Source organism: Actinoplanes sp. NPDC023714 (genome assembly GCF_040639855.1).
GTDB lineage: Bacteria > Actinomycetota > Actinomycetes > Mycobacteriales > Micromonosporaceae > Actinoplanes.
The window spans coordinates 55,991-279,600 of sequence record NZ_JBFAAR010000011.1; the positions used below are offsets into that span (position 1 = coordinate 55,991).

223 protein-coding genes, 5 tRNA genes, 1 other RNA gene and 1 pseudogene (2 of these 230 running past the window's edge) are annotated in these 223,610 nt (G+C 70.2%); 113 read left to right on the plus strand and 117 right to left on the minus strand.

Going from position 1 to position 223,610, the window contains the following annotated elements; translation table 11 throughout:
* A protein-coding gene (locus AB0G10_RS35500; RefSeq protein WP_360932091.1) for a stomatin crosses the window boundary here: on the plus strand, window positions 1-12 show its 3' end. The gene continues 873 nt to the left of window position 1, outside the view; only the last 12 of its 885 coding nucleotides appear in the window; the start codon falls outside the window, past its left edge; it ends in the stop codon at window positions 10-12.
* 15 nt (window positions 13-27) lie between these two features.
* Here AB0G10_RS35500 and AB0G10_RS35505 read toward each other — a convergent pair whose 3' ends face one another.
* Both AB0G10_RS35505 and AB0G10_RS35510 read right to left on the minus strand, forming a co-directional pair.
* Entirely contained in the window at window positions 28-360 is a 333-nt protein-coding gene (locus AB0G10_RS35505; protein ID WP_360932094.1) for an excalibur calcium-binding domain-containing protein, read from the minus strand.
* A gap of 300 nt (window positions 361-660) precedes the next feature.
* The gene (locus AB0G10_RS35510) at window positions 661-1,536 is read right to left on the minus strand and encodes a DMT family transporter (protein ID WP_360932097.1); all 876 of its coding nucleotides are present in this window, start codon (window positions 1,534-1,536) and stop codon (window positions 661-663) included.
* Between the two features lie 78 nt (window positions 1,537-1,614).
* On the opposite strand from AB0G10_RS35510, the gene AB0G10_RS35515 reads away from it, so the two are divergent.
* Window positions 1,615-2,535 carry a phosphotransferase gene (locus AB0G10_RS35515; protein WP_360932100.1) on the plus strand — a complete coding sequence of 307 codons (921 nt, stop codon included), beginning with the start codon at window positions 1,615-1,617 and terminating at the stop codon, window positions 2,533-2,535.
* Between the two features lie 189 nt (window positions 2,536-2,724).
* Window positions 2,725-3,954, plus strand: coding sequence for a phosphoglycerate dehydrogenase (serA, locus tag AB0G10_RS35520; RefSeq protein ID WP_360932103.1), 1,230 nt, complete (start codon window positions 2,725-2,727; stop codon window positions 3,952-3,954).
* A 48-nt stretch (window positions 3,955-4,002) separates the two neighbouring features.
* On the opposite strand, the gene AB0G10_RS35525 is transcribed toward serA, so the two are convergent.
* Window positions 4,003-4,953 carry a hypothetical protein gene (locus tag AB0G10_RS35525; protein ID WP_360932106.1) on the minus strand — a complete coding sequence of 317 codons (951 nt, stop codon included), beginning with the start codon at window positions 4,951-4,953 and terminating at the stop codon, window positions 4,003-4,005.
* Between AB0G10_RS35525 and AB0G10_RS35530 the strand changes: the two genes are divergently transcribed.
* On the plus strand, window positions 4,952-5,806 hold the full coding sequence (locus tag AB0G10_RS35530) for a hypothetical protein (RefSeq protein ID WP_360932109.1): 855 nt from the start codon (window positions 4,952-4,954) through the stop codon (window positions 5,804-5,806). The two genes, AB0G10_RS35525 and AB0G10_RS35530, sit on opposite strands and share 2 nt — an antisense overlap.
* A gap of 13 nt (window positions 5,807-5,819) precedes the next feature.
* Here AB0G10_RS35530 and AB0G10_RS35535 read toward each other — a convergent pair whose 3' ends face one another.
* Window positions 5,820-6,476: a response regulator transcription factor gene (locus tag AB0G10_RS35535; RefSeq protein WP_360932112.1), complete on the minus strand. Its 657-nt coding sequence runs from the start codon at window positions 6,474-6,476 to the stop codon at window positions 5,820-5,822.
* A gap of 228 nt (window positions 6,477-6,704) precedes the next feature.
* Here AB0G10_RS35535 and AB0G10_RS35540 point away from each other — a divergent pair, with 228 nt between their 5' ends.
* The 4 genes from AB0G10_RS35540 to AB0G10_RS35555 all read left to right on the plus strand — a co-directional run bounded on the left by AB0G10_RS35540 (window position 6,705) and on the right by AB0G10_RS35555 (window position 9,942).
* Window positions 6,705-7,184 (plus strand): hypothetical protein, encoded by a 480-nt coding sequence (locus tag AB0G10_RS35540; protein ID WP_360932776.1) that lies wholly within the window; start codon window positions 6,705-6,707, stop codon window positions 7,182-7,184.
* A 9-nt stretch (window positions 7,185-7,193) separates the two neighbouring features.
* Window positions 7,194-7,778, plus strand: coding sequence for a 50S ribosomal protein L11 methyltransferase (locus AB0G10_RS35545; protein ID WP_360932115.1), 585 nt, complete (start codon window positions 7,194-7,196; stop codon window positions 7,776-7,778).
* A 62-nt stretch (window positions 7,779-7,840) separates the two neighbouring features.
* Complete coding sequence (locus tag AB0G10_RS35550; protein ID WP_360932117.1) at window positions 7,841-8,311, plus strand: MarR family transcriptional regulator; 471 nt, start codon at window positions 7,841-7,843, stop codon at window positions 8,309-8,311.
* Window positions 8,308-9,942: an MDR family MFS transporter gene (locus tag AB0G10_RS35555; RefSeq protein ID WP_360932120.1), complete on the plus strand. Its 1,635-nt coding sequence runs from the start codon at window positions 8,308-8,310 to the stop codon at window positions 9,940-9,942. Before AB0G10_RS35550 ends, AB0G10_RS35555 begins: the two co-directional genes overlap by 4 nt.
* Window positions 9,943-9,987: 45 nt before the next feature.
* On the opposite strand, the gene AB0G10_RS35560 is transcribed toward AB0G10_RS35555, so the two are convergent.
* Complete coding sequence (locus AB0G10_RS35560; protein WP_360932123.1) at window positions 9,988-10,290, minus strand: antibiotic biosynthesis monooxygenase; 303 nt, start codon at window positions 10,288-10,290, stop codon at window positions 9,988-9,990.
* A 20-nt stretch (window positions 10,291-10,310) separates the two neighbouring features.
* Complete coding sequence (locus tag AB0G10_RS35565; RefSeq protein WP_360932126.1) at window positions 10,311-11,105, minus strand: GAF and ANTAR domain-containing protein; 795 nt, start codon at window positions 11,103-11,105, stop codon at window positions 10,311-10,313.
* A gap of 334 nt (window positions 11,106-11,439) precedes the next feature.
* Between AB0G10_RS35565 and AB0G10_RS35570 the strand changes: the two genes are divergently transcribed.
* Complete coding sequence (locus AB0G10_RS35570) at window positions 11,440-11,640, plus strand: hypothetical protein (protein ID WP_360932779.1); 201 nt, start codon at window positions 11,440-11,442, stop codon at window positions 11,638-11,640.
* On the opposite strand, the gene AB0G10_RS35575 is transcribed toward AB0G10_RS35570, so the two are convergent.
* On the minus strand, window positions 11,637-12,176 hold the full coding sequence (locus AB0G10_RS35575; protein ID WP_360932128.1) for a DUF1360 domain-containing protein: 540 nt from the start codon (window positions 12,174-12,176) through the stop codon (window positions 11,637-11,639). The two genes, AB0G10_RS35570 and AB0G10_RS35575, sit on opposite strands and share 4 nt — an antisense overlap.
* A 10-nt stretch (window positions 12,177-12,186) precedes the next feature.
* Window positions 12,187-12,426 (minus strand): DUF6158 family protein, encoded by a 240-nt coding sequence (locus AB0G10_RS35580; protein WP_360932131.1) that lies wholly within the window; start codon window positions 12,424-12,426, stop codon window positions 12,187-12,189.
* A gap of 88 nt (window positions 12,427-12,514) precedes the next feature.
* Between AB0G10_RS35580 and AB0G10_RS35585 the strand changes: the two genes are divergently transcribed.
* The 3 genes from AB0G10_RS35585 (at window position 12,515) to AB0G10_RS35595 (ending at window position 14,497) form a co-directional block, all read left to right on the plus strand.
* Complete coding sequence (locus AB0G10_RS35585; RefSeq protein WP_360932134.1) at window positions 12,515-12,937, plus strand: hypothetical protein; 423 nt, start codon at window positions 12,515-12,517, stop codon at window positions 12,935-12,937.
* Between the two features lie 12 nt (window positions 12,938-12,949).
* Window positions 12,950-13,276, plus strand: a complete 327-nt coding sequence (locus AB0G10_RS35590) for a DUF3817 domain-containing protein (protein WP_360932137.1) — start codon at window positions 12,950-12,952, stop codon at window positions 13,274-13,276.
* A gap of 300 nt (window positions 13,277-13,576) precedes the next feature.
* A complete protein-coding gene (locus AB0G10_RS35595) occupies window positions 13,577-14,497 on the plus strand; it encodes an NlpC/P60 family protein (protein ID WP_360932140.1) in 921 nt (306 codons plus the stop codon).
* A gap of 78 nt (window positions 14,498-14,575) precedes the next feature.
* On the opposite strand, the gene AB0G10_RS35600 is transcribed toward AB0G10_RS35595, so the two are convergent.
* A complete protein-coding gene (locus AB0G10_RS35600) occupies window positions 14,576-15,577 on the minus strand; it encodes a sigma-70 family RNA polymerase sigma factor (protein ID WP_122976665.1) in 1,002 nt (333 codons plus the stop codon).
* Window positions 15,578-16,103: 526 nt separating this feature from the next.
* Here AB0G10_RS35600 and AB0G10_RS35605 point away from each other — a divergent pair.
* A complete protein-coding gene (locus AB0G10_RS35605) occupies window positions 16,104-16,778 on the plus strand; it encodes an SDR family oxidoreductase (protein ID WP_360932144.1) in 675 nt (224 codons plus the stop codon).
* Window positions 16,779-16,784: 6 nt separating this feature from the next.
* On the opposite strand, the gene AB0G10_RS35610 is transcribed toward AB0G10_RS35605, so the two are convergent.
* Window positions 16,785-17,285 (minus strand): hypothetical protein, encoded by a 501-nt coding sequence (locus tag AB0G10_RS35610; protein WP_360932147.1) that lies wholly within the window; start codon window positions 17,283-17,285, stop codon window positions 16,785-16,787.
* 34 nt (window positions 17,286-17,319) lie between these two features.
* Entirely contained in the window at window positions 17,320-18,054 is a 735-nt protein-coding gene (locus AB0G10_RS35615) for a thymidylate kinase (RefSeq protein ID WP_360932149.1), read from the minus strand.
* A 134-nt stretch (window positions 18,055-18,188) separates the two neighbouring features.
* Here AB0G10_RS35615 and AB0G10_RS35620 point away from each other — a divergent pair, with 134 nt between their 5' ends.
* The 7 genes from AB0G10_RS35620 to AB0G10_RS35650 all read left to right on the plus strand — a co-directional run bounded on the left by AB0G10_RS35620 (window position 18,189) and on the right by AB0G10_RS35650 (window position 23,554).
* Complete coding sequence (locus AB0G10_RS35620; RefSeq protein ID WP_360932152.1) at window positions 18,189-18,770, plus strand: nucleotidyltransferase; 582 nt, start codon at window positions 18,189-18,191, stop codon at window positions 18,768-18,770.
* Between the two features lies 1 nt (window position 18,771).
* The gene (locus tag AB0G10_RS35625) at window positions 18,772-19,020 is read left to right on the plus strand and encodes a hypothetical protein (RefSeq protein ID WP_360932155.1); all 249 of its coding nucleotides are present in this window, start codon (window positions 18,772-18,774) and stop codon (window positions 19,018-19,020) included.
* Window positions 19,017-19,760 (plus strand): metallophosphoesterase, encoded by a 744-nt coding sequence (locus tag AB0G10_RS35630; RefSeq protein ID WP_360932158.1) that lies wholly within the window; start codon window positions 19,017-19,019, stop codon window positions 19,758-19,760. The genes AB0G10_RS35625 and AB0G10_RS35630 overlap by 4 nt, the downstream gene beginning before the upstream one ends.
* A 46-nt stretch (window positions 19,761-19,806) precedes the next feature.
* Complete coding sequence (locus AB0G10_RS35635; protein WP_174262397.1) at window positions 19,807-19,953, plus strand: GPGG-motif small membrane protein; 147 nt, start codon at window positions 19,807-19,809, stop codon at window positions 19,951-19,953.
* A 223-nt stretch (window positions 19,954-20,176) separates the two neighbouring features.
* Complete coding sequence (locus AB0G10_RS35640; protein WP_360932162.1) at window positions 20,177-21,139, plus strand: MHYT domain-containing protein; 963 nt, start codon at window positions 20,177-20,179, stop codon at window positions 21,137-21,139.
* 42 nt (window positions 21,140-21,181) lie between these two features.
* Window positions 21,182-21,901 (plus strand): HD domain-containing protein, encoded by a 720-nt coding sequence (locus AB0G10_RS35645; RefSeq protein WP_360932165.1) that lies wholly within the window; start codon window positions 21,182-21,184, stop codon window positions 21,899-21,901.
* Window positions 21,902-21,928: 27 nt separating this feature from the next.
* Window positions 21,929-23,554 carry a glycoside hydrolase family 13 protein gene (locus AB0G10_RS35650; protein WP_360932168.1) on the plus strand — a complete coding sequence of 542 codons (1,626 nt, stop codon included), beginning with the start codon at window positions 21,929-21,931 and terminating at the stop codon, window positions 23,552-23,554.
* On the opposite strand, the gene AB0G10_RS35655 is transcribed toward AB0G10_RS35650, so the two are convergent.
* The 5 genes from AB0G10_RS35655 to xylA form a co-directional block, all read right to left on the minus strand.
* On the minus strand, window positions 23,462-24,946 hold the full coding sequence (locus tag AB0G10_RS35655) for an MFS transporter (protein WP_360932782.1): 1,485 nt from the start codon (window positions 24,944-24,946) through the stop codon (window positions 23,462-23,464). The two genes, AB0G10_RS35650 and AB0G10_RS35655, sit on opposite strands and share 93 nt — an antisense overlap.
* A gap of 210 nt (window positions 24,947-25,156) precedes the next feature.
* The gene (locus tag AB0G10_RS35660) at window positions 25,157-26,632 is read right to left on the minus strand and encodes an RICIN domain-containing protein (RefSeq protein ID WP_360932171.1); all 1,476 of its coding nucleotides are present in this window, start codon (window positions 26,630-26,632) and stop codon (window positions 25,157-25,159) included.
* Window positions 26,633-26,634: 2 nt separating this feature from the next.
* On the minus strand, window positions 26,635-28,083 hold the full coding sequence (locus AB0G10_RS35665) for a pectinesterase family protein (protein ID WP_360932173.1): 1,449 nt from the start codon (window positions 28,081-28,083) through the stop codon (window positions 26,635-26,637).
* 171 nt (window positions 28,084-28,254) lie between these two features.
* Window positions 28,255-29,655, minus strand: coding sequence for a xylulokinase (xylB, locus tag AB0G10_RS35670; RefSeq protein ID WP_360932176.1), 1,401 nt, complete (start codon window positions 29,653-29,655; stop codon window positions 28,255-28,257).
* Between the two features lie 2 nt (window positions 29,656-29,657).
* Window positions 29,658-30,842 (minus strand): xylose isomerase, encoded by a 1,185-nt coding sequence (xylA, locus tag AB0G10_RS35675; RefSeq protein WP_360932179.1) that lies wholly within the window; start codon window positions 30,840-30,842, stop codon window positions 29,658-29,660.
* A gap of 74 nt (window positions 30,843-30,916) precedes the next feature.
* Here xylA and AB0G10_RS35680 point away from each other — a divergent pair, with 74 nt between their 5' ends.
* Entirely contained in the window at window positions 30,917-32,059 is a 1,143-nt protein-coding gene (locus AB0G10_RS35680) for an ROK family transcriptional regulator (protein WP_360932182.1), read from the plus strand.
* Window positions 32,060-32,151: 92 nt separating this feature from the next.
* Here the strand turns inward: AB0G10_RS35680 and AB0G10_RS35685 are convergent, their stop codons facing one another.
* Both AB0G10_RS35685 and AB0G10_RS35690 read right to left on the minus strand, forming a co-directional pair.
* Entirely contained in the window at window positions 32,152-33,765 is a 1,614-nt protein-coding gene (locus AB0G10_RS35685) for a VWA domain-containing protein (protein ID WP_360932185.1), read from the minus strand.
* A 335-nt stretch (window positions 33,766-34,100) separates the two neighbouring features.
* Window positions 34,101-35,159 (minus strand): lactonase family protein, encoded by a 1,059-nt coding sequence (locus tag AB0G10_RS35690; RefSeq protein WP_360932188.1) that lies wholly within the window; start codon window positions 35,157-35,159, stop codon window positions 34,101-34,103.
* Between the two features lie 140 nt (window positions 35,160-35,299).
* Here AB0G10_RS35690 and AB0G10_RS35695 point away from each other — a divergent pair, with 140 nt between their 5' ends.
* Window positions 35,300-36,370, plus strand: coding sequence for a LacI family DNA-binding transcriptional regulator (locus AB0G10_RS35695; RefSeq protein ID WP_360932191.1), 1,071 nt, complete (start codon window positions 35,300-35,302; stop codon window positions 36,368-36,370).
* Between the two features lie 29 nt (window positions 36,371-36,399).
* Here AB0G10_RS35695 and AB0G10_RS35700 read toward each other — a convergent pair whose 3' ends face one another.
* Window positions 36,400-37,185 carry a hypothetical protein gene (locus AB0G10_RS35700; RefSeq protein ID WP_360932194.1) on the minus strand — a complete coding sequence of 262 codons (786 nt, stop codon included), beginning with the start codon at window positions 37,183-37,185 and terminating at the stop codon, window positions 36,400-36,402.
* Window positions 37,186-37,319: 134 nt separating this feature from the next.
* Here AB0G10_RS35700 and AB0G10_RS35705 point away from each other — a divergent pair, with 134 nt between their 5' ends.
* Entirely contained in the window at window positions 37,320-38,906 is a 1,587-nt protein-coding gene (locus AB0G10_RS35705; RefSeq protein ID WP_360932197.1) for a BTAD domain-containing putative transcriptional regulator, read from the plus strand.
* Here the strand turns inward: AB0G10_RS35705 and AB0G10_RS35710 are convergent.
* From AB0G10_RS35710 to AB0G10_RS35725, 4 genes are all read right to left on the minus strand, one after another.
* Complete coding sequence (locus AB0G10_RS35710; RefSeq protein ID WP_127546724.1) at window positions 38,903-39,502, minus strand: ATP/GTP-binding protein; 600 nt, start codon at window positions 39,500-39,502, stop codon at window positions 38,903-38,905. The genes AB0G10_RS35705 and AB0G10_RS35710 overlap by 4 nt on opposite strands.
* On the minus strand, window positions 39,483-39,794 hold the full coding sequence (locus tag AB0G10_RS35715) for a DUF742 domain-containing protein (protein WP_232050676.1): 312 nt from the start codon (window positions 39,792-39,794) through the stop codon (window positions 39,483-39,485). Before AB0G10_RS35715 ends, AB0G10_RS35710 begins: the two co-directional genes overlap by 20 nt.
* A gap of 63 nt (window positions 39,795-39,857) precedes the next feature.
* A complete protein-coding gene (locus AB0G10_RS35720) occupies window positions 39,858-40,280 on the minus strand; it encodes a roadblock/LC7 domain-containing protein (protein ID WP_360932786.1) in 423 nt (140 codons plus the stop codon).
* Complete coding sequence (locus tag AB0G10_RS35725) at window positions 40,277-43,027, minus strand: nitrate- and nitrite sensing domain-containing protein (protein ID WP_360932201.1); 2,751 nt, start codon at window positions 43,025-43,027, stop codon at window positions 40,277-40,279. Before AB0G10_RS35725 ends, AB0G10_RS35720 begins: the two co-directional genes overlap by 4 nt.
* Before the next feature lie 264 nt (window positions 43,028-43,291).
* Between AB0G10_RS35725 and AB0G10_RS35730 the strand changes: the two genes are divergently transcribed.
* Complete coding sequence (locus tag AB0G10_RS35730) at window positions 43,292-44,038, plus strand: hypothetical protein (RefSeq protein WP_360932204.1); 747 nt, start codon at window positions 43,292-43,294, stop codon at window positions 44,036-44,038.
* Between the two features lie 12 nt (window positions 44,039-44,050).
* Window positions 44,051-45,112 carry a hypothetical protein gene (locus tag AB0G10_RS35735; protein ID WP_360932207.1) on the plus strand — a complete coding sequence of 354 codons (1,062 nt, stop codon included), beginning with the start codon at window positions 44,051-44,053 and terminating at the stop codon, window positions 45,110-45,112.
* 44 nt (window positions 45,113-45,156) lie between these two features.
* Here AB0G10_RS35735 and AB0G10_RS35740 read toward each other — a convergent pair whose 3' ends face one another.
* Window positions 45,157-45,690, minus strand: a complete 534-nt coding sequence (locus AB0G10_RS35740) for a hypothetical protein (RefSeq protein ID WP_360932210.1) — start codon at window positions 45,688-45,690, stop codon at window positions 45,157-45,159.
* A 148-nt stretch (window positions 45,691-45,838) separates the two neighbouring features.
* A complete protein-coding gene (locus AB0G10_RS35745) occupies window positions 45,839-47,944 on the minus strand; it encodes a M48 family metallopeptidase (protein WP_360932213.1) in 2,106 nt (701 codons plus the stop codon).
* Window positions 47,945-48,057: 113 nt separating this feature from the next.
* Between AB0G10_RS35745 and AB0G10_RS35750 the strand changes: the two genes are divergently transcribed.
* Entirely contained in the window at window positions 48,058-49,266 is a 1,209-nt protein-coding gene (locus tag AB0G10_RS35750) for a cytochrome P450 (RefSeq protein ID WP_360932216.1), read from the plus strand.
* A gap of 230 nt (window positions 49,267-49,496) precedes the next feature.
* On the opposite strand, the gene AB0G10_RS35755 is transcribed toward AB0G10_RS35750, so the two are convergent.
* Window positions 49,497-50,930, minus strand: a complete 1,434-nt coding sequence (locus tag AB0G10_RS35755) for a family 20 glycosylhydrolase (protein ID WP_360932219.1) — start codon at window positions 50,928-50,930, stop codon at window positions 49,497-49,499.
* A 25-nt stretch (window positions 50,931-50,955) separates the two neighbouring features.
* Between AB0G10_RS35755 and AB0G10_RS35760 the strand changes: the two genes are divergently transcribed.
* Both AB0G10_RS35760 and AB0G10_RS35765 read left to right on the plus strand, forming a co-directional pair.
* Window positions 50,956-51,501 (plus strand): GNAT family N-acetyltransferase, encoded by a 546-nt coding sequence (locus tag AB0G10_RS35760; RefSeq protein WP_360932222.1) that lies wholly within the window; start codon window positions 50,956-50,958, stop codon window positions 51,499-51,501.
* The gene (locus tag AB0G10_RS35765; RefSeq protein WP_360932226.1) at window positions 51,494-52,000 is read left to right on the plus strand and encodes a GNAT family N-acetyltransferase; all 507 of its coding nucleotides are present in this window, start codon (window positions 51,494-51,496) and stop codon (window positions 51,998-52,000) included. Before AB0G10_RS35760 ends, AB0G10_RS35765 begins: the two co-directional genes overlap by 8 nt.
* Before the next feature lie 99 nt (window positions 52,001-52,099).
* Here the strand turns inward: AB0G10_RS35765 and AB0G10_RS35770 are convergent, their stop codons facing one another.
* Both AB0G10_RS35770 and AB0G10_RS35775 read right to left on the minus strand, forming a co-directional pair.
* Window positions 52,100-52,651 carry an NADAR family protein gene (locus AB0G10_RS35770; RefSeq protein WP_360932229.1) on the minus strand — a complete coding sequence of 184 codons (552 nt, stop codon included), beginning with the start codon at window positions 52,649-52,651 and terminating at the stop codon, window positions 52,100-52,102.
* 87 nt (window positions 52,652-52,738) lie between these two features.
* On the minus strand, window positions 52,739-53,689 hold the full coding sequence (locus AB0G10_RS35775; RefSeq protein WP_360932232.1) for a YafY family protein: 951 nt from the start codon (window positions 53,687-53,689) through the stop codon (window positions 52,739-52,741).
* Window positions 53,690-53,754: 65 nt separating this feature from the next.
* Here AB0G10_RS35775 and AB0G10_RS35780 point away from each other — a divergent pair, with 65 nt between their 5' ends.
* The 3 genes from AB0G10_RS35780 to AB0G10_RS35790 are packed head-to-tail and all read left to right on the plus strand — an operon-like array spanning window position 53,755 to window position 56,528.
* A complete protein-coding gene (locus tag AB0G10_RS35780) occupies window positions 53,755-54,696 on the plus strand; it encodes an ATP-binding cassette domain-containing protein (protein ID WP_360932789.1) in 942 nt (313 codons plus the stop codon).
* A 5-nt stretch (window positions 54,697-54,701) separates the two neighbouring features.
* A complete protein-coding gene (locus AB0G10_RS35785; RefSeq protein WP_360932235.1) occupies window positions 54,702-55,439 on the plus strand; it encodes an ABC transporter permease in 738 nt (245 codons plus the stop codon).
* An 18-nt stretch (window positions 55,440-55,457) separates the two neighbouring features.
* Window positions 55,458-56,528 carry a magnesium and cobalt transport protein CorA gene (locus tag AB0G10_RS35790; protein WP_360932238.1) on the plus strand — a complete coding sequence of 357 codons (1,071 nt, stop codon included), beginning with the start codon at window positions 55,458-55,460 and terminating at the stop codon, window positions 56,526-56,528.
* A gap of 105 nt (window positions 56,529-56,633) precedes the next feature.
* Here the strand turns inward: AB0G10_RS35790 and AB0G10_RS35795 are convergent, their stop codons facing one another.
* Window positions 56,634-57,323, minus strand: coding sequence for a hypothetical protein (locus tag AB0G10_RS35795; protein ID WP_360932241.1), 690 nt, complete (start codon window positions 57,321-57,323; stop codon window positions 56,634-56,636).
* 207 nt (window positions 57,324-57,530) lie between these two features.
* Between AB0G10_RS35795 and AB0G10_RS35800 the strand changes: the two genes are divergently transcribed.
* On the plus strand, window positions 57,531-57,869 hold the full coding sequence (locus tag AB0G10_RS35800; RefSeq protein WP_360932244.1) for a PRC-barrel domain-containing protein: 339 nt from the start codon (window positions 57,531-57,533) through the stop codon (window positions 57,867-57,869).
* A gap of 50 nt (window positions 57,870-57,919) precedes the next feature.
* Here AB0G10_RS35800 and AB0G10_RS35805 read toward each other — a convergent pair whose 3' ends face one another.
* The 3 genes from AB0G10_RS35805 to AB0G10_RS35815 all read right to left on the minus strand — a co-directional run bounded on the left by AB0G10_RS35805 (window position 57,920) and on the right by AB0G10_RS35815 (window position 60,658).
* A complete protein-coding gene (locus AB0G10_RS35805) occupies window positions 57,920-58,837 on the minus strand; it encodes an MHYT domain-containing protein (protein WP_360932247.1) in 918 nt (305 codons plus the stop codon).
* A gap of 317 nt (window positions 58,838-59,154) precedes the next feature.
* Window positions 59,155-60,021, minus strand: a complete 867-nt coding sequence (locus tag AB0G10_RS35810; RefSeq protein ID WP_360932250.1) for a response regulator — start codon at window positions 60,019-60,021, stop codon at window positions 59,155-59,157.
* A 79-nt stretch (window positions 60,022-60,100) separates the two neighbouring features.
* Window positions 60,101-60,658, minus strand: a complete 558-nt coding sequence (locus tag AB0G10_RS35815; RefSeq protein WP_360932253.1) for a PadR family transcriptional regulator — start codon at window positions 60,656-60,658, stop codon at window positions 60,101-60,103.
* Between the two features lie 54 nt (window positions 60,659-60,712).
* On the opposite strand from AB0G10_RS35815, the gene AB0G10_RS35820 reads away from it, so the two are divergent.
* Window positions 60,713-61,951, plus strand: coding sequence for a D-arabinono-1,4-lactone oxidase (locus AB0G10_RS35820; protein WP_360932256.1), 1,239 nt, complete (start codon window positions 60,713-60,715; stop codon window positions 61,949-61,951).
* 215 nt (window positions 61,952-62,166) lie between these two features.
* Here the strand turns inward: AB0G10_RS35820 and AB0G10_RS35825 are convergent, their stop codons facing one another.
* Window positions 62,167-62,607 (minus strand): rhodanese-like domain-containing protein, encoded by a 441-nt coding sequence (locus tag AB0G10_RS35825; protein WP_360932259.1) that lies wholly within the window; start codon window positions 62,605-62,607, stop codon window positions 62,167-62,169.
* A gap of 71 nt (window positions 62,608-62,678) precedes the next feature.
* On the opposite strand from AB0G10_RS35825, the gene ftrA reads away from it, so the two are divergent.
* Window positions 62,679-63,656 (plus strand): transcriptional regulator FtrA, encoded by a 978-nt coding sequence (ftrA, locus tag AB0G10_RS35830; RefSeq protein WP_360932262.1) that lies wholly within the window; start codon window positions 62,679-62,681, stop codon window positions 63,654-63,656.
* Here ftrA and AB0G10_RS35835 read toward each other — a convergent pair.
* Window positions 63,632-65,608: a beta-galactosidase gene (locus AB0G10_RS35835; protein WP_360932265.1), complete on the minus strand. Its 1,977-nt coding sequence runs from the start codon at window positions 65,606-65,608 to the stop codon at window positions 63,632-63,634. The two genes, ftrA and AB0G10_RS35835, sit on opposite strands and share 25 nt — an antisense overlap.
* Window positions 65,609-65,654: 46 nt before the next feature.
* Here AB0G10_RS35835 and AB0G10_RS35840 point away from each other — a divergent pair, with 46 nt between their 5' ends.
* Window positions 65,655-67,760 carry a glycoside hydrolase N-terminal domain-containing protein gene (locus tag AB0G10_RS35840; RefSeq protein ID WP_360932268.1) on the plus strand — a complete coding sequence of 702 codons (2,106 nt, stop codon included), beginning with the start codon at window positions 65,655-65,657 and terminating at the stop codon, window positions 67,758-67,760.
* Here the strand turns inward: AB0G10_RS35840 and AB0G10_RS35845 are convergent.
* The 3 genes from AB0G10_RS35845 to AB0G10_RS35855 are packed head-to-tail and all read right to left on the minus strand — an operon-like array spanning window position 67,750 to window position 71,287.
* A complete protein-coding gene (locus AB0G10_RS35845) occupies window positions 67,750-68,649 on the minus strand; it encodes a carbohydrate ABC transporter permease (protein WP_360932271.1) in 900 nt (299 codons plus the stop codon). The genes AB0G10_RS35840 and AB0G10_RS35845 overlap by 11 nt on opposite strands.
* Window positions 68,646-69,632 (minus strand): ABC transporter permease subunit, encoded by a 987-nt coding sequence (locus AB0G10_RS35850; RefSeq protein WP_360932274.1) that lies wholly within the window; start codon window positions 69,630-69,632, stop codon window positions 68,646-68,648. Before AB0G10_RS35850 ends, AB0G10_RS35845 begins: the two co-directional genes overlap by 4 nt.
* On the minus strand, window positions 69,629-71,287 hold the full coding sequence (locus AB0G10_RS35855) for an extracellular solute-binding protein (RefSeq protein ID WP_360932277.1): 1,659 nt from the start codon (window positions 71,285-71,287) through the stop codon (window positions 69,629-69,631). The genes AB0G10_RS35850 and AB0G10_RS35855 overlap by 4 nt, the downstream gene beginning before the upstream one ends.
* A 130-nt stretch (window positions 71,288-71,417) precedes the next feature.
* Here AB0G10_RS35855 and AB0G10_RS35860 point away from each other — a divergent pair, with 130 nt between their 5' ends.
* Both AB0G10_RS35860 and AB0G10_RS35865 read left to right on the plus strand, forming a co-directional pair.
* Window positions 71,418-72,560 (plus strand): ROK family protein, encoded by a 1,143-nt coding sequence (locus AB0G10_RS35860; RefSeq protein WP_360932280.1) that lies wholly within the window; start codon window positions 71,418-71,420, stop codon window positions 72,558-72,560.
* Window positions 72,561-72,923: 363 nt separating this feature from the next.
* Entirely contained in the window at window positions 72,924-75,797 is a 2,874-nt protein-coding gene (locus tag AB0G10_RS35865) for a glycoside hydrolase family 3 C-terminal domain-containing protein (protein WP_360932283.1), read from the plus strand.
* A gap of 578 nt (window positions 75,798-76,375) precedes the next feature.
* Here AB0G10_RS35865 and AB0G10_RS35870 read toward each other — a convergent pair.
* A complete protein-coding gene (locus AB0G10_RS35870; protein WP_360932286.1) occupies window positions 76,376-78,079 on the minus strand; it encodes a cellulase family glycosylhydrolase in 1,704 nt (567 codons plus the stop codon).
* 495 nt (window positions 78,080-78,574) lie between these two features.
* Here AB0G10_RS35870 and AB0G10_RS35875 point away from each other — a divergent pair, with 495 nt between their 5' ends.
* Window positions 78,575-79,126 carry a hypothetical protein gene (locus tag AB0G10_RS35875; protein WP_360932289.1) on the plus strand — a complete coding sequence of 184 codons (552 nt, stop codon included), beginning with the start codon at window positions 78,575-78,577 and terminating at the stop codon, window positions 79,124-79,126.
* Between the two features lie 6 nt (window positions 79,127-79,132).
* On the opposite strand, the gene AB0G10_RS35880 is transcribed toward AB0G10_RS35875, so the two are convergent.
* Genes AB0G10_RS35880 through AB0G10_RS35890 form a run of 3 tightly spaced genes read right to left on the minus strand, consistent with a single transcriptional unit; the run spans window position 79,133 to window position 82,032 of the window.
* Window positions 79,133-79,747, minus strand: a complete 615-nt coding sequence (locus AB0G10_RS35880) for a GNAT family N-acetyltransferase (protein ID WP_360932292.1) — start codon at window positions 79,745-79,747, stop codon at window positions 79,133-79,135.
* Window positions 79,748-79,756: 9 nt separating this feature from the next.
* Entirely contained in the window at window positions 79,757-81,385 is a 1,629-nt protein-coding gene (locus tag AB0G10_RS35885) for an APC family permease (RefSeq protein WP_360932295.1), read from the minus strand.
* Window positions 81,382-82,032: a GPP34 family phosphoprotein gene (locus tag AB0G10_RS35890; RefSeq protein ID WP_127546666.1), complete on the minus strand. Its 651-nt coding sequence runs from the start codon at window positions 82,030-82,032 to the stop codon at window positions 81,382-81,384. The genes AB0G10_RS35885 and AB0G10_RS35890 overlap by 4 nt, the downstream gene beginning before the upstream one ends.
* A 230-nt stretch (window positions 82,033-82,262) precedes the next feature.
* Between AB0G10_RS35890 and AB0G10_RS35895 the strand changes: the two genes are divergently transcribed.
* Together AB0G10_RS35895 and AB0G10_RS35900 are read left to right on the plus strand one after the other, a co-directional pair.
* Window positions 82,263-83,111 (plus strand): helix-turn-helix transcriptional regulator, encoded by an 849-nt coding sequence (locus AB0G10_RS35895; RefSeq protein WP_360932298.1) that lies wholly within the window; start codon window positions 82,263-82,265, stop codon window positions 83,109-83,111.
* A 41-nt stretch (window positions 83,112-83,152) separates the two neighbouring features.
* Window positions 83,153-83,368, plus strand: coding sequence for a DUF397 domain-containing protein (locus AB0G10_RS35900; RefSeq protein WP_360932301.1), 216 nt, complete (start codon window positions 83,153-83,155; stop codon window positions 83,366-83,368).
* A 183-nt stretch (window positions 83,369-83,551) separates the two neighbouring features.
* On the opposite strand, the gene AB0G10_RS35905 is transcribed toward AB0G10_RS35900, so the two are convergent.
* A complete protein-coding gene (locus AB0G10_RS35905; protein ID WP_360932304.1) occupies window positions 83,552-84,328 on the minus strand; it encodes a hypothetical protein in 777 nt (258 codons plus the stop codon).
* A gap of 541 nt (window positions 84,329-84,869) precedes the next feature.
* On the opposite strand from AB0G10_RS35905, the gene AB0G10_RS35910 reads away from it, so the two are divergent.
* Window positions 84,870-86,375, plus strand: coding sequence for a GGDEF domain-containing protein (locus tag AB0G10_RS35910; RefSeq protein WP_360932307.1), 1,506 nt, complete (start codon window positions 84,870-84,872; stop codon window positions 86,373-86,375).
* On the opposite strand, the gene AB0G10_RS35915 is transcribed toward AB0G10_RS35910, so the two are convergent.
* Window positions 86,360-87,790, minus strand: a complete 1,431-nt coding sequence (locus AB0G10_RS35915; RefSeq protein ID WP_360932310.1) for a hypothetical protein — start codon at window positions 87,788-87,790, stop codon at window positions 86,360-86,362. The two genes, AB0G10_RS35910 and AB0G10_RS35915, sit on opposite strands and share 16 nt — an antisense overlap.
* Before the next feature lie 133 nt (window positions 87,791-87,923).
* Here AB0G10_RS35915 and AB0G10_RS35920 point away from each other — a divergent pair, with 133 nt between their 5' ends.
* Window positions 87,924-88,592 (plus strand): DUF305 domain-containing protein, encoded by a 669-nt coding sequence (locus tag AB0G10_RS35920; RefSeq protein WP_360932312.1) that lies wholly within the window; start codon window positions 87,924-87,926, stop codon window positions 88,590-88,592.
* 49 nt (window positions 88,593-88,641) lie between these two features.
* On the opposite strand, the gene AB0G10_RS35925 is transcribed toward AB0G10_RS35920, so the two are convergent.
* Both AB0G10_RS35925 and AB0G10_RS35930 read right to left on the minus strand, forming a co-directional pair.
* The gene (locus AB0G10_RS35925) at window positions 88,642-89,247 is read right to left on the minus strand and encodes a hypothetical protein (protein ID WP_360932315.1); all 606 of its coding nucleotides are present in this window, start codon (window positions 89,245-89,247) and stop codon (window positions 88,642-88,644) included.
* A 20-nt stretch (window positions 89,248-89,267) separates the two neighbouring features.
* Window positions 89,268-90,452 carry a cytochrome P450 gene (locus tag AB0G10_RS35930; protein WP_360932318.1) on the minus strand — a complete coding sequence of 395 codons (1,185 nt, stop codon included), beginning with the start codon at window positions 90,450-90,452 and terminating at the stop codon, window positions 89,268-89,270.
* A 311-nt stretch (window positions 90,453-90,763) separates the two neighbouring features.
* Between AB0G10_RS35930 and AB0G10_RS35935 the strand changes: the two genes are divergently transcribed.
* Window positions 90,764-92,281, plus strand: coding sequence for a sulfatase (locus AB0G10_RS35935; protein WP_360932321.1), 1,518 nt, complete (start codon window positions 90,764-90,766; stop codon window positions 92,279-92,281).
* On the opposite strand, the gene AB0G10_RS35940 is transcribed toward AB0G10_RS35935, so the two are convergent.
* Complete coding sequence (locus AB0G10_RS35940; RefSeq protein ID WP_360932324.1) at window positions 92,274-92,924, minus strand: NAD(P)H-dependent oxidoreductase; 651 nt, start codon at window positions 92,922-92,924, stop codon at window positions 92,274-92,276. The genes AB0G10_RS35935 and AB0G10_RS35940 overlap by 8 nt on opposite strands.
* A gap of 168 nt (window positions 92,925-93,092) precedes the next feature.
* On the opposite strand from AB0G10_RS35940, the gene AB0G10_RS35945 reads away from it, so the two are divergent.
* Complete coding sequence (locus AB0G10_RS35945; protein ID WP_360932327.1) at window positions 93,093-93,659, plus strand: DUF4190 domain-containing protein; 567 nt, start codon at window positions 93,093-93,095, stop codon at window positions 93,657-93,659.
* A 98-nt stretch (window positions 93,660-93,757) separates the two neighbouring features.
* Here AB0G10_RS35945 and AB0G10_RS35950 read toward each other — a convergent pair.
* The 4 genes from AB0G10_RS35950 to AB0G10_RS35965 form a co-directional block, all read right to left on the minus strand.
* Window positions 93,758-93,830 (minus strand) — tRNA-Lys (locus AB0G10_RS35950).
* Window positions 93,831-93,871: 41 nt separating this feature from the next.
* A complete protein-coding gene (locus AB0G10_RS35955; RefSeq protein WP_360932329.1) occupies window positions 93,872-94,813 on the minus strand; it encodes an SEC-C domain-containing protein in 942 nt (313 codons plus the stop codon).
* Window positions 94,814-94,821: 8 nt separating this feature from the next.
* A complete protein-coding gene (locus tag AB0G10_RS35960) occupies window positions 94,822-95,781 on the minus strand; it encodes a polysaccharide deacetylase family protein (RefSeq protein ID WP_360932332.1) in 960 nt (319 codons plus the stop codon).
* A 170-nt stretch (window positions 95,782-95,951) separates the two neighbouring features.
* Window positions 95,952-96,024: transfer RNA gene (locus AB0G10_RS35965), tRNA-Lys, on the minus strand.
* A 161-nt stretch (window positions 96,025-96,185) separates the two neighbouring features.
* On the opposite strand from AB0G10_RS35965, the gene AB0G10_RS35970 reads away from it, so the two are divergent.
* Together AB0G10_RS35970 and AB0G10_RS35975 are read left to right on the plus strand one after the other, a co-directional pair.
* On the plus strand, window positions 96,186-97,403 hold the full coding sequence (locus AB0G10_RS35970) for an Ig-like domain-containing protein (protein WP_360932792.1): 1,218 nt from the start codon (window positions 96,186-96,188) through the stop codon (window positions 97,401-97,403).
* A 108-nt stretch (window positions 97,404-97,511) separates the two neighbouring features.
* Window positions 97,512-98,750 carry an Ig-like domain-containing protein gene (locus AB0G10_RS35975; RefSeq protein WP_360932335.1) on the plus strand — a complete coding sequence of 413 codons (1,239 nt, stop codon included), beginning with the start codon at window positions 97,512-97,514 and terminating at the stop codon, window positions 98,748-98,750.
* A gap of 86 nt (window positions 98,751-98,836) precedes the next feature.
* Here the strand turns inward: AB0G10_RS35975 and AB0G10_RS35980 are convergent, their stop codons facing one another.
* Window positions 98,837-99,364 (minus strand): hypothetical protein, encoded by a 528-nt coding sequence (locus AB0G10_RS35980; protein WP_360932338.1) that lies wholly within the window; start codon window positions 99,362-99,364, stop codon window positions 98,837-98,839.
* 68 nt (window positions 99,365-99,432) lie between these two features.
* Here AB0G10_RS35980 and AB0G10_RS35985 point away from each other — a divergent pair, with 68 nt between their 5' ends.
* A complete protein-coding gene (locus tag AB0G10_RS35985; protein WP_360932341.1) occupies window positions 99,433-100,008 on the plus strand; it encodes a TetR/AcrR family transcriptional regulator in 576 nt (191 codons plus the stop codon).
* Between the two features lie 82 nt (window positions 100,009-100,090).
* Here AB0G10_RS35985 and AB0G10_RS35990 read toward each other — a convergent pair whose 3' ends face one another.
* From AB0G10_RS35990 to AB0G10_RS36025, 8 genes are all read right to left on the minus strand, one after another.
* On the minus strand, window positions 100,091-100,942 hold the full coding sequence (locus AB0G10_RS35990) for a DUF6461 domain-containing protein (protein WP_360932344.1): 852 nt from the start codon (window positions 100,940-100,942) through the stop codon (window positions 100,091-100,093).
* A 47-nt stretch (window positions 100,943-100,989) separates the two neighbouring features.
* Complete coding sequence (locus AB0G10_RS35995; protein ID WP_360932347.1) at window positions 100,990-101,820, minus strand: hypothetical protein; 831 nt, start codon at window positions 101,818-101,820, stop codon at window positions 100,990-100,992.
* Window positions 101,813-102,331, minus strand: a complete 519-nt coding sequence (locus tag AB0G10_RS36000) for a SigE family RNA polymerase sigma factor (protein ID WP_360932350.1) — start codon at window positions 102,329-102,331, stop codon at window positions 101,813-101,815. Before AB0G10_RS36000 ends, AB0G10_RS35995 begins: the two co-directional genes overlap by 8 nt.
* 290 nt (window positions 102,332-102,621) lie before the next feature.
* Window positions 102,622-102,697: transfer RNA gene (locus AB0G10_RS36005), tRNA-His, on the minus strand.
* 75 nt (window positions 102,698-102,772) lie between these two features.
* Window positions 102,773-103,363, minus strand: coding sequence for an oligoribonuclease (gene orn, locus AB0G10_RS36010; protein ID WP_360932353.1), 591 nt, complete (start codon window positions 103,361-103,363; stop codon window positions 102,773-102,775).
* A 139-nt stretch (window positions 103,364-103,502) separates the two neighbouring features.
* The gene (locus tag AB0G10_RS36015; RefSeq protein ID WP_360932356.1) at window positions 103,503-104,663 is read right to left on the minus strand and encodes a winged helix DNA-binding domain-containing protein; all 1,161 of its coding nucleotides are present in this window, start codon (window positions 104,661-104,663) and stop codon (window positions 103,503-103,505) included.
* 91 nt (window positions 104,664-104,754) lie between these two features.
* Window positions 104,755-107,952 (minus strand): hypothetical protein, encoded by a 3,198-nt coding sequence (locus AB0G10_RS36020; RefSeq protein ID WP_360932358.1) that lies wholly within the window; start codon window positions 107,950-107,952, stop codon window positions 104,755-104,757.
* A 97-nt stretch (window positions 107,953-108,049) separates the two neighbouring features.
* Window positions 108,050-109,699: a copper resistance protein CopC gene (locus AB0G10_RS36025; RefSeq protein ID WP_360932361.1), complete on the minus strand. Its 1,650-nt coding sequence runs from the start codon at window positions 109,697-109,699 to the stop codon at window positions 108,050-108,052.
* 84 nt (window positions 109,700-109,783) lie between these two features.
* Between AB0G10_RS36025 and AB0G10_RS36030 the strand changes: the two genes are divergently transcribed.
* The 7 genes from AB0G10_RS36030 to AB0G10_RS36060 all read left to right on the plus strand — a co-directional run bounded on the left by AB0G10_RS36030 (window position 109,784) and on the right by AB0G10_RS36060 (window position 114,079).
* On the plus strand, window positions 109,784-110,332 hold the full coding sequence (locus AB0G10_RS36030; protein ID WP_360932364.1) for a sigma-70 family RNA polymerase sigma factor: 549 nt from the start codon (window positions 109,784-109,786) through the stop codon (window positions 110,330-110,332).
* 94 nt (window positions 110,333-110,426) lie between these two features.
* Window positions 110,427-110,897, plus strand: coding sequence for a MauE/DoxX family redox-associated membrane protein (locus tag AB0G10_RS36035; protein WP_360932367.1), 471 nt, complete (start codon window positions 110,427-110,429; stop codon window positions 110,895-110,897).
* On the plus strand, window positions 110,894-111,634 hold the full coding sequence (locus AB0G10_RS36040; RefSeq protein WP_360932370.1) for a thioredoxin domain-containing protein: 741 nt from the start codon (window positions 110,894-110,896) through the stop codon (window positions 111,632-111,634). Before AB0G10_RS36035 ends, AB0G10_RS36040 begins: the two co-directional genes overlap by 4 nt.
* Window positions 111,631-112,620 (plus strand): hypothetical protein, encoded by a 990-nt coding sequence (locus AB0G10_RS36045; RefSeq protein WP_360932373.1) that lies wholly within the window; start codon window positions 111,631-111,633, stop codon window positions 112,618-112,620. The genes AB0G10_RS36040 and AB0G10_RS36045 overlap by 4 nt, the downstream gene beginning before the upstream one ends.
* Window positions 112,621-112,786: 166 nt before the next feature.
* Window positions 112,787-113,209: an S-adenosylmethionine decarboxylase gene (locus AB0G10_RS36050; RefSeq protein WP_360932375.1), complete on the plus strand. Its 423-nt coding sequence runs from the start codon at window positions 112,787-112,789 to the stop codon at window positions 113,207-113,209.
* Window positions 113,210-113,229: 20 nt separating this feature from the next.
* Complete coding sequence (bcp, locus tag AB0G10_RS36055; protein ID WP_360932378.1) at window positions 113,230-113,706, plus strand: thioredoxin-dependent thiol peroxidase; 477 nt, start codon at window positions 113,230-113,232, stop codon at window positions 113,704-113,706.
* Between the two features lie 289 nt (window positions 113,707-113,995).
* Window positions 113,996-114,079: transfer RNA gene (locus tag AB0G10_RS36060), tRNA-Leu, on the plus strand.
* Window positions 114,080-114,140: 61 nt separating this feature from the next.
* On the opposite strand, the gene AB0G10_RS36065 is transcribed toward AB0G10_RS36060, so the two are convergent.
* Both AB0G10_RS36065 and AB0G10_RS36070 read right to left on the minus strand, forming a co-directional pair.
* On the minus strand, window positions 114,141-115,115 hold the full coding sequence (locus AB0G10_RS36065) for an expansin EXLX1 family cellulose-binding protein (RefSeq protein WP_360932381.1): 975 nt from the start codon (window positions 115,113-115,115) through the stop codon (window positions 114,141-114,143).
* 64 nt (window positions 115,116-115,179) lie between these two features.
* Entirely contained in the window at window positions 115,180-116,079 is a 900-nt protein-coding gene (locus AB0G10_RS36070) for an MOSC N-terminal beta barrel domain-containing protein (protein ID WP_360932384.1), read from the minus strand.
* 39 nt (window positions 116,080-116,118) lie between these two features.
* Here AB0G10_RS36070 and AB0G10_RS36075 point away from each other — a divergent pair, with 39 nt between their 5' ends.
* The 7 genes from AB0G10_RS36075 (at window position 116,119) to hutH (ending at window position 124,522) form a co-directional block, all read left to right on the plus strand.
* A complete protein-coding gene (locus tag AB0G10_RS36075) occupies window positions 116,119-116,424 on the plus strand; it encodes a hypothetical protein (protein WP_360932388.1) in 306 nt (101 codons plus the stop codon).
* A 470-nt stretch (window positions 116,425-116,894) separates the two neighbouring features.
* Window positions 116,895-117,719: a MurR/RpiR family transcriptional regulator gene (locus tag AB0G10_RS36080; RefSeq protein ID WP_360932391.1), complete on the plus strand. Its 825-nt coding sequence runs from the start codon at window positions 116,895-116,897 to the stop codon at window positions 117,717-117,719.
* Between the two features lie 12 nt (window positions 117,720-117,731).
* Window positions 117,732-119,363 (plus strand): urocanate hydratase, encoded by a 1,632-nt coding sequence (locus tag AB0G10_RS36085; RefSeq protein WP_360932394.1) that lies wholly within the window; start codon window positions 117,732-117,734, stop codon window positions 119,361-119,363.
* A complete protein-coding gene (locus tag AB0G10_RS36090; protein ID WP_360932397.1) occupies window positions 119,360-120,511 on the plus strand; it encodes an allantoate amidohydrolase in 1,152 nt (383 codons plus the stop codon). The genes AB0G10_RS36085 and AB0G10_RS36090 overlap by 4 nt, the downstream gene beginning before the upstream one ends.
* Entirely contained in the window at window positions 120,508-121,806 is a 1,299-nt protein-coding gene (locus AB0G10_RS36095; RefSeq protein WP_360932400.1) for a formimidoylglutamate deiminase, read from the plus strand. Before AB0G10_RS36090 ends, AB0G10_RS36095 begins: the two co-directional genes overlap by 4 nt.
* A complete protein-coding gene (gene hutI, locus AB0G10_RS36100; RefSeq protein ID WP_360932403.1) occupies window positions 121,803-122,951 on the plus strand; it encodes an imidazolonepropionase in 1,149 nt (382 codons plus the stop codon). Before AB0G10_RS36095 ends, hutI begins: the two co-directional genes overlap by 4 nt.
* Window positions 122,948-124,522 (plus strand): histidine ammonia-lyase, encoded by a 1,575-nt coding sequence (gene hutH / locus AB0G10_RS36105; protein ID WP_360932406.1) that lies wholly within the window; start codon window positions 122,948-122,950, stop codon window positions 124,520-124,522. The genes hutI and hutH overlap by 4 nt, the downstream gene beginning before the upstream one ends.
* Window positions 124,523-124,528: 6 nt before the next feature.
* Here hutH and AB0G10_RS36110 read toward each other — a convergent pair whose 3' ends face one another.
* The 5 genes from AB0G10_RS36110 to AB0G10_RS36130 all read right to left on the minus strand — a co-directional run bounded on the left by AB0G10_RS36110 (window position 124,529) and on the right by AB0G10_RS36130 (window position 128,525).
* Complete coding sequence (locus AB0G10_RS36110; protein ID WP_360932795.1) at window positions 124,529-125,095, minus strand: DUF4143 domain-containing protein; 567 nt, start codon at window positions 125,093-125,095, stop codon at window positions 124,529-124,531.
* The gene (rdgB, locus tag AB0G10_RS36115) at window positions 125,092-125,706 is read right to left on the minus strand and encodes an RdgB/HAM1 family non-canonical purine NTP pyrophosphatase (RefSeq protein WP_360932409.1); all 615 of its coding nucleotides are present in this window, start codon (window positions 125,704-125,706) and stop codon (window positions 125,092-125,094) included. Before rdgB ends, AB0G10_RS36110 begins: the two co-directional genes overlap by 4 nt.
* Window positions 125,703-126,431 (minus strand): ribonuclease PH, encoded by a 729-nt coding sequence (rph, locus tag AB0G10_RS36120; RefSeq protein WP_360932412.1) that lies wholly within the window; start codon window positions 126,429-126,431, stop codon window positions 125,703-125,705. Before rph ends, rdgB begins: the two co-directional genes overlap by 4 nt.
* Before the next feature lie 9 nt (window positions 126,432-126,440).
* Entirely contained in the window at window positions 126,441-127,712 is a 1,272-nt protein-coding gene (locus tag AB0G10_RS36125; protein WP_360932415.1) for a glycosyltransferase, read from the minus strand.
* Window positions 127,713-127,778: 66 nt separating this feature from the next.
* The gene (locus AB0G10_RS36130; RefSeq protein WP_360932418.1) at window positions 127,779-128,525 is read right to left on the minus strand and encodes an MBL fold metallo-hydrolase; all 747 of its coding nucleotides are present in this window, start codon (window positions 128,523-128,525) and stop codon (window positions 127,779-127,781) included.
* A gap of 273 nt (window positions 128,526-128,798) precedes the next feature.
* Here AB0G10_RS36130 and AB0G10_RS36135 point away from each other — a divergent pair, with 273 nt between their 5' ends.
* Complete coding sequence (locus AB0G10_RS36135) at window positions 128,799-129,182, plus strand: hypothetical protein (protein ID WP_360932421.1); 384 nt, start codon at window positions 128,799-128,801, stop codon at window positions 129,180-129,182.
* Between the two features lie 4 nt (window positions 129,183-129,186).
* Here AB0G10_RS36135 and AB0G10_RS36140 read toward each other — a convergent pair whose 3' ends face one another.
* The 5 genes and pseudogenes from AB0G10_RS36140 to clpS form a co-directional block, all read right to left on the minus strand.
* Window positions 129,187-130,152 (minus strand): cysteine synthase, encoded by a 966-nt coding sequence (locus AB0G10_RS36140; RefSeq protein WP_360932423.1) that lies wholly within the window; start codon window positions 130,150-130,152, stop codon window positions 129,187-129,189.
* A 4-nt stretch (window positions 130,153-130,156) separates the two neighbouring features.
* Window positions 130,157-130,471: a MoaD family protein gene (locus tag AB0G10_RS36145; protein WP_360932426.1), complete on the minus strand. Its 315-nt coding sequence runs from the start codon at window positions 130,469-130,471 to the stop codon at window positions 130,157-130,159.
* 64 nt (window positions 130,472-130,535) lie between these two features.
* A pseudogene (locus tag AB0G10_RS36150) lies at window positions 130,536-131,026 on the minus strand (M67 family metallopeptidase).
* A 59-nt stretch (window positions 131,027-131,085) separates the two neighbouring features.
* Window positions 131,086-131,586, minus strand: coding sequence for a DUF2017 domain-containing protein (locus tag AB0G10_RS36155; RefSeq protein WP_360932428.1), 501 nt, complete (start codon window positions 131,584-131,586; stop codon window positions 131,086-131,088).
* A gap of 12 nt (window positions 131,587-131,598) precedes the next feature.
* Window positions 131,599-131,889: an ATP-dependent Clp protease adapter ClpS gene (gene clpS, locus AB0G10_RS36160; RefSeq protein WP_014441056.1), complete on the minus strand. Its 291-nt coding sequence runs from the start codon at window positions 131,887-131,889 to the stop codon at window positions 131,599-131,601.
* A gap of 119 nt (window positions 131,890-132,008) precedes the next feature.
* Here clpS and AB0G10_RS36165 point away from each other — a divergent pair, with 119 nt between their 5' ends.
* The 5 genes from AB0G10_RS36165 to AB0G10_RS36185 are packed head-to-tail and all read left to right on the plus strand — an operon-like array spanning window position 132,009 to window position 135,401.
* A complete protein-coding gene (locus AB0G10_RS36165; protein WP_360932431.1) occupies window positions 132,009-133,295 on the plus strand; it encodes a nicotinate phosphoribosyltransferase in 1,287 nt (428 codons plus the stop codon).
* An 11-nt stretch (window positions 133,296-133,306) separates the two neighbouring features.
* Entirely contained in the window at window positions 133,307-133,885 is a 579-nt protein-coding gene (locus tag AB0G10_RS36170; protein ID WP_360932434.1) for an isochorismatase family protein, read from the plus strand.
* Window positions 133,872-134,366: a GNAT family N-acetyltransferase gene (locus AB0G10_RS36175; RefSeq protein ID WP_360932437.1), complete on the plus strand. Its 495-nt coding sequence runs from the start codon at window positions 133,872-133,874 to the stop codon at window positions 134,364-134,366. Before AB0G10_RS36170 ends, AB0G10_RS36175 begins: the two co-directional genes overlap by 14 nt.
* A 4-nt stretch (window positions 134,367-134,370) precedes the next feature.
* The gene (locus tag AB0G10_RS36180; RefSeq protein ID WP_360932440.1) at window positions 134,371-134,811 is read left to right on the plus strand and encodes a GNAT family protein; all 441 of its coding nucleotides are present in this window, start codon (window positions 134,371-134,373) and stop codon (window positions 134,809-134,811) included.
* The gene (locus AB0G10_RS36185) at window positions 134,808-135,401 is read left to right on the plus strand and encodes an alpha/beta hydrolase (RefSeq protein WP_360932443.1); all 594 of its coding nucleotides are present in this window, start codon (window positions 134,808-134,810) and stop codon (window positions 135,399-135,401) included. Before AB0G10_RS36180 ends, AB0G10_RS36185 begins: the two co-directional genes overlap by 4 nt.
* Window positions 135,402-135,493: 92 nt before the next feature.
* Here AB0G10_RS36185 and AB0G10_RS36190 read toward each other — a convergent pair whose 3' ends face one another.
* The 4 genes from AB0G10_RS36190 to AB0G10_RS36205 all read right to left on the minus strand — a co-directional run bounded on the left by AB0G10_RS36190 (window position 135,494) and on the right by AB0G10_RS36205 (window position 140,261).
* Complete coding sequence (locus AB0G10_RS36190) at window positions 135,494-136,849, minus strand: MFS transporter (protein WP_360932446.1); 1,356 nt, start codon at window positions 136,847-136,849, stop codon at window positions 135,494-135,496.
* Window positions 136,850-136,981: 132 nt separating this feature from the next.
* Window positions 136,982-138,721, minus strand: coding sequence for a cytochrome c oxidase subunit I (gene ctaD / locus AB0G10_RS36195; protein ID WP_360932449.1), 1,740 nt, complete (start codon window positions 138,719-138,721; stop codon window positions 136,982-136,984).
* A gap of 150 nt (window positions 138,722-138,871) precedes the next feature.
* Window positions 138,872-139,978: an FAD-dependent monooxygenase gene (locus AB0G10_RS36200; RefSeq protein ID WP_360932452.1), complete on the minus strand. Its 1,107-nt coding sequence runs from the start codon at window positions 139,976-139,978 to the stop codon at window positions 138,872-138,874.
* 142 nt (window positions 139,979-140,120) lie between these two features.
* A complete protein-coding gene (locus AB0G10_RS36205; RefSeq protein WP_360932455.1) occupies window positions 140,121-140,261 on the minus strand; it encodes a hypothetical protein in 141 nt (46 codons plus the stop codon).
* 86 nt (window positions 140,262-140,347) lie between these two features.
* Between AB0G10_RS36205 and AB0G10_RS36210 the strand changes: the two genes are divergently transcribed.
* A complete protein-coding gene (locus AB0G10_RS36210; RefSeq protein ID WP_360932457.1) occupies window positions 140,348-141,442 on the plus strand; it encodes a DNA polymerase ligase N-terminal domain-containing protein in 1,095 nt (364 codons plus the stop codon).
* Between the two features lie 6 nt (window positions 141,443-141,448).
* Here AB0G10_RS36210 and AB0G10_RS36215 read toward each other — a convergent pair whose 3' ends face one another.
* Window positions 141,449-142,213 (minus strand): LPXTG cell wall anchor domain-containing protein, encoded by a 765-nt coding sequence (locus tag AB0G10_RS36215; RefSeq protein WP_360932460.1) that lies wholly within the window; start codon window positions 142,211-142,213, stop codon window positions 141,449-141,451.
* Between the two features lie 192 nt (window positions 142,214-142,405).
* Between AB0G10_RS36215 and AB0G10_RS36220 the strand changes: the two genes are divergently transcribed.
* Entirely contained in the window at window positions 142,406-143,392 is a 987-nt protein-coding gene (locus AB0G10_RS36220) for a hypothetical protein (protein ID WP_360932463.1), read from the plus strand.
* Between the two features lie 137 nt (window positions 143,393-143,529).
* Here AB0G10_RS36220 and AB0G10_RS36225 read toward each other — a convergent pair whose 3' ends face one another.
* From AB0G10_RS36225 to AB0G10_RS36240, 4 genes are all read right to left on the minus strand, one after another.
* Window positions 143,530-144,015, minus strand: coding sequence for a MarR family transcriptional regulator (locus AB0G10_RS36225; protein WP_360932466.1), 486 nt, complete (start codon window positions 144,013-144,015; stop codon window positions 143,530-143,532).
* Between the two features lie 220 nt (window positions 144,016-144,235).
* On the minus strand, window positions 144,236-144,625 hold the full coding sequence (locus AB0G10_RS36230; protein ID WP_360932469.1) for a cupin domain-containing protein: 390 nt from the start codon (window positions 144,623-144,625) through the stop codon (window positions 144,236-144,238).
* Window positions 144,626-144,644: 19 nt separating this feature from the next.
* Window positions 144,645-146,345, minus strand: coding sequence for an EAL domain-containing protein (locus AB0G10_RS36235; RefSeq protein WP_360932472.1), 1,701 nt, complete (start codon window positions 146,343-146,345; stop codon window positions 144,645-144,647).
* Window positions 146,346-146,673: 328 nt separating this feature from the next.
* Window positions 146,674-150,966, minus strand: coding sequence for an AAA domain-containing protein (locus tag AB0G10_RS36240; RefSeq protein WP_360932474.1), 4,293 nt, complete (start codon window positions 150,964-150,966; stop codon window positions 146,674-146,676).
* An 83-nt stretch (window positions 150,967-151,049) separates the two neighbouring features.
* Between AB0G10_RS36240 and AB0G10_RS36245 the strand changes: the two genes are divergently transcribed.
* Window positions 151,050-151,949, plus strand: coding sequence for a hypothetical protein (locus AB0G10_RS36245; RefSeq protein ID WP_360932477.1), 900 nt, complete (start codon window positions 151,050-151,052; stop codon window positions 151,947-151,949).
* A 15-nt stretch (window positions 151,950-151,964) separates the two neighbouring features.
* Here AB0G10_RS36245 and AB0G10_RS36250 read toward each other — a convergent pair whose 3' ends face one another.
* The 4 genes from AB0G10_RS36250 to AB0G10_RS36265 form a co-directional block, all read right to left on the minus strand.
* Window positions 151,965-152,738 carry an SDR family oxidoreductase gene (locus AB0G10_RS36250; RefSeq protein WP_360932479.1) on the minus strand — a complete coding sequence of 258 codons (774 nt, stop codon included), beginning with the start codon at window positions 152,736-152,738 and terminating at the stop codon, window positions 151,965-151,967.
* An 89-nt stretch (window positions 152,739-152,827) separates the two neighbouring features.
* Window positions 152,828-153,496, minus strand: a complete 669-nt coding sequence (locus AB0G10_RS36255) for a hypothetical protein (RefSeq protein WP_360932482.1) — start codon at window positions 153,494-153,496, stop codon at window positions 152,828-152,830.
* Between the two features lie 40 nt (window positions 153,497-153,536).
* Window positions 153,537-153,845 (minus strand): hypothetical protein, encoded by a 309-nt coding sequence (locus AB0G10_RS36260; protein ID WP_360932485.1) that lies wholly within the window; start codon window positions 153,843-153,845, stop codon window positions 153,537-153,539.
* Between the two features lie 475 nt (window positions 153,846-154,320).
* Window positions 154,321-154,689 carry a hypothetical protein gene (locus AB0G10_RS36265; protein WP_360932488.1) on the minus strand — a complete coding sequence of 123 codons (369 nt, stop codon included), beginning with the start codon at window positions 154,687-154,689 and terminating at the stop codon, window positions 154,321-154,323.
* A 53-nt stretch (window positions 154,690-154,742) separates the two neighbouring features.
* Here AB0G10_RS36265 and AB0G10_RS36270 point away from each other — a divergent pair, with 53 nt between their 5' ends.
* The 3 genes from AB0G10_RS36270 to AB0G10_RS36280 all read left to right on the plus strand — a co-directional run bounded on the left by AB0G10_RS36270 (window position 154,743) and on the right by AB0G10_RS36280 (window position 159,144).
* A complete protein-coding gene (locus tag AB0G10_RS36270) occupies window positions 154,743-156,041 on the plus strand; it encodes an AAA family ATPase (RefSeq protein ID WP_360932491.1) in 1,299 nt (432 codons plus the stop codon).
* Window positions 156,042-156,062: 21 nt separating this feature from the next.
* Complete coding sequence (locus AB0G10_RS36275; protein ID WP_360932494.1) at window positions 156,063-156,908, plus strand: bifunctional DNA primase/polymerase; 846 nt, start codon at window positions 156,063-156,065, stop codon at window positions 156,906-156,908.
* Window positions 156,909-157,056: 148 nt separating this feature from the next.
* The gene (locus AB0G10_RS36280) at window positions 157,057-159,144 is read left to right on the plus strand and encodes a SpoIIE family protein phosphatase (RefSeq protein ID WP_360932497.1); all 2,088 of its coding nucleotides are present in this window, start codon (window positions 157,057-157,059) and stop codon (window positions 159,142-159,144) included.
* 139 nt (window positions 159,145-159,283) lie between these two features.
* Here AB0G10_RS36280 and AB0G10_RS36285 read toward each other — a convergent pair whose 3' ends face one another.
* Both AB0G10_RS36285 and AB0G10_RS36290 read right to left on the minus strand, forming a co-directional pair.
* Window positions 159,284-160,696, minus strand: coding sequence for a hypothetical protein (locus AB0G10_RS36285; RefSeq protein WP_360932500.1), 1,413 nt, complete (start codon window positions 160,694-160,696; stop codon window positions 159,284-159,286).
* Complete coding sequence (locus tag AB0G10_RS36290; protein ID WP_360932503.1) at window positions 160,693-161,805, minus strand: hypothetical protein; 1,113 nt, start codon at window positions 161,803-161,805, stop codon at window positions 160,693-160,695. Before AB0G10_RS36290 ends, AB0G10_RS36285 begins: the two co-directional genes overlap by 4 nt.
* Before the next feature lie 132 nt (window positions 161,806-161,937).
* Between AB0G10_RS36290 and AB0G10_RS36295 the strand changes: the two genes are divergently transcribed.
* Window positions 161,938-162,222, plus strand: coding sequence for a DUF427 domain-containing protein (locus AB0G10_RS36295; RefSeq protein WP_360932506.1), 285 nt, complete (start codon window positions 161,938-161,940; stop codon window positions 162,220-162,222).
* A 19-nt stretch (window positions 162,223-162,241) separates the two neighbouring features.
* Here the strand turns inward: AB0G10_RS36295 and AB0G10_RS36300 are convergent, their stop codons facing one another.
* Both AB0G10_RS36300 and AB0G10_RS36305 read right to left on the minus strand, forming a co-directional pair.
* Complete coding sequence (locus AB0G10_RS36300; protein ID WP_360932508.1) at window positions 162,242-162,643, minus strand: hypothetical protein; 402 nt, start codon at window positions 162,641-162,643, stop codon at window positions 162,242-162,244.
* Window positions 162,624-163,085 carry a hypothetical protein gene (locus tag AB0G10_RS36305; protein ID WP_360932511.1) on the minus strand — a complete coding sequence of 154 codons (462 nt, stop codon included), beginning with the start codon at window positions 163,083-163,085 and terminating at the stop codon, window positions 162,624-162,626. Before AB0G10_RS36305 ends, AB0G10_RS36300 begins: the two co-directional genes overlap by 20 nt.
* 170 nt (window positions 163,086-163,255) lie before the next feature.
* Between AB0G10_RS36305 and fxsA the strand changes: the two genes are divergently transcribed.
* The 3 genes from fxsA (at window position 163,256) to AB0G10_RS36320 (ending at window position 166,930) form a co-directional block, all read left to right on the plus strand.
* The gene (gene fxsA / locus AB0G10_RS36310; RefSeq protein WP_360932514.1) at window positions 163,256-163,459 is read left to right on the plus strand and encodes an FxSxx-COOH cyclophane-containing RiPP peptide; all 204 of its coding nucleotides are present in this window, start codon (window positions 163,256-163,258) and stop codon (window positions 163,457-163,459) included.
* 228 nt (window positions 163,460-163,687) lie between these two features.
* On the plus strand, window positions 163,688-165,166 hold the full coding sequence (locus AB0G10_RS36315) for an HEXXH motif-containing putative peptide modification protein (protein WP_360932517.1): 1,479 nt from the start codon (window positions 163,688-163,690) through the stop codon (window positions 165,164-165,166).
* 87 nt (window positions 165,167-165,253) lie between these two features.
* Window positions 165,254-166,930 carry a bifunctional diguanylate cyclase/phosphodiesterase gene (locus AB0G10_RS36320; RefSeq protein ID WP_360932520.1) on the plus strand — a complete coding sequence of 559 codons (1,677 nt, stop codon included), beginning with the start codon at window positions 165,254-165,256 and terminating at the stop codon, window positions 166,928-166,930.
* A gap of 3 nt (window positions 166,931-166,933) precedes the next feature.
* Here AB0G10_RS36320 and fxsT read toward each other — a convergent pair whose 3' ends face one another.
* Window positions 166,934-169,357, minus strand: a complete 2,424-nt coding sequence (gene fxsT, locus AB0G10_RS36325; RefSeq protein WP_360932523.1) for an FxSxx-COOH system tetratricopeptide repeat protein — start codon at window positions 169,355-169,357, stop codon at window positions 166,934-166,936.
* 92 nt (window positions 169,358-169,449) lie between these two features.
* Here fxsT and AB0G10_RS36330 point away from each other — a divergent pair, with 92 nt between their 5' ends.
* Entirely contained in the window at window positions 169,450-169,767 is a 318-nt protein-coding gene (locus AB0G10_RS36330) for an STAS domain-containing protein (RefSeq protein WP_360932526.1), read from the plus strand.
* Here the strand turns inward: AB0G10_RS36330 and AB0G10_RS36335 are convergent.
* Entirely contained in the window at window positions 169,764-171,050 is a 1,287-nt protein-coding gene (locus tag AB0G10_RS36335; protein WP_360932529.1) for an MFS transporter, read from the minus strand. The two genes, AB0G10_RS36330 and AB0G10_RS36335, sit on opposite strands and share 4 nt — an antisense overlap.
* A 53-nt stretch (window positions 171,051-171,103) precedes the next feature.
* On the opposite strand from AB0G10_RS36335, the gene AB0G10_RS36340 reads away from it, so the two are divergent.
* The 10 genes from AB0G10_RS36340 (at window position 171,104) to AB0G10_RS36385 (ending at window position 180,333) form a co-directional block, all read left to right on the plus strand.
* A complete protein-coding gene (locus AB0G10_RS36340) occupies window positions 171,104-172,084 on the plus strand; it encodes a helix-turn-helix domain-containing protein (protein ID WP_360932532.1) in 981 nt (326 codons plus the stop codon).
* Window positions 172,085-172,125: 41 nt separating this feature from the next.
* Entirely contained in the window at window positions 172,126-173,790 is a 1,665-nt protein-coding gene (locus AB0G10_RS36345) for an ATPase, T2SS/T4P/T4SS family (protein WP_360932535.1), read from the plus strand.
* Between the two features lie 90 nt (window positions 173,791-173,880).
* Window positions 173,881-174,999 carry a type IV pilus twitching motility protein PilT gene (locus AB0G10_RS36350; protein ID WP_360932538.1) on the plus strand — a complete coding sequence of 373 codons (1,119 nt, stop codon included), beginning with the start codon at window positions 173,881-173,883 and terminating at the stop codon, window positions 174,997-174,999.
* A gap of 4 nt (window positions 175,000-175,003) precedes the next feature.
* Window positions 175,004-176,236, plus strand: a complete 1,233-nt coding sequence (locus AB0G10_RS36355) for a type II secretion system F family protein (protein ID WP_360932541.1) — start codon at window positions 175,004-175,006, stop codon at window positions 176,234-176,236.
* A gap of 70 nt (window positions 176,237-176,306) precedes the next feature.
* Window positions 176,307-176,795 carry a prepilin-type N-terminal cleavage/methylation domain-containing protein gene (locus tag AB0G10_RS36360; RefSeq protein ID WP_360932544.1) on the plus strand — a complete coding sequence of 163 codons (489 nt, stop codon included), beginning with the start codon at window positions 176,307-176,309 and terminating at the stop codon, window positions 176,793-176,795.
* A gap of 78 nt (window positions 176,796-176,873) precedes the next feature.
* On the plus strand, window positions 176,874-177,650 hold the full coding sequence (locus AB0G10_RS36365) for a prepilin peptidase (protein ID WP_360932547.1): 777 nt from the start codon (window positions 176,874-176,876) through the stop codon (window positions 177,648-177,650).
* A gap of 50 nt (window positions 177,651-177,700) precedes the next feature.
* Window positions 177,701-178,726, plus strand: coding sequence for a type IV pilus assembly protein PilM (gene pilM / locus AB0G10_RS36370; RefSeq protein WP_360932550.1), 1,026 nt, complete (start codon window positions 177,701-177,703; stop codon window positions 178,724-178,726).
* Window positions 178,723-179,418 (plus strand): PilN domain-containing protein, encoded by a 696-nt coding sequence (locus AB0G10_RS36375; RefSeq protein WP_360932553.1) that lies wholly within the window; start codon window positions 178,723-178,725, stop codon window positions 179,416-179,418. Before pilM ends, AB0G10_RS36375 begins: the two co-directional genes overlap by 4 nt.
* Window positions 179,418-180,023, plus strand: coding sequence for a type 4a pilus biogenesis protein PilO (gene pilO / locus AB0G10_RS36380; RefSeq protein WP_360932556.1), 606 nt, complete (start codon window positions 179,418-179,420; stop codon window positions 180,021-180,023). The genes AB0G10_RS36375 and pilO overlap by 1 nt, the downstream gene beginning before the upstream one ends.
* A gap of 34 nt (window positions 180,024-180,057) precedes the next feature.
* Window positions 180,058-180,333, plus strand: a complete 276-nt coding sequence (locus AB0G10_RS36385) for a hypothetical protein (RefSeq protein ID WP_360932559.1) — start codon at window positions 180,058-180,060, stop codon at window positions 180,331-180,333.
* A gap of 69 nt (window positions 180,334-180,402) precedes the next feature.
* Here AB0G10_RS36385 and AB0G10_RS36390 read toward each other — a convergent pair whose 3' ends face one another.
* Window positions 180,403-180,639, minus strand: a complete 237-nt coding sequence (locus AB0G10_RS36390; protein ID WP_360932561.1) for a hypothetical protein — start codon at window positions 180,637-180,639, stop codon at window positions 180,403-180,405.
* Window positions 180,640-180,866: 227 nt separating this feature from the next.
* On the opposite strand from AB0G10_RS36390, the gene AB0G10_RS36395 reads away from it, so the two are divergent.
* From AB0G10_RS36395 to AB0G10_RS36410, 4 genes are all read left to right on the plus strand, one after another.
* On the plus strand, window positions 180,867-181,718 hold the full coding sequence (locus AB0G10_RS36395; protein ID WP_360932564.1) for a helix-turn-helix transcriptional regulator: 852 nt from the start codon (window positions 180,867-180,869) through the stop codon (window positions 181,716-181,718).
* A 13-nt stretch (window positions 181,719-181,731) separates the two neighbouring features.
* On the plus strand, window positions 181,732-181,947 hold the full coding sequence (locus tag AB0G10_RS36400) for a DUF397 domain-containing protein (RefSeq protein ID WP_360932566.1): 216 nt from the start codon (window positions 181,732-181,734) through the stop codon (window positions 181,945-181,947).
* A gap of 1,760 nt (window positions 181,948-183,707) precedes the next feature.
* Window positions 183,708-184,316: a helix-turn-helix transcriptional regulator gene (locus AB0G10_RS36405; RefSeq protein ID WP_360932569.1), complete on the plus strand. Its 609-nt coding sequence runs from the start codon at window positions 183,708-183,710 to the stop codon at window positions 184,314-184,316.
* Window positions 184,313-184,762 (plus strand): hypothetical protein, encoded by a 450-nt coding sequence (locus AB0G10_RS36410; protein ID WP_360932572.1) that lies wholly within the window; start codon window positions 184,313-184,315, stop codon window positions 184,760-184,762. The genes AB0G10_RS36405 and AB0G10_RS36410 overlap by 4 nt, the downstream gene beginning before the upstream one ends.
* 732 nt (window positions 184,763-185,494) lie before the next feature.
* On the opposite strand, the gene AB0G10_RS36415 is transcribed toward AB0G10_RS36410, so the two are convergent.
* Window positions 185,495-186,661 (minus strand): hypothetical protein, encoded by a 1,167-nt coding sequence (locus AB0G10_RS36415; RefSeq protein ID WP_360932575.1) that lies wholly within the window; start codon window positions 186,659-186,661, stop codon window positions 185,495-185,497.
* Window positions 186,648-187,784: a hypothetical protein gene (locus AB0G10_RS36420; RefSeq protein ID WP_360932578.1), complete on the minus strand. Its 1,137-nt coding sequence runs from the start codon at window positions 187,782-187,784 to the stop codon at window positions 186,648-186,650. Before AB0G10_RS36420 ends, AB0G10_RS36415 begins: the two co-directional genes overlap by 14 nt.
* A 174-nt stretch (window positions 187,785-187,958) precedes the next feature.
* Here AB0G10_RS36420 and AB0G10_RS36425 point away from each other — a divergent pair, with 174 nt between their 5' ends.
* The 15 genes from AB0G10_RS36425 (at window position 187,959) to AB0G10_RS36495 (ending at window position 196,836) form a co-directional block, all read left to right on the plus strand.
* A complete protein-coding gene (locus AB0G10_RS36425) occupies window positions 187,959-188,276 on the plus strand; it encodes a hypothetical protein (RefSeq protein ID WP_360932580.1) in 318 nt (105 codons plus the stop codon).
* Window positions 188,277-188,284: 8 nt separating this feature from the next.
* Window positions 188,285-188,476 (plus strand): hypothetical protein, encoded by a 192-nt coding sequence (locus AB0G10_RS36430; RefSeq protein ID WP_360932583.1) that lies wholly within the window; start codon window positions 188,285-188,287, stop codon window positions 188,474-188,476.
* A 97-nt stretch (window positions 188,477-188,573) separates the two neighbouring features.
* Window positions 188,574-189,506 carry a hypothetical protein gene (locus tag AB0G10_RS36435; protein ID WP_360932586.1) on the plus strand — a complete coding sequence of 311 codons (933 nt, stop codon included), beginning with the start codon at window positions 188,574-188,576 and terminating at the stop codon, window positions 189,504-189,506.
* Window positions 189,507-189,518: 12 nt separating this feature from the next.
* Complete coding sequence (locus AB0G10_RS36440; RefSeq protein ID WP_360932588.1) at window positions 189,519-189,878, plus strand: hypothetical protein; 360 nt, start codon at window positions 189,519-189,521, stop codon at window positions 189,876-189,878.
* 80 nt (window positions 189,879-189,958) lie between these two features.
* Window positions 189,959-190,837: an FtsK/SpoIIIE domain-containing protein gene (locus AB0G10_RS36445; protein ID WP_360932591.1), complete on the plus strand. Its 879-nt coding sequence runs from the start codon at window positions 189,959-189,961 to the stop codon at window positions 190,835-190,837.
* On the plus strand, window positions 190,834-191,031 hold the full coding sequence (locus tag AB0G10_RS36450; protein ID WP_360932594.1) for a hypothetical protein: 198 nt from the start codon (window positions 190,834-190,836) through the stop codon (window positions 191,029-191,031). The genes AB0G10_RS36445 and AB0G10_RS36450 overlap by 4 nt, the downstream gene beginning before the upstream one ends.
* 88 nt (window positions 191,032-191,119) lie before the next feature.
* Window positions 191,120-191,566 carry a hypothetical protein gene (locus tag AB0G10_RS36455; protein WP_360932597.1) on the plus strand — a complete coding sequence of 149 codons (447 nt, stop codon included), beginning with the start codon at window positions 191,120-191,122 and terminating at the stop codon, window positions 191,564-191,566.
* A gap of 23 nt (window positions 191,567-191,589) precedes the next feature.
* A complete protein-coding gene (locus AB0G10_RS36460; RefSeq protein ID WP_360932798.1) occupies window positions 191,590-191,889 on the plus strand; it encodes a hypothetical protein in 300 nt (99 codons plus the stop codon).
* Complete coding sequence (locus tag AB0G10_RS36465) at window positions 191,886-192,302, plus strand: RRQRL motif-containing zinc-binding protein (protein WP_360932600.1); 417 nt, start codon at window positions 191,886-191,888, stop codon at window positions 192,300-192,302. The genes AB0G10_RS36460 and AB0G10_RS36465 overlap by 4 nt, the downstream gene beginning before the upstream one ends.
* Window positions 192,299-192,589 (plus strand): hypothetical protein, encoded by a 291-nt coding sequence (locus AB0G10_RS36470; protein WP_360932602.1) that lies wholly within the window; start codon window positions 192,299-192,301, stop codon window positions 192,587-192,589. Before AB0G10_RS36465 ends, AB0G10_RS36470 begins: the two co-directional genes overlap by 4 nt.
* On the plus strand, window positions 192,586-193,344 hold the full coding sequence (locus AB0G10_RS36475) for a DUF2637 domain-containing protein (RefSeq protein ID WP_360932605.1): 759 nt from the start codon (window positions 192,586-192,588) through the stop codon (window positions 193,342-193,344). The genes AB0G10_RS36470 and AB0G10_RS36475 overlap by 4 nt, the downstream gene beginning before the upstream one ends.
* Entirely contained in the window at window positions 193,341-193,637 is a 297-nt protein-coding gene (locus tag AB0G10_RS36480) for a hypothetical protein (protein WP_360932608.1), read from the plus strand. The genes AB0G10_RS36475 and AB0G10_RS36480 overlap by 4 nt, the downstream gene beginning before the upstream one ends.
* Window position 193,638: 1 nt before the next feature.
* Window positions 193,639-195,465 carry a replication initiator gene (locus AB0G10_RS36485; protein ID WP_360932611.1) on the plus strand — a complete coding sequence of 609 codons (1,827 nt, stop codon included), beginning with the start codon at window positions 193,639-193,641 and terminating at the stop codon, window positions 195,463-195,465.
* 9 nt (window positions 195,466-195,474) lie between these two features.
* Entirely contained in the window at window positions 195,475-195,699 is a 225-nt protein-coding gene (locus AB0G10_RS36490; protein WP_360932613.1) for an excisionase family DNA-binding protein, read from the plus strand.
* 153 nt (window positions 195,700-195,852) lie between these two features.
* Window positions 195,853-196,836 (plus strand): tyrosine-type recombinase/integrase, encoded by a 984-nt coding sequence (locus AB0G10_RS36495; protein ID WP_360932616.1) that lies wholly within the window; start codon window positions 195,853-195,855, stop codon window positions 196,834-196,836.
* Window positions 196,837-196,897: 61 nt separating this feature from the next.
* Here AB0G10_RS36495 and AB0G10_RS36500 read toward each other — a convergent pair.
* Both AB0G10_RS36500 and AB0G10_RS36505 read right to left on the minus strand, forming a co-directional pair.
* Window positions 196,898-196,970, minus strand: a tRNA-Ala gene (locus tag AB0G10_RS36500).
* A 77-nt stretch (window positions 196,971-197,047) separates the two neighbouring features.
* Entirely contained in the window at window positions 197,048-197,650 is a 603-nt protein-coding gene (locus AB0G10_RS36505) for a YqgE/AlgH family protein (RefSeq protein WP_360932619.1), read from the minus strand.
* A 71-nt stretch (window positions 197,651-197,721) separates the two neighbouring features.
* Between AB0G10_RS36505 and AB0G10_RS36510 the strand changes: the two genes are divergently transcribed.
* Together AB0G10_RS36510 and AB0G10_RS36515 are read left to right on the plus strand one after the other, a co-directional pair.
* A complete protein-coding gene (locus tag AB0G10_RS36510; RefSeq protein ID WP_360932622.1) occupies window positions 197,722-198,528 on the plus strand; it encodes an S-methyl-5'-thioadenosine phosphorylase in 807 nt (268 codons plus the stop codon).
* 122 nt (window positions 198,529-198,650) lie between these two features.
* On the plus strand, window positions 198,651-198,842 hold the full coding sequence (locus tag AB0G10_RS36515; protein ID WP_360932625.1) for a hypothetical protein: 192 nt from the start codon (window positions 198,651-198,653) through the stop codon (window positions 198,840-198,842).
* Between the two features lie 68 nt (window positions 198,843-198,910).
* Here the strand turns inward: AB0G10_RS36515 and AB0G10_RS36520 are convergent, their stop codons facing one another.
* From AB0G10_RS36520 to AB0G10_RS36570, 11 genes are all read right to left on the minus strand, one after another.
* Window positions 198,911-199,162, minus strand: a complete 252-nt coding sequence (locus AB0G10_RS36520; RefSeq protein WP_360932628.1) for a Txe/YoeB family addiction module toxin — start codon at window positions 199,160-199,162, stop codon at window positions 198,911-198,913.
* Window positions 199,159-199,434 carry a type II toxin-antitoxin system prevent-host-death family antitoxin gene (locus tag AB0G10_RS36525; RefSeq protein WP_360932631.1) on the minus strand — a complete coding sequence of 92 codons (276 nt, stop codon included), beginning with the start codon at window positions 199,432-199,434 and terminating at the stop codon, window positions 199,159-199,161. Before AB0G10_RS36525 ends, AB0G10_RS36520 begins: the two co-directional genes overlap by 4 nt.
* 160 nt (window positions 199,435-199,594) lie before the next feature.
* Window positions 199,595-199,828 carry a hypothetical protein gene (locus tag AB0G10_RS36530; protein ID WP_360932634.1) on the minus strand — a complete coding sequence of 78 codons (234 nt, stop codon included), beginning with the start codon at window positions 199,826-199,828 and terminating at the stop codon, window positions 199,595-199,597.
* A 64-nt stretch (window positions 199,829-199,892) separates the two neighbouring features.
* Window positions 199,893-200,270, minus strand: a transfer-messenger RNA (tmRNA) gene (gene ssrA / locus AB0G10_RS36535).
* Window positions 200,271-200,297: 27 nt separating this feature from the next.
* On the minus strand, window positions 200,298-201,068 hold the full coding sequence (locus AB0G10_RS36540) for a cellulose binding domain-containing protein (protein ID WP_360932636.1): 771 nt from the start codon (window positions 201,066-201,068) through the stop codon (window positions 200,298-200,300).
* A 58-nt stretch (window positions 201,069-201,126) separates the two neighbouring features.
* Window positions 201,127-201,603 carry an SsrA-binding protein SmpB gene (gene smpB, locus AB0G10_RS36545; RefSeq protein ID WP_360932639.1) on the minus strand — a complete coding sequence of 159 codons (477 nt, stop codon included), beginning with the start codon at window positions 201,601-201,603 and terminating at the stop codon, window positions 201,127-201,129.
* Between the two features lie 51 nt (window positions 201,604-201,654).
* Window positions 201,655-202,839, minus strand: coding sequence for a M23 family metallopeptidase (locus tag AB0G10_RS36550; RefSeq protein WP_360932642.1), 1,185 nt, complete (start codon window positions 202,837-202,839; stop codon window positions 201,655-201,657).
* 210 nt (window positions 202,840-203,049) lie between these two features.
* Window positions 203,050-203,925, minus strand: a complete 876-nt coding sequence (gene ftsX, locus AB0G10_RS36555) for a permease-like cell division protein FtsX (protein ID WP_360932645.1) — start codon at window positions 203,923-203,925, stop codon at window positions 203,050-203,052.
* A gap of 66 nt (window positions 203,926-203,991) precedes the next feature.
* Window positions 203,992-204,672 carry a cell division ATP-binding protein FtsE gene (gene ftsE / locus AB0G10_RS36560; RefSeq protein ID WP_014441003.1) on the minus strand — a complete coding sequence of 227 codons (681 nt, stop codon included), beginning with the start codon at window positions 204,670-204,672 and terminating at the stop codon, window positions 203,992-203,994.
* A 135-nt stretch (window positions 204,673-204,807) separates the two neighbouring features.
* Complete coding sequence (gene prfB, locus AB0G10_RS36565; protein WP_360932648.1) at window positions 204,808-205,926, minus strand: peptide chain release factor 2; 1,119 nt, start codon at window positions 205,924-205,926, stop codon at window positions 204,808-204,810.
* Between the two features lie 52 nt (window positions 205,927-205,978).
* Window positions 205,979-206,494, minus strand: coding sequence for a PadR family transcriptional regulator (locus AB0G10_RS36570; RefSeq protein ID WP_127546431.1), 516 nt, complete (start codon window positions 206,492-206,494; stop codon window positions 205,979-205,981).
* Window positions 206,495-206,846: 352 nt separating this feature from the next.
* Here AB0G10_RS36570 and AB0G10_RS36575 point away from each other — a divergent pair, with 352 nt between their 5' ends.
* Window positions 206,847-207,791: a hypothetical protein gene (locus tag AB0G10_RS36575; RefSeq protein WP_360932651.1), complete on the plus strand. Its 945-nt coding sequence runs from the start codon at window positions 206,847-206,849 to the stop codon at window positions 207,789-207,791.
* Here the strand turns inward: AB0G10_RS36575 and AB0G10_RS36580 are convergent.
* Window positions 207,743-208,252, minus strand: a complete 510-nt coding sequence (locus tag AB0G10_RS36580) for a hypothetical protein (protein WP_360932654.1) — start codon at window positions 208,250-208,252, stop codon at window positions 207,743-207,745. The two genes, AB0G10_RS36575 and AB0G10_RS36580, sit on opposite strands and share 49 nt — an antisense overlap.
* A gap of 103 nt (window positions 208,253-208,355) precedes the next feature.
* On the opposite strand from AB0G10_RS36580, the gene AB0G10_RS36585 reads away from it, so the two are divergent.
* Both AB0G10_RS36585 and AB0G10_RS36590 read left to right on the plus strand, forming a co-directional pair.
* Complete coding sequence (locus tag AB0G10_RS36585) at window positions 208,356-208,583, plus strand: helix-turn-helix domain-containing protein (protein ID WP_360932657.1); 228 nt, start codon at window positions 208,356-208,358, stop codon at window positions 208,581-208,583.
* Window positions 208,584-208,691: 108 nt separating this feature from the next.
* The gene (locus AB0G10_RS36590; RefSeq protein WP_360932660.1) at window positions 208,692-209,396 is read left to right on the plus strand and encodes an Rv3235 family protein; all 705 of its coding nucleotides are present in this window, start codon (window positions 208,692-208,694) and stop codon (window positions 209,394-209,396) included.
* 520 nt (window positions 209,397-209,916) lie between these two features.
* Here the strand turns inward: AB0G10_RS36590 and secA are convergent.
* Window positions 209,917-212,817: a preprotein translocase subunit SecA gene (secA, locus tag AB0G10_RS36595; protein ID WP_360932663.1), complete on the minus strand. Its 2,901-nt coding sequence runs from the start codon at window positions 212,815-212,817 to the stop codon at window positions 209,917-209,919.
* Window positions 212,818-213,007: 190 nt separating this feature from the next.
* Here secA and AB0G10_RS36600 point away from each other — a divergent pair, with 190 nt between their 5' ends.
* Window positions 213,008-213,793: a GNAT family N-acetyltransferase gene (locus AB0G10_RS36600; RefSeq protein WP_360932666.1), complete on the plus strand. Its 786-nt coding sequence runs from the start codon at window positions 213,008-213,010 to the stop codon at window positions 213,791-213,793.
* Here the strand turns inward: AB0G10_RS36600 and raiA are convergent, their stop codons facing one another.
* From raiA to manA, 9 genes are all read right to left on the minus strand, one after another.
* On the minus strand, window positions 213,794-214,414 hold the full coding sequence (gene raiA, locus AB0G10_RS36605) for a ribosome-associated translation inhibitor RaiA (protein ID WP_360932669.1): 621 nt from the start codon (window positions 214,412-214,414) through the stop codon (window positions 213,794-213,796). It lies immediately after the preceding gene.
* Between the two features lie 281 nt (window positions 214,415-214,695).
* Window positions 214,696-215,403: a ComF family protein gene (locus AB0G10_RS36610; protein WP_360932672.1), complete on the minus strand. Its 708-nt coding sequence runs from the start codon at window positions 215,401-215,403 to the stop codon at window positions 214,696-214,698.
* A 2-nt stretch (window positions 215,404-215,405) separates the two neighbouring features.
* A complete protein-coding gene (locus tag AB0G10_RS36615; RefSeq protein ID WP_360932675.1) occupies window positions 215,406-217,235 on the minus strand; it encodes a hypothetical protein in 1,830 nt (609 codons plus the stop codon).
* Window positions 217,235-218,863 (minus strand): MtrAB system histidine kinase MtrB, encoded by a 1,629-nt coding sequence (gene mtrB, locus AB0G10_RS36620; protein ID WP_360932678.1) that lies wholly within the window; start codon window positions 218,861-218,863, stop codon window positions 217,235-217,237. Before mtrB ends, AB0G10_RS36615 begins: the two co-directional genes overlap by 1 nt.
* A gap of 54 nt (window positions 218,864-218,917) precedes the next feature.
* Entirely contained in the window at window positions 218,918-219,607 is a 690-nt protein-coding gene (gene mtrA / locus AB0G10_RS36625) for an MtrAB system response regulator MtrA (RefSeq protein ID WP_014688036.1), read from the minus strand.
* 129 nt (window positions 219,608-219,736) lie between these two features.
* Window positions 219,737-219,946: a DUF397 domain-containing protein gene (locus AB0G10_RS36630; protein WP_360932681.1), complete on the minus strand. Its 210-nt coding sequence runs from the start codon at window positions 219,944-219,946 to the stop codon at window positions 219,737-219,739.
* A 45-nt stretch (window positions 219,947-219,991) separates the two neighbouring features.
* Complete coding sequence (locus tag AB0G10_RS36635) at window positions 219,992-220,840, minus strand: helix-turn-helix transcriptional regulator (RefSeq protein WP_360932684.1); 849 nt, start codon at window positions 220,838-220,840, stop codon at window positions 219,992-219,994.
* 185 nt (window positions 220,841-221,025) lie between these two features.
* Window positions 221,026-222,468, minus strand: a complete 1,443-nt coding sequence (ahcY, locus tag AB0G10_RS36640) for an adenosylhomocysteinase (RefSeq protein WP_360932687.1) — start codon at window positions 222,466-222,468, stop codon at window positions 221,026-221,028.
* 553 nt (window positions 222,469-223,021) lie between these two features.
* On the minus strand, window positions 223,022-223,610 hold the 3' portion of the coding sequence (gene manA / locus AB0G10_RS36645; RefSeq protein ID WP_360932801.1) for a mannose-6-phosphate isomerase, class I. The gene runs 587 nt beyond the window's last position; only the last 589 of its 1,176 coding nucleotides appear in the window; the start codon falls outside the window, past its right edge — the gene reads right to left on this strand; the stop codon is at window positions 223,022-223,024.

Sequence of the window (223,610 nt, forward strand, 5' to 3'; positions counted from 1 at the left end):
GCCACCAGATAACGGTACGGGGACCGATCACTCACACACCGCGCCATCCCCGTCCCGGTCGATGTACCAGTCGTACTCCGGATCGGTGCCCTCGTAGTACGGCCCAAAACCGGCTGCGATGGCCTTCGCGCAGGTAGCGAAGCGCGGATCGGTGCCGCCGCCCGACTCCTCATCCTGAGGCGGAGCAGGCTCGTCGTCGCCGCCCTGCTCGCAGCCCACACCGTCGCCGTCCCTGTCGAACGCCGGCCGGAACCCGGGCTCGCCCTCCAGGATCGGCGCCTTGCCGGCAGCCTCGACGGCGGCGCAGTTCGCGTAGGAGATCGGTTTCGGCGACTTGGACGCCGCCGGCCGGGGACTCACGGTCTTCACCACGCTGGGCGAAGCCGCCGGCAGCCCGGCAACGCTCGAAGCAGAAGCAGAAGCAGAAGCAGAAGAAGCAGCAGCGGAAGCGGAAGCAGCAGCACGCCGACCACGCCGAGCGTCACCCTGTGCCATCGCTTCCACCGCGACCGCGGTGATCCAGGTTGAGTCACCACCGAATTCTGGTGGCGCGCCCGATCACCGATAACTGCCCGAGCGGGCACTCATGACCGATTTTGACCGCTGCACCCCGTCCGGTTGAATCACCGGTGCGGCGAACCGGTCACCCAGGGGCGCCGGTCAGCGGATGCGTTCCGTCTCGGCGTCGTGGCCGCCCCGCGGGCGAGGCGCCGGCACCTCGCCGTCCGGTGTGGTCGTACGGCGCGCCAGCCCGACCACCCCCCACCCCATCACCAGCGCCGCCACCGCGACCAGCACGAGACCCACGCCCCCGAACCGCACGCGCTCCTCGAACAACAAGACCCCGGCCAAGGCCGCCACCAGCGGATTCGAGACGCTGACCGTCGCGAGTGGGGTGGCGAGCCCGGCCCCCTTGTAGGACAGCTGCCCCAGCAGGTAGCCGCTCACCGAGAAGGCCACGACCATGGCGACGGCCAGTGAGGACACCGCGCGCAGGCCGCCGTTCGTGAAGGAGGCCAGGACTGCCTTGGAGAGCACCGACGCGATGCCGAAGGCGATGCCGGCCGCACCGGCCAGCAGCATCGCGCGCACCCGCGGGCCGCTCCAGCGGGCGACGAGCGCGCAGGTGAGGACCACGGCGGCGGTGATGGCGGCCAGGGCGCGGACCGCGGTGGAGCCGAGCAGGGCCGGGGCCGAGGACTCGATGGAGAGGGAGAGGATCAGGGCCAGGCCGACGACGGTGAGGCCGGCGTCGATCCAGGAGGCGCGGCTGAGCGGGGTGCGGTAGCGGATCACCTGGATGGGCAGGGCGAAGAGCAGGGTGAGGGTGCCGAGGGCCTGGACCACGGCGACGGTCCCGAAGTTCAGCGCGACCACGTGCAGCAGCACGCCCGCGCCGGTCAGCGAGAGCGCGGCGGCCCAGCGGGACAGGCCGCGGTGGCCGTGTTCGGCGAGACGCTCCTGGGCGACGGCCGCCACCGCGTAACTGGCAGCCGAGAGGAGGGAGAGACCCACAGCCCAGCCCAACGCCCCCATGACTCCACACTACTGACCGAAGCACGCCGGACAGAAAATCCGTTTCGCGACACCGACGCGCCCTGCCAACATCCACCCATGGTGACGGCGAGTGGCGTACGCATCGGCTGGGCGGATCTGCCCGGCCACATCCGGGCGCGCATCAACACGACCCTGAAAAGCCCCGTCGTCGAGGCACACTCCCAGGCCGGCGGTTTCTCCCCGGGCACCGCCGATCGGGTGCTGACCGCCGACGGCCGGCGCGCGTTCGTGAAGGCGGTCTCCCCGGCGATCAACGCGGACTCGGCGACGATGGCCCGGCGGGAGGCGCGGATCGCCGCTTTCCTGCCCGCGACCGCGCCGGTGCCGCGCTTCATCGACGCCTTCGACACCGGGGACTGGGTCGTCCTCATCCTCGAGGACGTCGACGGTGCTCACCCTCGTACCCCATGGGTGGAGGCCGAGATCGACGCGGCCGCGGCCGCGCTCGCCGACCTGGCCCGCGCACTCACGCCGGCGCCCGCTCCTGATCTTCCGAGGGTGACCGACTATCTGGCCGACGACTTCGCGTGCTGGGACAGGATCGCCGCCGCTCCCCCGGCCGATCTGGATCCCTGGCTGGTGGATCACCTCGGCGCGCTGCGCGCTGCCTCGGCGCGAGGCCTGGCGTCCCTCGCGCAGGGGGACACTCTCGCTCACTGCGACGTCCGGGCCGACAACCTTCTTGTACGGGCGGACGGCCGCGTCATGATCGTCGACTGGCCGTGGGGCAGTGTCGGGCCCGCCTGGCTGGACACCGTCCAGCTGGCGATGAACGTGCTCGTGCACGGCGGCGACCCCGGTCGTCTGCTGGACGGCATCGACCCGGACGCGGTGATCGGCGTGATCGCCGGCTTCACCGGTTACTTCCACCACCGGTCCCGGATGCCACCGCCGCCGGGGCTGCCGACCGTGCGGGCGTTCCAGCGGTTCCAGGGCGACGCCCTCGTTCCGTGGCTACAAGCCCACCTGGCCGAATGAAAGACGCCCCCGTCACCTGATGGCACCGAAACGCGTCTGAACCGCACCCGCCGCCGGGCCGTAACAGTTACCGCATTGACCGGCAGGTGGGACCTCAGGCACACCTGTCCGGCCCGCCACCCCGCCCGGACTACGCTTGACCGCTGTGAACTGGGCTTCGGCGTGGCGGCCCGGGCAGCCCACCGAAACATGGAACGGAAGATGATGATCGACCAGGCCAAGGTGCGAGTCCTGCTTCTGGAAAGCATCCACCCCGACGCGGTTTCCCGGCTCGAGGAGGACGGCTTCCAGGTCGAGTCCCTCCGCAACGCCCTCGACGAGGCCGAGCTGATCGAGCGCATCCCCGGGGTGCACCTGCTCGGCATCCGCTCCAAGTCCCAGGTGACCTCCAAGGTGCTCGACGCCGCCTCCGACCTCGTCGCGATCGGCGCGTTCTGCATCGGCACCGACCAGATCGACCTGCCGCACGCGTCGGCGAGCGGCGTCGCGGTCTTCAACGCGCCGTTCTCCAACACCCGCTCGGTCGTCGAGCTCGCGATCGCCGAGATCATCGCGCTGACCCGCCGGCTCACCGAGAAGAACACGCTGATGCACAGCGGCGTGTGGGACAAGTCGGCGGACGGCGCCCACGAGATCCGCGGCCGCCGCCTCGGCATCGTCGGCTACGGCAACATCGGCACCCAGCTGTCGGTGCTCGCCGAGAACCTCGGCATGTCGGTCTCGTTCTACGACACCGCCGACAAGCTGGCCCTGAGCAACGCTCACCGCTGCGCCAGCCTCGACGAGCTGCTGGAGACCAGCGACATCGTCACCCTGCACGTCGACGGCCGGCCCGGCAACGCCGGCTTCTTCGGCGCCGAGCAGTTCGCGAAGATGCGCCCCGGCGCCCTCTTCCTGAACCTGTCCCGCGGCATCGTCGTCGACCACCTGGCGCTGCGTGACGCGCTGAAGAGCGGCCACCTGGCCGGCGCCGCCGTCGACGTCTTCCCGAAGGAGCCGAAGGGCCGGGGCGACGAGTTCGTCTCCGAGCTGCGCGGCCTGCCGAACGTCATCCTCACCCCGCACATCGGCGGCTCCACCGAGGAGGCGCAGTCCGACATCGGCGGCTTCGTGGCGAACAAGCTGGCGAAGTTCGTGACCGAGGGCAACACCACGCTCAGCGTGAACCTGCCCGGCGTGGCCCTGCCCGAGTCCCCCGGCCTGCACCGCATCGTGCACGTCCACATCAACACCCCGGGCGTGCTCGCCCAGGTCAACCGGATCATGGCGGAGCACGACGTCAACGTCGAGGGCCAGCTGCTCAGCACCCGCGGCGAATACGGCTACCTGATCACCGACATCGCGGCGGGCTACAGCGCAGAGGTGCTCGACCAGCTGCAGGCGATGGAGCAGACGGTCCGCCTGCGCGTCCTGAACTGAGGTGTTCCCGGGGGTGTCGCTCTTCGCCGAAGAGCCGCACCCCCGGTGCTATTGCGCGTTCTCCACCGTGAGCAGCGTGATCGGGGCGGCCGCGTCGACGTCGTAGCGGTCCGCGTTCTGCCAGTCCTTCGGCGTCAGCGTCGACCCGGGCTTCACATCCTTAAGCGTACGGCTGCCGGCCGTCACCGTGGCCGCTCCGCCGCCCACCTTCACCCGCACCGGGCTGGTGGCCGGGGCGCGCAGCAGCAGTTCCTCCACCCCGCCGGTGATCCTCATGGGGACCGTTCCGGTGGCCTTCGCGAGCGTCACCTCGGCCCGCCGGGTGCCGCCGACCACCTCCAGCCGGCTGATCTTCCCGGCGCTCAGGTCCAGCACCCGTTCGGCGGCGTACCCGGAGAAGCGCAGCGTCCAGCGCACCTCCGCGGAGAGCAGCACCTCGATCTCCCCGCCGGTCGCGTTCTCGGCGTCCCGGGAGAGGTCGAGGCGTACGGCGTCGTCGCGCACCTCGGCGTTCGGGTAGATCCCGGCGCCCTCGGCCGCGCTGATCCGGTACAGATCCGAGCCCAGGTCGGCGATCCTCAGCCGTACCCGGTCGGTCGCCGCCAGCAGCTCGAAGGAGCCGATGGTCCGGCCGTCCAGCGGCGCGCTCACCACCTGCTGGTCGCCGCCGCCGTTGCCGAGCCGCAGCATCTCGGACACCTTCGAGTCCGGCCCGGAGTAGTAGACGATCCCGGTCAGCGCGATCGCCGCGAGCGCCACCACGCCGAGCACCGCCATCCCGAAGGTCACCACCCGGGACTGCCGGGGCCGCGCCGAAACCGTGGCGACCGGCTGCGCGGAGGCCGGCGTCGTCTCGCTCCACACCACCGGCTCGTCCCAGAAGCCACCGGTCCGCTGCTGGTCGACGGCGTCCACCGAGGAGGGTGGCCGGTCGCCGGACTCGAACGCGAGAGGCGCCCAGGAACTGCCGGCGGCCCAGTGCTCGGCGGGCGGTTCCATGGCCGAGGCGGGCACCGAGGCCGGGGCGGTCGCCGACGCCGGCGACCAGGGCGCGTCAATCGGATCAGCCGCGGCGAAGGAGGACGAGGCCGGCGCGGCGAAGGAAGACGTAGCGGGCGCGGTCAACGAAGACGGGTCCGGCGCGGCGAAGGAAGACGAGGCCGGCACGTCGGCGGCGGGAGTCTCCCTCCGGCGGACGACAGGCAGCGCGCCCGAATCGCCGGCACGCCGCGCGCCGCCGAGAGGTCCATCGCGCCGCGCGCCCCCGATCGGCCCGTCGCTGAAACCGAACGAGGCCCTGCCGGGCCCACCCGGCGACGCCGGCCCGAATTCCGGAGCCGGCTTGGCGGCGGATTCCACAACAGGCGCCGGCCCGGACGAAGCCGCGGGCGCCGACCTGGAGCCGGACGGCGATGAAGACAGCGACGACGGTGAAGGCGATGACGAGACGACCGACGGCCGGGCTGAGCGAGCCCCCGTCGACTGCCGCGGCGGAATGGTGGTGCGCGTAGGAGATGACCGGGTCCGGAGCGGCAGGCTGCCGGAGTCGCCCGCCTTCTTCGCCGGCACGAACGGTTTCGGAAGAAATGATTCGTCATCCGCCGCTACAGGCGCCACGTCCGCGCCGCCGGCCGTCGAGTCCTGCGCCCCCGCGCTGAACCATCCTCCGGCCGGCGTCTCGGTCGCTGCCTTCGGCATCGTCGCCCCCGGACGACGCTGCGGCAGATCGGTGTCGGTCACGGCCGGATCGGACGACGTGCCGACAGCGGTACGGTCCACTGCGATTCCTCCCTGCGACGCCTCTCGGGTAAGGCCCCCGAATGGAGTACGGACGAAATCGCCTGCCGGATGAGTGACGGGACGGTTTACCGCGGGTCAGGTCGGACGAGGCCCCGCCGGGTGGCGATCGCGACGGCCTCGAGCTGGCTGTGCGCGCCCAGTTTGGCGAGCACGGCCTTCTGGTATCCGCGGCAGGTGTGCACGCTGATGCCCAGCCGCCGGGCCACCGCGCGCGCGTCCAGACCGGCCGCCATCAGCTGCAACACCTCGTCCTCGCGGGCGGTCAGGCCGCTCGCGCGGGGCACGCTCACCGGCGTGGTGCTGCGCAGCAGCCGGGCCAGGATGTCGGTGGAGACGGTCATCCCGCCACCGTGCGCCGTACGCAACGCGTTCAGCACGTCACCGAGCGCGCCGTTCTTGGAGAGGAATCCCGCGAACCCGGCCGCCGTGGCCCGCCGTACGAGGGCCTGCTCCTCGCTCGCCGTGAGGATCACCACACGCGAGTCGGGCTGCCGCACCCGGATCAGCTCGGCGATCGCGATGCCGTCGGCATCGGACAGTTCCGGATCGAGCAGGATCACGTCGGGCGTCAGCTCGGCGGCGAGGCTCAGCGCCTCCTGCCCGGTCCGGGCGTGCCCGACGCACTGAAGATCGGCCTGACCAGCCAGAGCGTGCCCGAGCAACTCCGCGAAGGTCTGGTGACCGTCGACGACGAGGACCCGTATCGTCTCGCCGTTGTCCATGCGTCACCTTCCTCTGTCGGCCCACCGCGGGCTCCGCGCAGTCTAAGGATTACCCGACCGGATGCTCGCCCTACCAACAGGCGGGCGTTGCCGCGCCGGTCCCGAGTCGGCCGGTACGCCCGACGGCGGGTTGCCGCCGAGCGGATGCGATAACCAGTCTTTCGGCCGAGTGTCCCCCTCGCATTGGGGCCTTGTCTGCCCGGGTCCCGGCAAGCAGAGTTTGTGATCATGTTCGACATCCAGCTCTTCGGCCGTCTCGAGGTCCGCACGCGGGGCATCCGCCTCGCCGGTGACGACTTCGGCGGCGAGCGTCCCGGCCACCTGCTCGCGCTGCTGGCGCTGCGCGGTGAGCGGTCGCTTGTGGAGCTGTCCGAGCTGCTCCGGGCGCCGGTCGCGGCGGTGAAGGACGACCTCGCGGTGCTGCGTGACCGGCTCGAGCCGGGCGTCCGCGACCGCGACTCGGTGATCGCCGGCAAGCGCAACCGCCTGCACCTGGTGGCGGACCGGGTCCGCGTCGACGTCGCCACGTTCGACGCGCTGATCGCGGCGGCCGCGGGCCGGACCGCCGAGCGCGCCGCCCGGCCGCTGACCGCCGCCGCCTATGTCGCGGCCCGCCCGCTGCTGGAGGACGTGGACACTCCCTGGGCCGCCGAGGCCCGCGGCGAGTACCGCGCCAAGCTGATCATGAGCGCCCAGCCGGTCAGCTAGAAAAGTGGGGTGCTCCCCACCGAACTCAAGCCCGTCCCCTTCGTCCCGGAGATCAGCCTCCACCTGGCCGATCAGAAGGCGACGCTGTTCAGCGGCGACTTCCACAGCGACCAGCCACCACCCTTCTGGGCCTTCGCCTGGGCCGGCGGCCAGTCCCTCGCGCGCTATCTGCTCGACCATCCGGCCGAGGCGGCCGGCAGGCGGGTCCTCGACGTCGCCACGGGTTCCGGAGTGGCCGCCATCGCGGCAGCCCGCTGCGGCGCCCTGAGCGTGGCCGCCACCGACATCGACCCGGCGTCGGTCGAGGCCGCTCAGCGGAATGCCGCCGCGAATCACGTCACCCTCGCCGCTGACGAACCGAACCCTGAACTGGTCCTCGCCGGCGACGTCTTCTACAGCCCCTCGGTCACCCCCCAGATGGTCCGGACCCTGCGAGCGGCCCGGAAGGCCGGCGCCTCCGTGCTGGTTGGCGACCCCGGGCGCGGGTACTTCCCGGAGCGGCTCTTCGAGCTGGTCACCGAGTACACGGTTCCGGTCCCGGCCGTCCTCGAGGAGACCGAGAAGCTGGTCACCGGCGTGTGGAAGATGAAATAGAAATGCTTTCATCGCGCAACCAGTTGTACGCTACATGCAATTCGACGGAGGACGGCAGACGTTTGGACCACGACACCGCCCGCCTGGCCGAGGAGATCGCCCGGTTCGTCCGGGGTGGCGCTCGCTTCCGGGGCATGCTGAAGGTCGGAGACCTCGGGGCCGAGTTCTCCGCCTTGATGCTGCTCATGCCGCTGCGTAGCCAGGGGCCGATGCGCGTCACCGACCTGGCCGAGATCAAGCAGGCCGACCCGTCGACGATCAGCCGGCAGGTCGCGCAGCTGGTCAAGGCGGGCCTGGCCCGTCGTGAAGCCGACCCGGTGGACGGCCGGGCCTCGCGCCTCGCGGTGACCGAGGCCGGCGCGGCCGCCTGCGAGCGGCTCCGGGAGGCCCGGGTGGCACTGCTCGCCCGGGTGCTGACCGACTGGCCGGAGGAGCGCGTCGCCGTCTTCACCGACATGTTCGAAGAGTTCAACGACTCGATCGAGGCGCACCTGCGGCTCGATCCCACCGCGTCCCCACGGGAGAATCCGTGAGCCACCCGAGCCCACCGGCCGTCAAACCGGTGGAATTCACCCACCGCCAGATCCTGACGATCCTCGGCGGCCTGATGATGGGCATGTTCCTGGCCGCCCTCGATCAGACGATCATGGCGACCGCGACCCGCACCATCGCCGACGACCTGCGCGGCTTCGACCTGCAGGCGTGGGCCACCACGGCGTTCCTGATCACCTCGACGATCTCCACGCCGCTCTACGGCAAGCTGTCCGACATCTACGGCCGGCGCCCGTTCTTCCTCTTCGCCATCGGCATCTTCATCATCGGCTCGTTCCTCTGCGGCCTCTCCACCGACATGTGGCAGCTCGCCGCCTTCCGGGCGATCCAGGGCGTCGGCGCCGGCGGCCTCATGTCGCTGGCGCTCGCGATCATCGGAGACATCGTCCCGCCCCGCGAGCGCGCGAAGTACCAGGGCTTCTTCCTCGCCGTCTTCGGCACCGCGAGCGTCCTCGGCCCGATCCTCGGCGGCTTCTTCGCCGGGGCCGACGAGCTGCTCTGGATGTCCGGCTGGCGCTGGGTGTTCTTCATCAACGTGCCGATCGGCATCGCCGCCATGGCCGTGGTGGCGAAGGTGCTGCACCTGCCCCACCAGCGGATCAACCACCGGATCGACTGGCCCGGCGCGCTCACCCTGATCGTCGGCCTGGTCCCGCTGCTGACCGTCGCCGAGCAGGGCCGGGACTGGGGCTGGGACTCCGGCCGGGCGATCGCCTGCTACGTGATCGGCCTGATCGGCATCGTCGGCTTCGTGCTGGCCGAGCGCGCCTACAAGGATGAAGCCCTGCTCCCGCTGCGGCTGTTCGGCAACCGGACGATCGCGGTCGGCGCCACCTCCAGCACGATCCTCGGCATGGCGATGTTCGGCGGCCTCATGACGGTCCCGCTCTACCTGCAGATCGTGAAGGGCTCGACCGCCACGATGGCCGGCCTCCAGATGATCCCGTTCGTGTTCGGCATCATGACCGGCTCGATCATCTCCGGTCAGCTGATCTCCCGGACCGGCCGCTACCGGATCTTCCCGATCGTCGGCAGCACGCTCATGGTGATCGCGCTCTTCCTCTTCTCCCGGGTCGGCGCGGACACCGCTCTCTGGAAGACCATGCTGGTCATGGTGCTGATGGGCCTCGGCCTGGGCGGCAACATGCAGCCGATGATCACCGCGGTGCAGAACGCGGTCTCGCCCCGGGAGATCGGCGTGGCGACCGGCGCCGTGACGTTCTTCCGGTCGATGGGCGGCACGCTCGGCACCGCGGTCTTCCTCTCGGTGCTCTTCAACCTGCTGCCCGGCAACATCTCGAGCGCCTACCAGGACGCCGCGAAGGATCCGGCGTTCCAGCAGGCCGCCGCCGATCCGAGCCAGCAGGCGCTGCTCGCCCAGGCGCAGAGCGGCGACGCGCTCAGCGACACGTCGTTCGTGAGCAAGCTGTCCGACGTGGTGGCGCACCCGTTCAAGGTGGGCTTCTCGGACAGCGTGCACGTCGTGTACCTGATCGCGCTCTGCATCATGCTCGTCGGCCTGGTGGTGGTCTTCTTCCTGCCGGAGCTCCCGTTGCAGCAGCGATCCGCGCAGCAGGCGAGGGCCGAGGAAGCTCTCCAGACCGAGATCTAGAGCTTGCGGGGTACGGGTGGAAGCACCGGCCCGTACCCCGGGAGCTCACTTCCGGACCGACTGCACGACCTCGAACTCGAGCAGGCTGGCGCCACTGGCCACCGGCTTGGCCCGCTCGCCCGCGTGCGCCTCCTTGGCGCTGCCGCCGGCCCACGCCTGGAAGTCCTCCTCGGTCTCCCAGCGGGTGTAGACGAAGTACCGGTTGTCGCCCTTCACCGGACGCAGCAGCTCGAACCCGAGGAATCCGGGCGAGTTCTCCACCGCGCCGTGCCGGGCCGCGAACCGCTTCTCCAGCTCGGGGCCGGCGCCCTCGGGGACCTCAATCGCGTTGATCTTCACAACAGCCATGCCGTCACGCTACCCGCGATTCAGTCGCCGGCCTTGCGCGCGGCGGCGGCGACCAGGCGCTCGGCCACGACGCGGCGGTCCAGGCCGAGGCGCTGGGCGCTCTCCTGGAGGATCGCGTACGCCTCGTGCACCCCGCACCCGCGCTGCGCGATGATCACGCCGACCGCGCGGTCCACCTCGGCGCCCTCGGTGAGCGCGGCGCGCCGGCCCAGCTCGCCGAGCAGGACCTCGGCCTGACCGGCCAGCGCCATCGCGGTGACCAGCAACTCCGGGCCGGGGTCGCCGGGGCTCTCCAGATAGACGCTGAGCGCCCCGACGGCGGTACGCCGCACGTCCAGCGGGACCGCCGCGACCGCCCGGATGCCGCTCGCCGCGGCGGCCTCGCGCAGCCGGGGCCAGCGGTCGTCGGTGGCGAGGTCGCCGGCCGTCACCAGGGAGCGGGTCCGGGCCGCCTCGAGCCCGGGACCGGTGCTCCCCTCGTACATGGCCTGATCGAAGGTCTCCCCCGCGGAGCCGGACGTGGCCGCCATGAGCGGCCCGCCCTCGCCGATCAGCGCGACCGAGCAACGCGCCGCACCCGGCAGCGAGCCCACCGCGAAAGCGGTGAGGCGCTCGAGGGCACGGGGCAGCGTGTCGGCGGTGAGCAACCGGACCGTGAGCTCGTGCAGCAGACCGGCCAGCTCGACCGGGTGCGGGCCGCCCGAGGCCGCGAAGAGAGCCGACGCGGAACGCCGTGACCTGCGGGAAGAGAGGGTACGCCGGAGCGAACGAGCGCTGGTGGACGCAGCCGGGACGCGTCGTTGCGGTACGGACACGCCAGGGATACTGCCACGCCGATCGGCGATCGCGGGCGGGGAGGTGACCCGTTAGGGGGTTCCTGCCCGGATAAACACATTCGACCGAAATAGTGCGCCGCCCCCCGGTGAAACCGGGGAGCGGCGCGGATGCCGATGTGCAGGTCGCCTCGCGGCGAGTGGCTCAACAGGGCTCCAGCCGGACTGGTATTCCCTGCAGGCAAAGGGTGAGGCCCGGGGACACTGGGCACATCGGCATCCGTTACCAACCGTCGGCCGCCCGGCGTCATTCCTGGAGTCTTTGTGAGCTGGATCACTCGACGGGTGTTTGCCGGGCCAGGTCACGGGTAGACGTCTGCCCGTGACCGACGACTTCCGTGAGCTGACCGAGTTCCTGGACACCGCCTTCGACGCCCAGGAGCGCCTCTCCAGCGGCGACCTGCAGCGCCGGGCCATCGCCGCGGACCTCCCGGCCGAGGCGCTGACCCGGATCGACGCGCTGCCCGAGGGCGAGTACGCCCAGGACGAGGCCGCCGAGGCGCTGCGCGCGCTCTAGTCCTCGTCCATCCCCTCGGCCTTCTCCTTGGCGATCGAGTAGCCCATCTGCAGGAAGTCCGAGACCGCGGTGGCGGTGAGCACCGTCGCCGCGAGCCGGGTGAACCGCGGCGCCAGCACCAGGCCGCCGGTCAGCCCGGTCGCCACCCAGACCGCCAGGCAGAACGGGCAGGTGACCAGCTCGCCGATGCCGTGCCGGACGCTGCTCCCCTCGTCCCGGACCTCCTCGTTGAGTTCCGCGGCGCCGGCCGGCTCGGTGTACCGGGTGAACGGCGCGCGCAACGGGCTGGTCACCGCGTCCTTGGCGACCAGCCGGCTGAGCTTGTGGGTGGCGATCGAGACCAGCGCCACATCGCCGAGGGCGGGACGCTCCGGCACCGGCCTGCCGGTCAGCCTGGCGGCCGCCACGAGGCTGCCGGCCAGCGCGCCGAACGCGCCCATCGCGACGAGGTAGCCGTCGAGCGGGCGGTGCTCGTGCGGGGCGTAGGCCCGGGCGATCCGGGCGAGCCGGGGACGAGCCTTGCGGGGGTTGGGCACGGTCACCATCTCAGAAGTCCTGCGTGAGGCGGGCGGGGTCCACCTCACGGCCCGGGTGCCGGGCCATGTACTCGGTCTCCAGCTCGGCCGTGCGCTTGAAGTGGTTCTCCAGTGCGGCGTCCGGCCCGTGACGCAGCGTCTGCAGCCGGGTGCGGTAGAGACTGCCGAGCTCGCGGTACAGGTCGTCGTCGGCCAGTCCCGCCGGGTCGATACCGGTCTCGAATACGATCGGCGCGCCCTCATCCGTCATCGTGGGCCTCCTCTTCTCTCGGGTCACACGCAGGACTGCGCTTGCCCGACCCGTCGCCCGCCAAACCCACGCCGGTACGCTCGTGTCCATGAGAGGGCTGTGGACTCCGGCATGGATGGCCCGTCATCTGCTCGCCGTCGTGCTGACCGCGGGCTGCCTCGGCCTGGGCTGGTGGCAGTACAGCCGCGCCGCCGACGGCAATTCGATCAGCTGGGGCTACATGTTCCAGTGGCCAGTCTTCGGGGGCTTCGTCGTCTTCATCTGGTGGCGCGAGGTCCAGCTGGCCCGGCGCCGCGCCGCCGGCCTGCCTCCGGAGAAGCCCGCCGAAGCGCCGCGCGAGCCGCAGGGCCCTGTCACTTTCGGCCGCCCGGTCCGCGTGGAGAGCCGCCCGGCCACGTCCGCGGCCGCGGACCCGGAGCTGGACGCCTACAACGACTATCTGGCCTGGCTCGCCGCCCACCCGGGCGCCCGGCCCGCCGACTACCCCGGCCGCACCCAAGCAGAGAAGTAGGAGACCCAAGCCGTGCAGGGAGCCCTGACCCGTTACCGGACCATCGCCTGGATCGTCGGCGTCGTCCTCATCCTCCTCGTGGTGATCGGCATGCCGCTGAAGTACCTCGGCGACAACCCGATCGTCGTCGAGACGGTCGGGCCCTTCCACGGCTTCCTCTACATGGTCTACCTGGTCCTCACGTTCGACCTGTCCCGCCGGGCCGGCTGGACGTTCGGCCGAATGGTGATCGTCATGTTGTCCGGCACCATTCCGTTCCTCTCGTTCTGGGCCGAGCGTCAGGTCACCAAGCACTGGGTTCCGGCGGCCGACAATTCACGCTTAGCTGCCGTCGAATAACAGCCTGTTATCGGGATTAATGGCATAACAAGTGCCATTGGTATAAATCACTCGGTCAGGCCTTGATTTCTTTTCCCGCACCGATAAGTTGATGCGGTTGGTCCGGTCCGCAGCCACAAACCCTCGGGTGGCGCCGGCCAACGCCGCCGAATCAACAGCGGCCGCACCGGCGCCTCTCCCCCTACGGCGCCGGCCGGGCCTTCTTCCCGCCCGGCGGCCGTCAGCAGGCGGCGCAGCGGAAGAAAGGCCCTCTGACCAGTGCCACACCCCCGTACCAGGCTCCGGGCGCTCGTGGTCGCCATGACCGCGTTCGCGATCGCCCTGTCGTCGGGAGCCACGGCCGCTCACGCGGCCCCCTCCGCCGAGCTCAAGAAGAAGATCAAGACGGCCGAGGAGAAGCTGGAAGACGTCACCGAGTCGTACAACAAGATGCGGCTCGACCTGAAGGAGACCAAGGCCGAGACCAAGCAGCTCGAGTCGTCGCTCAAGCCGACCGAGATCGCCCTCGCCGCGGCCACCGCCAAGGTCAAGACCATCGCGACCACGACCTACATGCAGGGACGGGTCGGCGGCATGACCGCCCTCGTCTCCGGCGACCAGGGCAGCCTGATGGAGCGGCTCACGTTCCTCGAGCAGATCGCCCAGGAGAACCAGAACGACATCGACACCTACACCGAGACCACCCAGACGTACGCGGAACGCAAAGCCGCTCTGAAGGTCACGCAGGAGAAGCAGACCGCGCAGGTCAAGGAGCTCTCCGACCGCAAGAAGAAGATCGAGAAGGACCTCGACAAGCTGTACGACATGCGCGAGGCCGCGTACGGCAGCGCCACCGAGGACACCGGCTCGTACACCGGCAAGATCCCGACGGTCGCGGGCTCGGCCGGCAAGGCCGTCACGTTCGCGTTCAACCAGATCGGCAAGCCGTACGGCTACGGCGACGACGGCCCGAACTCGTACGACTGCTCGGGTCTCACCGCGGCGGCCTGGCGGGCGGCCGGCAAGTCGCTGCCGCACAACGCCGCGGCGCAGTACAGCGCCACCGCACGGATCAGCAAGTCCGACCTCCAGCCGGGCGACCTGGTCTTCTACCGGTCCAACGGCCACGTGGCGCTCTACGTCGGCGACGGCAAGATCATTGACGCCCCGTCCGCCGGTCGTGACGTGCTCCACCGGGGAATCGGCATCATGACCCCGAACGGATACGGCCGCGTGAAGTAATCCCGGCAACGGCGAAGGCCGGCACCCGCTCCGCGGGGTGCCGGCCTTTTCGTATTCGTTACCGGGGGTGGTGCTGTGTCAGGCGGCCTGCAGGCCCTCGGCGCGGGCCAGCTCACGCAGCCGGCCGAGCGCCTGGATCTCCAGCTGGCGGATCCGCTCGCGGCTCAGCGAGAAGCGCGAGGCGACCTCGGTGAGCGAGTGCTCCCGGCCGTCCTCGAGGCCGTACCGCGCCCGCATGATGCCGGCCGACCGGTCGTCGAGGTGGTTCAGCAGGCCCTCGATGCGCTGGCGCTCCAGGGCGCTCAGCACGATCTCCTCAGGGGACGGTGCGTCGCTGTCGGCGACCAGGTCACCGAGGTTGGTGTCGCCGTCGTCGCCGACGGGGGTGTCGAGCGAGACGGTGTCCTGCGCCCAGCGGGTGAGCTCGTTGACGCGCTCCACGGTCACGCCGAGCGCGGCCGCGACCTGCTCGGGCTCGGGGTCGCCGCCCAGCTCACGGACCAGCTGACGGGTGACGTTGCGCATCCGGTTGACGTCCTCGACCAGGTGCACGGGGAGGCGCACGGTGCGCTCCTGCTGGGCGATGGCCCGGCTGATCGCCTGGCGGACCCACCAGGTCGCGTACGTCGAGAACTTGTAACCGCGCTCGTAGTCGAACTTCTCCACGGCGCGGACCAGGCCGGTGTTGCCCTCCTGGATGAGGTCGAGCATCGGCATACCGGATCGCACATAGCGGCGGGCGATCGACACGACCAGCCGCAGGTTGGCTCGGATGAACAGGTCCTTGGCACGCTGGCCCTCAGTGACGAGGCGCTCCAGCTCCTCCCGGCTGACGCCGCGCCGCTCCTCGCCCTGCTCGAGCAGGTGCTCGGCGTAGAGGCCCGCCTCGATCGCCTTGGAGAGTTCGACTTCTCGTGCGGCGTCCAACAGCGGCGTCCGGGAGATCTCGTGCAGGTAGACTCCGACGAGGTCGCGCTCCTCGGCGACCTGGTCGGTACGCATCACGGTGTTCTTCTCCACGTTGCCCACGGTCCCCTCATTGCCGTCACTAACCCTGTTACGGGCATTACCTGCGTCCATCAGCCCTCTCCCGTAACGTCCGCAGCTCGTGCATTGCGGTTGCTGCCATCTACACAACAAATTGCTGCCGGAACGAATTCCGTCCGGCTGATCGAAAGTGTCACGAATGCCTGGGTGATACCTGAGAGCCCAGTGCGGGGTAGCTGAGTACGGTCTCTTGCGGCCTGTCGTGTAGACAGCCGGATACCCGTCGCGCGTCTCATAACACCATCGGCCTCTCATCGATCACAGCGACGGGCATCACCCTGGGCCACGCGATGCTCGTCACCCCCGAGTACGGGAATCGCACGCGCCGGGTTCATGTGCAGCATCGGCCGGCCGACGACGGGCCTGAAACAAACGTCCGAAGGAAATGTCCCGCGCCGGCACCAGCCGGGACCACCGGTCACGATGCGCCACGCCGCGCCGCAGTTCATCCCCCCGCACGGGTGACATCGCGGCGGCCCGAAACATTCCCAGGTGACGGGCCCGGTCCGCCGACGAGTGAGCAAAAGCACAGACACGGCGGTGTGACAAGCTTCGGCGCATGACGGACACGCGCACGGCTCTGGTGACCGGCGGGACCGGCGGCCTCGGCACCGCCACGGTCACCGCATTCCTCGAGGCGGGGTGGCGGGTAGTCGCCCCGGTACGTCCCGGAACGGCCGGCCGGCTGCCCTCCGGGGCGGTCCCGGTGGAGGCCGATCTGACCGATCCCGATCAGGTCGGGGCCGCCGTCGCCCAGGCCGGCCCGCTCCGGGCCGTGGTCAACCTCGCCGGCGGGTACGCCGGGGGCGGCCTGGTGGCGGACACCCCGGTCGAGGACTTCGAGGCCATGTTCGCGGCCAACCTGCGCCCCACGTACCTGGTCACGGCCGCGGCCCTGCCGTACCTCGTGGCCGCCGGAGGCGGCTCGATCGTCTGCGTCTCCTCCCGGGCCGCCGTCGCGCCGTTCCCCGGTGCGGCCGGCTACGTCGCCTCGAAGGCCGCGGTCCTGGCGTTCGCCGAGACGGTCGCGGTCGAGTACCGGAAGCAGGGCGTGCGCTGCAACACGGTGCTCCCCAGCGTCATCGACACCCCGGCGAACCGGGCCGCGCAGCCGGAGGCGGACCCGGGCCGCTGGGTCACGCCCGAGGCGATCGCCAAGGTGATCCTGTTCCTGGCGTCGGACGAGTCGGCGCCGACGAGCGGGGCTCGGGTGCCGGTCTACGGGCAGGCCTGACACTTCTCAGTGCCAGTAGCGCTCGCCCACCTTGCGCGCGAGCAACACCGGGCCGTCCATCCGGGCCGCGAGATCCACGGCGGCGGCGACCCCGGCCTCGATGCCCGGGGCGGCCTCCTCGTTGCGGAACCCGCGCCCGGCGGCCTGCGGCACGATCAGCCGCCACACCTGGTGCCGGTCCGCCGGGAAGGCCGCCGGCCAGATCCGCAGCACCACGCCTCCGGCGGCGACCACGGCACGCTTCTCCAGGATGGAGAGCTGCGTGTGGCCCGCCGGGACGGCGATCTCATGCTCCGGCGGCACTTGGACACCGAGCATCGTGCAGGTGAAGCCCCAGTTGGTGCCGTAGATCAGCGATGTCTGGTCGTGGCTCACGTCGAACGCGGGAAGTCCGTTCGCGAACGGCCCGTCGTACGCGTACGTCGTCAGGTACGGCGGCGTGAAGGACGTCGCGTCCGGCGACGTCCACGCCGTGCTGTCGGTGATCTCGCCGAGGTCGGAAGTCACCGATCCATGATCCCACCGGCGGCCGGGCGCTTCACTAGAGCGACTCCGCCAGCTGAAGGCCGAGCACCGCGCACGCCGCGAGCAGCGGCGCCGCCGTCATCACCAGGGCGCGGGCGGCGAGCCGCCGGCGCGGGGAGGGCACGACCGGGACGGTCCGCGGCGCGAGCCGGGCCTGGAACTCGGCGCGGATCGCGGCCGCCACCTCGTCCGGGGTGCCGTTCGCGTCGATCACCACGAAACTCGCGTATTCCGGGAGTGAGCGGTAGGCGTCCGCGGCGGCCCGGAGGTAGTCCATCGACTCGTGGTCGTAGCCGCGGCGGTCGATCCGCTGCTGGGCCACGGCCGGGTCGACGGCGAGCAGGAACGTGACGTCGGGGGCCGGGAAGAGGCGGTAGGCGAGCCGCGCCCGGCGCTCGGCGGCCGGCTTGGCGCCCCGCGCCCGCAGGCTCGCGTATTGGCAGAACGCGTAGCGGTCCATCACCGAGATCTCCCGGGAGAACGCGCGGCGCAGCAGGGTCCGCAGGATCGCGAGCCAGCGCAGCACCGACTCGACGGCGAGCATGGCGCGGCGGCCGATCAGGGCTTCGGCGTCATCCCGGCCGAGGAGCCCGGCGACCCGGCCCACCCAGTGCCGGCCGCCGGCGTTGCGCCGGTATGCCGCCGGGATCCCGGCGGCGGTCAGTTCCTCGGCGAGCCGGTGCGCCTGGGTCGTCTTGCCGGAGCCGTCGATGCCGACGAGGGCGACGGTGTGAACAGCCGGGGAATCCATACCAACCCACGGTAGCGCCGGTCCGCACGTTCCGTTCCGTACCTGTGAACACCCTGGCCAGGCCAGAATGGGTTCAAGGTGGGGCGACTCCGGGTAGTCGTTCACGGACCGGACACGGCACCAGGAGGGGTCGCATGCCACACCGTGTGGACGAAGGACTGGCCGTCACCTTGAAGCGCGTCGCGTCCACGCTCAAGAGCGCGGACATCCCGTTCGCGCTGGGCGGGAGCTTCGCTGTCTATGCCCGGGGCGGGTATTCCAGCGATCACGACGTCGACTTCCTGATCAGGGAGCAGGACAAGGACCGGGCGCTGCAGGAGCTCGCCGGGGTGGGTTTCGAGACCGAGCAGCCGCCGGAGGACTGGCTCGTCAAGGTCTACGACGAGGGCCGGATGGTGGACCTGATCTACCGCCCGGTGGAGTCGCCGGTGACCGACGAGACGCTGCACGACACCGATCAGATCTCGGTCGAGGCGATCTACATGCCGGTGCTCTCGGCCACCCAACTGATGATTCACAAGCTGCTCAGCTACAGCCAGCACTACTGCGACTTCGCCACCGGACTGCCGGTGGCCCGCTCGCTGCGTGAGCAGATCGACTGGGATCGGGTACGCCGGGAGACCGCCAAGTCGCCGTACGCGGACGCCTTCTTCGTGCTCCTCGACCGGCTGGATGTGGCGTCGTTCCCAGACCACGAGCTCAAGGTAGGGGGATGAGATGACCAACCAGATCGACCTGGAGGCCGAGATCCAGCGGTTGCTCACCGAGCACGACCGGATCGCCGAACAGGGCATCACGGTCCAGCGCCGGGAGCACGCGATCGTGCTCGGCGGGGAAGTGGAGAGCGCGCAGCGCCGCGACGAGATCTGTCACCAGATCACCGAGCACTTCCCGGATATCGAGATCACCTGTGACATCGGCATCACCCGGGCGCAGGCGCCCATCGAGGTGGAGGAGATTTCATGATCCGGATCGCCGCCGTCGGCGACGTCCACGTGGACAAGGACGTCCTGGGCCGCTACCGGCCCGCACTCGAGGAACTGCCCGATCGGGCCGACGCGCTGCTCGTCGCCGGTGACCTCACCCGGCACGGCACCGTCGAGGAGGCCCGCTGCTTCGCCCAGGAATTCGGCGGGCTCGCGGTCCCGGTCGTGGTGGTGCTCGGCAACCACGACCACCAGAGCGACCTGCAGGACGAGGTCACCGGGGTGCTCACCGACTCGGGCATCACGGTGCTGGAGTGTTCGGCGACCGTACTCGAGATCAACGGCCACCGGCTCGGCATCGCCGGCAGCAAGGGGTTCGGCGGAGGCTTCGCCGGGGCCTGCGCGAGCAACTTCGGCGAGCGGGAGATGAAGGACTTCGTCGGCACCACCGAGGACATCGCGACGCGTCTCGGCGAGGCGCTGCGCTCGGTGGAGTGCGACGCGCTGGTGGCGCTCACCCACTACGCGCCGGTGCCGGAGACGCTCGTCGGCGAGCCGCTGGAGATCTACCCGTTCCTCGGCTGCTACCAGCTCGGCAACGCCATCGACTCGGCGCCGACCGCGCTGGCCCTGCACGGGCACGCGCACCACGGCTCGGAGCGCGGCCGCACGCCCGGCGGCGTCCCGGTCCGCAACGTGGCGCACCCGGTCATCAAGCAGGCGTACAACGTCTACCAACTACTGTCCGAATCGGTCGACAGCGAGCTGGCAAACGCCTGATTGATCACAGGTTTTCGATTTCCGGGGTTCGGGTAACCGAGATGACATGTCACTACTGCTTTGGATTCTCGCCGTTATCCTCGTGGTCGCCGGCATCCTCGCGCTGTTCCGGCGGCAGATCCTCTGGGGGGTCGTCCTGATCATCGTCGGCCTGCTGGTCGGACCGGGTGGCGTCAGCATCTTCAATGTATGACGCTCTGAATTGATCTTCTAAGAGCACACATTCGACGGCGCACCGGGGTTGCCGCCGCCTCGCCCGATTCGGAGTGATCCGATTCGGACGAAGCGACGGTGATCCCGGTTCTCTATGTCCGGGTTGCCTCTTTGGTTAGTCGACGCACATGACGTGCGATGCACGAGAGCTGATATCTGACTGAATCCCCGCGGACGATCGACGACTTCCCGCGAGGTATCCCGTGGCTCACGTTCATCACTTCACCTATGGGGCGTTCAATCCGATAGCCGCCTACCTACTGGCCTTCCTCGGTTCCTTCCTGGGGCTGCTCTGCACCGGGCGGGCCCGCGACGCGCACAACCGCGGCCGGCGCAACCGCTGGCTGGTGATCGCGGCCTTCGCCATCGGCGGCGGCGGCATCTGGCTCATGCACTTCTCCGCGATGCTCGGCTTCGACGTGCCGGACAGCCCGGTCCGCTACGACCTCACGCTGACCCTCGCCAGCCTCGCGTTCTCGGTGCTGACGGTCGGCATCGGACTGCTGGTGGTCGGGCACGGCAGGCGCAGCACCGGCCGGATCCTGGTGGCCGGCGTGCTGACCGGCACCGGCGTGATCGCCATGCACTACACCGGCATGCAGGGCATGCGGATCGCGGCCACCATCCACTACCACCCCGGCCTGGTCGTCGCGTCCGCCGCGATCGCGCTCGCGGCCAGCACGGTGGCGCTCTGGTTCGCCGTCTCGGTACGCGGCTGGCTGAAGATCACCGGCGCGGCGGCGGTGATGGCCGTGGCGGTCTGCGGCATGCACTACACCGGGATGGCCGCCATGTCGGTCGAGCTGGATCCGTCCGGCGTCGCGCCCGGCGGCATCCGCCCGCTCACCATGCTCGTGCCGATCACGATCATCACGGCGGCCACCATCGTCGGCGTGGCGCTGAGCGCCCTCCAGGCGATGACCGAGGAGGAGTTCACCGACGGCGCCGGCACCCCGAAGCGCGGCGTGCACGCCGAGAACCCGCAGCCCTGGTCCGTGAAGGCCGGCTCGATGGGCGCGGTCCGGCTCACCCCGGCCGCGCGGGCGGTGGTCTCCGGCCGGGCCGCCGCGGCGACCCGCCCCTCCCCCGGCCCGCGCCCCTCACCCCGCCCGGAGCCGATTCCCACGAACACGCCGACGACGGCTCCCACCACGCCCGGAAGCTGACGAAACCCCACGGGCCGCCCTGATCGGGTATATCTGATCGGCATGGCACCACGGATGCTGCTCTCGATGCCGCTGCACGCGATCACGGAGGTGTACGGCGAGGCCGGGCTCCGCGACCGCTTCCTCCTCGAACTGGAGTCCTTCCCCGACCCGGACCGCAAGCAGCTGATCGAGGCGCTGGACCTGGCCGCCACCCTGCACGCCGACGACCGGCGGGTCCGCGAGCCCTACCTGAACCACCTGCTCCGGGTCGCCATCCGGATCATCAAGTACTACGGCGTACGCGACCTCGACGTGCTGGTCGCGGCGCTGCTGCACGACGCCGTCGAGGACCACCCGGACGAGCTCGGCGGCTGCCCGGACGGCACCCCGTACCCGGAGGCCACCGAGGCCGCCCTGGCCGAGCTGTCCCGCCGGTTCAACCCGCGGGTGGCCGAGCTGGTCCGCTCGGTCACCAACCCGGAGTACGACCCCGCCCGGGACCGGCACGAGCAGTACCGGGAGCACGTCGAGGAGAGCCTGGAACGGGATCCGTGGGCGCGGGTGATCAAGATCTCGGACTTCACCGACAACGGGGTCGGCGTCATCCACACGACCCTGGACAAGGCGTTCCGGTCGGCCACCAAGTACCGCCCGCTCGTCCCCAAGCTGCGGGAACTCGTCGGGCGGCCGGACACCCCGCTCTCCACGATCGCGAAGGAGCACATCCTCGACCAGCTCGACCTCGCCGAGGAGCGATTCGCCGCCATTCTGGACGCCTGAGCGGGAGCGCGGCCTAACCTAGGGCGCATGCCCTCCACAGAAACCTGGTGGCGTGACGCCGTCATCTACCAGATCTACCCACGCTCGTTCGCCGACGCGAACGGTGACGGCATGGGCGACCTGCCCGGGATCACCGCGCGCCTGCCCGAGCTCCGCCGGCTCGGTGTCGACGCCGTGTGGCTCTCGCCGTTCTACCCCAGCCCGCAGCACGACGCCGGTTACGACGTGGCCGACTACCGGGGCGTCGACCCGCGGTTCGGCGCGCTCGGCGACGCCGACAAGCTGATCACCACGGCCCACGAGCTCGGCCTCAAGGTCATCGTGGATCTCGTGCCGAACCACACCTCCAGCGACCACGCCTGGTTCCGAGCAGCCCTCGACGCGGCGCCCGGGAGTCCGGAACGTGCCCGCTACATCTTCCGGGACGGCAAGGGTACGGATGGAAGCGAGCCGCCCAACTCGTGGCAGAGCGTCTTCGGCGGCTCCGCCTGGGAGCGGCTGCCGGACGGCCAGTGGTACCTGCACCTGTTCGACGTCTCCCAGCCCGACCTGAACTGGGACCACCCGGAGGTCCGCGCCGAGTTCCTCGACATCCTGCGGTTCTGGCTGGACCGCGGCGTCGACGGCTTCCGGGTCGACGTGGCGCACGGCCTGATCAAGGACGCCGAGCTGACCGACTGGACCCGCCCGGCCACCGTGCTCGGCGGCCTCGAGCCGGTCGGCCCGCCGCCGCCCATGTGGGACCAGGAGGGCGTGCACGAGATCTACCGGCAATGGCGCGCCGTGCTCGACGAATACCCGGGCGGCCGGATCCTGGTGGCCGAGGCCTGGGTGCAGCCCGAGGACCGGCTCGCGCGCTACGTGCGCCCCGACGAGATGCACCAGGCGTTCAACTTCCCCTACCTGGAAGCGCCGTGGAAGCCGGCCGAGCTGCGCGCGGTGATCGACTCCTCGCTCGCCGCCAACGACGCGGTCGGCGCGACCACCACCTGGGTGCTGTCGAACCACGACGTGGTGCGGCACGCGTCCCGCCTCGGGTTCGGAGTCGGCGAGCCGCGCAAGCCCGGCATCGGCGCCGACGACCCGCAGCCCGACACCGCCCTCGGCCTGCGCCGGGCCCGCGCCGCCACGCTGCTGATGCTGGGGCTGCCCGGCTCGGCCTACCTCTACCAGGGCGAGGAGCTGGGCCTCCCGGAGCACACCACGCTGCCCGACGAGTTCCGCGAGGACCCGGCCTGGGAGCGGTCCGGTCACGCCGAGAAGGGCCGGGACGGCTGCCGGGTGCCGATCCCGTGGGAGGCGGACGCCCCCTCGTACGGATTCGGCCCCGCCGACGCGAGCTGGCTGCCGCAGCCCGCGATCTGGGCCGAGTACGCGCTGGACCGCCAGGTCGACGTGCCCGGCTCGACCTACGAGCTGTACCGGTCGGCGCTCGCCGCGCGGCGCGACCACAAGCTCGGCGCCGGGTCGCTGACCTGGGCGGACACCGGGGAGACGTCGCTCGCCTTCCGCAACGGCGACCTGCTCGTGGTGACCAACTTCGGCGAGGAGCCGGAGGAGCTACCGCCCGGCGCCCGGGTCCTGCTGTCCAGCGAACCCCTGGACGCCGACGGCCGGGTCCCGCTCGACGTCACCGTCTGGGCGCTCGTCTGACTCCGGACGCTCGTCTGATTCGGCCGCGACGGCCAGCAGGGCGGTGTGCGTGTCGGCCATGTCCGCCGCCACGGTCCTGCTGGCCAGCCAGTACATGATCCCGGTCGGGATGAAGAAGAACTGGAACACGGCGAGCCCGACCGCGTAGTTCAGCGGCGGCGGGAACGCGCCGGCCAGCCCGCGGAAGGCGACGCCGACGAGCGCGTTCCCACCGGCCCGGCCGACGCCGTTGACCAGGTTGCCGAGGCTGTAGACGGTGCCGCGGTGCTGCGGCGGGTTCACGTCGGCGATCATGGCGAACCAGTTCGGCGAGTTCGCCGAGGTCAGCATCAGCGCGAAGACCGCGATGGCGAGGCAGGCCGCGACGGTCGGCTCGGTCAGCACGTTCGTGAGGACCTCGCGGATCAGCGTGCCGGTGCCGGCGCCGTCGGTCACCGTGATCTCCATGGGTACGAAGAACAGCACCACGTAGAACGGCACCGCGGCGAGCACGCCGACCGCCGCCACCAGGGCACGACCCCGCGGGGTACGCCGCTGCAGGCGGTCACCCGCGAGCCCGCCGAGGATCGACAGCGCCGCGCCGAGCTGGAAGACCGTCGCGAAGATGCTGCCGACCAGCACCGCCGTGCCGGTGGAGTAGCCCTGGTCCTCGGCCCGCGCCCGGAACAGGATCGGCAGCCAGACCAGCGAGCCGAAGGCGATCTGCGCGGTGCCGCCCTGCAGGATCAGCCAGATGTTGGTGCGCCGCTTCAGGATGACCGGCAGATCCTCGTGGTGGATCCGCTCGTCGTAGTCGACGCCGGCCAGCTCGGGCTGGCTGTCGCCGCGCGGCACGTTGTAGGTGAACAGGTACGCCACCGTGGCGACCACGCCGGCCCCGGCGGTGACCAGGAACGGCTCCCGCCAGTCCTGGTGGCCGAGGATGCCGCCGACGAGCGTGCCGGCCAGCGTGCCGACGCCCTGCGACAGGCCCCAGAAGCTCATCACCAGGCCCCGCCGGCGCGGCGAGATCAGGTCGCTGACCACCGCGAAGCTGACCGAGGCCACCCCGCCGAGGCCGAACGCCGCGACCACCTGGGCGGCCAGGAACGACGGGTAGCCGCCGGCCAGGCCGGACCAGGCCGTGCCGATCACCCAGATCGTGGTGCCGGCGATCAGGACCGGCTTGCGGTCGGTGCGGTCCCCGACGTACGCGAACCCGATCGCCGCGACCGCGCTGATCAGGAACATCATGGTGGTCGCCAGCGCGATGTGCCCCTCGCCGACGCCGAGGTCGGCGCCGATGCTGCCGTAGAGCGGCGGGACGATGCCGATGGCGACGTTGTCGAGGGCGGCCAGGATCACGAAGACCACCACGCTGTAGACGCGGTGCACGGTCCCGCCCTTGCCCATCACCCGGTAGAGGGTATCCGCCCACCCCGGACGCGGCGGACCACGGGCGCGGTTCACCTGGAGGCATGCTCATCGCCCGCAGCGCACGGAGTCTCCTCCCACGCCCACGCCCACGCCCGCCCCCCGCTCCCCCCTCCCCGCGATCTTGATGATTTGCGCGGCAACGGGCCTGCGCGGTTCAACAAGATCGCGGGGAGAGCGGGTTGTGGGTCAGTTGCCGATGTTGGCCTGCGGGCCGGCGTACTTCGCGAGCAGAGCGGGGACGTCCGCCGCCGCGTCGAGGGTGTACGAGTAGTAGCTCTTCGGGTCGAAGGCGGAGCCGTTGGTCTGCTGCTTGCCGCTCGAGTTCTTCACGATGCTGCCGCTCTGCTTGAGCTGGGCGGCCGACGTGTCGTTGTAGTACGGGTTCGCGACCTTGTCGAAGTAGCTGTTCTCCAGGACCATCTTGGTGCCGCCCCGGGACAGGTTGCCGTACGACGAGACGTTCTGCAGGTAGTTGTTGTAGAGGTGGGCCAGCGCCACGTTGTCGGTGCTGGGGTTCCGCTGGTTGGTGTTCTTGATCCAGTTGTGGTGGATCGTCATCCGCGCGGTCACGTTCTCGGTCCAGCCGATGCCGAACGCCTTGTTGCCGGTGTCCAGCACGTTCCACGACACGGTCAGGTACGTGGTGTCCTTACGGCTGTCGATCATGCCGTCGTTCATCCGCGTGATCTTGTTGTGGTCGATCCAGATGTGGTCGGCGGTGTCCATCTGGATGCCGTCGTAGTCGAAGTCCTTGTCGTCCGGGTCGTCCTCGGTCATCTGGGTGTCCCGGATCGTGAGGTTCCGGATGATGACGTTCCGGACGCCCGTACCCAAGAAGAAGCCGCCGCCGACGATCTCGCCGCTGGTGCCGACGCCCACGATGGTCTTGTTCGATTTGACCTTGAGCTCGGTGCCCTTCGGCGTGATCGTGATGGCGCCGGCCACCTTGATCACGTACGGCTCGGTCGCGGTGACGTATTTGGTGAGGTCGGCGAGGGTCTTCACGGTGACCGTCGTGCCGGCCGCGCCACCGGTCGTGCCGCCACCGGTCGACGCGAAGCCGTCCGGCGTGGACGCCCAGGTCCGGCCGCTCGGCGCGGTGGTCGGTGCGGTGGTCGGCGCCGTCGTGGCGCCGGCGACCGGGGTGAACGCCCACTGCTTGTTGGAGTTCGCGGTGCAGGTCTCCTGGATGATCGACGCGCCGTTCGCGGTCGACGCACCCTGGTCCGAGATGCAGAGACCGCTGTTCACGTTGACGATCTGATACGTGTCGGTGCCGGACGCCGTCAGCTTCCACTGCTGGTTGGTCTGCGACCCGACACAGCCCCACTGCTGCAGCTGCTGACCGGACGTCTTCGAGCCGCCCGGCACGTCGATGCACTTACCACTGTCGACATTCTTGATCAGGAAGTTGCTTCCCGAGGCCACCAGCGTGAACTGCTGCCACGCCGAGTTCGCGGTGCAGCCCCACTGCTGCAGCAGGGCGCCGTTGTCCTTCGACGCGCCCGGCACGTCGATGCACTTGCCGCTCTTCTTCACGATGAGCTGATAGGTGCTGCCGGCCGCGGGGGCTGCCGCCGCGTTCGAGGGCAGCACCGACCAGCCGACGATGGCGGCGGGGACGGCGACGACGGCCGTCGCGAGAATGATGCGCTTTTTCATGATCAACCCACCGGGTTCCAGTTGTCCGAGCCTGCGAGGTATTTCTGCGGGGTGTAGTTGGCGGCCGTCGAGGCGCTCATCTGCGGGCGGTTGCCGTTCGTGGTCGCGCCGGAGCCGGTGTTCGCGTACTCGAAGAAGCGCGCGTTCTGCCAGGTGTTGCCGGACATGTCGGTCCACGGCTGAGCGGTCTTGATCGTGGCGCTCAGGCTGGTCTCGCGGAACAGCACCTGCGCGTCCGGGCCCCACGGGCGGCCGAGCTGCGTGGTGTTGTTCGTCGCGCCGGTCACCGTGCTCTTGTAGATGAGGAAGCCGTAGGCGTTGCCCGGGTCGGTCCGGGCCGCCGTGATCGGGCCGCCGGAGCTGCGCTTCTGATAGATCTTGGCGTTGTTGAAGACCGCCGTGCCGGCGCCGAAGATGAAGTCGACGGTGCCCTCGACGTACGAGTTCTTGATGTACGAGCGCCCGCTGTTCACCAGCAGGGTGTCCTGGGCGCCGAGGAACCGGACGTTGTCGAAGACCAGCCTGTCGGCGTTGAGGTTGGCGGCCACCGCCTGGCTGCCCTCGCCGTAGTCGTTCGAGATCGTCAGGTTCGTGGCGCCGGTCTCCTTGCCGTTGGCGAAGAAGGTGGCGCTGCCCGAGGTGCCGTACCCGCCGGCGCTGCTGCGGTTGTTGACGATCACCACGTCGTCGGCCGAGTCGCCGCCGCCCTTGAGCGTGATGAACGGCTTGTTCGACGGGACCGTCACGATCTCCCGGTAGGTGCCGGGCTTGATGGTGATCGTCTGCCGGCTGGTGTTGTTCGCGGCGACGGCGTCGATGGCGGCCTGAACCGTCCGGTATCTGCCGGAGCCGTCCGAGGCGACCGTGAACGAGCCGGTCGGCGGCGCCGTGGTCGGGGCCGTCGTCGCGGAGCCGCCCACCGGGTTGAACGCCCACTGCTTGTTCGAGTTGGCGGTACAGGTCTCCTGGATGATCGACGCGCCGGACGCGGTCGAGGCGCCCTGGTCCGACATGCACAGGCCGCTGTTCACGTTGATGACCTGGTAGGTGCCGGTGCCGCTGGCGGCCACCCGCCACTGCTGGTTGGTCTGTGCCGAGGCACAGCCCCACTGCTGGAGGCGCTGACCGGAGGTGGTCGAGCCACCCGGCACGTCGACGCACTTGCCGCTGCTCACGTTCTGGATCAGGAAGTTGCTCCCTGCCGCGACCAGCTTGAACTGCTGCCAGGCGGCGCCGGTGGTACAGCCCCACTGCTGGAGCAGGGCGGCGTTGTCCTTCGACGCGCCCGGCACGTCCAGGCACATGCTGCTCTTCTTGACGACCAGCTGATACGTGGTGCCGGCGGCCGGCGCGGCCGCGGCACTCGACGGCAACATCGACCAGCCGACCAGGCCGGTCGGCACGACGAGTGCCGCCACGGCGCCGATCAGTGTCCGCTTGCGAAATGCCACTGCGGATCCTTCCTACGGGGGATGCCGGCCCGGGGATGGCCGGTGGTTCCGCGTAGGTAGATGCGCCGGCAGAGGCCCGACAACAAAAAATCTCCCGCGATCTTGTGAAGTCGTGCCGCACCGGGGGTGCAGAGCTTCACAAGATCGCGGGAGAGGAGGGATGTCGGGCGGTCAGCGCGTGCGGTCGATCACCGCGTTCTGGGCCGCCGCGTACTGCTCGCGGATCAGTGGGACGGGATCGTCCTCGTAGATCTCGGGAGCCGCCGCCGACCAGGCCGGCGGGGTGTCGCCGCCGGAGGCGACCCAGGCCGCCTGGCGGGCCGCGCCGTCCGCGACGTATTCGCCGGGCGGCGGGACCAGCACCGGCTTGCCGAAGAGCGCCGGCGCGATGCGGCGGACCGCCTCGCTGCGCGCCCCGCCGCCGACCAGCACGATCCGGTTGGCCTCGGCGCCGTGCGCGACCAGGGCGTCGAGACCGTCGGCGAGGGCGCAGAGCATTCCCTCGACGGCGGCCCGGGCCAGGTGCGCCGGGTCCGAGGTCTTGAGCGTGAGCCCGTGGATCGCGCCGGTGGCGTCCGGCCGGTTCGGTGTCCGTTCCCCTTCCAGGTACGGGACCAGCACCAGGCCGTCCGCTCCCGCCGGGGCGGAGAGCGCGAGCCGGGACAGCTCGTCGTGGTCGACGCCGAGCAGCTTCGCCGCCGCGTCGAGCACCCGGGCCGCGTTGAGCGTCACCACGATCGGCAGGTACCGCCCGGTGGTGTCGGCGAAGCCGGCCACCGTGCCGCTCGGGTCGATCGGCGCGACGTCCGACGAGACGAAGACCGTGCCGGACGTGCCGATCGAGACGATCACGTCGCCGGGCAGCGCGCCGGTGCCGAGGGCGGCCGCCGCGTTGTCGCCGGCGCCGGGGCCGAGCGGGGTGCCGTTCGGCAGCCGGCCGGCGATCCCGGTCGGGCCGAGGACCTCCGGCACCTGCAAGGAGCGACCGAACCCGAGTTCCAGCAGGTCGTGCCGATATTCGCCGGTCTTCGCGGACCAGTAGAGCGTGCCGCTGGCGTCGCTGCGATCCGTCCTCAGGTCACTCAGGGACGTCGATCCGGACAGCTTCCAGGTCAGCCAGTCGTGCGGCAGGCACACCGCCGCGACGCGATCGGCCAGCGCGGGCTCGTTCCGGGCCAGCCAGCGCAGCTTCGTGAGGGTGAAGCTGGCGACCGGGACGATGCCGACCGCCTCCGCCCACTTCTCGCCGCCGCCCAGCTCCGCGATCAGGTCGGCGGCCGCGCCGGCGCTGCGGGTGTCGTTCCACAGCAGCGCCGGGCGGACCACTTCGCCGTTCTCGTCGAGGACGACCATGCCGTGCTGCTGGCCGGCGACCGAGGCGGCGGCGACGTCGTCGAGACCGCCCGCCTCCTCGATCGCGGACTGCAGCGCGGACCACCAGGCGTCCGGATGCACCTCGGTGCCGTCCGGGTGACTCGCCCGGCCCTGCCGGACCAGCTCGCCGGTCTCGGCGTCACGGATGACGACCTTGCACGACTGGGTCGAGCTGTCGATCCCCGCTGTCAACGCCATGGTCAGCGGGCCCCGAGCAGGTGCTCGATCGCGAGCTGGTTCAGCTTCACGAAGCCGAAGCCCTTCGCGCCGGCGGCGTCGGCGTCGTAGTCCTCGAACGCGGACTTGTCGGCGAGCAGCTCGGCGTAGCCCTCGCCCGGGTTCAGGGTCGGGGTCTTGAGCTCGGCGACCTTGCTGGCGGCGAGCGCCTCCTGCACCTCGGGGTCGGCCCGGAACGCCTTCGCGCGCTCCTTGAGCAGCAGGTACATCCGGATGTTGGCCTTGGCCGACTCCCAGACGCCGTCGTAGTCCTCGGTGCGGGACGGCTTGTAGTCGAAGTGCCGCGGGCCGTCGTAGGCCGGGCCGCCGTCGGGGCCGTTCTCCAGGAGGTCGACCAGGGAGAACGCGTTGAGCAGGTCACCGTGGCCGAAGACCAGGTCCTGGTCGAACTTCGGGCCGTGCTGACCGTTCAGGTCGATGTGGAACAGCTTCTTGTGCCAGAGCGCCTGGGCGATGCCCTGGGTGAAGTTCAGGTTCGACATCTGCTCGTGGCCGGTCTCCGGGTTGATGCCGAAGAGCTCGGGACGCTCGAGCTCCTGCACGAACGCGATGGCGTGGCCGGCGGTCGGGAGCAGGATGTCGCCGCGGGGCTCGTTCGGCTTCGGCTCGATGGCGAAGCGCAGGCCGTAACCGCGGTCCTCGGAGTACTGCGCGAGCAGGTTGAGCGCCTCGCGGTAGCGGTCGAGGGCGGCGCCGACGTCCTTGGCCGAGTCGTACTCGGCGCCCTCGCGGCCGCCCCAGAGCACCAGGGTCTTGGCGCCCAGCTCGGCGCCGAGGTCCATCTGGCGCAGCACCTTGCGGATCGCGTAGCGGCGGACCGAGCGGTCGTTGCTGGTGAAGCCGCCGTCCTTGAACACCGGGTGGGTGAACAGGTTGGTGGTGACCATCGGGACGATCAGGCCGGTCTCGTCGAGCGCCTTCTTGAAGCCGGCGATGATGCCGTCCCGGGTCTGCGCGTCCGAGCCGAAGGGCACGAGGTCGTCGTCGTGGAACGTGATGCCGTACGCGCCGATCTCGGCGAGCTTGTGCACGGCCTCGACCGGGTCGAGCGCGGCGCGGGTGGCGTCACCGAACGCGTCACGAGCCTGCCAGCCAACGGTCCAGAGACCGAAGGAGAACTTGTCATCGCGTGTGGCCTGGACCGACACGGTTACCTCCGGGAAACGCGGTGGATTTGTTTATTGGTTGAATTATTTGCCGGTGGTGTGGCATTGTCAAGGGCGTGACGGCCCGCCTGACCTCTCGTTCCAGTGCCCCCGTCCGGCAGTCGAGCGTGCGAGCCCATAATCTCGCGCTGGTGCTGCATACCGTGGCAAACAGCACAGATCGGTTGTCCCGAGCGGGCGTGGCCGCGGCAACCGGGCTCACCCGGGCCACCGTCTCGGCGCTCGTCGACGACCTGGTCGCGGGCGGTCTGCTCACCGAGCTCGACCCTCCCCCGCGCACCGGCGCCGGGCGCCCCGCGGTCGGCCTCGCGCTCAGCGCCGCCGGACCGGCCGGGCTCGGCTTCGAGATCAACATCGACTATCTGGCCGCCTGCGTGGTCGACCTGACCGGGACGGTGCGGCAGCGGTTCGTCGAGTACGCCGATCAGCGGCCGTCCGGCGCCGGCGACTCGCTGGCCGCGCTGGGCCGGCTCGCCGCCCGGGCCCGGCTCGCCGCCGAGGCCGACGGGCTGACCGTGGCCGGCGCCGCGCTCGCCGTGCCGGGCCTGGTCGCCGGCGGCGGGCTGGTGCGGGTCGCGCCCAACCTCGGCTGGCAGGACGTGGACGCGCCGGAGATGCTGCGCTCGGTGCCGGAGCTGGCCGACCTGCCGATCAGCGTGGACAACGAGGCGAACCTGGCGGCGCTGGGCGAGCTCAGGGCCGCGACGAAGGAGACGCAGGAAACGAGCCCGACCTTTCTCTACGTGTCGGGAGAGATCGGCATCGGCGCCGGGCTGGTCCTGGACGGCGAGCTCTACCGCGGGGTACGCGGCTGGAGCGGGGAGATCGGGCACGTCACGGTCTTCCCGGACGGCCGGCCCTGCCGGTGCGGGGCCCGCGGATGCCTCGAGCAGTACGCCGGCCAGGAGGCCCTCGCCGGCGACGAGCCGCTCGCCGCGTCGGCCCTCGGCATCGCCCTGGCCGCCGTGGTCAACCTGCTCGACGTGCCGGTGATCGTGCTGGGTGGCGCCTACGCTCCGCTCTTCGCCGAGCTGCGGCCGGGGATCGAAGAGGAACTGGGCCGGCGGGTGCTCACCTCGGGGCTGGCCCCGGTCGTGCTGCGGCCCGCGGCGCTGGGCGCGGACGCGGCGATGCGCGGTGCCGCCGACACGGTGATCAGGGCCGTCCGCGACGATCCCGCGGCGTGGCTCCGGCGTTGAGGTGACGCGGTGACAGCGGTGCGGTCACCCGTACCCGGAAAGATGAGCGACCGCCGCCCGGAGGGACGGCGGTCGCTCAGCGTGCGCACTGATCAGCTGGCGCCGGTCCGGGTGCCGATCGCCTCGAGGAAGATGTCGCTGATGCGGGCCGGGTCCTCGGCGACGAAGACGCCACTGCCCTTGACCACCTTCGAGATGGTGTCGAGCTCGCCCTTGTTGACCTCGTTACCGATACCGATCAGCACGAGGCGAACCGGCTTCTTCGGGTCCTGAGCCTTCTTCAGCTTGTCCAGGAACTCGTCCTGACCGAGGCCGTCGGGGTTCTGGTTTTCGCCGTCGGTGAAGAGGATGACCGAGTTGGATCGCCCGGCCTTCCAGTTCTTCTGGACCTCCTGGTACGCCGCCAGGATGGTGTCGTAGAGACCGGTGTCGCCCGCTGGGACCGGGTTGAGCTCGCCGATCGAGGCTTCGAGCTTGGGCCGGCCGGAGGTGAGCGGCGTGATCGGCACGAGTTGCTTGTAGGGCGTGGTGCCGTCCAGGTTGGTGGAGAAGCGCCAGACGCCGACCGCCCACTTGTTGTTGAAGAGCGAGAGACCGCCGCGGGCCGCCGCCTGGGTCACCTGGGCACGGCTCGCGCCACCCGCCGTCGGCACGGCCTTGGCCATCGAGCCGGAGACGTCGAAGACCGCGAGCACCCGGCCGGGCAGCGTGGTCGCCACCCAGGAGCCGACCGCGCGGCTCAGGTCGTTGCCGCTCACCCCGGAGGCGGCCTTGCCACCGTCGGCGCCGTTCGAGGACTTCACCGCGGGCGACGCGGCGGGCGCGCCGACCGGGGCCTGGAAGGCCGCGCCGTAGGTGCCGTCCGGCGCCCGCAGGCCGACCGTCGCGAGGCTGTCCTTGAACGCCGGGCTGGAGAGCTGGGCGAGCAGGCCGTCGGCGGCGGCCGCCTTCTGCGTGTCCACCACCTGCGGCATGATCGAGTACGGGTAGTCGAGCGGCGTCGGCGCGGGCTCCATGTAGATGGCGCTGAGCTGCACCGCGGGACGCTGGGCGTTGTACGCCACCACGTCCTCCTCGGACAGCGGCGCGGCCTGCAGGCTGGTGCCGAGGTCGTTCGCGTCGGTCGACTTCGGGAACTGCTGGAGCAGCTCCTCCCGCAGCGACGAGTCGTTCTCGGAGAGCGCGGTCAGCGCCTGCGTCTTCTTGAGCAGGCCCTCCTGGCCGCTGCCGGCGATCGCGCCGATGGCGAGCAGGCTGTTGAGGCCGGCCGCGTCGCGCGTCGGGTCGACGATGCCGACCTGCAGCGTGCTGTCCGTGCCGAACTGGGACAGCAGCTGGTCCCAGCCCATCTTCTTCTCCGGCCAGCCGAAGTTCTTCGCGACCGGCTCCGGCATCGCCAGCACGATCGGGCTCTGCGCGACCGAGGAGATCTTGGTCGGTTTGAAGCCCGAGGCCTCCTGCTGGAGGCGGAGCAGCCAGGTCGAGGAGTCCGGGAGCCAGACGTCGGGCACCGTGACCGTCTCCGGCGCGGTGCCGAGGCCGGCGAGGGCCACGTCGTGCTCGCGGGAGACCGCGCCGGCGATGTCGGCTGGGTTCGCGTCGGTCACGTCGACGGCGACGCAGGTCCCGGAGACCTCCGCACCGCCGGTGATCCACTGAGAGGCGATCTGCTCGACGGCGGGCGCGATTTCGGGAGCGGCGGCCACCGACAGTCGTACGGACCCGGTACAACCGGAGTCCGCCAACTGCTGATAACCGAGCCACGTCCCCGCAATTACGACGACTATCGCCATCGCACCTCCGACGACGCCCGCTCCCTTTGCGTTGAAGTTTCTACGATGGCGGCCAGACACGCGCTCCATAGTGCTGAAGCGCGAAGCTGAATGCCATATACGTTCGGACGAAAATTACTCAGATTGGCGCTTCCCGATCTAGAAAACACCCAGAGTGACGACGCCGTTCCGGGCAGTATCAACTTGTGGCCCCGGCGTGCCGGTTTTGACCATAAAGATCACTGACATGCCCGGCTGACCGATCTCGCCTATGGCCTGATCACCGGAGGATTCCAGCGCAACAGGCAGGTGGGGGTGGGTTCGCCGGTCGGATCGCCTTGCGCTCCGGGAATTCCGGTGTCCGGGTCGATGCGGAAAACGGTCACGTTGTGTGAACGCTGATTGGCTACGTAGAGGTGATCTCCGAGCAAGATCATGTGTCGCGGCCACACTCCGCCGGTGGGCACTTCGGCGATCAACTCGGCCGACTCGCCGTCCCAGGAGAAGGCCGAGACGGTGTCCGGCCCGCGGTTCGCGACATAGACGAACCTGCCGTCCGAGCCGATCGCGATCTCGGACGGGTAGACCGGCCCGGGAAGGCGGCTCGCGTCGACGGTTCCGCCGAGCGTGAGCGCCGGGCCGCCGGCCGGGTGGTACCAGGTCACGTCGCCGGTCAGCTCGCCGGCGAGCACCAGCGTGCCGCGCGGGCCGCGGACCATGTGCCGCGGGCCGGTGCCGGGCTTCGCCTCGACCGCCGGGACCGGCGGCGCCAGGCGGCCGGAGTTCGGGTCCAGCCGGGAGCGCCACACCCGGTCCGAGCCGAGGTCGGAGATCAGCACGTCGGCGCCGTTCGGGTCGGGGAGGACCTGGTGGGCGTGCGCCGAGGACTGACGCTCCGTGTTCGGGCCGGAACCCTGGAGCTGGAGGAGGTCACTGCGCTCGGCCGGCACGCCGTCGGCGTCCAGCGGGAAGACCGTGACCGAGCCGCCGCCGTAGTTCGCGACGACGAGGTGCCGGCCGTCGCCGGTCACCGCGAGGTGGCACGGGTCGGCGCCACCGGTCTTCCGGGTGGACAGCGGGATGAGCGAGCAGTCCGGCGCCACCGAGAAGGCGGTGATCGTGCCCTCGTCGAGCTCGTTCACGGCGTACAGCACCGGCAGGGTGGGGTGCTGGGCCAGGAAGGACGGCGACGGGGTGCGCGCGGCCAGGCCGAGGCGGGTCAGGTCGCCGGTGACCGGGTCGCGGCGGAGCAGCGTGATGCCGTCGCCCTCGCCTCCCTTGTCACCGGTGTAACAGCCGACGAAGACGTATTCAGCGCTGGAACCCATGCCCCGATCCCATCACATCGGCCTTGTCTTCATGAGGCGGGCGCCGATACTGTACCGGTACAGAGAGGGCTCTGCAGGAACCGCCTCCCCTCACCGTCCGAGGGGAGGCGGTTCCGGTCCCCGGCGCTACGGTGTGGGACATGCCCAGGGTGACGCTGCAGACCATCGCCGACCGGGTGGGCGTGAGCCGGATGACGGTGTCCAACGCGTTCTCCCGGCCCGATCAGCTCTCCCGCGCGCTCCGCGAGCGGATCCTGACCGCCGCGCAGGAGCTGGGCTACGCCGGTCCCGACCCGACCGCCCGCGCCCTGGCCCGGGGCACCACCGGCGCGGTCGGGGTGCTGCTCACCGACTCGCTCCGGCACGCCTTCACCGATCAGGTGGCCGGCGTCTTCCTGGCCGCCATCGCCGAGGAGCTCGCCCCGACCGGTCTGGCGATCACGCTGCTCACCTCGTGGGGCACCGGCGACGTGGTGCCGGCCCGGGACGTCGCGATCGACGGCGCGCTGGTCTACTCCTGCGACCCCACCTCGCCGGCCGTCTCCTGGCTGCGGCGCCGCAACCTGCCGCTGGTCTACGTCGACCAGGATCCGGTGGAGGACGCGCCCAGCGTGAACATCGCGGACCGCTCCGGGGCCCGGGCCGCCGCTCAGCACCTGCTCGACCTCGGTCACCGCCGGATCGCCATCGCCACGAGCGGCGCCAATCCCCCGCACGGCATCATCGCCGACCCCGCCACGCTGGTCGAGGCGCACGCGTCCGATCAGCGGCGGCTCGGCTGGTTCGACGCCCTGGAGCCCGCGGGGGTCAAGCCCGCGTTCGTCCGTCACCCTCTGGATCAGATCGATTCCGTACGCCGGGACAGCCGTGCGATCCTGTCCCGGCCGGATCGGCCGACCGCCTTCCTGTGCTTCTCCGACACCACCGCGGTCGGCGTCCGGCAGGCGGCCGACGAGCTCGGGCTGCGCGTCCCGGAGGACCTGTCGATCGTCGGATTCGACGACGGGCCGGTCGCCGCGCAGATGCGCCCGGCGCTCACCACGGTGCGGCAGGACGTCGTGGCGAAGGGCCGGGCCGCCGCGGCCGCGCTGACCGCGGAGATCCGGCGCTTCCGGGAGGGCGGCCCGGGCGGCCCGGTCCCCCATCTGCTGCTGGCCACCGAACTGGTCGTGCGCGAGAGCAGCGGGCCGGCGCCCCGGACCCCCGTCTGACCCGGGGCGCCGATCCCGCTGAGGCTTTCTCAGCCCTTCAGCAGCTCATAGACGTCCGCCGGGGCCTTCACCGCGTCGGCCGGCGCGGACAGCGGCTTCGCCGTGCCGTACTGGTCGTAGGTGACCTGGTAGGCGGCCGACTCCGGGACCTTCACGGTCGCCTTCGCGATCCGGCCCTCGTCGTCCACCACGACGTCGAGCGGCGCGGTCTTCGCCTTCTCGCCGATCGCCTTCAGCTTCTTGTCCTCGACGATCTCCGCCTCGGTCGACTTCGTGAGGTCGGTCGTGCCGGTGTAGTGGCCGTCCGCGGTCTCCTTCAGGCCGGCGGCCGACGCCACGAGAGCGGTGACGTACCCCGGGTCGATCTCGGAGGCGGTGAACTTCATCTCGTCGATCTCGCTGCTGCCGGCCTTGGCCTGGTCGATCGACATCCACTTCTTCGGCAGCTTCGGCAGGCCCATGTCCGCGGTCGCGCCCTTGAACGCGATCTTGGTCCAGACCTTCTCCTCGACCACGAGGAACTGCATCGTCAGCGTGATCGGGGTGTCCGGGATCTTCTGCGTGATCACGGCGGTCATCGCCCTGCCCTCCGGGTCGATCACCCCGGAGAACGGGTTGAGGCCACCCTTGACCGCGTAGTGGAACGCCGGCGAGGCCGCGTCCGGCACGGCGTCGAGCAGCGTCTCGCTCACGGTCTTCGTCTTCTCGGTCTGCGACGGCGCCGGTGCTGCCTTCTCGTCGGACTTCTCCGCGGCGCACCCGGTCAGGACGACGCCGGCGACGAGAACGGTGGCGGCGAATCGGTGGTGGTTCATGGCTGTCTCCCTCTGGGCTCGGTTGCCGCTTCCGAGGTTCCGGGGCACGACTGCCGATGCGCTGCGGCTATGCTGCTGCCGGCTGCGGTTCCGCTGCCGTTCGGAAAAGTGCTGGTCAAAGGGGTGTCGCCGAGGTGACTGACAGCCTCGCTGCCGTCCCGCTGCGGTTCGAGATCCTCGGTCCGGTGCGGGCCTTCCGGGGCGCCGAGCGCGTCGATCTCGGCCCCGCCAAGCAGCGCGCCGTCCTCGCCGTCCTGCTGCTGAGCCCGGGCCGGCCGGTCCCGGTGCACCGGATCGTGGACGCGGTCTGGGGCGACGATCCGCCGGAGAACGGGCCGAACGTCGTCCAGAAATACGTGGCCGGTCTGCGCCGCGTGCTCGAGCCGGACCGCTCGCCGCGCACGCTCGGCGAACTGCTCGCGCTCACCGACGGCGGATACGTTCTGCGCGCCGCGACCCTCGACGCCGACGACTTCCACGGCCGGCTCGCCCGCGCCGACGCCGAACGCCGGGCCGGCAACCCGGCCGGGGCCGCCCGGATCGCCCGCGAGGCGCTCGACCTCTGGCACGGCGAGGCGCTCGGCGGCCTGCCCGGCCCGATCTTCGAGGCGGCCCGCAACCGGCTCGCCGAGGAACAGGCCTCCGCCTGGGAGCTGTGGGCCGAGGCCTCGGTCGGCCAGGGCGTGGACAGCGGGCTGCTGTCCGAGCTGGGCCGGCTCGTCGAGCAGTTCCCGCTCCGGGAGGGCCTGCGCGCCCAGCTCATGTTCGCGCTGCAGCGGGCCGGCCGGCAGGCCGAGGCGCTTGCCGCGTTCCGGGACGCCCGGGAGTTCTTCCTCGACCAGCTCGGCGCGGAGCCGGGCGAACGGCTGCAGGAGGCGCACCGGCGGGTCCTGCGGGACGAGGCCGTCTATGTCGAGGCGGTGGACCCGTGGGCCGGCCGGGACGTGACGCCGCAGGTCACCGTCGTACCGATGCCCGCCTTCCCACCCACCTCGCCGGCGCCCGCTCCCCCGCCCTCACCCGTCCCCTCGCCGGCGCCCTTCCCCTCGCCGTCGCCCGTTTCCTCACCGGCGCCTTTTCTTCTGGCGCCGCCGCGGCACCGGGAGGTCCGCTGGTTCGAGGTGACCGCCGCCGCCCTGCTGCCCATCGTGATCTGCACCTTCGGCAGCTGGATCTGGTTCGCCTGGGCCGCCGCGCAGCGGAGGACACGGCACGAGCTGATCGCCGCGATCGCCTACTTCGCCGCCTTCATCGGGGTCGTCGTCCTGCTCGCGATCGACCCCACCCCGGTGGACAGCCCGCAGCTGAGCCGGGCCGAGAACACCGGCCTGCTCTGCGCCGCGATCCTCTCCCTCACCGCGGCCGCGCACGGCGCGATCCTCGCCACGCACGCCGGCGACAACCGGCAGGCCCGTACCCGGAGGGATCTCGCACGTCAGTTCGCGGCGGTCGACCCGGCGGGCGCGCGGCAGGCCGGCATCGGACGGCCGGACGTGCTGCGCGCGTTCGACGACGGCGGGCTGCTCGACCTCAACCACGCGCCGCCGCAGGAGATCGCCCGGCTGCGCGGGGTCGGCCCGGCCGAGGCGCAGCGGATCGTGCACGACCGGTACGAGCGCGGGCCGTACCGGGAGCCCGCGGATCTGGTGACCCGCGGGCTGATCACGGCGCCGGTGCTGAAGCGGATCGAGCCCTATCTGATCTGCGTGCCGGTGGCCTAGCGCCTGCCCGCCGCGGTGAGCTGGCGGCGGGCCACGTACTCGACCAGCTCGATCAGCACGTTGCGGGCCGCCACCTGGTCCCGGGCGTCGAAGAGCACGACCGGCACCCCGGGGTCGAGGTCGAGCGCCCGGCTCACCGCGTCCGGCGCGAACCGCTGCTGGGTGTCGAAGCAGTTCACCGCCACGACGAACGGCGTGCCCCGCTGCTCGAAGTAGTCGATCGACGGGAAGCAGTCGGCCAGCCGGCGGGTGTCGGCGAGCACCACGGCACCGAGCGCGCCCTGCGACAGCTCGTCCCAGAGGAACCAGAACCGGTCCTGCCCGGGCGTGCCGAACAGGTACAGCTGGAGGTCCTCGGTGATCGTGATCCGGCCGAAGTCCATGGTGACCGTCGTGGTGGTCTTGCCCTCCACACCGGAGACGTCGTCGGCGCCCTCGGCCCCGGTCAGGACCTCCTCGGTCTGGAGTGGCCGGATCTCGCTGACCGACCCGACCATCGTGGTCTTCCCCGCGCCGAACCCACCGGCTATCAGGATCTTGAGCGCGACGGGGATGCGCGACGAGCCGCCGTTGCGGTCAGAGCGCACGGAGTCCATTGACAACCGCCTTGAGTACGTCGACGTCGTGCGGCTGGGTCGCCGCGGGAGGTTCGTACAGCGAGATGAGGCCCGCTGAGCGTAGATCACCGAGGAAGACCCGGACCACGCCGATGGAGAGGTCGAGTTGCGACGCCAGCTCGACCACCGAGATCGGCTCCCAGGCCGCGGCGACGATGGCGTGGTGCTCGGGTTGCAGCTGCGGACCGATGGGCAGGTCGGGCACGGTCGCCACGACGAACGCGACCAGGTCGAAGTCGCCGCCCGAGGGCGCGACCCGGCCGCCGGTCATCGCGTACGGGCGCACCACCGGTCCCGCGTCGGAATCCAGCCAGTCGTGTGTCACAAGCGGCTGCTAGAGAGAATCGGACGGCGCGAGCACCGACCGCTCCGGCGCGCTCATGATCTGTCCGACCCGGGTGACCAGCATCGCCATCTCGTAGGCGATCAGGCCCAGGTCGGCGTCGGCGGACGCGAGCACGGCGAGGCACGCGCCCTGGCCGGCCGCCGTCACGAAGAGGAAGGCCTCCTCCATCTCGACCACGGTCTGGCGTACCTGACCGGCCCGGAAGTGCCGGCTCGCACCCTTGGCCAGGCTCTGGAAACCGGCCGCCATGGCGGAGAGGTGTTCGGCGTCCTCCCGGCTCATCGCCGCGGAGGCGCCGAGCATGAGGCCGTCTGCCGAGAGCACCACGGCCTGCTCCGCGGTTGGCACCCGTTCGACCAGGTCGTCGAGGAGCCAGGTGAGGTTCGCGCTCTGCTTCGTCTGTGCCACTATGCGTCCTTCTCCAGGCTGAGGTTCTCGCCGGCACCGGGGGCGCGGTCGCCCGCCGCGCCCACGTCGGTGCCGGATGTCGCGTTGTCCCGTGCCGCCGCGACGTCCACGAGGGCCGGGAAGCTGACCGTATCGTCCGCGTGCTCCCCCTCGGCGCGGACCGCGTCCGCACGACCGCGGTTGGTGCCGAGCTGTAGAGCGCTCATGAGCGTACGGACCTGTTCCGGACTGCGTTCCGGGGCGGTCGACACGCGTTCCACCACCGGCTGGCGCAGCTGCGGGGCGAGGCTCGCCTGCCGCACCCGCTTGGGCAGGCCCTCGGTCGGGTCGTCGTCCTCCATCGTCTCCGCTGTGGAGGGTGCGCGCTGAGCCGGCACTCTGAGGTTCTCTGCCTCCGGCAGAGGCTTCGCTTCAGGCAGCGCCTTCACTTCAGGCAATGCCTTTGCTTCCGGCAGTGCCTTCGCTTCCGGCACTGCCGCGGGAGCCGAGTTCCTGGGTACGGCACGAGCGGCCGTGTCCGCCGGGATCTCGAGCCCCGGATTCGGCGTGCGGCGCACCCGCCGGCGCTGGACCAGGCCCTCGGCGCTCAGCTCGTCGGCGATCAGGCTCGGCGCCGGTCCACCCGGCTCCTCGACCGGCGACTCCGGCCCCCGATCCAGGGCGGACGGCCCGGTCAGCGCCCGCGCGTCGGCGGGCGACCGCCGGCCGGCCACCGTGACCTCCCGGAACTCCTCGCTGCCCTGCCACTGGAGCTCGGCGAGCGACTGCCGTGCCGGGTCGTCGCTGCCCGACCCGACCAGCGGGGCGTCCCATCCTCCTCCGGAAGCTCCTTTGGCCGGGCCGCCACCACCCGGCGCGGCGGGCAGCGGCGGCGCGCTCGTCACCAGGTCGCCGGGGAGCAGGATGATCGCGGTGATGCCGCCGTACGCGGACGCGCGCAGCGACACCCGGATCTGGTGCCGGGCCGCGAGCTGGGCCACCACGAAGAGGCCGAGGCGGGCGCTGTCGGTCGGGTCGAAGTCCGGCGGCTCGGCGAGCCGGCGGTTCGCCTCCTCGATCGCCTCCGGGGCCATGCCGAGACCGCGGTCCTCGATCTCGATGGCGTACCCGTTCGGCAGCACCTGGCCGACCACCTGCACCCGGGCGTGCGGCGGGGAGAACGACGCCGCGTTCTCGATCAGCTCGGCGAGCAGGTGGATCACGTCGCCGACCGCGCGGCCGTAGACCGCCGACGAGGTGATGGTCCGGATGTCGACCCGCTTGTAGTCCTCGACCTCACTGATCGCGCCGCGGACCACGTCGATGACCGGCACCGGGTTGCGCCAGCCGCGGCCGGGCGCCGCGCCGGCCAGGATGACCAGGTCCTCGGCGTGCCGCCGCATCCGGGTGGCGAGGTGGTCGACGCGGTAGAGGTCCTCCAGCTCCTGCGGCTCGGTCTCCCGGCGCTCCATCCGGTCGAGCAGCGACAGCTGGCGGTGCAGCAGGGTCTGGCTGCGCCGGGCGATGTTGAGGAAGACCTCGTTGATGCCGCGGCGCACGTTCGCCTCGTCGACGGCCGAGCGTACGGCGGTGCGCTGCACCTCGTTGAACGCGTGGCCGAGCTGGCCGATCTCGTCGGCGCCGTACTCCAGCGGCGGCGTCTCCACCTCGACGTCGACGGCCTCGCCGCGCTGGAGCCGCCGCACCACCGAGGGCAGCCGCTCGGAGGCCATCTCGAGGGCCTCGCGCCGCAGCCGGATCAGCCGGCCGACGATCGACCGTCCGAACCGGACCGAGACGAGGATGGAGAGCACGAACGCGGCCAGGCCGAGCAGGCCGGCGATGCCGAGCCAGAGCAGGACGCTCGCGGCCAGCGGCGTGGCGTCCTCGGCGACCTTGTCGACGCCGCGCAGCACGAAGTCGCTGAGCTGGGCGTTGGTCCGGTCGTACGTCGGCTGCCAGTTCTCGCCGTTGACCGGCGGCGGACCGCCCGCGTAGCTGTCGCCGATCAGCGAGTTCTGCATGATGTCGAGGTCGACGAAGGCCGGGCTGGTGACGAGCCGGGAGTAGTCGCCGCGGGACGCCTCCGGCATGTTCGCGACACCGGACCGCAGCAGGTACCGCGAGTTGCTGATGTCCTCGATCAGGATGCCGCGGTCGATCGCGTTGATGTAGCCGGCCGCGTTCGCCCCGGCCAGCATCGCGTCGACGCGGCTCAGGTGCTCCAGGCCGCGCAGCGCGTCGATGAGGCCGCGGACCTCGCGGTCGACCCGCTCGTGGAAGAAGATCGCGGCCGAGCCGGACACCTCGAACGCCGCGTCGATCACCGCGTTGAAGTCGCGCACGACCGGCAGCATGTCCTTGTTCAACCGGTCGTCGACGCGCTCGCGCATGTCCGGAAGCTCGTCGAGCAGCGCGACCATCTCGTCGACCCGGGCGCGGACCGTGTCGGTGAGGTCGGCTTCGGACACCGCGGCGCGGAACGTGCCGACGGCCTGGTCGGTGGCGGCGCGCTCCTTGTTCAGCTCGCCGGCGGACGGCTTCGGGGCGGAGACGTAGATCGCGGAGAAGTGCCGCTCGCGCTGGAGCTGGGCGATCAGCTGCAGCCCCGGGTTGCCGAGCTTGTGGACGGCGTCGCGGGCCTCGAGCAGGTTGATGGCCGGGCCGGCGGTCACCACTGTCGCGAAGACCCAGAGAGCGAGGAGCGCGACGAGCGGCACCGCGACCATCGCGGTGATCTTCGAACGGATCGACCAGTTGCGGCTTCTCATCAGGCTCCGCCCGAGGGGTTCGGTAGGAAACGATCAACGCGCCTGCCAGCGACGGAAGGCCGCCCGCGTGATGCGCTCCGGAAGAATACGTAATGACGTGCGTCTCAGCTAGCTCCCGGCTCTCCCGGAAGCTCTGCATCCGTCCCGTTTGTCCAGCCAGATCGGCGTGCGATCTTTTTTGAGAGATCGTCGGGGTTACGACAGCGCGGATGATTGGCATCCGGTATCGGGTGGGCATACCTCCGGGGGAAGAAGGAGGAAGAGATGTCCGCTCCCGTCACCATCATCCTGATCGTCGTCGTCCTACTGGTCCTGGCAGCGATCGTCTTCGGTGTCCGGGCCGCGCGACGCCGCCGTCTCCAGCAGACCTTCGGCCCCGAGTACGACCGTGTGGTCGCCGACACCGGCAACCGCACCGAGGCGGAACGGGAACTGCTCGAGCGCAAGAAGCGGCACGCCGAGCTCGAGCTGCGTCCACTGTCGCCGGAGTCGCGGTCGAAGTACGCGGCCGCCTGGGAAGAGGTCCAGATCCGTTTCGTGGACGACCCGAAGGAGGCGGTCTCCACCGCCGACAAGCTGGTCACCGCGCTGATCGCCGAGCGCGGGTACCCGACCGGCGACTACGACGAGCACCTCGCCAACCTGTCGGTCGAGCACGCCGCCACCCTCGAGCACTACCGTGCCGCCCACGAGATCAGCCGGCGCAGCGCCAGCGGCGAGGCCGAGACCGAGGACCTTCGCCAGGCCCTGGTCCACTACCGCGCGCTCTTCGCCGACCTGCTCGGCGAGAACCCGGTCCCGCAGTCGACGGCCGCGCAGGCCGCCGACGTCCGTGATGCCTCCGTCTCTGATCCGGATGCCCGTGACGCCGCGCCCACCGCACCGGCGCCGCGCACGGCCGCCGACGACACGATCGGAACCGACGCCTCGCGTCGTACCGTGACCGACACTGAGGACACCGCCACCGAACCCGGCGTCGCGCGCTCCCGCCCCGACGCCACCAGCCGCTGAGGAGCACCGACGATGCGCTTCTTCTCCAACGAGGCCAAGGACAACGTGGACGACCAGGACGCCGCGGACCAGGCCGGCAAGGCCACACCCGAGGTGCCCCAGCAGCGGGCCGGATCGCCGTGGCAGCACGGCCCGGCCGACAGCGCCGACCGCCCGGTCACGCACGAGCCCGCGCCGCAGCCGACCGCTTTCGGCGCCTCCACCGTGGGCGGGGCGGTGGCCGCCTCGGCCGCGGCCGGCCCGCACGACACCGACGGCCACAGCACCGACCGGGTCAGCGACGCCGCCTCCGGAGTGGCCGACGACCGTACCGTGGCCCTCGACCCCCGCCCCGGCGACCGCACCGACGCGCTGAACGACCGGATCGACGACCGCATCGACGACCGCGTGGACAACCGCATCGACGATCGCGTGGACGACCGTGTCGACAGCCGGATCGACGATCGCCTCGACGACCGCGTCGACAACCGGGTGGACGACCACATCGACGACCGGCCCGCCGACCCGGACCGCACCGTGCCGATCGGCGGCACCACCCCGCCCCGGCACCCGAACGACGACGAGGTGGTCGACATCGCCCTGGAGGACAAGGGCACGTTCGACGACCCCAAGGTGACCAACGAGTCCGACCGCCCCCGGATCGACGAGACGGACCACGCCAAGCACGACGAGGGCACGGTCGCCTCCGCCATCGAGGACAAGGGCACCTTCGACGACCCCAAGGTCGTCGACACGACCGATACCGATCACTCGACGACCCCCAGCCCGGTCGACGCGATCGTTCCGGCGGCGGCCACGACCGAGAGCACCATCAGCGGTCCCGCACCGTTCTTCCCGACCGCGGAGACCCAGGCGCTCAAGGAGCGCTGGCGGGATGTGCAGCTGCGCTTCGTCGACGATCCGAAGGGCGCGACCGGCGAGGCCGCGCAGCTGGTGGACGAGGCCGTCGACAAGCTGACCACGGCACTGCGCGAACAGCGGGGCTCGCTCGCGAAGGGCACCGAGGACACCGAGGCGCTGCGGGTCGAGCTCCGGGCGTACCGCGACATCCTGGACCGGCTGCTGGGCCTCTGATCAGCACACACGAAGAAGGGAGCCGGTTTTCCGGCTCCCTTCTTTCACTTCCTCGTGTACGGGGCTGCGAAGCTCGCCGGAGGACCGCCTCCACCACCCTCGTCGTCACCGGACGGCGACCCGGACGGCTCCGGCGCCTCGTCGCTGGGCTCTCCCGACGGCTCCTCGCTGGGCTCACCGCTCGGATCCTCGTCGGGGACCGGGCTCGGCGAGACGGCGGGATCGCTGGCGGAGGGGCCGGCCGACGGGCTGGGCGGCGTGGACGGCGACGGCGACGACGGCCTGGGCTTGACGACGGCCTTCGACGTACGCGCTGTGGAGGGCTTCACGGACGGGGGTTCCGACGTTTCGGCGGCCGTGGGATCGGGGAACACCCGGATCCAGTCGGCCTGGTCCGGTGTCTCGCCGGCGCCGACGCCACCGAAGTCCATGTCGGTCTCGGGGTATTGCTCGCCCACCGTCGAGGGACGCTCGTTCGGGGCGACGGTGACCGTGCCCAGCTGGGCGCCGAGCCAGAGGGCCGGACCAAGTCCGACCGCGACGATGGCTCCGAAGAGCGTCAGCGGACCCCGTTCCATGAGCGCCCTCCCCCGGTATGGAGACGATCGTCGCGCCTCGACGGCTGTGGTGCTACCCATTTCGGGTGCCGGCGAAGCGAACAATCTCCGAGGTTATTGTGACCCAAAGTGACGTAATGGTTGCTCATCCGTCGTGGATGAGACTTTTCTATTCCTCAGTACGGGCCGGGGCCTCAGCCGGTTCATCCGCTCCCCCTTCCGGGACCCGCTGAGCGGGAGCGACCGGTCGCGTACCGGCGAGGAAGCTCACCGCGTCCTCCCAGGCCTGCCACCCGCCGGGCAGCTCGTCGGTGTCGAGCGCGGGCCGCACCGTCACGTCGCTTCCACCGCGGACCCCGACGACCCACCCCTTCCGCCGCCCGGGCATGGCCGTCACCGAGGTCACATCCGCGAACGCCAGGAACCGTCCCCCGGATTCACCCTCCGGCCGGGCCGGCACCCCATCGGCGGCGATCCGCGCGAGCCGCCGCTTCGCCTCGTTCCCGTGACCCCGCGGCAGCCCCGGCACCAGCAGCAACCCCAGATCCGTGATCAACAGATCGGTACGCGCCCCGTCCGCCGTCAGGTTGATCAACCCACCGAGCACCCGGCTGCGCGCCGGCCCGCCGTCCCCGGCCCGGGCCGCGAGGTCGACACCGATCTTGTCGAGATACGCGCGCACGTCCTCCACGGTCCTCGGCTCCGCCGCCGCCCGGGCGAGTTCGGCGAGATTGAGGTAGGCGCCGTCGACCCCGACCACCTCGGCCGCCCCGGTCCAGCTGTGCCGCCACCGCACGACACCGCTGCGCAGAGCCGCCAGCGCGAGAACGAGCCCCAGCAGATCGACGATCCGCTCGGTGGTCTCCTCCTCCGACGAGCCGGGGAAGAGCGCCCGGGCCGCCTCCCGCAACCGCCCGTCAGCAGCGAGTTCGAGTACGTCAGCGGGCCCACCGACATCAGCCCCCACAGCCCGGGAGACGCTGACGAGAGCGGCCTCGGCCTCCCGCTCCATCTCCGCGGTGCGAGCGACACCAAGACACTCATCCCACCCGACGACGGTCCGCCCCCGAGCCGGGTAGGCCACCTCCTGAAGCGCCCGCCCCAACCGAGGCAGATCCTCGACAAGCTCCCCCTCATCCTCGGCAGGCCCCCTCCCCGCGGCCCCTTCCCCCGCGCGCCCGCCCTCTGCCGACCCGCTCTCCGCGCGCCCGCTCTCCGCGCGCCCGCTCTCCGCGTGCCCGCCCTCTGCCGGCCCGCCCCCTGCCGGCCCGCTCTCCGCGCGCCCGCCCTCTCCTTCCGCGGGCCTTCCCTCCGCGGGCGACAAATCCGATATTTCGGTTTTGTCACCACGCTGCGTCTCCAGTGTCTGCAACGCCGCCAGCCGCTCGGCCACCGGTGGATGGGTGTCCCAGGGACCGGCCGGCTCCGGCTCCCGCTCGCGCAACATCGCCATCTCCGCGGAGCGCGCCGCCAGCACCCGCAGCAGACCGCCGAAGACGTCGTCCGGGACGTAGCCCGCCTGCCAGCCGGGACCCACGTATTCGGCGTGGAAGAGGCGCTGCATGCCGGCCAGCACGGGCAGGTCGCGCAGGACGGTGACGACGGCCTCCACCCCGGCGTGCGAGGCCGCGAGGCGATCGGCGGCCAGTTCCTGCTCGCGACTGAACGGCCCGTCGATATACCGATAAATCCGGGCATAGGCTCGCAACGCGGCCCCGGCCGGGTTGCGCCGTGAGATCCGCGGCACGATCCGCCCCACCACGACCCGCCCCCGATGTGCCACCGGCGCCCACCGGCTCGCGAGCGGCGACCCGTGCGCCAGCTCATGGGTGACGGCGGCCCGCAACGGCGCGGCATCCCAGGCCTGCAGCAAGGGAAGTCCCAGATAGAGGTCGCGCCGCCCGCCGATCAGCCCGAGCAGCCGGGTCCGCTCCCCGATCGTCACTGTCGCGTCGGCCACCACGGTGAGGCCGTCCGGCGGCGCCACCCCGGCGACCGCGGCCGCGCCGTCGACGAGCGCCCACAGCCGCGGCGCCCGGTCGCGGGTCACCGCCACGCCGGCCGGCAGCCGGGTCCGGAGATGTAGTGCCCGCCAGGTGGCGTACCCGAGCGCGCCGAACGTGGCGATGCTCAGCGGCACCCCGGCGCGCAGCGCCAGAGTGCTCGGCAGCATCCACAGCACTGCCCAGAGAGCCAGCAGCACGAGGGCCAGTTGCGCCCCCGCGACCAGCACGAACCCGGCCAGCGCCGCCGCCGATCTCGTACCCTTGCTCAACAGCCGTCCTCCTCGAAACCGCCCCAGCCCGGGGGCTGTCTCCTGAAGGGGCCAGGACCCCCTTATGAAACAGTCCCGGGTTTCACACTCCCGCAGCGGGTTATACGTCCGCCATGGCCGACCTCGATCAGACCCTCGCCGTCGCTCTCAAGGGGTACGCGTGGCTGCCCGATCTGCGCCGTCGCGCGGAGGGCGCACCGGTCCGTACCCGCGTGATGGGGCAACGCGCCGTCGGGATCTGCGGTCCGGCGGCCGCGCAGTTCTTCTACGGCACCGGCAACCTGGAGCGGCACACCGCGCTGCCGAGCCTGGTCGTGCACACCCTGTTCGGCGCCGGCGCGGTGCACACGCTGGACGGTTCGGCTCATCGGCACCGCAAGGCGCTCTTCACCGGCCTGCTGCTCGACTCGGACGGCGCCGACACCCTGGCGAAGCTGGCCGGCGACGCGTTCGACCAGGCGGCCGAGGGGTGGCGGGGCGGCCGGGAGATCTCCCTCTTCGACGAGACGGCCCGGGTCATCGCGAAGGCGGTCACCCGGTGGACCGGCGTGCCCGAGGACGAGCGTGAGCTGACCACCCTGGCCCGGGATCTGGTCGCGATGGTCGACGGCTTCGCCACGGTGGGTCCCCGTTCGGCCCGCGCCTTCGCCGCCCGGGAGCGCCAGGAGCACCGGCTTTCAAAGATCATTGCAAGGGTACGAGGGGAAGAGCCGTCTACCGAGCCGATCTCCGTGATCGCCCACCACACCGACGACGGTGAGCTGCTCGACCCGCGTACCGCGGCTGTCGAACTGCTCAACGTCATCCGTCCGTCCACGGCGGTGGCGTGGTTCGTCGCCTTCGCGGCGCACGCGCTCGACCGCTGGCCACGGCACGCCGACCGGCTGCGCGCCGGCGACGACGAGTACACCCGGGCGTTCGTGCACGAGGTGCGCCGCTTCTACCCGTTCGCGCCGTTCCTCGGCGGCCGGGCCGCCCGCGACCTGTACTTCCAGGGCGAACCGATCCCGACCGGCACCCTCGTGCTGCTCGACGTCTACGGCCAGAACCACGACCCGGGCCTCTGGGACGACCCGTACGCCTTCCGTCCCGAACGTTTCCTGGGTCGCGAGATCGGCGACTTCGACCTGATCCCGCAGGGCGGCGGCGACCCCCGCTCCGGGCACCGCTGCCCCGGCGAGAAGATCACGATCGCCCTACTGGGAACGCTGGTCCAGCACCTCTCCCGGCTCGACTACTACCTGCCCCCGCAGGACACCACGATCGACCTCTCCCGCATCCCGGCGATCCCCCGGAGCCGCATCAAGCTGGTCCTCCCCTAGCCCGGCTCCCACCCCCGCGACCGCCCTCCCCCTCCCGCGACGCCCTCCCCCTCCCGCGACGCCCTCACACCCCCGCGACACCCTCGCCCTCCCGCGACGTCCTCCACCTCCCGCGATCTTGTTGATTCGGCCCGCTCCGTCCCTGCACAGATCATCAAGATCGCGAGGATGAGGCGTCGCAACGAGATCGCGGGAATGGGGTGCCACGGCGAGATCGCGGGAATGAGGTGTCACGACCAGTCGATCTCGGGCGATCTGTAGTAGTTGATCCCCGCCGCCTCCCACCGCGGGCCGAATGCGGCGATCCGGCCTCGGAACGACTCCCATGAGCGGGCGGACCGCGGTGACCAGGCCACCTCGGCGATCGCGGGCAGGCGGGGGAACGTCAGGTACTGGATGTCGGCCACGCTGCGCAGCGTCTCCGACCAGAGCGGCGCCTCGACCCCGAGCAGCGCCTCCTCGGCGACGCCGGGCAGCCGGTCGGCCGGGTCCCAGTCGTACGAGCGTCGCACGTCCACGTGCCCGGCCCAGTCGAGGCCGAGCTTGGAGTCGGCGTCGTACTTCATGTCGAGGTAGGTGCGGTCGGCCGGGGCCATGATGATCCGGTGCCCCTCGGCGGCGGCCCGCGCCGTGTTCTCGTCGGCCGCCTCGATCCGCCAGAACTGCACGACGGCGGCCTCCGGCAGGTCGACCGCGGCGATCTCGTGCCAGCCGATGGCCCGCTTGCCGTACTTGCCGGGCAGCGGCAGCACCCGGGACAGGAACGTCCGGTAGTCCTCGGCCGGCGTGGAGAGGCACTCGTCGCCGCCGATGTGCAGGTACGGCCCGGGCGTCACGTCGGCGACGGTCCGGATCACGTCCTCGACGAACGCGTACGTCTCCTCCTTGCCGGCCACCAGCGAGCTGTAGCCGACCTCGGCGTCGGTGCGCCGCGGGACCGGCTCGCCGTCGGCGGTGAGCGCCGGATACGCGTGGTGCACCGCGTTCACGTGCCCCGGCATGTCGATCTCCGGGACGATCGTGACGAACCGAGAGGCGGCGTACGCGACGACGTCCGCGTACTCGGCCAGGGTGAGGAACCCGGGGCCGGCCCCGTCGACGCCGGTGCCCTCGCCGCCGCTCACCGACGTGAGCAGCGGCCAGCCCGGGATCTCGAGCCGCCAGCCCTGGTCGTCGGTGAGGTGCAGGTGCAGGTGATTGATCTTGAACTGGGCGAGCAGGTCGACGTGCGCCTTGATCTCGCCGGCCGTGAAGAAGTGCCGGGCCAGGTCGAGCATGGCGCCCCGGTACTCGTACCGCGGCTCGTCCTCGATCACGCCGCCCGGCACCACCGGCGCGAGCTGCAGCAACGTCTGCACGCCCCAGAACAGGCCCTGACGCGTGCCGCCGCGCAGCCGCACCGACGTGTCGTCCACGGCGAGCGTGTAGGCCTCGGCCGCCAGCGCCGGGTCGAGCTCGAGCACGATCGCCCCACCGGGACCGATCGGGATCGTTCCATCGACCGTCTTCGCCAGCTCGCCGGCGAGGTAGGCGGCCACGCCGGAGGCTTCGGGGACCGTGCTCACCCCCGTACCCGGAATGATCGTGAACGACGCGGCCGGAACCGGCCGCACGGAGGCCGGGACGGGGATCACATCGCCGAGTTGCTTCGTCAGAGGGGGCACTCTGAAGACTCTAAACTGTTTTCCCATGGCGATCACCACGCGTCACGGCGTCCTCGGCGATGAACGGATCCTGCACGATCTGGCGGCCCGCACCTTCGGGACGGCGTGCCCTCCGGGGACCACGCAGGCCGACATCGACGCGTTCATCGCCACGAACCTCTCGGTCGACCACTTCGTGCGCTACCTCGCCGACCCGAACCGGATCATCGTGCTGGTGTCCGAAGATGATCAGCCCGTGGGGTACGCGATGCTGATCCGCGACCGGATCACCGACCCGGACGTGGCGGCCGTCGTCGACGAGGCGACGGCGATCGAGCTGAGCAAGTTCTACCTGCTCGAGGACCGGCACGGCAGCGGCCTGGCGGGGGTGCTGATGGCCGAGACGCTGTCCACCGCCGTGCGGACCGGCGCGAAGACCTGCTGGCTCGGCGTGAACCAGCAGAATGTGCGAGCCGCGAAGTTCTACGCGAAACACGGATTCGACATCATCGGGGTGAAAAGGTTCCTGGTCGGCTCCGAGTGGCATGACGACCACATCCGCCAGGTGGACCTATCCTCGCGGCATGGCTGACGTCAGGGCGGCGACCGAGGACGATGTCGCGGCGATCGTGGACATCTGCACCAGGGCCTACGACGCCACCTACCGGGATCTCCTCCCGGCCGGCTACCTGACCCGCATGCTCGCCGAGTTCTACACGCCGGAGCGGGTGTCCAAGGACCTCGCCCCGGCGCCGCCGGAATGGCTCGGCCACCAGGTCGCCGACGAGGCCGGCCGCGTCCTCGGCGTCGCCGCCGGCGGCCTCACCGCACCCGGCACGGGCGAACTCCACGTGATCTACCTCGACCCGGCCGAACGCGGCCGCGGCCTCGGCACCCTGCTGCTCGACCGGATCACCGAGCAGCTCCGCGAACTGGGCGCCACCGAGATGTGGGTGGCCGCGGTCGAGGGCAACTCGATGGCGCTGCCGTTCTATGCGGCGCGCGGCTTCACGGTCGAGGGAAGGCGCCCCGCCTACGGCTCGACAGCGGAGGAGAAGGTGTTCTCCCTGAGGTTGCGCCGCCCCCTCTGACCCGTCCCACTCGCCTCCCCCGTTCCCGATCTTGTGAATCCACACAGCAACGGGGCCGCGGGAATCAACAAGATCGGGAGGGGAGGGCCCGGCGGGCTCTCAGGGGGTCGATGAGAGGGTCTCCCGGGCTCTCATCAGGGCGAATCCGAGCAGGTTGAGGCCGCGCCAGCGGTTCGGGTCCTGGGCTCGGGGGTCGTCGGCCGCCAGCCCGATGCCCCAGACCCGATCGAGAGGGCTCGCCTCGACGAGCACGCGGTTGCGCGTCCCGAGCAGGTATTCGCGCAGGGCCGGGTCGGCGCCGAACTTGGCGACGCTCGCCTCGGTGACGATGGCGAACCGTTCCCGCTGCCAGACGTCCTCGGTGAAGCCCCGCACTCCGCGGCCGAGCTGTTTCGCCTGCGCCGGATGCCGGGCGGCGAGGATTTTCGCGGCGCTCGCGTCGTCGCCGAACAGCCGGGCCTTGCGCCACATCATGTAGTGCTCGGCCGAACCGAACGTCTCGCCGTCGGCGGTGAACCGCGCCGGCCACCACTGGCTCAGGCAGCCGGGACCGACGCCGCCATCCCGCTGAGGCTGATGTCCCCAAAAATGCAGATATTTCACTCGGCCCGGAACGGCGAGCAGGTCGGGAACGGAGAGCGGCAACGACATGATCGCTATTGAAGCACCGAAAAATGTCGTACCCCATCGATATTTTGCTCCTGCGGTTCGGCGCCACGGGGGCGCCGAACCGTCCATTCACGATGCTCGCGTCAGGGTCGCCGCCACCGCCCGCACGTGATCGCGCAACTCCGGCGGCGACTCGATGGTGAACGGCGCGCCCATCACCCCGAGCGCCATGGTCGGCCAGCCCAGGTCGTCCGCGCTCATCCGCATCCGGCAGGTCGTCCCGGAGACCTCCTCGACGCTGCCCCACTGTCCGATGAAGCCGCTGACCTGCTCGGCCGGCGCTTCGATCAGCACCGACACGTCGTACCTCGCAGGGATGCTCGCCATCCGCGACCGCAACCATCCCACCGGGTCTCCGCCCGGCAGCTCGCGCGGGCGGAAGCGCGCGCCGGTCAGCGCCGGCGCCGTCAGCCGGTCGACGCGGAAACTGCGCCAGTCGCCGCGGTCGAGGTCCCAGGCCACGAGGTACCACCGGCGGCCGAGCGAGACGAGCCGGTGCGGCTCCACGTGCCGGCGCATCTGCTCGCCGTCGCGCGGGTGGTAATCGAACCGCAGCCGCTCCTCGCCCCGGCAGGCCATCGCGATCGTGGTGAGGGTGACCGCGTCGAGGGTGGGGCCGCCGCCGAGGACGCCGGGCGCGGTGACCGCCTGGAGCGCGTCGATGCGGCGGCGCAGCCGGGGCGGGAGCAGCTGGATCACCTTGGCGAGCGCGCGCACCGACGTCTCCTCGAAGCCGGCCACCGCGCCGGCCGCGGCGCTGCGCAGCCCGACCGCGATGGCGACGGCCTCCTCGTCGTCGAGCAGCAGCGGCGGCATCGCGGCGCCGGCCTGGAGCTGGTATCCGCCGGCGACGCCGCGTGAGGCGTCCACCGGATAGCCCAGCTCGCGCAGCCGGTCGACGTCGCGGCGCAGCGTGCGCGGGCTGACTTCGAGCCGGTCGGCCAGCTCCGAGCCGGGCCAGTAACGATGGGTCTGTAGCAGCGAGAGCAGTCGCAGCATCCGTGCACTCGTGTTCGCCATGGACCAAGACTCCCTCGGATTGCGGTCAGGAAGTGGCCGCATCGAACTCTAGCGTCATCGGCATGATGATTGAGACGCGAGAGCTGACGAAGCTGTTCAAGGACGTCCGCGCGGTCGACGGCATCAACCTGACGGTGGCCCGCGGCGAGCTCGTCGCGCTGCTCGGGCCGAACGGCGCCGGCAAGTCCACCACGCTGCGCATGCTGACCACGCTGATCCCGCCGACGTCGGGCAGCGCGTCGGTCGCCGGCTTCGACGTGGTGCGCCGGCAGCGCGACGTGCGGCTGCGGATCGGATACATCGGGCAGGGCAACGGCGCCGGGCACAGCCAGCGCGGCCGGGACGAGCTGATCAGCCAGGGCCGGGCGTACGGGATGCCGGTGCGCGCCGCCCGGACGAGAGCGGCCGAGCTGATCGAGTCGCTCGGGCTCGGCGACGTGGCGGACCGGACCGTCTCCACCCTCTCCGGCGGCCAGCGCCGCCGCCTCGACATCGCGATGGGGTTGATCCACGCCCCGGAGCTGCTCTTCCTGGACGAGCCGTCGACCGGGCTCGACCCGCAGAACCGGGCGAACCTCCAGGAGCACATCCTGCGGCTGCGCGCCGAGCACGGCACGACGATCGTGATGACCACCCACTACCTCGACGAGGCCGACTCGATGGCCGAGCGGGTGATCGTGATCGACCACGGGCGGATCATCGCGGACGACTCGCCGCAGCAGCTCAAGGCGAAGCACGTGGGCGATCGGATCATCCTGGGGTTCGCATCCCCTCAGGAAGCCGCAGCGGCCGCACGAACGCTGGACGGACAAGACAAAGACGGATATGTCCGAATCAAAACCGAGGACGGCCCCCGCGAGGCACCGGCGATTCTGGACAGACTGACCGTCAAACCCACCTCGATCGAGGTCACCCGACCGACCCTCGACGACGTCTTCCTCACCCTGACCGGCCGCAGCCTCCGCGAGGACAGCAGCAGCCGCACCGACGAGCTCGTGGAGGCCTGAGAACCATGACGACCCTGGTCGGCGACACCGCCGTCGTATTCAGCCGCGAACTCCGCCCGGTCATCCGCGACCCGTTCTCGGTGATCTTCTCGATGATCCAGCCGCTGTTCTTCCTCGGCCTCTTCGCGCCGCTGCTGCCGGGCGACGAGTCCCTCCAGTGGTTCGTCCCCGGGATCATCGTGATGTCCTGCCTCTTCGGCTCCTCGATGACCGGCTCCAACCTGCTCTTCGAGATCCAGACCGGCTCGCACGAGCGGATGCTGGTCACCCCGCTGCGCCGACCGGCCCTGCTGATCGGCCGCGCGCTCAAGGAGATCGTCCCGATGATCGCGCAGGCCGTGCTCATCGTCGCGGTCTGCATCCCGTTCGGCTTCGAACTGCACCTGCCGGGCGCCCTGCTCGGCCTGCTGATCCTGGCCGGTTTCTGCGTCGGGCTCGGCGCACTCTCGTACACGTTGGCCCTTGCCTCGAAGAACAAGGAGTGGCTCTTCTGGACGGTGCAGCAGACGCTGCTCTTCCCGCTGCTGCTGCTCGCCGGGGTCCTGCTGCCGATCGACGACGGCCCGGGCTGGCTGCAGGCTCTCTCCAAGTTCAACCCCATGACGTACGTCGTGAGCGCCGAGCGTGCGCTCTTCAACGGCGACATCTGGTCCCGGGGCACCGCGGAGGGTCTGGTCGCGGCCGTGCTCGTCGCGGCTCTCGGCCTGGTCGTCGGCGTGCGGGCCATGAAGCGGTCGGACTGACCGCTACCGTTCACCCCCATGAGAGGTCCGCTCGGGCGGCTGTTGCAGGCGATCGCCCGTCCCCCGGAGAAGCCGCGCGAGCGGCACGCCGACCCGGACGCGGTGGTGGACTGCGCGGTCTACGCCGGCGGGACGCGCCGGTCCGGGCCGCGGCGGATCCCGTACGAGGAGGCCGCCCGGCTGGCCGGCCGCCGGGGCGCGTTCGTGTGGCTCGGCCTGCACGACCCGGACCGGGCCACGATGATCCGGGTGGCCGAGGTGTTCGGGCTGCACGAGCTGCACGTCGACCAGACCGTCACGGGCGGGCACCGGCCGGGCGTCGAGGTGCTCGGCGAGGTGACCCGGCTGGTGCTGCGCACCGCGCGCTACGTCGAGCACGACCGGCTCACCGCCACCTCGGAGGTGGTGGAGACGGGCGACGTCACGGTGCTGATCGGGCCGTCCTTCGCGATCACCGTGCGGCACGGGCCGGTGGGCCCGCTCTGGCAGGTGCGCCGGGAGCTGGAGACCCGGCCCGACGTGCTCCGGCAGGGACCGTGGTCGGTGGCGTACGCGGTGGGCAGCCGGATGGTCGACAGCTATCTGGACGTGGCCGGGCACGTGGAGCACGACCTGGAACGGATCGAGGAGGAGACCTTCGCGACCGTCCGCTCCTCCGAGTTCGCCCACATCTACCAGCTGAAGCGGGAGATGGTGGAGTTCAAGCGGGCGGTGCTGCCGCTGGCCGATCCGCTGACCCGGCTGCTGGACCTTCCCGGTGTGCCGGCCGGCCTGCGACCGTACTTCGTGGACGTACGCGGCCGCCTGGCCCGGGCCGCCGACCGGGTGTCCGGATTCGACGAACTGCTCAATTCGATTCTCCAGGCCCGCCTCGCGCAGGTCTCGGTCGACCAGAACCACGACATGCGCAAGATCGCTTCGTGGGCCGCCATCGCGGCGGTGCCGACCGTGATCGCCGGAATCTTCGGCATGAACTTCACCGAGATGCCGGGACTCGACTCGCCCTATGGCTTCTGGACCGCGATCATCGTGATGATCTTGATTGGTGGCGGGGTGCACCGGACTTTGAAGAAATCCGGCTGGCTTTGATCATCCTTTGATCGTCTTTTGATCAACTGAGAATCTGCTGAGAAATGGAACAACGCGCGGCCGGAAAAGATCCGGCCGCGCGCCGCTATTTCCCTTCAGCCGGGATCAGTGGCCGCCGCCACCGGTCCCGTGACCACCCTGCTGGCCACCGCCGTGACCACTCCAGCCACCGCCGGGACCGCCCTGGCCACCGCCGTGGCCGTTCTGGCCGCCGGGGCCGTTCTGGCCACCGCCGTGGCTGTGACCCGGACCGCCCTGCCCCGGAGCGCCGGGGCCATTGTGGCCGGATCCGTCCGAGTGGCCGTGCCCGGGAGCGCCCGGACCGCCGTTGCCACCCGGCACGGTGTTGCGCGTCACCACCGGAAGCGAGAGAACCGAGGTGCGCGTCTGGGTGCGGGCCTTCCAGCCACACTCGTCGTACGAGATGGTCGCCCACAGCTTGGCCACCCCGCTGCGGCGCGCGATCGGGGTGACGCGGATACGGGTGAAGTCGGTGCGCCCCGGCCGCAGCGAGTCGCCGCGGGAGAACGTGGTGAACTGCCGGCGGATGCCGGAGTAGTCGACCTTGACGTTCTCGCCCCGGACGCGCACCCGGGCGTCGCAGATCGGCCGGTCGGTCCGCCAGTTGACGGTGACCCAGCTGGTGGTGTTCGCCCGGACCGCCTGCAGCCAGTTCGAGACCGGCGCCGGACCCCGGCCGACGGCGGCGGCCGGTGCCGCCGCCGACACCGCGGCCATCCCGGCGGCAGCCGTGGCCAGCGCGATCATCGCTCCGAATCGCCGAGTCTTCTGCATGAGTTCCTCCAGTGCCAGTGATGTCCGCCGTGGGGATCCGGCGGGCGAAACGGACACTATGGGAATTACGGACAAGCCGCCGCGTTTTCAGCGGCGTTTCGGTACAGAAAACACATTCCTGTACAAAATGTTTAGGCCCTACTCAGCCGAAAAGATGATGTTGGGAAACGGACGCTGAATCGATCGATTTCCGGGTAAAGGCAGCGCATGAGTGAGAACACCGAAGATCTCGGCACACCGGTGTCCTACCTGGTCCTGAAGGAGGGCGTCCCGGTCTACGACCGCTCCGGCGACAGCGTCGGCACGGTCGAGCACGTCCTCGCCGACGAGCGGGAGGACGTCTTCCACGGCCTGCTGCTGAAGACCGCCGACGGCCACCGGTTCGCCGGCGGCGACCAGGTGGACGGCCTCTTCGAACGCGGCGTGATCGTCAGCGAGCCGGTCGGCAACCTGGCCGAGCCGAGCGCCGACGCCCCGGCCGGCCTGGCCGAGAGCCGCGTGACGGCATTGCGCAAGGCGTGGGACTGGCTGATCCAGCCCAAGTGAACGGAGAAGGCCCGCTCCCAGCGGGAACGGGCCTTCCTCCTCGAGAAGATCTACTGTGCGCGGTCGCGGTCCCGGTAGGTCCAGGCGCCGCCGCCCAGCGTCGACCGGCCGGCCTGACCCCGGCCTTGACCCTGCCCCTGGCTCTGGCCGAAGCCCGGGCCCTGAGACTGTCCGTAGTTCCGGCCCTGCGGCTGCTGGCCCCAGAGCTGACCCGGCTGCGGGCCGGAGGACGGCATCGGGCGCTGCTCGAGCCGCGCGGCCAGGTATGCCGCCGCCTCGCGGTCCTCCTCGCTCGGAGCCGCGGCCAGCGCGTAGATCATGCCGAGGATCGCGAAGACCACCGCGCCGCCGACCGGGACGAGCAGGCCGCTCGCGGTCGCGCCCTCGACCGAGCCGAACGACTCCTCGGCGAGCACCGACATGGCGGCCATGCCGGTGAAGTGCATGCCGTTGACCGCGATGCCCATCACCAGGGCCGCGCCGAAGATGACGATCGGCTTGCTGACGTTGAGGGCCAGCCAGAGCGCGACGGTCGCGGCCACCACGGCGATCGCCACCGAGAGCGCGACCTCCATACCCGCGTAGTGGATCTCGCCGCGCAGGCGCATCGCGGCCATGCCGGTGTAGTGCATCGCGGCGACGCCGAGGCCGGCGAGCACGCCGCCGATCAGGATCCGGACGTTGCGGGCCGCGTTGCCCAGCAGCGCGATGGCGAGGCCGATCCCGACCGCGGCGAACGCGATGATCGCGCTGGCGACGGTGAGCCCGATGTCGTAGCGGATGGGGGTCCCGGTGACGCTGAAGCCCATCATCGCGACGAAGTGCATGCTCCAGATCGCCGTGGCGCCGATGGCGACGGCGGCGAGGATGAGCCACCACGCCCGCTCGCCGCCGGTCTTCGCCTGGCGGAGTCGCACGGCGGCGGTCAGCCCCAGAAGTGAGCCGAGCACGGAGAGGAGATAACTCACCGCCGGAGTTACCCATCCGTGGTCGAAGTGATGGATCTCCGCCATTGCGTGTTTCCTCTCGGGTTCCGATTCCGCCGGGCTGCATCCTGCCCGCACCACCGCCATGGGCGTGACTGATTGTGACGCAGCTTTCGTTACGAGAGAACGTGCAGCGGATCTCGATTTAGATCTCGTCCGATCGGCTGATCTTCGATTTGCGCCTACTGCAACGGTTTTAGCGCATGTTGCGACGGATGTCGATCGGTAGTGACGACGTAGCCGAGAAAATAACGGTTGGCGTAAATGTAACCTTAGGTGAGTCTCTGGGCGATTCGCCGCTATCCGGCGCGGGACAGCAGGCCCAATGCGACGGGCCGCTGGGAATGCAGGATCTGGACGGTGTCCTCGGTGCAGCTGCCCGGTTTGTCGTCCATCACGCACAATGTGCCGACGACGTGCCCCTCGGCGGAATTGAGCGGCACGCTGGCGTACGACCGGATGCCGCTGATCGAGAAGAGCGGCGTGTTCGCGAACTCGTCGTCCGAGGTGGTGCTGTCGCTGATCAGGACCGGCACGTCCTCGGCCACGACGATGGTGTCCGGCGACCACTCGACCGGCACCCCGCCGGCCTCGCGGACCCACGTCGGCAGCCCGGCCGACCCGGCCACCACCACGCTGTCGTTGAGAACCAGGGAGATCGCGGCCATCGGCACGCCGGTCAGCCGGGTCAGCTCCTCGGCGAAGGCGTCGAGGGCTTCCGCGTGGGCCGGCCGGGTCAGGTAGTCGGAGACGGCGAGCAGCCGGCCGACGTCGACCAGGTGGTTCGACGCCTCGGCCGCGTGCCCGCCGGCAGCCCGGGCGGCCAGCAGCTCGTTGGCGGCCTCGAGGAGGTTCTTCGGGCGTACCGGCTTGGAGATCGTCACGTCGACCAGCCCGCGGGCGGCGGCCGGCGCCGCGGCGGACAGCATGATCACCGGCGTGGTGGCGGTCGGCTCCTCGGCGCGCAGCCGCTCGGCCACGTCGAGCCCGCTCAGCCCCGGCATGTGGTGGTCGAGAATGATCAGGTCGGGATGTGCCTCGGCGATCACCGTGAGCGCGTCCTGCCCGTTCGGCGCGGTACGCACCGAGTGCCCCGCGTTGCTCAGCACGGTGGCGAGCAGTCCGGCGATGTCGCTGTCGTCCTCGGCGACCACGATCGACGCCATGTGCTGTCCCCCTCGATCCGCCAAGCCCTCTCCTGCACGGTCGGCAGGAAAGAACCCTAACCCCGACCGGGCCGGCGATTCAGGCGTTTGCCGTGGTCGGCAGGGGCGCCGGGCTCTCGTCCCAGACGTGCTCGCCGGCCCGGATCCGCGCGGCGAGGTCGATCACCCACTCGATCTCCGCGGTGATCAGGCCGTGCCAGTACCCGGCCTCGAGGGGACCGCGCGCCGGCACCTCCGCGGCCCTTCCCAGCCGTGCGGCCCGCTCCTCCAGGATCACCGCGGCGTCGGCGGCCGGCAGCACCCCGGCGTAGCCCACGGCCAGCACGAAGTCCATCGAGGCGGCCGGCGAGTCGCGCAGGCCCTCCGCGACCTTGCGGTGGAAACCGGCCACGCCCGCCTCGGTCGTCTCGTAGACCGTGCGCGGCGGCCGGTTGCCCACCCGGCCGGGCGCCCGGGCCGTCACGAGACCGGCCCGGGCCATCGACTTCAGCAGCGTCGCGACGGTGCTCCGGGTGACCGGCAGGTGGCCGCACCGCTCCCGCAGGCGGCCGGCCAGGTCGTACGCGTGGGCCGGCCGCTCGGCCAGCAGACCCAGAATGGGCAGGACCAGGCTGTTCCTGGACGCATCGAGGGGCATCACCCCAGCGTATACATCTAATGGAAACGTAGTGAATCACCGTAGGGTGAAGCGATGGGAACCAACTGGGCCGGCAACGTCGTCTTCAGCACCGAAACGGTGCACCGACCGAAATCGATCACCGAAGTCCAGGAGACCACCGCGGCGGCCGGCAACCTGCGGGTCCTCGGCAGCGGCCACTCCTTCAACCGGCTCGCCGACACCGCCGGCGCGCAGCTCTCGTTGGCCGATCTCCCCCGCACCATCGAGATCGCGCCGGACCGGACGACGGTCCGCGTCGACGGCGGCCTCCGCTACGGCGACCTCGCCCCGGTCCTGGCCGAGGCCGGCCTGGCCGTGCACAACCTGGCGTCCCTGCCGCACATCTCGGTGGCCGGCGCGGTCGCGACCGCGACGCACGGCTCCGGGGTCCGCAACGGCAACCTGGCGACCGCCGTCTCCGGCCTCGAGATCGTCCGCGCCGACGGTGAGCTGGTCACCCTCACCCGGGCTGACTCGGATCTTGCCGGCGCCGTGGTCGGCCTCGGCGCGCTCGGTGTGGTCACCGCGCTCACCCTCGACGTCTCGCCCGCCTTCGAGCTGCGGCAGTACGTCTACGAGAACCTGCCGGCCACCGCGATCGCCGGCGCGCTCGACGAGATTCTGGCCGACGGCTACAGCGTCAGCCTCTTCACGAGATGGACCGGCCCGGGCGTCGACCAGGTCTGGATCAAGCGGCACGACCCGATGCCGGCCGGCGACTTCCACGGCGCCACGCCCGCCGCCGGCCCGCGCCACCCGGTCCCCGGCATGCCCGCCGAGAACTGCACCGAGCAGGGCGGCGTCCCCGGCCCGTGGCATGCCCGGCTCCCGCACTTCCGGATGGAGTTCACCCCCAGCAGCGGCGAGGAGCTGCAATCCGAGTGGCACGTGCCGCTCACGTCCGCCCGCGACGCGATCGCCGCGGTGGGCGAGCTGCGCGAGCGCGTCGCGGCCGTCCTCCAGGTCTGCGAGATCCGTACGATCGCCGCCGACGATCTGTGGCTGAGCCCCAACCACGGGCGCGACAGCCTGGCCCTGCACTTCACCTGGATCGCCGACACCGAGGCGGTGCTCCCGGTCGTGGCGGACCTGGAGAGGGCGCTCGCCCCGTTCGAGGCCCGCCCGCACTGGGGCAAGATCTTCACGGCGAACCCGGCCGATCTGCACGCCGCCTACCCCCGGTTCGCCGACTTCGCCGCCCTGGCCGCCCGCTTCGACCCGGCCGGCAAGTTCCGCAACGAATACCTGAACGCCCTCCTCGGCAAGGCCTGACCCCCACCCCAGGCTGTACCACAGGGCGACAATTCGGGCGTCAACCCAGCCCTGCCGTACAGCCAGGCAGCCAGGCCCGACCGGCTGCACCACAGGGCGACAAACCGGGCGCCAACCCAGCCCTGCCGTACAGCCAGGCCCGACCGGCTGCACCACAGGGCGACAAACCGGGCGCCAACCCAGCCCTGGCGTACAGCCGGGGCCGCGGGAAACGGTCAGCAGCCGCAGGTGGCGCCCGCCGCCACGGGGGCGGTCAGGTCGTCGACGGGTCGGGCGGCGACACCGTGCTCGTCGCGTACCGGGAAGCCCTCCCGCACCCAGTACTCGAACCCGCCGAGCATCTCCTTGACCGGGTAGCCGAGCTTCGCGAACTCCAGCGCCGCCCTGGTGGCGCCGTTGCAGCCCGGCCCCCAGCAGTAGGTCACCACCCGGCTGCCGTCCGGGATCACCTCGGCGGCCCGGGTGGCGATCTGCGCGGTGGGCAGGTGGACGGCGTGCGGGATCCGGCCCTGCCGCCAGGACGCGTCGTTGCGGGTGTCGATCACGACGACTCCGGGGGTGCCGGCCTCGATGTCGGCGTGCACGTCGCTCACGTCGGTCTCGAAGCGGAGGCGGGCGGCGAAGTGGGCGACGGCCTCGGTGTTCTCGGTAGTCATGCCGATGATCGTGCCGCTCCGAGGGACGCCGGCCCAGTGGCGGGAACGACGCCGGCCGCTAAGATTCCGCCATGTCGCACGCTCTCACCCTCGGACGCCGCGGGTCGACCGTCGCGGTGCTCGCCTTCGACGGCATGTCGGTCTTCGAGATCGGCATCGTCAGCGAAGTCTTCGGGCTGCCCCGTCCCGAGTTCGACTTCCCCTGGTACGACCTGACCATCTGCGCCGAGACGCCGGGCCCGGTCCGCGTCGTGGGCGGCGCGACCCTCCGTACCGATCACGGACTGGACCGGTTCGCCGCGGCCGACACGGTGATCGTCCCCGGCGTGCCGGACGTGCGCGCCGCGCCGTCGCCGGCCCTGGTCGCGGCGCTGCGTGCGGCCCACGACCGCGGCGCTCGCATCATGTCGATCTGCTCGGGCGCGTTCGCGCTGGCCGGTGCGGGCCTGCTGGACGGCCGGCGGGCCACCACGCACTGGCGGTACGCCGAGGAGCTGCGCGCCCGCTACCCGTCGGTCGAGGTGGACGCCGACGTCCTCTACCTCGACGACGGCCGGGTCCTGACCAGCGCCGGCAGCGCCGCGGGGCTCGACCTGTGCCTGCACGTGATCCGCCTCGACCACGGCCCGACGGTCGCCAACGCGGTGGCCCGCCGGCTCGTGGTGCAGCCGCACCGGGACGGCGGCCAGGCCCAGTTCGTCGAGGCGCCGGTGGCCGCCGACCCGTCGGACGACCGGCTGGCCCGGAGCATGGAGTGGGCCGTCGCCAACCTGACCGAGAACATCACCGTCGACGTGCTGGCCCGCCGCGCCCACATGTCCCCGCGCACCTACCTGCGGCACTTCACCCGGGCCACCGGCACCTCCCCGATCCGCTGGCTGATCACCCAGCGGGTGCACGCCAGCCTGCCGCTGCTGGAGTCCGGGACGACCCCGATCGAGGAGGTGGCGACGGCGGTCGGATTCGAGACGGCGGTGACGTTCCGGCACCACTTCGGCCAGACGATGCGGACGTCGCCGTCGTCCTACCGGCGGGCCTTCCACCCCTGACAGTCGAGGATCGCCACGCCACCCGCCGCCACGCCGACCGCCGCACCCGCGGCGACTGACGAGCCGGTCAGCACGTCCACCGCCGGCTCGGGCAGCGGCACCGTCACCGCCGACGGGTTGTGGTTGAGCAGGAACAGCAGCGGGCCGCGGCGGACCGCCTCGACGCCGGGCGGCACGCCCTCCAGGACCGCGGAGATGCCCGCCTCGGCCGCCACCGCCCGGAGCAGCCGCTCCCAGCCGTCGTCGTCGAGGCCGGCCGAGACGTACCAGCACGTGCCGTCCCCGAAGTCGTGCCGGGTGATCGCCGGCTCGCCCGCCAGCACCCCGCCGGCGTAGCGCGCCCGGGCCGTCGCCCCGGTGAGCTCGACCCGCTCGGACCAGCCCCGTGCCGTGCCACCGTCGTCGAGGGTGACCGGGGAAGCCGGGTCGAGGGGGTGCCATTCGGTCACCCGTACCCCCGAGATCTCGCGGAAAGCCGCCGGATAACCACCCGGAAGGACCCGCGCGGAAGGTTCGGCGATCCCGCTCAGCGGACCCAGCACGAGCGTGCCGCCGGACGCGACGAAGTCGCGGAACGCGGCCGCCGCCTCGGCCGAGACGAGGTAGAGGTGCGGCACCACGACCATCCGGTGACGGGCCAGGTCGAGCGGGAGGCCGGGGAAGACGAAATCGGTCGCGACGCCGGCGCGGTACAGCGCGCGGTGCGCCTGGCGGACGGCCGCGAGGTAGTCGATGCCGGCCGACGGGAGCCCGGCGCCCTGGAGGGCCCACCACGACGGCGCGTCCCAGGTCACCGCCACCTCGGCGGCGGGTGATCCGGCGTCGAGGCCGGGCAGCGCCGCCAGGATCCGGCCGAGCGACGTGGCCTCGCGGAACACCGGGCTGTCCGGGCCCGCGTGCGGCACCATCGCCGAGTGGAACAGCTCCGCTCCGCCGAGCGGCTGGCGCCACTGGAAGTACATCGCCCCGGCCGAGCCCCGCGCCACGTACCCGAGGCTGTGCCGGGTCATCCGGCCGGGCTCCTTGGCGTGCATCCGGCCGCGCGTGTAGATCAGGTTCGGCGCGGTCTCCATGAGCAGCCAGCGCCCGCCGCCCCAGCTCCGGGCGAGGTCGCCGGCGAAGGCGGTCTCCTCCTCGGCGGCGATGTCCGCGGAATCCGGGTAGTGGTCCACCGCCACGATGTCGACCTCGGCCGCCCACCTCGCGTGGTCCACGCTCACCCAGCCGCCCTGGACGAAGTTCGTCGTGATCGGGATCGACGGGTTGACGGAGCGCAGCAGGTCCCGCTGCTCGACGAAGGCGCCGAGCATCTCGTCGGAGAGGAACCGCCGGAAGTCGAGCACCTGCGCGGGGTTCGGCAGGTACTGGGTGGCCCGCGGCGGCATGATCTGCGCCCAGTCCGAGTACCGCTGGCTCCAGAACGCCGTGGTCCACGCCTCGTTCAGCGCCTCGAGGCTGCCGTGCCGCTTCGCGAGCCACGACCGGAACGCCTCGGCGGTCAGGTCGCAGCGGCAGTCGGTGCCGTACTCGTTGTGCACGTGCCACATCGCGACGGCCGGGTGGTGCGCGTACCGTCTCCCCAGCTCACCGGCGATGCGCCGGGCCGCCGCCCGGTATGGGCGGGACGACACGCAGTAGGTGTCCCGGCTGCCGTGGGTGAGCCGCACCCCGTCGGCGTTGACCGGGAGCCCGGCCGGGTGGGCCAGCGTGAACCAGGGTGGCGGCGAGGCGGTCGGGGTGGCCAGGACGACGCCGATGCCGCCCGCGTGCAGCCGGTCGAGCACGCGGTCGAGCCAGCCGAAGTCGTAGACCCCCTCCTCCGGTTCGAGGTGGGACCAGGCGAAGACGCCGACGGTCACCGCCGTGACGCCGGCCTCGCGCATCAGCTCGACGTCGTCGTCCCACACCTCCTCGGGCCACTGCTCGGGGTTGTAGTCGCCGCCGTAGAACATCCCGCCGCCTTGACTTTAGTTTTAGGTCCCAACAAAGTATTTCCTTGTGAAGATCGATGTCAATCCGTCATTCGTCATCGAGGGCGGGACGCAGGACTGGGAGCACGCGCTGATCACCGGCAACGGCCGGCAGGGCGCTCTCTGCTACGGCACGCCGGACGCGCTGCACTTCACGCTCGCCCACGAGGATCTCTTCCAGCCGGTCACCGAGCCGCTTCCGGCGCCGCCGACCGCTGCGGCCCTGCCGCGATTGCGCGAGCTGATCGCCGCCTCGCGCTTCGCCGAGGCGGCGCAGGCCGTCTGCGACCTCGCCGTTCACGACCATCCCGGGTACGAGGAGACGCGCTGGATCGATCCACTCATTCCGGCCGGGACCGTGACGTTCACGCCCACGAACCCGGGGACCGGCCACCGGCGCGGCACCGACTTCCGCACCGGGGTCGTCCGGCAGTGGTGGGACGGCGTGGTCTGCGACGCGTTCGTGTCGCGGGCCGACGACGTGCTGGTGATCCGGGTGACCGGGAGCGACGGGACGGTCCGGGTCGGGCTCACCGCCGGGGAACCGGAACGGCCCATCGCGTCGTCGGTCGTGTCCACCGCCGACGGCATGGTGCTGACCGGCCGGTTTCCGGGCGTGGAGTGGTCCGCGCTCCAGGGTTGGACGCTGGCCGTGCGGGTCACCCGTACCCATGAAGGGGTTTTGATCGTGGCCCGGGTCTCCCCCTCCCCAGACGCGCCCGCGGAACTGCCCTCCGGCGGCTTCGACGAACTGCTGGCGGCACACGTCGCGGTGCACGGCGACCTCTTCGGACGGTGCGCGCTCGACCTCGGCGGTGATCCGGTGGAACGGCTCTTCGACGCCGGGCGCTATGCGATCATCAGCAGCTCCGGGCGGCGGCCGCCGACGCTGCAGGGGGTGTGGAGCGGGAGCTACTCGCCGCCGTGGCGCAGCGGGTGGACCATCGACGGGAATCTGCAGGCGGCGGTGCTGGCGGTGCACTCGACGTCGACGCCGTCGCTGATGATCCCGGTGTTCGATCTGGTGTCGGACCTGCTGCCGGACTTCCGGGCGAACGCGCGCGCCCTGTACGACATGCCCGGATTCTTCATCCCGGCTCACCTCGGGAGTCATGGGCGGCAGAACCACTTCGGGCCGATCTGGTGCCTGACGTTCTGGACGGCCGGGGCGGCCTGGATCGGGCGGCTCCATCTGGAGCACTGGCAGCACACCGGCGACACGGAGTTCCTGGCGTCGCGGGCGTTGCCGTACCTGCGCGAGGCTGCCCGCTTCTACCTGGATTTCGTGGTGATCAGCGACGGGAAGGCGTCCTTCAACCCGTCGTACTCGCCGGAGAACCACCCGGCCGGCACCGGCGCCCAGGCCTGCCTCGACGCCACGATGGACCGCCAGGTGGTCGCCGACCTGCTCCGATCCCTGCTGGCCCTGGACCCCGGCCACCCCGACGCCCAGCGCTGGCGTGCCCTGCTCGACGCGCTGCCGCCCTATCGCGTCAACGCCGACGGCGAACTGGCCGAATGGCTCGATCCGTCCCTGACCGACCGTCACGAGCATCGTCACTGCAGCCATTTCTACCCGTTCTGGTACGCGGGCGACGCCGTCCTCCGCGACGATCCGGAGCTGCGCGCGGCCGCCGTGAAGGCGGTCCGCTCCCGGCTGCGCTGGTGGCTGGGCGAGGCCTCGGACGAGATGGGTTACGGCCTCGCCCTGGTCGGCGTGGCCGCGGCCCACCTCGGCCTGGCCTCCGAGGCGCAGCAGGCCCTGACCAGGATCGCCGAGGCCTACTGGCGCCCGACCCTGGTGCCGACCCACAACCGCGACCACATGTTCAACGTGGACCTGGCCGGCGGACTGCCCGCCCTCGTCGTGGCGATGCTGTTGCAGAGCGAGGACGTGGGCCCCGACGGGGTCGCGAGGATTTGCGTACTGCCGGCGTTGCCCTCGGCCTGGCCGTCGGGGGCGATCACCGGTCTGACGGCCCGCGGGGCGATAAGTCTGGATATCTCGTGGTCGTCCGCCGGGGTGACGGTGACCATGACATCCCCGGTGGACCGGCGGGTGGAACTGGCCTTCCCCGGCGGGCGGCGGGCCCTGACCCTGCGGGCCCGCACGCCGATGAACCTCAGCCTTTGACCGCGCCTATGATCACGCCCTTCGTGAAGTGGCGCTGGATGAAGGGATAGACGATCAGCGCCGGGACGATCGTCACCACCACGACGGCCATCTTGATCGCCAGGGTGGGCGGGATGGAGGAGCCCAGGCCGGGTACGACGACGGCGGTACCCGACGATGTCGGCGACTGGCCGGCCAGGATGAACTGCTGCAGGACCCGCTGCACCGGCTGCAGGTCGTTGCGGTCGATGTAGAGCACCGCGTTGAAGAAGGCGTTCCAGTAGCCGACCGCGTAGAACAGGCCCACGACCGCGGTGACCGCGTTCGACAGCGGGAGCACGATCCTCCACAGGATGCGGAACTCGCCGGCGCCGTCGATACGGGCGCTGTCCAGCAGCTCACCGGGGATGTTCATGAAGAAGGCGCGGAGGACGACCAGGTTGAAGGCGCTGATCGCGGTCGGCAGGATCAGCGCCAGGAGGTTGTCCTTGAGGCCGAGGCCGGTGACGACGAGGTAGGCCGGGATCATGCCCGGATAGATCAGGAATGTCAGCAGAAAGTAGAACAGGATCGGCCGGTGCCCCAGCGAACCCGGGCGGGACAGGCCGTAGGCGGCCAGCACCGTGACGACCAGGCTGATCAGCGTGCCGACCACGGCCACGAACGTGCTCACCAGGATGGCGTCGCTGATCTGCCCACCCGAGAAGATCACGATGTAGGCGGATGGATCGAACTCCCGGGGCAGGAACACATAGCCACCGGCGTCGTTGATCGTCGCCTCGGACGACAGGCTCGTGACGACCACGACCCAGAGCGGGACCAGCACGGCGAGCACGACCAGCGTGAGGATCGTGCCCTTGCCGAACTGACCGAGGAGTGACGGTCGCTCTTCCCAGACTGGACGCGTCATGACTTCGAGTAGATCCCTTGCTCGCCGAACCTATGGGCCACCTTGTTGGCGCCCACGATGAGCAGCAGCCCGACCACGGCCTTGAACAGGCCGGCAGCCGCGCCGACGCCCCACTGCTGGACCGCGATGCCCTGGTAGTAGACGTACGTGTCGAGCACCTCGGCGGCGTCCCGGCCGACCGCCTCGCGTTGCAGCACGAACTGCTCGAACCCGACGTTCAGCGCGTCGCCGAGCCGGAGGATCAGCAACAGGATGATCACCGGACGCAGGCCGGGGAGGGTGATGTGCCAGAGCCGGCGCCAGCGGTTCGCGCCGTCGGCCGCGGCCGCCTCGTAGAGGTTCGTGTCGATCGCCGCGAGCGCCGCCAGGAAGACGATCATGCCCCAGCCGGCGTCCTTCCAGAGCGCCTGACTGGTGATCAGGAAGATGAAGGTGTCCGGGTTCGTCATGATGTCCGGCGCCGTGAAGCCGGCCTGCGACGCCGTCTGCACGATCAGGCCGGCGCCGCCGAGCATCATCTGGAAGAGCGAGACCACCAGCACCCAGCTGAAGAAGTGCGGCAGGTAGACGACGCTCTGCACCAGCGACCGGATCCGCGGCGACAGGATGCTGTTCAGCAGGATCGCCAGCAGGATCGGGATCGGGAAGTAGAAGACCAGCTGGAACGCCGTGATCGAGAGCGTGTTGACCACGGAGTCCCAGAACGCCGGGCTTTTGAACAGGTACTCGAAGTTCCCGAACCCGATCCACTCGCTGTAGAGGAACGCCTCCAGCGGGTTGTCCCCGACGTACGGGTTGTAGTCCTGGAAGGCGATGACGTTGCCGAGGGCCGGGACGTAGTGGAAGACCAGCAGCAACGCCATCGCGGGGAGGCACATGAGCAGGAGGGGCCAGTCCTTCAGCAGCCTCTTCCGGAGAGTCAGCTGCTGCCGGACCGGCTCCACCCGCACGGCCTTGCGGAAGACCGAGGGAAGCGCGCTCATCGTCCGTTGTCTGCCAGAACCTTGGCGTAGAAGTCCCGCGCCTTGTCACCGCCGCCGTTGCGCCACTCGGTGACCACCTTGTCGAAGTCGGAGAGCGGGCGCCGGCCGCGCATGATGTCGGTGACCTTGTCGGCGGTGGGCTGCTCGATGGCGGCCTGCTCGGTGGGCACCTCGACCTTGATCCCCTCCCACGGGTTCTTCTCGAGGTACTTCGTGGCGTCGTTGCCCCAGTTCACGAACGCCTCGGCGTAGGTCGGGATGTCCGGGCCGCCGACGATCACCGGCGGGCGTCCGCCGAGGAAGATGAACTGGTTCGCGAACTCCTTGACGTACAGGTCGTTGGTGACCGGTGTCCCGGCGCCGTCCCGCTTGAAGTGGGTGCCCTCGACCCCGTAGTTCTGGAGCTCCCACTCCTTGGTGCCGAACGGCGCGGCCACGTAGTTGAGCACCCGCAGCAGCTCCTGGGTGCGCTCCTGGCCGAGGCCCTTCTTCACGAAGGTCCACATGATCGACGGGGTGCCGCCCCAGCGGACCGGCGGCGTGCTCGCGTCGGCGCCGAACACCTTGATCGCCTGCATGTCGAACTTCGGATTCGCCTGGATGGCCGGCCGCCACACTTCCTTCCAGGCGCCGCCGCCGTCCCAGAACATGAAGATCTTCCCGCCCTTGAAGAGCGTCTTCACGTCGCCGCCCTTGCTGCTGGCGATGTCCGGGTGGATCAGCTTCTCGGCGTAGAGGCGGGCCATGAACTCGACGGCCCGCTTGTAGTTCTCGGTCTCGTACCGGTGGTAGACCTTGCCGTCGGCGCCCTTGGCCCAGCCGTTCTGCGAGCCGGTGTTGCCGCAGATCTGCAGCACCTCCTGGAAGAGGTCGCCGAAGGCCCACTCTCCCTTGTCCGGGTCGGTCATCTTCTTACCGAAGTCGTACAGCTCGTCGAGCGACGTCGGCGCCGCGACGCCGCGCTGGTCGGCGACGTCCTTGCGATAGAAGAGCAGGCTCGGGAACGGGTTGTCGGACGGGAACGGGACGCCCATGAGCTTGCCGCCCCACACCGAGTCCGACCACGCCTTGGTGTCCAGGCCGGCGAGCAGCGGGTACGCGTTGACCTTGTCACCGGCCAGGTACGGCGTCAGGTCCTCGAAGAGCACGTGCACCGCGTCGTTGAACCGGGCCAGCTTGTTGATCTCCCAGCCCGGGATGCAGGTCAGATCCGGGACGTCCCGCGCGCCGAGCATCGTGTTGAGCTTGTCGCCGTAGGTGACGCCGTCCTGGATGCTGAAGTTGATCGTGCCGCCCAGGTCGGCGTTGACCGCCGCGACGAGCTTGTTGTCGGTCGGCGGCGCCGGGCCCCACCAGGGCGTGGTCGCCGAGATCGGCTGACCGCTGGTGATCGCCTTCTCGCTGACCGCGTCGGCGAGCGAGGTGGGGTACTTGATGTAGCCGTCGGCCACCGGGCGTACACCCTTGATGTCCGGCGGGATCAGGGTCGAGTCCTTGAAGGTGGGTACCACGCCGGCCGCCTGCTCGGCGGTGGTCGCCGACCCGGTGCTGCCCGGCTCCTTGCTGCATCCGGTGAGCAGCCCGCCACCGGCCACGGAGGCCGCGCCGAGGCCGATCAGCCCTAGGAAATTCCGCCTGTTCGTCGACGCGCCCACGGCGCACCTGCCTTCCGAAATGGCTTAAGTTTGGCTAGCGTCTAAACTAAGTACATCGAAGACAAGCTAACTGACGTGTGGCGAGAGCGACAAGAACGAAATGGGAGCGCACCCACGTGGTGATGGCAAGATGACGGATGTGAGGACCATGGGCTTCACCGACGTGCGCACCACGAACCTCGCCGTGGTGCTGAGCCATCTGCGGACGAGCGGCCCGAGCTCCCGGGCCGCGATCGCCGCGTCCACCGGACTCAACAAGGCGACCGTCTCCAGCCTGACCGGCGATCTGATCGACCAGCGGCTGCTGCGCGAGACCGGGACGAGCGGCAACCGGATCGGGCGGCCCGGCACCTCGCTGGCGCTCGACGGTTCGGCGTACGCGGCGATCGGCGTCCAGGTCTCGGCCGACTCGCTGACCGCGCTCGCGATCGACTTCGCCGGAGATCAGATCCTGCGCTGGCATCGGGCGCTGGGCGCCCACCGGACCGCCGAGATCGTCGCGCTGACGCAGCGGGCCGCGACCCGGGTACGGCAACAGGGCCGCTCCGTCCTCGGCCTGACCGTCGCCGTTCCCGGCCTCGTCGACGAGGCCGGCGTGGTCCGGGTCTCCCCCGCGCTCGGCTGGTCCGATCTGGACCTGCGGACGCTGGTGGCCGGCTCGCTCCGGCAGCCGGGCCTGGTCGTCACCGTGGCGAACCAGGCGAGCACGGCGGCCCTCACCAACAAGGACCCCGACTCGATCTTCGTGACCGGGTTGGCCGGCATCGAGGCCGGGGTGATCGCCGGCGGCCGCCCTCTGCACGGGTCGCGCGGCTTCACCGGGCAGATCGGCCGGTTCACGCTCGGCCCGGCCGGCGCGCCGACGCTGCACGACCTGGCCGGCATCGAGCCACTCGTCCGCCGCATCCTGACCGATTCCGACCCGGAGTCCCTCGCCGACCTCCATCCCGCCGTCGAACAGGTCGCGCTGCTGGCCCGCTCCGGCGACACCGCGGCCCTCACGGCGCTCCACGACACCGGACGCCATCTGGGCCAGGGCCTCGCACTGCTGGCGAACCTCACCGACCCGTCGGCGATCGTCCTGGGCGACCACTACGCCACCCTCGCCGAATGGCTGATCCCGGCCGCCGAGGCTGCCCTGGCCGGCCAGGTGCTGGCGCCCGGCGGCGTCCGCCTGATCGCTTCCGAGCTGGGGTCGCACGCCGCAGCGCTCGGAGGCGCGCTCTCCCACCTGGCCCGCGTCGACAGCGGAGCCCTGCCCAAAGCAGTCTGACCCGAGCGGCACTGCGCCCGACCTGGGCATTCACGCCGAGCGATGCCGAGCGCGACGGCCGCATCCACCCCCGGCAATGCCATCCGCGACGTGGGAGCCCTCCCAAATCGGGTTGACATCGATGGCCGCTACTCCTTGACCCCGGACGCGGCGGAGTGCGAACCTCGGTGGACCCCGTCCGAAACATCCGCGAAACCCACTCGCGCACCCATTCGTCGAAGCGCTTCGACAACGCGGCCGACAGCAACCAGCAACAGCCGACAACCAGAACCCGAGCCGCCAGCAACAGCCGACGCACCAGCAGCCAGCAACATCCGCCACGAAGCCGAGCGACAGGCGTCCAGCCCCCCGAAGGAACGCGTTGTGACCGATTCCCCCGCCTCTCACGCCGTTTCTCGCGATCTCGACCCACACCGCGAGGCCACCTTCCGCGACCCCCATCGCAAGGTCGCCGCCCGCGTCTCCGACCTCCTCGACCGGCTCACCCTGGACGAGAAGATCGCCCTGCTCAACCAGCACCAGGCCGGCATCCCCCGGCTCGGTGTGGCTCCGTTCCGCACCGGCACCGAGGCCCTGCACGGCGTCGCCTGGCTGGGCACCGCGACCGCTTTCCCGCAGGCGATCGGCCTGGCCAGCAGCTGGAACCCGGAGCTGCTGCGCCGTGTCGGCGAGGCGGTCGGCACCGAGATCCGCGCCATGCACCACCGGGATCCGGAGAACGTCGGCCTCAACGTCTGGGCGCCGGTCGTGAACCTGCTCCGCGATCCGCGCTGGGGCCGCAACGAGGAGGGGTACGCCGAGGACCCGTGGCTGACCGGGGTGCTGAGCACGGCGTACTCCCGGGGCCTCCGCGGCGATCATCCACTGTGGCTGCGTACCGCGCCGACGCTGAAGCACTTCCTCGGCTACAACAACGAGACGGACCGCTGCCTCACCTCGAGCGACCTGCCGCCGCGGGTGTTGCACGAGTACGAGCTGCCCGCCTTCCGCCCGGCCCTCGCGGACGGCGCCGCGGTGGCCGTGATGGCGTCGTACAACCTGGTGAACGGCCGTCCCGCCCACCTCAGCCCGCTGATCGACGACGTTCTGCGGTCGTGGTCGCCGGAGGACGTGCTGGTGGTCGGCGACGCCTGGGCGGTGCACAATCTGGCCGGCGACCAGCACCTGTTCGACGACCACGTCGAGGGGTTCGCGGCGGCCCTGCGCGCCGGGATCGACTGCGTCACCGAGGATCTGGCCGCCACGATCGCGAACTTCACGGCGGCGTACGAGCGCGGCCTGATCACCGAGTCGCATGTGGACGCGGCGGTCCGGCACATCCTAGCGGTCCGGGTGCGGCTCGGTGAGTTCAACCCGGGCGACGATCCCTACCGGCACATCGACGCCTCGGCGATCGACAGCCCCGAGCACCGCGGGCTCGCCCTGGAGGCCGCCCGGGCGTCGGCCGTGCTGCTCACCAACGACGGGATCCTGCCGCTCGACCCGGCGTCGGCCGGCCGGGTCGCGGTGATCGGCCCGCTGGCGGACCGGGTCTTCGACGACTGGTACAGCGGCACTCCCCCGTACCGCACCACCCTGCGCGACGCCGTGGCCGGCCTGGTGGGCGAGGATGCCGTGACGTTCGCGCCGGGTCTGGACCGCGTGGCCCTGCGCTGCGCGTCCGGCCTGCTCTGGGCGTCACCTTCCGCTCCTTTGGAGGTACGGGCGGAGCAGGGCATCCCGGACGAGGCGCTCTTCGACGTGTGGGACTGGGGCGAGGAGACGATCTCGCTGTGCTCGGTGGCGACCGGCCTCTTCGCGGGCGCCGACGGCCTGGGCCCGGGGGCACACCGGCTCGTGACCGACCGGCCCGGCCCGGACGGCTGGGAGGTGCGCGAGACGTTCCGGCTGGTCACCGTCCCCGACGGCGTCCTCCTGCGGCACGTGCAGAGCGACCGTTTCCTCAGCGTCGGCGAGGACGGCGTGGTCCGGACCGCGGCCGCCGGCCCCGAGGACGCCGCCGTCTTCACCGTCGATCTGCTGGTCGACGGTGTCGCCGCGGCCGCCGAGGTGGCCGCTTCCGCGGACGTGGTGCTGCTCGCCGTGGGCAATCACCCGCTGGTCGCCGGCCGCGAGACAGCGGACCGGCGCGACCTCGATCTGCCGGGCACCCAGGACGACCTGATGCGGGCCGTCGCGGCCGTCAACCCGCGAACCGTCATGGTCGTGAGCAGCAGTTATCCGTACGCATTGGGGTGGGCTTCGGAGAATCTCCCCGCCGTGCTGTGGTCGTCGCACGGCGGGCAGGAGCACGGCCGCGCCCTCGCCGATGTCCTTTTCGGACTCGTCGAGCCGGCCGGTCGCCTCACCCAGACCTGGTACGCCGGCGACGCCGACCTGCCGGACCTGCTCGACTACGACATCATCGCGAGCGACGCCACCTACCTGTACTTCCGCGGCACCCCGCTGTTCCCGTTCGGGCACGGGCTCGGCTACACCGAGTTCCGCTACGACGACCTGCGGCTCGACACCGCCGCCGTCGACCCGGCCGGCGTCGTGACCGTCACGGTCGGTGTCACCAACGTCGGTGACCGGGCCGGGGACGAGGTGGTGCAGCTCTACACCCGTCAGCAGCGTTCCCGGGTGAAGCAGCCCCTGCGCCGGCTGCGCGGCTACCACCGGGTGCACCTCGCCCCGGGTGAGAGCACCGCCGTGACGTTCACCCTGCACGCCGCCGACCTGGCGTTCTGGGACGTCACCCGCTCCCGCTGGGTGGTCGAGGACGCGACGCACACGATCGCGGCGGGCCGGTCCAGCACCGACTGGCGCCGGACCGCGACGTTGCGCGTGCACGGTGAGCGCGTCCCGCCCCGCAATCCCCGGGCCGGTCTCGTCCTCGCGGGCAACGACGGCTGCCACGGGGCTTCCCTCGTACCCATGCCCGATGGTCCTGGCGAGGCCCTGCGCAGCACCGCACCCGATGCGTGGGCGGCCTTCGACGACGTGGATCTCTCCCGGCCGCCGTCCCGGATCCGCGCGACAGTGGCAGGTTCCGGAGATCAAGACCAAACCATCACGGTACGTCTGGACGATCCGCTCGCCGGTCCGATCCTCGCGACGTTGCCGGTCCCGGCCGCCGCCGGCCTGGACCCGCTGACCGAGGTCTCCGCGGCGATCCCCGCCTTCCCCGGCCGGCACGCCGTGTTCGTCACCTTCAGCCACGCCCAGATCACGGCCGCCACCCTCAGTTTCGACTAACCATCACCCACCCCCTCACCCCCGCCCAGCCCACCCTCTCGCCCGCCGCCTCGCCCACCCTCTCGCCCGCCGCCTCGCCCACCCTCTCGCCCGCCGCCTCGCCCACCACCTCGCCCACCGCCTCGCTTCGATCTTGTTGATCTGTGCAGGACCGGGCCGCCCGGAATCAACAAGATCGCAGCGAGAACAAGCCAAGCGACACGAAACCCGCCGCCCCACAGCCGATCTTGTTAACCCCCACAGGAACGGCGCCTCGGAAATCAACAAGATCGCAGTGGGCACACACCGAGCGACACGAAGCGGGCCGGCCAGCAGCCGATCTTGTTGATCTGCGCAGAGACGGGCCGCCCGGAATCAACAAGATCGGCAGAGGGAACGCGCCGAGCGAGACGGAGCGGGGCGGCCCACAGCCGATCTTGTTGATCTGCACAGGAACGGGCCGGGCGGAATCAACAAGATCGGGCAGTGGGAACAGGCTGAGCGAGACGGAGCGCGCCGCCCCACAGCCGATCTTGTTGAACTGCACAGGAACGGGCCGGGCGGAATCAACAAGATCGGCAGAGGGCAGTGGGGATGGGTCAGGGGATCGGGGTTCCGGTTACCGCGGTTCCGGTTCGGGTCAGCTGGTAGGTGACCGTCTCGCCGCTCCAGAAGTGGAATACGAGCGTGACCGGCGTGGCCTCGCTGACCTCGGCGAAGAAGTCGGGGGTCAGCCGGATCGTGCCGGAGGAGTAGTCGGGAGCGAACGCGCGGTCGAACTCCTTGTAGGGCGTCCAGCTGTGCGGGCCCGCGTTGGCGCCGTCCGGGTAGGTCGCCGTCATGGTGGCCAGCCGGTCGCCGTTGAAGGCGGCCGGGATCGCGAAGGTGGCGGTGTCGCCGGCGGCCGCGGTCAGGGCGGGGCGGTCGTGGGCGACGACGTCGAGGCGCCACGGGACACCTCGCGAGAAGCGCAGTTGCAGCGAGGCGGTCACCCCGTACCCATGGCTTTGGATCAGTCGCGTGAGCAACCCGGCAGTGAGGGTGAGCTGATCGCCGGAGATCTGGAAGTCGGGGCCGCGGCGCAGGGTGCTCTTGCCGAGGCGGATCTGGGTGAAGCCGGTGCCGTTCAGGTTGAGTTTGATGGTCTGCGCGGTGACCGGCGCCGAGCGGCGCACGAAGAGGAGGTCGCTCGCGGCCGTGCCGGATCGGGTCTGCCAGCTCGACCGGATCTGGCCGAAAAGTTCAAGATCTTTCCAAGAGCCTTGGGTACGGTCATAGTGCTGCCCGTTGTCCCAGAGCATCGTTGCTACGCCGCGAACCCGCGCCTGGTGACCGAAGAGCTCGAAGAACTTCAGCTTCTCGCCCTGCTCGATCGTGCCGGTGTGCCGGTCGAAGCCGAGCAGGCCGTACTCCCCGATGATCACCGGCACGCCGCGGGCGACGAACGTCGTGTGGATGCGGGCGAACATGTCGAGCAGGTCCTGCTGGGCGGTCGCGTCGAAGCGGTAGCCGCCGGCCACGTTGACGCTGAACGGCCAGTAGCCGTAGTAGTGCACCGTGGCGATCAGGTTCGGGTCGTTCAGCGCCGCGAACTCGGCCGCGAGATTGTCGAGATGCACCTGGTCGGCGGAGGTGTGCAGGGTCGGCAGCACCAGCAGCCGGGTCGCGTTGCCGCCGCCCGAGCCGCGCACGATCCGGTGGAAGGACGTGTTCAGTTCGGCGAGCTGGGCCGCCGGGTCGCCGCCGCTGAACTGCGGCTCGTTGACGCTCTCCAGCACGAGCCGGGGTGAGGCGTCGCGGAAGGCGGCGGCCGCCTGCGTCCAGATGGCGTTGAAGCGGGCCAGCACGGCGTCGTGGTCGCCGGCCATCCCGTTGATCCACTGCCAGGAGTCGTGGTGGATGTTGACCATGACGTAGAAGCCGTCGTCGAGCGCCCAGCCGACGACCTCCTTGACCCGGGCGAGGTACGCCGGATCGATCGTGTGGTCCGGGCCGGGACCCTGGTGCTGTCCCCAGGTGACCGGGATGCGGATGCTCTTGAAGCCCTGCGCCCGGATGCCGTCGAGCAGTTCCGGCGTGACCCGCGGGTTACCCCACGACGTCTCGTCGTCGCCCGTCGCGTCGAACGTGTTGCCGAGATTCCAGCCGGGCTGCATGGCGGCGACCGCCTGGACCGGCGTACGAGGGGCGGCGGCCGGCTTTCGATCCGCCGGCGCGGGGGAAGCCCGGCCGGGGCCGGGCACGGTGAACATGGAGCCGGCGATCAGGGCGACCGCGAGGGCGAGACCTGGTAGACGCGACATGACGCTCCTGCCGAGGACGGGGCGCGCGGGAGCGCTCCCACAACTGATCTCGGCAGACTATGTTTGGACATTAAACTATGTCAATGAGGCGGGCCACCGGAGGGCGAGCGGGGGATGCACATCTCGCCGCAGTGGCCCGCACCGGCCGACCCGAACCCGCCGTCAAGGGGCGAGCGCATCGTGCCCATAACGCGGAGGCTAGTACTCCGTGCATTCCACAAAAAGGCTGATCCACGGAATACATAACCGATTCCAGAAGCCTCGACGGGAATGGACAGTGATGGCTCGGACGAGTCGACCTCTGCAACTACCTGCAACTTCGCAAGTTGCATGATCGGTAAGCCAAAGGCATCACTCCAAACTGGATTGGCACATGATTTTGGTGAACACGCATTGTCGTGGCCCTATTGCACTTCGTACTCTGTGGTCACCTGTTATCGATCGACTTGAGTACGAGAGCGGGGCCGCTCGGCACGGGCCCGCGAGGGAGCAGCCATGCTTGTCAAAGTCATCGACCAGATCACCGACGACATGCACGAGACCGCGTGGGAACTGTACGAAGGCGCTTTCAAAGAGGTTCGCGCCCTCGCCGTGCAGCGCCACCTGATGTACCGGGCGGAGTTCGACCAGGTGATGATGGATCCCCGAGTCGACAAGTACCTCTGCCTCGATGACGGCGGCAAACTGTGCGGCCTGTCCACGTACACGAATGATCTGTTCGCGATGCCGTTGATCGCCCCCGAGTACTTCGAACGTCGCTGGCCCGACCTCTACGAACAGAAGAAGATCTGGTACTGCGGATTCGTAGCGGTCGCCGAAGACGCCCGTTCGACCCGGTCCTTCGCGGAATTGGTGGAAGCCATGTACCGCACGGCGACGGATCGGAACGGCATCATCGCACTCGACTTCTGTCGTTTCAACGACGACAGCCGCAACATGTCGAAGGTGATCCAGCTGATGTTGCGCCGGCTCTCCAGTGGCACGCTGCAAGCCTCGTGCATGGACCAGCAGTCGTTCTGGATCTACGAGTTCCCAACGGCTGCATAGGTTCGATCAAGCCATAGGCGTCCTCCACATGCACCAGATGGGGGGCCCGTCGGGAAGCTCGATCACGGACCGGACCTGGTATCCGTGCCGAAGGTAGAGGTCGCGATTACGCGGGTCGTTGGCCTCGAGATAGGCCGGGAGCCCGGCCCGGTCCAGCCGGGCGTGGTGCCGGTCGAGCAGCGCGCTGCCGATGCCCCGGCCCTGCTGGCCGGGGCGTACGGCCATGAACGCCAGATAGTGGTGCGGCTCGAGCGGGTGGTGCTCGTCGAGTGCCGCGTCGAGTTGCTGGCAGCGGTCGAACGCCGTGTCCGAGGCCTCCTTGAGCCGGCGCTCGTAATCGACCGGCGGCGGGATCATCGCGGTGAGCGGGAACCAGAGCGCGACCCCGTTCATCCGGCCGTCGTCCGCGTCGGCCGTGCTGTAGACCTCGCCGTACTGCAGCGCGTACTCCACGAAGATCTCGAAGTACCGGGGTGTGTTGCGCCGGCGGGCCACCGTGTCGGGTTGCATCCAGCGGGCGACCGGGCCGTCCCACATCGCGTCGGCCACAAGATTGGTGATCTCCTCGGTGTCGAAGGGCGACACGTGACGGATCACTAGTTCCTGGATGGCGTACGTCATGGATCTTCCCTACTTGATCGACGGCAATTGGTCGCGCATCTCGTGCGGGTGCTGCGCGTTTGTCTGCGAGTGCGAGTGCGGGCGGGCCATCGCGGCGTAGTCGACGACGTTCCGGCCGTCCGCTCCCCGGCCGATGCCGGCGTAGACGTCGGGTCGCGTCCGCTTCACGATGAGCGCCCAGCAGAACCCGATGGCCGCGCAGACCAGGTATCCCACCGTGAAGACCCAGTGGAAGACCGAGTCGCTGCCGACCTGCAGCAGATCGCCGAAGCCGATCACGGTGGCCAGCAGGATGATGCTGAGCAGGAAGAACGCTGTGATCGGCGCGATCCGGCCGCGCCAGATGTTCTCGCCCCGGGAGTGCTGGACGAAGAACGCGATCACCGCTGCCGAGGCGGCCCACATCAGGATCAGCACGCCCAGGCCGCCCACGACGGTCAGCCAGGCGAACAGGTGCACCAGCGGATCGATCTTGAGGATCCCGTACGTCAGCAGCACGCCGAGCGCCAGGATGCTCTGGGTCACCGAGCCGACCACCGGCGCCCCGGTGCGCGGATGCGCGGAGCCCCAGCGCGCCGGCAGCACCCGCTCGCGTCCGAGGGCGAACTGGTACCGCGAGACGGCCGCGTGGAAGGCCAGCAGCGCCGCGAAGATCGACGTCATGAAGAGCAGGTAGCCGATGGTGATGAGGGTGTCCGGTACGTGCGGCGCGACCAGGGTGAACACCAGGTCGGTCTGCTCGGCCCGGGCCGCCGCGACGATCTGCCCCGGCCCGGCCGCCACCGACATGGCCCACGCCGAGAGGGCGCAGAGGATGCCGGCGAGGATCACGCAGAGGTGGGTGGCCCGGGCGATCGTCCGCTTCGGGTCCTTCGCCTCCTCGGAGAGCACGACCGTCGCCTCGAAGCCGGTGAAGCCGCCGATGGCGAGCACCATCATGGCCACCACCTCGGGGGTGAGCAGCTGTTGCGGCGCGAGCGCGGCGAAGCTGACCGAGCCCTCGGCCGGGTTGCCCGCCATCACCAGGTCGTAGATCACCACGACCGCGATCTCGGCGATCAGCAGGATGCCCAGCACCTTGCCGCTCAGGTCGACCCAGAGCATGCCGAGCACGGCGATCAGCGCCCAGGCCACCAGGGCACAGGCCAGCCAGGACGCCTGGAGCCCGATCGCCTCGAGAATGCCCGAGGCGACCACGCCGAACAGGCCGAAGAGACCGATCTGCATGAGCGAATAGGCGCCGAGGGCCACGAACGCCGCCGCGACACCGAGCTCCCGGCCCAGGCCGTGGCTGATGTACGCGTAGAAGGCGCCGGAGTTGACGATGTGCCGGCTCATCGCGACGAACCCGACCGTGAAGATCGAGAGGATACCCGCCACCACGAGGTAGACCAGTGGGACCGCCGTGTTGCCGACCACCGCGTAGATCGTCGAGATGGCCCCGATGATCACGGTGAGCGGCGCGGCGCCGGCGACCCCGAAGAAGACCACCGAGGAGACGCCGAGCCGGTTGCTCGCCAGCGCCTGGCTGACGATGTCCGGGCCGGTCCCGGAGCTGCGCTGGAGGTCCATCAGCATGGTGCCGGCCCACTGATCGACGTTGTTGCGGCGGCGCTGATGGCGTCCGGCCGGGCTCACCGTCGTCCCACCGCGAGAGCGGTGCCCACCGACTGCTCGGTGCACTCGACGATCTCCCGGAGATCGTTGGGCAGCGAGGCGATCATGCTGGGCAGGGCATGGTAGATGTGCGGGTACATCTCGAATCCGTACATGACGTGGCGGGTCAGGCCGGTCGCGACGACCAGGCCGACCAGCATCCGGTCGGAGAGGTTGAGATCCATGCCGCGGACCAGGATGTTCGCGATCCGGGTGGAGGCCCAGGCCGCGGCGTTGCGCTGGCGGGCCGTGTTCGGCATGTAGAGCGTCTGGGTGCTGCCCAGCATGCGGCGGCGGGTGACCATCTCGACGGCGCCGACGCGCATGAGGCGCTCGGCGACCCGCAGAGCGGCGTCCTGGGAGAGGAATGCGAGCCAGGTACGCACATCGGTGTGCTGTGACTGGGCGCTGAGCAGGTCCAGGACATCGTGGGAGAGGGCGTCCCGAGGCGGGTGCCGATCGACGATGAACAGCTCGCCGTCGGCCACACCGATACGACCCTCGAGAACCAATTCGGAGAGGAGAGCGGCGGCCAATCCCAGGCCGGTCGCGCGGGGATGGAGTCTGGACCGACCCGTTCGGTCCTCGTGTGCGATCAGGTAGTACTGGTCAGCCAACACTTGCGCCACGCCCCTTAGACGCCAGTTCCAATGATCATTTCTCTATGTGTAGGAAAGAAGACAGAACTCGATGTCCGCAGCATCATGTACCCAACATCAAGGTCAATACAAGAAGTACTAGACTTCTTATTAAGGCCCCCAAGTGCCACACTCCAGATTGGATCATGAATAGATTGCGATCATGGGATTGATCTTGATTGGGTCGTAATATCGAACTCACAGGACCGTAGGGAGTCCAGGTGTCCGATATCGAGGGTCCGACGCTGCGACGCCGCCGACTGGGCGCGGAGCTCAAGAGATGCCGGGAAGCAGCCGGCCTGACGCAACAGGACGTGTCCCGGCACTTCGAGTGGCATGCCGCCAAGGTCACCCGGATCGAGACGGCACGCGTCGCGGTCACCCCGCGCGACGTGCGCGATCTGCTGACCCTCTACAACATCCGTGACCAGGGCTATCGCGAGGCGCTGGTGGAGCTGGCCCGGCTGTCCCGCGAGCGCACGTGGTGGACCGACTACCGCGACATCATGCGGCCCGGCAACTTCGTCGGCCTGGAGGCGGCCGCCTCATCGATGCGCGTCTGGGAGCCGATCATCGTGCCCGGCCTGCTGCAGACCGAGGCATACATGCGAGCACTGATCAAGACCGGTCGCTCCTCCGACACACCGCAACAGATAGACAGGCGTGTCGCGCTTCGCCTGACCCGGCAGAGCCGGCTCGGCGGCGAGCGGCCGCTCGAGTTGTCCGCCCTGATGGACGAGTCCGTGCTCCGCCGCGTCATCGGCGGCGAGGACGTCATGGCTGAACAACTGAAACATTTGATCGATACCGCTAGATTACCGAACGTAACCCTGCAGATCTTGCCGTTCGACTCCGGGGAACACCCGTTCCTGGGGGGCTCAGCAGTGCTTTTGGAGTTCCGCGAGACCACCCATTTGGATGTTGTCTACCTCGAAGGTATTGCGGGAGACTATTACGAAGAGCAACCAGATGAGGTTGCCCGGTACCGACAGGAGTTCGAGCGAATGAGCGCAAGGGCGCTCGATCATCGGACTACGATAAAGATGATCGAGAGTCTGCTCGTCGCGTAGCACTCCCGAAGAATCCTCATATCGAAGGGAGGTGCTCGAGAATGTTCGCGCACCAACTCGACGGTGCCGTCTGGAAGAAGGGCAGTCGCTCTAACGGCAGCGGCGGCAGCAACTGCGTCGAGGTGGCAATCCTCGACAAGGGAATCGCCGTCCGTGACAGCAAGGACCAGGCGGGCCCGGCTCTCATGTTCACGAAAGCGGAGTGGACCGCATTCGTGGACTCCGCCAAGGACGGCGAATTCGATATCTCCGCGTGAGAGCCTACCGATAGGCGTGCAGCGATGGAAGCCTTTCGAAAGTGATCGACTTCCGCGATGTGCGACTTGAGGAATGCCACGGCGTCTCCCCGTGAGGCGCCGTGGCATCGCACTTCATGATGAAAATCGGTCACCGTGGCCCCTCCGCAGCCGTGGAACGGTGCCGGCTCCCTGCTGTCCGGATCAGGCGAAGACGGGGCGGAAGGCCTCCTGGGCCGCGGTGGCGCCGGTCGGGATCAGGTGGTTCAGGCTGGCTGCCCGGGCCTCGGCGATCGCCGCCTCGCGGATCAGGCTGTCGCGGTTGCGGCGGGCACTGGCCGCGTCCTGCCAGGCCGCGCGCTCGGCCTCGGCGGCCCGCTCGTGCACCCGGGCCAGGTAGTCCGCGCTGACCTGCTGGACGACCCGCTCCTGGTCGGCCGGGTGCAGTCTCGCGTCCCAGCCGTTGCGGCCGCTCAGGGCGTCGGCGAGGGCCTCCGTGGGCAGCTCGCCGCGAGCGACCGCATCCTGGACGGCACGGTGCAGGAACCGCTCACGGTAGGCGTACTCGGCTGGGGTCTTCGCCGTGTAAGGCGTGCCGAAGGCCGCCGTCGCCCGGCTCCTGGCGCGACGCGCGTCCGCGGCCTGCCAGCTGCGCCAGGCCGCGTCCACCCGCTCGCAGGCGCCCTCCCAGCTCCCCTGCCAGCGCTGCGCCGCCCACCCCGCCTGATCGGCCGCCACCTGGATCTCCTCGGCGTAGCGGGCCGCCTGGAGCGCCTCCTCGAGCCGCCGGCGCAGCTCCTCGTCGCGGCGCTCGGCCCGGCGGCGCAGGAAGCCCACCGTGTCGATCAGGGCGCGTCCCGGGTTCCGCACGTTGTGCGGGCTGGCCAGCACCACGAGGGCAGGCAGGGTGAGCAGCATGAGGGCCGCCCAGATCGCCATCGGGGCCGGCTCGGTCAGCAGCATCTCGGCGAGGATGTTCATGTGAAAGGTCGTCCGCTCTCGTGGGTTCCGAGTCTCTCCAGGGCATGCGTGGACCCCCGGGCAGCAGACGTGCTGTCCGAAAAGGGTCAGGCGAGAGCGGTGGGCGGAGCCCGGGAGTCGGCGGCGCCGGCAACGGCCTGATCGCGCAGGACGCGCGCAGACATGGTGGCTGAGCTGGGGAAAGCCGCTGCGGCGGCGGGAATTTCAGGGGTACGGGCGGACGCGTCAGATGCGTCGGCGGAGGCCGTGTGAACCGCCACGGCGGAGGCGGAGATGCTGTTCGCGCTCGGGCCGGAAGGGTGCGAACCGGTAGAGATCGGTCCCGCGAAGAAGGCCAGAACGAGCGCCAGCAGAACAGGCAACGACCGGAGCGCGGAGCTGCGGTGTGTCGTGGCCATGGACTGAACGTACCTATTTGGTGCTATAAGTCCGATTGTGACGCGCGGAGCTGTCACCCGATCCGACTACGCGATCCGGATAGATCTCGCGGTACCCGGACAGGATCTCTCAGCTCCTCCGCACGCACGCCGATCGAGCGGTCATGCACATCCGTGCCGCGGTCAAGGACCCGGTCCTGCTGGCGCTCGTGGCGCTCGGCCTGCTGCTGGCGCCGTGGTTCCTGATCGGGCCGGGCGGCACCACCACCTCCTGGGTGGTGCAGGCGACGCTCGACGTGTCGAACGTCTGGTTCGCGTGGCGGCTGGCCCGGCACCCGGAGATGCCGGCGCCGGGACGCCGGTTCTGGCAGGTGGTGCTGCTCGCCTGCGCCTCCTGCGCGGTCGGCGACACCTACCAGTGTCTGCTGGTACTCACGGATCCCGGGACCACCCGGATCAGCCTCGTGCAGACCGCCTTCGTGGTGATCGGCATGGGAACCGTGGTGGTGGCGACCCTCCGGCACCCGCTCGGCGGCGTCGGGCGGCAGCGGCTGCGCCTCTGGTTCGACGCGGCCACCGTGCTCACCGGCGTCGCGGTCTTCCTCTGGTACTGCCTCCTCGCCCGGGAGCTCGGCGGCCGGCAGGACGCCGACCGCTGGGCCGCCTCGGCCACCGCCGTCGTGATGCTGCTGATCGCGTTCGGCGTGCTGAAGCTGATCCTGAGCGGGACGGCGCCGTTCACCCGGTTCGCCGGGACCGCGGCGGCGCTCGGCGTGGCCGGGACAGCCCTGGCCGCCCCGATCACCAACGGGCTGGTCGGCGAGCCGCATCCGGGGCTCATGATCGTGGTTCAGCTCGCCCCGTGCGTGCTCACCGCGGCCGCGATCCGGCTCCAGCAGCTCCAGGTCGGCCTGCTCGCCCGCCGGACGACCGGCGAACTCGCGCGGCGGTCCAGCCGGATGCCGTACCTCGCGGTGGTCGCGACCCAGATCCTCTTGCTCTGGTCGTTGCGGGGCGGCGAGATGGACAGCCGGGTCTGGGGCGTCGCCGTCGGCGTCGTTCTGATCACGGCCCTCGTGCTGGGCCGGCAGCAGGTGGCGTTCCGGGACAACGAGCGGCTGGTCGGCGAACTGCAGACGCTGCACGACGAGCTGCGCCGGCAGGCCAGCCATGACGCGCTCACCGGCCTGCCCAACCGGGTGCTGCTGCACCGGCGGATGCAGGACACGCCCGCCGCGTCGGTGAGCCTGCTGGTGATCGACCTGGACGGCTTCAAGCAGGTCAACGACGAGCACGGGCACCACTCCGGCGACCTGGTGCTGCAGGCCGTCGCGGAGCGGCTCACCGGCCTGCTCGGCGCCGGCGAGGTGGCCGCGCGGCTGGGCGGCGACGAGTTCGCGGTGCTGCTGCCCGGGGTCGGCCGGGACGAGGCGGAGAAGCTGGCCGCCCGGCTCGCGGACGTGATCGCCGAGCCCATGATGGTCGGCGGCCACTGGATGGCCGTGGGCGCCAGCGTCGGCGTCGCGACCGGCGCCCCGGGCGAGGGCGACGGGCTGATGCGCGAGGCGGACGCGCTGATGTACCGGCGGAAGAAGGCCGGAAAGGCCGATGGGACCGCCCTCGCGGACGATCCCATCGGTATGGCTACGTCAGATCACCAGCGACGGTAGTCGTCCTGGGTCTGCGCGTTGAACTGCCAGGTGCGCTCGCGCTCGGCACGGTCGATCCGGCGGTCGCTGACCTCCAGGACGTCCAGGCCCTTCTGGATGTCGTTGGAGTAGATGAATCCGTTGTACCAGTACGCGGACCACGAGCCGCCGGTGATGGCACGCTCGGTGCTGAGCGGGCCGCGCTCCCAGTACGCGATCTCCTTGGGCTTCTTCGAGTTGGTGAAGTCCCAGATCGAGATGCCGCCCTGGTACCAGGCCTGGACCATGATGTCCTTGCCCTTGACCGGGATCAGCGAGCCGTTGTGGGCCACGCAGTTCTCGGTGGCGGCGTTCTCCCGCGGAATCTTGAAGTAGCTCTGGAACTCCAGCGTGAGCTTCTTGCCCTTGCGCTTGATGTCGTAGATCGCGTCGGCGCCGCGGTTCGGGCCGATCACCGGGTTGCAGGTGGCCTGGCCGCCGCCGCCCAGCTCGTCGGTGAAGACGACCTTGGTGCCGGCGTTGTTGAACGTGGCCGAGTGCCAGAACGCGAAGTTCTCGGTGTCCCGCACCGTGGTGATCACCTTGGGGTTCACCGGGTTCGAGATGTCGAACAGCGCGCCGTCACCCATGCAGGCACCGGCCGCGATGTCCTTCTGCGGGTACGCCGTGATGTCGTGGCAGCCGCTCGTCGCGGTGCCCGTCTCGCTGCCCGGGAAGCCGCCGTCCGGGAAGAGGACCGGCGTGGCGACCACGGCCGAGGCCGCCGGGTTCTTCAGCGGCACCTTGACGATCGAGATCTTGTCGTGCGGCCACGCGCAGTTCGGCAGGCTCACGCCGGACAGGTTGTAGGACGACACGTACAGGTAGACCGACTTGTCGCGGCCCTTGCCCGGGACGATCGTGTGGGTGTGCGAGCCACAGTCGGTCTTCACCGAGGCGATGTACTGCGGGCTGCGCGGGTCCTTGATGCTGAAGACCTTGATGCCCTCCCAGCGCGGCGTCTCGGCCGGCGCGCTGCCGGGCACCGACGTGCTGGCGCAGGAGTCGTCGGACCGCTGCGAGTCGGTCGAGAGGAAGAGCAGGTCTCCCCAGACCGTGATGTCGTTCTGCGAGCCGGGGCAGACCACCACGGCGGCGACCTGCGGGCTGCGCGGGTTCTTGATGTCGTAGACGGTGAAACCGTTGTAGTTGCCGCCGTACGCGTATTTACCCTGGAACGCCCAGTCCGAGTTGAGGGCGTTCTCGGCCGCGAAGGGGGCGGCCTTCGGGATGTTGGCGATCTGCTTGAGGTTGGAACTGCTGCGGATCTCGTCGACCGCCGGGATGTCGGCGGGAGCGGCCTGAGCGGGCGCCGCGACCAGGAAGCTGAGCAGGACTGCCGCAGCGCCGATACTGGACAGGCGCTTGAACCGCCCTTGTGGGGCAGGGTGCTTCATGGAGCTCCTTCCGGTGACGGAGCCACCGGCGACACACCGCGAGTCGTGTCGCGAGCACCCCCGGTGACAGCGATATCGGTCGTTACGATAGCTGTCGAATGTTGCGTTGGGGACCCTTACCGAAAAGGAAGCAATGAATCGCCGACACACCAGGAGCCTGGCGACCGCGACCCTCACGGTCCTCGCCACGGCCGGGATAGGCCTCGCGGCCTGCACGGAGACCACTGCGGCGCCGGACGCGAAGGCCCCCTCGGCCTCGTCCTCACCGGTGCCCGTGCTGCTGCCCGGGCGCCCGGGAGAATCTGCCGCAGTGTCCGATTCTGATCAGGTCAAGGCACTCGACGGAACGACCTACAACGCGATCGACGTGGCCTACGTCCAGATGATGATCGGGCACCACGAGCAGGCGCTCGTGATGGCCGACCTGGCTCCCGGGCGGGCGGCCAACGCCGGGCTGAAACGCCTCGCCGAGCGGATCAGCGCCGGCCAGAAACTCGAGATCGACTACTTCAAGTCCTGGTTGAAGGACCGGAACCAGCCCGAATCCGACCCCTCGCACGATCACTCGACGATGCCGGGCGGCCAGACCGACGAGGAGATCGCGGCCCTGACCGCGGCGACCGGCGCCGACTTCGACCGCCGCTTCGTGGCGATGATGACCGAGCATCATCAGGGCGCGCAGCAGATGGCCGGGGACCTTTTGAGGAGCGGCTCGGACGAGCGTCTGTCCGAATTAGCCAATGAGTCGGCGGTCGAGCAGGTGTCCGAGATCCGGCGTATGGCCGAGCTCGGGATCAAGTAGTCCACAGTGTCCGAAGGGGCTCGGAGCGGCATTCCGCCCGAAGGCCTGCTCAGTCGTCGTCATCGTCGTCATCGTCGTCGTCGGTGGGGAGCAGGGCGCCGATCTGGGTGGCGCCGGCCGCCAGCGCCTCGAAGCCGGCCTCGCTGATCTTCTCGTCCGCGCGGAGGTCGGCCAGCTTCTTGACGAACTCGTCGAGCTTGCGGGGCGCCTTCTCCGGGTCCTTGCGGATGCGGTTCTTCAGCTGTTCGAGGCGCCGGTTCAGCTCGTCGGCGCCGCGCTTGTCCAGCTCGCGACGTTTCTCCAGGCCCCGGACGACGGTCCGGAGCTGGTCGACCAGTGCGCCGGGCCGGGCCGGGCGGGCCGTGGGCGGCTTCGGGCTGGGCGACTTCGGCGTGGGCGACTTGCTGGTCGGCGCCGGGGAGACCGTCGCCTCCTCGGTGATCACGGCGCTGGGGACGCTGCTGGGAGCGGCGATCGGCACGGCGGGAGACGAGGAGTCGGAGCCGGGCGAGATGATCCAGACGGCGACGGCCACGAAGGCGGCGGTCGCGGCGGTGACCGCGCCGAGGATCTTCAGGCGCGAGCTACCGTTCCGCGGCGAGACGACCGGCAGCTTGGCCGTCGGCGAGAAGTACGGATCATGGGGGACCGACACCGCGCCATCATGCCAGAGGTCTAGAGCAGGACCGGCAGCTCGTGCAGGCCCCTCAGCAGCAGGCCGGGACGCCACCGCAGGTCCTCGGCCGGGACCGCGAGCCGCAGGCCCGGATGGCGGTCCATCAACTGGGTGAACGCGATCTGCGCCTCCAGCCGGGCCAGCGGGGCGCCGAGGCAGTAGTGGATGCCGTGGCCGAACGCCAGGTGCGGGTTCTGGGCCCGGTCGAGCCGCAGCACGTCGGCGTCCGGGAAGCGGTCCTCGTCGCGGTTGGCGGAGAGCAGCACGATCACGACCGGCTCGCCGGCTCTGATCCGGGTTCCGCCGATCTCCAGGTCTTCGGTGGCGACCCGGAACGTCGAGGTCTCGACCGGTCCCTCGTACCGGAGAAATTCCTCGATCGCGGTGGGCAGCAATGCGGGCTCGGCGCGCAACCGATCCCACTGTTCCCGGTCGCGCAGCAGCAGCGAGGTCCCGTTGCCGATCAGGTTGACGGTGGTCTCGTGGCCCGCGATGAGCAGCAGGAAGACCATCGAGGAGAGCTCCTCCTCGGTGAGCCGGTCCTCCGAGTCGCGCACCTGGATCAGGCCGGAGAGCAGGTCGGGGCCGGGGCTCGACCGGCGTTCGGCGATCAGGGCCGCGATGTACGCGACCATGGCCCGGATCGCCGGTTCCAGGCGGTCGCCGGACTGCGAGCCCGCCACGATCACGTTTGACCAGTCGCGGAACTCGTCCCGGTCGTCGGCCGGCACCCCGAGGAGCTCGCAGATGACCTGGATCGGCAGCGGGAAGGCGAACGCGTCGATCAGGTCGGCCCGCTCCCGCCCCTCGAGCGCGTCCAGCAGCTCACGGGTGATCTCCTCGATCCGCGGGCGCAGGCTCTCGATCCGGCGGACCGTGAAGGCGGCCGAGACGAGGCGGCGCAGGCGGGTGTGGTCGGGCGGGTCGGCGGCGAGCATGTGCCGGGACAGGATGGCGGCCGGGCCGGCCGGCCGGTTCGCCGCCGTGGACGAGCCGACCGAGAACCCGGACTGCTTGGAGAGCCGCGGGTCGGCCAGCGCCCGGCGGCCGTCGTCGTAGCGGGTGACCAGCCAGGCGGTCAGGCCACTGGGCAGCCGGGTCCGGCGGACGGGTCCGGTCCGGCGCCATGCGGCGTACGCGGGATGGGGGTTTGCCTGGAACGCGGGATCGGCGAGGTCCACCACGCAGATCACGATACCCGTCGATGGGAAACCAAGGAGGGAGATGGGATCAGGCCGGGAGGCGGCGCGGTGTCCGGGGCGGGCGCAGAGGCAGCCGGGGCCGTGGCGGGGTGAGCCGGCGGGGACGGCGCGGGCGTGGCTGGCAGCCGACGGCGACGATCGCGAACATGGTGCGACTATCCGCCGGATCCCGCCGGACATTGCCTCCGTTGAGGGATTCTTAATGATCATCTCAGCGGGAGGTAAGCAAGCGGGGTGCCCCGGCCGACTACCCTCCGGTGGTCGCCCCCTCCCCGGACGGAGCCCCGCACCGCATGTCCTCCCGTTCCCGCCGCGTCTCCGGTGTCGCCGCCGCGGTCGCCTCGTTGCTGGCCGTGACCGCGTGCACCACCACCTCCGCGGCGCCGGCGCCCTCCGCCTCCGTCGGCACTGCCGCCCCCAGCGCCGTCGCCTCCCCGGTCAGGCCGAACATCGTCCTGGTCCTCACCGACGACCTTTCGAAGAACCTCGTGCCCTACATGCCGAACGTGCTGAGGATGCAGAAGGAGGGAACGACGTTCACCAATTACACGGTGACCGATTCGCTCTGCTGCCCGTCGCGCGCGTCGCTCTTCAAAGGACAGTTCCCGCACAACACCGGGATCTACAAGAACCACGGGTCGGACGGCGGATTCAAGCTCTTCCACAGCAGGGGGCAGGAGTCCTCGACGTTCGCGACCGACCTGCGGGCGGCCGGGTACCGGACCGGGTTCTTCGGCAAGTACCTGAACGAGTACCTGCCCGCGACCAGCTTCGAGGGCGGCAAGCCGTATGTGCCGCCGGGCTGGGACCAGTGGTTCGCCGGGGGCAACGCCTACGACAATTTCAATTACGCGCTCAACGAGAACGGCGTGGTGAAGAAGTACGGCAAGAAACCGGCCGACTACCTCACCGACGTGCTCTCGGCCAAGGCCGCCGACTTCATCCGTACGTCGCAGTCCCCGTTCATGATGGAGATCTCGACGTATGCCCCGCACGCTCCGTTCACCCCGGCGCCCCGCGACGCCGACCTTTTCGCGGGCTTGAAGAATCCCAAGGGCGCCGCGTACGACAAATTGCCGCAGAACGCGCCGGCCTGGCTCGCGACGCACCCCCGACTGAACGCCCAGCAGAAGTCCAGGATGGACGTCGAGTTCCGCAAGCGGGTCCAGTCGGTGCAGTCGGTGGACCGGATGATCGGAACCCTGCGCGAGACGCTGACGAAGGCCGGCGTCGCCGATCGGACCGTGGTGATGTTCGCCTCGGACAACGGCTACCACATGGGTGAGTACACCCTGCCGTCCGGCAAGCAGACCGCGTTCGACACCGACGTCAACGTGCCGCTGGTCGTGGCCGGCCACGGCGTGAAGGCCGGGCAGACCGTCGAGGCCGTCGTGGAGAACACCGACCTGCGGCCCACCTTCGCCGACCTGGCCGGTGCGCCGGCGCCGGCCGAGGCGGACGGCAGCAGCATCCGGCAGCTGCTCGCCGGTGAGACGCCGGCGCAGTGGCGCAAGGCCGCGCTGATCGAGCACCGCGACCCGGCCACCGACCCGGCCGACCCGGACTACGAGCACGACAGCATCAACATCCCGCCGACGTACGACGCGCTGCGGACCGCCACGTTCACCTGGGTGCAGTACGTCGACGGCACCCGGGAGTTCTACGACCGGACGACCGATCCGAACCAGCTGCGCAACCTGGCCGGCACGCTCCCGCCCGCGCGGGTCGCCGAGCTGGAGGCCGCGGTCAAGGCGATGACGGCGTGCGCCGGCGCCGAGTCCTGCCGGACGGCGGCGTCGGCGATCAATTGACCCCGCGGGCCCAGGGTGGCAGCTGCGCTCCGCGCGGGAAGCTCGGCGCGTCCTGCCGCTGCACCACCGGGTAGACGCTGGAGTGCGCCTGCCAGGACGGCTGCGGGCGCTCCGCCCGCTCGGTCAGCGAGCGGACCATCGCGGCCACCATGTCGCCGAGCGCCATGTGCAGGCGCGGGTCGGCGACCAGGCCCTCCGCGTCGATGGTGGCCATGTCGAGCGGGATCCGCACGCAGGCCGGGCGCAGCAGGCGGGCGCCGCCGTGCTCGAGCACCGACTCCAGCGAGGTCCGGGCGCCGTCGTCGACGCCGGGGCCGACCACCGAGAGCCAGGCCGCCGCCCGGCCGCGCAGCTCGCCGCCGTCGACCAGCCAGTCCAGCAGGTTCTTCAGGCTGCCGGGGAGCGATCCGGCGTACTCGGGGGTGCTCACCAGCAGGGCGTCCGCCCGGGTGACCCGGTTTCGCAGGTCCGTGACGGCGGACGGCGGGTTCGGTTCGCCCGGCACGAACGCGGGGAGGGCGGCCAGGCCGTCGTACAGGTCCGCGGTGATCCCCTGGGCGGCGTGGCGGGCCGCGGTACGCAGGGCTGCGGTGTGCAGGGAGCCGTCCCGGGTGCTCCCCGAGATCAGCAGGACACGCGTCATGCGCTGACGATACGGGCCGCTGTGGATCACCACCGTACGGCCGACCCGGGTCGGATTTTCGTACCGAAAGGGTCTCGACGAGTAGCCACGGGCGGCCTCGGACGGCAGCATGAACAAACGGTCCAAATGGGGGTGGATGGACCCCCTCTGGCAGGAACTCCGGAGCTGATGTCCCACCCAACGCCGCAAGACCCGTTCGAGCCGACCACGCCGCTCCCGCCGGCCTCCCCGCCGCCCTACGACGCACCGCCGTCCTATCAGCCGCCGCCCTACCAGCCGCCGGCCGACTCGACGACGCCGTTCCCGCCCCAGCCGTACGCGCCACTCCCCTACGAGCAGCCGTACTCGGGTCCGCCGGCCACCGGCAAGGGACCGGCCGACCACCTGGCTTATCCACAGTCCCCGGCCGGTTATCCACAAGGCGGCGCCTACCCGCCTCCGCCCGGCTACGCGCCGATGGCGACCGGCCCGGCCACCTCCGGCTGGGCGGTGGCGTCGCTGGTGCTCGGCATCGTCGGCGTGCTGATCGGCTGGTGCACCTACGCCGTGATCCCGCTGCTCGCGGTGGTCTTCGGCCACATCGGACTGAACGAGACGAAGCGCGGCCAGAAGACCGGCCGCGGCATGGCGATCGCCGGCCTGGTCATGGGATACCTGGTCATCGCCGTGACGATCCTGATCATCGTGATCGTGGGCAGCCTCGGTTTCATGGGCGAGTTCGACACCGCGCCGTGACGCCGGCGCCGTGGCGGCCCATCCGGGCCGTCACGGCCTGTGACATTCCCAGGACAGCGAAAAGGCCCCGCCGTGACGGCGGGGCCTTTTCCATGTTGTGCGCCGCGTAGGACTTGAACCTACAACCCGCGGATTAAGAGTCCGCTGCTCTGCCAATTGAGCTAGCAGCGCGTGCCAACGAGAAAGAACGTTAGCACACCCCTCCGGCCACCTCAGCGGGACCGGGGGAGGCAGCACTTCTTGTACTTCGACGCGGAGCCGCACCAGCACGCATCGTTACGACCGGGCGGCCAGGCGGCCCCCGGACCGTGATCTTCAAGCTGGCGCGCGTACCCGGCGCGCACGTCGGCGTTCATCGGGTCGCCGCCGTGCCGGTTCACGTACTCGGCCAGGCCGTCGGCCTCGCCCGCGTGCATCCGGAAGCCGGACTGGCCGGACTCGGTCCAGACGGTCAGCGCCTTCTCCAGGTCGGCGCGGTGGTCGTCCCAGGTGTGCCCGTAGACGTCGGCGAAGGCGGGCCAGCGCAGCAGCACCCGATCGAACTCGTCGTGGGGCCAGTACATGACGCCCTGCCCGGTCCTCTTGGCGACGGTGTCCCGGGTCCGGATCCGATCGGCGAACTCGTCGTACTCGTCGACCGGGAGCTCCAGCTCGCGGCGGATCCGGCGCCGGTTCTGCAGCAGCCCGTTGGCGAGCACCGCCCGCTCCACGGTCTCCGGCCGGTCCAGGACCACGTTGAGCGCCGCGGTGAGCCACTGCTCGGCGATCGCGCCCTGGCCGCACTCCTCGAGCGCCTCGGCCAGGTACGTCGCCGCGGCCGGCTCCCGGGCCAGCCGGGGCCGCAGCGCCGTGAACGCGGCCATCGCCTCGTCCTCGCGGCCCAGCCGGGACAGCAGCTCGCCGCGCCGCGCCCGCGCGAAGCCGTCGGCAGCGGCCTCGACCAGCCGGTAGCTCTCGATGGCCCGCTCCACGAGCGCGAGCGCCGGCGGCAGGTCGCCCTGCTTCTCGGTGAGCTCGGCCGCGAGCATCAGCGCGTAGCCGGCGTCGGCCGGGTCGGCGAGACCGTTCGCCTCGACGGCGGCGACCAGCTCGGGAACCGCTGTCCGAGGGTCGCCGCCGGCGATCATGTCCAGATCATCACTGGTCAGGGGCACAGATCACATTAACCCGCCGTACAGGTCAGCGACGGCCAACTCCAGTTGCCACCGTGCATCACGGTGAACCCGAACGTGTTGCCGCTGCCGTTCGGCCGGGCCGTCATCACGGTGCTCGACGGGAAGCTCACCGCGGCGTTCCAGGTCGCGGTGATCCGCTGCGGGCTCTGCAGGGTCACGGTGACCGTCCAGTTGCTCGCGCCGCTCACCGTGACCTGGCCGTTGAAGCGGTCGGCCCACTTCTGCCCCTCGGCGTAGGTGGCGGTGCATCCGCCGCCCGGCGGCGGCGTCGTGGTGCCACCGGGTGCCACCGCCCGGCCGGTGGACGGCGAGATCATGCCGGCGCAGAGACCGCGGCTGCGGAGGTTCGCGGCGATCTGCGGCACCGCCGCCACGGTCGTCGCGTACTGGTCGTGCATCAGGATGATCTGTCCGTTCGTGAGCCTGCCCGCGGCCTGCACGATCTGCGCCGTGGAGGCGCCGTTCCAGTCCTGCGAGTCGACGTCCCAGATGATCTGCCGGAGGCCGAGCGCGGACGCCGCCGACTGGAGGGTGGCGTTCGTCTCCCCGTACGGCGGGCGGAACAGCACCGGGGTGCCGCCGCCACCCGCCCGGATCGCGCTCTGCGTCCGGGAGAGCTCCGAGCTCATCTGGGCGGCGCTGAGGGTGGTCATGTGCGGGTGGGTGTAGCTGTGGTTCGCCACCCACATGCCGGCCGCCACCTGGGCCGCGACGAGACCGGGGTTGGCCGCCGCGTTCTGCCCGGTGTTGAACATGGTGGCCCGCAGGCCGTTGCTGCGCAGCGCGTTGAGCAGGGTGTTCGTGTTGCCGGCGTTGGGGCCGTCGTCGTACGTGAGGCCGACGTAGCCGTTCGCGCAGTCGGCCGCGGCTGCCGGGCCGGCGGTGGCGGGGGTCGATGGTGCGAGCAGGAGTGTCGCGGCAACAGCCAGGACGCTGAGCACACGCATGGGGATCACCTTTTCGACGTGGGGATGCATCGATTGACGATCGTCGTTGCCTCATTCTTCGGACGCTCCCGGCCCGTGTCAACGGCAAGTTTCGTACTCGTTCCGAAACTTTCGGAGACCAGGATGAAAAAAGCCCCGACCGAGTGGGTCGGGGCTGGTGCTGGAGAGAGTGCGTCGCGTAGGACTTGAACCTACAACCCGCGGATTAAGAGTCCGCTGCTCTGCCAATTGAGCTAGCGACGCTCGCCGTTCCGGCTTGCCTTGCAGCTCTCCGTGCAACGAGAGAAACGTTAGCACGCCCTCCGGAGATCCTTGAAATCGGTTACTTGCCACCGCAAGGAGGACCCGCGACTTGCGTCCATGAGTCAGTATGTCTGCGCTGAGAACTCCAGAACGGGGCCATGATGGTTGACCTCCGCCGCTCACTGGCGGCGATCCTGGCAATAGCCGTGATCGCCCCCCTCGCCGCCTGCGGCGACGACTCCGATCCCAGCTCCGCCGCTCCGGGCGCCGCGGCCAGTGCCGCGCCGTCCGCCGCCGCGCCGGTGCTGGAGAGTGCCACCGAGGCCGTGCCGGTGTCGCTCTCCGTCACGCCGGCCAAGGACAAGAAGAACGTTCCGGTCAGCGCGGAGATCGGGCTGAAGGTCAGCGGCGGCGATGTCACGTCCGTCACGGTCACCGACGCCAAGGGCAGGAAGGTGGCCGGCGACTTCCGGGAGGACCGCTCCTCCTGGGTGCCGGACAAGCCGCTGAAGACCAAGCAGAAGTACGCGGCGACCGTCGTGGCGACCGGCAAGGACGGCGCCACGAAGACCGAGACGACCTCGTTCACGACGATGGGCGAGCCGGGCCGCCGGACCGGCACCGGGCTCTACCTGTTCGACGACCACACGTACGGCGTGGCCATGCCGGTCGTGGTCGAGTTCAGCCCGGGCATCAAGAAGAAGGACCGCGCGGCCGTCCAGAAGCGGATGTTCGTCGAGACCACGCCGTCCCAGCCGGGCACCTGGTCGTGGACCGAGAGCGGCACGCAGGCGTACTACCGCGCGCCGGAGTACTGGCAGACCGGCACCCAGATCAAGGTGCGCATCGCGGTCGGCGGCCTGCCCACCGGCGCGAACATCTACGGCGACAAGGACCGGTCGGCGACCGCCAAGATCGGCCGTAAGTTCGAGATGAAGGTCGACAACAAGTCCAAGAAGATGACCGTGATCCAGGACGGCAAGACCGTCAAGACCATGCCGGTCAGCCTCGGCAAGAAGAGCACCCCGTCGTCGAGCGGCACGATGGTCGTCATGCAGAAGATGGCCGAGACCGTCTTCGACACCACCGACACCGACGGCGCGGACGGTTACCGCACCGAGATCCAGTACGCGCAGCGACTGACCTGGAGCGGTCAGTACATCCACTCCGCGCCCTGGTCCACCGGCGCCCAGGGTGAGCGCAATGTGTCGCACGGATGTGTCAACGTATCTCCGTCGAACGCGCGATGGCTGTTCGACAAGACTCTCGTCGGCGACCCGGTCACCGTGCGCGGCACCGAGGACAAGCTGGACTACGGAAACGGCTGGACGCCCTGGAACGTCAGCTGGGAAGAGTTCAGCAAGGGCAGCGCGTTGTAGGTGTCACCGATCACCGGCGCTGGGTAATACGGCACAGAACCGGGATTGGTCGTGCAGCTTTTTTGGAGCACTATTGGGCGCCGGGAGAGACGACGCCGTGAGGGGACCATGGACATGGGTAGGAATCGGCCGGGTCGCCGCTGGCGCGCGGCCGTCGTCACGGTTCTGGCGGGCACACTTCTGCTGACCGCCGCGTGCAGCAGCGGCGGCGACTCGCCCTCGTGGCAGGGCGGCGGCACGACGGACGGCGGCAGCGCCGCGCCACCGGCCGCCGAGGCCCCGTCGCCCGAGCCCACGCTGAGCACCGTCGCGGTGACCTCGCCCGCTGTCGACGCGACCGACGTCGAGGCCTGGTCCGACGTGAAATACAACAGCGAAGACCCGGACAACACCACCGTGAAGGTCACCGACCCCAAGGGTGACGAGGTCAAGGGCACCGTCGACAAGGACGACAACGTCTGGAAGCCGAGCGAGTCGCTGGAGTGGGGAACCAAATACACGGTGACCCTCAGCACGCCCGAGGCCGAGGGCAAGAACAACACCGTCAGCAGCACGTTCACCACGATGAAGAAGCCGGCCAACCTGGTCCGCGTCACGAGCTTCCTCGGTGACAACCAGACGGTCGGCGTCGGCATGCCGCTGATCATGAAGTTCGGCCGCGCGATCCCGGAGAAGTACCGCGCCGAGGTCGAGCGCCGCATGGTGGTCACCGCCACCCCGGCGCAGGAGGGCACCTGGCGCTGGATCTCGTCGACCGAGGTCCACTTCCGGCCGAAGAACTACTGGAAGGCCGGCTCCAAGATCTTCTACAAGGTCCAGCTCAAGGGCGTGAAGCTCGGCGACGGGTGGTACGGCCGCTCCGACCTGACGGTGGACATGAAGGTCGGCCGCTCGCTGATCATGACGGTCGACAACAAGTCCAAGAAGATGACGGTCAAGCAGGACGGCAAGGTCATCAAGACCCTCCCGGTCAGCCTCGGCAAGCCGAAGACCCCGTCGTCCAGCGGCACCATGGTCGTCATGGAGAAGAAGGCGCACACCGTCTTCGACACCACCGACACCGACGGCGAGGACGGTTACCGCACCGACATCGACTGGGCCCAGCGCATCACCTACAGCGGCCAGTTCATCCACGCCGCGCCGTGGTCCGAGGGCCAGCAGGGCCGCCGCAACGTCTCGCACGGCTGCGTCAACGTGTCCGAGGCGATGGGCAAGTGGCTCTTCGACCGCACGATGATGGGCGACGTCATCACCGTCTCCGGCACCGAGGACAAGCTCAAGAACGGCAACGGCTGGACCGACTGGAACATGAGCTACGCCGAGTACAAGAAGGGCAGCTACCTCTGATCGAGGGCTGAAGATCCCGTGGAGCGCGGGCTTGGTCTCTTCGGACCAGGCCCGCGCTTCTTTCTGTGTACGGGCGGAGCAGCGCCTCACGATTTCCGGGGCATGATGGTGTAGCTGAACGAGATCAGGAAGTCGATCGCCAGCACCAGTGACCACGTGCCCATCACGCCCCACAGCGCCGCGGTGCGGTCCAGGCCTCCGCCGATCAGTGTGAACACGCCGAGGAGCGCCGCACCCAGGACGTAGGCCAGCAGGTGCTCGAACCACGCCCGGCGCTCCCGGGCGGCGTGCTCCCGGCCGGTCCGGGGACCCTTCACCGGGGCCGGGCCGCCGGCGAACCGGTGCGCGAACCGGACGTCGGCCCAGCGGATCATGCGGTGTCCGAACACGACGGTGACGGCCAGGTAGACGGCGGCCAGCCCGTGACCGAGCGTGGCCTCGGCCCCGCCACGCAGGTCGATCGCGGTCGCGGCGAGCAGCACCAGGTCGACGATCGGCACGGCGACGAGCAGGGCGGCGCTGACCCTCCGCCACTTCAGCACGTAGCGCGCGAAGAGGCCGGCGACCAGCAGCACCCAGAACCCGATCTCACACGCCACGATCAGCGCGATCATGTGACTCCCCTCCTTTTTTCACACGGTCGTGTTTTTTCTTTATAACACGACCGTGCGAGAATCAGGGGGTGCCGAAGATCGTCGACCATGAGGAACGCCGCCGCGAGCTCGCCGGAGCCGTCTGGCGGGTGATCACCCGTGACGGGGTGGCCGCCGTCTCGATCCGGGCCGTCGCGGCCGAGTCGGGATGGTCGTCCGGGGCGTTGCGCCACTACTTCGCCACCCGGGACGAGCTGCTCGCCTTCGCCTGCGAGCAGGTGCTCACCCGGGTGACCGAGCGGATCACCGGGCTCGGGCCCGCGAGCGAGCCGATCGACGCGGTCCGCCGGCTGCTGCTCGAGACCATGCCGCTCGACGAGGAGCGGCACATCGAGGCGTCGATCACGTTCGCGTTCCTGGCCCTCGGGCTGGGCGACCCGGCACTCGCGGCGGTGCAGCGGAAGATCCTCATCGAGATGGCCGGCCTGTGCCGGGACGTGGTCGGCTACCTCCGGCCGGACCTCACGCCCGAGGAGCAGCTCTCCCAGGCCCGCCGCCTGAACGCGGTCATCGACGGCCTGAGCGTGCACGTATTGGCCGGCCACTTGACACCCACCGACGCGGCCGCGGAACTGGAGGCCCACCTCGCGACGCTGGCGCCCTAAAAACCGATCACCCCGACCGGCGACCATGCCTCCCGACCGGTGACCAGCCCTCCCGGCCGGCGACCAGGCCTCCCGGCCGGCGTCAGCCGAAGACTCGGCGGACCTTGGCGATGAGGCGGGGCCATTCCCGCTCGTCGTGGTCGGTGTCGCCGTCGTCGTCGCTGTCCGCGTCGGACCAGTCGTCGTCGGGGGCGTCGTACTCCTCGTCCCAGCGCTCGGCCTTCGCCGCCGGGCGCGCGGCGGTCCTGCCCGCCTCGGCGCCGGACCGGACGGTCTCCCTGCCCGCCTCGGCGCCGCGGATGGTCTCCCCGCCCGCCTCGGCGCCGGACCGGACGGTCTCCCCGCTCACGCCGGCGCCGGACCGGGCGGCTTCGCCGGCTGCCGGGAGGGTGGCACAGGTGAAGGTGGTGGCTTCCAGCGCCTCGGCGGTCAGGCGGAATCCGGTCAGATGTTCGGCCAGGGCCAGCGACCGCTCCCGATGGAGGACGTCGTCCTCCCATCCGCCCTCGTCCTCGTCGGGGGTGGTGGTGAAGCCGAGGGTCTCCAGCATGCCGATCAGGGCGTCCGGGTCGGTGCCGGCGCGGCGGGTGGCGTCGGCCGGATCGAACTCGAGGACGATCTCGCCGTCCCGGGCCCAGAGGAAGGTGCCGGCCGCGTGGGAGACCAGGACGGTTCCGCGGGAGAGCCGGCGGGCGTTCACCGGGGCCGGGGTGAACAGCAGGGTCCAGCCGTCGAGGGCGGTCGCCGCCACGGCGGGGCCGGGGAACGAGGCCAGGCGCCGCACGCCCACGGCGCGGACCGGGTTCGTGGCGGCCAGCTGCTCGATCAAGGGGGCGGGGGTGCCGCCCCGGACCAGGGTGAGGTAGCAGCCGCCGGCGAGTTCCGCGTACTGCTCGGTGAACCAGGCGTAGTCGTCCGCGCTGACAGCAACCATCTCGTGATCATGCAGCATGACGCTGTGCGCACGCTGTCGGGACTCGATCAACTCCGGAAGGCGCCGGAGATCTCCACCTTCTCGCCGCCCGCCGACGCGATCGCGCCGTACGTGTCGGCGGTCGCGTCCCGGTCCCCGGCGGCGTGCAGGTACTGGGCCGCGAACGTGTAGTCGCCCGGCGCCAGCGTCGCACCCTCGTGCAGGGTGAACCGGTAGAGCAGCGCGTCTTTCTCCTCGGTCACCGTCATCGTGAGCATGTCGGCCGGGATCGAGGTCCACTGGCCCGCCCCGGTGACGCCGTCCGTACGCGCGACGCTGACCAGCACGTCGAGCGCCGTGATGGTGTCCGCCGTGGTGAGCACGAGGTTGCCCTGTGCCCAGGTCGCGTTCGAGTGCGAGTCGATCTCGGCGGCCGAGCTCAGATAGCCGGCCACCGGAGTCCATCGAGGAACCGCTGCGGTGGGCCGGCGGGTCTCTGCCGGGGGCGCTCCCCGAGGCGGCGACGACACGGAGGACGCGGAGGCGGGCGGAGGCGACGCGGAGGTGGGCGAGGGTGATGCGGCCGGTGACGAGGGCGGCGAACCCGCCGGGGCGCTGGCGCCGGTCGCGGCCGGCAGCTGATCCGGCTCGGACCGGTCCCCGGCCAGCTTCACGCCCGCTACGCCCACCACCAGCGTCGCCACCACCGAGGCGGCCGCGGCCACCGGGCGGAGCGCGACAAGCGTCCAGGGACCGCCGCCGCGCGGGAGGAGGAACGACCAGCGGCTGCGGGGCTCGCCCCGGCGCCCGGCCATCCTGGTGAGGATCGCGTCCCGGTCGGGCACGTGCCGGCCGGCCTCCTGGCGAAGCACCCGGCCCAGGTCCGGATGGTCAGCCATGGAGGCCTCCCGTCATCAGCGGCATGCCACGCAGGTATTCGCTCAGCTGGGCGGCGCCGCGCGAGGTGTGGCTCTTCACGGCGCCGACCGAGATGCCGAGAATCGTGGCCACTTCCTTCTCGGGGACGTCGAAGGCGTACCGGAGGATGACGCACTCGCGACGCCTCTGCGGAAGGCGCTGCAGCGCCGCACGCACGTCCAGGACCGCGGGGGTGTCGCTCTCGACCCGGTCCCGGCGCAGCAGCCCGAGCCGCAGGATGCCGGCGCGCTCCCGGCTCTGCCGCTTGATCCATTGACGGGCCAGGTTGGTCACGATGCCGCGAGCGTACGCGATCGGGCTCTGCGCGGCCTGGACCCGCTCCCAGTGCCGCCAGACCTCCACGAACGCGTCGGCCGCCAGGTCGTCGGCGGCCTGCGAGTCGCCGGTCACCAGGTAGGCGAGGCGGGACAGGTCGGCGTGATGGTCGTCGAAGAAACGCCGGAAGGCGTATTCGATCTCCAGATCGGACAAGCCACTGTTCCTGACGGTAAGTGGGGGCACGGGGCAGCCTGAGTCAGCCGATCTTCACGGAGTACGCGGTGGTGTCGAGGCGGCGGCCGGTATCGCGAGCGGTACGACGATGCGCTTGGCGAGCATGAGGGGGACTCCCGGGGAACGGAGGATTGATCCACACCCCAGTGGCCCGGCAGGCCCGAAAGGTTGCCCCGGTTCCGAGAAAATTTCCGGGGACTCGCACGCTCGGGGCTTCCGGCGTACGAAAAAGGCTCGGTCCTTGAAAGAACCGAGCCATTTCGCTCACGTGGGGTGATCGACGGGACTCGAACCCGCGACCCCCTGGACCACAACCAGGTGCTCTACCAACTGAGCTACGACCACCACGCTCACAGGGCGAACCCTGCGTTGCGGGACAATCATAGCCACACCCACGAGGGGGCCGTCGAGCGGGTTGCCTCAGAGCTCGGCGGCGATGGCCTTGGCCGCCTCGACGTCCGGCCCCGGCTGCGGGACGAAGATCGTGCGGCGGTAGTACTCCAGCTCGCGGATGCTCTCCCGGATGTCGGCGAGCGCGCGGTGCGACAGGCCCTTCGCGGGCTGCCCGAAGTACACCCGGGGGTACCAGCGGCGGCACAGCTCCTTGATCGAGGAGACGTCGATCATCCGGTAGTGCAGGTGCGCGTCGAGAGCCGGCATGTCCCGCGCCAGGAAGCCGCGGTCCGTCGCGATCGAATTGCCGCAGAGCGGGGCGGTCCGGGGATTAGGGACGAATTCCTTGATGTACGCGAGAACCGCCTCCTCCGCCTCCGCCATGGTGATCGCGGAGCGGCGGACCTCGTCGGTCAGCCCTGATTTCGCATGCATGTCGCGCACGACCGGTGGCATCGCGTCGAGCGCCGCGTCGTCCGCGTGAATGACCAGGTCGACGCCCTCGCCGAGCACGTTGAGTTCGGGATCGGTGACCAGCGCCGCGACCTCGATGAGCTTGTCCTTGCCCAGGTCGAGACCGGTCATCTCACAGTCGATCCACACCAGAAGATCCGCCACGGCGTCCAGCCTACGCCGGGGACTGCCCGCATCGTTTGCCGCGAGCGGGTAAGCAGTGCTTTGTCCGGTTTGGTACCCGGACTTCCCACTTGGTCGAATGTTGGGTAAAGTGTACTTAACGGACGAAGCCCCCCTTCGGTTACTCCGTTCCCCCCGGTAAAGGGCCCTCCGTGTCGGCAGCACGGAGGGCCCTTCGAGGTTTGTTCGGGAATCGGACATCCGGCTGCTCACTTCCCCAGTGGATCTCCGGCTTCTCCCCCACGTTGAGAAACCCCAGCAGGCGCTCGCCCTCCACCTCCACCGCCGCGCGATCCTTCGCGGACAGCGGCCGGAACGGGGTGATGTGCAGCGCCGAGCCGTCGACCAGCCACGTCCCCTCGGCGAAGCCGTCCACCAGCACCGTCGGCCGCACGATCGACCAGCCCGGCGTCACCAGCGGCCGATCACCCGGGTGGATGATCCGGTCGCGGTCGGCGTGCCCGAGGAGCGCGTTGTCGAACTCCGGGAGGAACACCACGGGAGCCGGGACGTCGTCGTCGGCCAGGGGCGCGTCCGGTAGGTCGTACAGATCAATCCCGGCCTCGTCCCGGAAGACCCGCAGCCTCCCGCGTAGCCCGGCCACCACCCCGCGCAAGCGGGTGAGACCCGACCAGACCTGGATGTCCTTCACCGACGCGGGGCCGAACGCCGCGAGATAGCGCAGCACCAGCGTCTCCGGCGACGGCCCGTCCGCGAGCGGCGCGCCGATCCAGTCCTCGGCGAGCACGCACGCCACCCGCCCCCGGTGCCGCCACATTCCGGCGGGCGGTGGGTGCAGAAGAGCCAACCGCAGATGTACGACCAGCTTCAGCCACTCCGCGTCCACACCCGGGAACCGCGCCACCAGCCGGCGGGTGAGCTCCGGACGGCCGACCGGTCCGGCGGCGAGGATCTCGCCGGCCGCCTCGACCAGCGCCCCCTGATCAAGACCGGTCAGCCGCCCGCCGCGCCCGGCGAATCGATCGAGGCTGGGCTGCAGCGTCGGCCGCAGCCAGCGGAAGTCCTCGGCCGTGCAGAGGTGCTGGGTGCCGCGGAGAAGGGCGCTGCGTACGACGGTCCGGTCGTGCAACAGGTCGCCGAGGTCCTCGGGGCGGAATCCCGTGATCCGCGCCCGGAGGCTGAGGTGCGGCGAGTCGGACTCCTGGCCCTGCAGCGCTACCAGGTGGGCGGTGACCTCGGCCGGGGTTCGGGTGTTCTGCCCTGTCAGTAGCTGGCGGACCAGGTAGGTGCGGTTCAGTTCGCGCCTCGAGAGGACTCTCATACGCCAGACGGTAGGAGCCTTTGCGGTCAACTTGTGACCGCAAAGGCTCCCGGTGTTTCAGTCTTGGGCCGGTTTCAGCCCTGGGCCGGTTTCAGCCCTTGGGCCGGTCCCGGCCCGCGACGGTGCGTTTGCGGCGGCGTTCCGAGCCGGCGGCCAGGAGCTCGGCGGCTTCCTCGCGGTAGCTCAGCGGCTTCTTCTCCGCGTCCTGCTTCTCCCGGTTCGCACTCGTGGGCTTCGGCTTCGGTTTGCGGGCCGGGTTGGAGTTCTGCGGTTGAGCCTCGTTCTGGACGGTGGCCGGGGCGGAGTTGGGCTTCGGTTTCGGCGGGGTCTGGGAGGCGGCCGGGGCGGCGTTCGGCTTCTTTTCCGGGGTTGCCGTTTCCTGGGTCGCCTTTGCCGGGGCTGCCTTTTCCTGGGTCGCCTTGTCCGGGGCTGCCTTTTCCTGGGTCCCCATCTCCTGGGTTGCCTTTTCCTGGGCTGCTTCCTTGGCCGGCTTCTGGGGCTCGGGTTTCGGAGTCGCGGCTTCGGCGGGCTGGGTTTCGGCGGGCTGGGTTTCGGCGGGCTGGGTTTCGGCGGGCTGGGTTTCGGCGGGCTGGTGGCCGGTGGGCTCGGGTTCGGCGGGCTTGGTGGTGGCCCGGGCCGCCACGGACTCGGCGGCCTTCTCGGCGGCCTTCTCTGCCGCCTTGATCCACGCGGCGGGGGCGCGGCGGGCCGTGCCGGGCTTACCGGGCGTACTCGCTGCCGGCTTCCCCGTGAGCCTGCTCTGTGCTCGGGCCAGGGGGTTGTTCTTGCGAGCGGGCTTGGGCTTGTCGAGTTCGGCCAGCCCGTTCGCCTCGACGGCGTGCATGGAGGCGCGCGGTTCGGTGCCTTCGGATGTGGGCGCGGGCTCGGGGCTTCCGGCCTTCTCCGACAGGTCGGCTGTGGGGCTGTCGGCCGGCGGCGCCTCGGCGGCATGAATCGAAGCGCGCCCGGCAGCCTCTCCTCCGGAGCTGGAGCGCGCCTTGCGGTCGAGTGCCGGCGGCATGTCAGCGGAGGCTGCGCCGGCAACACTCGCCGCACTCACCGGGCGGGCCGGAATCGGCACGATCGGCTTCTTCGGCGCGGTGGGCTCCTCGGTGGTGGCGCCTGCTTCTTCGGAGACTTCCTCGGTGGAGGGCTTCTCGGGTACCGGCGGCCAGACAGGCGGCTTCGCCATCTTCGGCCTGGTCTCGGTCGTCGGCTTCGCGGCCTCGGTCGTCGGCTTCGGGGTCTCGGTCGTCGGCTTCGTGGCCGCGACCGCTGGCTTCGCGGCCTCGGTCATCGGCTTCGCGGCCTCGGTCGTCGGCTTCGCGGCCTCGGTCGTCGGCTTCGGGGCTTCGGTAGCCGCCGGCGCTGCCTGAGCCTCGACCGTCGATGGGCGGGCTGCGGGGATCGGTGGCTGGGTGGGGCGGGCAGGTGCCAGGCGGGTGAGGCCCACGGCCGTCCAGTCGGTGGCTGCCGGGCCGGTGTGCAGGGCGATCCGCGCTACGGGCTGCTCGGCGACGTCTGCCTGGGTAGGGGCTTCCTGGGCGGCGGCTTCCTGGGTAGCGCTTGCGGACCCCGCCTTGGACTGGCCTTGGTCGTTCTTGCGGCTCTTCTTGGAACTCTGCTTCGTCCCGCCTCCCTGCCTCGGCGCCTCCGCGAGGGTGGCCGGGCGGGCGGGGGCGGCCGCTTCCGGCTGGGCGGTGGGGCGGGCGGGGGCGTTCGCTTCCGGCTGGGTGGTGGGGGCTTCCGGCTTCGGGGTGGCGGACTCTGTGGCGCCTGCCTTGCGGGGCGCGGTGATCGGTGGGGGCGGGGCTTCCCCTCGTACGTTGGGAAGGGTCTGCTCCTCGGCCGCAGTGGTGGGCCCTGCTTGACCGGGGAGATTGGCGGCTCTGGTGTTCTCTGCCGCTTTGCGGGCTGCTGCTTCACGCAGGCGCGCGGCTGCCCGGGCCTCGGTCTGGCGGGCTCGTTCGGGGGCGGTGGCGGCTACCCAGGCGCCTACGGCGGTGGCGTGAAACTCCGGGATGTCGCTCGGGGTGGGGGCGCGGCGGCCGGTGCGGCGGGCCGGGATCGCGTTCGACTGGAGGCCGGACATGGCCGGGGTCTCGCCCAGGAGGTTGAGGGGCCGGCCGGGGGCGGGCGTCGAGAAGGTGGAGGGCATGGAGCCGGGGGCGGGCGCCGGGAAGGTGGCGGGCGAGGAGCCGGCCGCGGCCATGAAGTCGGAAGGGCGCGCGGGCGACGACGAATCCCGCGGCAGAGCGAGCGGGCCGCCGAGCGGCGCGGCCAGCGGAGCCGTGAGCGGGGCGGCCACCGAACCGGCGAGCGGCGCGGCCGCCGAGCCACCGAGCGGCGCGGCCAGTGGGGCACCGAGCGGCGCGGTCAGGGGGGCACCGAGCGGCGCGGTCAGGGGGGCACCGAGCGGCCCGGTCAGTGAGGCACCGCGCGGCGCCGTGGCCGGTTTCGGCGGCCAGGAGAATTCGGGGAGGGCCGGTGGGCGGACCGGGCGGGCGTCGGCGAGGGTGCGGGGACGGTGGGCGCCGCCCTGGCGGGGGCCCGCGCCGCCGCCCAGGCCGGGGAGGGGTGCGCCGATCGCCTGCATGAGCGAGGGGACCTGGCTCGGCTCGACGACGTAGACGACCTCGCGCCGGCGGCCCGGCCAGACCAGGACGACGACGCCGGCCATCAGCAGCAGGGTGCCCAGCGTGATCAGGCCCCAGGTGCTGGAGTTGAGCCAGCTCGGGCGGACCTCGGCGACGGTGGCGAGCCGGTTCACCGGGCCGCCGCCGGCGCTCATCAGGACCAGGCTGTACGGCCCGCCCTTCAGCTCGCCCGGCACGAGGCTGAGCTGCCCCACCCCGGTACGCGTCCAGAACCCCTGCTGGCCCGGGATCCCGGCCGGCACCCGAGGCCCGAGCACCCGCGCCGACGTGACCGGCAGCGCGCCGGTGCCCAGGTCGACCGTCCGCACCCGGGTGAGCGACACCCCGGCGAGGTAGCGGTTCACGTCGGCGGCGGGGGCGAGGCCGACGAAGGCCGGGCCGTCGTCGCCGGCCGCGGCGAGCCGGAGCTGGGTGTCGCCGATCCGGGCGAACGGCGCGTCGTCCTGCAGCAGCCGGTCGATGTCGGGAACCACGACGGCGTATCCGGGCACGGCGAGTCTCTGCAGCTCGGCACTGAACGCGCCGCCCGGGTCGCGATGCTGCATGACCGTCCAGAGGACGCCACCCGCCAGCAGCGCGGGCAGTCCGATGGTTAGTAATAGCATGCCGAGGATCGTGCGGAACACCCGCATCTGTTCTCCCCCTTCCCGGGCCGTACTGCGAGACCATACAGATGCAAATAACCCCAAAGTGGTCAAATCGGAACGGGAGCACCCAACAGATACGGCGTTATTTCACGGATACCGTCGTGGAGACGGTGGATTGGTCGATGTCGCTGGTCCGGGCCGTGAACCGGAACGTCCAGTCGCCGGCCTGCGGCAGCGCGATGTCGCCGATCGCGTGGAAGTCGGTGATCCGCAGCAGCGGGATCTCGATCGGCTCGATCCCCTTCGCCTCCAGCGCCGCGGTCGCCTTCCACTCCACGACCGGCAGCGGCTTGTCGTCCGGGGTGTAGGCGTACAGGTGGATCGAGTTGTTGCCGACCGCGGCCGGGAAGACGTCGACCTGGAGCGCCATCTCGGCCGAGGTCAGCCTCTGCGAGACGGTCGTGCTGACGGCGCCGGTCTCGGCCGCCTCGGCGGTCCGCGGCGGGGAGATCTGCACGAGCGCCGCGGTCACCGCGAGGACCACCGCCGTGATCGCCAGCTCGGCGAGGACGACCCGGCGCAGCGGGCCGGGCGTCTCCTCGGCGCTGCGGTCCTTGACCAGCTTGCGGGAGTACGCCGCCACGCCGATCACGATCGCGGCGAGGGCCACCTTCGCGAGGATGAGCCGGCCGTACGTGCTGTTGATCAACCCGTCCAGGGTCGACACCTCGATGAGCGCCTGCACCACGCCCGCGAAGATCAGCGCGCCGACCGCGGTGGCCGCCCAGCGCGACCAGATCGGCAGGATCGCGCCGAGCTCGCGCACATTCGCCCGGGGCAGCAGGAACGCGAAGAGCATCACGAGACCGCCGAGCCAGACCGCCATGGCGGCCAGGTGGATCGCGTCGATCACCACGGAGACACCGGGTACCGGCGAGGCGGTCGGGTGGCCGGTCAGCGGCCAGGTCGCCAGCGCCGCGACGCCGAGCACGCCGAGCAGGGCGAGGTCGAGCTTCGACTCACCGTCCTTGGGCCCGCTCAGCAGTGGCCGGAGCAGGAAGGCCGCGGCGATCACGACGCCGAGCCGGACCAGCATGACCGCGCCGAACGTGCTGCCCAGCACGTCGCGCAGGTCACCGACCCGGACGTCGAAGAGCGAGGTGCCGAGCGTGTACGGCGCCTGCAGGTAGAGCCCGGCCAGAGTGCTTACGGCGACCAGCCCGATGCCGGTCCAGACGAGCCGCCCCGGACCACGCCGGCTCAGCCGCTGCGGCCACAGCAGGGCGAGCACCAGCACCGGTCCGACCAGGAGCACGAGTCCGGCGTACCCCAGGTATTTCGCCACCGGGATGAGCGCCCGGACCACCGGGTCGACCTTGGCCTGCTCCTCGCTGGCCGACGGCGGCGTGGACGCGGTGCCGACCGAGTAGGTGATGGTGCCGGCGACCGGGTGGCTGTCCGCCGAGATCACGCGGTAGCTCACCAGGTAGGTCCCCTGGCCCCCGCCGGAGCGCAGCGGGATCGTCACCTGCGAGCCGCTGGCGGTCGGGTCGCCCTGGCCCGCCTCGGAGCCGTCCGGCGCGATCACCCGGATCTTGCCGGGGACCACCTGCACCGACTCGCTGAACGTGAGCGTCACCCGGTTCGGCGCGTCCGGGACGATCGTGCCGTTGCCGGGGTCGCTGCCGGAGAGGACCGCGTGCGCGCTCGCCGGCGCGGCGGCCAGCAACGTCCCGAAGAGTCCGAGCAGCAGTCCGGCCAGCACGGCCAGCACTCGGCGTCGGTCAGTCAAGGGGGGACTCCGTTCCTACCGGGGACAGCCATTGCATGGTTCCAGATGCGGAGGGCGACTGCCGATTCGCGTACCATCCCCCTCGTGACCGCTGGTGAGCACGAGACCGACGAGACCACCGCGCTGGCCCTGGCCGCCCGCGACGGTGACCGGGCTGCTCAGGCCGCGTTCGTCCGGGCCACCCAGGCCGAGGTGTGGCGTTTCACGGCCGCGCTGATCGACCCGGGGACCGCCGACGATCTCACTCAGGAAACCTACCTGCGGGCGTTCCGCGCGCTCGACACGTTCCAGGGGCGATCCAGCGTGCGCACCTGGCTGCTCGGCATCGCCCGCCGGACCTGCGCCGACCACCTGCGCTCGGTGGTGCGCCGCCGCCGGCTCGACGCCCGGCTCGCCGCGCAGGCCGTCACCGAACTGCCCGCCCCCGACCCGGCACACCGCCTGACCAGTGCCGATCTGCTGAGCCGGCTCAGCGACGAGCGGCGTACGGCGTTCGTGCTCACCCAGGTGCTGGGCCTCTCCTACGCCGAGGCGGCCGACGTCGAGGACGTCCCGGTCGGCACGATCCGCTCCCGCGTGGCGCGCGCCCGCGACGAGCTGATCACAGCGGTCTCCCAGGCACAAGCCAGCTGATTCAGGGTCTTCCGGCCCTGCGTGTGATGCCCGTCCCCGAGTAGACATGATCGGGAACCGGGTCCTCACGAACAGCGTCTAACGGGGCGTGCGCATGGAAAGAACCTGGCCGTGGATCTCCACGGCGGCTCGGCTCGGCCTGGCCGCGGTCTGGCTGGTCGCCGGCGGGCTCAAGGTCGGTGACCTGGCCGCATCGGCGCGCGCCGTGAACGCCTACCAGCTGATGTCCTACGACACCGCGAAGATCGTCGGCGCGGCGCAGCCGTTCCTCGAGATCGTGCTCGGCCTGCTGCTCCTGGCCGGGCTCGCGACGCGGCTCACCGCCGCGATCTCCGCGGTGCTGCTGGTGGTCTTCATCGCCGGCATCGTCTCGGCCTGGGCGCGCGGCCTGCAGATCGACTGCGGGTGCTTCAGCACCGGCGGGGAGCTGGCGGCCGGCCGGGACACCGCGTACGGGCTGGACATCCTGCGGGATCTCGCCTTCCTCGCGCTGGCCGGGATCCTGCTGTGGAAGCCGCGGTCCCGGTTCTCCGCTGACGACGTACTCATGGGGGTTGTTCGATGAGCAAGGGGAAGCGTGACCGGACCGTCAAGGCCCGGGAGATCATCGCGCAGCAGCAGGCCGCCGAGCGGCGGCGCAAGGTGACGCTCTGGACCTCGGTCGCTGTCGTCCTCGTGCTCTTCGTGGCGGGCCTGGCCGGCTACACCGTGATGTCCCGGCAGGACGACGGCAAGCTGGTCACCCCGGCCGCCGCGGTCGACGAGGGTACGGCGTTCGCGCTCGGCAGCGGCCCGGTGACCGTCGACGTCTACGAGGACTTCATGTGCCCGGCCTGCGGGAACTTCGAGCAGTCCAGCGGCGGGAAGCTGCAGGACCTGGCCGAGGCCGGCACGATCACGCTACGGATCCACCCGGTGTCGATCCTCGACCGGTTCTCCAACGGCACCGCGTATTCGACCCGCTCGGCCGGCGCCGCCGCCGCGGCGGCCGAGGCCGGCAAGTTCCTCGAGCTGCACAACGTGCTCTACGACAACCAGCCGGCCGAGAACAGCGACGGCCTGAGCAATGACAAGATCGTCGAGCTGGCCGCGTCGGTGGGCCTGACCAGCGACACTTTCGTGAACGCCGTCAAGGAGGGAACCTACGAGACGTGGGCGACCGACGTGACCGAGAAGTTCTCCGACCGGGGCTACACCAGCACCCCGACGATCGTGGTGAACGGCACGACGCTGACCGGCCCGGGCGACACCGTCCCCACCACCGAGCTGCTGACCCAGACCATCGAGAAGGCGGCCGGGTGAGGCGTCTCCTCGCGACCCTCCTCGCGGCGGCCGGCCTGATCCTCGGGCCGGCCGCGCCCGCGTCCGCGCACGCCGGGGACACCAGCGAGGTCACCTCGTACCGGACCGCTGTCACCGCGGTCAGCGGCGCGCCCGGCGGCGTCCGGGCCCGGATGGTCGAGGGCGGGGCGCGGGTCGAGCTGACCAACGAGAGCGGCCGGTCGATCGAGGTGCTCGGCTACTCGGGTGAGCCGTACCTCGAGATCCGCCCGGACGGCACCTACGAGAACGTGAACTCGCCGGCCACCTACTTCAACGCGACCGCCGACGGCGGCACCGCGCTCCCGGCGAACGCCGATCCGACCGCCGCGCCGGCCTGGCGCCGGGTCTCCACCGACACCACGGTCCGCTGGCACGATCAGCGCACCCAGTGGACCGAGGCCGGCCTCCCCCCGCAGGCCGCCGCCGATCCGGACGCCGAGCACCGGCTGCGCGAGTGGACCATCCCGCTGCGCGATCAGGCCCGGGTCTTCGAGATCCAGGGCACCCTCGACTACGAGCCGGCGCCGCTGACCTGGGCCTGGTGGCTCGGCGCGGCCCTGGCGGGCCTCGCCGTCGCGCTTCTGGCTCATCGGTGGCCGAGGTCCGCGGGGCCGCTTGCGCTGATCGGTGGTCTCGCCGTTCTGGGGTACGCCTACCTGCGCACCGCGGATGGCGGAGGCCTGCCGGGCGTCCTCGTGCTGGCCGGGCTGCTCGCGGTCGCGGCGGCATACCGGCATCCGCCGTTCTATCTGGCGCTCTCCGGGTTCGTGCTGGCCGCGTTCGCCGGGTTCGGCAGCGCCGACGTGTTCTTCGCCCCGGTCGTGCCGTCCGCCGGGCCGGGCTGGCTCGCTCGGGCCGCCGTGGCGATCGCGATCGGCGTCGGAAGCGGGCTGGCCCTCACCGGCGTGCTGCGGATCCGGGCCGCCACCCCGGCGCCTCCGCGAGTACATGACCCGGTGCGCTGAACACCATCGAATGCGCTTTCTGCTCGCTCACCGGCAACCGTTTCCGGCACCGGAAAGGCCATTCGCCGACGGATCCCATACCCTCTCTGACCTGCGGAAACATTGGCACACTCCGAACTGGAGCGGAACGGTAACGTTCGGTCATCCGGTTGAATGGGGAGGACCGATGGACCATTACGGTGACGAACTCACGCTGCGCCTCTCGGCCGTGACCGACATCCGGCCCCTCGACGACGAGCGGACGCTCACCACCTTCATGCGCGACCTGGTGACCCGCATCGGCATGACCGTCATCGCCGGCCCGCTCGTGGCGACCGAGGGCGGCCCGCCGGAGAAGTCCGGCAAGTCCGCCGTGGTGATCCTCGCCGAGTCGCACGCCGCCGTGCACACCTATCCGCACCTGCGCGAGGTCCTCGTCAACGTGTTCTCCTGCAAACCGTTCCGGGAGGCCGACGTGCTCGCCGAGTTCCACCGCCTGGTCGGCGACTTCGAGATCGCCGAACGCACCCTCTCCCGCCGCGGCGAGGAATGGCCCCGCGACCTCACCGCCGCGCGGCAGCTCTGGAGCGGGCAGCGAGCCGCCGCCTGACCGGCACTATCGTCGGTCCCATGACTGAGAACGTCCGCCTGGCCGCCGGCGACGCCGCGCCCGACTTCACCCTGCCCACCGACAACGGGGACAGCCTTACGCTCTCCGATCTCCGGGGGCGCAAGGTCGTTCTGTACGCGTACCCCGCCGCGATGACGCCCGGCTGCACGAAGCAGGCCTGCGACTTCCGCGACAACCTGGCCTCGCTCCAGGCCGCCGGGTACGAAGTGGTCGGCATCTCCCCCGACAAGCCGGCCAAGCTGGCGAAGTTCCGCGAGCACGACGCCATCACGTTCCCGCTCGTCAGCGACGAGGACAAGAGCGTGCTGACGGCGTACGGCGCGTTCGGCGAGAAGCAGCTCTACGGCAAGACCGTGACCGGCGTGATCCGCTCCACCTTCGTGATCGACGAGAACGGCCTCATCGAGCGCGCCCTCTACAACGTGAAGGCGACCGGCCACGTGGCGAAGCTGCGCCGCGACCTCGGCCTGGACTGAAGACCGCTTCCCGCCCGCTTCCCGCCGGCCTCCCATCAGCCGGAATGATCCGGCTAAACCTGCAACTCCGGGCCCGACCCGCCGATGGGGAGGGCGATCGCCAACCGTCCTCTCCGGCGGCCGGCGCCCGGAGCTCACGGCGGCCGTCATGCGGTAACCAACCCGCAAGGCGGCCGCCGTGCATGCAAGGCCCCGCATTCCCCCGGGTGGGGCAGCGGTCACCGGCGCGACACGGTTCGATCTGACCAATTAGACTCTGCACAACGCTTTGCCCTACCGGGCAAAACGAGCGGAAGTGGCGAAATTGGCATACGCGCAGGATTTAGGTTCCTGTGCCCGTGAGGGCGTGGGGGTTCAAGTCCCCTCTTCCGCACCGTGAAGACGACGAGTGCCCGGGCGACAGGCCCGGGCACTCGTTCGCGTGGAGCGTCGGTTCAGCAGGACGGGGCCTTCTCGGCCGCCGCCAGGTCGACGGCCGGGCCGGCAACGGCCGGGTCGGCCACAGCCGGGTCGGTGGCCGGGTCGGTTGCCGGACCGGTCGTCGTGGACTCCAGGAGCGGGGCCGCGGACGACGGGGACGGCTTCTTCGCGGCGGGCGACGCCGACGCGGAAGCAGAAGCCGAGGGCTTGACCTTCGACGGCGACGGGGATGCCGCCTTCTTCGAAGCCGACGAGGACGACGATGAGGACGACGACCGGACGCCTGTCTTCTGGACCGTCCCGGGGCTCATCTTGATGCCGGAGAGCGTGCTCGTCTTCCCGTACACATCAGTGATTTTGATCTTGTAGGGGCCTGGACCGGCGCCGCTGTCGATGATCCAGTAGTTGAAATCCGTGCGGTTGGCCTTCGTGAAGCCGCCGCCCGAGCCCGCCACCTGCACCGACGACAGCAGGTTGGCGTGGTTGTCGATGCGCGCCGCGAACCAGTACTGCGAGGCGCCCTCCTTGATCCGGACGCTGATCGGGCCCGGGACGGAGGGGTTCGTGACCAGCTTGTACTTGATCGGGATGATGCCGTCGATCTCGGCGCCGATCTTCTTGAAGGCGGTGCGGCTCAGGTCGAGGTGACCGGCCGCGCACTCCGGGCAGGAGTCGAAGACCTTCACGCGGACCTTGCCCTTGGGGCCGGTCACGTCGAGGTAGGCCCCGCAGGACGCGCCCTCGGAATACTGCGACGGGCCGAGCGCCACGTAGAGATCGTCGGCCGGCACCTCGAACGAGCAGTTGCCGGACGTGCCGGCCAGGTCGTAGAAGGTGGCCTTGCCGGACTTCGCCGTCGTGCTCGGCGGCGCGGCGCAGGCGGATCCACCGGTCTGCACGACCAGGGCGACACCGATGATTCCGGCGACCACGGCGGCGCCGCCGGCGGCGAGCCATCGGATGGGGAACGGGCTTCGATGGGCACTCACCCGGGCGATCCTGGTGGGAGCGCGCCCGTCGGGGCAAATCTTCTAAGACTCCCCTAAGACGGATTCACTCTTCTACGACATTCACCGGGTCACCTGTCCGAATTCGACCAGTCTCGCCGGCGGCCAGCTCGGGGATCAGGTTGATCGCGAACATCAGCCCGCCGCCGATCCGCCGATGCCGGCCGAGAACGTGCAGCGGCTGCCGCCCGGCCTCCCCGGTCTCCTGATCGATCGTGGTGACCCGGCAGCGGGCGCAGGCCTTCGCCGCCCGGAACGTGACCTCGCCGATCCGCAGCCGCCGGCCCAGCCAGCCGTCCTCGGCCCAGGCGCCCGCGCCACTGACCACGACATTGGGCCGGAACCGGTGCATCGGCACCGGCTCGTCGCCACTCTCGGTGAGCCAGTCGTTGACCGCGGCGAGTGACGCCGTGTTGGCCAGCAACACCGGGTAGCCGTCGGCGAGACTCACCCGGTCGCCCGGCAGCGCCCCGTCCGCGACGGTCCGGCTCGTCGGGTCGGCCGGCAGCGCCCCGTCCGCGACGGTCCGGCTCGTCGGGTCGGCCGGCAGCGCCCCGTCCGCGACGGTCCGGCTCGTCGGGTCGGCCTGCCAGACCAGCCGGGCGTCCCGGCCCAGGAACTCGCTGACCCACGCGCTCTCCGCAGCCCGGACCGGCACCGGCGGCTTGTTCTTGAACACCCGGACGGCGACCTTGTCCCCGTCCTGCGGCTCGTCGACGTCGAGCGGGGGCATCCCCTCCGCGCTCAGGATGAGACCGCCTCGGCGCGGCCGCGCGGTGAGCTGGGTGAGGCGGGGCGTCTCACGCTGAGTGATGCCGACGCCTTCGGCATCGACGATCATCCACCGCCGGTCATGGGTCAGGCCCTGCGGTTCGACGCCGGCCTCGTCGTGGTCCAGCCGGTGACAACCCTTGACCGGGTACGTGTGGAGTCCTGCGATCAGCATGCTCTGCACGATGTCACACCTGCTCCTACGCTGACCCTCATGATTGCGCGCATGTGGCGAGGCTGGGTTCGCACCGAGCGGGTCGGCGAGTACACGACGTACATCGAACAGACCGGACTGACCGGATACCGCAGGACGCCGGGCAATCTGGGCGCCCAGATGTGGAGCCGCGACCTGGGCGACGGCCGCTCCGAGGTGACGACGCTGAGCTGGTGGGAGTCCCTCGACGCGATCCGGGGCTTCGCCGGCGACGACATCGAGAGGGCCGTCTTCTACCCGGAGGACGACGCTTTCCTGGTGGACCGCGAGACGACGGTGACGCACCACGAGGTGGTGGCTCGCTGAGCCCGTTTTGCCGCCTCCCCTTTTGTCGCCCTCCTCTTCTGTCGCGCTCCCCCTTCTGTCGCGATCTTGTTGATTAGGGCAGGCCCGGGCATGGCCCAATCAACAAGATCGGGGATGGCGCCCGCCCTCTCGCGCGATCTTGTGAAACTGCGCGGGACCGGTGTGGCTTCACTTCACAAGATCGGGAGGAGAGGGCGCTTCGGGGGCACGGCGACTCTTGCCGGACTGGCGCGGGGTTGGGCGGCGGTTCGGTCTGTGCTGCGACTTTTGGCTCACTTCTTAGCGAGCGACTCCGCAACGGCATGACTGCGGGGCGTCGCTGCAACGGCCACTACGAATCTCATTGCGATCGCCGAGAGCCGTCGGCCGAGTTGATGATCGCCGCGGGCGGTGAGCGCCGGGGTCCGCGCTGTCGTTCTTTTGGGATGGAGGTCTGGTGCTCTGAAAGTTTTTATGCATAAGCTGCTGATGTGAATGACGGAGTAGTCAAGCTCTTTCAGGGCGCTCGCCTCACGCCGACTCAGCGGCGGATCGCGCACAGCCTTGTGGGGCAGGGGGCTCGGGCCGCCTATCTGTCCGCGGCCGAGGTGGCCGAGCTGGCGGGCGTGAGCCAGCCGTCGGTGACGCGGTTCGCCATGGCGCTCGGCTACTCCGGATATCCGGCTCTGCGGCGTGAGCTGCGGGCGGTGACGGCGGACGAGCCTGCCGAGCCGGCCGGGCAGAACGCGATGCAGCGGGCCGTGGCGGCCGAGACCGATCATCTGCGGCGGCTCGGTGAGCAGTTGGAGCGGCTGGAGGACGTGCGGGCCGCGGCGGAGCTGCTGATCGCCAGCCGGCCGCTGCCGGTGCTGGGGCTGCGGGCCGCGGCGCCGCTCGCGGCGTACTTCGGGTATTTCGCGGCGAAGGCCTTCCCGGACGTGCGGGTGCTCGACGGCGGCGGCACCGGGCTGCTCGACCGGCTCGATCAGGCCCGCGCGGCCGGCGCCGGTGCGATGCTGGCGATCGTGCTGCCGCGCTATCCGCGCGAGACCGTGGAGGCGGTCCGCGAGGCCAAGGCCGCCGGGCTCGCGGTCGTGGCCATCACCGACTCGGCGGTCAGCCCGGTCGCCGAGTCGGCCGACGTCGTGCTGCCCGCGGCGGTCGGTACCCAGCTCGTGTTCGACCTGCACACCGGCCCGATGGCGATGGCCATGGTCCTGCTGCAGGCGATGTGCGACGCGGCGCCGGAACCGGTGCAGCGCCGTCTGGAGGAGTTCGAAACGGCAGCCGCGCAGCGGCACATCTTTCTGGCGTGACAGGAGTTGACCATGGCCGAGATTCGCGCACCACGCGGTACGTCGTACACGGCTCAGGGGTGGCCGCAAGAAGCCGCCAAGCGCATGTTGATGAACAACCTCGACCCCGATGTGGCCGAAAGGCCGCAGGATCTCGTGGTGTACGGCGGCACCGGCCGGGCCGCCCGCGACTGGCCCTCCTTCCACGCGATCGTCCGTGAGCTGGACACGCTGAAGGGCGACGAGACGCTGCTCGTGCAATCCGGCAAGCCGGTCGGCGTGCTGCGCACCCACGAGTGGGCGCCGCGCGTGCTGATCGCCAACTCGAACCTGGTCGGCGACTGGGCGACCTGGCCGGAGTTCCGCCGGCTCGAGCAGCTGGGGCTGACCATGTACGGCCAGATGACGGCCGGCTCGTGGATCTACATCGGTACCCAGGGCATCCTGCAGGGCACGTACGAGACGTTCGCGGCGGTCGCCGCCAAGAAGTTCCGGGGCGACCTGGCCGGCACCCTGACCCTGACCGGCGGCTGCGGCGGCATGGGCGGCGCGCAGCCCCTCGCCGTCACGATGAACGGCGGCGTCTGCCTCATCGTCGACGTGGACCGGACGCGGCTGCAGCGCCGGGTGGACACGCGCTACCTGGACGTCGTCGCCGACGACCTGGACCAGGCCGTCGAACTCGCGCTGCGGGCGAAGCGCGACCGCAAGGCGCTGAGCGTCGGCGTCGTCGGCAACGCCGCCCTCGTCTTCCCCGAGCTGCTGACCCGGGGCGTCGAGATCGACATCGTGACCGACCAGACCAGCGCCCACGATCCGCTGTCGTACCTGCCGGTCGGCGTGGAGCTGGAGGACGCCGCCGAGTACGCCCGGACCAAGCCGGAGGAGTTCACCGACCGGTCCCGCGCCAGCATGGCGAAGCAGGTCGCCGCGATGGTCGGGTTCATGGACGCCGGCGCCGAGGTGTTCGACTACGGCAACTCGATCCGCGGCGAGGCGCAGCTGGCCGGATACCAGCGGGCCTTCGAGTTCCCCGGGTTCGTGCCGGCGTACATCCGGCCGCTCTTCGCCGAGGGCAAGGGGCCGTTCCGGTGGGCCGCGCTCTCCGGCGACCCCGCCGACATCGCCGCCACCGACCGGGCCGTGCTCGACCTCTTCCCGGAGAACGAGCCGCTCGCCCGGTGGATCAGGATGGCCGGCGAGCGGGTCGCGTTCCAGGGCCTGCCCGCGCGGATCTGCTGGCTCGGGTACGGCGAGCGGGACAGAGCCGGGGTGCGGTTCAACGACATGGTGGCCCGGGGCGAGGTCAGCGCGCCCATCGTGATCGGCCGGGACCACCTCGACTCCGGCTCGGTGGCGTCGCCGTACCGGGAGACCGAGGCGATGCTCGACGGCTCCGACGCGATCGCCGACTGGCCGCTGCTGAACGCGCTCGTCAACACGGCGAGCGGGGCCAGCTGGGTCTCCATCCACCACGGCGGCGGGGTGGGCATCGGCCGGAGCATCCACGCCGGTCAGGTCTGCGTCGCGGACGGCACGGCGCTGGCCGGTCAGAAGATCGAGCGGGTGCTCACCAACGACCCGGCCATGGGCGTGCTGCGGCACGTCGACGCCGGGTATGCGTCGGACTCGGCCGGCGGCGTGCACGTCCCGATGCCGCGATGAGCGCCTTCACCGATCTCTGGAACGAGATCGCCCCGATCGGCCGGACCGAGGGCGGCGGTTACCTGCGGTACGCGCTCTCCGAGCCGGAGCTGACGCTGCGCGACTGGTTCCGCACGCAGGCCGCGCGAAGGGACATGCTGGTCACCGACGACGGCAATGGGAACCTCTTCGCATGGCGGGGCGAACCGTGGGCCCCGGGCACCGTGCTGACCGGGTCACATTTCGACTCGGTGCCGTACGGCGGCGGGTACGACGGGCCGCTCGGGATCGTGAGCGCCTTCCTCGCCGCCGACCGGGTGTCCGCGCCCAACGTCGCGATCGCCGCCTTCTGTGAGGAGGAGGGCGGCCGGTTCGGCGTACCCTGCCTCGGGTCTCGTCTCCTGACCGGCGCGATCGCGCCGCAGAAGGCCGCGGCGCTCCAAGATCGCGAAGGTTTCTCCTTCCGTCAAACGCTGGGTCAAACGCCCGCCGGTCAGGATGCCCGGGTGAGCAATCTCAAGGCATTCGTCGAGCTGCACATCGAGCAGGGCCGTGCGCTCGAGACACCGGTGGGCGTGGCGTCCGCGATCTGGCCGCACGGGCGCTGGCGGATGGATTTCGCCGGCGTCGGCGACCACGCGGGCACCACCCGGATGACCGACCGGCACGATCCGATGCTGACCTTCGCGTTCGCCGTGCTCGCGGCGAACAAGGAGGCCAGGCTCACCGGCGCGCACGCCACGGTGGGCCGGGTGCAGGTCGAGCCGAACGCGACGAACGCCATCCCGTCGCTGGTCCGGGGCTGGCTCGACGCCCGCGCCGCCGATCCGGCGACCCTCGACCAGCTGGTCGAGTCGCTGGTGAAGAAGGTGACCGAGCGGGCCGGCCGGGACGGCACGTCGCTCGAGGTCACGCCGGAGTCGGTGACCGCCGAGGTGGCGTTCGACGAGGCGCTGGCGCGGCGGCTGTCGGCGGTGCTCGGTGGCGCGCCGATCCTGCCGACCGGCGCCGGGCACGACGCCGGGGTGCTGTCCGCGCACGTGCCGACCGCGATGCTCTTCGTGCGCAACCCGACCGGGGTGTCGCACTCCCCCGCCGAGCACGCCTCCGACGAGGACTGCGAGGCGGGCGTCGAGGCGCTGGCGGCGGTGCTGGAGGACTTGGCGTGACCTACTTCGCGGATCACGCCTGGGTCGGCGGCCGGGTGGAGCGAAATGTCCGGATTGAGGTTGCCGGCGGGCTGATCACGTCGGTCTTCCCGGGCGCCGAGGCCGGCGGGATGCGGCTGCGCGGGCTCGTCCTCCCCGGGTTCGCCAACGCGCACTCGCACGCCTTCCACCGGGCGCTGCGCGGGCGCACCCACCGCGATCGCGGCAGCTTCTGGACGTGGCGTGAGCTGATGTACACGGTGGCCGGCCGGCTCGATCCGGACAACTACTTCGCGCTGGCCAGGGCGGTCTACGCGGAGATGGCGATGGCCGGGATCACCGGCGTCGGCGAGTTCCACTACCTGCATCACGGGCCGGACGGCACTCCCTACGCCGATCCCAATGCGATGGGCCACGCGCTCATCGCGGCGGCCCGCGAGGCCGGGATCCGGATCACCCTGCTGGACGCGGTCTACCTGACCGCGAGCGTCGACGGCAAGCCGCTCGAGGGGGTGCAGCGCCGGTTCGGCGACGGCGACTACGACGGGTGGTTCGCCCGATTCGACCGGTTGCCGGGCGGTGACGGCGTCAAGATCGGTGCGGCTCTTCATTCGGTACGGGCGGCGCCGGTCGACGGGATGGCGACGTTCGCGCAGCGCACCGCAGGCCTGCCGGTGCACGTCCACCTCTCCGAGCAGCCCGCCGAGAACGAGGCGTGCCGGGCCGTGCACGGCTGTTCGCCGGCTGAGCTGCTCGACGCGGCGGGCGTCTGGCAGCCGATGACCACGGCGGTGCACGCCACCCATCTGACCGAGGCCGACGTCGGCATCCTCGGCGACGGGCGGTTCGCCTGTTTCTGCCCGACCACCGAGCGCGACCTGGCCGACGGCATCGGGCCGGCCCGGCGGCTCGCCGACGCGGGGGCGACCCTCACGCTCGGCAGCGACAGCCACGCCGTGATCGACTTCTTCGAGGAGGCGCGCGGCCTCGAGCTGGACGAACGGCTCGCCACCCGGCAGCGCGGCCACTTCACCGCCGCCGAGCTGATCACGGCGGCCACCGGCGCGGGCCACCGGTCGCTCGGCTGGCACGACGCCGGGGAGATCGCCGCCGGCAAGCGGGCCGACCTGGTCGCGGTCTCGCTCGGCAGCGTGCGGACCGCGGGCGCCGACCCGGCCGGGCTGATCTTCGCGGCCACCGCGGCGGACGTGACCGACGTGATCGTGGACGGCCGGCCGATCGTCGCCGAGGGCCGCCACCTGTCGATCGACGTGCCCGCCGAACTCCACCGGACGATCAGCGAGGTGCTGCGATGAGTCTCGTCGTCACCGGCATCGGCGAGCTGTTCACCAGCGACCCGCAGACCGGCATCCTGCACGACGCCGCCGTGGTCGTCGAGGGCGACCGGATCGCCTGGGTCGGTCCGTCGTCGCGGGCGCCAGCGGCCGACTCCCGGCTCGACGCGGAGGGCGCCGCGGTGCTGCCCGGGTTCGTCGACAGCCACGCCCACCTGGTCTTCGCCGGCGACCGGGCGGCCGAGTTCGGCGCGCGGATGGCCGGCGAGCCCTACACCGGCGGCGGCATCCGGACCACGATGGCGGCCACCCGCGCCGCGTCCGACGAGGAGTTGCGCCGCAATGCGCGGCGCCTGGTGGGCGAGGCGCTGCGGCAGGGGACCACCACGATCGAGATCAAGAGCGGGTACGGGCTGAACGTGCCGGACGAGGCCCGATCGGTGCGTCTCGCCGCCGAGCTCACCGCGGAGACCACGTTCCTCGGCGCCCATGTCGTGCCGGCCGACTATGCGGGACGCGCCGACGACTATGTCGATCTCGTTCGCGGCGAGATGCTGGAAGCCGTGGTCCCGTGGGCGAAGTGGGTCGACGTCTTCTGCGAGCGCGGCGCGTTCGACGGCGATCAGGCGCGCGCGATCCTGACCGCCGGCGCCGAGCGGGGCCTCGGCCTGCGGCTGCACGCCAACCAGCTCGGGCCCGGCCCGGGCGTGCGGCTCGCGGTGGAGCTGGGCGCCGCCAGCGCCGACCACTGCACCCACCTCGACGACGCCGACGTGGCCGCGCTGGCCGGGTCGGACACCGTCGCGACCCTGCTGCCGGGCGCCGAGTTCTCCACCCGCTCGCCCTACCCGGACGCGCGCCGGCTGCTCGACGCCGGCGCCACGGTCGCCCTCGCGACCGACTGCAACCCGGGCTCGTCGTACACGAGCTCGATGCCGTTCTGCGTGGCCCTGGCCGTGCGGGAGATGCGCATGACCCCCGCCGAGGCCGTCGTCGCGGCGACCGCCGGTGGGGCCGCGGCCCTGCGCCGTACCGATCTGGGCGTGATCCGCCCGGGGGCCCGGGCCGATCTGATCGTGCTCGACGCCCCCTCCCACCTGCACCTGGCCTACCGGCCCGGTGTTCCCTTGATCCGAACCGTTCTGCACGACGGAGTGCTTCAGTGATCGTCACCGCTCAGTCCGCCGGGGTCCGCCCCGAAGACGTCGTCACCGTCCAGCCCACCGGGGTCAGTCCCGCCGACGTCGTCGCCGTCGCCCGGGGCCGCGCCCGCGTCGAGATCTCACCGGCCGCCCTCGAGGCGATGGCCACGAGCCGCGCCATCGTCGACGGCATCGAGGCGTCCGGCCGCCCGGTCTACGGCGTCTCCACCGGATTCGGCGCCCTCGCCAACACCTCGATCGCGCCGGAGCGCCGCGCCGAGCTCCAGCACGCGCTGATCCGCTCGCACGCCGCCGGCATCGGCGCCCCGATGCCGCGCGAGGTGGTCCGGGCCATGATGCTGCTGCGCGTCCGGTCGCTGGCGATGGGCCGGTCCGGGGTCCGCCCGGTGCTCGCCCAGGGCCTCGTCGACCTGCTCAACCACGACATCACGCCGTGGGTGCCGGAGCACGGCTCGCTCGGCGCCTCCGGCGACCTGGCGCCCCTCGCGCACTGCGCGATCGTGCTGCTCGGCGAGGGCTGGGTGCTCGGCAAGGACGGCTCCCGGGTGGCCGCCGCCGAGGCGCTGCGCGCGGCCGGCCTCCACCCGCTCGACCTGGCCGCGAAGGAGGGCCTCGCGCTGATCAACGGCACCGACGGCATGCTCGGCATGCTGCTGCTGGCGATCGCCGACGCGCGGCACCTGTTCGCCATGGCCGACGTGACCACGGCGCTCGCCATCGAGGCGATGCTCGGCTCGGAGCGGCCGTTCCTGCCCGAGCTGCACGCCATCCGGCCCCATCCGGGCCAGGCCGCCTCCGCCGCGAACGTCCACCGGCTGCTCCAGGGGTCCGCCATCATGGACTCGCACCGCGACGACCTGGCGCACGCGGTGCAGGACGCCTACTCGATGCGCTGCGCGCCGCAGGTGGCCGGCGCGGCCCGGGACACGCTCGACTTCGCCTTCCTCGTCGCTTCTCGCGAACTCGTCTCCGTGGTGGACAACCCGGTGGTGCTGCCGGACGGCCGGGTCGAGTCGACCGGCAACTTCCATGGCGCGCCGCTCGGCTTCGCCGCCGACTACCTCGCGATCGCGGCGGCCGAGGTGGGCGCCATCGCCGAGCGCCGGGTGGACCGCCTGCTCGACGTGACCCGCTCCCGCGACCTGCCGCCGTTCCTCTCCCCCGACGCCGGGGTCAACTCCGGGCTGATGATCGCGCAGTACACCGCGGCCGGCATCGTCGCCGAGAACCGCCGGCTCGCCGCGCCCGCCTCGGTCGACTCGCTGCCGACCAGCGGCATGCAGGAGGACCACGTCTCGATGGGCTGGGCGGCCACCAAGAAACTGCGTACCGTCCTCGACAACCTGACCAGCCTGCTCGCTGTCGAACTCCTCGCCGCGGTCCGTGGCCTGCAGCTGCGCGAGCCGCTCACGCCGTCACCGGCGGGCCGGGCCGCGGTGGCCGCGGTGGCGCCGTTCGCGGGCGTGCCGGGGCCGGATCTCTTCCTGGCGCCGGTGCTGGAGCAGGCCCGGACCGTGATCGCGGGACCGGCCCTGCGCGCCGAGATCGAGGCGGCTACCGGGGCGCTCGACTAAGGACGGTCAGACCTGCCAGAGGGCGCTCACCGGCATCGCGCGCATCCGGTCGCCGAAGGGCAGTGTGCTGGTGCCGGTGTAGAGGACGATGCCGGCTACCAGGTCGTCACCGAGCCGGGCGGCGACCTTGCGCAGGCCGGCGAAGTCGTCGGAGCGGACGGTCGAGGCGGCCTTCACCTCGATGGCGACGACCTGCCGCTGCCGGTTCTCCAGGATCACGTCGACCTCGACCCGGTTCTGGTCCCGGTAGTGGTAGAGATCGACGAGCTGGTCCGACCAGGTCGCCTGGCGGGCCAGTTCGGCGATGACGAATCCCTCCAGGAGCGGGCCGAACGGCTGCCCGGGACGCAGCAGCTGGTGCGCGTCGGTGGCGAGCTGCTGGGCGGCGATGCCCGAGTCGACGAAGACCAGCTTGGGCGCGCGGGTGGCCCGGCTGCCGAGGTTGCGGGACCAGCCGGGGATCCGCTTGACCAGGAAGACCGGGCGCGAGCTCTCGATTTGCGGAGGGGGAGGCTTTCGATCTGCGGCGCTCCCGGCTTCCGATCGCGGGGCCGGGAGCGTCGGTGATCTCAGCGGGGCAGTTCCTTGGCGATGACCTTGGCCAGCTCGCGGAAGGCCTTGCCCCGGTGGCTGATGGCGTCCTTCTCGGCGGGGCTGAGCTCGGCGTTCGTACGCTCCTGGCCGTCGCCCACGAAGATCGGGTCGTACCCGAAGCCGCCCTCGCCGCGACGGCTGCGCAGCAGCCGGCCGGTCTGGCGGCCCTCGACCAGGTGCTCGCGGCCGTTCGGCAGGACCAGGGCGGCCGCGCAGACGAACGCGCCACCGCGGTGCTCGTCGGCGACGTCGGAGATCTGTGCCAGGACGAGGTCGAGGTTGGCCTGGTCGTCGCCGTGCCGGCCGGACCAGCGGGCGCTGAAGACGCCGGGCATGCCGTTCAGCGCGTTCACCGCGATGCCGGAGTCGTCGGCCACCGTGGGCAGGCCGGTGCGCTTCGCGCCCTCCCGGGCCTTGATCAGCGCGTTCTCGCCGAAGGTGAGGCCGGTCTCCGGGACGTCCGGGTAGTCCGGGAAGTCGCCGAGGCCGACCAGCTCCACCTGCGAGAGGCCGAGGGCGGCGTCGAGGATGCGCTGGAGCTCCGCGAGCTTCTTCTGGTTGCCCGTGGCGAGCAGCAGCCGGGCGCTCACGCCGCCAGCGCCTTCTGCTGGGCCGCGGCCAACTCGGCGCATCCGAGCACACCGAGGTCGAGCATCGCGTCCATCTGGGCCCGTTTGAACACGCCGTTCTCCCCCGTTCCCTGCACCTCGACGAAGTCGCCGGCGGCGGTGCACACCACGTTCATGTCGACCTCGGCGGAGACGTCCTCGTCGTACATGAGGTCGAGCCGGGCCTCGCCGTGGATGATGCCGACGCTCACCGCCTGGATCGACGTGTGCAGCACCTTGTCGATCTTGCCGGCCAGCGACTTGCGGTCGGCCAGCCAGGTGACAGCGTCGTGCAGGGCGACGTACGCCCCGGTGATCGCGGCGGTGCGGGTGCCGCCGTCGGCCTGCAGCACGTCGCAGTCGAGGACGATCGAGTTCTCGCCGAGCGCCTTCAGGTCGATGCAGGCCCGCAGGCTGCGGCCGATCAGGCGGGAGATCTCCTGCGTACGCCCGCCGAGCTTGCCCTTCACGCTCTCCCGGTCACCGCGGGTGTTCGTGGCGCGCGGCAGCATCGAGTATTCGGCGGTCACCCAGCCGAGCCCGGAGCCCTTGCGCCAGCGCGGCACCCCCTCGGTGACACTCGCGGTGCACAGCACCCGGGTGTTGCCGAATTCCACAAGCACCGATCCCTCGGGGTGGATGCTCCAATGCCGGGACAGCGTCACCGGTCGCAGCTGGTCGGCCGCTCGGCCGTCGGGTCGCGCCATGCCCCAACCCTATGCGTACCGCGCGGCGCCCGCTTCGTCCGCCCCGGGCTTCCGGCTCAGCGGCACCGCCGGCACCGCGGGCCGCAGCAGCGCGGCCGCTTCGCCCGCCCCGAGATTCCGGCCCGCCGGCACCGCGGGCCGCAGCATCGCGGCCGTGCGGATCACCGCGGGCGACGGCTCCCCGAGCGCGCCGTGCGCCCGCAGGAACCCCTGCACCGCGGCCGGCCAGCCGAAGTTCTCGGCGCGGGCGCGGGCCGCGGCCCGGCGCTCCACCCGGGGACGCTCCATGAGCGAGCTGACCGCGTCGGCGAACGCGTCGGCGGTGCCCGGCACCGCGATGCCGGCGTCGCCGACCACCTCGGGCAGGGCGCTCTGCTCGTTCACGACGACCGGGGTGCCGCAGGCCAGTGACTCCAGCGCGGCCAGCCCGAACGTCTCCACCGGACCGGGTGCGAGCGTCACGTCGGCGCTGGCCAGCAGCGTGGCGACGTCGGCCCGCTCGGCGATGTGGCCGGCGAAGCGGACCGGCAGCCGGGCCGCGCGGTACGCCAGGGCGGTGCGCCGCGTGCCGTCGCCGGCCATCACGAGCACGGCCGGGATCTTGCCGTTGCGCAGCGCCGCGACCGCGTCGACGGCGAGCTCGGGACGCTTCGCCGCGGACAGCCGGCTCGCGTAGACCAGCAGCAGCTCGTCGGGGCGGGCGTACCGGGCGCGGACGCTGACGTCCATCCGGCCCGGGTTGAAGACGTCGAGGTCGACGCCGAGCGGCACCTCGACCAGGTTCGGCACGTCGAGGCGGCGGAATTCGGCGGCCGCGAACGAGGTGGTGCAGACGATCGTGTCGAAGACCTCGGCGGTACGCCGGTTGAGCCGGTCGGCGAGGGCGTCGCGTTTCGGCATGCCCCAGACGCCGAGCACGCCGGCCAGGCTCTCGTGGGAGACCATCATCGAGCGCACGCCGCGCTGCCGCGCCCAGGTGCCGGTCCAGCGCAGGGTGGTGCGGTCGGAGACCTCGATGCGGTCCGGCTCCAGGCTGTCCAGCAGCTTGGTGATCTCACGCCGGCCGGCGAGGACCCGGTAGCCGCCGGTGCGGGGCAGCGGGGCGCTCGGCAGCGTGATGACCCGGCCCTGCTTGGTCACCTTGTCCGAGTACCGGCGTCCGGGAATGATCAGGACGGCTTCGTGCCCGGCGCGTTGATAACCCCGGCCCAGCTGGCGCAGTGCGGTGCGCAGACCTCCGGTGTGCACCGTGACGAAGTTGGCCAGGCGAACGATGCGCAATGCGACAACTCCAAGATCACGACACGTGGTGCATCGGTGCAAGCCGATTCGCCCCCGCACACCGGCTCAGAGATCGTATCTGGCCCCGGGCCGCACCACTTCGACCGGTCCCGCGTACGCGGCGCTGGCCGCCTCCACAATAGATGCCTCACTGGCCCAAGCCGGAACCAAATGGGTCAACAGGAGACGCCCCACATCGGCCTTGGTGGCGGCCTCGCCCGCTTCCCCGCCGGTGAGGTGCAGGTCAGGAGGGTTGGGCGCGCCGTCGAGGTAACTCGCCTCACAGAGGAACAGGTCGGCGCCGGCGGCCAGGCGCAGCAACGCGTCGCAGGGGGCGGTGTCCGACGAGTACGCCAGGACGCGCCCGTTGTGCTCGATGCGGACGCCGTACGTCTCCACGGGGTGATTGACCCGGTCGACGGTGACGGTGAGCGGGCCGATCGGGAACGTGCCGGGCTGGAGACCGTAGAACGTGTAGACGTCGTCGACCGGCTCGCCCTCGGTGCTGTAGGCGGCCGCGATGCGCTCGGCGGCGCCGAGAGGGGCGTAGACCGGGACCGGCGGCAGCGGGCCGGCGGGGTCGTAGCGGCGGACCACGACGTAGGTGCACGCGTCGAGCATGTGATCGCAGTGCAGATGGGTCAGGAGGATCGCGTCGACCTTGCGCATGTCCGAGTACCGCTGCAGAGCGGACAGCGAACCGGAACCGAAGTCGATCAGGAGCCGGTATCCCTCGGCCTCCACGAGATAGGCCGAACACGCCGACTCGGGGCCGGGGAAACTGCCGGCACAACCGAGAACGGTTAGTCGCATGCGGTTTCCTCTGGGTCACATCGGGTCGAACAACACCGGGTCGTCCAGGCCCCGCACGACCGGCCCGCGCTGGACTTGTCAGACCAGTCAATCACGGAGCGAAGCGTACGCCCCGACCAGTGCTGGAAGTAAACAACTGATCGATTTGTCGTCAAATCGACAACGCACATCACAACCACCGTGACCTCGGTCATCACGATTTCTACCGTCACGTCCGGTGACCTGTCGGCGTTGCTCAGGGTAGTACGTCGAAGGTCATCTGATGGAGGCGACGTGACCGCGGTCGAGCAGGTCCGCACTACCCGATCCGCGCCCGCGGAAAACGCACCGCTTCTCGCGTCGGCCGAGGACCCGGGCGTCTTCCGGTTCCCCGCTCCGGAGGACCCGGCGCCGGGTCAGGCGCGGATGCTGGCGATGGCGCTCTACGGCACCGCGCTCGGGCTCACCGGCGTGGGCGTCGGCCTCTACGCGGTCATCGCGGTCTTCGGTGGGGCGCCCGGCTGGTACCTGCCGGTGCTCGGGCTGCTCACCCTGCTGAGCGTGGTGCCGACGGCGGCCGCGTTCCTCGCCATCCACGAGCGGCATCTGCCGTGGTGGCTGCTGATCGCGGCCGCGCCGCCGATGGCCGCCGCCGTGGCAGTGGCCCTCTCCTACTAAGCCCTCAGGCCCAGAGCTGGCCTTCGAGCGCTTCTTCCGCGTCGTTGAGCGTGCCGCCGTAAGCGCCGGTGGACAGGTACTTGAACCCGCCGTCGGCGATCACGAACGCGACGTCGGCGCGCTTGCCCTCCTTGACGGCGGCGTGCGCCACCGCGAGGGCGGCGTGCAGGATCGCGCCGCTGGAGAAGCCCGCGAAGATCCCCTCGACTTCGACGAGCTGACGGGTACGGAGTACCGCGTCCCGGGTCCCGACGGAGAAGCGCCGGTCCAGCACGGATGCGTCGTAGAGTTCCGGGACGTAACCCTCGTCGATGTTGCGGAGACCGTAGACGAGCTCGCCGTACCGTGGCTCGGCGGCCACGATCTGGATGCCCTCGACCTTCTCCTTGAGGAACCGGCCGGTGCCCATCAGGGTGCCGGTGGTGCCCAGGCCGGCCACGAAGTGCGTGATCGTCGGCAGGTCGTGCAGCAGTTCCGGACCGGTGGTCTCGTAGTGCGCGCGGGCGTTCGCCGGGTTGCCGTACTGGTAGAGCATCTTCCAGTCGGGGTGCTCGGCGGCGATCTGCTTGGCGGTCGCGACGGCCTGGTTCGAGCCACCGGCGGCCGGCGAGAAGATGATCTCCGCGCCGTACATCCGGAGCAGCTGGACCCGCTCGGCCGAGACGTTCTCCGGCATCACGCAGACCAGCCGGTAGCCCCGCAGCTTCGCGACCATGGCGAGCGCGATGCCGGTGTTGCCGCTGGTCGGCTCGAGGATGGTGTCACCGGGACGCAGGTGCCCGGTCTCCTCCGCCTCGCGGACCATGAACAGCGCGGCACGGTCCTTGATGCTGCCGGTCGGGTTCCGGTCCTCGAGCTTGGCCCACAGCCGCACCGGCGGCGCCCCCTCGGGCACCGCCGGCGAGAGGCGGGGCAGGCCGACGAGCGGCGTGCCCCCGCACGCGTCGAGCAGGCTCTCGAAGCGAGCCATCAGATCAGAGCCCGAGGTAGGCGGCGGCCGCCGCGAAGCCCAGGGCGCCACCGGCGACGGCCGGCAGGATGGTGATCGAGTCGCCGTCCTTCAGCTTCGCGTCGAGCGCGCCGAGGAAGCGGACGTCCTCGTCGTTCACGTAGATGTTGACGAACCGGTGCAGGTTGCCCTCGGCCGTGATGAGCCGGCCCTTGAGGCCGCTGTGCTTGGCGTCGAGGTCGTCGATCAGGCCGGTGAGCGTGTCGCCGGAACCCTCGACGATCTTCGAGCCGCCGGTGTAGCTGCGCAGGATGGTGGGGACGCGGACTTCGATAGCCATGACTGTCATGCTCCTAGAGAGGGTCGTTCATGAAAAAGGGCAGGGGGTCGGGTGGGAGCGTCGCTCAGCGACACTCGTAAAACACCGACACCGGGCTCTGCCCGAACATGTACGACTGCACGGCACTCACCTTCACGCGTCCACCGTCGCATCCACGATGTTGACCTCTTCCTCGGTCACCACACCGTCCACGATACGGAACGATCGGATCTCCTCCGAGTCCGGCTCACGGGTCGAGACGAGAAGATAGTGCGCCTCCGGCCAACCGGCGATGTCCGCGTCGGTGCGCGACGGGTACGCCTCGGTCGCCGTGTGCGAGTGGTAGATCACCACGGCCTCTTCGTCCCGGTCGTCCATCTCGCGCCAGACCCGCAGGTATTCCATCGAGTCGAACTCGTAGAACGTCATCGATCGAGCGGCGTTGTCCATCGGGATGTGCCGCGCCGGGACGTCGCTGCCGATCGGCCCGGCGACGACGCCGCAGGCCTCGTCCGGGTGGTCCCGGCGGGCGTGGGCGACGATCGCGTCGATGATCGCCTTGTCGATGGTCAGCACGGCGTTCACATTACCGAAAGAATTCGGGTTGCCGGGCGTGGCGGTCCCCACACCGACCGCTACTTGATCTCCGGCAGGGCATTGAGCAACGACTCTTGGAGGTAGCCCAGATAGGCGTAGACGGACAGCTGGAAGACCCGGCTCGAACCGGGGTCCTCGAGCACCGCGTCGTCCAGCTCCTCGGCCAGATCGGTGTCGGCCTGGATCTCCAGGCGGGTGCCCATCGCGAGCCGGGCGTCGTTGATCGCCCGCAGCCAGGCCTCGGCGGCCTCGCCGTCGAGGCGCACCTCGCCCTCACCCTCGTCCGGCAGGGCCGCCAGGATCGCGCCCGCCTGGTCGATCTTGTGGGTCTTGAGGTCGCCCTCGGTGTAGAGCCGGAACTCGCTCGAGTCGTCCGGCCGGTCCGGATAGATGTCCGGGAACAGCCGGGACACCACCGGATCGGTGTGGTCCATGCCGTCGGTCAGCAGCCCGACCACCTCGCCCGCGACCTTTCGCAGCACGCGGACCTCGTCGTGCTCGAAGGTGGCCACGCAGTGACCGCCAATGCGTCGGAACATGCTCTTCCCCACTCAGGCCCGGTCGACCGTAGCCCAGAGACCGTATCCGTGCAGCTGGTTGGCGTCCATCTCCATGCGCTCCCGGGCGCCGGTGGAGACCACCGCCTTGCCCTTGGTGTGCACGTCCATCATCAGCTGCTCCGCTTTCTCCTTGCTGTAACCGAAGAGCTTCTGAAAGACCCAGGTCACGTACGACATGAGGTTGACCGGATCGTCCCAGACGATGGTCACCCACGGCCGGTCGGCAGCCGGTTCTTCTTCGATCTCCGGCGTCTCGACGGGAGCAACCTGAGGTAACGCCATGCCCCCCATGTTGCCACCGGTTTCGCCGGATCGGTGAACCGGTGCGACGAACCGCTGGTCACGGGCTCTTCGACGCCCGCGCGCCGCGAATTCCGCTCCGGCGCAATAGGGTAGGGATCGTGGAGACCAGCACCCCCGCCTTGATGACCGATCACTACGAGCTGACCATGATCAGCGCGGCTCTCAAGGACGGCACCGCGTCACGCAGCTGCGTCTTCGAGGTCTTCGCTCGGCGCCTGCCGACCGGCCGGCGGTACGGCGTGGTCGCCGGCACCGGCCGGCTCATCGAGCTGATCAGGGATTTCCGGTTCGATCCGGCCGAGGTCGACTACCTGCGCACGGCCGGCGTGGTGGACGAGACCACGGCGAAGTGGCTGGCGGACTACCGGTTCACCGGCGACATCGAGGGCTACGCCGAGGGTGAGCTCTTCTTCCCCGGATCGCCGATCCTGACCGTCACCGGCACGTTCGCCGAATGCGTGGTGCTGGAGACGCTGATCCTGTCGGTGCTCAACCACGACAGCGCGATCGCGGCGGCCGCGGCCCGCATGGTCACCGCCGCCCGGGGCCGTCCGATCATCGAGATGGGCTCCCGCCGTACCCATGAGCATGCGGCAGTGGCCGCAGCACGCGCCTCCTATCTCGCGGGTTTCGCCTCCACCTCGAACCTCGCGGCCGGGCGCGCCTACGGCATCCCGACCACCGGCACGTCGGCGCACGCGTTCACGCTGCTGCACGACGACGAGCCGACGGCGTTCGGATCCCAGGTGGCGGCGCTCGGCAAGAACACCACGCTGCTCGTCGACACGTACGACATCAGCCAGGGCATCCGGAACGCCATCGCGGTCGCCGGCCCCGACCTGCGGGCCGTGCGGATCGACTCGGGTGACCTGTCGGTGCTGGCCCAGCAGAGCCGCGAGCTGCTCGACTCGCTCGGCGCCACGGAGACGAAGATCGTCGTTTCGGGTGACATGGACGAGTACTCGATCGCGACGCTCGCGGCCGAGCCGGTCGACATGTACGGCGCCGGCACCGCTGTCGTCACCGGCTCCGGGGCGCCCACCGCCGGCCTCGTCTACAAGCTGGTCGAGGTCGAGGGCCGGCCGGTCGTGAAGCGCTCGGAGAACAAGGCGACCGTCGGCGGCCGCAAGGTCGCGGTCCGCCGCCACAAGCCGACCGGCACCGCCATCGAGGAGATCATCTACTCCCAGGGCGTGCCCGACCACCAGGCCGGCGACCGCCTGCTGCAGCGCACGTTCATCCAGGCCGGCGAGGTGCAGGCGATGCCCGCGCTGCCGGAGTCCCGGGAACACCTGCGGCAGTGCCTGATCTCCATCCCGTGGGAGGGCCTCAAGCTCTCCGCCGGCGATCCCGCCATCCCCGTCGTCATCGTTCCCACCGCTTAAGAGGGGTTTTCATGCCGCGCGCGCTGATCATCGTCGACGTGCAGAACGACTTCTGCGAGGGCGGTTCGCTGGCCGTGGCCGGCGGCGCCGCGGTCGCCAAGGGCATCTCGCTGGTCCTCGCCAAGGCCGGTGAGCGCTGGGACCACGTGGTCGCGACCAAGGACTACCACGTCGACCCGGGCAACCACTTCAGCGATCACCCGGACTACGTCGACACCTGGCCGGCGCACTGCGTGGTCGGCTCCTCGGGCGCCGACTTCCACCCCGAGCTCGCCACCGACCGGATCGAGGCGATCTTCCACAAGGGCGAGCACCAGGCGGCGTACTCCGGCTTCGAAGGTCACACCGACGCGGGCGAAACCCTCGCAAGCTGGTTGCAGGACCGGGGAGTCACCGACGTCGAGGTCGTGGGCATTGCGACAGACCATTGCGTACGGGCGACCGCGCTCGACGCGGCGGCCGCCGGCTTCACCACGACGGTCGTCCTGGAACTGACCGCCGGTGTCGCCCGCGCCACGACGGACGCCGCCCTGGAGCAGTTCCGCGCCGCCTCGATCGCCACCACCGGCTCGCCCGTTGTCGACGCCTGAGGTCAGGCCGTTCGAGGACGCCGACTGGCCCGGGGTCTGGGAGATCATCAGCGAGGTGATCACGGCGCGGGAGACGTTCCCGTACGACCCGGCGATGGAGCCGGCGGCGGCCCGCGCCATGTGGGTCGAGCAGCCGCCCGGCCTCACCGTGGTGGCGTCGTCCGGCGGCGCCGTGCTCGGCACCGCCAAGATGGGCCCGAACCGGGGCGGACCCGGCGCGCACGTCGCCACCGCGAGCTTCATGGTGGCGTCGGCGGCCCGCGGCCGGGGCGTCGGCGGCGCGCTGTCCCGGTTCGCCGTGGACTGGGCGCGCCGCAACGGGTACGCGGCCATGCAGTTCAACGCCGTCGTGGAGACCAACACGGTGGCCGTCGACCTCTACCGCCGCCTCGGCTTCCAGATCATCGGAACGGTTCCCCGCTCCTTCGAACACCCCGCGCACGGGCGGGTCGGCCTGCACCTGATGCATCTGGAATTCTGACCCGATGCTCGTCGATCTCTGGCCGCTCTTCGGCCTGGTCATCCGCACGCCCCGGCTCGAACTCCGGCTGCCCCGCGACTTCCCGGTCGTCCGCCAGGTCACCACCTGGCCGTGGCTCGGCCTCCCGCACCACGGCAGGGGCTACGGCACCGAGGCCCGGACCGGGCTGCTCGCGCTCGCCTTCGACCACCTCGGCGCCACGTCGGCCCGCACCGACGTGTTCCGGGACAACCACGCGTCCCAGGCCGTGTCCCGCAAACTGGGGTACGAACCGGACGGCATCTCCATCGACGCGAGGGACGGCGAGGCCCTCGTCTCCGACCGTCTCCGCCTGACGCGCGCCGGGTGGCTCGCCCGCGACCACGCCGCGGTGACCGTGGACGGCCTGAAACCCTGCCTCCCGCACTTCTTCCCTGGCGATACCCTGGGCATGATCACGGGATGAGCGATCAGAGCTTCCTCCTGCTGCACGGCTGGCAGAACCGCCGCCCACCGGAACACTGGCAGCACTGGCTCGCCGGCGAGCTGACCGCCCTCGGCCACGCTGTCGACTACCCGCAGCTGCCCGACCCGGACTTCCCGCAACTCGACGACTGGCTGGCCGAGCTCCGCACCCGGGTGGCCGCCATGCCCGGCACCCGGCGAACCGTCCTCTGCCACAGCCTCGGCTGCCTGCTCTGGCTCAACGCCGCCGCCCGGTCCGAGGTGCCCCTCCAGGTCGATCGGGTCCTGCTCGTGGCTCCCCCGTCCCCCTCGGTGACCCTCAGCCACCCGGAGATCGCCGGCTTCGCCCACCCGCCGGTGAGTCCCGCCCGGTTGCGGGCGGCCTCCCGATACACCCGCCTCGTGGGAACCGACAACGACCCCTACTTTCCCGAGGACATCCGGACCGTCTACGCCGGCCTCGACATCCCGATCGACGTCCTCCCCGGCGCGGCCCACCTCAACATGGATTCCGGCTACGGCCCCTGGCCCTCGATCCTCGCCTGGTCCCAGGGCCCCGACGACACCCCACTGGAGCGACGCCCCGCCTGACCGTCCCCATCCCCCGGCTGCAGCCAGTGGTCGCCGGCCACGCTCCCCAACAGCCATGGACTGCAGCCAAACCGGACCGGCTGCAGCCAGCGCTATTCCGGGCGGGTGCCGGCTTTCACAGCGGGCTGCTCGGCAAGCGTGGCGGCGTCCACCGCCCGCACCGACGAAGGCTGCTCGGAGGACGGCTGATCGAGCGACGACGGCTCGAGCGACGACGGTCCGAGCGACGACGGCTCGAGTGACGACGGCTCGGGCGAGGACGAGGCCGGCGCCGGGTCGGCGCGGCGGCGGCGGATTTCGGCCGGTAGGACTGCCAGGGCCACCAGGACGCCTACGGCGCCGACGGCCGCGAAGCCCCACGCGCCGCCCTTCGTGTCGATGGCCAGGCCGGCCAGCGGGCCGCCCAGGGCGACGCCGACGGTGAGGGCCGAGTTGTGCAGGCCCATCGCCTCGCCCCGGGCCGCGGCCGGGATCATGCGGCTGATGGCGTCGGAGCTGGCGGTGATCGTGGGGGCGCAGAGGGCGCCGGCCGGGATGAGGAGGAGGGCCAGCAGCCACCAGTGGTCGCCGCCCAGGCCGACCGGGATGGTGAGGACGGCCATCGGGGCGAAGAGGGCCAGAGCGGGCAGGCCGCGGCGGATCGTGCCGTAGGCGAAGCCGCCGAGTAGGGAGAAGAACGCCCAGAGGGAGAGCACCGCGCCGGTCCAGTGCACCTCGCCGGACTCGCGGAGGACTGCCACCACCGCCACGTCGGTGCCGGAGAGGACCAGGGTGGCGGCCATCGTGACGGCCAGGATGGCGACGAACCGGGGCTTGAGCCAGCTGCGCCGGGGCACCCGCTCGCCGCTCGACACGGGTTTCTCGTGCGCGGCGCGGGTCGGCGGGTTGAGCAGCCACAGGCCGAGGCCGGAGAGGAGGATGCCGCCGGCCAGGGTGAGCATCGCGACCCGCGGGCCGGCGCTCGTGGCGATCAGCACGCCGAGCGCGGGCCCGGCCATGAACGACATCTCGGTGGTGATCGAGTCGAGGGCGAAGGCGGGCAGCCGATGCGACTCCGGGGTCAGGGCGGCGATCGACTGCCGGGCCACCGAGAAGGCCGGCAGGGCCAGGAAACCGCCGACCACGGCGACCGGGAGCAGGGCCCAGTAGGGCAGGGCCTGGGCGATCAGCCAATAGATCACCTCGGCCACGGTGGTCAGCACCAGCACCGGGCGCAGCCCGCGGCGGTCGATCAGGCGGCCCATCACCGGCGCGCCGATCGAGCCGCCGATCGTGGCGGCCGCGCCGACCAGACCGGCGGCGCCGTAGCCCCGGCCGAGATCCGTCACGACGTGCAGCGTGAGCACCACCGCGGCGGCCGCGATCGGGATGCGGGCGAGGGTGGCGACCACGAGCAGGGACGGGATCTTCGGCAGGGCGAGCGTTTCCCGGTAAGGCGTGAGCAGCATGACGTTCCTGACCTCCGCCGCCGATCCTCTCTCAGGGGTACGACAGAAACCACCGGGTTTGAGGAGCGTCACGTAACGCCACGGAAACGCGAACGGGCCGGCCCATGAGGGCCGGCCCGTGTCACGAGAAACCTAGCTCTTGTCTTCCTGGTACGTCGCTCCCCCGTCGGATTCGGCGGACAGCGGCCGGGCGCCACCCTCCGGCGGTCCGGCGAGCGAGTGGCCGGCGGCCAGCTCCGGGAACTTCTCGTCGAACGCGGGACGCTCGGAGCGGATCCGCGGCATCCGGTCGAAGTTGCGCAGCGGCGGCGGCGTGGTGGTCGCCCACTCGAGCGAGTTGCCGTGGCCCCACGGGTCGTTCGCGGTGGTCACCACGCCGACCTTGTACGACTTCCACACGTTGTAGATGAACGGCAGGGTCGACAGGCCGAGAACGAACGAGCCGATCGTCGAGAACGTGTTCAGGAAGGTGAACCCGTCGGTCGGCAGGTAGTCGGCGTACCGCCGCGGCATGCCCTTGGTGCCCAGCCAGTGCTGCACCAGGAACGTCGCGTGGAAGCCGATGAACGTGAGCCAGAAGTGAATCTTGGCGAGGCGCTCGTCGAGCATCCGGCCGAACATCTTCGGGAACCAGAAGTAGATGCCGGCGAAGACGGCGAACACGATGGTGCCGAAGAGCACGTAGTGGAAGTGCGCGATCACGAAGTACGAGTCGGAGACGTGGAAGTCGATCGGCGGGGCCGCGAGCAGCACGCCGGAGAGACCGCCGAAGAGGAACGTCACCATGAAGCCGACCGCGAAGAGCATCGGCGACTCGAAGCTGATCTGGCCGCGCCACATCGTGCCGATCCAGACGAAGAACTTCATGCCGGTCGGGACCGCGATGAGGAAGCTCAGGAAGCTGAAGAACGGCAGCAGCACCTGGCCGGTCGCGAACATGTGGTGCGCCCACACCGACATCGACAGCGCGCCGATCAGCAGGGTCGCGGCCACGAGGCCCTTGTAGCCGAAGACCGGCTTGCGGCTGAACACCGGGATGACCTCGGTGATGATGCCGAAGAACGGCAGCGCGATGATGTAGACCTCGGGGTGGCCGAAGAACCAGAAGAGGTGCTGCCAGAGCATCGGCCCGCCGGTCGCCACGTCGAAGACGTGCGCGCCGAGCACGCGGTCCGCGGCGAGCGCGAAGAGCGCGGCCGCCAGGAACGGGAAGACCAGGATCGCGAGCAGCGCCGTGACCAGCATGTTCCAGGTCATGATCGGCATGCGGAACATGGTCATGCCGGGCGCGCGCAGGGTGATGATCGTGGTGATCAGGTTGACCGAGCCGAGGATCGTGCCCAGACCGGACAGGGCCAGGCCGACCACCCACATGTTGCCGCCGACACCCGGGGAGTGCAGCGAGTCGCTCAGCGGCGTGTACGCGAACCAGCCGAAGTCAGCGGCGCCGCCGGGGGTCAGGAACCCGCCGATCGTCATGAGGCCGCCGAACAGGTACAGCCAGTACGCGAACGCGTTCAGCCGCGGGAACGACACGTCGGGCGCGCCGATCTGGATCGGCACGACGTAGTTGCCGAATGCGAACACGATCGGCGTCGCGAAGAAGAGCAGCATGATCGTGCCGTGCATGGTGAACAGCTGGTTGAACTGTTCCGGCGACAGCAACTGCATGCCAGGGCGGGCCAGCTCGGCGCGCATGAGCAGAGCCATAAGGCCGCCCAGCAGGAAGAACACGAAGGCCGTGATCATGTACATGATCCCGATCTGCTTCGCGTCCGTCGTGCGCAGGATCCGAGCAAACGCGGAACCCTTGACCTGCCGCCGAACCGGATATGGTCGGGTCGCGATCGGCGACGGCGCAACGGTCGTCACGAAATGCCTCCGTTGTCTCGTTCGTCCCTCTCGGGATTCCCCTGAAGATCGGGCGTATCCCGTGGGCAGGATAGTCCCCCTCAAGACCTTCGGCTGGCGCGGGGGGACCCAACCGGCCCACATGGACCGAATCCACGCAGGTAAGAAGGTCTAAACCGGAGACACCAGCTCGCGATAGTGGTCGGTGAAGAGACGGAGGCCACGCCGGCGCAGCATCGGGTCACGCAGCGTGGGCGGGACGTCACGGGTCCGGTCGCGCTCGCGGGTCCGCTCGCGCACCTCGGAGCAGCGCGGCCGGCGGCGTTGCTCATATCTCACCAGCGCGCCCGGGATGTCCCCGGCGGACTCGCGCAGCACCTGGCCGAGCACGTATCCGTCCTCGAACGACATGGCGGCGCCCTGGGCCAGCGTCGGGGCGGTGGCGTGCGCCGCGTCGCCGACGAGCAGGACCGGTCCTTTCGACCAGGCCGGCAGCACGACCTCGTCGGTGCGCGCCACCTGCACCTTCTCCACCCTGTCCAGGATCGCCGCGACCGGGCCGCCGAACGAGCCGAAGAGCTCGACGAGCCGGGCTTGGGGATCGTCGGGGTTGGGGCTGTCCGGCGCGGTCTCGTCGGCGTAGCAGTAGATCTTGCGGCCGCCCATCGGCATCGCCACGAACGACGCGCGGCGGCCCAGCACCGCGGTCCAGTCGGTGAGCGCCGGGCTGCCGCTCACCACGGCGCGGTAGACGATCTGGCCGGTCGGCACCGCGGGGCCACCGAGGCCGACCTTCTCCCGGATGGTCGAGCGGCGGCCGTCGGCGCCGATGACCAGATCGTATTCGGCGACGCCGCCGGTCGAGAACTCGACTTTCGCGGCGCCGTCCACGATCTCCAGCCCGGTCACCTCGGTCTCGTAGCGCACGTCGCCGCCGACCCCGGTGAGCAGCACCTGCTGGAGGTCGGCCCGGGAGAGGGCGCGGGACTCGCCGACCCCGGCCCAGAGCGCCGCCACGTCCATCTCGAAGAGCTGGCGGCCGCGCGCGTCGAGGAAGACCTGCCGGAAGATCAGATCGCCGAGCGGGCGCAGTGGCACGTCGAGCCCGAGCAGCCGCAGCGCACGGGACGCGTTGCCCGGCAGATAGATGCCGGCGCCGGGCACGACGGTGGCGGGCAGAGCCTCCACCACGTCGGGCCGGAAACCGGCGACGCGCAACCCCCGCGCCGCAGACAGGCCGGCAATGCCGGCGCCCACCACGAGGATGCGCAAGGTCATCGCACCGAAGCCTTCTTGTCGATGGATACGCGTCGGAGCCAAGAGACTACCCCCCGCCATCACCGCGGGGGAACACCCGCGATCGACATCGAGTCCGATTTGCTCGAACCGCCCCCTTCGCGAGACCGGCCGGGATGGACTGTCAGACCTCCGCCATCTCGGCGAACGCCCGGCCGGCCCGGGCCAGAGCCACCGCCCGGCGCATCCGGAGAATGCGGCGGGCGGCCCGTGCGGACCCTTCCGGCAGTGGCGCGCTGCGCCACGCGTACACGTATCTCTCCATGCCCATACCCAACCAGGGGGGTATGACAATTCTCCGGCGAGTTACACCGGTGTATTTCTCCATGCGTGCGGGCAGACAATCGACTCATGACGGACCGCCTCGACGAGTACCGCCGCAAGCGGGACGCACGGCGCACCCCCGAGCCCGTCCCTGCAAAGAAGATCGCGGCGAAGCGGAGCACGAGCAATCGGTTCGTGATCCAGCAGCACCACGCCCGCAGCCTGCACTGGGACGTCCGGCTGGAACACGACGGCGTGCTCGTCTCGTTCGCCGTGCCCCGCGGACTCCCCCGCGACCAGGCCCGCAACTACCTGGCCAAGCACACCGAGGACCACCCGCTGGAATACCTCGACTTCGCCGGCGAGATCCCGGCCGGCGAGTACGGCGGTGGCCGGATGACGATCCACGACCGAGGCACGTACGAGGCCGACAAGTGGCGGGACGACGAGATCGGCGTGACCTTCCACGGCGAGCGCACGTCCGGCCGCTACGTCTTCTTCCAGACCGGCGGGCGGGACTGGATGGTCCGCCGGATGGACCCGGCCGAGCCGGGCTGGGAGCCGATGCCCGAGCTGGTGCAGCCGATGCTGGCGACCAGGTCGGCCACGCTTCCGGCGGACGACGCCGACTGGGGATACGAGATGTCGTGGGGCGGGCTCCGCGTCACCGCGTACGTATCGGGGGGTAGATCTCGCCTGATCGCGGGTGACGGAACCGATGTGACCTCGTGGTTCCCGGAGATCCGGCCGATCGGCCCGGCGCTCGCGCCGGTCGAGGCCGTGCTCGACGGCCAGATCGTCGCGTTCGACGGCGCGCGCCCCTCCTCCGACCTGCTGGATCGGCGCAGGGCGCCGAAGGACGCCGCGGCGGCACGCAGGGCGGCGGAGCGCACGCCGGTGCAATTCCTGATGTACGACCTGCTGTGGCTGGAGGGGCACTCCACCGTGGAGCTCGTCCGCTACTCGGAGCGGCGGGAGATCCTCGACGGCCTCGCCCTGGCCGGCGACCACTGGCAGACGCCGCCGTACTTCCCCGGCGGCGGCGAGTTCGCCCTCGAGGCCGCCCGGGCGCAGGGTCTCGGCGGCGTGGTGGCGAAGCGCCTGGACTCGCCATACCTGCCGGGACGACGAAGCCGTCTCTGGCTCGCCATCCCGGCAGGCGGAAAGGAACCGGCAGACTAGGAAGGGTCAGGCCTCGAAGCGCGCCCGCCGCCGCCGCGCCAGCAGGAAGCCGAGGGCGCCCGCGACCACCAGCACACCACCGGCCACCGCGAACGTCCCACCCTGCGGCCCGGTGATCGGCAGCGCTCCCCCACCGGCGGCCGGCGACGAGCTGACCGAGGCGGATGGGATGATCGAGGCGGAAGGGGTGACCGAGGCGGACGCCGAGGGCGACGAGGCGCCGGCGGAGACCGACGGCGACGCCGAGGCCGAGGCGGACGGCGAAGCCGAAGCGGAAACCGATGCGGAGGCGGAGGCGGACGGCGACGCCGCCGGCCCGACGAACACCTTCGCGGCGCCGGTCACCGGCGCGAGGTTCGGCGCCGAGACGGTCACGGTCAGCGTGCCCTCCTGGCCGAGGGCGGCGTCCTCGGCAGCGCTGATGAACCCGGTGAAGCCGGCCGAGGCCCCGCCCGCCGGCAGCTGCGACGCTTCGAGGGTGCAGCTCAGGGCCGGGCCGACGGTGTCTTCACAGGGGTACATGCGCAGGTTGCCGCTGAGGACCACGCCGGTGAGACCGCCGGAGAGCTCGAGGCTCACCCCGCCGCTCGTGCCGAGGTCCACGGCCTTCTCCGAGTAGAGGAAGACCTCGACCCGGGTCGACTCGGCGCCGGGCGTCAGCCGGACGTCCTCGACGCGCACCTCGACACCGGTGACCGGCGCGGCCTGCGCGGGCGCCGGAGCCACGAACACCAGGACGGCCGCTGCTATCAAGCCGGCAATGCGGGACATCGGAAACCACCTCCCCGTACATCAATGTCTGAGCGAAGCGAGGCTACGGAACCGGACCGTCCCGCCGCTGGCCGCGAAGCCGACTGTTCACTCAGGACGCCGACAGTTCATCCGGCAATTCCCTTCAGTCCGCCCGGCGCCCGCCGATCAAAAGGTTTCCGCCGGGCCTGACAGGGAAGGGTCGTCAATACGATGTACGCCGACGTATCCGCCGAGCTCTGGAAATCCGCGACCTGGGTGCTCGACACCGGCCGCGCGGGCCGTCCTGCCCGGTCGGGCTGGGATGTCGCGGTCACCGCGATCGGCTTCGCCTACACCGATCCGGCGCGCGCCTGGGAGTCACTCCGGGGCCTCTTCGAGGCCCAGCGCCCCTCCGGCCAGGTGCCTGCCGCGGCCTTCGAACAATTCCCCGGGTACGCGCAGAGCCCGTCCCGCAGAGGCACGTCCGCCCTGCAGGCCGCGGCCGCGTGGGAGGTCTACCGGCACTCCTCGGGGCACGGCGCCGCGCAGATCCGGCAGGCGCAGGCCGAGCTCGAGTGGCTCTACCCGCGTCTCTCGGCCCAGCAGGAATTCCTCTCCGACGAGGTCACCCACCCGGGCTTCGACGCGATCCTCGGCGCGGCCGACCTGTCGCTGGCCCAGATGGCCGGGGCGCTGGGCCGGCCCGCCGACGCCGACCGGCACCGGGACCGGGCGCAGGCCGTCGCGGCCGCCATCGTCCGCCGGCTCTGGGATCCGGCGACCGGCACGTTCCGGTCCCGGGACCCGCGCACCGGCGAGCCGGGCCCGGCGCACACGGCCGGCGGACTGCTGCCGCTGCTGCTGCCCGATCTGCCGGCCGAGCACGCCGAGGCGATTCTCGCGGAGGTGTCGTCGGCGTGGTTCGGCATGCCGGCCCGGACCGGGCTGCCGGTGCCGGAGAGCGACGGCGTGCGGCGGCTACCGATCCGGATCGACCTGAACTGGCTGCTCCGCAAGGGGATGCTGATGCACGGCCACCGCGCCGAGGCGGAACAGCTGCGTACCGCGGCGACGGCCCTGGTGCATGCGAACGGGCACTACGCCGCCTACGACCCGGACACCGGCGAGGGCGTCGGGGCGGCCTCGGACGAGCGCACAGCGGCGCTCTGCCTGGACCTGCTGGCCGACCGCTCGGTGCCGGCCTACGCCCGCGCCTGAACTCCGCCCCGCCCCGGCCCTCGCGTGTCGACTTACGGCGCGATCCGCACCCCAACTCAACACGCGATCAAGGCGCACCCGAACTCCGCCCTCGCGTGTTGACTTACGGCGCAATCCGCACCCGAACTCAACACGCGCTAAGGGCGATCGCGGACCTCCATCGGCGACTCCAGCAACGCGCCGGTGAGCTTCGCGAGCTGCCTGGTCTGCGCCGCCGTCAACCGGTCGAAGACCAGCTGCTGCACCGCCTCGGCGTGACCGGGCGCGGTCTCCACCACCTTGTCCCAGCCGGCGTCGGTGAGCACCGCGATCTGCACCCGCCCGTCGCCGGCGTCGCGCTCGCGCCGGACCCAGCCCTTCTCCTCCAGCCGGGCCACCACGTGGGAGAGCCGGGACAGCGACGCGCACGCGCGTTTCGCGAGCCTGCTCATGGCGAGCCGGCGGTCCGGGCGTTCGGAGAGGGTCACCAGGACGAGGTATCCCATGTGGGTCAGCCCGGCGTCCCGCTGGAGCTGGGCCTCGAGGGCGGCCGGCATCTTGACGAGCACCTCGACGAGCTGCCGCCAGGTGTGCTGCTGTTCGTCGCTCAACCAGCGAGGCCCGCCGCCGATGGGCTCAGTCATGCTGGAAGGTTAGTGGTGGCCGGGGGAGACCGGCGACCGCGGGCGTCGGGTATCCGCCAACGCCCATATATACCCGGCCGATTCGATCGACTTACGTGAACGTCGCCCGGTAGGCTGTGCGGGGACTTTCACCCCGACACGACGCCGGAACCGGCTGGCTGGGGGGCCTCGGCCGGTTCCGGCGTCGTTCTAGGTGTTCCGAGAACATCAGGCGCCCGCGTCACTGCGCCGGCGGCTCGTCCTTGCCGGCTTCCTCGAGCGCGTCCGCCTCTTCCTTGGTCTTGTGCACGGCGCCGTCGGCGTGCTCCGGCGGGCCGTAGACGGTGTAGAGGACCAGCGGGTTCGGCCCGTCGTTCAGGAAGTTGTGCTTGCGCCCGGCCGGCACCACGACGAGGTCACCCTGGGCGACCTTGCGGGTCTGACCGGAGACGATGGCCTGGCCGACCCCGCTCACGAAGGTGAGGATCTGGTCGACCTCGTGGACCTCCTCGCCGATCTCGCCGCCCGGCGGGATCGTCATGACCACGAGCTGGGTGTGCTTGCCGGTCCAGAGGACGCGACGGAAATCGGGGCTCTGCTCCGCAACGGTGGCAATCGTGAAGTGCTCCATGCACCGCACGTTACCCGCGTCAGGGGTTGTGCAATCGGCCCGGCGGAACCGGCGACGGGCGGCCGATCAGATAGCCCTGGACGTAGTCGACGCCCAGCTCACGCAGCATCCGCAGGGTCGGCTCGTCCTGCACGAACTCGGCCACCGTGTGGATCCCGTACGCCTGGCAGACCTGCACGAGCGCGCGCACCAGAACCTGGTCCTGCGGGTTGTCGACGAGGTCCACGACGTACTCCCCGTCGATCTTGACGAGGTCGATCGGGAAGAGCCGCAGGTAGCGGAACGACGCGTAGCCGGAGCCGAAGTCGTCGAGGGCCAGCCCGCAGCCGAGGTCGCGGACCCGGTCGGCGAAGCGGCGGGCCTCGCTCAGGTTGCCGATCAGCGCGGTCTCGGTGATCTCGAAGGTGAGCTGTGCCGGGTCGACGGCGTAGCGCTCCAGCAGCTTCTCCACCTCGGCGGTGAGCCGCGGGTCGCCGACCGAGCGGCCGGAGAGGTTGACCTGGAGGCAGAGCCCCGGCTCCTCGGCGGCGAGCCGCATGGCCCGCTCGACCACCCAGAGGTCGATGTCGAAGATCGCGTCGAGCCGCTCGGCGGTGTCGAGCACCTGGATCGGCGACTGCGGGCCGTCGGCCTCGTCGAGCACCCGCAGCAGCAGTTCGTGCCGGGTCACCCGGTTGGTCTGCAGCTCCAGGATGGGCTGGGAGTAGAGGGTGAACCGGTCGGTGCCGAGCGCGTCGGCGACCCGGCTGCGGTAGGAGCCCTGCCGGTCGCGCACCGGGACCGGATGGGCCACCAGGGTGAGCGGCCGGCCCAGCTCGCGGGACTGCCGCCAGGCCTGCTCGGCGTCGATGAGCAGGCCGTGGCTGCCCGCCTCGGCGTCCTGCTCGAAGCGGACCAGGCCGCCCCAGGCGCTCACCCGCAGGCACTCCTCCGGGGACGACTGCCGGGACAGGGTCTCGACCAGCTGCCGGGCGTGCTCGTGCGCGGCGCTCCACCCGGCGCCGGCGAGCAGGATCCCGATCTCGTTGGGCCCGACCCGGCCGAGGAGGTGCTCGGGCCGCACCCGGTCCTCGAGGATCCGCGCGGCGCGGCGCAGCAGATCGGCGTTGTGGTCCGGGCGTACGCCCTCGGCGTCCTCGCCGTCGACCTGGACCCGGACCACCAGGACCGCGCCCGCCGCGCGCCGCAGGGCGCGGTCGATCTCGTCGGCGAACCGCGCCCGGGTGAGCAGCCCGGTCGCCGGATCCGGCTCGATCAGGGACGCCTGCACGGTCTCGCCGCGACGGGTGAGGCGGGCGTTCTCCCGCTTGGCGCGCTCCCGGGCGGAGACGTCCTGGACGGTGCCGCGCAGGCCGCGCACCGTGCCGTCGGGGCTCATCATCGGCTCGAGCCGGCAGTCCACGTCGAACCAGCCGCCGTCGGTGCGCATCAGCCGGACCGTGGCATGAACGGTGTTCCGGCTGGTCCACGCCTCGGTGATGGCGCCGAGCGCCTTCGCGTGATCGTCGCGGTGCACGTAGCGGGCCAGGATCTGCCGGGTCATCTCCTCCTCGGCGGGTGGCCGGCCGAGCATCGCGGAGAGCGCCGCGGACCAGACGATCTGGTCGCCGGCCGCGGAGTAGGTGAACCAGGCGGCCCGGTCCTCGGCGGGCTGGCGTGGCTCGGGCAGCGCGGACGGCGGAGCCGGCGACCAGCGCTCCCGTTCTTCGGGCACGGTCATCCGCCGACACCTCCCCCCTCGCTCACAGTTGCTCCCCCGACCAACTTGAGACCCCTCACCTATTACGACCCGTCACGAGGCCGTAGTAACAGTGGACGTAGGCGTCAAAGTTTTGACGATTCCGCCAGCAGGGCTCCGAGCAGGGAATTATCGCCCATCCAGAGTAACGAAACAACCGAACGGACGACCTCGTCGCCCCACAATTCCACCGAAAAGCCGCCCAGCCTCCATGACAGACAGTTACTGCAAGTGTTGGCTATGGAACCTTACGCAACCCTGTACCCGCAGTCGACCGTCCACATGCACTCACCGCGAACCCGAGAGCGCTCTACGTAGTCGCGATCTCCAGTTCGGCGATCCGCTGCCAGAGCGGCCGCATCGCCGCCTCCGGCTCCCGGGCGAAGACGCTGCCACGGATCCGCACGAACACGCAGTTGCCGACCCGCTCCAGCACCGACTGCCGGCGCATGTCGCTCTCCCAGCGCTCCGGCCCGTGGTAGGCGTCGCCGTCGCACTCGATCGCGAGCCGCCGGCCGTCCGGCGCGTTCAGCACGAAGTCGATCCGGTAGCCGCCGATCCGGAACTGCGGGATCGGCCGGTAGCCGCGGGCCACCAGCAGCTGGAGCACTTCACGTTCGAAGTCGCTCTCGCACCGGACGGCGAGATCGGCCACCGCGGCCTCCGTGGGCAGATTCAACGCGTACGAGAGGAGCAGGCCACGGGCGTCGTCGGCGGCGAGCGCGGCCGGCCGTACCGAGTGGAAGATCCACAGCTGATCCCGGGCCCGGGAGGCCGCCACGTTGATCCGCCGGTGGTAGTCGCGCTTCGTGAACGCCGCGATCCGCGGATCATTCTCGGACACCACCATCGAGACGAGCATGACGTCACGCTCGTCGCCCTGGAACGTGTAGGCATCGCCGACCCGGAGCCGGCGGGCCTGGATCTCGTCCTCGCCGATCGCCTCACGAAGCGCGGTAAGAAGGTATGCGGCCTGCCCACTGCTGCTCAACAGGCTGATCACGCCGAGCGTCTTCCCGTCGTAGCGCGGATCCGCCACGATCTTGGTGATCCGCTCGGTGAGGGCCTCCGCCTCCTCCAGGTTGACGTCGCCGAAACCGGACAGCGGCTGGCGCACGCCGGTCTCGCAGAAGACCGTCTGGATCGGCGGGAGCACCGGCCGGTCGGCCCGCAACGGCATGATCTTGTGGTCGTAGTAGTGCCGCGACGAGAACTCGATGATCTGCGGTACGCAGCGGAAGTGCTCGGTCAGCAGGATCCGCTCCGGCGACCGGCGCACCGCGTGGTCGTAGAGCGAGGACTCCGGGTCGAAGTGCTCGGCCGACGGCACGTCGCCGAGGTGCCGCTGGATCAGGCCGGAGACCTGCCCGACGAACCCGAGCTGCGGGCCGATCTGCTGATCGTCGCCGACCACGACGGCCCGCTCGGCGAGCGACAGCACCGGCAGGCCGAAGAGGTCGGCCTGGGACGCCTCGTCGACGATCACCACGTCGAACCGCGCGCCGCCGGCGAACTGCTCGATCGCCCGGTCCACCGACATGACCCAGACCGGCACCGCGGTGACCGCCTGCTCCATGGCCCGCTGCGCGTGCGCCTGCCAGGCCGCCGCGCCCCGCCCGGTGCCCTTACCGATCTTGCGGAGGGCGGTGGCCCAGTCGGCGAGCGCGGCCCGCCGCCGGTCGTCCAGCTGCCGGGCCACCTCGAGCCACGCCGACGCGACCACCAGATCCCCGGTCAGCCGCCGGATCCGGGCCTGGGCGCGCTCCACCCGCCGGGACAGCACCGCCGGGTCGACGTCGCCGACCACCTCGTCGAACCAGGTCTGCGCGCGCCGCCACTCCCACGCCTCGAGGCACGCCTGGCCGGACACGACCGGGTGCTCGCCGCTCGCGATCATGGCGGCCCACTCCGGCGCCGCCGCGGTGAGCCGGTCGTGCGACGCGTGGAACCGCATGACGTCCGGCTGGAGCAGCACCAGCCGGCGCACCTCGGCGATCGCCTCGTCCCAGCCCTCCAGCGTCTTCCACGCCTCGGCGATCTCCGGCCACGGCGCCACCCGCTCGGCCACCGCCCGCGCCTGCGCCTGCGCTTTGTCCAGGGCGAAGACCTCGGCCGCGCTTTCCAGCATCCCCGCTACGTCGGCCAGTTGCGCCGCGTCGAGGGCGAGCTCCTTCTGGGGTACGAGGGGAGCCACCCGCGCGGCCAGCGGCGGCCAGCGGTTCAGGTCGAAGTCGAGCGACTGCCGCGCCTCGGCCAGCAGCGTCCCGGCCCAGATCTCCGGATCGCCCCAGCCGGTCGCCGGTTCCGGGACCGCGAGCCGCTCCACCCACTCCTGCCACGAGTCGCCGAGCCGCCGGCGCGCCTGCGACCGGCGCACCCAGGAGATCACCAGCGCGACGTCCTCGGCCGTGCGCAGCGGCTCGCCGTCCACCCGGATCTCGTCGGCCAGCCGGTACAGGCCCGGCTGCAGCAGCCGGCTCAGCCCGCGGCCCGCCTCGAACCGCCGGCCGATCTCGCCGAGCCGGTTGAGCAGCAGCTTCGGCTCGGCCAGGATCGGCTCGGGCACCGCGATCCGGTGGCCGGTCACCTCCCGGGCCAGCGTCGCGAGCTCCGCGAAGATCTTCTCGGTGGCGGCCACCTGGTCGTTCCAGAGGGTGCGCCAGTGCGGGTCGTCGAGCAGCCGGCCCAGCCGGTCGGTCCAGGTGCCCTCGCGCCGCCGCAGCCAGGACACCGCGTCCCGGAGCTCGGCCAGCAGTTCGGTCATGCCGGCGCGGTGCTCCGCGCGTACCCTCTCGACGTCGACGCCCTGGTCCACCAGGCGCGAGAGGGACGCCTCGATCTCCCCGGCCCTCTGCCGGGCCGACGCGGAAGCGGCGGCGTCCGGCAGATCCTGGATCTCCGGCAGGGGCCGCATCGCGGCCGCACGATCCTCCGGCGTGAGACGCGACGCCAGCTTGAGCAGCGTCGCGAAGTCCTCGATGGTCAGCGGCGCCGGACCGGTCACCGGATCCGGGATCCCGCCGTGCGCCGCGGCGCGCTCCCGCAGCCACGCGCCCACCTCCGCCGGCAGCAGGGCCACCCCACCGATCTGGTACGTCGCGGCCTCGCTCTCGGCGATCAGCCGCAGTCCCGCCATCGCCGCGGCGAGCTCGCGCTCCGCCTCCTCCAGCGACGCGGTGAGCCGATCCACCCGGCGGGCCTCGGCGTCGGAGTCCAGCGTCGCGGCCCGGTCGGACAGCTCCCGGGCGGCGAGCTGGAGCTGCACCAGCTGATCGGTGGTCCGGCCGAGAACCGCGAGGCAGAGCGCCTGCACCTCCTCGGGCAGGCCGTCGCGCAGCACCCGGAGCGGCTCCTCCTTCTGCGCCACGACGAGGACACGCTTGCCGTTCGCCATGAGGTGGCAGATCAGGTTGCGAATCGTGTGGGTCTTGCCGGTGCCGGGCGGGCCCTGCACCGCGACGTTCCGGTGGTGCGCGAGGCGGCGCGCGATCGACTCCTGCGCCTCGTTCGTCGGGAGCGGCATGAGCAGCCGCTCGCCCACCCGCGTCCACGACTCGGGCCGGTCGCCGGGCATCTCGAGGCGGCTCGGCTCGTGCGCCACGATCGCGGCGAGGGAGCCGACCGCGCCGAAGTCGCCCTCGGTCAGCCGGTCCCGCATGTTCTCCAGGAATCCGCGCAGGTGCCGCTGGCGGGGGCGGGCGAAGAGCACCGCGGCGTCCCGGACGAACGTCTCCCCGTCACCCGGCTTCTCCCCTGCTGTCAGGCCCGGCTTCTCCCCTGCTGTCAGGCCCGGCTTCTCGCCGGCTGCCAGGATCGTGCGGTCGAAGCCGAGCCTGGTCAGCGCCCGCTCGAAGAACTCCCGCCGCTCGAACTCGCTCCAGAGGTCCACCTCGACGGCGCCGCCCGGGCCGGCCAGCGCGGCGAACTGGCTCAGGTACCGCTCGTCCAGCCCGGCGAGCGCCTCGGTCTGCAGCCGCGACGGGCCGGCCGGGGAGACGCTGACGAGGGCGCGGTCGGCGTCGTACTCGATCAGCACCGGGGTGGCGACCAGCGGATAGCGCACCCGGTTCCCGTCGATCACGGTCTCCAGGAGCCCGTGCCCCCAGACCAGCTCGGTCGTGGCGGTCGCCATGTCGAGCTGATGCATCCGGTCGAACAGCCGCCGGTGCAGGTCGCGGGTCTGCTCGGCCGCCGCGGTGGCGAGCGACCAGGGACGCCAGACCGCATCCCGCCACTCGGCGAAGTCATCGTCCTCTCGCGCGGCGGCCGCTCCGGCCGCCTCCGGCTCGGTGGCCGCTTTCGGCGCAGTGGCCGGCTTCGGCTCGGTGGCCGCCGAGATCTCGCCGCGGAGGCGGCGGCGGAGGGCGGCCGGAACCGTCACCGGCGGCGGCAGTTCGGGGCGGCCGACCCGGAGCCAGGAGGTGCCGTCGGCGCCTGGGCCGGCCGCGCAGTCCGGGTGCCGGGGCAGGTCGTCGAGCCAGTGCGCGTCGGACGGCAGGGTCCGGGACGGGCGTTCCATCTGCGCCCGCACGGCGAGCAGATAGTCGGCCACGGCCACGGCCCGATCCCGGATCGTCGTGGGCGTCTCCCGCTGCTCAGCCATCCCACGGAGTCTAGATGGCTGCGGGCCCACGCCGGGCGGCCGGCAGCCGCTATGGTGACGCCCACTGATCTTGGATCGACGTCTTGGGGAACCGCGTGAATCAGGGCTGGCAGAACTTGGACGGCAACGGGCACTACTGGCCCTCCCAGACGCCCGGGATGCCGCCGTCCTACTACGCGAACTCCTCCGATCCCCTGGTGAGCCCGGACTTCGCCGGCTGGTGGGGACGCGGCTCGGCCCTGGTCCGGCGGGTGTGGAAGCCGGCCCTGATCCTGCACGCGATCGTGGCCGTGCCGACGCTGGCGCTCAGCCTGCCGGCGCAGAGCTACTTCGAGACCGAGGAGACCGCCTTCTCGGCCGCCCTGGAAGCCCGGCCCACCGAGCTGCCGCCGGTCGCCGGCCTGGTCGTCGGCTTCCTGGCGATCCTCGTGGTGGCGCTCATCACCGGCGCGTTCGCGCTGGTCGCGACGTCGGCGAGCATCCAGCTCGGCGTCCAGGCGGCCACCGGCCGGCCGGTCGACCTCGGCAGCGCCGTGAAGACCGGGCTGCGCCGGGCGCCGGCCCTGTTCGGCTGGGGCATCCTCGCGATGCTGCTGGGCATGGTCGCGTTCCTGCTCTGCTTCCTCCCGCTCCTCTACGTGGGCGTCGCCCTGGCGGTCCTGCCCGTGGTCGTCACCGTCGAGCGGGGTGTCGGCATCGGACGCTGTTTCCAGCTCCTGCACGCCGACTTCGGGTTGTCGCTCGGCCGGATCGCCACGATCTTCGGCATCGCCCTCGGCGCGGCCCTGGCCCTCGGCGTGGTCAGCGTCGTGATGCAGGCCGCCCTCGGACCGTTCGCCGGCTCGGTCGTCCAGGTGATCCTGAACGGCGTCTTCTCGGTCGCGTTCGGCGTGGTGGGGGCGCCCTTCCTGCTCACCACGTACGCCGACATGCGGTCGAGGCTCGAGCCCTTCTCGACGGCCCACCTGGCCGCGGTGAACTGAGAGGCCGCCGCCGGGTCACCGCTCCTCGGGATCCCGGCCCTGGGCCGACCGCCCGCCGTCGATCGGGATGATCGCGCCGTTCACGAAGGCCGCGGCCGGCGAGAGCAGGAAGGCCGTCACCTCCGCCACCTCGGCCGGCCGCCCCATCCGGCCGAGCGGCTGGAGCAGCCCGATCTCCCGGTGGAAGTGCTCGCGGCCGGACTCCGGGAGCCCGTCCAGATAGGCGTCCGACCTCTCGGTGGCGATCGATCCGAGGGCGAGGGCGTTCGTTCGTACGGATGAGGGCCCGTAATCGACGGCCAGCGCGCGCGTCAGGCCTTCGACGGCCGCCTTGGCGGTCGAGTAGGGCAGCGCGCCGCGCACCGCCCGCCGCGCCTGGTGGGACGAGATGTTGACGATGGCGCCGCCGGTGCCCGCGGCGAGGAAGTGCCGGATCGCCGCGGCGCTGCCGGCCAGCACCGGATCGAGATTGCGGCGGATCAGCTCGGCGACCTCGCCGGGCGACTCGTGCAGCCGCGCGTCCCGGAAGATCGCCGCGTTGTTGACCCAGCCCCGCAGCGGCGCCACCGCGGCCGCCGCCCCGGCCGCCCGCTCGGCGACCGCGGGATCGCCGGCGTCGCCGATCACCGGGATGACCCGCCCCTGACGATCGGCGGCCCACTCCGTCTTCTCCACCCACTCCAGGGACGCCGGGTCGGACTCCAGCACGGCGACGGCCCCCTCGGCGGCGAGGCGCTCCACGATGGCCCGGCCGATCCCCCGGCCCCCGCCGGTCACCACGAACGACATGGATCCCATCCTGCTGCGCCGGACGTCGAACGGCCACCTCGGGCGGCGGCTGCCCGGGGTGGCCGTTCAGGGTTGGAGCCGGTGGGTGACTACGGGAACTGCATGCGCCTCGGGCGCGGGATCACCGGCGGCGGGAGGGGGAGGTCGTCGAGGTGGCTCCAGTTGAGGGTGCCGTTGTCGCTGGACTTCACTTCGCCCAGACAGGCGCGGAGCAGGCCCAGATTGGGTGCTCCGGCGAAACCCGCGATGACCACCTCGGGTTTCGGTTCGATCCGGGATATGGCTGCGCAGATCTTGGCCACCTCGCGCTCGTCGACGGCGTCGAGCGGGAGCGGGGCCTCGACCGGGGAGCGGCGCCACGGCGGACCGAAGCGGCGCAGGAGTTCGCGGGCCAGCCGGCCGAAGGAGCGGCCGACCTCGGCGTCGCGCATGGAGAGCCGGGCCGATTGGCCGTAGCACCACGGGACCACGATGTGCCCGTTGATCAGCACCAGCTGGTAGACCGACCGCGGAACCGAAATGATCTCCGCGCCCGGGAGCGTGCCGAGGAACAGCACCAGTTCCTCATAGGGCAGCGCCCACCGGGGGTTCGCGAGCACACGTTCCATCGTCTGAGCCATCGCGGGACGAGCGTGAACCTCACGGTCGATCGCGGTGCTCAAGGCCTCCGGGACCCGCGTCCACAACTCGTCGGCGACCTTGTCACCGAACTGATCGATGAGCCACTCACTCGGACCGACGAGAACGTCTGGGCGCATTCCTCACCACCACCGTCCGTGTTCCTGACGTCACTGCTGGCTAGAAGAGTTGCACTTCCGATGATCGACTGGAAGAGGTCGCAACGAGATCATAAAAACAACCGTGAATGAAATCGCGCATGTCGACCAACGGTTGGCCACGACGCTGGAGCGACGGGTCGGAGAGCGACGAAACCTGCAACTTGCGCACACGAACCGCGTCCGCAAGTTGCAGGCCGGCTTCGCTATTCGCCCGTACCGAATATTGAAGCGGAGAGTTATTTCCGATGCATGACGGAGAAGCAAACATCATTTCACCCAGCGTGATCAAATCGGGGTTCACCTGGGCTGCCGGGTGATCAGTGATCATTTAGCGGGGTATCTACGGTGCGTACCGGGCGATCCCGGACGGTCGCCCGGTGTGCCGTCCGGCTCGCGGCACGCCCCACCTCCGGGGTGGCCCCCCGGGGCCAGCGGATCGCTAGACGGCGCACGACGAAGCAAGTGTCGGATACCCGTCAGATCGACCCGGCGTCCCACTGGTCGAACACGACGGACATCGACGCGGCATCGGAGCGCCGGCCGCCGCCTCGGGATCGGATATCGGAATGTTCCGGCGGGGGCGGACTTTTATCCGTACGAAAGAAATGGTCTGCTGAACCGGGAAAGCAATAATTGCCTCCAGTGCTCCAGCATCCGCATTTCCGAAATGGCGTGGAGTGACCGCCGCGCGGTGACGGACAGCGACGTGACCGGCGGAAGCGCGGGCCGGGCGGGACCTTACCGGCGGGGAACGGAAGCGCTTCCCGCAGAACGTGAACGTGAATGAACCCAGCCCGGAGCCCTCACATATTCACGGTGTCCCAGGACTGCTCGAAATCCTCCGGCCGCAGACGCCATTCCCGGAGCACATCCAGCAGTTCCGCCTCGTCGGCGGCCTCGGCGTGCCGGAGCCGGACCGCGCCGAGATCGTGGTCGTAGCCCTCCAGCCGATCCGCCTCGAACTCCCAGTGCGTGACCCGGAAGCTGCGCGCCGCGTCGTTGCGCGCCCGGCCACCGCGGAGCGCCGCCACGTCGTCCGGACCGGAGCTCGGCACGATGTGCACGAAGGACCAGCGATGCGGCTGCGAGGCGGGCACCAGCATGCCCAGCCGCCGCCCCAGCCGGAGCGCCGTCAGCTTCACCGCGGGCCAGTCCGATTCACGATCATCCATGATGCCGCGCAGCGTACCCAGGAGATGGGCCCCGAACACGCTAAGTTTCCGGGGTGAACGCGACCTTGAGCCCCGCCGAGGAGGCCGCCACCGTCATCGCGGCGGTCCTCGGCGACCTGCGGTCCGGCCGCCATCGCGGCGTAGTGGTCGACTCCCCGCCCGGCGCCGGCAAGTCGACCCTGGTGGTGCGCGCGGCCGGCGAGGTGGCCGCCACCGGGGAGCCGCTGATGATCGTGGCGCAGACCAACGAGCAGGTGGACGACCTGATCGAACGGCTCGGCGTGCGCTCGCCGGAGGTGTCCGTCGGCCGGCTGTCGGCGGTCGACTACGAGCCCTCGGCCCGGGTCCGCGCGCATCCGGCCTGCCGGGTGGCGCCGAAGGTGGGCGACCTCGGCTCGCCGGCCGTCACCATCGGCACGGCGGCGAAGTGGGCCACGGTGACCGAGGGGACCTGGCCGCAGGCGATCGTCGACGAGGCGTACCAGATGCGCTCGGACGCCCTGCTCCGCGTCGCCGCCCGGTTCGAGCGGGCGCTCTTCGTGGGCGACCCCGGCCAGCTCGACCCGTTCTCGACGGTCGAGGTGGATCGCTGGACCGGTCTCTCCTGGGATCCGATGCAGAGCGCCGTCGCGGTGCTGCTGCGGCACAACCCCGACCTGCCGGTCCATCGCCTGCCGGTCTCCTGGCGGCTGCCCGCCTCGGCCGCGCCGGTGGTGGCGGAGGCGTTCTATCCCTTCACCGGATTCCGCTCGGGAACCGGGCCCGGCGATCGGACGCTCTCCTTCGGGCGTTCGTCCCATGACCCCCTCGACGCGGTGCTGGACACGGCCGCCGCGACCGGCTGGGGGTTGCACGAGCTGCCGGCGCGGTTCACCGTGCGGACCGACGCCGAGGCGGCCGCCGCCTGCGCGAACCTCGCCGCCCGCGCCCTGACCAGGGAGGGCGTCACCTCCTCCGAGTCGGGAACCGGGCCGCTCACCGCCGACCGGATCGCCATCGGCGCGGCGCACCGCGATCAGGTCGCGGTGATCCGCTCGCTGCTGCCGCCCGAGGCCGCCGAGGTCACCGTCGACACGGCGAACCGGCTGCAAGGACGCGAGTATGACCTGACGGTCGTGCTGCATCCGCTCTCCGGACGGCGCGACGCCACGGCGTTCCACCTCGAGTCGGGCCGGCTCTGCGTGCTGACGTCGCGGCACCGGCACGCCTGCGTCGTGGTGGCCCGGGCCGGGATCGCCGAGCTGCTCGACGCGCATCCGTCGACCGAGCCGGTGCATCTCAACGTACCCGTGAAGTTTCCGGACGGCTGGGAGGCGAACCAGTCGATGCTGGCGCACCTGTATCGGACCTGATTTTGTCGTACGCTTGTTCTAATGTCGCTGACGACCGCCCTGGCATACGCACGGCACGGCATCCCGGTCCTGCCGGTGCACACGCCTGATCCGGGTGGCGCCTGTTCCTGCGACAGAGGAGCCCGATGCGCTCACATCGGCAAGCATCCCCGCCTCCGGCACGGCCTGACCGAGGCCTCGACCGACGAGGACCTGATCACCATCTGGTGGTCGCACTGGCCGGAGGCGAACGTCGGCCTGCGCACCGGCGTGGTGATGGACGTGGCCGACGTCGACTCGGCGGAGGGCTGGCACGGCCTCCGCCACCTGCTCGGCGACGACATCCCGCCCGGTCCCGCGGTGCGCACCGGCCGGGGCGGGCGCCACCTCTGGTTCCTGCCGACCGGCTTCGGCAACCGGGTCCGCCTGCTGCCCGGCCTCGACTGGCGCGGCGCGGGCGGCTATGTGCTGGCGCCGCCGTCCCGGCACGCGAGCGGCCTCGACTACCGCTGGATCCGGCGTCCCTCGATCCCGCTCCCGGCCGGTCCGCCTCCCCTGCTCGAGCTGATCAAGGGCCCCGGCTTTCCGCCGGCTTCGCGGCGGGTCATTCACCCCGATCGGTACGCGGAAGCGGCGCTCGCGGCCGAGACGAGCCGGATGGCGTGGGCCGAACCCGGCACACGCAACGACACCCTCAACCGTGCCGCCTTCGCTCTCGGCCGGCTCGTCGGAGCGGGGCTGCTGGACGCACAGTCGGTGCGAAGTGAGCTGACCACGGCGGCCCGCCGCGCCGGCCTGGGCCACGCCGAGATCAGGGGCACGCTGCGATCGGGCCTCACCGCCGGAATCCGCCAGCCCTTCGAGGGCCGTTCGAGAGACGCCGCCTGACCTCTCTCCCCGGGGCTCCCGGCCTGCCGCGGCGCGTCAAACCTTTGGGGGTGGCCGTTCGGACGGTGGTGAAACGGATGATCGGGTCGCGTTCGGAGCGGTCCGCGCCCGGTCCACGCCGGTAGCCTGGCTGACGAACCGGGGGGCGATGGTGCTGCAGGAGGATGTGATCGACGACGCCGGGCAGGCTGTGCTCGCGGATCCGTCACGCCTGCTCTCGGTGCGCCGGATCCTGGGCATCCCGACCGACCCCACCGATCCCGCCGCCGGCGCCTGGCACGGTGATCGGACTCAGGCCCGGACCGCGGACCACGCCGCCGATCGCGCTCCTCGCCCCGCCGCCGACCGCGCTCCGATGCCCGCCTCCGACCGCGCTCCCGTGCCCACCGCCAACCGCGCTCCTGGGCCTGCCGCCGACCGCGCTCCGGTGCCCGCCGCCGATCGCATTGCTGGGCCCGCCGCCGATCGGGTGCGGGCCGGGCTGACGGCGGACCCTGCCTTCGATCGGCTCGCCATGCTGGTCAACAAGCTGGTGGACGCTCCGATGGGCGTGGTCTGCCTGGTCGACGCGGAGCGGCAGCATCTCGCCGGGCAGGTGGGGGTGCCGGAGCCGCTCGCCACGGCACGGCAGATGCCGCTCAGTCATTCGTTCAGCAGGCACGTGGTGATCGCCGGGGAGTTGCTGGCCGTCCCGGACGTCCGGGAGGACCCGCGGATGCGGGACAACCCGTCGATCCGTGAGCTGGGTGCGCTCGCCTACGTGGGTGCGCCGGTCACCGACCCGGACGGGCTGATCGTGGGGACGCTCTGCGCCGTCGACCGGGAACCGCGGGTCTGGACGCCCAGTGAGATCGCCCTGATCAGCGAGCTGGCCGAGGTCTGCTCGTCGGAGGTGCGGCTGCGGATCGCCCGGGCCGCTGCCGAGGAGACCCGCCAGGCCGCCGAGGTCGCGCGGGCCGCCGCCGACGAGGCGCGCCTGATCGCCGAGTCGGCGCACCAGCAGCTGGAGGTGCTCGCCGAGCTGACCGAGTCGCTGGCCGCGACCATGGACGTGGACGAGGCGATGCGCAGGCTCGGCGACGTCGTGACGGCGCGGCTCGCCGACTGGTGTGTCGTCACGATCGCCGACGAGCCGCGCGGCGCCACCCTGGTCTCGGCCGCGCACCGCGACCCGGCCCGAGCCGCCGACATGGCACGCCTCGCCGAACTGGGCGTGCGGTCCCGGGCCGACCTGCGGGCCATGGTCAAGGCGGTGCGGCGGACGCGCTCCCTCCGTACCCCCGACGGCGCCGCCGATCTCCAGAGCCGGCTGCACGACGCGGAGCTGGCCGAGATCACCGCGCGGGCCGGGTTCGGGGCGTCGCTGCTCGTGCCGATCACGTCGCCGGTGCGGCGCGAGACGCTCGGCGCGGTGCTGCTGGTGAAGCGTCCGGACCGGGCGGCGTTCACCGCGGCCGAGGAGCGCACCGCCGCCGAGATCGGGCGCCGGGCCGGGCTCGCCGTGGAGAACAGCCGGCTCTACCGCGAACAGCGACATGTCGCCGAGGTCCTCCAGCGGAGCCTGCTCACCGAGCTGCCGGTCATCCCCGGGGTCGGCCTGCACGCCCGCTACGTGCCGGCGCAGGACGGCGCGGCCGTGGGCGGGGACTGGTACGACGCGTTCGCCCAGCCGGACGGCAGCGTCATGGTCGCGGTCGGCGACGTGGCCGGGCACGACATCGAGGCGGCGGCCACGATGGGACAGTTGCGCAATCTGGTGCGCGGCGACGCGTACGGCCGGGACGACGAGCCGGGGGAGCTGCTCACCGAACTCGACCAGGCGCTGTACGGGCTCCGCGTGCCGGGCGCCGCCACCGCGGTACTGGCCCGGGTGGCCCGTTCGTGGTCGGGCTGGTCGGTGACGTTCGCGAACGCCGGCCATCCGCCGCCGCTGCTGCTGCTCCCGGACGGCAAGGTGCAGGCCTGGTGGGTGCCGCCGGAGCCGCTGCTGGGCCTCCCGCCGCGCGAGCCGAGGAGCACGAGCCGCCGGTTCGTCCCGGCCGGTTCGACGCTGGTGCTCTACACGGACGGCCTGGTGGAGAACCGCAGCCGCCTCCTCGACGACGGCGTGGCCCGGATCTCCGAGGTGCTCTCCGCGAACGCCGCCGGCACCCCCGACGAGCTCTGCGAGCACCTGCTGGCCGCGGCCCCGCCCGGCAACGACGACATCGCCCTGCTGCTGGTCCACCTGACCTGACGGACCACTCCACCGCCCACCGCGTGTCGACTTCGGGCGCAATCCGCACCCCAACTCAACACGCCACCGCCAACCACCCACCGCGTGTTGACTTCGGGCGCGGTCCGCACCGCAACTCAACACGCGAGGGTGAGGGTTGTCAGTCCTCGGGTGACGGGGGCTGCGGCGGCCCGCCGTGGGTCCAGGGCGTGTTCTCCGGGTCGGGAAAGGACCCGCCCGGCCGGAAACCCTCGTTCAGCGTGGTCAGGATCAGGCGTTCGCCCACTTCGGGGACGCTGCCCGGCTCGGCCACGAGTTTGCGGCCCATCCCGCCGGAGAGCTCCAGCAGCACGTCGGCCCCGTCCCCGGCCGGCGTCACCGAGATCACCCGCGCTTTCTGCGCGGTCCGGGCCGGCGAGGTGAGCGAGGTTCCGGCTTCCATGCGTACGGGCTCCGTCGTGTGCACCATGATGCGCGGCCGCAGGACGGGTCGCTTGCCGCTGTCGTCGACCCGGTTCGGGTTGGCGAGGGTGACGACGCCGGCGAAGGCGGAGCCGGTGAGGCGGTACTCGGCGAGCACGAGCGGGTCGTCGAAGGCGCGCTGGACGGCGTAGCGGGCTGCCGCGTTCTCGAGGCGCTGCAGGCGTGCGGCGGCCGCGACGGCGCCGTCCCGGCGGGGTTGCGGGGCGCCGCCCTCGGCGACGTACTGGGCGAAGGCCGTGTACGCGTCGCGATCCGAGTCCCAGCGCAGCGGCACCCGCTCACCGGCCGGCAGGCGGCGCAGCAGGGCGAGTGTCCGCCACATCCGCTCCCAGGTGGGCAGGAGCAGCTCGCGGAGCACCTCGGGCAGTTCCGGGTCATCGCGTTCGATCAGGGGCGCCAGGACCCGGTTGTCGAAGTCGGGGTCGGTGGCCGGTCCGGCGGCCGGTCCGTTCTCGGCTTCGCGGGCGGCTTCGGCACCGGACTCGATCCAGGCGAGCTGGGTGGCGAACTGGGCGTCCTCGGCGCTGCTCTGCCCGGTGGCCCAGTGCATCCCGAGGGCCTGGACCGCGGTGAGCAGCATCGACGAGCCGGGCATCTCGGCGGTCCCGGTCAGGAACGTGAGCCAGCGGCCGAGCAGCGGCACGCCGGCGGGCACCGGGTACTCGCCGTCCGTCGTACGGAATCGGGTGGAACGCCCCAGCAGGCGCAGGAAGTCGATGCCGCCGGGGTTGGGCAGCCAGATCTGGGGCGCGTCGAGGTAGCGGAGGCGGACGTCCTTGCCCCTGTCGATCGGGACGTCCTCGGTCTCGGTGGCGAAGCTTTCGACGTACGGAAGAAGCTCCTCGGCCAGGTCGGCGAAGAAGGCGAATCGGAGATCACGGTCGCGCGGCTGGCTCACCACGAGCAGCCGCGGCTTCTCAGCGGACGTGCCGACCATGGCGGCGAGCGGCGCGTTCGCCTCCCCGGCCATGGCGAGCGGGATGAGGACGAGCGGATGGTCGTGCACATGCAGGTGCCGCACCGTGGCGATGGGCTGAGCCCGCCCGGCCGCGACGGCCTGAGCCCGGGCCAGAGCGGTGAGAGCGCTCACGCCCCCGCCTCGACCGGCGCCGCGGAGGAAGACCCGGCGAGAGAAGGCGCCGCGAGAGAAGGCGCAGCCAGCGCCAGCGCCTCGTTGCGGAGTCTCAGCGCGGCCCTCAGCAGCGCCGCCGCCTCGGCCTGCTCCTCGGTCGGCTCCTGCCGGCCCTCGGCCAGCGCCAGCACCTCGCCGACGCTCTCGATGCCGCCGAGCGCCTCCCGCACCGTCCGGCCGAGCGCGGCGGTCCCGCCCGCGGCCTCGTGCCGGCAGTAGACCGAGAGCTCGCACGCGGACAGGCACTCGGGGGCGTACCGGGCCTCGACGTGGGCGAGCGCGTCGACCAGGTCGGCCGGTTCCAGCGCCACGTCGAAGCTGACGTCCGGCGGCAGGGCGGCGATGAGCGCGGACACCGACGAGAGCCGGGACAGCTGGCGCCGCAGCGTGGACATCTGCTTACGTACGTCGAGGACGACGGCTTTCGGGTTGAGCGAGAAGTTCTCCGGGCAGACCAGCACGACCTCGTGGCTGACCAGCATCGGGTCCTTGCCGAGCCGTTCCATCAGGTCGCGCAGCGCGAGCACGTAGACCGCGGCCTGCACCGCCGCCGCCGACACCTTGGCGCTCTCGGCCTGGTCGTCGACGATCGCGAACGACTTGATCTCGACGACCTGGAGCCGGCCCTCGTGGGCGTACGCCACCAGGTCGGGCTCCAGATAGACGGTCTGTCCCGCGACGTCGAGCGTGAGCAGCGGGTGGTCGATGAGCGCGGCCCGCGCGTCGGCGAGCACCCGCACGGTCTGCGCGTGCCGGTCGTCGAAGACGTCGGCGCCGAGATCCTGGTAGCGGAGCGCCGGCGAGGCGCCGAGCACCGATCGCAGCAGTTCGCAGTCGTCGGCCTTCAGCATGGCCTCGAACGCGTTGCCCCGGGAGAGCGCGAACCGGGACTGCCCGAAGCTGCCGGGGAAGCCGAGCCGGTCGGCGAGCTTGAGTTTGTCGACCCCGGCGGCGTCCAGCACGGCCCGGCGGCTGCAGCCCGGGTTGCCGGTGAGCGCGGCGATGGTCCGCGCGTTGTGCCGCTTCGCCTTCACGTCGCCGCGGAGCTGGTCGAGCCGGTCATGCATCAGGCGCTCTCCAAGGGGAAACCGAGGACCAACTGTAGATCTTCACACAAGCGTTTCCCCACGTTTCACCCACGAGAGGTGAATAAAACGCACGTATCGGACACAAATGCCGCGGCGCGCTACGTTCGAGGAATGCCGAAGGCCATCTGGAACGACGAAGTGATCGCGGAAAGCGACGACACCGTGGTTGTCGAGGGCAATACGTACTTCCCGCTCACCAGCGTGCGGGAAGACGTGCTCGTCCCCTCCGAGACGCACACCGTCTGCCTGTGGAAGGGCAAGGCGTCCTACTACTCCCTCCAAGCCGGTGGCCACACCGCGCCGGACGCGGCCTGGTACTACCCCGACCCGAAGCCGGATGCCGCCGCGGTGCGTGACCGGGTGGCCTTCAAGAAGGAAATCAAGGTCGAAGCGTAAGACACCCCCGGGGGCCCGCTCACGTGATGCGCGGGTGGGCCTCCTCGATCGCCCCGACCTCCAGATAGTCCAGCATGTCCTGCTGTTCCGCCGGTTCGAGCGCCTGGAACGCCGCGTACGCCTCGTCCCGCGCGTGACCGGTCTCCGCCGCCAGCAGCGCGATGATCGCCGACCAGGCCAGCGACACCCGGTCGAAGAGCCGCGCCTGCCGCAGCGAGCTGAGCCGGGAGAGCATCCCCACCTTGGTCGCCGCGTCGTCGTCGGTCGGCACCCGGTCGCAGAGCTCGAAGAGCGCCTTCCCCCGGTACGGATGCTCGGACTCGACCATCCGCGCCAGCTCCGCGTTGCTCATCTGCTCGACCGGCGGCGCCGGGCCGCGGCGGGGCAGCGAGGGGGTGGGTTCACCGTGCACGGCTGTCACGTCCGCTCTCGAATCCGTTGCCCGGCGCCTGGTGCGGCAGCGTCGGGGTGTTCTGGAAGGTGGGGAACTTCGGCGCCGGCATGACCGGCTCCTCCGCCTCGACCGGGAACCGCTGGGTGAAGCTGTCGAGGACCGCCTTGCCGGTCTCGGTCTCCACGCCCACCGTCGCGGCGACGGCGACCTCGACCTGATCGGCCAGCCCGGACTGGGCCCGGCGGATGGTCCGGAGGATCTCCACGGCCAGATCGGAACCGCCGAGCGCGAGCGCCTCGTCGGCCAGCTCCAGCCCGGTGACGTTCCCGGAACTCGACACGGTGACCGAGATGGCGCCCCCGGCCCCGCCGGCCGACGCGCTCAGCGTCGCCACCCGGTCTGCCAGCGCGGCGGCCGCACCTCCGGCCCGGGGCACGCCGTCACCGGCGCCCGGCACTGCACCCTGCACGATTTCGCCCTCCGTTACCGCTTGTGGTGGTGTTGTCCCATGAGATCACGGCGACGCAACCCTGTGCGAGCACCCACGGTAGCGACTCCCGCCGGTCACCCGACCCGACGACCGCCGTAACCTTGCGGCAACGCATCGACCGACACCGAGGCAGCACCGGAGGAGTGCCCGTGGACGCAGGCCAGGACAACGGGGGTGCCTCGGAGGAGTGGCGATCCGTGATGATCGACATTTCCGGTTCCTCCCTCGCGGAGATCCTCGACGGCGCCGGCCTCCCGGGTGACGACTCGGCCCTCGTCCACGCCCTGCGCCGGGTCACCGGCGAGCTGGATCGGCCGGGTGAGCCCATCGCCGGCTTCAACTCGGCGATCTGATCTGACCGAATGCGATCACGTCCTTTTCAACTCGGCGACGCCGCGTTCGCCGCCCTGGGCGCCGGCCGCCCGGACGCCGCAACCCTCGACACACTGCGTCGCGCGCAGCTCAGCCGCAATATGCTCCTGCTCCGGGAAATTCGCCGTCGGCAACCGGACACCCCCCGGTGGTACCCCCGCATCACCGCTGCTGAAACGGGTGAGGCGCGCCGTTTGATCGCCGATCCGATGACCGGCCTCCGTGCCGCCCGGGCGCTTCGCGCCGGCGATCACGAGAGCTTCGACTTCCCCGAGCCGGGACGATCACTCACGGCCGTCCATCAAGATCTTGCTTTGCGCGTACGGGTGGACGACGCGAGCCCGACCAGGAGTCTCTTCGGCCTCCCGCCCACCGCGGCACTCACCGAGGATGAGCTGCGGCACTGGCAGCACTGCCTCGACGAGGCCTGGCGCACCCTGGTGACCCGGCACCGCCCGGCCGCCGAGGTGCTCACCGCGGTGCTCCGGGTGATCGTCCCGGTACTGCCGGACCCGGACGCCGAGGGGATCAGCGCGACGTCGGCGGAGGCGTTCGGCGCGGTCGCCATGTCGGCCCCGGCGGACCCCACGGCGCTCACCGTCGGGCTCCTGCACGAGACCATGCACAGCGTCCTGAACGCGGTGAACCTGCTCTTCGACCTGGTCCGGCCGGGCGGCGAACCCGGTTACTCACCGTGGCGGGACGACCCACGCCCGGCACCCGGAGTCCTGCACGGCGCATACGCGTACCTGGCCGTCACCCGCTTCTGGCGCACCGAACTCCAAGCCTCCCCCTCCTCCTCCCCCTCCTCCCCCTCCTCCACCCTCACCCCTCCACCTCCCCCCGCCCCTCCCCGATCTTGCGAATCCGGGCAGCCCCGCTCCCGCACAGATCAACAAGATCGCGGAGAAACGGGACGGGACCGCGGGAAAGGCGGGCCGCAGCACGAGCAAGCCACCCCTCCCCGATCTTGTGAATCCGAGCAGCCCCACCCCCGCATAGATCAACAAGATCGCGGAGAAGCGGGGCGGGAGTGCGGGGACGCCGGGCGGGAGCGCGGAGGGACCGGGTGGGAGCGCGGGGCGGCGTTTGAGTTCGCGCGGTGGCGTGGAGCGGTCGCCGAGGCGGCTGAGGGGCTGCTCGGCGGCGGGGAGTTGACCCCGGCCGGCGCGAGGTTCGTCAGCGCGCTGCTCGACGAGGTACGGCCGTGGCTCGCCGAACCGGTCGACGCCGAGGCGGCCCGGCTCGCCGGACTGGCCCGTGCCGACCATCGGCTGCGCTGGCGGCTGCGGAATCTGGCCGTCACCCCGCCGGACGCCGCCGAACTCGCTCGGGCGTGGCGGGACGGCCGGAAGCCGCCCGAGGTGTCCCCGATACCGGCGGCGAGTTCCGGCCGGGCCCTGGAGAACAGTCCCCGGCTCCGCCTCATCCGCGCCCATCTGAAGGGTGAGGCCGCCGATTCCGCCGCGGCCGGGGACGACGCCTGTGTGCGGGGCGATCTCGCCACGGCGCTCCGCTCGTACGAAATGGGTCTGGAAAAGGACCGCGACCAGGATCTCGGCTGGGCGGGCCTCGCCCTGGTCTCCCCGCACCCGGCCCTGCGCTCGCGGCCCGAGGTGGTGAAGGCGGCGGCGCTCGCCCTGCCGGACGTGCCGATCGCCGCGCTCGCCGATTGGCTGTCCGGATAACCGGCGGGGAAATGCGGGGATGGAAAGCCGGCACGGATGACTCACATGGGCGGCCCCCGGACCGATCTGACTCGCCGGAGGTGGATCGTGGGTCGCAACGCTCTTCTGGAACGGGTACGGCTCGGTGTCGACGACACCGTCGTCATCGCCGCGCTCGTCCTGCTCGCCTGGCCGGCCGCCGGTGGACCGGACTCGCCCGGCATGACCGCCGGACGGGTGGTGCCGCTGCTCGCGGCCCTCGTCCTCGGGCTCGCCGTGCTGCTGCTCGACGGCGGACGGCCGGTGCTGCGGCACGCCGTGACCGCCGCCGCGATGATCGCCGCCGGCTTCCGCCTGGTGCACCACGATCTCGCGCCGGCCGCGGTCGGGCTCGTGCTGGTGGTCGCGGTCGCCGTGCTGATCCGGGAGATCCTCGGCGGCCGGGTCCAGTCGGAGCAGAACCGGCAGCAGGCCCTGCTCGCCCAGCATGCGTTCCGTGACCCGCTGACCGGTCTCGGCAACCGGTCGATGTTCCTGGAGTACGCCGGGGAGATCATGGCCGAGCCGGCCCGCAGCCAGACCGCGGTGATCATCGTGGACCTGGACGGGTTCAAGGACATCAACGACTTCCACGGCCACGCCGTCGGTGACCAGCTGCTGCGCGCGGCCGCCGAGCGGCTCTCGGTCAACGTCCGCGCCAACGACACGGTGGCCCGGCTCGACGGCGACGAGTTCGCGGTGCTGCTGCCCGGCGTCGAGGACGAGCAGGCGGCCCTCGCGGTCGCCGAGCGGGTCCTGGCCGAGCTGCACCGGCCGCTCACCGTCGGCGGCGTCCCGATGAGCGTGCGGGTCAGCGCCGGCGTCGCGGTGGCCCGCGAAGGTGACCGGCTCGACTACGTGCTGGGCCGGGCCGACCAGGCGCTCTACCGCGCCAAGCAGGAGGGCGGCGGCGTCGCCCGGCGGTTCGACCCGGTGCTGTTCGCCGCGGCCGAGGCCCGCCGCCGCGCCGAGGCCGACCTGATGCGCGGCCTGGAGGCCGGCGAGTTCGAGGTCTACTACCAGCCGATCGTCGACCTCGACGGCGGCGCGCAGACCGTCGGCGTGGAGGCTCTGATCCGCTGGCGGCACCCGGAGCGCGGCCTGATGGCGCCGGCCCAGTTCCTCGACCTGGCCGAGTCGCTCGGTCTGCTCCCCCGCATCGGCGAGTGGGTGCTCGAGGAGTCCTGCCGGCAGGCGATCGCCTGGCAGAAGGGGTTCCCCGGCTTCGAGCTCAACGTCAACCTCTCGGCGTCCCAGCTCGGCAACCCCAAGCTGATCGACGAGGTCCGCGCCATCCTGGACCGCACCGGCCTGCCCCCGCAGGACCTCGTGCTCGAGCTGACCGAGTCGGTGGCGCTCACCGACCTGGAGGAGTCGGCCCGGGTGCTCGGCGCGCTCAAGGCGCTCGGCGTGCGGCTCGCGCTCGACGACTTCGGCACCGGCTTCTCCTCGCTCAGCCACCTCAGCGCGCTGCCCGTCGACGTCGTCAAGATCGACCGCTCGTTCGTGCAGGCCATGCCGCAGAGCGGGGGCGCGTCGGTGGCCGAGGCGGTGCTGCACATCGCCCGTACCTTCAACCTGGCGCCGGTCGCCGAGGGCGTCGAGGACGAGGCCCAGGCGGCGTGGCTGCGGGAGCTGGGCGCGGGGCGGGCGCAGGGATACCACTTCGCCCGGCCGATGCCCGCCGTCGAGGTCACCGAGCTGCTGGACAAGCAGGCCGCCACGGTGATCCGGATGACGGCCTGACCTCTACAGCGGCGGGAGGTCGATGTCGGTCTCCAGACGTTCACCCGCTGCGGTCCGGAGGAACAGCGGGTGGGCGTCGCCGAAGGCCTTCGCCAGCTCGTCGAGGGCCTGTTGCTGGGCGGCCTCGTCGCCGTCGCCGAGCGCGAGGTTCCACGCGCAGGCCACGGTGTCCGGGTGATCCGCCCCGCGGACCGCCCGGGACCGGCGCAGCGTGTCGGCGGCCAGCTCGCGGGCCGGCTGCGCCTCCCCCACCGCGGCGAGGTCGGCGGCGAAGCCGTTCGCGCAGCTCAGCGTGAACGGGTGATCGGCACCGACGCTGCGGCGCAGACCGCCGAGCACCTCCAGGTCGATGGTCCGCGCCTCGGCGTGCCGGCCCGCCGCCCGCACCACGGCGGCCAGGCCGGCCGACGCCGCGAGGGTGAACGGGTGCTCGTCGCCGAGCACCGCGTGATAGCGGATCACGGCGCGTTCCAGCAGCTCGTGCGCGTCGTCCAGGTCGCCGTCGGCGCGGGCGCAGTGGGCCAGCGAGACCGCGGCCGCGAGGGTGTCGACGTTCAGGTCGCCGAACTTCTGCCGGCAGGCCGCGAAGTTGGCGGCGGCCAGCTCCCGGGCCTCCGGCTCGCCCCGGCGCCGGGCCGCCATCGCGGCGAACCGGCCGGCCCAGAGCGCGAACGGGTGATCGGCCGGGACCCGGCCGAGCGGGCCGTCGGCGAGCAGCGCCGCGGCGCCCGCGTAGTCGCCGAGCCCGTACAGGTCGAAGGCGAGGCCGGTCCGGGACGACAGCGTCTCCGGGTGGCCGTCCACGAAGATCGCCTGGCGGTGCCGCAGGGTCTGCTCGTCGAGTGCCCGGGCGCCCCGGAAGTCACCGAGCAGGCGCAGGTCGGCCGCGAGGTTGTTGGCGCAGCGCAGCGCGGTCGGGAAGCTCTCCCCGAAGAGCCGGCGGTAGCGCACCAGGTTGTCCGCGTCGAGCTGCCGCGCCTGGCCGAAGTGGCCCTGCATCCGCAGGTCGCCGCCGACGCTGTTGGCGGTCGCGAGGGTCGCCTCGTCGTCGCCGCCGAAGACCTCCCGCTGCGTGCGCAGCGTCTGCAGGTTCAGGTTCCGGGCATCCGACGTACGGCCGACCGCACGCAACGCGTTCGCCAGATGGAACGCGGCCAGCAGCGTCTGCTCGGCCGTCTCGCCGAGGGCGTCGCGCCAGCGGGCCACGGCCGAGTTCGCCAGGTCGCGGCTGGAGTCGTAGTCGCCCCGGGCGAAGTGGAAGCGGATGCAGTTGATGACGAGCTGGCGCACCTCCTCGGCGTCGCCGCCGAGCAGGTCGGAGTGGATCAGGTGCGGGGCCAGCTCGGCGTACCGGTACCAGCCGGCCGGGTTGTCCGGGTCGCCCGGGTCGGCGGCGGCCAGCATCCCGCGGACCGTGCGCAGCAGCGCGGCGTGCCGCTCCGAGCTGAGCTCCTGGCCGAACATGCCCCGGACCAGCGGGTGCACGGTGAGGCTCTCGCCGGCCGGGTCCAGCTCGGCAAGACCGTACCGGCCGATCCGGCGCATCGCGGCGCGCAGCCGGCGCTCCACCCGGACCGTGCGGGCGACCTCCGCCTCGAGGGGCAGCGTGCGGGCCGCCCACAGCAGACGCCAGGAGATCGGCGCGCTGGCCAGGAACGTGCAGAGCTCCAGCAGGACCCGGTCGGCCGGCGCGTTCTCGCCGAGCGCGTCGGCGGCCAGGCCCCAGGCAACCCGGATGGGCGTCGGGAAGGCCAGTTCGGCGGCGCGTTCGGCGTACCGCCGCAGGTATTCGGCCGGCGGCCAGCCGGTCGCCTCACGCACCGCGGCGGCCAGGTCGAGGGCCATCGGCACGTCGTCGAGCCGGGACGCCAGCCGGTCGGCGTCGGCCGTGGAGAGCTCCGGCGCGCGGGCCCGCAGCAGGTCCACACTGTCCGTCCGCTCGAAGACCGGCACCGGCATGGCCTGCGCCACCTCGGCCGTCCAGCGCGGGTTCCGGCTGGTCACCAGCACGTGCCCGGCCCCGCTCGGCAGGTACGGCATGATGTCCTCGGGCCGGTTCGCGTTCTCGAAGACGACGAGCCAGTTCCGGTACGGCTCACCCCGGCTCAGCGCGTCCCGGACCGCACCGAGGGTCCTGTTGAGATCGCGCGCCTCGGGGACGCCGAGCTGCTGCGCCAGACCGGCGAGGGCGGCGCGCATCCCGGCGTTCTGCTCGGCGGGGATCCACCAGACCAGGTCGTACCCGTCGGCATGCCGATAGGCATATTCCACGGCGAGCTGGGTACGTCCGGTACCGCCGAGTTGGTGCTCCGGACTCGGCAGCAGCACCACAGGTCCGTTGCCGAGCAGGCCACGCACCCGGGTCAGCAGCTCCTCGCGGCCCACGAAGCGGGGGTTGCGCGGCGGCAGGCCGCCACGGATCGGCACACTGTGCTCCTCACGTGTTGGTGATGCCGATTACCGTACGTGGAACCCCCGCCAACGCAAAGCGGGCACGCGCCCGGAACGAGAGGCCTCCCATGACCGATGAGATCGTGACGAGCCTTGATGTGGCCGACGGCACCGCCACCGTGTCGCTGACCGGTGAGATCGACATCCTCACCGTGGAGCAGGTGCGGGTCGTGCTGGGCGAGGCGGTCGCGCGCCACCCGCAGCGGATCGTCGTGGACATGGCCGGGGTGGCGTTCATCGACTCGACCGGTCTCGGGGCGCTGATCTCGGCCTTCCAGCGGGCGCGGGATGCGGGGACCAGGTTCTGCCTCACCCGGCCGGGTGACAACGTGCGTCAGATCCTGGTCCTCAGTGGCCTGCTCGAGGTGGTCGAGCTCATCCCCTAGTTCTTCGCCGGGACCACGAGACCGATCCCCGGCGCGATCGGCTTCAAGCGGCGGCCGGCGAAGAGCATGAGGCTCAGCACCGAGGCCAGGATCGCCAGGGCGCCGGCGCCGTACCAGGCGGCCGTGTAGGCGCCGAGCTGGTCGCGGACCACGCCCGCGGCGGTGGCCGCGACGGCCGCGCCGAACTGGTGCGAGGCGAAGACCCAGCCGAAGACGATCGGGCCGGCCGCGCCGAAGTACTCCCGGCACAGCGTCACGGTCGGCGGCACGGTGGCCACCCAGTCCAGGCCGTAGAAGAGGATGAAGACCAGCATGCCGGGGTGTGCCGTGGCGGCCAGGATCGACGGCAGCACCAGGAGCGACAGCCCGCGCAGGAAGTAGTAGCCGCCGAGCAGGATCCGGCTGTCCACCCGGTCGGTCAGCCAGCCGGACGCGATCGTCCCGGCGATGTCGAAGACGCCGACCAGGGCGAGCAGGCCGGCCGCCGTGGTCTGCGGCATCCCGTGGTCGTGGGCGGCCGGGATGAAGTGCGTGCCGACCAGTCCGTTCGTGGTCGCGCCGCAGATCGCGAACCCACCCGCCAGCAGCCAGAACGCTCGTGTCCTCGCGGCGTCGCGCAGTCCGCGCAGGGCGTTCCGGGCCGCCCCGCCCGTGCTCGGCGCCGGCCTCTCGGCGACCACGTCGGTGCTCCCCAGCGCGGTCACCCCCAGATCCGCCGGATGATCCCTCAACTTCCAGAAGATCAGGGGTACGACGAGAAGCGCCGCGACCGCGACGGTCAGGGCGGCCGTCCGCCAGCCGTCCGACTCGGCGATCCGGGACAGGACCGGCAGGAAGATCAGGTTGCCGGTGGCGCCGCCCGCGGTCAGCACGCCGGTGACCAGGCCGCGGTGCTTCACGAACCACCGGCCGGTGATGGTGGCGACGAATCCGAGGGCGAGCGAGCCGGTGCCGAGCCCGACCAGGACGCCCCAGCAGAGGAGGAGCTGCCAGCTCTGCGACATCCAGAGGGTCAGGAAGGAGCCCAGCGAGACGAGGAAGAGCGCGGCCATGGCGACCCGGCGGATGCCGAACCTGTCCATGAGCGCCGCGGCGAACGGCGCGGTCAGGCCGTAGAGCAGCAGGTTCACCGACACGGCGGCCGAGATGGTGCCGAGCGACCAGCCGAACTCGTCGTGCAGCGGCTGGAGCAGGACGGACGGGGTGGCGCGGAAGCCGGCGGCGCCGATCAGCGCGATGAAGGTCACCGCGGCCACGGTCCAGGCGGGGTGGATTCGTCTCACGACACAGATTCTGGGTTTTTTCTGAGAACCGGACGAGTGGCCGGGAGGCCATCATGCGCAAGAATCGAGCCATGAGGGCCATGAGGCATGTCATCGGGGTTCTGGTCTGCGATGGCGTGGTCCCGTTCGACCTCGGGACGGTCACGCAGGTGTTCGGCACCGCCCGGGACAGCGACGGCGACCACCTCTACGAGGTCGTGGTCTGCAGCGCCGGCCCGGTGCTCACCGAGGCCGGGTTCACGATCACCACGGCTCACGGGCTGGACGAGCTGGCCCGCGCCGACACGGTGGTGGTCCCGGGCGTGCACAGCGGCGGGCCGGTCACCGACGGGACGCTGCCTCCCGACGTACGCGAAGCCCTGCTCTCCGCCGCGGCACGCGGCGCCCGCATCGTCTCGATCTGCACGGCCGCCTCGGTGCTCGCCGCGGCGGGCCTGCTGGACGGGCGCCCGGCCGCCACCCACTGGGCCTGGGCGAAGCGGATCGGCGGGCTCTATCCGCAGGTCAGGTGGGACTTCGACGTGCTCTTCGTGGACGACGGCGACGTGCTGACCTCGGCCGGCGTGGGCGCCGGCGTCGACCTCTGCCTGCACATCGTGCGCAGCGACCACGGCGCCGACACGGCGAACCGGGTGGCCCGCCGGTGCGTCGTGCCGCCGTGGCGGGACGGCGGCCAGGCCCAGTTCATCGAGCGGCCGGTGCCGGCGGCCGGCGGCAGCGGCACCGAGCCGACCCGGACCTGGGTGCTGGAGCGCCTCGCCGACCCGGTCAGCCTCGAGGAGATGGCGGCGCACGCGCGGATGAGCGTGCGCACGTTCACCCGGCGCTTCCGGGACGAGACCGGCCTGAGCCCGCGGCAGTGGCTGCTGCGGCAGCGGGTGGAGCACGCCCGGATCCTGCTCGAATCGACCGATCTGGCCGTCGAGTCGGTGGCCCGGCGGGCCGGGCTCGGCAGCGCCACCGCATTGAGGCAGCATCTGCACGCCACGATCGGAGTGGCGCCTTCCGCCTATCGCCGGACTTTCCGGCATTAAGCAATCGCGCGGTTCGTCCGATGGGTCCCACGGAGGACTCGATGGATCAAACGTTCCGCCCGCTGCTCGATGCCCTCAAGCAGATCGGCGTCGACCCGCACGCGGTCGACGCCGCTGCCGAGGAGGCACATCGCAGCGGGCGGCCGGTCCGGGCCGTCCTGATCAACGACCAGGTCGTCACCGAGGAGCAGCTGACCCAGGCGGCCGCCGCGGCGTTCGGCATCAACACCCTCGACCTGGTCGGCTTCACCCCCGACCCGACCGCGCTCAAGCGCATCCCGCTGCCGGTGGTGCTCCGGCACCGGGTGCTCGGGCTCGCCATCAACGACGGCGAGCTGGTGGTCGGCGTGACCGACCCGGCCGACGTGGTGGCCCTCGACGACGTCCGCGCCGCGACCGGCATGACGATCCGGCCGGTCGTGGTGGCCCGCAGCGAGGTCCGCCGGATCATCGAGCGCCTCCAGCGGGAGGGCGCCGACCTGGCCGACCTCGCCGACGCCGCCGACGACGACGCGGCCACCGCGGCGCAGACCACCAGCACCGAGGACGCCCCGATCGTCCGGTACGTGAACAGCCTGATCGAGCAGGCCGTCATGAACCGCGCCTCCGACCTGCACCTGGAGCCGACCGAGGACGACATGCGGGTGCGGTACCGGATCGACGGCGTGCTGCACGAGCTGGACGTCGTGCCGCGCGGCGTGATGGCGGCGCTCACCTCCCGCATCAAGATCATGTCGGGCGTCGACATCACCGAGAAGCGGGTGCCGCAGAACGGCCGGATCACCTCGCTGATCCGGGGCCGGCCGGTCGACCTGCGGACCGCCACGCTGCCGACCGTCTGGGGCGAGAAGATCGTGCTCCGGGTCCTGGACACCGGCGGCATCGACCTGGACCTCGCGAAGCTCGGCTTCACCCAGCACAACCTCGACCGCTTCAGCGAGTCGTTCAGCAAGCCGCACGGGATGGTCCTGGTCACCGGCCCGACCGGCTCCGGCAAGTCGACGACGCTCTACGCCACTCTCGGCAAGATCAGCCGGCCCGAGGTCAACGTGATCACGGTCGAGGACCCGGTCGAGTACCGGCTGCGCGGCATCAACCAGGTGCAGGTCAACGCGAAGGCCGGGCTCACCTTCGCGGCGGTGCTACCGGCCATCCTGCGTACCGACCCGGACGTCGTGCTGATCGGTGAGATCCGGGACGGCAACACCGCCCAGATCGCCGTGGAGGCCGCGCTCACCGGTCACCTCCTGCTCTCCACCCTGCACACCAACGACGCACCGGGCGCGGTCACCCGGCTCACCGAGATGGGCATCGAGCCGTTCCTGGTCGGCTCGTCGCTCGACTGCGTGCTGGCCCAGCGGCTCGCCCGGCGCATCTGCGACTGGTGCAAGGAGGCGTACGCGCCGACCGAGGAGGAGGTGCTCGCCGCCCGCTGGCCGCTCGACGACCTGGCCTTCCCGCAGGTGCTGTACCGGCCGGTGGGCTGCCGCAACTGCGCGAACACCGGGTACAAGGGCCGGATCGCGCTGCACGAGGTCATGCCGGTCAGCCCGGAGATCGAGTCGCTGACCATCCGGCGCGCCTCGGCCGGCGAGATCCGCGAGGTGGCGCTCGCCCAGGGCATGTACGACCTGCGCGCGGACGGCCTGGCCAAGGCGGCCGGCGGGCTCACCTCGATCCGGGAGGTGTCCCGAGTAGCCGTCTAACGCCCGTATCGCACCCCTTCGGCTACTAAAGCTGGTCCCTCCGGTGCCGAATCAACAGGCATCGGAACGATGAAAGGACTGGAGCGGGAAATGGACACGATCGAGCAGGTTCGGCAGCCGGAACCGGCCGCCGGTTCCGACGATCTGGACGTGCTCGACCAGTTGCTCATCACCCTGGTGGAGTCGCGCGGCTCCGACCTGCACCTCACGGTCGGCTCGCCGCCGATGATGCGGGTGGACGGCTCGCTGCGGCCGGTACCCGGCTACGGCAAGCTGAACGCCGCGGACACCGAGCTGCTGGCCCGCGCCGCGGTCTCGCCGGCGCAGTGGGAGACCTTCCTGCGCGAGCAGGAGATGGACTTCGCGCACAGCATCGTCGGGGTCTCGCGCTTCCGCGGCAACCTCTACCGGCAGCGCACCTCGTGCGGCGCGGTCTTCCGGGCCATCCCGCACAAGATCAAGCCGCTGGACGAGCTGGGCATGCCGGAGTCGGTGGCCCGCTTCGCCCACCTGCCCCGCGGTCTCGTGCTGGTCACCGGCCCGACCGGTTCCGGCAAGACCACCACCCTGGCCTCCCTCCTCGACCTGGCGAACCGCTCCCGCGCGGACCACATCATCACGATCGAGGACCCGATCGAGTTCCTGCACCCGCACAAGCGCAGCGTGGTCAACCAGCGCGAGGTGGGCGCCGACACCGAGAACTTCGCGAGCGCGCTCAAGCACGCGCTGCGGCAGGATCCGGACATCATCCTCGTCGGCGAGCTGCGCGACCTGGAGACCACCGCCACGGCGCTGACCGCCGCCGAGACCGGTCACCTGGTGCTGGCGACGCTGCACACGCAGAGCGCCACCCAGACCATCGACCGCGTCATCGACATCTTCCCGCCGCACCAGCAGCTCCAGATCCGCGCCCAGCTGGCCGCCAGCCTGCAGGGCGTGATCACCCAGGCGCTCGCGCCCAAGGCGGACGGGAAGGGGCGCGTGGTGATCGCCGAGATCCTCACCGCGACCCCGGCCATCCGCAGCCTGATCCGCGAGGGGAAGTCGCACCAGATCCCGTCGTTCATGCAGTCCGGCGCGAACGAGGGCATGCTCGCCTTCGACCAGCACCTGGCCGAGAAGGTCCGGGAGGGCCTGGTCAGCCTCTCCACCGCGCTCGAACTCAGCCACTCACCGGACGAGCTCAAGCGGCTCGTGGGACGGGCGTGAACCGATGCCGGCCACCAAGACGTTCACCTACAACTCGATCGACGCCCACGGCAAGAAGTCCAAGGGCACGATCGAGGCGCCCAACGAGGCCGCCGCCACCCACATGCTGCGCTCGCGCGGCGAGGTGCCGCTCGGCCTGACCGAGGCCGGCCACGGCCTGCAGCGCGAGATCAAGATCCCCGGCCTGGGCAACCGGGTCAAGCTCAAGGACCTGGCGGTGTTCGCCCGGCAGTTCGCGACGATGACCTCGTCCGGCATGTCGCTGCTGCGCTCACTCTCGATCCTCGAGGAGCAGACCTCCGCGCCGCCGCTCAAGAAGGCGCTCGCCGAGGTCCGTACGGATGTGGCCGGCGGCGGGGGGCTCTCCGCGTCGATGGCCAAGCACGACCGGGTCTTCCCGCGCCTCATGATCGCCATGATCCGGGCCGGCGAGACCGGCGGCATGATCGACAAGGCTCTCGAGCAGATCGCCGAGAGCCTGGAGAAGGACACCGCGCTCCGCGGCAAGATCAAGGGCGCGCTGACCTATCCGGCGATCGTGCTGGGCTTCACGTTCGTCATGATCGCCGGCGTTCTGATCTTCATCGTCCCGATCTTCGAGGGGATGTTCAAGAACCTCGGCGGCGAGCTGCCGGCCCCCACCCAGTTCCTCGTGACGGCCAGCCGCAACATGGGCTGGATCGGGCCGCTGGTGCTCGGCCTGGGCGCCGGCGGCACCTTCGCCTACAAGCGCCAGCTGCGGTCCAGCGCCGACTTCCGGCTCAAGGTCGACCAGCTGAAGCTCCGCCTGCCGGTCTTCGGGCCGCTGCTGCGCAAGCTCGCGATGAGCCGGTTCTCCCGCAACCTGGGGCTGCTGCTCAACGTCGGCGTACCGGTCATGCAGGCGCTGTCGGTGGTCGGCGAGACCACCGGCAACGAGGTCATCAACGTCGCCATGAAGGACGTGCAGGCCACCGTGCGTGACGGTCAGCCGATGTCCTCGGCGCTGCGCAACCACAAGATCTTCCCCGAGATGGTCACTCAGATGATCGAGGTCGGTGAAGAAAGCGGTCAGATCAGTCAGATGCTCGACAAGGTTGCCGATTTCTACGACCGAGAGGTCGACGAGGCGGCCGAATCCCTGACCGCGTCCATCGAACCGATCATGGTGGTCGTCATGGGCACCGTGGTCGGCGGCATGGTCATCTGCCTCTACCTGCCGATGTTCACCATCGGCCAGAACATCCAGACGACCTGACAAGCGTTCCCCCGGCCGATCCCGACGGCCGGTTCGCACCACCCTTTCCCCGCCCCACCCTCATCAGCCCATGGAGGCACCCCGAATGCAGGACGTCATCGCGAAGCTCCGCGCCAAGAAGGACGACGAAGGCTTCACCCTGATCGAGCTCCTCGTGGTCGTGGTCATCATCGGTGTCCTCGTCGCCATCGCGGTCCCGGTCTACCTGAACTACCGCCAGGGTGCCGCCGACAAGTCGGCGCAGTCGGACGTCCGCGGCGCGATCAGCGCGATCGAGCAGTACTACACCAACAACGGCAACACCTACCCGACCGCCGCGGCGAGCGCGACCACCAGCCCGCTGGAGATCGCCGGCATCGGCAGCGGCTCGAAGGCCACCATCACGCTGTCCGACAAGACCCAGCTCGCCTACGTGCCGAAGAGTGGCAACACCAGCGCGTACCTGCTCTGCGCGAACAACACCGGCGGCAGCGGCAAGTGGTACCTCTACGACAGCGAGGCCGGCGGCTCGGTCAAGACCGCCACCGGCACGCTGAAGCTCACCACCTGCGCGGCCTGATCCGTCACTCCGGTCCCGGGCGACCCGCCCGGGACCGGAGCACCGCAGTCATGCCCGCCGCGAGCCGATAGGAACGACATGACGGAGACGGCGCTGCTGCTCGTGCTGACCGGCGTGCTCGGTCTCGCGGTGGGCTCGTTCCTGAACGTCGTGATCTACCGGGTGCCCCGCGGCGAGTCGCTGGTACGGCCCGGCTCGCACTGCCCGCACTGCGGAAACCCGGTCCGGAACCGGCACAACGTCCCGGTGCTCGGCTGGCTGATGCTCCGGGGCCGCTGCGCCGACTGCCGGGCGCCGATCAGCGCCCGGTACCCGCTCGTCGAAGCCGGCACGGCCGCCCTGTTCGTGGCGGTCGCGGCCCGGTTCGGCTGGTCCTGGGAACTGCCCGCCTACCTCTATCTGGCGGCCGTCGCGATCGCCCTGGCGCTCATCGACCTGGACGTCATGCGACTGCCCGACAAGATCGTGCTGCCGTCGTACGCCGTGGCCGTCGCCCTGCTGGCGCCGGCCTCGCTGGCCGGCGGCGAGGTGAGAGCGGTGATCCGCGGCCTGGTCGCGGCCGTCGTGCTCTACGTCTTCTACCTGGTCATCGCGTTCTGGGGAATGGGCGGCGGGGACGTGAAGCTGGCGCCACTGCTCGGCTTCTACCTCGGCTGGCTCGGCTGGGACGCCGTCATGATCGGCGCGTTCGCCGGCTTCCTGCTCGGCGGGCTGGTCGGCGCCGTCCTGCTCGCCCTCAAGCTGGCGAGCCGCAAGAGCAGGATCCCGTTCGGCCCCTACATGCTGGCCGGCGCGTTCCTCGCGGTGTTCGCGGCGGCGCCGGTCGGCTCCTGGTACAGCAACCTGCTCGTCTGATCTCGTCTGATCGAAGAACTGATCTCGTCTGATCGAAGAAAGGAAGGCCGATGGCCGGCGCAACACCGATCGGGCTCGACATCGGCTCGTCCTCCATCCGGGCGGTCGAGGTCCGGCGTTCCAAGGACGACTACTCCCTGATCAACTTCGGTCAGTTCCCGCTGCCACCCGGCACCGTCACCGGTGGCGTGATCCAGGACCCGGCCGCCGTCACCTCGGCGCTCAAGCAGCTCTGGGCGGCCAGCCGGTTCGGCACCAAGAAGGTCAGCCTCGGCGTCACCAACCCACAGCTCGTGGTCCGCGAGATGTCGATCGCCAACCTGCCGGCCAACCAGATGAAGCAGGCCCTGCCGTTCCAGGTGAAGGAGGCGCTGCCGCTCGCGGTCGAGCGCTCGCTGCTGGACTTCTACCCGCTCGAGGAGCCCGGCGACAACGCGACGGTGCGCGGCCTGCTCATCGCCATGCCGAAGGACGCCGTGGTCACCCTCGTGCAGTCGGTCGAGAAGGCCGGGCTCCAGGTGACCGACGTCGACCTGGCGTCGTTCGCGCTGCTGCGGGCGGCCTCCCGGCTGGACGCGCAGGTCGAGGCGATCGTCGACATCGGCGCCAACATCACCAGCGTCGTGGTGCACGCCGACGGCGAGCCGATCTTCGTGCGCACCCTCCCCCGCGGCGGCACCGAGATCACCGAGTCGATCGCGACCCGGCTCGGCGTGGACACCGCCGAGGCCGAGGTGATCAAGTGCCGGTTCGGCCTGCACGGCGACGGCAACCCGGACACCGTGGCGGCCCTCACCGACGCGGTCCGGCCGCTCTCCAGCGAGCTGCGCAGCTCCTTCACGTACCTGGCCTCGGGTGAACGCCAGAAGCAGGTCACCCGGGTCTCGCTCTGCGGCGGCAGCGCGCTGATGCCGGGCCTCGCCGAGCACCTGCAGGAGCAGCTCGGCGTAGCGGTGATGTACGCGGACAGCACGGCCCGCCTGCGCGACACCCGGCGGGCCCGGGAACGCGGATTCGAGAGTTTCGTGCCGTCGGCGGCGGTGTCGATCGGCCTCACCCTGGGAGCGGCGCGATGACCACGGTCCTGATGCCCCTGGATCCCTCGGTCTCCCCGCAGCAGGCGGCCCGGGTGCTCACCATCCGCGCCGACCTGCTGCCGCCGGAGATCCGGGACGGCCGGCGCGCCCGGCGCACCCGCGCCTTCGTGCTGGTCTCGCTCGCCCTCGTGCTGGGCCTGCTCGGCAGCTGGTACTGGCTCGCCGTCCAGGACCTGAACACCGCCCGGGACGAGAACAACGCCGCCTTCTCCCAGCTCACCGACGTGCAGCGGACACAGCAGAAGGACCCCGAGGTGCAGGCCCTGATCAAGACCGAGAACGGTACGACGCTGCTCGCCCGCGAGCTCGAGACGGTCCTCACCGACGACCTCTCCTGGGCGAACCTGCTCGACCTGATCCGCGCCCGGGCCGAGGACGAGGACGTCACGGTCTCCGAGATCAGCGCCTCGCTCGCCGCCTCCGACGCCGTCCCGACCACCGGCAACGCCGTGGGCACCGCGACCGTCACCGGCACCGCCGAGAACAAGAAGGTGGTCGCCGCCTACGTCGACGCCCTCAGCGACCTGGAGGACATCGCCAACCCGTTCGTCAGCAGCATCTCGAGCACCGGCGGCACGGTCTCGTTCAGCATCTCCGTGACGATCACCAAGGCGGCGCTCTGCGGCCGCCTCGTCGACGAGGACCACGTCTGCCCGGCCGGAGGTAAGTGATGACCGCACGACGCATCGACAGCATCTGGCTGATCGGCGGCCTCTCCCTGTTCGCCGTCATGATCATCGCGAGCTGGTTCCTGCTGATCAAGCCGAAGTACGCCGAGGCGGACGGCGAGCGCGAGCAGGCCGGCACGATCGCGGCCCAGGCCAGCAGCCTGAAGAGCAAGTATTCGCAGCAGCAGCAGCGCGCCGAGGACCTGGACGAGTACATGGCGAAGCTCGCCACCTACCAGGCCGCCCTGCCGCGGAGCAGCAACAACAACGACATCCCGGCGTTCCTGCGCGAGCTGCAGACGCTCGGCACCAAGCTCGACGTCGACGTGAGCGGCTACAGCGCGGCCGAGCCGGAGACCTCCGAGGGCAGCGCCACGGTGAGCGAGCTGCCGATCACCCTGAACGCCTCCGGCAAGACCGCGAACCTCAGCAGGTTCCTGAAGCAGCTCCAGGGCACCCAGCCGCGCGCCGTACTCATCGAGAGCGCCTCGCTCACCGTCGACTCCGGCGACGTGGCCTCGGTGTCGCTGGCGCTGAGCGCCTTCATCACCGCCTCGGAGACCGCCGACCTGGCCGAGCTCAAGAAGGATCTGGAGAAGGCGTCCTGATTCGATCCGGCCGGAACGGGGCATGGATCGATACATGGCTCTGGTGAAGAGGCAATCCCGCCTGGTCACGGTCGACGGCGTCGTCTACCGCTGGCGGGTCCGCAAACGCCCGGCCCGCCCCGCTCCGCTGTCCTTCGCCGTCGAGCGGGCCGACCGCCGGGGCGCCATCCTGCTGGCCACCCTCCCGGAGACCGACTGGACCACCATCCCGCCGGTCCCCACCATGGTCGCCGACCTGGTCCGTCAGGGCCGGGAACAGGGCTGGCACCCCGAGGAGCCGGGAGCGGCCTTCCCCCTGCGGGCCGCCTGAGAAACGTCGGCTCCGGCGTACCGGGAAGAAGCCGGAAGCGAATCGCCTCGCGCAACCGGCGCGGGGCCTCTAACGGGGCACTGCCAGCGACGCCACGATCAGGACGAACGCCAGCGCGACGAGAAGGATCATGCCGCCGGCGGCGGCCAGGGCGCGCAGGACCTCACGCAGCGGCTGGAGTGCCTGGCGGAGCATGGTCAGCGCCAGGAAGAGCAGAAGAGCTGCCAGAACGAGGATGACGTTCCTCGTGGCGGCGATGCCGGCCGGATCGTTGGCCGCGGTGATGACGAGCGTTACGCTTCTCATCTGCCGGTCCTCTCGTTGGTGGGAAGCCACGTCGGATTTGGCTCGAGGGCGTCTCTGGTGCAACAGAGGCGCCCTCTCTCCATCGAAGCCGTTCACTACAGTGTGTGTCGTCAATTTGGGTGTTGGCAATTGCCAAGCCCGGCTTTCCCTACTAACTTGTGCCAAGTTCGAGTTGCCAAGCGCTTCTTGACATATCGTTGATGACGAGGTAGCTAGGAGGCCCGGGCATGGCCGAGCAGAGCAGCAGCCCCAGCCTGCTGCGCCGACAGCTGGGTCGCCGGCTCCGCGGGCTCCGGGAAGGACGCGGCGAGAGCCTCACCGCGGTCGCCGAGGCGCTCGAAGTGCATCCGTCGGTGATCAGCCGGCTCGAGACCGGGCAGCGGCCGCCGGGCATGCTCTATGTGGACGCCCTCTGCCGCCACTACGAGCTGGACGAGCCGGCCAAGGCCGAGCTCGTGCAGATGGCCCGTGACAGCCGGCAGTCCGGCTGGTGGGAGCCGTACAAGCTCGCCCCGGTGTCGAAGAACTACATCGGCTGGGAGAGCGCCGCCACCGCGATCTCGAACTTCGAGGTCACCCTCGTGCCCGGTCTCCTGCAGACGCCGGAGTACGCCCGGGCCATCATCGGCCCCACCCATCCGGACTACACCCCGCAGCAGCTCGCCACCGAGGTGAAGGCGCGGGTGAAACGGCAGCAGATCCTCGAGGAGAGCCACCTCCAGGTCTTCCACGCGATCCTCGACGAGAGCGTCCTGGTACGCCGCATCGGCAGCGACGAGACGATGCGGGCGCAGCTGCGGAAGCTGATCGCGGTGGTCGAGAACCCGAAGGTCGTACTCCAGGTCATGCCGTTCGCGGCGGGCGCCAGCCAGGGACTCGACGGACCGTTCTCGGTGCTGAGCTTCGCGGACGGCGAGACCGACGACCTCATCTACGCGGAAGGCGCCCTCGGGGCGCTCTACGAGGCCGACGTCGCCGAGGTGGCGCAGGCCAAGGCCGTCTTCCGGGAACTGGCCGAGATGGCAGCGAGCCAGAACGATTCAATATCGCTGATCGAGAAGATTCTCGACCGGCACTGACGAGGGAGTTTCCATGGCAGCACTCAACGTAGACCGCGATCTCCTCCAGTGGCGCAAGTCCCGGCGAAGCTCGGGAGGGAACTGTGTGGAGGTCGCCCCGCTCTCCGACGGGATCGCGATGAGGAATTCGCGCTTCCCCGACGGCGAGGTGCTCATCTGCACGAACGCCGAGTTCGAGGCCTTACTGAGCGGCATCAAGGACGGCGAGTTCGACAACCTGGTCAGCTGACGGCCGGTGAGCGCCGGCCGGCGGCCGGCGCTCACGCCGGGCACGAACAAAAAACGCCCGGACATTGTCCGGGCGTTTCACAAGGGTGGAGCTGAGGGGACTCGAACCCCTGACCCCCACACTGCCAGGACGGTACTCACCCTAGATCGCTGTGCTGCAAGTCGCTGACCAGTGTCGACGCGGATCGACTTACCGTTACTCCCCGCCACGATCCCTCAACGACCGGTCGATCTGGCACGGATCTGGCATGGCGCTTGGGGCTTTTGTGGTGGATTCTCTTGGTCCACCCTTTTCGGTACCGTTGAGCTAGGCCGCACTGAGGCAGCCGTCAGCTGGTTCGGAGGCTGAACTCCAGCGGATGCCCATTGGGAGCGATCCCAAACAGTGGAGTTCATGTAACGCAGGTCACGATTTAATCTCAATCTCCCGCGCCTGGCGACTTGACGTACTGTCCGGTAACCGCCCGCTCTCTTATGATCTTTGCTCTTTGCCCGTTTCGTACTGAGGTTTTTCGCCTTTAGTGACTCTCAGATCACGAAGCGCAATCATCCGAACGGACCAAGATCTCCTCACGCATCGGCACCCGATGTCGAGCCGGATGGAGGTAGACCGCCTGCGTGGTACCGTTCTACAAGTAGTCCCGATACTTGCCGACAGGCAAGGCCGATACTTGACAAGTGCAGAGCGCCAGCGACCCATGTTCGGACACAGCCGGCTGCATCCGGCCCGAACACCCAGAAGCCGTCTAAGTTGCTAGAAAGGGATGCCGATGCCCGTCGATGACAATGAACAAGAGGTCGGCCCGGAGATGCCCGAGGACGACCCCCACGAAGGATGCAAGAGGTGCCGTCGGCACAACTTGATCATCCGTTACATCTGGGCTACCGCCGCGCTTGTGACAGCGGCGTCCACGACAGTGGCTCCTTTTATCCACTGATCAGCCCCTGGCCGAGACGGAGGTTTGATGGCACCCGGCTGCATCCGGGTGCCATCCGCCAGCCAGCCGTCTCTTGCTAACCGGTACCCGAGGCCCGTGGCCTCACCCCAAGGTTAGACGAGTTAGCTAGTCCTTACCACCCGAATTCGATGGGTGAATGCATATATGGAGCAAGGGTCGGATCAGACATGATCACTGAGCTGCTCCACCTGGCGCCCTGCACTTGTCGGTGGCACAGAGATGCTACTAGCAGGCTAAACGCTCACTGAGTGGCGTCTCTCGACCACGCATGGCTATGTATGCACTGCGGACGATATGGTGTTCGCCTCCAAGCGTTGCTCAGAGCTGGAAGGTCGCGTGCGTGTCGACACTGTGGCTCCCCTATGCCATTAGGGACGATAACCGCTTTGAAGTCGATCTTGCTTCGCTCGACGTCGATGCCAAGGTGGCCATACGACGACTTATGATGAAGCAGCAGGACTTTAGCGGCATCTTCAACGACACGGCGGAGCCCGACTGTCCACTTGACGACGTGGTGTACGAAAGAGCGTTACGCCTCCTCAGGTCACCCTGTAGGCACAGAGTGGCCGGCCTCTTCTGGGCGTACTCCCACGGCCCATCCCAACTGAACGGGACTCGACCAGCCGTGGCCCTGGTGCCCTACGTCTCGAGCGGGCGGGAACCATCACAGCAGGTAGTCAACGAGGCTCGGGTGCGCTACCGATCATGGACCAGATGGTGGCGATGAAGTCAAGTTCATGGAGAACTTTTCCACGAAACCCTTCCGTCTGAGGTTCGTTGGTAGCTAATATCGGTACTACCGATGCCCAGCGTGGGGTGTTCCTGGCTCTCGGCGGAGGAGGATGCAATGCCGCGGTTCGGCAGACACAGGCAGACTTTGCAGCAATCTACCAGCATTGATCGTCCAACAGCGGCGGAGCTGGGGGATCCTGAGTTTCGTGCAGCCTGGGAGGATGCAGAGGCTCGAGATTCGATGATGCTTGCCTTCTTCCACCTTCGTAAGAAGAGACGATGGTCCCAGGCTGAACTCGCGAGGCGACTTGGAACTACTCAGTCCGCTGTCTCCGAGTTTGAGAAACAGATCAGTGAGCCCAGGTTGCCCACGCTCCAGAGGTGGGCAAGAGCGTTTGGCTACCGGCTTGACATCAGGTTGGTGGCCGGCCCACTCCCAGTAGCAGAGTCGTGGGTAGAGCGATCTCTCCAATACGAGACAATTCTTGGTAAGATAAAGATGAATAACGACCTAGCCACGGCATGGCTTGAGGAAGACAACCACCCACCGGTCACTGAGCCCGTTTCGGTACCGTCGCAAGATGTCGTCGTCAAAAGCGTCCACTATAAGGGCCTCGGCGAGCGTGAGGATTACGTGACCAGCCTTACTTCGGAACTTGCCTCGGCCGGAGCACGATGACCATCCCCGTTGGCACACGCCGCCGCATGTCGAACCATGTTGCCAAGAACGCATCGCTGATCGATGTGAGGTTACATGACATATCTGCCCGACTTCTTGGAACGGTGGGCAAGACCCCGCTTCGTCCGTCGATCAAAGTCGATGCGAATTTCGGCCGTGCTCAAGCATTTGCTCTTTATGATTACACCTATGAGCTTGAGGCGACGGATGACTCGGGTAAGTCGGTCTTTCGCGCCGCTTTCGCACTGAATCTTGTTTTTCGATTGACCGACTCAGAAAGTGTTACTGCGGAAGAACTTGAGGCTTTCGGTAGCTTCGGTGTTGCCGAGATCGCGCATCCTTATGTACGAGAATTGATCCACAATCTCACCTTTAGGATGGGTCTACCACCATTCATCCTAGAAGTTGCGCCACCAATCGTCGACCAAGCTACAGTCGCTGGATGACAGAAATCGGCTACGAGGTGGGGACATGGCTTAAGGCCATGATTGTTCGCTGAGGCCTACGGTCGATGTCGCCTGGACATTGGGCAGCGAGGCCGCACCGGCGTCTGCTTGGCACGGCGGCGTATCCCCCTGCCGGGCAGAGGCAATTGGGCGTCCGCTTGCGACGCGACGCGCGCAGCCTTGGCCTGTCAATACCAAATTGACATCAAATAGCCGCCCAGTCCAACTGAGTCGGTGGACGGGTGCGGCGGCGTGCGCCCAGATGCGGGCAGGCCATCGGCCTGCCGCTTGACCGACCTGACCGCTAGGGCCGCGGAGGCTCCGAGGTCAGGGGCGGCCGCTCGCGGCCGTCGCTTGCGACGCGAAGCGCCCTTGACCTCGGAGGGGCGGCCCGAACAGACTGCGCGCCGCCGCGCCTGGCATCCGACGGCCGTGACTCGCGCTCCCGGCCCCGGCGCGGCAGCTCGGCCGCGTCGCCCAGGCCGCGCCGGTCGGCTGCCGGCCAAATCCTTCTACCACATGCCACCGTGCCCCTGTAGTCGCAGCGGCCCGACCCGCTCTGCACGCCAGCCGACGGGCTAACTGCGTGGCCGTCGTGTGCGCCAGCTAAGCGACGGGTACGCGCCCAGGCGGCGGCGTGAGCGGCCCGTTTCGGGCCGCCTTGAAGACGTACAGAAAGTTTGAACAAGATCCGGCAGCTGACCGGCCCCTCTTACAGGATCCCCGGTCCAACTACTCAGATCGCTTGCCGCCGAATTGAGGACCGTCTGCCCAGAGCTGGCTAAGTTCCTCAGGTGCCAGGGGCTTTCGGTAGCAGGCTTGTAGGACGCTGCCGATCACTTCGCTTTCTGATTCAGCCAGTGCCGTGAACCAATCGAGTCCTGCCGGATAGGCCCACAGATATGACCGAAGCTGCGGGTTGACGGCTCGGTCGGACAGGATGTTGCCGATGTTCTCATCGGTCCAGGACGGCACCAAGAATCGTGCTCTCGTTACGCAGTCGTCGATTGAAGCGCCAGCGTTGACGAGGCGGTGAAGGTCGGCTCGTGCTAGCTGCGTGTAGTGCACAAAGCTCAAGCGGGCCATCGCACGCTGATCGTCTGGGATGACAAACAGCGGCAGTGCTTGCGCGAGTCCCTCCATCAAAACCTGCTGAGCAGCGTGAACCGAGCAGAGCCGAACCCAAGGTACGTCCTCCGTGAGGGCCTGGGCGCTAAAACTTGCACCCTGGAGTGCGTGGCCGAAGATCTCATGAAGTGTGAAGGCTCGTGCGCTGACTTCCGTGAAGACAGCGTTCTTGAGATTCAGTCGCATTCTGGCGTTTTGTCCTGCGCCATCGAGCCAGTAGCTCCAGTAGGCGTCGATATGCACATTCTCGATCGAGAGCTCGAAGGGGGCCGTCGAACCAGTGATCCTTCGGACTGCCGGTTCCAAGTCGGTCATCATTTGGCGAACGACATCGGGAACGTCTTCAACGTTCAAAGGAGTTTCAACCTGCGCCAGCTCAGTAGCCGTCTGGGCGTTCCAACCGACACCGATCGCGGTCAACCGGTCTCGCATCAACTCACGGCGCTGCATCAGGTAGTCGTCTGACCACCCGAGTGCGGAGCATCCTTGTGTCTGCTCGACGTAGTCGTTCAGTGGCAAGCGCTCACCGAGCAGAGCGCGGAGATACGTTAGGTCACTCCGCAGCCGGCGGCGCAGCTCTGGCAGCTCTCGGTCTCCCAGTCTTTGCCACAGATCTTCCAACGCGTGGAGGACTTCGAGCCTGCTTGCTGCGGGCTGCACAGCGGCGCCATGGGGATAGCAGTCATAGTCGATGACCGCCGAGGTGCCGCGTTTCCGCTCGTAAGCGTCCCAGGCACGGATTGCTCTCTCGGCTTCGTCACGCAGGATCACGGTTGATGTCCCATCTCAAGGTGACTACCTGATTCGGCTGGAGGTAATCCCGAGTCAGTGTAATTAGGACGTCGTCGCCGTCGTAGTCCCAGACCACGTCTGCCTGACCTGAGTGCTCCGACCCATCCGGACTCTCTTCGAGGGATGAACAGCTAGTAAGCCGTTTCACCCCTCGGTGTCGGAGGGTGATGGTTGTGTGCCTCGTGTAGCGGTAGACGCTGTGCCGCCAGTAAAGCTGGTCGACAAACTTTCCGCCTTGGCAGGTATAGCCAATGAACCCGGATTCGCCCGGCTTGATCGGTGGCGATATCTGGCAGGCGAACTTGATCAGAGTTGGCGTGCTGTGAATACCTTGAACGGCGACTCGTCGAGTTCCTTCATCCAGTGGCGATATTTCTAGTTCACCCTGCGTGTAGCGGAACCAAATCTCGCGCGGGAAGCGCGAAATGGGCTTGTCGCTCATATTGAAGAGCTCATGTCGATAGGTGAGCACTGCGGATCCGTCGGCCTGAATGTCGATGTCTAGTTGGAACTCCAACTCAACGATGTGTCCATAGGTTCCAGCGATGAGATGAACTTCATCGTCAGACAGGCGCATCTTCCTCTTCAGGGTGACGAGACGCTTACCTATATCGAGGCTGAGGTCATGAGCTGAGGATCTATCGCCTGCCTCCGCGAGTGCGAAACTCGCGTCTTCTTGTCTCGCTATCCCGGACGGGCGAGCAGCGTTCTGCCAGGCTGCGGGCACCCCATCAGGCTCCTCCATGCCCTGGGCCACGGCACCGGCAAGCTCCTCGATCTCACCCTCCAGCGTCTTAGGCAGGATTCCTTCACCTGCCTCCCCAGGTGCAAAGAGTTGATGTGCCGTGTATCCGGGGAACATCGCCTCCAAGACGCGGCAATGGTCTGAATAAGGTAGGCCCCTCATATTCCCCGATAGCCACCGATGCAACTGGGCACGGCTCGGCCACTTGCCCTTCAGCTGTGGGTCTACCTTGCTGGCGGCTTTGTCGTACTCACCGCAGAACGTTCGGTACGTCTGCCAGTGTCGCTTGTGGAGCAGGCTTTTCAACAGGATCGGTGTCGATGACATCGATTCCCCCTCGCGGCCAGTCGCATTCATCAACGCCGATCATACCAAGATGAGACATAGATGAGACGCCCGAACCGAGAACAGCCAAGGTGCGACATTCGCGCCGATGAGGTGAAACACCAATAACGGGCACGCTTCTTCCAAGCAAGAGCAAGTGGTCCCGACTGGGATCCCGCTCGATTACGACTCGGAAGGAGTCACAGCATGAAGCTGTACGTGAACACAACGGGTAAGCAGTTCACGGTGTCGAAGCAGACCGAACCGAAGAACGACCAGAACGGCAACCAGCGTTCCGAGAAGGGAACTGGCCGGCTGATGTGGTCGACCCAGGTCTTCGTGCTCGACGAGACCGGTGGCGAGGTCATCACGGTGACGACGGCAGGAGAAACGCCGAACGTCTCCGTGGGGCAGCTCGTCGCTGTCGAGCAGCTGGAGGCCATCCCGTGGGCGACCAACGGGCGTAACGGCGTCGCGTTCCGCGCGGTGTCGCTGAAGCCGGTCTCGGCTCCTTCGGCTAAGTAGGTGCTTCGATGGAACAGGCCCTGAATGTCCTGTTGTCGAGACTTGCGGCAGACATCGAACGCCGCGACGGTGACGCAGCCGTCAACACTCTCGAAAAGATCCACGCCGTGAACCCGGCATTCGCCGAACTGCTGATCTTCCACCTCGCGGAGGCGGGTGTTCGCCGGATCCTCGCTCGGCACGGTCAGTCGGTCAACTGATCCATCCGGTAGCACACGCACGGGATCGGCTTGGGCTGTCACCCACCGATCCCGTGCACCCAACGAATCCCCTACCCCTAGCAAGGGAGGACTCGTCATGTCCAAATCTAACTCAAAGCGCGGTTTCGGTCGACGTTCCGGAACCGTCACTGTCATCGAGCAGCGGGTACACCGCTCGGCCGCCGAGAACGCTCGTTTCGCGTTCATCCTCACTGTCATCGTCACCGGCCTGGTCAGCCTGGTCGTAGCCGCCAGCTACATGCACCCGCTCCTGGCCCTGCTTCTCGCCGTCCCGATCGCGACCGTCTGTGGCGCCCTGGTCTGGGCGATCACCCGGGTCTGGCCGGTCCTGCGGCTGATCTGGTGGTGGACTCCGGAAATCACCGGCACGGTCCTGTTGGCCTGGGCCTGGACCGGTCTGGCGGCTAGCACTCCGGCCTGGCTCACCCTGGCGATCCTCGCCGTCGTGGTCGGTGGTCCGGCCGCTGTTCCGTTCACCCGCCGCTGGGCGGTCGCGCTGTTCTGGTGCGTCGTGGTGCGGCACCGTCTGCGGGTCTGCTTCTCGCAGTTCATCATCGCCAACAAGTCCGGCAGCCTGCCGCTGATCTTCGCGGCCTGGCCGACCCCGGTCGGCGAACGGGTCTGGGTCATGCTGCGGCCCGGACTGTCACTGCAATATCTCGCGAACGAGCAGCAGCTCGGCAAGATCGCCGTCGCGTGCCACTGCACGTCGGTCCTGATCGACCGTACCGGCAGCAACTCCGCGTTCGTGCGTTTCGACATCAAGCGCCGTGAGGTGCTGACCAGCACCGTCGGTTCACCGCTGGTCGACTTCATCGAACCCGTCCCGCCGGTCTCCGACAAAGAGCCGGCCACCATCACCGGGCTTGACCTGCCCGATGTCGACGATCTCCCGCCGACTTCCCCTGGCCCTGCCAAACAACGGGCGGCTACCACCGCCAACGGCAGGAAACCCGCTCCTGCTGCTGCGGCCGCCGAGGCCGACGACGACATCAATCAGTGGATCTAAAGGAGCGGACCGATGATTGATCTTGATGCCATTGACCGCGACATGGTCATGCACTGTCTCACCCCTCGGCAGGTTCATCTCCGAGCCCAGCAAGCCGCCGAACACGGCGACGACCGTGACGCCCTGGCGTACCTGGTCGACACCGCCTGCAACCTGGCGGCCATGGCCTGCAAGATCGCTCAGGCCTACGCCGAGGACAGCTTCAACACCGCTGCGGCCACGCAAGCGGGCCTTGCCCCGTACCGGCACGAGGTACTGGCTGCGGCCGGGACCTGTGCGCACAACGCGGCCCTTTTCATTCAGGAAGCGCAGCGCCGACACGCACGCCGTGCCAGCGGATACGACCCGCTGATCGTGCCGCAGATGACCTGATTCCTTCGACCGGCCCAGAACATCCATCAGTCTCCGGGCCGGTGTTCTGGGCCTCCTACCGCCTCAGGAGGCGATAGCCCATGTCCGCCAACGCCCGCGGCCCACTCGGCACCGATCGGGTGTCAGTCGGGCCTGGCCTATCCATGTTCGACCCCATGTTCGTCGGCATCGACGAATTCGGCCATGCCGTCCATCTCGACGTCGTCTATCACAACCTGCTGATCGCCGGAGAACCCGGCGGCGGCAAATCCGGCCTGGTGAACCTCGCAGCCGGCACAGCAGCCCTGGCCGAGAAAACACGTCTCGTTCTCTTCGATGCCAAGTGGGTCGAGCTCGGCCCGTACATGAAAGTCGCCGACGAATTCATCGGCGACGAGATCGACAAAGCCCTCAGTGTCCTTCGTCGGCTGCTGACCGTCGCCCGTAACCGCTACCTGTGGATCCTCTCGCAACGTCGGCGCAAAGTCCGCCGTGAGGATCTGCTCTCGACCATCGTCACGATCATTGACGAACTAGCCATGTTCACCACAGTCCTCGGGACTGAACAACAACAGAAAGAGTTCGAGCAGCTCCTACGCGGCCTCGTCTCGCTCGGACGTGCGTGCGGGATGCCGGTCATCGCCGCCACTCAGCGCACCTCCTGGGACATCATCCCCGCCTCGCTGCGCGACCTGTTCGGTTACCGCTGCGCCTTCAGTTGCACCACCGTCGGCTCCTCCGACGTCATCCTCGGATCCGGTCTCGCAGCGATGGGCTACGACGCCTCCATGATCAACGCGGAGAACCCTGGCGAAGCCCTGCTCCGCGCCGGAAAGCGGCTCCCATACCTGATCAAAGCCGCCTACCTGTCCGACGACGACATCTACGGCATCGCCGATTACGCCGAATGGATGCGCAGCCCGTCCCGGCTCACCGTTCCCGCTCCGACCACTACCAGCCAATGGGAGATGGCCGCATGAAGCTGCCCACCATCACTCGCCTGCACGGCGACATCCCGCAGTTGCTCAACGCCTGCGACGTCTTCGAACACACCCATCACGTCCTGTGGGCCACCGCCCCCGGCAACTGCCCCGGACACCCGACCTGCTTCCGGATCACCGTCATCGGCCTCCGACGCCGTCCGACGACACCGGAGCGCACCACAACCGCATAAACGGAACCGGTCGACAGAACCCCCAAAGCCTGCCAGCCACACGGGTTCTGCCGACCTCCACCAACAGCCCCGAAAGGACGTGGCTGCCATGAAGCCTACCCACAAACCGACCCCGACACCCGATATCGACCCGGCCATGAACCCGGCCGCCCTGTTGCGTGCTGCGGCTCTCTATCTCGCCCAGCACGGCTGGGCACAGGGCGAATTCTTCGACCAGATGTTCGCGAACGCTTTCCCGCCTGCCTGTTCGCTCGGCGCAATCAACATCTGTGCCCACGGCCGCCCGATCCTCTGCGCCGACGAAACCGCCGAAGACGAGAACACCGACGCCGCCATCCGCGCCATGCGCGTCTTCGCCGCATACCTCGATCCCGACTACGGCACCACCGACGATCCCACTGCCGGGACCAGCGCCATCGACATCGTCTCCGGTTGGAACGACCACGACAGCCGCACCATGGCCGAGGTCATCGAGACCCTCACCGATGCCGCTGACGACTGGGACCGTATCCACCCCACCGGGGGTGCCCGGTGAACGACTACACCGTCAACCCGGTCTTGACACTCAACAGCCCGGCAGGCAACAGCCGGCCTTCGAAGCCGCGCCGCCGCGACGTCGTGGAGAACGACGAATACGCCGCCTTCGTCCGGCGCATTATCAAAGGCTTCGCCCGCCGCGTCGCCACCGGTGACGTCGAAGCCCTGCGCGACATGGTCGGCCTGTCCGGCCAGCTTGACGATGCCATCAGTGAAGCCGTCACCGGCCTGCGCCAGCACGGCTACTCCTGGGCCGAGATCGGCCAGCGCCTCGGCATCAGCCGCCAGGCCGCCCAGCAGCGCTGGGGAGGCACCGAATGACCACCTCGGCGCTCACCAATGACTACCTGGAAGCCCTCGGAGCCCGCACCGGCATCCGGGTTGAGTTCTACGACCCCACCGGCCAGCGCTACGGCTTTCCCACCTTCCCCTACCGGCAGGCACCCGACGGCTTGGCCACCCGCCGCCAGCTGCGTGCCGACGGCCTAAGCCCTGGCGGATACGACCCCGTCGCGCAGATCCTCTGGAGGCACGGCAAGACCCGCCGCGTCGCCTACCTCTACCGGCGCGATCTCGCTAAACGCAAGCGCGTCGCGTCCCCGGCCCAGCTCACCGTCATCCAGCGGATGCTCACCGGCCGCCGCACCTGCCCGACCTGCGGCATCACCCGCGACTACTACATCCCTATCCGGACCGGCGTCTGCTTCGGCTGCGACACCGGAGGTGCCCGATGAGCCTCATCGACCTCGGCGCACACCTCGCCGCCGACGACTGCCTGTGGTGCGTCGGCGGTATGAGCCCGGCCGGAATCCACGAGGATCTCGGCCCCGTCTTCGCGCTCTGCCCCACCCAGCGGTGGTGCGACGAATGCCACGGCGTCTCGCTGTTTCCCGCCGAATACGAAACCCTCGACGACCGCGTCAACGAAATGCTCGAAGACGGCCTCGCCGCCATCTGGTGCAGCTCCTGCATGGGCGTCACCGCCGTCGTCCCCGTCACCAACGACGGAGGCATCCGATGATCACTCTCACTCAGCAATTCGCCACCGAGTACGCCAAACGGGCCGTGCCCGGCATGCTCAAGGCGATCCGCCTCATCCGCCTGGCCAACAAAGGCATCGTCGTCGGTGCCGTTGCTGCGAGCTACCTGCACCAGGCCCACTTCCTGGAAACCCTCGGCGCCGGAATCTTCTCCTGGATCGTGCCCGCCGTCTTCGACCTGGCCATCGTCTCCATGCTGACCATCACCCAAACCGTCGGCATGGCCGCCGACGCCAAACGCGCAGCACTCAAAGTCCTGGTCGTCGTGGTCGTCATCTCCGCAGCGGTCAACTTCGCCGCCCCCGGCCCGCTCGGACTACGCATCATCTTCGCCCTCGTCGTCGGCCTGGTCGCCGCCGTCGAATGGGTCGCCGGGAAGATCCGGCCCGACTTCACCGCCATCGAAAACCGCGAAACCGAACTCACCAGCCACCACCCCGCTTCGGCCGAACACGCCACGAAGGAACAGCCGGCCACCCTGGCAGCGGCCATCCAACCGAGTCCGGTCGACACCACGACGCCGGACGTGCCGGCGCATCTGCTGCACACCGCCCGGTTCGCCATCGTCCAGCACGAACAGGCCACCGGACGACCCATCACCGACAGCGAACTTGCTACCCGGATGAACGTCACCCCGGCCGTCGCCGGACAACTCATCACCAGCATCCGGACCACCCAATCGGCACCCGGCCGCATTAACGGCCACACACCGACGCTTACCGGCGGTGCCCGATGACTTTCGTTCACGTCGCCATTCACCAGGTCACCCACATCTGCCCGGCCAATCCCGAGCCTCACGTGGTGGACACACGACGCGTGATCGTCGCCCTGATCCCCGGCGGCCCGTGCCGCCAGCCGATCAACGTTCGCCTTAACGACGTGACTGTCCCCGTTGCGTGCGGACGTCGGCTACCCACCGACCGGCAGTGCCCGGCCTGCAAGGTCATTGTCATCCAAGACCGCGACGTCATCATCACTCACCTGGGCTATGAAGGCCCGCAGCACCTTGCTCCGAGGACAGCTGCCTGACATGAGCACTTCGACGCTGGACCTCGTACCCCGGGAGCAGACTGCCCGGGGTACGGGCTCGAACGCCGAACCCGCCTGGACCCCACCACCAGCTGCATGCACCGCCACCGGACAAGCCCTCACCCGCGCCACCCGGCCCGGCTACTTCGACTGGCTCGACCACGTCCGCGCCGCTGGTGGCTGCACCCGCCCGATCCGACTCACCGGCACCCTGTCCACCATCGAAGCCACCACCGGCCGCCTCCTCGACGCCCGGCACACCGACCAGCTCCCCGACGCAGCCATCTACAAAGCCTGCGGTACCCGGCTCGCCTCGGTCTGCCCTGCGTGTGCCCGCGTTTACCAGGCCGACGCCTACCAGATCCTGCGGTCCCTGCTCATCGGCGGCAAAGGCATCCCCGCCTCGGTCGCCAAACACCCCGCCGCGTTCCCCACCTTCACCGCACCCTCGTTCGGCACCGTGCACGCACGCGTCGTCAAACACCACACCTGCGCCAACCGCAAACGCTGCACCTGCCGGGCTGAACCCTGCCACGCCCGCCGCGACACCGGCGCCTGCGAACACGGCAACCCGGCCGTCTGCTGGCGCCGCCACGAACCCGACGATCCCGTCCTCGGGCACCCGCTGTGCCTCGACTGCTACGACCACGACCACCACGTCGTCTGGAACGCGTTCAGCACCGAACTCTGGCACCGCACCAAACAGGCCGCCGACCGCTACCTGCACCAACTCTGCCGAAGCCGCGGACTGGCCTCCGTTCTGGTCCCCATCGGTGACGGCAAGCTGCGGCGTAAACCGCCCGTGCAGCTCACCCACGGCAAGGTCGCCGAACTCCAACGCCGCGCTGTTGTGCACTTCCATGCCGAGATCCGCCTCGACGGCGTGCACCCCACCGACCCCGACACCATCCTCCAGCCACCGCCCGGCATCAGCCCCGAGGACATCGCCGACGCCTTCCGCCACGCCGTCACCACGATCGCGTTCCGCACACCGGCCCATCCGGACCGGCCGGACGGCTGGGAGATTCGCTGGGGCGACGTCGACAAAGGCTTCGACATCGACACCTTCACCCTCGCCGCCGACGACACCATCACCGACGCCAGCGTCGCCGAGCACATCGCCTCCCGCCGTGCCGGCTACCTCGCTAAGTACGCCACCAAGAGCACCGAAGAGACCGGTTTCTCCTCCACCCGCATCACCGCCGACACCATCGATGACTACGCCGATCCCGACGGTGACCACCACGCCCGGCTCATCGACGCCTGCTGGCGCATCGGACGTCCCACACACACCCCCGCAGCGCTAGCCGGCCGACCTGTCCGCCACCCCGACCCCGGTGAACGCCGCGTCTTCGACACCCCCTGGGACTGCCCCGACTGCGGCACCCACACCCGCTATGCCGCCTGCCCCGTCTGCGCCGCCGAGCGTCAAGCCAGCCTTGACACCAAACCGGCCAGCACCGCCCCGCCCAACCCATATGCCCGGCTACGCCGCTACGCCCACCGCTTCGGCTTCAACGGCCACTTCCTCACCAAGACCCGCCGCCGCGTCGTCCGCTTCCAAACCCTGCGCGACGACCGGATCAACTTCCGCCGCGCCGCAGACCAGGCCGACACCTCCACTATCCGCGCTGTCGATCACCTCGATGAGACAACCCTCATCGTAGGCACCCTCACCTTCGCCGGAGTCGGCTGGCACAACTCCGGTGATGCGCTCCTCGCCAACACTGCTGCTGCTCAAGCACGCGAGCGACAAACCATCGGCCGTGAAGAACTGGCGCACGAAATCGGTAGCGCCGCGTCTTGTACCGATCCGATAGCCGCGTGAGATCCAGAAGTGGAGGCAACAGAATTGGCCGAGAAATACCTGTCCCTTCCCGAGGTTGCCGAAAGGCTGGGCACCGGGATACGGTTCCCTCGCCGCCTGGTGGAGGAACGGCGCATTGAATTCAAACGCTTCGGTCGCCATGTGCGTATAGCCGAAAGCACGCTGAACGACTACATCAATGAATCAACGGTGCCGGTCCTTCGTCGTCCGGCGCGGAGAAGGAGGGCAGCCTGAGTGTCCGGGAATACGAAGGGCCGTAAACGCCGGTTCGGGAGTGTCCGCCAACTCCCCTCCGGTTCCTGGCAAGCCAGGTACACGGGTCCGGACGGGCTGTCCCGTACCGGCCCGAAGTCCTTCGACACCAAGCGGGCCGGTGAGCAGTGGCTCGTGGAGGTCGAGGCCGACATCCTCAAAGGTGAGTGGGTCGACCCCGATGCGGGCAAGGTCAGACTGGACGACTACATCACCCGCTGGATAAAAGACCGCGATTTGAAGCCTCGCACGCGGGAAGAGTACGAACGGATCGTTCGCTTACATATTCGCGAACAACTGGGCGGCGACCCGCTCAATAAAATCAACGCGCAACGCATCCGGTCCTGGCGAAGCGAACGCCTTGATTCGGAAATAGGCAGGCCCACGATCGCCAAGGCGTATCGCATCCTGCACGCTGTTTTCGCGACTGCGGTCGATGACGAGCTGATTCGGCGTAACCCTTGCCGAATAAAGGGCGCTGGCCAAGAAAAGGCCGACGAGCGGGACACCGCCACACTCGATCAGGTGTTCGCCATCGCTGAACACATCCAGCCGCGCTACCGGCTGCTGGTCCTCCTCGCCGCCTTCGCGCAACTCCGCTTCGGCGAGCTGGTGGCGCTACGGCGTAACAGCATCAAGCTCGACACCATGGAGCTCCGGGTCCGCATAGCCACCGGCGAGATGGAAGACGGTACCCAGTTCGACGACGACCCGAAGTCGGACGCCGGCAAACGTCCCATCAGCCTGCCCAGCGGGCTGCGCGGCGACGTCGAGAAGCATCTGAAGCTCTACGTAGCCCCTGGCGCGGAAAGCCGGCTCTTTCTGGGGCCGCTCGGCGGCATCCCCCGTCGCCGCAACTTCAACCGGGTCTGGAAGGCCGCTACCAAGCGGGCAGGCGTTCCGGCCGATGTTGACCTACACCTGCATGACCTCCGGCACACTGGGAGCACCTGGTCCGCGCAGAGCGGCGCAACCCTCAAAGAGCTGATGGCCCGGATCGGCCACTCCAGCACGCGAGCCGCCATGCTCTACCAGCACGCCAGCCGGGACCGGGACCAAGCCATCGCGGTCGCCCTGGACACGCTGATCGTTGATGCTCGGAAGCAGGCCGAGAAATGATCTGGCACGGATCTGGCACAAACAGAAAACGCCCGGACTCAGTCCGGGCGTTTCACAAGGGTGGAGCTGAGGGGACTCGAACCCCTGACCCCCACACTGCCAGTGTGGTGCGCTACCAGCTGCGCCACAGCCCCTTGCCTTCGTCCCCGGCGTTTCCCCCGGGCACGCTGGAAATATTACACACCCCTCCGGGGGCCTCCAACGCACCCCCTCAGTTCAGGGTGGGGTCGGGCGGGAAGTGGGCGACAGCAGCCAGGATGTCGCCCTGCCGGCGCAGGACCATGGCCCACAGGTCGTCGGGGCGTTCGACGAACGGGTCGCCGGGGAGGGCGTCGAAGACGAACCAGGAGCCGGCCGCGATCTCCTCCTCGAGCTGGCCCGCGGACCAGCCGGAGTAGCCGGCGAAGACGCGGATGCCGGCGACGTTCTCGCGCATCCGGTCGGGGTCGGCGGAGAGGTCGAGGGTGCCGAGGGAACCGCTGACCGGATGAAAACCGGACACCCGCTTCTTCACCTCGGGGCGGGTGCGGGCCAGGCAGATGGCCGACTCGGGCTGCACCGGGCCGCCTTCGAAGAGGACGGCCGGGTCGCCGGCGAGCTCGCCCCAGTTGCCGAGGACCTCGGCGACGGGGACCTCGGTGGCCCGGTTCAGGACGACGCCGAGGGCGCCGCCGGTCTCGTGGGCGACAAGCAGCACCACCGTACGGTCGAAGTTCGGATCTTTGAGGGTGGGCGTCGCGACGAGGAGCTGACCGGTCATCGACTCCACCGACCGGCCTCCAACCCGCTGCTGCCCCTCACCGAACACGTGCATCCCGCCGTTCGCTCGACGTAGCCATGACTCGCACATTAGCTTGCGTTTCCGGCCACGGATAAGGTCTGGACATGAACCCGCCACCTACGGCAGCAGAGATCGGCGTCATCGGCGGATCGGGGCTGTACGCGCTCCTCGACGACGCCACGGAGTTCGAGGTGGAGACGCCCTACGGCGCGCCCTCCGACAAGATCACCGTGGCCTCCGTATCCGGCCGCCGGGTGGCCTTCCTGCCGCGCCACGGGCGTGATCACCGGTTCCCGCCGCACAGGATCCCGTACCGCGCGAACCTGTGGGCGCTGCGCTCCCTCGGCGTACGCCAGATCATCGCCCCGTGCGCCGTCGGCGGCCTGCGCCCGGAGCTGGGCCCGGGCACGTTCGTGGTGCCCGATCAGCTGATCGACCGGACGAGCGGGCGCGAGCAGACCTACTACGACTCCGGCGCCGTGCACGTCTCCTTCGCCGACCCGTACTGCCCGGCCGGCCGGCGCGTGGTGCTGGATTCCGCCTCCCGGGTGAACGCCGTCGACGGCGGCACCATGGTCGTCGTCGAAGGCCCGCGCTTCTCCACCCGAGCCGAGTCCCGCTGGTTCACCGCCATCGGCGGCACGATCGTGAACATGACCGGTCACCCGGAAGCGGTCCTCGCCCGCGAGCTCGAGCTCTGCTACACCGCCATCGCCCTGGTGACCGACCTGGACGCCGGCGTCGAGGGCGGCGAGGGCGTCACCCACGAGGAGGTCTTCCGCGTCTTCGGCGAGAACACGGCCCGCTTGCGCGAGGTCCTCCTGGACGCGGTGGTCAGGCTGCCTGACGAGCGTTCCTGTCCCTGCAAGGATGCCCTGGCGGGCATCAAGCTGCCGATCCAACTGCCCTAGATCCGTACGGCGTGAGCCGTACGGTTACCCGCGGGAAGGCGGCGCCGGATCGCGGCTGCCCTGAGCTGCTCTTCTTACCGCCCTCCTCGCGCTGGACCAGTGTTCTGGCCGAGGAGGTCTCCATGTCCCAGCCCGCCGAACAGTTCAGCACCGATGACCCTCAGACCGACCGGTCGCGGATCATCGATCGAGTCGAGCACGGTGAGGAGATCGTCATCAGCCGCCGAAGCACCGGTTGCGACGGTCGTCCCCATCAAGCCCGCCGGCCGGAGGGCGCTGCGGGGTTCCTCGGCCGGGCGACTCGTCATGGCTGACGACTCGGATTCGCACGACGCGAACGAGGCGATCGCACGGTCCGGGGGTTGGCTAGGAACAATCATGATCAGTAGTGATATCGAGCCTGAACGATGATCAGATTCTCGCCGCGCACGGTGTAGACGAGCCGATGCTCATCAGTGATACGTCGCGACCAGTAGCCACTGAGGTTCTCGGTCAGCCGCTCCGGCTTACCGATCCCCTGCCCAGGGTCACGCAGAGCCTCTTCGATCATCCGATTGATCCGACGAAGCGTCTTGGGCTCGCCTGACCAAGAGGTGTAGTCCTCCCAGCCCGTCTTGTCGAAGGCGACATTCACGACGCCTGACGCCCCAGCTCCTCGGTACCGGAGATCAAATCACGCCGCTCGAACTCACCCGCCTCTACCCGAGCCACACTATCCGTGAGCCGCCTCGCATTCGCTGGCGACCTGAGCAGATACCGCGTCTCCACCATCGATCGCCAGAGACTCTCGGGCACGAGGAAGGCGGTGCCCGACTTGGAGACGATCTCTACCGCCTCCTCATCCTCGTTAACCTGTTCGATCAAGGGAAAGAGTCGCTTTCGCGCTTCACTAGCAGACAGCGCCACAGTCAGCTCCTCAAGAGTCGTACCACCACCTGGTACGACTCTACTCCGTGGCACCGATGCCGACGAGGCCGTCGCGTACCACCTGGCCCACCGTGTCCCCCGAGACCGCCGAGCCAGGTGCAGCGGAGAGGCAACAACATCGCTGAGGTAAAAGCGCGTGTCACGGCCCGCCTCCGAGAGCCGGGCCGCCCGGCTGGATTCCGCCCGCGAGACCTTGACGTATCTGCTGGGCCTGCTCGAAGATCCGCAGGAGCTGTACCGACGAGCGGGCAAGTGCGCCCGCCGCGTACTGAACGAGGCGTTCTTCGAGAAGCAGTATCTCCACCCCGACGACCACCGCCCGTACGTCGCGTCCGATGACCTCGCCGGACTGATAGAGCCGCTTGTCAACCACGCCCGAAACGAAAGCGGCGCCGCCCATCTGGACGGCGCCGCTGTGGGTTCAAGTAAGAACCCTCTCGTGGAGGTGCCGGGAATCGAACCCGGGTCCTTCGTTGCTTCGTCAGGGCTTCTCCGAGCGCAGCTCACTGTGCCTCTACTCGGCCCTACCAATCACGTGAGCGAGTTGGTATGACGGGCCCAGTCGTGTTTGATCTCGCCGCACGGTCCTCACGACTAGGACCGCTTGGCCAGCCTTCTAGCTGATGCCGACAAACCGGGTCGAAGGCGACCCCGGGTCGACAGACTTGCTACTTACCTCAGGCGGCAAGAGCGAAGTCAGCGCGGGAGTTATCCTTGGCGCTTATAAGTTTCCGACGACCGATTCTCGAGACGACGTCGGCTTCCTCGGCTCGCTTCCCCTGTCTCCACGTACGAAGTCGAAACCAGTCACCCCCTGGCGTGTGTCATACAGCCTGACAATCTTAACTCACCCTGCACGAACCGCCACCGACGGAGCAGCCCGGCGACTTCACACTGCGATCGCCGTTCTTGCCGCCCTGGAAACCGGCCGAGATGGAGCCGCCGCCGCGGACCGTGCCGGTCAGGGTGACCTGGTCGCCGCTGCCGCTCGCGCGGGTGTTCCAGGCGCCGTAGACCCGGATGTCGGAGCCGGACGGGTAGCTGATCGTCACGGTGTAGTCGCGGGACTCCGAGCTCACGTTCTCGATCCGGACCCCGGCGATGAAGCCGCCCCACCACTGCGCGGTCGTCGAGTAGGTGACCTCGAAGTTGTCGGCCGGCGGCGGAGGGGGCGGCGCGGCCGTGGTACGGGTCGGCTTCGGGCTCTCCGGCGCCTTCGTGGTGGTCTTCTCCGGGATCGGCGAGGAGACCGCAGGCGACGTGGGCGCCGCCGAGGCGGGGGCGGACGGGGAGCGGCTCGCCGACGGGCCGGGTGAGGCCGACGCCGACGCCGACGCGGACGGCGAGACGGAGACCGACACCGACGGCGAGGCGGACGACGACACGCCGGGCGAGGCCGTCGCGGTGGCGAGCGCCTCGTCGAGCGGGATGTGGTTCTCGACCGCCTGCAGGTCGGCCGCGGACGGCTGGACCAGCAGCGGCTCGCCCTCGGCGGCCGCACTGGAGCCGCCGGAGCGGATCACGATCCAGCCGACCAGGACGACCAGGACGGCGGCGGCGAACCCGAGGATGAGGCGTGCGGGGGTGAGCTTCTGATCGGCATGTTTCGACAACGGGCCGAGTCTCCTCGTAAGAAACGATCAACAGAGCCGGGCGGGCGAGGATACCCCGTCAGTCCATGCCCTTGGCACGGCGGCCCATCGCCTTGTTGATCTCACGCTCCGCGTCGCGCTTCGCCAGGTCCTGCCGCTTGTCGTAGCTCTTCTTGCCGCGCGCCACACCGATCTCGACCTTGGCGTACCCGTTCTGGAAGTAGACCTGGAGCGGCACCAGGGTGATGCCGTCGTCCCGGAGCTTGCCGAGCACCTTGTGGATCTCTTCGCGATTCAAGAGCAGCTTGCGTACGCGACGAGGCTCGTGGTTGGTCCAGGTGCCCTGGGTGTATTCCGGGATGTGCATCCCGTGCAGGAAGATCTCGCCGTTCTTCTCGTGGCCGAACGCGTCGACGAGCGAGGCACGGCCCGCACGCAGCGACTTCACCTCGGTGCCGGTCAGCACCATGCCGGCCTCGTAGGTGTCGAGGATGGCGTAGTCGTGGTACGCCTTGCGGTTGGAGGCCACCGGCTTGCGCCCCTGTTCACGCGGCATGTCGGCCCTCCCTATTGACGTTCGTGCAACCGATCAATAGTACAAGGGACCTCAGCAGAGACAGCCCGGCAGGTAACGCAGCGGATTGCGCGGCACCCCGCCGAACCGGGTCTCGAAGTGCAGGTGGGCGCCGGTCGACGCGCCGGTGCTGCCGACCCGGCCGATCACCTGGCCGCGGCGGACGTAGGTGCCCGGGCGCACGTACGACCGGGACTGGTGCGCATAACAGGTGGTGAACCCGCGCCCGGCGAGCCGGCCGTGGTTGATGCACGTGTAGAGGCCGTATCCGCCGTTCCAGTCGGACTGGATCACCCGTCCGGACGCGGCGGCCCGGATCGCGGTGCCCGATCCGGCCGCGAAGTCGGTACCGGCGTGCAGCTGCCACACCCGGTAGTACGGGTCGTACCGGTTGCCGAAGTCGCTGCTCTTCCAGCCCTGCACCGGCATGGTGAGCCGGCCGCCGCCGTAGCGGGCCGTGGAGGTGCCGTTGCGGGTGTCGAAGCCGCGGAGGGCGGCCTGCACCTTGCGCTCGGTGGCGAGCGCCGCGCGGTACTGGGCCAGGACGGTGGCCCGCTGCGCCTGGGCGGCGCTCAGCGCGGTCTTGCGGGCGAGCACCAGCCGATACATGGCCTGCCGGGCCTGCACGGCGGCGGCCTGCGCCGTCTGGGCCGCGCGCAGCTTGCTGAGGGCGATCCGCTCGAACTCCTCGGCGGCGCGCTTCGCGGCGCCGGCGCGGTCCTGCGCGGCGCGGGCTTCGCGGCGGGCGCCGATGAGGGTACGGACCTCGTCCTGCTCATGGTCCATCAGTTGCTCGACCAGGCCCATCCGGTCCAGCATGTCCTGCGGCCCGGCGGCCGTGACGAGCACGTTGAGACGGGTGAAGGTGCTGCCCATGTAGCTGGTGGCGGCGATCGTGTCGACCCGGTCGCGGGCCTCGCTGACCCGGTCGGCCGCGGCGGCGTAGCGCTCGGCCACCGCGCCGTACTCGGCCCGGGCCCGGTTGGCCTGCCGCCGCGCGGTGTTGGCCTCGACCCGGGTGGCGACCACGACGCCGCGGGTGGTGGCGACCTTCTTCTGCGCGGCGGGCATCGCGGCGGTCGCGGCCGCGAGCCGGCGGGCCGCCGAGCGGGCGGTCGCGCTCGCGTTCTCCAGGAGCGCTTCGGCGCGGCGTACGGCGCGGGCGGCGTCACCCTCCCGGTCCGCCGGTGCCGGCGCCGCCTGGTGCACGGGCACCATCGCCGGCCGCCTGGGGACCTCGGAGAAGGTCAGCAGACACAGACAAACGGCTAGCAGAGCGGCAGAACGGCAATACCTCACGGGGAGTCACCGTACCCCCACCAATCGCCAATAAAGCCCCAAATCGCCCGACGGCCGCGACCCCATCGGGGATCGCGGCCGTCGAGAACAGGTGAGCTTGCGGCGTCAGACCTTGAGTTGGACCGGCCTTTAGACCTTGAGGTAGAAACGCAGGGTCACCCACGCGGTCACCGCGCTGACCAGGGCGCCGACACCGGCGAGCAACGGCAGCATGAGCCAGACGTTGCCGTTCGGAATGGGCGTCAGGATCGTGGTGAGCGCCTGGAGCTTGTTGTCGAGCAGGACCACCTTGCCGATGAACAGCGCGATGAAGCCCAGCACCGCGCCGATCAGGCCGGCGACCACCGCCTCGAGGACGAACGGCGCCTGGATGAACCAGTTCGACGCGCCCACGAGTTTCATGACCGCGACCTCGCGGCGCTTGCTGTAGGCGGCGACCTGGATGGTGTTACCGACCAGCAGCAACGCGGCGAATGCCATCACCGCCGCCACGACCAGCGACATCACCTGGATCGAGTTGAAGATCTTGAAGACCTTGTCGAGGAGGGTGCGCTGATCGATGATCTGCCGGACGCCCTCCATCCCCTCGATCTTCTTGGCGAAGTCGGCGTACTTCTCCGGGTCGGTCAGCTTCACCCGATAGGACTCGGGGAGGCTGCTCGAGCTGATCGAGTTGACGAAGTCCGGAGAGTCCTCCCAGAGCACCTTGAAGCGCTCGAAGGCCTGCTCCTTGCTCTCGTAAGTCTTCTCCCGGACGAGCGGGTCGCTGTCGATGGCCTGGTCGATCGCGGCCTTCTGAGCGTCGTCGACATCGTCGTTCAGGAAGATCGAAACCTCGATCTCCCCGTAGTAGAAGTCCTTCATGCGGTCGACCTGCATGTACATGAGCACGCTGGCGCCGAACATGGTCAACGAGACCGCCATGGTGATGATCATGGCGATCGTCATCGTGACGTTTCGCCACAGGCCCACCAGGACCTCGTTGAGGACGTACTTCACGCGCATCGGGGGGATCCTTCCGGGACTCCGCGTGTTCCTGCGTCAGTCATAGATAGGTACACGGGGCCGGGCCTAGCCGTAGACGCCGCGGGCCTGGTCGCGCACGATCCGCCCGCTCTCGATCTCGATGACGCGCCGGCGCATCTGGTTGACGATGTTGGAGTCGTGCGTGACCATCACGACGGTCGTGCCGGTCCGGTTGATCCGGTCCAGGAGTCGCATGATCTCGATCGAGGTGTCCGGGTCGAGGTTACCCGTGGGCTCGTCGGCCAGGAGGATCAGCGGGCGGTTCACGAAGGCCCGGGCCACCGCGACACGCTGCTGCTCACCACCGGAGAGCTCGTGCGGGTAACGGTGCTCCTTGCCGCCGAGGCCGACCAGCTCCAGCACCTCGGGAACGACGCGCCGGGCGACGGCCTTGGTCTTGCCGATCACCTCGAGAGCGAACGCGACGTTCTCGTACGCGGTGCGGTTGGGCAGCAGGCGGAAGTCCTGGAAGACACACCCGATCGAGCGGCGGAAGTGGGGAACCTTCCAGGAGCGGAGCGAGGTCACGTCCTTGGCGTTCACCACGACCTTGCCGCTGGAGGGCGAGACCTCTTTCAGCAGCAGCTTGATGATCGTCGACTTGCCGGAACCGGAGGGGCCGATGAAGAAGACGAACTCACCCTTCTCGATCCCGACGCTGACATTGTCCAACGACGGCCGAGACGCCTTCGGATACGTCTTCGTCACGTTCTCGAGCTGAATCACGGGACTGGAGTCTACGCGGTGTAACGAAATCGCCAAGCCCGCCGGGGGCCGGAATATTTACCACCTGCGGCAACAGCAAAACTGGGCACCCCTCGCCTGACCCATTGTTCAGGCGAGGTAGCGCTCAGTCACGGATCATGAGGAGGAGCTCATCTGGTTCTGCTTGCGCCACCGGATGCCCGCCTCGATGAACCCGTCCACATCGCCGTCGAAGACGCTCATCGGGTTACCGACCTCGAACTCGGTGCGCAGATCCTTCACCATTTGGTAGGGGTGCAGGACGTACGAACGCATCTGGTCGCCCCACGATCCGGTGGTGTCCTGCCGTAGATCGGCCATCTTGGCCGCCTCTTCCTGGCGCTTGCGCTCCAGGAGGCGGGCCTGGAGCACTCTCATCGCGGCCGCCTTGTTCTGCAGCTGCGACTTCTCGTTCTGGCAGGACGCCACGATGCCGGTGGGGATGTGCGTGAGGCGCACGGCCGAGTCGGTCGTGTTGACGCTCTGACCGCCGGGGCCGGACGACCGGTAGACGTCGACCCGGATCTCGTTCTCCGGAATGTCGATGTGGTCGGTCTGCTCCACAACGGGCATAACCTCCACGCCGGCGAAGCTCGTCTGGCGGCGGCCCTGGTTGTCGAACGGGCTGATCCGGACGAGCCGGTGCGTGCCCGACTCGACGCTGAGGGTGCCGAACGCGTACGGCGCTTTCACGGTGAAGGTGGCCGACTTGAGACCCGCCTCTTCCGCGTACGACGTGTCGTAGACCTCGGTCGGGTAGCCGTGACGTTCCGCCCAGCGCAGGTACATCCGCATGAGCATCTCGGCGAAGTCGGCGGCGTCCACGCCACCGGCGCCGGCGCGGATCGCGACCAGGGCCTCGCGGGAGTCGTACTCGCCGGAGAGGAGGGTGCGGACCTCCATCTCCTCGACGGACTTGGTCAGCGTGGCGATCTCGTCGCCGACCTCGCTGATCGAGTCGGCGTCACTCTCGGCCTCGGCCAGCTCGAGAAGGACCGCGGCGTCGTCGAGCCGGGAGCGGAGCCGCTCCAGCTTGGAGATCTCTCCCGACACGTACGCCAGACGGCTGTTGACCTCCTGCGCGCGTGCCTGGTCGTCCCAGAGGTCCGGAGCGGAGGCCTGCTCCTCCAGATCGGCCTTGTCGCGGCGCAGCTTGTCCACGTCCAGGACGTTCTCGATGTTGCGGAGGGTGGCGTCGAGGACTTTGAGTTGCTCGGGAAAGTCGGCAGCGGTCACGACACTCAAGACTACGCCGCCCGGCCAGTGAGCTGGCCGGGCAGGTCGTATATCAGCTCGTCGGCACGGCCTTGAGCCACGTGAGGGCGGCCTTGTGATAGGCCACGGCGAACTCCAGCGCGGCGGCGCCGTACGGATCGCCGTTCTTCTTCGCCTCCTTGGCCTGCTCCTTCGCCATCGCCATCGCCTCGGAGTGGTACTGGTTGGCGTTGCTGTAGAGCGTCTCGAGCTGGTCGCCGCTGTGCTGCTGACCGAAGGCGACCCGCAGCGCGACCGGGTTGCGCAGCGCGTCACGGCCGGGCGACTCGGCGAGCCAGCGACTGAAGGCCCGCTTGCCGGAGGCCGTGATGGCGTAGGGCTGACTGGAGCGGGGGCCCGGCTTGCCGAGGCGGACATACCCCATTTCGGCCAGTACGGGCAATTCGCGGTAGACCTGGCTCCGCGTCATCGACCAGTAGGGCCCGAGGCGGCGTTCGGCAGCCGCCATCAGCTGGCCACCGGTCATCGGCCCCTCGTGGAGCAGGCCGAGAAGGGCAGCCGCCGTCGGATTGATTTGGAAGTCGGGCATGCCTTCTAAGCTGCCACTTTGTCGTTCCGGCGTCCAGGATTTCGCACGATCCGTCCAGTTTGCGTCTCCACAAACGACTGTCCCGCACAGACAGTCCGACAACGAGCGTGCAGACCCGGCGTTTTGCCCTTCAAAACGGTCTTGAGCAGGTAAGATGGGACACTCAAACGGTCAGACGACACGTGCGAGGCAGGAACGCGCTCAAAACGGTCAATCCGGTCATGCAAAAAACGACACCTAGCGCATATGCGGATAACTCGTTCCGAGGCTCCGAGAGCGCCCGTCGTGCCATCGTCGCACCGGGGCGGCCGCCGATCGGGTACGCGCAGGTTCGACCGTTACCCTGACCCCCATGACCGACCGTCCCGCCGCCGCTCCCGTCGACGAGGAATCGCGGCTCACCGTGGCGCTGCTCGCGGCCGCCGCCCTCGCCTGGACGGCCGCGATGCTGTGGTCCGCCCGCACCACCATCACCGGCCGGGTCAGCGCCGAGATGGAGGTGACCTCCACGGCGTACGCGCTGCCCGGCGCCGTCGCGGCCGACCTGGTCGCGGGCGCCGCCGTGGCGCTCCTCGCGCTCACCCTGATCGGGTCCCGGCGCACCCTCGGCGCCAGCGCGCGCTTCGCCGTGGCGACCGGCGCGGGCCTGCTGACCGGGGTCGCCAGCGCGATCCCGATCATCACGATCAACACGGCCGGCTCGCTCTACGCGATCGTCGGCGGCACCGTGGCGGCCGCCGCCACGATCGGCGGCGCGCTCGCCGGCTTCCGGATCCCGCGGGTCGTCGCCGCGGCCGCGTTCGCCTCGGTCGGCGTTTTCGTGCTCGGCTTCGTGCTCAACCTCTTCCAGGCGCCGGTGCTGGAGCTGCTCGGCGCCGGCGACACCGCGTCCACGGCCAACGCGGCGCAGTGGTTCTCGTACGGGCAGGCCGCGCTGAGCGGGCTCGCCGCAGGCCTGATCGCGTACTTCCTGCTCCGCCGCGCGAAGGACGCCGTGAAGTGGCCGTTCTACGCCCTCGCGGGCGCCGGGGCGGGCCTGGTCACGGTGATCGGCGAGATCCTCTCCCGTACCGCCGGGTCGAAGGTGCTGGAGCTGGCCGGCAAGGTCAGCGAGATGGATCAGCTGGCCCAGCAGATCCTCAGCACCGCGCGGCTCAACAGCGGCCTGGTCATCCTCTTCGCCGGCGCCATGACGGCGATGTTCGCGGTCGGCCGGACGCTGTCACCCGCCGAGGACGAGGACGATGCTCAGAGCAGCTCGTCCAACTCGGAGACGGCGTACCACTCCAACTCGTGATCCTCGGCGCCGTCGACGGTGAACTGGGCGTCCGGGTCGCCGGCCAGCGCCTCCTCCACCACGTCGGCGGCGGCCCCGACCGCCTCGGCCGCGTCGGTGCCGTCCACGTGGATGCTGGCGACCTCCTTCAGCGCGATCGCCCGCGGTAGCCGGACCGTGCTCGAACCCAGCTCGGCGTCCTCACGCACCAGCGAGGAGCCGGGCACGTCGGCCGAGACCACGACACGGCGGCGGGGTGCGGCGGTGTCGTGGCGCAGCAGCTGCAGGGCGCCCTGGGCGGCACGGGTGAAAGCGACGTACTCCAGCTCCTCCTCGTCGCCCTCGGCGTACCACTCGCGGAGCGCCGGCGTCACCGCGTGCGCCTCCATGCCCTCCAGACCGAGCTGCCCGGAGGCGCGCAGGGCGGCGAGCAGCGGCACGGTGGCCGGGACGTAGACCCGGACCAGGTCGGTGTTCGGCACGGCTTCCTCCTGCGCTGTCTCGGTCGGTCCATTCCACCAGGCCTCTTCCCATCGTGGTGATCCGGGATCTCCCTCCGGAGGCAAACGATGGCAAACTCAGGCCATGGAGCCTCGATTCCTGCTGCTGGCCGACGTGGCGGCCGAGCTCAACGTCTCGGACTCGCAGGTCTACCACATGGTCCGCAGCGGCGAACTGCCCGCGATCAAGATCGGTGGGCGCGGTCAGTGGCGCGTGGAACGCGCCAGACTCGAGGAATACATCCAGCACAAGTACGAGGAAACCGCCGCGTGGGTGCGCGACAACCCGCTGAACGAGCGCGAACCCGACTAGGCCGTTTTGCCCCTTCCCCCGCATCGCATCGCCCGCATTGCCGCAGGCTCGTGGATCGAGCAACAGTCGAAGGCAAACGTAGGCAAACGGAAGGTTCGGGGGTAGTACATGCGATCCACCATCCATCTGCGCCCCGTGCCGCGCTACGACCCGCCCTTCGACGACGAGCTGGCGCCGCAGATCTGGAGCCCGCCCCGGCAGCAGTTGGCGCTCGACTGGTCGACACCGCCGGAGACAGCCCACCCGCCGGAAGCGACCCTGCCACCCGATGTGGCCGCGCCGCCACTCCGAGCGACGCCACCCGGAGTGAGCGGGCCGTCGAGCGGGGCGGGACCACCCGGCGCGGCAGGGCGCCCCGGAGTGAGCGCGCCACCCGGCGCGGCGGGACCACCCGGCGCGGCAGGGCAGCCCGGCGCGGCTCGCGCTGCTGGTGCCGCTGGCGCCTCCGGTGACGCCAGGCTGGCGGTCCGGCGTTTCGTGCACCTCTGCGTAGAGGTCCTCAACGGATTCCGCCCAGCCGGCCACCTCCGCCGGCTGAGCCTGCCCTCCCAAGCCGCCGAGGTGGTCTCCACGGGCCTGACCGGCGCCCGCTGGGTGGGCCAGCTACGCAACGCCCAGACCCGCGGAGTCACGGCGAAGCGGACCCGGCTCCCGGCCCCGGTGGCCGTCCTGCGGGTGCGCCTCTGCCAGCCGAGACCGGGTGCCGTGGAGGCCGCGGTGGTCCTGGCAACGGGCGACCGCACCTGGGCGATGGCACTACGACTCGAACTGCACCAGGAGTCCTGGGTGGTGACGACTCTGCGCCTGATCTGACAAGACCCCGTTCGGAATCCCCGGGGCGCCTGGCGAGCACCACAGGCGACGGGCGTCCTGGGCCGTTAGCTGCCGCCATAGATCGGGCGTCAGCCCAGTACGGCCGGCAGCAACCCCGCGCGAGCCCGCCAGTAGCCCAACGCGATCCGCCAATAGGCCAACGCGGTCCGCCAACAGGCCAACGCCGGCCGGTCGATCCGTGCTGTGCGCGGCGGTATGCGAAGCCAAGCGCAAGGCGCGAATCCCCCGCCTGGCGCGAATTCCGGGCTTCGGGGCTACGGGTCACGCACGCTTGGCTCCCCGCCGCCGGCTCCAGGGGCGGCGCGCGCCTGGCCCCGGCCGCCGGCTTCAGGGCCCGCACGCGCCTCGCGCCAGACGCTGGCACCAACCCCACGCGCGGCGCGGGCCTTGCATCCGGCGGCGGCGATTACGGCGACGACCGGCGTGGCCGGCGGGCATGAAAACGGCCCGCAGCGGGTGGCTGCGAGCCGCGTTCAGACGGTGCTGTCGGGCTGGGCTGTCAGGCAGCGCCGGGGGCGCCGTGGCAACGCTTGTACTTCTTGCCCGAACCGCAGTAGCAGGGGGCGTTGCGGGACGGGCCGCCGGATTCCTGGCCCGTCGTGCGCTGGGAGCGGGCGCTCGTGTGGGCCGGGTTGGCCGGGACCGGGGTGCCGCCGGGGCCGATGTTGACCGGGGCGGACTGTTGCTGGATCACCGGGCGGCCGTCGCCCGCCTCGCCGTCGATGGCGGGGGCGGTGTACTGCAGGTTCTGCGGACGGCCGGGGCCGCCGAGACCTTTCGCGTGCACCTCGACGCGCTCCGGCTCGTCGTCGTCCGGGACGGCGTCGGCGCCGCCGACCTTGGGCAGTTCGTAGGCCTGGGTCGGGTCGACCGTGACGGTGGGCTGCTCCTCGACCTGGACCTCGAGGTTGAAGACGAAGCCGACGGCCTCCTCCTTGATGCCCTCCATCATCTGGTTGAACATGTCGAAGCCCTCGCGCTGGTATTCCACCACCGGGTCGCGCTGAGCGTAGGCGCGGAGGCTGATGCCCTCCTGGAGGTAGTCCATCTCGTAGAGGTGCTCGCGCCACTTCCGGTCGATGACCGCGAGGAGGACCTGACGCTCCAGCTCGCGCAGCGCCTCCTCGCCCAGCTCGTCCTCGCGCACCTGGTACGACGCCTGCGCGTCCTGCTTCAGCTGCTCGGCCAGGAACTCGGCGTCGATGGTGCCGCGCTCGCCACCGGACTCCTCGATGATGTCCTCGAGGGTGACGGTGACCGGGTAGAGGCGCTTCAGGTCGGTGAAGAGCTGGTCGAGGTCCCAGTCCTCGGCGTAGCCCTCGGACGTGGCGGCCGTGACGATGTCGCCGATCACGTCGTCGATCATGTTCTTGACCTGGTCGTGCATGTCCTCGCCGTTGAGCACGCGCTTGCGCTCGGCGTAGATGACCTGGCGCTGCTTATTGAGCACCTCGTCGTACTTGAGGACGTTCTTCCGGATCTCGGCGTTCTGACCCTCGATCTGGGTCTGCGCGCTGCGGATCTGGCGGGTCACCATCTTGGACTCGATCGGGACGTCGTCCGGGATGTTGAACCGCTCCATGACGGCCTCGACGGCGCCGGCCCGGAACCGCTTCATCAGGTCGTCCTGGAGCGACAGGTAGAACCGGGACTCGCCCGGGTCGCCCTGCCGGCCGGAACGGCCGCGCAGCTGGTTGTCGATGCGGCGGGAGTCGTGCCGCTCGGTGCCCAGAACGTAGAGACCGCCGGCCGCCTGCACCTCGGCCTGCTCCGCGTCGCAGGCCTCCTTGACGATCGGGAGGACCTCCTCGAGGGCCTTCGCGTATTCCTCGGCGTGCTCCACCGGGTCGAGCCCGCGCTGCGCGAGCTCCTGGGCGGCGAGGAAGTCGGCGTTGCCGCCGAGCAGGATGTCGGTGCCTCGGCCGGCCATGTTGGTGGCGACCGTGACGGCGCCCTTCCGGCCGGCCTGCGCGATGATCGTGGCTTCCTGGGCGTGGAACTTCGCGTTCAGCACGCTGTGCGGGATGCCGCGGCGGCGCAGCAGCTGGGAGAGGATCTCGGAGTTCTCCACCGAGACCGTGCCGACGAGGACCGGCTGGCCGGTCGCGTGCCGCTCGGCGATGTCCTCGATGACGGCGTCGAACTTCGCCTTCTCGGTCTTGTAGATGACGTCCGGGTGGTCGACGCGGACCATCGGGCGGTGCGTCGGGATGCTCACGACGCCGACCTTGTAGACGTTGTTGAACTCGCCGGCCTCGGTCTGCGCCGTACCGGTCATGCCGCCGAGCTTCTCGTAGAGCCGGAAGTAGTTCTGCAGCGTGATGGTCGCGAGGGTCTGGTTCTCCTGCTTGACCTCCACGCCCTCCTTCGCCTCGATGGCCTGGTGCATGCCCTCGTTGTAGCGCCGGCCGTGCAGGATGCGACCGGTGAACTCGTCGACGATCAGCACCTCGTTCTCGGGGCTGACGATGTAGTCCTTGTCGCGCTTGTAGAGCTCCTTCGCCTTGATGGCGTTGTTCAGGTAGCCCACCAGCGGGGTGTTCACCGACTCGTAGAGGTTGTCGATGCCGAGGCGGTCCTCCACCTTCGCGACACCGCGCTCGGTGATCGCGACGGTGCGCTTCGCGTGGTCGACCTCGTAGTCGCCCTCGCCGTCCTTGCCGGGCTGGAGCCGGTTGACGATCTGGGAGAACTCGCCGTACCACCGGGCCGAGTGCTCGGCCGGACCGGAGATGATCAGCGGGGTCCGCGCCTCGTCGATGAGGATCGAGTCGACCTCGTCGACGATCGCGAAGTTGTGACCGCGCTGCACGAGCTCCGCCTTCGACCACGCCATGTTGTCGCGCAGGTAGTCGAAGCCGAACTCGTTGTTCGTCCCGTACGTGATGTCGCACTCGTACGCCGCGCGGTGCTCGGCGGCCGGCCGGTTCGGCAGGATCACGCCGACGGTCAGGCCGAGGAAGACGTGCACCCGGCCGACCCACTCGGCGTCACGCTGGGCGAGGTAGTCGTTCACCGTGATGATGTGCACGCCCTTGCCGCTCAACGCGTTGAGGTAGGCCGGGAACACACCGGTCAGGGTCTTGCCCTCACCGGTCTTCATCTCCGGGATGTTGCCGAAGTGCAGCGCGGCGCCGCCCATCAGCTGGACGTCGTAGGCCCGCTGGCCGAGCACGCGCTTCGCACCCTCGCGGGCGACCGCGAACGCCTCGGGGAGCAGCGAGTCGAGGGACTCGCCCTCCTGGACGCGCTCCTTGAAGCTCTCCGTGCATTCACGCAGCTCGTCATCGGTGAGGTCGACATAGTCGTCCTCGATCGAGTTGACCGCGTCCGCGATCGCCTTGAGCCGTCGCACCATGCGGCCTTCGCCGGCGCGGAGGATCTTTTCCAAAATCGACACGGGTCAACGCTCCCCTAGACAGTCTGCCGAACCATCGTAGGCACCTTCGCTCGGGACCTGTGACCCGAGCCTCCAGTGAAACTCACAAAACGGGCGAAAGGTTTCAGTAAGTTCGCTGAGAGCGTCATTTCCAACCGGTTTGGCGTCCCGGGCGCGTCACGGGGAGGATGGCTCGGTGAAAGAGGGCCTGATGGACCAGAGCGGAACCGAGCTGCAGCAGCTGATCGAAACCGGACAGGGGCGGCTCGAACTGCTCATCGGCTGGGACAACCCGGCGGGCCAGCGCCTCGCCATGGAGACCGGTTTCACCAGGGAGGGCGTCCGCCGCATGCCGGACGGCGAGCTCCAGGTCTGGTCCCGGCTGCCCGGCGACCCGGCCGGACCGGCCCCGCGCCTGCTTCCCGATCTGCCCGGCGGCGAGCTCAGCGACGGCGTGGTCACCCTGCGCCCGCTGGATGAGCGAGATGTCGCTTTTTACGCCGAACTGCACTCCCTGCCCGAGGTCGTGATCACGAGCGTCCCGCCGGTGCCGCCGTCGGCCGAGGAGGTGCGCCGGCGCTGTGGCCGGGCCGCCGCCAACTGGCTGGCCGGGACCCGCGCCGACCTGGTGATCCTGGACACCGCCACGGGCGAGCGGGCCGGCGAAATCGACCTGTACTACCAGGAGCCGCCGACGCAGCAGGCGATGATCGGGTACAGCCTGCTTCCCTCGTACCGGAAAAGGGGTTTTGCGACCCGCGCGGCACAGCTCGTCGCCCTCTGGGCCTTCGCCGAGACGGACATCGCGCGGCTCATCGCGGGCGCGGCTCCGGAGAACGTCGGCTCGCAGCGGGTCCTCGAGAGAGCCGGTTTCCGGCGCGAGGCGTTCCTGCGGTCCCGGCTGCCCGGCCCCGGTGGCACCAGGATCGACGACGTGCAGTACGTCCTTCTCGCTGGAGACCTGCTCGCACAGGCCTCCAGCGGCTCGGATCATTGATCACATGGCGAGGCTGAGGATGCCGTAGTCGTAGCCGCGGCGGCGGTAGACGACGCTGGGCCGGCCGCTGTCCTTGTCCTGGAACAGGTAGAAGTCGTGGCCGACGAGCTCCATCTGGAAGAGCGCGTCATCGACGGTCATCGGCTCGGCGGAGTGCTCCTTCTCCCGGACGATGCGCCACGGCTGGTCCGCGTCGTGCTCGGCCAGCTCGGTGTCGACCTCGGGCTCGGCGACCAGGGTCGCGGTCCGGCCCGGATGAACGTCGGTGGGGAGGTTGGCGGTGGCCGCCGCGACGGAGACCGGCGCGTGCCGCCCGCGGTGCACCCGGCGCCGGTCGGCGGAACGCCTCAGCCGGCCGTCGAGCTTGTTGATGGCGCAGTCCAGGGCTGCGTAGAAGTCTTGTGCCTGGGCCTCGGCGCGGACGACCGGGCCTCGCGTCATGACGGTGATCTCGACCCGCTGGCAGGTGTCGGACTGTCGCGGATTGCGCTCGTGGAACAACTCCACGTCCACTCTCATCAGCTTCGGGTCGTAGCGCTCGACCTTGCTCAGCTTCTCGGCGACATGCTCTCGGTAATGATCGGGAACCTCTACGTTGCGGCCCTTGACGACAATGTCCACTCGTGACCTCCCCCAACGTTGTGCTTGCGGGCGCCGGAACACGGCGCTTGTGCTCAGAGACGACGCCGCGTGACTGAACCACCGACGAGGCCACGTGGGTGAGACGACTCCTTTCGGGCGCGGGGAACATGTGCCCACTCGGCGCTCCGGTGGCGGGTGGACGATTTCCGTCCGCCCTCGTCACCTAGACGCTAACCTGCCTCTGCCTTCACGTCACCACTCGTTTGGGATAACGGATGGCTGACGTTCGCCTCTATCGGCAGGCTCGCGCGGCATGGGAGTCAAATACCGGGAGTAATCTTTCGCAGCTGGGTCGCTGCTAGCACTGCGGCACCTTTGACCTGCATGTCCGCCTCCTCAAGACGGCGTACCACCGCAGCCAGAGTGGCACCGGTGGTGACGATGTCATCCGTCACCACCAGCGTGCCCCTGATCCGGCCGCCGCGTCGGAGAACGCCGATACGCGAATCGATTCGCAGGGAATTGACAGCTGCCGCGTGCCGTCCGGCAGCGTCCAGTGACGTGGAGTCAGGTCGCGGCAGCGCCCGGAGGGGCTGTGCCATCCCGGCGGACCATCCGGCCGACCGCAGCCGTCGCACCGCGTGACCGGTCATCCGCGCCATGTGGTCGCCGTAGCGCTCCCGGCGGGCGGCCGCCGTGGAGGGCACCGGGATGAGCACGACCGGGCGGTCCCGCGGCGCGAGCGCCGCGACCGCGCCGGCCAGGAGCGTGCCGAGAGGCCGGGCGAGCCGGTGCCGGCCCCTTTCCTTGTACGAGAGGATCGCGCCCCGCATCGCCCCGGCGTAGGGACCGACCGTCACGCAGGCCGGGAAGCCCGGTGGCGGCGGCGTCGGGGCGGCCGGACGCGGCGCGAGCGACTCCAGCTCGGTGACGCAGAGCGCGCAGGTCCCGCGGGTGAGGCGCACCCGCTCGGCCCCGCAGCCGGCGCACGACCCCGGGAGAACCAGGTCGGCCAGCGCGGCGAACATGATCAGTTCAGGAAGAACGGCGCGGTCGGCACCACGTTCGGCGGCTGGTCGCCGGGCGGCTCGGCCAGGTCGTCCGGGTCGATCCGGACCGCGGTGGAGAGCGCGTCCCAGGCCGCGTCGGCGGTCGTGTAGGACACGTAGTCGGCGTTGCCCAGCTCGGTGCTGGTCTGGTTGGCCGGGTTGGCCGGGTACGCCGTCACGTAGGTGACCGCGTCGTCGCCGAGGTCGGGCAGCCGCGGGTCCTGCAGCGCGCCGTCGACGGTCACGTCGAGCACCGTCACCCGGCCACCGAGGCCGACGCCGGCCACGGTGAGCCAGCCCTCCCCGCTGAAGCCGGCCGCGGTGACCGTCTGCAGCGGCGGGCGGAGCAGCTCGGCCTCGCTGAGCGACACGCCGTCACCGCTGATCGCGAGGACCGCGCGGTAGAGCCGGCCGCCCGCCACGATCGCCACCCGGTGCCCGTCCGGCGCCACCGTGATCGCGCTGAGGGCGCCGCTCACGCCGGCGAGCTGCACCGGGCGGGCCGCGCCGCCGTCGGCGCGGAAGCCGTAGAGCTGGCCGTTCGAGATGATCAGGCCGATCGAGTCCTGCGGGCGGGTGCCGGTGCTGGTCATCGCCCAGACCGGGTAGCCGACGCGGTCCGGCAGGCCGGTCACCTCGCGCAGCGTGGCGTCCGCGCCCGAGCTGGTCAGCGTGACGCCGACCCGCAGCGTCTGCTTCGTGCCGGTGCCGGTCACCAGGGCGGCGTAGGTGTGTGCCGCCGAGGTGCTCAGCGCGGCGGCCCGGACGTCCTTGTTCGCCTGCGGCGGCACGCCCGGGATGGCCTGGACCGCGCGCGGGGTCTCGGAGAGCCGGACGATCTTGCCGCCGTAGACCGCGAACCGCTCCGGGCGGCTCTCCAGCCGGAACGCGGCGTTGCTGGTCAGGTAGTCAGTGCCGTAGTAGTTGTTGGGCTCCTGGTGCCCGATCTTGAGAGCCAGGTTGTCCGGCATGAGCGGCCGCAGCGACCACTGGATCTGCCGCCGCAACCGGTCCAGCGCCTCCGCGGCGCCCTCGGTCGGCACCGCCTGGGCGCTCAGGTCGATGGTCAGCGTCTCCTCGAGGATCGCCGGGATCTTGCCGAGCAGCGCGGTGCCCTGCGGCAGCACGTCGGTGACGCTGCGCAGCCACGGCGCGGGCCCCCCGATGAGCCAGTTCAGCACGATCGTCGGCACCTGCTCGATCGGCACGTCGCGCAGCATGTAGCGGACGTCCGGGATCAGGCTGGTGTGCTCGGTGTTCCAGAAGTAGATGGTGTGCTGGACGTATCGGCTGGCCAGCGCGGTGTCGCTGAGCAGCAGCACCGGCGGCGCGTCGAGCACGTAGAGCGAGATGCCGTCCTCGGCGGTGCCGAGCTTGATCTGGTAGGTGCCGCGGACCGGCTCCTTCGGCGGCTCCAGCAGGCCGTCCTTGCCGAGCGTGCCGATCAGCTCGTAGGTGAGGTTGACCTCGGCCTGCCCGGACGAGAAGAGCGGCGTCCCGATCAGCCTGATCACCCGCGGGATGGCCACCGGCTTGAACTTGTCGGCCGTGTCCGGCGACATGAACTCCTTGACCCGGTCGGTCGCGCCGTCGTAGTCGCCGGCCGCCGCCGCCAGGAAGTTCGCGACGAACTGCCCGCGGTCGCTGGTCGTCGTCCGGGTCGCCTGGTCGGGCGCGTCGTCGCTGCCGGTGGTGATGCCCGTGCTCGGGCCGGGCCCGACCACGGTGATCCCGGACTCGTCCGGTATCCCGCAGGCGGCCAGCGCCAGCACGGTGACCGCCACCACGGCGGGGAGAGAGGAACGGCGCATCAGCTGGTCACCTCCGCGGGTCGGTCCCGGGGTATGAGCGGCAGCGGCGCGGCGACCAGCCGGTCGCCGGCCCGGACCGGCAGGGTCAGCCGGAACTGCGAGCCCTCGCCCGGCGCGCCCCACGCCTCCAGCCAGCCGCCGTGCAGCCGGGCGTCCTCGACGCTGATGGACAGGCCCAGGCCGGTGCCGCCGGTCTGCCGGGCCCGGGACGGGTCGGCGCGCCAGAACCGGTTGAAGACCAGGCGCTCCTCGCCCGGCTTCAGGCCGATGCCGTAGTCGCGCACGGTGATCGCGACGGCGGCCTCGTCGGTCGTCATCGTGACGATCACCGGCTTGGCCTCGGCGTGCTCGATGGCGTTGCCGACCAGGTTGCGCAGCACCCGCTCGACCCGGCGCGGGTCCACCTCGGCGATCACCGGGGTGTCCGGCAGGCGCAGGTCGACCTCGACGCCGGCCCGCTCGGCCAGCCCGGCCAGCCGCTCGGTGACCCGCCGCACGATCGGGACGAGGTCGGTGTGCTCGGCGTCCAGCGCCGCGAACCCGGCGTCGAACCGGCTGATCTCGAGGAGGTCGGTGAGCAGGCCCTCGAACCGGTCGAGCTCGGCCTGCAGCAGCTCCGCGCTGCGGGCCACGGCGGGGTCGAAGTCCTCCCGCTCGGAGAAGATCAGGTCGGCGGCCATCCGCACGGTGGTGAGCGGCGTCCGCAGCTCGTGCGAGACGTCGGACGTGAACCGGCGCTGCAGGCGGGACATCTCCTCGAGCCGGACGATCTGCCGCTGGAGGTTCGCCGCCATCTGGTTGAACGCCGCGGCGAGCAGCGCCAGGTCGTCCTCGCCGTCCACCTTCATCCGCTGGTCGAGCAGGCCGGCCGAGAGCCGCTGCGCGGTCCGCGCGGCGACCCGGACCGGGCTCACGACCATCCGGGTGACCAGGCCGGCCACCACGCCGAGCAGGATCACCAGGGCGATGCCGGTGACCAGCACGGTGGTGCGGATCTGGTTGGCGGCGCGGTCCTCGGTGGTGAGCGGGACCATGTAGTACAGCTCGAGGTGGCCGAACTTGGTCGGCACCGGCGAGCCGTAGACCAGGTATTTCGTGGTGATCCCGTTGATCTCGGCGGTCCGGATCTGGCGGGTCACCTGCCCCTGCTCGGCCACCGACCGGATCATGTCGGGCGTGATCAGGCCGCGGGTGTCCACCGAGGCCGGCAGGGTCACGGCGGGCAGATCGTGGTAGTGCTCGGCACGGATCGAGATGACCGAGCCGCCGTCGTCGGCCTGATCACCGTCGAAGAGCTCGTTGACCGTGTCGTTGATGGTGTTCGGCAGCTCCGGGTCGCGCGACTGCGGATGCACGGTGAGCTGGCGGTACGCGTACGCCACCTTGCCGCTCATCGACGAGGAGATCTCGTCCTGGGTGCGGCTCAGCAGGATGTTGGCGCTCTGCGCCGCGATGAACCAGCCGAACGTGCCGACCAGCAGGCTGGAGAGGACCAGCGTGATGGTGACGACCCGCAGATGCAGCGAGCGGCGCCAGGCCCGCCGGGCCGGCGCAGTGTATTGCCGGGCGTGCCGGGCGACCACGCGCCAGTAGCGCCGCACCACTCGCAGGGCACGGCGCACGGGCATCGGAAGCCAGGAAGGGGCACGCATGACGCCGGCAAGCGTAGCCGCTCGAACGGCCTAACCCGTGCCGGCCTTGTAGCCGACGCCGCGCACCGTCAGGATGATCTCGGGCCGTTCCGGGTCGGGCTCTATCTTCGCCCGGAGCCGCTGGACGTGCACGTTGACCAGGCGCGTGTCGGCCGCGTGCCGGTATCCCCAGACCTGCTCGAGCAGCACCTCGCGGGTGAAGACCTGGCGCGGCTTGCGGGCCAGGGCGACCAGCAGGTCGAACTCGAGCGGGGTCAGCTTCACCTCCTCGCCGTCCCGGGACACGGTGTGCGCCGGCACGTCGATGGTGATCTGGTTGCCGGGAGGTCCGATGGTGAGCATCTCCGGCGCGGCGTCCTCGCCCCGGCGCAGCCGGGCCCGCATCCGGGCCACGAGCTCCTTGGGCTTGAACGGCTTGACCACGTAGTCGTCGGCGCCGGACTCCAGGCCCAGCACCACGTCCACGGTGTCGCTCTTGGCCGTGAGCATGACGATCGGGATGCCCGACTCGGCGCGGATGGCACGTGCCACGTCGATGCCGCTCATGCCGGGGAGCATCAGGTCCAGCAGGACGATGTCGGGGCGGTTCTCCCGGAAGGCGGCCAGGGCACGTTCACCGTCAGCGACGAAGGAGGGCAGGAATCCTTCGCTGCGCAGGACGATGCCGAGCATCTCGGCCAACGCGGGGTCGTCGTCGACGACCAGTACCCGGGCTCTCATGCGGTCCAATATTGCACTGTCGTCCCACTCTTCGCGCTACCTGGGGGTCGATCTTGTGAGGCGGCCGCGAAAAAGGGACGTCGAGAACGGGCGGCCCCGATGCGGGACCGCCCGTAGCGCACGATCGAATCAGGCGCCGGGCCTGTCGAACTCACCCGCCCGGACACCGGCGATGAAGCCGGTCCAGTCGCCCGCGCCGAAGGTGAGCACCGGGCCCGTGACGTCCTTCGAGTCACGCACCAGGACGGCGGCCGGAACCTCGGCGACCTCGACGCAATGCCCAGCAGCGCCACTACGGCTGCTCTTACGCCAGGAAAGCGTGGCGTTCTGCATGATCATCTCCTTCCGTGGAATAGCTTCTCCATTGGACCCCACGGCGAGTGTTCAACGAGCCAGTCGATCCCTCGTCTCAGCGATGGCCGTTCGGCTCTCTTCTAGCGACAATGCGCGTTCCTGCAGGTCATCGAAGGCGTCCTGATAAATGTCGATCTCCTCCGGCTTCACCCGGAAGAGGCCGCCGGTCAGCCCCTCGATGTGCACGACCGGATTACGGGTGCCCGCCGCGAACTCCATGACCAGGAACGACTCGATGAGCCCGGCGTGCGCGCCGGCCTGAAAGGGCAGGATCTGCAGCTCGACGCCGGGGCGGCTGCTCGCCTCGTAGAGCCGGCTCAGCTGCCGCCGCTGCACCTCCCGGCCGCCGATCTCGCGCAGCAGCACGCCCTCGTCGATCACGATCCGCAGGTTGGGCGGGGGATCCCGGGTGAGCACCGTCTGCCGGCCCATCCGCAGCGCGAGCCGGCGCTGGATGATGGCGGTGTCGTCGATGTCGGCGCCGGTCTCGATGACGGCCCGGGCGTACTCGTCGGTCTGCAGCAGGCCCGGGACCACCTGGGCCTCCCACTCGGAGATCCGGACCGCCTCGCTCTCCAGGGCCAGGTATTCGTCGTACGGGTCGGGCACCGAGGACCGGTACGGCGTCCACCACGCCCGCGCGCGTCCCCGCCGGGCCAGATCGCGCAGCCGGCCGCGGTCCTCGACGGCCACGCCGTAGAGGGTGAGCAACCGGTCCAGGTCGGCCTCGCTGATGCCGGTGTGCGCGGTCTCGATCCGGCTCAGTTTCGACTCCGACCACCCGAGCGCGGTAGCCACGTCGACCGCGCGGCGTTCACCGCGGAGACGGCGCAGTTCACCACCGAGCTCCCGGCGTGCTGTCGATGTCGGCCTCGCCACGCAGTCACCATAACGGCGCGGTGACAACCCGGTGCAACTTGCATCGGCGGCAATGCACTTGCAGCGGGTCCCTGGTCGTGGAGTAATGGTGGGAGATAGCCCACCCCCGCGGCGGCAACCGCGCGGGATGACAAGAGCCCCCACTCGGCGGGCGAGTGGGGGCTCCGGCATGTCTTGACCGTGGTCTAGTAGCGGTAATGGTCCGGCTTGAAGGGCCCCTCGGCCGCGATGCCGAGGTACGCCGCCTGCTCCTTGGTGAGCCGGGTGAGCTTCACGCCGAGCGCGTCGAGGTGCAGCCGGGCCACCTTCTCGTCGAGCTTCTTCGGCAGCACATACACCCCCACGGGGTACTCCTCGGTCTTCGTGAAGAGCTCGATCTGGGCCATCGTCTGGTTCGTGAAGCTGTTGCTCATCACGAACGACGGGTGGCCGGTGGCGTTGCCGAGGTTCAGCAGCCGGCCCTCGGAGAGCACGATGATCGCGTGGCCGTCGTCGAACCGCCACTCGTCGACCTGCGGCTTGATGGTGATCCTCTGGACGTCGCCGCGCGCCGCCAGGCCGGCCATGTCGATCTCGTTGTCGAAGTGCCCGATGTTCCCGACGATGGCCTGGTGCTTCATCCGGGCCATGTGCTCGTGGGTGATCACGTCGAAGCAGCCGGTCGCGGTGATGAAGATGTCGGCCGTGGCGACCACGTCGTCGATCGTGGCGACCTGGTAGCCGTCCATCGCGGCCTGCAGCGCGCAGATCGGGTCCACCTCGGTGACGATCACCCGGGCGCCCTGCCCGCGCAGCGACTCGGCGCAGCCCTTGCCCACGTCGCCGTAGCCGAACACGACCGCCACCTTGCCGCCGATCAGCACGTCGGTGGCCCGGTTGATGCCGTCGATGAGCGAGTGCCGGCAGCCGTACTTGTTGTCGAACTTCGACTTCGTCACCGAGTCGTTCACGTTGATCGCCGGGAAGAGCAGCGTGCCGTGCAACTGCATCTCGTAGAGCCGGTGCACGCCGGTGGTGGTCTCCTCGGTGACGCCCTTGATGCCGGCGGCCACCCGGGTCCAGCGTTTGCCGTCCTCGCCGAGGCTGCGCTTGAGCAGCTTGAGGATGACCGCGTACTCCTCGGACGAGGCGCTCTCCGAGGGCGGCACCACGCCGGCCTTCTCGAACTCGGCGCCCTTGTGCACGAGCAGCGTCGCGTCACCGCCGTCGTCGAGGATCATGTTGGGCGCCTCGCCGTCCGGCCAGAGCAGGACCTGCTCGGTGCACCACCAGTACTCCTCCAGCGTCTCGCCCTTCCAGGCGAAGACCGGCGCGCCCCGCGGGTCCTCCGGGGTGCCGTCGCGGCCCACCACGATGGCTGCGGCCGCGTGGTCCTGGGTCGAGAAGATGTTGCAGGAGGCCCACCGGACCTGCGCCCCGAGCGCCGTGAGCGTCTCGATCAGCACGGCCGTCTGGATGGTCATGTGCAGCGAGCCGGTGATCCGCGCCCCGCGCAGCGGCTGGCTCGGCCCGAACTCCCGGCGCAGGGCCATCAGGCCGGGCATCTCGTGCTCGGCCAGGTCGATCTCCTTGCGCCCGAAGGCGGCGAGCGAGAGGTCGGCGACCTTGAAATCACCCTGAGCCAGCATCCAGATCTCCCCCAGCAAGATCAAAACCGATTTTCCGTACGGCACTACGCCGTCGCCAGAAGCAGCCACACCCGGCCGTGACGGACCCGCGCGGACTCCTGCCACTCATCCTGGCTGCCGCGCCGCGATCCCGCGGCCAAACGACACGACCAGCGGCGCCCCGGCGCGATTGCCGCCAACTCGTCGGTTACAAGGCAATCGCCCGCGGAGCGAAGCGAAGCCAGTGGAACAGCGAACGGGGCGGCAAGGTTTCCCTCGCCGCCCCGTTCATCCCCCCGGTTTGGTACCGCGCGCGTCCGTGGGACCCCCCGATCACCAATGACGCTGCGTGCTTTTAGATTCACACTCCGCAACCACCATGTCAAGCTATTCCATCAAATTTCGGACTAAAGCCCTGCTTGACACCTCGGGGCCGTCACCTCCCGCGACAACGTGCGGTCCACCGTGCCGCGCAGCCCGGGACCCGGCGAGAACGCGGGAACCCACGGCCGCCGTCCGGAGCAGCCGTGGGTTCCAGAGAAGCGCCGCAGCCACCGGGCTGCCGGCGTACGGATCAGGTCGGAACCGCGGCCACGAAACAGACCCCGACGCCCGCCGCCGTGAGCGCCCCCGCGCTCGCCGGGGCGTATGCCGCACCGCCGGGACGCACCTCGACCGGGATCCCGTGCTCCTCCCCCACGTGCACGTCGCCGGACGCGCCCAGGATCACCCGCGGCCCGGAGCCGGGCAGCTTCATCGGCGGCCGGTCCTCGGTCAGCGTGACCCGGTAGAGCTCGAAGTCGGGCACCGGAACCTTCCACGAGGTCACGCCCGGCGCGATCTCGGTGGGGTGCAGCAGCGGGTCCTCGAGCACGTCGAAGCGCAGGACCCGGAGCAGCTCGTCGACGTCGACCCGCTTCGGGGTGAGACCGCCGCGCAGCACGTTGTCGCTGGAGGCCATCAGCTCGACGCCGAGGCCGCCGAGGTAGGCGTGCAGGTTCCCGGCCGGCATCCAGATGGCCTGGCCGGGCTGCAGCCAGACGAGGTTCAGCAGCAGCGCCACCAGCACGCCGGGATCGCCCGGGTAGTAGCCCGCCAGATCGACGGCGAGCACGAACGACGGCGTGTGCGGGTGGTCGTCCGGGATCTGCCGCGCCGCCGCC

Bases quoted from the DNA above. Each gene is read 5' to 3' on its own strand.
- AB0G10_RS36200 (WP_360932452.1), bottom strand. From the start codon at position 139,978: ATGACCTTGCGCATCCTCGTGGTGGGCGCCGGCATTGCCGGCCTGTCT.
- AB0G10_RS36225 (WP_360932466.1), bottom strand. From the start codon at position 144,015: ATGACTGAGCCCATCGGCGGCGGGCCTCGCTGGTTGAGCGACGAACAG.
- AB0G10_RS36070 (WP_360932384.1), bottom strand. From the start codon at position 116,079: ATGCTGATCGCAGGACTCCACACGTACCCGGTCAAGGGTTGTCACCGG.
- AB0G10_RS36440 (WP_360932588.1), top strand. From the start codon at position 189,519: ATGATTGATCTTGATGCCATTGACCGCGACATGGTCATGCACTGTCTC.
- AB0G10_RS35595 (WP_360932140.1), top strand. From the start codon at position 13,577: ATGACCGCGTTCGCGATCGCCCTGTCGTCGGGAGCCACGGCCGCTCAC.
- AB0G10_RS36085 (WP_360932394.1), top strand. From the start codon at position 117,732: ATGGCCGAGATTCGCGCACCACGCGGTACGTCGTACACGGCTCAGGGG.
- rph (WP_360932412.1), bottom strand. From the start codon at position 126,431: ATGGCGCGACCCGACGGCCGAGCGGCCGACCAGCTGCGACCGGTGACG.
- xylB (WP_360932176.1), bottom strand. From the start codon at position 29,655: ATGGCGTTGACAGCGGGGATCGACAGCTCGACCCAGTCGTGCAAGGTC.
- AB0G10_RS35860 (WP_360932280.1), top strand. From the start codon at position 71,418: ATGACGGATGTGAGGACCATGGGCTTCACCGACGTGCGCACCACGAAC.
- AB0G10_RS35780 (WP_360932789.1), top strand. From the start codon at position 53,755: ATGATTGAGACGCGAGAGCTGACGAAGCTGTTCAAGGACGTCCGCGCG.
- AB0G10_RS35655 (WP_360932782.1), bottom strand. From the start codon at position 24,946: ATGGGCAAGGGCGGGACCGTGCACCGCGTCTACAGCGTGGTGGTCTTC.
- AB0G10_RS35750 (WP_360932216.1), top strand. From the start codon at position 48,058: ATGGCCGACCTCGATCAGACCCTCGCCGTCGCTCTCAAGGGGTACGCG.
- AB0G10_RS35815 (WP_360932253.1), bottom strand. From the start codon at position 60,658: ATGCCCCTCGATGCGTCCAGGAACAGCCTGGTCCTGCCCATTCTGGGT.
- AB0G10_RS35795 (WP_360932241.1), bottom strand. From the start codon at position 57,323: ATGCAGAAGACTCGGCGATTCGGAGCGATGATCGCGCTGGCCACGGCT.
- AB0G10_RS36585 (WP_360932657.1), top strand. From the start codon at position 208,356: ATGGAGCCTCGATTCCTGCTGCTGGCCGACGTGGCGGCCGAGCTCAAC.
- AB0G10_RS35710 (WP_127546724.1), bottom strand. From the start codon at position 39,502: ATGGACTCCGTGCGCTCTGACCGCAACGGCGGCTCGTCGCGCATCCCC.
- AB0G10_RS35735 (WP_360932207.1), top strand. From the start codon at position 44,051: ATGCGCTTCTTCTCCAACGAGGCCAAGGACAACGTGGACGACCAGGAC.
- AB0G10_RS36470 (WP_360932602.1), top strand. From the start codon at position 192,299: ATGAGCCTCATCGACCTCGGCGCACACCTCGCCGCCGACGACTGCCTG.
- AB0G10_RS36615 (WP_360932675.1), bottom strand. From the start codon at position 217,235: ATGCGCCGTTCCTCTCTCCCCGCCGTGGTGGCGGTCACCGTGCTGGCG.
- AB0G10_RS35645 (WP_360932165.1), top strand. From the start codon at position 21,182: ATGGCACCACGGATGCTGCTCTCGATGCCGCTGCACGCGATCACGGAG.
- AB0G10_RS36210 (WP_360932457.1), top strand. From the start codon at position 140,348: ATGACGGACCGCCTCGACGAGTACCGCCGCAAGCGGGACGCACGGCGC.
- AB0G10_RS36400 (WP_360932566.1), top strand. From the start codon at position 181,732: ATGGCAGCACTCAACGTAGACCGCGATCTCCTCCAGTGGCGCAAGTCC.
- AB0G10_RS35810 (WP_360932250.1), bottom strand. From the start codon at position 60,021: ATGGCGTCGATCGTGGTCGCCGAGGACGACAGCGACATCGCCGGACTG.
- bcp (WP_360932378.1), top strand. From the start codon at position 113,230: ATGACTGAGAACGTCCGCCTGGCCGCCGGCGACGCCGCGCCCGACTTC.
- AB0G10_RS35690 (WP_360932188.1), bottom strand. From the start codon at position 35,159: ATGGGTTCCAGCGCTGAATACGTCTTCGTCGGCTGTTACACCGGTGAC.
- AB0G10_RS35740 (WP_360932210.1), bottom strand. From the start codon at position 45,690: ATGGAACGGGGTCCGCTGACGCTCTTCGGAGCCATCGTCGCGGTCGGA.
- AB0G10_RS36220 (WP_360932463.1), top strand. From the start codon at position 142,406: ATGTACGCCGACGTATCCGCCGAGCTCTGGAAATCCGCGACCTGGGTG.
- AB0G10_RS36365 (WP_360932547.1), top strand. From the start codon at position 176,874: ATGACGGAGACGGCGCTGCTGCTCGTGCTGACCGGCGTGCTCGGTCTC.
- AB0G10_RS35975 (WP_360932335.1), top strand. From the start codon at position 97,512: ATGGACATGGGTAGGAATCGGCCGGGTCGCCGCTGGCGCGCGGCCGTC.
- hutI (WP_360932403.1), top strand. From the start codon at position 121,803: ATGAGTCTCGTCGTCACCGGCATCGGCGAGCTGTTCACCAGCGACCCG.
- AB0G10_RS36450 (WP_360932594.1), top strand. From the start codon at position 190,834: ATGAAGCTGCCCACCATCACTCGCCTGCACGGCGACATCCCGCAGTTG.
- AB0G10_RS35730 (WP_360932204.1), top strand. From the start codon at position 43,292: ATGTCCGCTCCCGTCACCATCATCCTGATCGTCGTCGTCCTACTGGTC.
- AB0G10_RS35800 (WP_360932244.1), top strand. From the start codon at position 57,531: ATGAGTGAGAACACCGAAGATCTCGGCACACCGGTGTCCTACCTGGTC.
- AB0G10_RS36050 (WP_360932375.1), top strand. From the start codon at position 112,787: ATGGACCATTACGGTGACGAACTCACGCTGCGCCTCTCGGCCGTGACC.
- serA (WP_360932103.1), top strand. From the start codon at position 2,725: ATGGAACGGAAGATGATGATCGACCAGGCCAAGGTGCGAGTCCTGCTT.
- AB0G10_RS35935 (WP_360932321.1), top strand. From the start codon at position 90,764: ATGTCCTCCCGTTCCCGCCGCGTCTCCGGTGTCGCCGCCGCGGTCGCC.
- AB0G10_RS35990 (WP_360932344.1), bottom strand. From the start codon at position 100,942: ATGGTTGCTGTCAGCGCGGACGACTACGCCTGGTTCACCGAGCAGTAC.
- AB0G10_RS36295 (WP_360932506.1), top strand. From the start codon at position 161,938: ATGCCGAAGGCCATCTGGAACGACGAAGTGATCGCGGAAAGCGACGAC.
- AB0G10_RS36405 (WP_360932569.1), top strand. From the start codon at position 183,708: ATGCCCAGCGTGGGGTGTTCCTGGCTCTCGGCGGAGGAGGATGCAATG.
- AB0G10_RS36465 (WP_360932600.1), top strand. From the start codon at position 191,886: ATGACCACCTCGGCGCTCACCAATGACTACCTGGAAGCCCTCGGAGCC.
- AB0G10_RS36130 (WP_360932418.1), bottom strand. From the start codon at position 128,525: ATGCGACTAACCGTTCTCGGTTGTGCCGGCAGTTTCCCCGGCCCCGAG.
- AB0G10_RS35825 (WP_360932259.1), bottom strand. From the start codon at position 62,607: ATGACTACCGAGAACACCGAGGCCGTCGCCCACTTCGCCGCCCGCCTC.
- AB0G10_RS36155 (WP_360932428.1), bottom strand. From the start codon at position 131,586: ATGTTCCGACGCATTGGCGGTCACTGCGTGGCCACCTTCGAGCACGAC.
- AB0G10_RS35725 (WP_360932201.1), bottom strand. From the start codon at position 43,027: ATGAGAAGCCGCAACTGGTCGATCCGTTCGAAGATCACCGCGATGGTC.
- AB0G10_RS35790 (WP_360932238.1), top strand. From the start codon at position 55,458: ATGAGAGGTCCGCTCGGGCGGCTGTTGCAGGCGATCGCCCGTCCCCCG.
- AB0G10_RS36215 (WP_360932460.1), bottom strand. From the start codon at position 142,213: ATGTCCCGCATTGCCGGCTTGATAGCAGCGGCCGTCCTGGTGTTCGTG.
- AB0G10_RS35615 (WP_360932149.1), bottom strand. From the start codon at position 18,054: ATGGATTCCCCGGCTGTTCACACCGTCGCCCTCGTCGGCATCGACGGC.
- AB0G10_RS36345 (WP_360932535.1), top strand. From the start codon at position 172,126: ATGGATCAAACGTTCCGCCCGCTGCTCGATGCCCTCAAGCAGATCGGC.
- AB0G10_RS35845 (WP_360932271.1), bottom strand. From the start codon at position 68,649: ATGACGCGTCCAGTCTGGGAAGAGCGACCGTCACTCCTCGGTCAGTTC.
- AB0G10_RS35765 (WP_360932226.1), top strand. From the start codon at position 51,494: ATGGCTGACGTCAGGGCGGCGACCGAGGACGATGTCGCGGCGATCGTG.
- AB0G10_RS36590 (WP_360932660.1), top strand. From the start codon at position 208,692: ATGCGATCCACCATCCATCTGCGCCCCGTGCCGCGCTACGACCCGCCC.
- AB0G10_RS36315 (WP_360932517.1), top strand. From the start codon at position 163,688: ATGACCGGCCTCCGTGCCGCCCGGGCGCTTCGCGCCGGCGATCACGAG.
- AB0G10_RS36435 (WP_360932586.1), top strand. From the start codon at position 188,574: ATGTCCAAATCTAACTCAAAGCGCGGTTTCGGTCGACGTTCCGGAACC.
- AB0G10_RS36090 (WP_360932397.1), top strand. From the start codon at position 119,360: ATGAGCGCCTTCACCGATCTCTGGAACGAGATCGCCCCGATCGGCCGG.
- AB0G10_RS36455 (WP_360932597.1), top strand. From the start codon at position 191,120: ATGAAGCCTACCCACAAACCGACCCCGACACCCGATATCGACCCGGCC.
- pilO (WP_360932556.1), top strand. From the start codon at position 179,418: ATGACCGCACGACGCATCGACAGCATCTGGCTGATCGGCGGCCTCTCC.
- AB0G10_RS35850 (WP_360932274.1), bottom strand. From the start codon at position 69,632: ATGAGCGCGCTTCCCTCGGTCTTCCGCAAGGCCGTGCGGGTGGAGCCG.
- AB0G10_RS35530 (WP_360932109.1), top strand. From the start codon at position 4,952: ATGGCCGAGGCGGGCACCGAGGCCGGGGCGGTCGCCGACGCCGGCGAC.
- AB0G10_RS35585 (WP_360932134.1), top strand. From the start codon at position 12,515: ATGAGAGGGCTGTGGACTCCGGCATGGATGGCCCGTCATCTGCTCGCC.
- AB0G10_RS36475 (WP_360932605.1), top strand. From the start codon at position 192,586: ATGATCACTCTCACTCAGCAATTCGCCACCGAGTACGCCAAACGGGCC.
- AB0G10_RS36510 (WP_360932622.1), top strand. From the start codon at position 197,722: ATGAACCCGCCACCTACGGCAGCAGAGATCGGCGTCATCGGCGGATCG.
- mtrA (WP_014688036.1), bottom strand. From the start codon at position 219,607: ATGAGAGCCCGGGTACTGGTCGTCGACGACGACCCCGCGTTGGCCGAG.
- smpB (WP_360932639.1), bottom strand. From the start codon at position 201,603: ATGCCGCGTGAACAGGGGCGCAAGCCGGTGGCCTCCAACCGCAAGGCG.
- AB0G10_RS36140 (WP_360932423.1), bottom strand. From the start codon at position 130,152: ATGGCTCGCTTCGAGAGCCTGCTCGACGCGTGCGGGGGCACGCCGCTC.
- AB0G10_RS35580 (WP_360932131.1), bottom strand. From the start codon at position 12,426: ATGACGGATGAGGGCGCGCCGATCGTATTCGAGACCGGTATCGACCCG.
- AB0G10_RS36420 (WP_360932578.1), bottom strand. From the start codon at position 187,784: ATGAATGCGACTGGCCGCGAGGGGGAATCGATGTCATCGACACCGATC.
- AB0G10_RS35870 (WP_360932286.1), bottom strand. From the start codon at position 78,079: ATGTCGCGTCTACCAGGTCTCGCCCTCGCGGTCGCCCTGATCGCCGGC.
- AB0G10_RS35515 (WP_360932100.1), top strand. From the start codon at position 1,615: ATGGTGACGGCGAGTGGCGTACGCATCGGCTGGGCGGATCTGCCCGGC.
- AB0G10_RS36275 (WP_360932494.1), top strand. From the start codon at position 156,063: ATGTCGCTGACGACCGCCCTGGCATACGCACGGCACGGCATCCCGGTC.
- AB0G10_RS36550 (WP_360932642.1), bottom strand. From the start codon at position 202,839: ATGGTGCCCGTGCACCAGGCGGCGCCGGCACCGGCGGACCGGGAGGGT.
- AB0G10_RS35915 (WP_360932310.1), bottom strand. From the start codon at position 87,790: ATGAAGCACCCTGCCCCACAAGGGCGGTTCAAGCGCCTGTCCAGTATC.
- AB0G10_RS35920 (WP_360932312.1), top strand. From the start codon at position 87,924: ATGAATCGCCGACACACCAGGAGCCTGGCGACCGCGACCCTCACGGTC.
- AB0G10_RS36355 (WP_360932541.1), top strand. From the start codon at position 175,004: ATGCCGGCCACCAAGACGTTCACCTACAACTCGATCGACGCCCACGGC.
- AB0G10_RS36280 (WP_360932497.1), top strand. From the start codon at position 157,057: ATGGTGCTGCAGGAGGATGTGATCGACGACGCCGGGCAGGCTGTGCTC.
- AB0G10_RS35980 (WP_360932338.1), bottom strand. From the start codon at position 99,364: ATGATCGCGCTGATCGTGGCGTGTGAGATCGGGTTCTGGGTGCTGCTG.
- ftsX (WP_360932645.1), bottom strand. From the start codon at position 203,925: ATGCGCGTGAAGTACGTCCTCAACGAGGTCCTGGTGGGCCTGTGGCGA.
- AB0G10_RS36425 (WP_360932580.1), top strand. From the start codon at position 187,959: ATGAAGCTGTACGTGAACACAACGGGTAAGCAGTTCACGGTGTCGAAG.
- AB0G10_RS36505 (WP_360932619.1), bottom strand. From the start codon at position 197,650: ATGCACGTGTTCGGTGAGGGGCAGCAGCGGGTTGGAGGCCGGTCGGTG.
- AB0G10_RS35785 (WP_360932235.1), top strand. From the start codon at position 54,702: ATGACGACCCTGGTCGGCGACACCGCCGTCGTATTCAGCCGCGAACTC.
- ahcY (WP_360932687.1), bottom strand. From the start codon at position 222,468: ATGCTGGCTCAGGGTGATTTCAAGGTCGCCGACCTCTCGCTCGCCGCC.
- AB0G10_RS36260 (WP_360932485.1), bottom strand. From the start codon at position 153,845: ATGATCACTGATCACCCGGCAGCCCAGGTGAACCCCGATTTGATCACG.
- AB0G10_RS35700 (WP_360932194.1), bottom strand. From the start codon at position 37,185: ATGAACCACCACCGATTCGCCGCCACCGTTCTCGTCGCCGGCGTCGTC.
- AB0G10_RS35835 (WP_360932265.1), bottom strand. From the start codon at position 65,608: ATGTTCTACGGCGGCGACTACAACCCCGAGCAGTGGCCCGAGGAGGTG.
- pilM (WP_360932550.1), top strand. From the start codon at position 177,701: ATGGCCGGCGCAACACCGATCGGGCTCGACATCGGCTCGTCCTCCATC.
- AB0G10_RS36610 (WP_360932672.1), bottom strand. From the start codon at position 215,403: ATGTTCGCCGCGCTGGCCGACCTGGTTCTCCCGGGGTCGTGCGCCGGC.
- AB0G10_RS35650 (WP_360932168.1), top strand. From the start codon at position 21,929: ATGCCCTCCACAGAAACCTGGTGGCGTGACGCCGTCATCTACCAGATC.
- AB0G10_RS36600 (WP_360932666.1), top strand. From the start codon at position 213,008: ATGGACCAGAGCGGAACCGAGCTGCAGCAGCTGATCGAAACCGGACAG.
- AB0G10_RS36180 (WP_360932440.1), top strand. From the start codon at position 134,371: ATGCTCGTCGATCTCTGGCCGCTCTTCGGCCTGGTCATCCGCACGCCC.
- AB0G10_RS35900 (WP_360932301.1), top strand. From the start codon at position 83,153: ATGTTCGCGCACCAACTCGACGGTGCCGTCTGGAAGAAGGGCAGTCGC.
- AB0G10_RS36410 (WP_360932572.1), top strand. From the start codon at position 184,313: ATGACCATCCCCGTTGGCACACGCCGCCGCATGTCGAACCATGTTGCC.
- AB0G10_RS36385 (WP_360932559.1), top strand. From the start codon at position 180,058: ATGGCTCTGGTGAAGAGGCAATCCCGCCTGGTCACGGTCGACGGCGTC.
- AB0G10_RS35630 (WP_360932158.1), top strand. From the start codon at position 19,017: ATGATCCGGATCGCCGCCGTCGGCGACGTCCACGTGGACAAGGACGTC.
- AB0G10_RS35905 (WP_360932304.1), bottom strand. From the start codon at position 84,328: ATGAACATCCTCGCCGAGATGCTGCTGACCGAGCCGGCCCCGATGGCG.
- AB0G10_RS36350 (WP_360932538.1), top strand. From the start codon at position 173,881: ATGGACACGATCGAGCAGGTTCGGCAGCCGGAACCGGCCGCCGGTTCC.
- AB0G10_RS35600 (WP_122976665.1), bottom strand. From the start codon at position 15,577: ATGGACGCAGGTAATGCCCGTAACAGGGTTAGTGACGGCAATGAGGGG.
- AB0G10_RS35880 (WP_360932292.1), bottom strand. From the start codon at position 79,747: ATGACGTACGCCATCCAGGAACTAGTGATCCGTCACGTGTCGCCCTTC.
- AB0G10_RS35560 (WP_360932123.1), bottom strand. From the start codon at position 10,290: ATGGCTGTTGTGAAGATCAACGCGATTGAGGTCCCCGAGGGCGCCGGC.
- AB0G10_RS35875 (WP_360932289.1), top strand. From the start codon at position 78,575: ATGCTTGTCAAAGTCATCGACCAGATCACCGACGACATGCACGAGACC.
- AB0G10_RS36255 (WP_360932482.1), bottom strand. From the start codon at position 153,496: ATGCGCCCAGACGTTCTCGTCGGTCCGAGTGAGTGGCTCATCGATCAG.
- AB0G10_RS36205 (WP_360932455.1), bottom strand. From the start codon at position 140,261: ATGGAGAGATACGTGTACGCGTGGCGCAGCGCGCCACTGCCGGAAGGG.
- mtrB (WP_360932678.1), bottom strand. From the start codon at position 218,863: ATGCCCGTGCGCCGTGCCCTGCGAGTGGTGCGGCGCTACTGGCGCGTG.
- AB0G10_RS36570 (WP_127546431.1), bottom strand. From the start codon at position 206,494: ATGCCCGACTTCCAAATCAATCCGACGGCGGCTGCCCTTCTCGGCCTG.
- AB0G10_RS35775 (WP_360932232.1), bottom strand. From the start codon at position 53,689: ATGGCGAACACGAGTGCACGGATGCTGCGACTGCTCTCGCTGCTACAG.
- AB0G10_RS36515 (WP_360932625.1), top strand. From the start codon at position 198,651: ATGTCCCAGCCCGCCGAACAGTTCAGCACCGATGACCCTCAGACCGAC.
- AB0G10_RS36075 (WP_360932388.1), top strand. From the start codon at position 116,119: ATGATTGCGCGCATGTGGCGAGGCTGGGTTCGCACCGAGCGGGTCGGC.
- AB0G10_RS36020 (WP_360932358.1), bottom strand. From the start codon at position 107,952: ATGCGGGTGTTCCGCACGATCCTCGGCATGCTATTACTAACCATCGGA.
- ftrA (WP_360932262.1), top strand. From the start codon at position 62,679: ATGTCGCACGCTCTCACCCTCGGACGCCGCGGGTCGACCGTCGCGGTG.
- AB0G10_RS36250 (WP_360932479.1), bottom strand. From the start codon at position 152,738: ATGTCGTTCGTGGTGACCGGCGGGGGCCGGGGGATCGGCCGGGCCATC.
- AB0G10_RS35715 (WP_232050676.1), bottom strand. From the start codon at position 39,794: ATGACCGGCGGCCGGGTCGCGCCCTCGGGCGGCGACTTCGACCTGGTC.
- AB0G10_RS35510 (WP_360932097.1), bottom strand. From the start codon at position 1,536: ATGGGGGCGTTGGGCTGGGCTGTGGGTCTCTCCCTCCTCTCGGCTGCC.
- AB0G10_RS36230 (WP_360932469.1), bottom strand. From the start codon at position 144,625: ATGGAGCACTTCACGATTGCCACCGTTGCGGAGCAGAGCCCCGATTTC.
- AB0G10_RS35770 (WP_360932229.1), bottom strand. From the start codon at position 52,651: ATGTCGTTGCCGCTCTCCGTTCCCGACCTGCTCGCCGTTCCGGGCCGA.
- AB0G10_RS35540 (WP_360932776.1), top strand. From the start codon at position 6,705: ATGTTCGACATCCAGCTCTTCGGCCGTCTCGAGGTCCGCACGCGGGGC.
- AB0G10_RS36035 (WP_360932367.1), top strand. From the start codon at position 110,427: ATGGAAAGAACCTGGCCGTGGATCTCCACGGCGGCTCGGCTCGGCCTG.
- AB0G10_RS35605 (WP_360932144.1), top strand. From the start codon at position 16,104: ATGACGGACACGCGCACGGCTCTGGTGACCGGCGGGACCGGCGGCCTC.
- AB0G10_RS35760 (WP_360932222.1), top strand. From the start codon at position 50,956: ATGGCGATCACCACGCGTCACGGCGTCCTCGGCGATGAACGGATCCTG.
- AB0G10_RS36170 (WP_360932434.1), top strand. From the start codon at position 133,307: ATGCCGCGCGCGCTGATCATCGTCGACGTGCAGAACGACTTCTGCGAG.
- AB0G10_RS36240 (WP_360932474.1), bottom strand. From the start codon at position 150,966: ATGGCTGAGCAGCGGGAGACGCCCACGACGATCCGGGATCGGGCCGTG.
- AB0G10_RS36445 (WP_360932591.1), top strand. From the start codon at position 189,959: ATGTCCGCCAACGCCCGCGGCCCACTCGGCACCGATCGGGTGTCAGTC.
- AB0G10_RS35695 (WP_360932191.1), top strand. From the start codon at position 35,300: ATGCCCAGGGTGACGCTGCAGACCATCGCCGACCGGGTGGGCGTGAGC.
- AB0G10_RS36330 (WP_360932526.1), top strand. From the start codon at position 169,450: ATGACCGATGAGATCGTGACGAGCCTTGATGTGGCCGACGGCACCGCC.
- AB0G10_RS35910 (WP_360932307.1), top strand. From the start codon at position 84,870: ATGCACATCCGTGCCGCGGTCAAGGACCCGGTCCTGCTGGCGCTCGTG.
- AB0G10_RS36375 (WP_360932553.1), top strand. From the start codon at position 178,723: ATGACCACGGTCCTGATGCCCCTGGATCCCTCGGTCTCCCCGCAGCAG.
- AB0G10_RS36480 (WP_360932608.1), top strand. From the start codon at position 193,341: ATGACTTTCGTTCACGTCGCCATTCACCAGGTCACCCACATCTGCCCG.
- AB0G10_RS35635 (WP_174262397.1), top strand. From the start codon at position 19,807: ATGTCACTACTGCTTTGGATTCTCGCCGTTATCCTCGTGGTCGCCGGC.
- AB0G10_RS36190 (WP_360932446.1), bottom strand. From the start codon at position 136,849: ATGCTGCTCACGCCTTACCGGGAAACGCTCGCCCTGCCGAAGATCCCG.
- AB0G10_RS36290 (WP_360932503.1), bottom strand. From the start codon at position 161,805: ATGCATGACCGGCTCGACCAGCTCCGCGGCGACGTGAAGGCGAAGCGG.
- AB0G10_RS36340 (WP_360932532.1), top strand. From the start codon at position 171,104: ATGCGCAAGAATCGAGCCATGAGGGCCATGAGGCATGTCATCGGGGTT.
- AB0G10_RS36265 (WP_360932488.1), bottom strand. From the start codon at position 154,689: ATGGATGATCGTGAATCGGACTGGCCCGCGGTGAAGCTGACGGCGCTC.
- AB0G10_RS35960 (WP_360932332.1), bottom strand. From the start codon at position 95,781: ATGCGTGTGCTCAGCGTCCTGGCTGTTGCCGCGACACTCCTGCTCGCA.
- AB0G10_RS36040 (WP_360932370.1), top strand. From the start codon at position 110,894: ATGAGCAAGGGGAAGCGTGACCGGACCGTCAAGGCCCGGGAGATCATC.
- AB0G10_RS36395 (WP_360932564.1), top strand. From the start codon at position 180,867: ATGGCCGAGCAGAGCAGCAGCCCCAGCCTGCTGCGCCGACAGCTGGGT.
- AB0G10_RS35660 (WP_360932171.1), bottom strand. From the start codon at position 26,632: ATGAAAAAGCGCATCATTCTCGCGACGGCCGTCGTCGCCGTCCCCGCC.
- AB0G10_RS35625 (WP_360932155.1), top strand. From the start codon at position 18,772: ATGACCAACCAGATCGACCTGGAGGCCGAGATCCAGCGGTTGCTCACC.
- AB0G10_RS36235 (WP_360932472.1), bottom strand. From the start codon at position 146,345: ATGACCGTGCCCGAAGAACGGGAGCGCTGGTCGCCGGCTCCGCCGTCC.
- AB0G10_RS35940 (WP_360932324.1), bottom strand. From the start codon at position 92,924: ATGACGCGTGTCCTGCTGATCTCGGGGAGCACCCGGGACGGCTCCCTG.
- AB0G10_RS35535 (WP_360932112.1), bottom strand. From the start codon at position 6,476: ATGGACAACGGCGAGACGATACGGGTCCTCGTCGTCGACGGTCACCAG.
- AB0G10_RS35620 (WP_360932152.1), top strand. From the start codon at position 18,189: ATGCCACACCGTGTGGACGAAGGACTGGCCGTCACCTTGAAGCGCGTC.
- AB0G10_RS36360 (WP_360932544.1), top strand. From the start codon at position 176,307: ATGGAGGCACCCCGAATGCAGGACGTCATCGCGAAGCTCCGCGCCAAG.
- AB0G10_RS36185 (WP_360932443.1), top strand. From the start codon at position 134,808: ATGAGCGATCAGAGCTTCCTCCTGCTGCACGGCTGGCAGAACCGCCGC.
- AB0G10_RS36430 (WP_360932583.1), top strand. From the start codon at position 188,285: ATGGAACAGGCCCTGAATGTCCTGTTGTCGAGACTTGCGGCAGACATC.
- AB0G10_RS35970 (WP_360932792.1), top strand. From the start codon at position 96,186: ATGGTTGACCTCCGCCGCTCACTGGCGGCGATCCTGGCAATAGCCGTG.
- AB0G10_RS36390 (WP_360932561.1), bottom strand. From the start codon at position 180,639: ATGAGAAGCGTAACGCTCGTCATCACCGCGGCCAACGATCCGGCCGGC.
- AB0G10_RS35945 (WP_360932327.1), top strand. From the start codon at position 93,093: ATGTCCCACCCAACGCCGCAAGACCCGTTCGAGCCGACCACGCCGCTC.
- AB0G10_RS35820 (WP_360932256.1), top strand. From the start codon at position 60,713: ATGGGAACCAACTGGGCCGGCAACGTCGTCTTCAGCACCGAAACGGTG.
- AB0G10_RS36485 (WP_360932611.1), top strand. From the start codon at position 193,639: ATGAGCACTTCGACGCTGGACCTCGTACCCCGGGAGCAGACTGCCCGG.
- AB0G10_RS36630 (WP_360932681.1), bottom strand. From the start codon at position 219,946: ATGATCATGCAGAACGCCACGCTTTCCTGGCGTAAGAGCAGCCGTAGT.
- clpS (WP_014441056.1), bottom strand. From the start codon at position 131,889: ATGGCGTTACCTCAGGTTGCTCCCGTCGAGACGCCGGAGATCGAAGAA.
- AB0G10_RS36015 (WP_360932356.1), bottom strand. From the start codon at position 104,663: ATGAGAGTCCTCTCGAGGCGCGAACTGAACCGCACCTACCTGGTCCGC.
- AB0G10_RS36145 (WP_360932426.1), bottom strand. From the start codon at position 130,471: ATGGCTATCGAAGTCCGCGTCCCCACCATCCTGCGCAGCTACACCGGC.
- AB0G10_RS36575 (WP_360932651.1), top strand. From the start codon at position 206,847: ATGACCGACCGTCCCGCCGCCGCTCCCGTCGACGAGGAATCGCGGCTC.
- AB0G10_RS35525 (WP_360932106.1), bottom strand. From the start codon at position 4,953: ATGGAACCGCCCGCCGAGCACTGGGCCGCCGGCAGTTCCTGGGCGCCT.
- AB0G10_RS35995 (WP_360932347.1), bottom strand. From the start codon at position 101,820: ATGGCTGACCATCCGGACCTGGGCCGGGTGCTTCGCCAGGAGGCCGGC.